General features: G+C 69.3%; 214 protein-coding genes, 3 tRNA genes and 3 rRNA genes (2 of these 220 running past the window's edge). 129 read left to right on the forward strand and 91 right to left on the reverse strand.

What is annotated here, in order from left to right:
- From ACQEU1_RS41450 to ACQEU1_RS41495, 10 genes are all read left to right on the forward strand, one after another.
- Positions 1-298, forward strand: the 3' portion of a protein-coding gene (locus tag ACQEU1_RS41450; protein ID WP_382437014.1) for a non-heme iron oxygenase ferredoxin subunit. Its footprint begins 17 nt before the window's first position; the window shows 298 of its 315 coding nt (coding positions 18-315); its start codon lies beyond the left edge, outside the window; it ends in the stop codon at positions 296-298.
- Positions 299-329: 31 nt separating this feature from the next.
- Positions 330-1,103: a Fe-S cluster assembly ATPase SufC gene (gene sufC / locus ACQEU1_RS41455; protein WP_433215085.1), complete on the forward strand. Its 774-nt coding sequence runs from the start codon at positions 330-332 to the stop codon at positions 1,101-1,103.
- Positions 1,104-1,129: 26 nt separating this feature from the next.
- On the forward strand, positions 1,130-2,407 hold the full coding sequence (locus tag ACQEU1_RS41460; protein WP_433215088.1) for a cysteine desulfurase: 1,278 nt from the start codon (positions 1,130-1,132) through the stop codon (positions 2,405-2,407).
- A gap of 1 nt (position 2,408) precedes the next feature.
- Complete coding sequence (sufU, locus tag ACQEU1_RS41465) at positions 2,409-2,849, forward strand: Fe-S cluster assembly sulfur transfer protein SufU (RefSeq protein ID WP_433215091.1); 441 nt, start codon at positions 2,409-2,411, stop codon at positions 2,847-2,849.
- Positions 2,846-3,232, forward strand: a complete 387-nt coding sequence (locus tag ACQEU1_RS41470) for a metal-sulfur cluster assembly factor (RefSeq protein ID WP_089912772.1) — start codon at positions 2,846-2,848, stop codon at positions 3,230-3,232. The genes sufU and ACQEU1_RS41470 overlap by 4 nt, the downstream gene beginning before the upstream one ends.
- A 436-nt stretch (positions 3,233-3,668) precedes the next feature.
- Positions 3,669-3,741, forward strand: a tRNA-Gly gene (locus ACQEU1_RS41475).
- A 1-nt stretch (position 3,742) separates the two neighbouring features.
- Positions 3,743-3,815: transfer RNA gene (locus ACQEU1_RS41480), tRNA-Leu, on the forward strand.
- 90 nt (positions 3,816-3,905) lie between these two features.
- Positions 3,906-3,982: transfer RNA gene (locus ACQEU1_RS41485), tRNA-Ile, on the forward strand.
- Positions 3,983-4,062: 80 nt separating this feature from the next.
- A complete protein-coding gene (locus ACQEU1_RS41490; protein WP_433217055.1) occupies positions 4,063-4,887 on the forward strand; it encodes a DUF72 domain-containing protein in 825 nt (274 codons plus the stop codon).
- Positions 4,887-5,201 carry a hypothetical protein gene (locus ACQEU1_RS41495; RefSeq protein WP_433215094.1) on the forward strand — a complete coding sequence of 105 codons (315 nt, stop codon included), beginning with the start codon at positions 4,887-4,889 and terminating at the stop codon, positions 5,199-5,201. The genes ACQEU1_RS41490 and ACQEU1_RS41495 overlap by 1 nt, the downstream gene beginning before the upstream one ends.
- On the opposite strand, the gene ACQEU1_RS41500 is transcribed toward ACQEU1_RS41495, so the two are convergent.
- Positions 5,192-5,602, reverse strand: coding sequence for a CBS domain-containing protein (locus ACQEU1_RS41500; protein WP_433215097.1), 411 nt, complete (start codon positions 5,600-5,602; stop codon positions 5,192-5,194). The two genes, ACQEU1_RS41495 and ACQEU1_RS41500, sit on opposite strands and share 10 nt — an antisense overlap.
- A 133-nt stretch (positions 5,603-5,735) precedes the next feature.
- Between ACQEU1_RS41500 and ACQEU1_RS41505 the strand changes: the two genes are divergently transcribed.
- The 3 genes from ACQEU1_RS41505 to ACQEU1_RS41515 are packed head-to-tail and all read left to right on the forward strand — an operon-like array spanning position 5,736 to position 8,907.
- On the forward strand, positions 5,736-7,010 hold the full coding sequence (locus tag ACQEU1_RS41505) for a hypothetical protein (RefSeq protein ID WP_433215100.1): 1,275 nt from the start codon (positions 5,736-5,738) through the stop codon (positions 7,008-7,010).
- Positions 7,007-8,089, forward strand: coding sequence for a cytochrome P450 (locus tag ACQEU1_RS41510; RefSeq protein WP_433215103.1), 1,083 nt, complete (start codon positions 7,007-7,009; stop codon positions 8,087-8,089). The genes ACQEU1_RS41505 and ACQEU1_RS41510 overlap by 4 nt, the downstream gene beginning before the upstream one ends.
- On the forward strand, positions 8,077-8,907 hold the full coding sequence (locus ACQEU1_RS41515; RefSeq protein ID WP_433215106.1) for a UbiA prenyltransferase family protein: 831 nt from the start codon (positions 8,077-8,079) through the stop codon (positions 8,905-8,907). Before ACQEU1_RS41510 ends, ACQEU1_RS41515 begins: the two co-directional genes overlap by 13 nt.
- Here ACQEU1_RS41515 and ACQEU1_RS41520 read toward each other — a convergent pair.
- The 4 genes from ACQEU1_RS41520 to ACQEU1_RS41535 all read right to left on the reverse strand — a co-directional run bounded on the left by ACQEU1_RS41520 (position 8,904) and on the right by ACQEU1_RS41535 (position 14,664).
- Positions 8,904-9,704: an SAM-dependent methyltransferase gene (locus tag ACQEU1_RS41520; RefSeq protein WP_433215109.1), complete on the reverse strand. Its 801-nt coding sequence runs from the start codon at positions 9,702-9,704 to the stop codon at positions 8,904-8,906. The genes ACQEU1_RS41515 and ACQEU1_RS41520 overlap by 4 nt on opposite strands.
- A gap of 72 nt (positions 9,705-9,776) precedes the next feature.
- Complete coding sequence (locus ACQEU1_RS41525; RefSeq protein ID WP_433215112.1) at positions 9,777-10,841, reverse strand: carboxylate-amine ligase; 1,065 nt, start codon at positions 10,839-10,841, stop codon at positions 9,777-9,779.
- Positions 10,842-10,995: 154 nt separating this feature from the next.
- The gene (locus ACQEU1_RS41530; RefSeq protein ID WP_433215115.1) at positions 10,996-12,693 is read right to left on the reverse strand and encodes an EAL domain-containing protein; all 1,698 of its coding nucleotides are present in this window, start codon (positions 12,691-12,693) and stop codon (positions 10,996-10,998) included.
- A 102-nt stretch (positions 12,694-12,795) separates the two neighbouring features.
- The gene (locus ACQEU1_RS41535) at positions 12,796-14,664 is read right to left on the reverse strand and encodes a lycopene cyclase family protein (RefSeq protein WP_433215118.1); all 1,869 of its coding nucleotides are present in this window, start codon (positions 14,662-14,664) and stop codon (positions 12,796-12,798) included.
- A gap of 10 nt (positions 14,665-14,674) precedes the next feature.
- On the opposite strand from ACQEU1_RS41535, the gene ACQEU1_RS41540 reads away from it, so the two are divergent.
- The 6 genes from ACQEU1_RS41540 to ACQEU1_RS41565 all read left to right on the forward strand — a co-directional run bounded on the left by ACQEU1_RS41540 (position 14,675) and on the right by ACQEU1_RS41565 (position 25,752).
- Complete coding sequence (locus ACQEU1_RS41540) at positions 14,675-15,133, forward strand: nitroreductase family deazaflavin-dependent oxidoreductase (protein ID WP_433215121.1); 459 nt, start codon at positions 14,675-14,677, stop codon at positions 15,131-15,133.
- A 350-nt stretch (positions 15,134-15,483) separates the two neighbouring features.
- Positions 15,484-17,000, forward strand: a 16S ribosomal RNA gene (locus tag ACQEU1_RS41545).
- A gap of 344 nt (positions 17,001-17,344) precedes the next feature.
- Positions 17,345-20,434, forward strand: a 23S ribosomal RNA gene (locus tag ACQEU1_RS41550).
- 111 nt (positions 20,435-20,545) lie between these two features.
- A 5S ribosomal RNA gene (rrf, locus tag ACQEU1_RS41555) occupies positions 20,546-20,662 on the forward strand.
- Together the 16S, 23S and 5S rRNA genes form the textbook arrangement of a ribosomal RNA operon.
- A 490-nt stretch (positions 20,663-21,152) precedes the next feature.
- A complete protein-coding gene (locus tag ACQEU1_RS41560) occupies positions 21,153-22,694 on the forward strand; it encodes a deoxyguanosinetriphosphate triphosphohydrolase family protein (protein ID WP_433215124.1) in 1,542 nt (513 codons plus the stop codon).
- A 271-nt stretch (positions 22,695-22,965) separates the two neighbouring features.
- Entirely contained in the window at positions 22,966-25,752 is a 2,787-nt protein-coding gene (locus ACQEU1_RS41565; RefSeq protein ID WP_433215127.1) for a S8 family serine peptidase, read from the forward strand.
- Positions 25,753-25,822: 70 nt separating this feature from the next.
- Here ACQEU1_RS41565 and ACQEU1_RS41570 read toward each other — a convergent pair whose 3' ends face one another.
- Complete coding sequence (locus tag ACQEU1_RS41570; protein WP_245822512.1) at positions 25,823-26,725, reverse strand: helix-turn-helix domain-containing protein; 903 nt, start codon at positions 26,723-26,725, stop codon at positions 25,823-25,825.
- 319 nt (positions 26,726-27,044) lie between these two features.
- Between ACQEU1_RS41570 and ACQEU1_RS41575 the strand changes: the two genes are divergently transcribed.
- From ACQEU1_RS41575 to ACQEU1_RS41590, 4 genes are read left to right on the forward strand one after another with little or no spacing between them, the layout of a single operon-like run.
- On the forward strand, positions 27,045-27,725 hold the full coding sequence (locus ACQEU1_RS41575) for an acVLRF1 family peptidyl-tRNA hydrolase (protein ID WP_433215131.1): 681 nt from the start codon (positions 27,045-27,047) through the stop codon (positions 27,723-27,725).
- Between the two features lie 35 nt (positions 27,726-27,760).
- Positions 27,761-28,132, forward strand: a complete 372-nt coding sequence (locus ACQEU1_RS41580; protein ID WP_433217110.1) for a hypothetical protein — start codon at positions 27,761-27,763, stop codon at positions 28,130-28,132.
- Positions 28,133-28,142: 10 nt separating this feature from the next.
- Positions 28,143-28,646, forward strand: coding sequence for a SigE family RNA polymerase sigma factor (locus tag ACQEU1_RS41585; RefSeq protein WP_285632890.1), 504 nt, complete (start codon positions 28,143-28,145; stop codon positions 28,644-28,646).
- A complete protein-coding gene (locus ACQEU1_RS41590; RefSeq protein ID WP_433215134.1) occupies positions 28,646-29,125 on the forward strand; it encodes a hypothetical protein in 480 nt (159 codons plus the stop codon). The genes ACQEU1_RS41585 and ACQEU1_RS41590 overlap by 1 nt, the downstream gene beginning before the upstream one ends.
- Before the next feature lie 68 nt (positions 29,126-29,193).
- Here ACQEU1_RS41590 and ACQEU1_RS41595 read toward each other — a convergent pair whose 3' ends face one another.
- Positions 29,194-29,958: an SDR family oxidoreductase gene (locus ACQEU1_RS41595; protein ID WP_433215137.1), complete on the reverse strand. Its 765-nt coding sequence runs from the start codon at positions 29,956-29,958 to the stop codon at positions 29,194-29,196.
- Positions 29,959-30,104: 146 nt separating this feature from the next.
- Here ACQEU1_RS41595 and ACQEU1_RS41600 point away from each other — a divergent pair, with 146 nt between their 5' ends.
- The 4 genes from ACQEU1_RS41600 (at position 30,105) to ACQEU1_RS41615 (ending at position 34,967) form a co-directional block, all read left to right on the forward strand.
- Positions 30,105-31,733, forward strand: coding sequence for an ABC-F family ATP-binding cassette domain-containing protein (locus ACQEU1_RS41600; RefSeq protein WP_433215140.1), 1,629 nt, complete (start codon positions 30,105-30,107; stop codon positions 31,731-31,733).
- A 174-nt stretch (positions 31,734-31,907) separates the two neighbouring features.
- Positions 31,908-32,117 carry a helix-turn-helix domain-containing protein gene (locus tag ACQEU1_RS41605; RefSeq protein WP_030473247.1) on the forward strand — a complete coding sequence of 70 codons (210 nt, stop codon included), beginning with the start codon at positions 31,908-31,910 and terminating at the stop codon, positions 32,115-32,117.
- A 57-nt stretch (positions 32,118-32,174) separates the two neighbouring features.
- Positions 32,175-32,987: an enoyl-CoA hydratase/isomerase family protein gene (locus ACQEU1_RS41610; protein ID WP_433215145.1), complete on the forward strand. Its 813-nt coding sequence runs from the start codon at positions 32,175-32,177 to the stop codon at positions 32,985-32,987.
- Between the two features lie 90 nt (positions 32,988-33,077).
- Positions 33,078-34,967, forward strand: coding sequence for an ABC transporter ATP-binding protein (locus tag ACQEU1_RS41615; RefSeq protein WP_433217059.1), 1,890 nt, complete (start codon positions 33,078-33,080; stop codon positions 34,965-34,967).
- A gap of 1,107 nt (positions 34,968-36,074) precedes the next feature.
- Here the strand turns inward: ACQEU1_RS41615 and ACQEU1_RS41620 are convergent.
- Positions 36,075-37,637 (reverse strand): penicillin-binding transpeptidase domain-containing protein, encoded by a 1,563-nt coding sequence (locus ACQEU1_RS41620; protein ID WP_433215148.1) that lies wholly within the window; start codon positions 37,635-37,637, stop codon positions 36,075-36,077.
- A 92-nt stretch (positions 37,638-37,729) separates the two neighbouring features.
- Positions 37,730-38,470, reverse strand: coding sequence for an SIS domain-containing protein (locus tag ACQEU1_RS41625; protein WP_433215150.1), 741 nt, complete (start codon positions 38,468-38,470; stop codon positions 37,730-37,732).
- Positions 38,471-38,540: 70 nt separating this feature from the next.
- Here ACQEU1_RS41625 and ACQEU1_RS41630 point away from each other — a divergent pair, with 70 nt between their 5' ends.
- Both ACQEU1_RS41630 and ACQEU1_RS41635 read left to right on the forward strand, forming a co-directional pair.
- The gene (locus ACQEU1_RS41630) at positions 38,541-38,747 is read left to right on the forward strand and encodes a hypothetical protein (RefSeq protein WP_433215153.1); all 207 of its coding nucleotides are present in this window, start codon (positions 38,541-38,543) and stop codon (positions 38,745-38,747) included.
- 162 nt (positions 38,748-38,909) lie between these two features.
- A complete protein-coding gene (locus ACQEU1_RS41635; protein ID WP_433215156.1) occupies positions 38,910-41,108 on the forward strand; it encodes a GH92 family glycosyl hydrolase in 2,199 nt (732 codons plus the stop codon).
- Between the two features lie 278 nt (positions 41,109-41,386).
- On the opposite strand, the gene ACQEU1_RS41640 is transcribed toward ACQEU1_RS41635, so the two are convergent.
- Positions 41,387-42,334 carry a hypothetical protein gene (locus ACQEU1_RS41640; RefSeq protein ID WP_433215159.1) on the reverse strand — a complete coding sequence of 316 codons (948 nt, stop codon included), beginning with the start codon at positions 42,332-42,334 and terminating at the stop codon, positions 41,387-41,389.
- A 226-nt stretch (positions 42,335-42,560) separates the two neighbouring features.
- Between ACQEU1_RS41640 and ACQEU1_RS41645 the strand changes: the two genes are divergently transcribed.
- Entirely contained in the window at positions 42,561-43,169 is a 609-nt protein-coding gene (locus ACQEU1_RS41645) for a C39 family peptidase (RefSeq protein ID WP_433215162.1), read from the forward strand.
- Here ACQEU1_RS41645 and ACQEU1_RS41650 read toward each other — a convergent pair.
- Together ACQEU1_RS41650 and ACQEU1_RS41655 are read right to left on the reverse strand one after the other, a co-directional pair.
- Entirely contained in the window at positions 43,144-43,719 is a 576-nt protein-coding gene (locus tag ACQEU1_RS41650) for a nucleotidyltransferase family protein (RefSeq protein WP_433215165.1), read from the reverse strand. The genes ACQEU1_RS41645 and ACQEU1_RS41650 overlap by 26 nt on opposite strands.
- 10 nt (positions 43,720-43,729) lie before the next feature.
- On the reverse strand, positions 43,730-44,554 hold the full coding sequence (locus ACQEU1_RS41655) for an alpha/beta fold hydrolase (protein ID WP_433215168.1): 825 nt from the start codon (positions 44,552-44,554) through the stop codon (positions 43,730-43,732).
- A gap of 123 nt (positions 44,555-44,677) precedes the next feature.
- Here ACQEU1_RS41655 and ACQEU1_RS41660 point away from each other — a divergent pair, with 123 nt between their 5' ends.
- From ACQEU1_RS41660 to shbA, 5 genes are all read left to right on the forward strand, one after another.
- Positions 44,678-45,316, forward strand: coding sequence for an alpha/beta hydrolase (locus ACQEU1_RS41660; RefSeq protein WP_433215171.1), 639 nt, complete (start codon positions 44,678-44,680; stop codon positions 45,314-45,316).
- Positions 45,309-46,547 (forward strand): NAD(P)/FAD-dependent oxidoreductase, encoded by a 1,239-nt coding sequence (locus tag ACQEU1_RS41665; RefSeq protein ID WP_433215174.1) that lies wholly within the window; start codon positions 45,309-45,311, stop codon positions 46,545-46,547. Before ACQEU1_RS41660 ends, ACQEU1_RS41665 begins: the two co-directional genes overlap by 8 nt.
- On the forward strand, positions 46,544-47,224 hold the full coding sequence (locus tag ACQEU1_RS41670) for a DUF1365 domain-containing protein (RefSeq protein ID WP_433215177.1): 681 nt from the start codon (positions 46,544-46,546) through the stop codon (positions 47,222-47,224). The genes ACQEU1_RS41665 and ACQEU1_RS41670 overlap by 4 nt, the downstream gene beginning before the upstream one ends.
- Complete coding sequence (locus tag ACQEU1_RS41675) at positions 47,221-48,447, forward strand: class I SAM-dependent methyltransferase (RefSeq protein ID WP_433215180.1); 1,227 nt, start codon at positions 47,221-47,223, stop codon at positions 48,445-48,447. The genes ACQEU1_RS41670 and ACQEU1_RS41675 overlap by 4 nt, the downstream gene beginning before the upstream one ends.
- 239 nt (positions 48,448-48,686) lie before the next feature.
- Positions 48,687-49,292: an RNA polymerase sigma factor ShbA gene (gene shbA / locus ACQEU1_RS41680; protein ID WP_433217062.1), complete on the forward strand. Its 606-nt coding sequence runs from the start codon at positions 48,687-48,689 to the stop codon at positions 49,290-49,292.
- On the opposite strand, the gene ACQEU1_RS41685 is transcribed toward shbA, so the two are convergent.
- Together ACQEU1_RS41685 and ACQEU1_RS41690 are read right to left on the reverse strand one after the other, a co-directional pair.
- A complete protein-coding gene (locus tag ACQEU1_RS41685; RefSeq protein WP_433215183.1) occupies positions 49,255-49,938 on the reverse strand; it encodes an alpha/beta fold hydrolase in 684 nt (227 codons plus the stop codon). The two genes, shbA and ACQEU1_RS41685, sit on opposite strands and share 38 nt — an antisense overlap.
- Before the next feature lie 108 nt (positions 49,939-50,046).
- Entirely contained in the window at positions 50,047-50,238 is a 192-nt protein-coding gene (locus ACQEU1_RS41690) for a hypothetical protein (RefSeq protein ID WP_433215186.1), read from the reverse strand.
- Positions 50,239-50,287: 49 nt separating this feature from the next.
- Here ACQEU1_RS41690 and ACQEU1_RS41695 point away from each other — a divergent pair, with 49 nt between their 5' ends.
- The 10 genes from ACQEU1_RS41695 (at position 50,288) to ACQEU1_RS41740 (ending at position 62,476) form a co-directional block, all read left to right on the forward strand.
- Positions 50,288-51,322: a carbohydrate kinase family protein gene (locus tag ACQEU1_RS41695; RefSeq protein ID WP_433215189.1), complete on the forward strand. Its 1,035-nt coding sequence runs from the start codon at positions 50,288-50,290 to the stop codon at positions 51,320-51,322.
- A 121-nt stretch (positions 51,323-51,443) separates the two neighbouring features.
- Complete coding sequence (locus tag ACQEU1_RS41700) at positions 51,444-53,537, forward strand: transglycosylase domain-containing protein (RefSeq protein ID WP_433215192.1); 2,094 nt, start codon at positions 51,444-51,446, stop codon at positions 53,535-53,537.
- 497 nt (positions 53,538-54,034) lie between these two features.
- Positions 54,035-54,793, forward strand: a complete 759-nt coding sequence (locus ACQEU1_RS41705) for a M23 family metallopeptidase (protein WP_433215195.1) — start codon at positions 54,035-54,037, stop codon at positions 54,791-54,793.
- Positions 54,794-54,909: 116 nt separating this feature from the next.
- Complete coding sequence (locus ACQEU1_RS41710) at positions 54,910-56,310, forward strand: AMP-binding protein (RefSeq protein WP_433215198.1); 1,401 nt, start codon at positions 54,910-54,912, stop codon at positions 56,308-56,310.
- Positions 56,311-56,637: 327 nt separating this feature from the next.
- A complete protein-coding gene (locus ACQEU1_RS41715) occupies positions 56,638-58,122 on the forward strand; it encodes an HAL/PAL/TAL family ammonia-lyase (RefSeq protein WP_433215201.1) in 1,485 nt (494 codons plus the stop codon).
- Positions 58,119-58,877, forward strand: coding sequence for a hypothetical protein (locus tag ACQEU1_RS41720; protein WP_433215204.1), 759 nt, complete (start codon positions 58,119-58,121; stop codon positions 58,875-58,877). Before ACQEU1_RS41715 ends, ACQEU1_RS41720 begins: the two co-directional genes overlap by 4 nt.
- A gap of 13 nt (positions 58,878-58,890) precedes the next feature.
- A complete protein-coding gene (locus ACQEU1_RS41725) occupies positions 58,891-59,547 on the forward strand; it encodes an O-methyltransferase (RefSeq protein ID WP_433215207.1) in 657 nt (218 codons plus the stop codon).
- A gap of 77 nt (positions 59,548-59,624) precedes the next feature.
- Positions 59,625-60,575, forward strand: a complete 951-nt coding sequence (locus tag ACQEU1_RS41730; protein ID WP_433215210.1) for an LLM class F420-dependent oxidoreductase — start codon at positions 59,625-59,627, stop codon at positions 60,573-60,575.
- 4 nt (positions 60,576-60,579) lie between these two features.
- The gene (locus tag ACQEU1_RS41735; protein WP_433215213.1) at positions 60,580-61,149 is read left to right on the forward strand and encodes a TetR/AcrR family transcriptional regulator; all 570 of its coding nucleotides are present in this window, start codon (positions 60,580-60,582) and stop codon (positions 61,147-61,149) included.
- 40 nt (positions 61,150-61,189) lie between these two features.
- Entirely contained in the window at positions 61,190-62,476 is a 1,287-nt protein-coding gene (locus ACQEU1_RS41740) for a glycosyltransferase (protein ID WP_433215216.1), read from the forward strand.
- Here the strand turns inward: ACQEU1_RS41740 and ACQEU1_RS41745 are convergent.
- On the reverse strand, positions 62,440-65,346 hold the full coding sequence (locus ACQEU1_RS41745) for an AfsR/SARP family transcriptional regulator (RefSeq protein ID WP_433215219.1): 2,907 nt from the start codon (positions 65,344-65,346) through the stop codon (positions 62,440-62,442). The two genes, ACQEU1_RS41740 and ACQEU1_RS41745, sit on opposite strands and share 37 nt — an antisense overlap.
- Positions 65,347-65,433: 87 nt before the next feature.
- Here ACQEU1_RS41745 and ACQEU1_RS41750 point away from each other — a divergent pair, with 87 nt between their 5' ends.
- Positions 65,434-66,342 carry a TIGR03619 family F420-dependent LLM class oxidoreductase gene (locus ACQEU1_RS41750; protein WP_433215222.1) on the forward strand — a complete coding sequence of 303 codons (909 nt, stop codon included), beginning with the start codon at positions 65,434-65,436 and terminating at the stop codon, positions 66,340-66,342.
- Between the two features lie 44 nt (positions 66,343-66,386).
- A complete protein-coding gene (locus ACQEU1_RS41755) occupies positions 66,387-66,869 on the forward strand; it encodes a hypothetical protein (protein ID WP_433215225.1) in 483 nt (160 codons plus the stop codon).
- On the opposite strand, the gene ACQEU1_RS41760 is transcribed toward ACQEU1_RS41755, so the two are convergent.
- Positions 66,856-67,305, reverse strand: a complete 450-nt coding sequence (locus tag ACQEU1_RS41760) for a peroxiredoxin (RefSeq protein WP_433215228.1) — start codon at positions 67,303-67,305, stop codon at positions 66,856-66,858. The two genes, ACQEU1_RS41755 and ACQEU1_RS41760, sit on opposite strands and share 14 nt — an antisense overlap.
- 31 nt (positions 67,306-67,336) lie before the next feature.
- Here ACQEU1_RS41760 and ACQEU1_RS41765 point away from each other — a divergent pair, with 31 nt between their 5' ends.
- Positions 67,337-68,248: a LacI family DNA-binding transcriptional regulator gene (locus ACQEU1_RS41765; protein ID WP_433217065.1), complete on the forward strand. Its 912-nt coding sequence runs from the start codon at positions 67,337-67,339 to the stop codon at positions 68,246-68,248.
- On the opposite strand, the gene ACQEU1_RS41770 is transcribed toward ACQEU1_RS41765, so the two are convergent.
- Positions 68,220-68,462, reverse strand: coding sequence for a hypothetical protein (locus ACQEU1_RS41770; protein WP_433215231.1), 243 nt, complete (start codon positions 68,460-68,462; stop codon positions 68,220-68,222). The genes ACQEU1_RS41765 and ACQEU1_RS41770 overlap by 29 nt on opposite strands.
- A 23-nt stretch (positions 68,463-68,485) precedes the next feature.
- On the opposite strand from ACQEU1_RS41770, the gene ACQEU1_RS41775 reads away from it, so the two are divergent.
- The 6 genes from ACQEU1_RS41775 to treZ all read left to right on the forward strand — a co-directional run bounded on the left by ACQEU1_RS41775 (position 68,486) and on the right by treZ (position 77,506).
- On the forward strand, positions 68,486-68,911 hold the full coding sequence (locus ACQEU1_RS41775) for a RidA family protein (RefSeq protein ID WP_433215234.1): 426 nt from the start codon (positions 68,486-68,488) through the stop codon (positions 68,909-68,911).
- Positions 68,912-69,016: 105 nt separating this feature from the next.
- Positions 69,017-70,828, forward strand: coding sequence for a 4-alpha-glucanotransferase (locus ACQEU1_RS41780; protein ID WP_433215237.1), 1,812 nt, complete (start codon positions 69,017-69,019; stop codon positions 70,826-70,828).
- An 88-nt stretch (positions 70,829-70,916) separates the two neighbouring features.
- Entirely contained in the window at positions 70,917-71,219 is a 303-nt protein-coding gene (locus ACQEU1_RS41785; protein ID WP_433215240.1) for a hypothetical protein, read from the forward strand.
- Positions 71,220-71,652: 433 nt separating this feature from the next.
- Positions 71,653-73,758 (forward strand): glycogen debranching protein GlgX, encoded by a 2,106-nt coding sequence (gene glgX, locus ACQEU1_RS41790; protein ID WP_433215243.1) that lies wholly within the window; start codon positions 71,653-71,655, stop codon positions 73,756-73,758.
- Entirely contained in the window at positions 73,758-75,836 is a 2,079-nt protein-coding gene (gene treY / locus ACQEU1_RS41795; RefSeq protein ID WP_433215246.1) for a malto-oligosyltrehalose synthase, read from the forward strand. Before glgX ends, treY begins: the two co-directional genes overlap by 1 nt.
- Positions 75,833-77,506, forward strand: a complete 1,674-nt coding sequence (treZ, locus tag ACQEU1_RS41800) for a malto-oligosyltrehalose trehalohydrolase (protein WP_433215249.1) — start codon at positions 75,833-75,835, stop codon at positions 77,504-77,506. Before treY ends, treZ begins: the two co-directional genes overlap by 4 nt.
- Here the strand turns inward: treZ and ACQEU1_RS41805 are convergent.
- Complete coding sequence (locus ACQEU1_RS41805; protein ID WP_433215252.1) at positions 77,425-77,769, reverse strand: ANTAR domain-containing protein; 345 nt, start codon at positions 77,767-77,769, stop codon at positions 77,425-77,427. The two genes, treZ and ACQEU1_RS41805, sit on opposite strands and share 82 nt — an antisense overlap.
- 186 nt (positions 77,770-77,955) lie before the next feature.
- Between ACQEU1_RS41805 and ACQEU1_RS41810 the strand changes: the two genes are divergently transcribed.
- From ACQEU1_RS41810 to ACQEU1_RS41825, 4 genes are all read left to right on the forward strand, one after another.
- On the forward strand, positions 77,956-78,135 hold the full coding sequence (locus ACQEU1_RS41810) for a CsbD family protein (RefSeq protein WP_433215255.1): 180 nt from the start codon (positions 77,956-77,958) through the stop codon (positions 78,133-78,135).
- On the forward strand, positions 78,113-78,736 hold the full coding sequence (locus ACQEU1_RS41815) for a UdgX family uracil-DNA binding protein (protein WP_433215258.1): 624 nt from the start codon (positions 78,113-78,115) through the stop codon (positions 78,734-78,736). Before ACQEU1_RS41810 ends, ACQEU1_RS41815 begins: the two co-directional genes overlap by 23 nt.
- A 266-nt stretch (positions 78,737-79,002) precedes the next feature.
- The gene (locus tag ACQEU1_RS41820) at positions 79,003-79,260 is read left to right on the forward strand and encodes a helix-turn-helix domain-containing protein (RefSeq protein ID WP_030479084.1); all 258 of its coding nucleotides are present in this window, start codon (positions 79,003-79,005) and stop codon (positions 79,258-79,260) included.
- A 147-nt stretch (positions 79,261-79,407) separates the two neighbouring features.
- On the forward strand, positions 79,408-79,929 hold the full coding sequence (locus tag ACQEU1_RS41825; RefSeq protein WP_433215262.1) for a hypothetical protein: 522 nt from the start codon (positions 79,408-79,410) through the stop codon (positions 79,927-79,929).
- A 3-nt stretch (positions 79,930-79,932) separates the two neighbouring features.
- Here ACQEU1_RS41825 and ACQEU1_RS41830 read toward each other — a convergent pair whose 3' ends face one another.
- Entirely contained in the window at positions 79,933-81,111 is a 1,179-nt protein-coding gene (locus ACQEU1_RS41830) for a cytochrome P450 (protein WP_433215265.1), read from the reverse strand.
- Positions 81,112-81,273: 162 nt separating this feature from the next.
- Here ACQEU1_RS41830 and ACQEU1_RS41835 point away from each other — a divergent pair, with 162 nt between their 5' ends.
- Positions 81,274-84,072, forward strand: coding sequence for a glycosyl hydrolase family 95 catalytic domain-containing protein (locus ACQEU1_RS41835; protein ID WP_433215268.1), 2,799 nt, complete (start codon positions 81,274-81,276; stop codon positions 84,070-84,072).
- A complete protein-coding gene (locus ACQEU1_RS41840; protein ID WP_433215271.1) occupies positions 84,069-86,051 on the forward strand; it encodes an NPCBM/NEW2 domain-containing protein in 1,983 nt (660 codons plus the stop codon). The genes ACQEU1_RS41835 and ACQEU1_RS41840 overlap by 4 nt, the downstream gene beginning before the upstream one ends.
- On the opposite strand, the gene ACQEU1_RS41845 is transcribed toward ACQEU1_RS41840, so the two are convergent.
- Entirely contained in the window at positions 86,005-87,330 is a 1,326-nt protein-coding gene (locus ACQEU1_RS41845; RefSeq protein ID WP_433215274.1) for an amino acid permease, read from the reverse strand. The two genes, ACQEU1_RS41840 and ACQEU1_RS41845, sit on opposite strands and share 47 nt — an antisense overlap.
- Before the next feature lie 112 nt (positions 87,331-87,442).
- Here ACQEU1_RS41845 and ACQEU1_RS41850 point away from each other — a divergent pair, with 112 nt between their 5' ends.
- Positions 87,443-87,961: a hypothetical protein gene (locus tag ACQEU1_RS41850; protein ID WP_433215276.1), complete on the forward strand. Its 519-nt coding sequence runs from the start codon at positions 87,443-87,445 to the stop codon at positions 87,959-87,961.
- 233 nt (positions 87,962-88,194) lie between these two features.
- On the opposite strand, the gene ACQEU1_RS41855 is transcribed toward ACQEU1_RS41850, so the two are convergent.
- The 5 genes from ACQEU1_RS41855 to gabT form a co-directional block, all read right to left on the reverse strand.
- The gene (locus ACQEU1_RS41855; protein ID WP_433215279.1) at positions 88,195-88,689 is read right to left on the reverse strand and encodes a CAP family protein; all 495 of its coding nucleotides are present in this window, start codon (positions 88,687-88,689) and stop codon (positions 88,195-88,197) included.
- Between the two features lie 434 nt (positions 88,690-89,123).
- Entirely contained in the window at positions 89,124-90,248 is a 1,125-nt protein-coding gene (locus ACQEU1_RS41860) for a glycoside hydrolase family 88/105 protein (protein ID WP_433215281.1), read from the reverse strand.
- A gap of 69 nt (positions 90,249-90,317) precedes the next feature.
- The gene (locus tag ACQEU1_RS41865; protein WP_433215284.1) at positions 90,318-91,280 is read right to left on the reverse strand and encodes a LacI family DNA-binding transcriptional regulator; all 963 of its coding nucleotides are present in this window, start codon (positions 91,278-91,280) and stop codon (positions 90,318-90,320) included.
- Between the two features lie 52 nt (positions 91,281-91,332).
- Positions 91,333-92,643 carry an aldehyde dehydrogenase family protein gene (locus ACQEU1_RS41870; RefSeq protein WP_433215287.1) on the reverse strand — a complete coding sequence of 437 codons (1,311 nt, stop codon included), beginning with the start codon at positions 92,641-92,643 and terminating at the stop codon, positions 91,333-91,335.
- Entirely contained in the window at positions 92,640-93,941 is a 1,302-nt protein-coding gene (gene gabT / locus ACQEU1_RS41875) for a 4-aminobutyrate--2-oxoglutarate transaminase (protein ID WP_433215289.1), read from the reverse strand. The genes ACQEU1_RS41870 and gabT overlap by 4 nt, the downstream gene beginning before the upstream one ends.
- A 79-nt stretch (positions 93,942-94,020) precedes the next feature.
- Here gabT and ACQEU1_RS41880 point away from each other — a divergent pair, with 79 nt between their 5' ends.
- Positions 94,021-95,325: a PucR family transcriptional regulator gene (locus tag ACQEU1_RS41880; protein ID WP_433215292.1), complete on the forward strand. Its 1,305-nt coding sequence runs from the start codon at positions 94,021-94,023 to the stop codon at positions 95,323-95,325.
- Here ACQEU1_RS41880 and ACQEU1_RS41885 read toward each other — a convergent pair.
- Both ACQEU1_RS41885 and ACQEU1_RS41890 read right to left on the reverse strand, forming a co-directional pair.
- Positions 95,299-96,090 carry an intradiol ring-cleavage dioxygenase gene (locus tag ACQEU1_RS41885; RefSeq protein ID WP_433215295.1) on the reverse strand — a complete coding sequence of 264 codons (792 nt, stop codon included), beginning with the start codon at positions 96,088-96,090 and terminating at the stop codon, positions 95,299-95,301. The two genes, ACQEU1_RS41880 and ACQEU1_RS41885, sit on opposite strands and share 27 nt — an antisense overlap.
- Positions 96,091-96,146: 56 nt before the next feature.
- Positions 96,147-97,295: an FAD-dependent monooxygenase gene (locus tag ACQEU1_RS41890; protein WP_433215298.1), complete on the reverse strand. Its 1,149-nt coding sequence runs from the start codon at positions 97,293-97,295 to the stop codon at positions 96,147-96,149.
- 77 nt (positions 97,296-97,372) lie between these two features.
- Between ACQEU1_RS41890 and ACQEU1_RS41895 the strand changes: the two genes are divergently transcribed.
- A complete protein-coding gene (locus ACQEU1_RS41895) occupies positions 97,373-97,834 on the forward strand; it encodes a MarR family winged helix-turn-helix transcriptional regulator (RefSeq protein ID WP_433215301.1) in 462 nt (153 codons plus the stop codon).
- Here ACQEU1_RS41895 and ACQEU1_RS41900 read toward each other — a convergent pair.
- The 4 genes from ACQEU1_RS41900 to ACQEU1_RS41915 all read right to left on the reverse strand — a co-directional run bounded on the left by ACQEU1_RS41900 (position 97,821) and on the right by ACQEU1_RS41915 (position 103,529).
- Positions 97,821-100,196: a glycoside hydrolase family 31 protein gene (locus ACQEU1_RS41900; protein ID WP_433215304.1), complete on the reverse strand. Its 2,376-nt coding sequence runs from the start codon at positions 100,194-100,196 to the stop codon at positions 97,821-97,823. The two genes, ACQEU1_RS41895 and ACQEU1_RS41900, sit on opposite strands and share 14 nt — an antisense overlap.
- On the reverse strand, positions 100,193-101,569 hold the full coding sequence (locus ACQEU1_RS41905) for a glycoside hydrolase family 28 protein (protein ID WP_433215307.1): 1,377 nt from the start codon (positions 101,567-101,569) through the stop codon (positions 100,193-100,195). The genes ACQEU1_RS41900 and ACQEU1_RS41905 overlap by 4 nt, the downstream gene beginning before the upstream one ends.
- 4 nt (positions 101,570-101,573) lie before the next feature.
- The gene (locus tag ACQEU1_RS41910) at positions 101,574-102,965 is read right to left on the reverse strand and encodes a glycosyl hydrolase family 28 protein (protein ID WP_433215310.1); all 1,392 of its coding nucleotides are present in this window, start codon (positions 102,963-102,965) and stop codon (positions 101,574-101,576) included.
- Between the two features lie 237 nt (positions 102,966-103,202).
- The gene (locus ACQEU1_RS41915) at positions 103,203-103,529 is read right to left on the reverse strand and encodes a helix-turn-helix domain-containing protein (RefSeq protein WP_433215313.1); all 327 of its coding nucleotides are present in this window, start codon (positions 103,527-103,529) and stop codon (positions 103,203-103,205) included.
- Positions 103,530-103,736: 207 nt separating this feature from the next.
- Between ACQEU1_RS41915 and ACQEU1_RS41920 the strand changes: the two genes are divergently transcribed.
- The 4 genes from ACQEU1_RS41920 (at position 103,737) to ACQEU1_RS41935 (ending at position 107,418) form a co-directional block, all read left to right on the forward strand.
- On the forward strand, positions 103,737-104,147 hold the full coding sequence (locus tag ACQEU1_RS41920; protein ID WP_433215316.1) for a nuclear transport factor 2 family protein: 411 nt from the start codon (positions 103,737-103,739) through the stop codon (positions 104,145-104,147).
- Positions 104,144-104,761: a ScbR family autoregulator-binding transcription factor gene (locus tag ACQEU1_RS41925; RefSeq protein WP_433215319.1), complete on the forward strand. Its 618-nt coding sequence runs from the start codon at positions 104,144-104,146 to the stop codon at positions 104,759-104,761. Before ACQEU1_RS41920 ends, ACQEU1_RS41925 begins: the two co-directional genes overlap by 4 nt.
- A gap of 93 nt (positions 104,762-104,854) precedes the next feature.
- Entirely contained in the window at positions 104,855-106,081 is a 1,227-nt protein-coding gene (locus ACQEU1_RS41930) for an ATP-grasp domain-containing protein (protein WP_433215322.1), read from the forward strand.
- Between the two features lie 74 nt (positions 106,082-106,155).
- The gene (locus ACQEU1_RS41935) at positions 106,156-107,418 is read left to right on the forward strand and encodes a serine/threonine-protein kinase (RefSeq protein WP_433215325.1); all 1,263 of its coding nucleotides are present in this window, start codon (positions 106,156-106,158) and stop codon (positions 107,416-107,418) included.
- Between the two features lie 440 nt (positions 107,419-107,858).
- Here ACQEU1_RS41935 and ACQEU1_RS41940 read toward each other — a convergent pair whose 3' ends face one another.
- The 3 genes from ACQEU1_RS41940 to ACQEU1_RS41950 form a co-directional block, all read right to left on the reverse strand.
- Positions 107,859-108,524 (reverse strand): HAD family hydrolase, encoded by a 666-nt coding sequence (locus ACQEU1_RS41940; RefSeq protein WP_433215328.1) that lies wholly within the window; start codon positions 108,522-108,524, stop codon positions 107,859-107,861.
- 21 nt (positions 108,525-108,545) lie between these two features.
- Positions 108,546-109,844 carry a wax ester/triacylglycerol synthase family O-acyltransferase gene (locus ACQEU1_RS41945; protein WP_433215331.1) on the reverse strand — a complete coding sequence of 433 codons (1,299 nt, stop codon included), beginning with the start codon at positions 109,842-109,844 and terminating at the stop codon, positions 108,546-108,548.
- 61 nt (positions 109,845-109,905) lie between these two features.
- Positions 109,906-110,802: an anti-sigma factor RsbA family regulatory protein gene (locus tag ACQEU1_RS41950; protein WP_433215334.1), complete on the reverse strand. Its 897-nt coding sequence runs from the start codon at positions 110,800-110,802 to the stop codon at positions 109,906-109,908.
- Positions 110,803-110,983: 181 nt separating this feature from the next.
- On the opposite strand from ACQEU1_RS41950, the gene ACQEU1_RS41955 reads away from it, so the two are divergent.
- Entirely contained in the window at positions 110,984-111,721 is a 738-nt protein-coding gene (locus ACQEU1_RS41955) for an alpha/beta fold hydrolase (protein WP_433215337.1), read from the forward strand.
- On the opposite strand, the gene ACQEU1_RS41960 is transcribed toward ACQEU1_RS41955, so the two are convergent.
- Positions 111,718-112,257: an MOSC domain-containing protein gene (locus ACQEU1_RS41960; protein ID WP_433215340.1), complete on the reverse strand. Its 540-nt coding sequence runs from the start codon at positions 112,255-112,257 to the stop codon at positions 111,718-111,720. The genes ACQEU1_RS41955 and ACQEU1_RS41960 overlap by 4 nt on opposite strands.
- A gap of 264 nt (positions 112,258-112,521) precedes the next feature.
- On the opposite strand from ACQEU1_RS41960, the gene ACQEU1_RS41965 reads away from it, so the two are divergent.
- The 9 genes from ACQEU1_RS41965 to ACQEU1_RS42005 all read left to right on the forward strand — a co-directional run bounded on the left by ACQEU1_RS41965 (position 112,522) and on the right by ACQEU1_RS42005 (position 121,947).
- Complete coding sequence (locus ACQEU1_RS41965) at positions 112,522-113,517, forward strand: LacI family DNA-binding transcriptional regulator (RefSeq protein WP_433215343.1); 996 nt, start codon at positions 112,522-112,524, stop codon at positions 113,515-113,517.
- Positions 113,518-113,630: 113 nt separating this feature from the next.
- Positions 113,631-115,274 (forward strand): ABC transporter substrate-binding protein, encoded by a 1,644-nt coding sequence (locus ACQEU1_RS41970; protein WP_433215346.1) that lies wholly within the window; start codon positions 113,631-113,633, stop codon positions 115,272-115,274.
- Positions 115,275-115,278: 4 nt separating this feature from the next.
- Positions 115,279-116,184 carry an ABC transporter ATP-binding protein gene (locus ACQEU1_RS41975; RefSeq protein WP_433215349.1) on the forward strand — a complete coding sequence of 302 codons (906 nt, stop codon included), beginning with the start codon at positions 115,279-115,281 and terminating at the stop codon, positions 116,182-116,184.
- Positions 116,181-117,161, forward strand: coding sequence for an ABC transporter permease (locus tag ACQEU1_RS41980; protein WP_433215352.1), 981 nt, complete (start codon positions 116,181-116,183; stop codon positions 117,159-117,161). The genes ACQEU1_RS41975 and ACQEU1_RS41980 overlap by 4 nt, the downstream gene beginning before the upstream one ends.
- 3 nt (positions 117,162-117,164) lie before the next feature.
- Entirely contained in the window at positions 117,165-117,983 is an 819-nt protein-coding gene (locus ACQEU1_RS41985; RefSeq protein ID WP_382443590.1) for an ABC transporter permease, read from the forward strand.
- Positions 117,980-118,933, forward strand: a complete 954-nt coding sequence (locus ACQEU1_RS41990) for an ABC transporter ATP-binding protein (RefSeq protein WP_433215355.1) — start codon at positions 117,980-117,982, stop codon at positions 118,931-118,933. Before ACQEU1_RS41985 ends, ACQEU1_RS41990 begins: the two co-directional genes overlap by 4 nt.
- Entirely contained in the window at positions 118,926-120,260 is a 1,335-nt protein-coding gene (locus ACQEU1_RS41995; RefSeq protein ID WP_433215358.1) for a GH1 family beta-glucosidase, read from the forward strand. Before ACQEU1_RS41990 ends, ACQEU1_RS41995 begins: the two co-directional genes overlap by 8 nt.
- A gap of 220 nt (positions 120,261-120,480) precedes the next feature.
- A complete protein-coding gene (locus ACQEU1_RS42000; protein ID WP_433215361.1) occupies positions 120,481-121,731 on the forward strand; it encodes a lysine N(6)-hydroxylase/L-ornithine N(5)-oxygenase family protein in 1,251 nt (416 codons plus the stop codon).
- A gap of 21 nt (positions 121,732-121,752) precedes the next feature.
- Positions 121,753-121,947 carry an MbtH family protein gene (locus tag ACQEU1_RS42005; protein WP_433215364.1) on the forward strand — a complete coding sequence of 65 codons (195 nt, stop codon included), beginning with the start codon at positions 121,753-121,755 and terminating at the stop codon, positions 121,945-121,947.
- Here ACQEU1_RS42005 and ACQEU1_RS42010 read toward each other — a convergent pair.
- Both ACQEU1_RS42010 and ACQEU1_RS42015 read right to left on the reverse strand, forming a co-directional pair.
- Positions 121,937-122,617 (reverse strand): SDR family oxidoreductase, encoded by a 681-nt coding sequence (locus ACQEU1_RS42010; protein ID WP_433215367.1) that lies wholly within the window; start codon positions 122,615-122,617, stop codon positions 121,937-121,939. The genes ACQEU1_RS42005 and ACQEU1_RS42010 overlap by 11 nt on opposite strands.
- Positions 122,614-123,432, reverse strand: a complete 819-nt coding sequence (locus ACQEU1_RS42015) for a hypothetical protein (RefSeq protein WP_433215369.1) — start codon at positions 123,430-123,432, stop codon at positions 122,614-122,616. The genes ACQEU1_RS42010 and ACQEU1_RS42015 overlap by 4 nt, the downstream gene beginning before the upstream one ends.
- A 64-nt stretch (positions 123,433-123,496) precedes the next feature.
- Here ACQEU1_RS42015 and ACQEU1_RS42020 point away from each other — a divergent pair, with 64 nt between their 5' ends.
- The 3 genes from ACQEU1_RS42020 to ACQEU1_RS42030 are packed head-to-tail and all read left to right on the forward strand — an operon-like array spanning position 123,497 to position 125,393.
- Positions 123,497-123,865, forward strand: a complete 369-nt coding sequence (locus tag ACQEU1_RS42020; RefSeq protein ID WP_394617695.1) for a GntR family transcriptional regulator — start codon at positions 123,497-123,499, stop codon at positions 123,863-123,865.
- Positions 123,865-124,740, forward strand: coding sequence for an ATP-binding cassette domain-containing protein (locus tag ACQEU1_RS42025; protein ID WP_433215373.1), 876 nt, complete (start codon positions 123,865-123,867; stop codon positions 124,738-124,740). The genes ACQEU1_RS42020 and ACQEU1_RS42025 overlap by 1 nt, the downstream gene beginning before the upstream one ends.
- Positions 124,737-125,393, forward strand: coding sequence for a hypothetical protein (locus ACQEU1_RS42030; protein ID WP_433215376.1), 657 nt, complete (start codon positions 124,737-124,739; stop codon positions 125,391-125,393). Before ACQEU1_RS42025 ends, ACQEU1_RS42030 begins: the two co-directional genes overlap by 4 nt.
- Here ACQEU1_RS42030 and ACQEU1_RS42035 read toward each other — a convergent pair.
- The 3 genes from ACQEU1_RS42035 to ACQEU1_RS42045 are packed head-to-tail and all read right to left on the reverse strand — an operon-like array spanning position 125,390 to position 127,661.
- Positions 125,390-126,361, reverse strand: a complete 972-nt coding sequence (locus ACQEU1_RS42035) for a LacI family DNA-binding transcriptional regulator (protein ID WP_433215379.1) — start codon at positions 126,359-126,361, stop codon at positions 125,390-125,392. The two genes, ACQEU1_RS42030 and ACQEU1_RS42035, sit on opposite strands and share 4 nt — an antisense overlap.
- 5 nt (positions 126,362-126,366) lie before the next feature.
- Positions 126,367-126,852 (reverse strand): hypothetical protein, encoded by a 486-nt coding sequence (locus ACQEU1_RS42040; protein ID WP_433215382.1) that lies wholly within the window; start codon positions 126,850-126,852, stop codon positions 126,367-126,369.
- Complete coding sequence (locus tag ACQEU1_RS42045; protein ID WP_433215385.1) at positions 126,825-127,661, reverse strand: DUF1996 domain-containing protein; 837 nt, start codon at positions 127,659-127,661, stop codon at positions 126,825-126,827. Before ACQEU1_RS42045 ends, ACQEU1_RS42040 begins: the two co-directional genes overlap by 28 nt.
- A gap of 214 nt (positions 127,662-127,875) precedes the next feature.
- On the opposite strand from ACQEU1_RS42045, the gene ACQEU1_RS42050 reads away from it, so the two are divergent.
- Positions 127,876-129,585 carry a discoidin domain-containing protein gene (locus tag ACQEU1_RS42050; RefSeq protein WP_433215388.1) on the forward strand — a complete coding sequence of 570 codons (1,710 nt, stop codon included), beginning with the start codon at positions 127,876-127,878 and terminating at the stop codon, positions 129,583-129,585.
- On the opposite strand, the gene ACQEU1_RS42055 is transcribed toward ACQEU1_RS42050, so the two are convergent.
- Positions 129,569-131,494 carry an endo-beta-N-acetylglucosaminidase gene (locus tag ACQEU1_RS42055; protein ID WP_433215391.1) on the reverse strand — a complete coding sequence of 642 codons (1,926 nt, stop codon included), beginning with the start codon at positions 131,492-131,494 and terminating at the stop codon, positions 129,569-129,571. The genes ACQEU1_RS42050 and ACQEU1_RS42055 overlap by 17 nt on opposite strands.
- Before the next feature lie 284 nt (positions 131,495-131,778).
- On the opposite strand from ACQEU1_RS42055, the gene ACQEU1_RS42060 reads away from it, so the two are divergent.
- On the forward strand, positions 131,779-132,618 hold the full coding sequence (locus tag ACQEU1_RS42060; protein WP_433215394.1) for a dienelactone hydrolase family protein: 840 nt from the start codon (positions 131,779-131,781) through the stop codon (positions 132,616-132,618).
- Between the two features lie 56 nt (positions 132,619-132,674).
- On the opposite strand, the gene ACQEU1_RS42065 is transcribed toward ACQEU1_RS42060, so the two are convergent.
- The 4 genes from ACQEU1_RS42065 to ACQEU1_RS42080 form a co-directional block, all read right to left on the reverse strand.
- A complete protein-coding gene (locus tag ACQEU1_RS42065; protein WP_433215397.1) occupies positions 132,675-135,176 on the reverse strand; it encodes an ABC transporter permease in 2,502 nt (833 codons plus the stop codon).
- A gap of 16 nt (positions 135,177-135,192) precedes the next feature.
- Positions 135,193-135,966 carry an ABC transporter ATP-binding protein gene (locus tag ACQEU1_RS42070; RefSeq protein ID WP_433215400.1) on the reverse strand — a complete coding sequence of 258 codons (774 nt, stop codon included), beginning with the start codon at positions 135,964-135,966 and terminating at the stop codon, positions 135,193-135,195.
- A 220-nt stretch (positions 135,967-136,186) separates the two neighbouring features.
- Positions 136,187-136,672: a hypothetical protein gene (locus ACQEU1_RS42075; RefSeq protein ID WP_433215403.1), complete on the reverse strand. Its 486-nt coding sequence runs from the start codon at positions 136,670-136,672 to the stop codon at positions 136,187-136,189.
- Positions 136,673-136,718: 46 nt separating this feature from the next.
- Positions 136,719-137,696, reverse strand: a complete 978-nt coding sequence (locus tag ACQEU1_RS42080; RefSeq protein WP_433215406.1) for an LLM class flavin-dependent oxidoreductase — start codon at positions 137,694-137,696, stop codon at positions 136,719-136,721.
- Between the two features lie 38 nt (positions 137,697-137,734).
- On the opposite strand from ACQEU1_RS42080, the gene ACQEU1_RS42085 reads away from it, so the two are divergent.
- The 4 genes from ACQEU1_RS42085 (at position 137,735) to ACQEU1_RS42100 (ending at position 140,400) form a co-directional block, all read left to right on the forward strand.
- The gene (locus ACQEU1_RS42085; RefSeq protein ID WP_433215409.1) at positions 137,735-138,004 is read left to right on the forward strand and encodes a GNAT family N-acetyltransferase; all 270 of its coding nucleotides are present in this window, start codon (positions 137,735-137,737) and stop codon (positions 138,002-138,004) included.
- Positions 138,005-138,023: 19 nt separating this feature from the next.
- Positions 138,024-139,028 carry an MBL fold metallo-hydrolase gene (locus tag ACQEU1_RS42090; RefSeq protein WP_433215411.1) on the forward strand — a complete coding sequence of 335 codons (1,005 nt, stop codon included), beginning with the start codon at positions 138,024-138,026 and terminating at the stop codon, positions 139,026-139,028.
- Positions 139,025-139,750, forward strand: coding sequence for a lysophospholipid acyltransferase family protein (locus ACQEU1_RS42095; protein ID WP_433215413.1), 726 nt, complete (start codon positions 139,025-139,027; stop codon positions 139,748-139,750). The genes ACQEU1_RS42090 and ACQEU1_RS42095 overlap by 4 nt, the downstream gene beginning before the upstream one ends.
- 209 nt (positions 139,751-139,959) lie before the next feature.
- The gene (locus ACQEU1_RS42100) at positions 139,960-140,400 is read left to right on the forward strand and encodes a ClpX C4-type zinc finger protein (RefSeq protein ID WP_433215415.1); all 441 of its coding nucleotides are present in this window, start codon (positions 139,960-139,962) and stop codon (positions 140,398-140,400) included.
- Here the strand turns inward: ACQEU1_RS42100 and ACQEU1_RS42105 are convergent.
- The 3 genes from ACQEU1_RS42105 to ACQEU1_RS42115 are packed head-to-tail and all read right to left on the reverse strand — an operon-like array spanning position 140,375 to position 143,467.
- On the reverse strand, positions 140,375-140,815 hold the full coding sequence (locus ACQEU1_RS42105; protein WP_382443616.1) for a response regulator: 441 nt from the start codon (positions 140,813-140,815) through the stop codon (positions 140,375-140,377). The two genes, ACQEU1_RS42100 and ACQEU1_RS42105, sit on opposite strands and share 26 nt — an antisense overlap.
- Positions 140,808-142,325: a sensor histidine kinase gene (locus ACQEU1_RS42110; protein ID WP_433215418.1), complete on the reverse strand. Its 1,518-nt coding sequence runs from the start codon at positions 142,323-142,325 to the stop codon at positions 140,808-140,810. The genes ACQEU1_RS42105 and ACQEU1_RS42110 overlap by 8 nt, the downstream gene beginning before the upstream one ends.
- A complete protein-coding gene (locus ACQEU1_RS42115; protein WP_433215421.1) occupies positions 142,322-143,467 on the reverse strand; it encodes a PP2C family protein-serine/threonine phosphatase in 1,146 nt (381 codons plus the stop codon). Before ACQEU1_RS42115 ends, ACQEU1_RS42110 begins: the two co-directional genes overlap by 4 nt.
- Before the next feature lie 65 nt (positions 143,468-143,532).
- Between ACQEU1_RS42115 and ACQEU1_RS42120 the strand changes: the two genes are divergently transcribed.
- Positions 143,533-144,018, forward strand: coding sequence for a GNAT family N-acetyltransferase (locus ACQEU1_RS42120; protein ID WP_433217068.1), 486 nt, complete (start codon positions 143,533-143,535; stop codon positions 144,016-144,018).
- Here ACQEU1_RS42120 and ACQEU1_RS42125 read toward each other — a convergent pair.
- The 4 genes from ACQEU1_RS42125 to ACQEU1_RS42140 all read right to left on the reverse strand — a co-directional run bounded on the left by ACQEU1_RS42125 (position 143,953) and on the right by ACQEU1_RS42140 (position 146,237).
- Positions 143,953-144,423: a YkvA family protein gene (locus ACQEU1_RS42125; protein WP_433215424.1), complete on the reverse strand. Its 471-nt coding sequence runs from the start codon at positions 144,421-144,423 to the stop codon at positions 143,953-143,955. The two genes, ACQEU1_RS42120 and ACQEU1_RS42125, sit on opposite strands and share 66 nt — an antisense overlap.
- Positions 144,424-144,425: 2 nt before the next feature.
- The gene (locus ACQEU1_RS42130; protein ID WP_433215427.1) at positions 144,426-144,833 is read right to left on the reverse strand and encodes a hypothetical protein; all 408 of its coding nucleotides are present in this window, start codon (positions 144,831-144,833) and stop codon (positions 144,426-144,428) included.
- Between the two features lie 94 nt (positions 144,834-144,927).
- On the reverse strand, positions 144,928-145,671 hold the full coding sequence (locus ACQEU1_RS42135) for an anti-sigma factor family protein (RefSeq protein WP_382443621.1): 744 nt from the start codon (positions 145,669-145,671) through the stop codon (positions 144,928-144,930).
- Positions 145,668-146,237, reverse strand: a complete 570-nt coding sequence (locus tag ACQEU1_RS42140) for a sigma-70 family RNA polymerase sigma factor (RefSeq protein ID WP_030468711.1) — start codon at positions 146,235-146,237, stop codon at positions 145,668-145,670. Before ACQEU1_RS42140 ends, ACQEU1_RS42135 begins: the two co-directional genes overlap by 4 nt.
- A 113-nt stretch (positions 146,238-146,350) precedes the next feature.
- Here ACQEU1_RS42140 and ACQEU1_RS42145 point away from each other — a divergent pair, with 113 nt between their 5' ends.
- From ACQEU1_RS42145 to ACQEU1_RS42160, 4 genes are all read left to right on the forward strand, one after another.
- Positions 146,351-146,953, forward strand: a complete 603-nt coding sequence (locus ACQEU1_RS42145; protein ID WP_433215431.1) for a COG4315 family predicted lipoprotein — start codon at positions 146,351-146,353, stop codon at positions 146,951-146,953.
- Between the two features lie 44 nt (positions 146,954-146,997).
- Entirely contained in the window at positions 146,998-147,732 is a 735-nt protein-coding gene (locus ACQEU1_RS42150) for a DUF4142 domain-containing protein (protein ID WP_433215434.1), read from the forward strand.
- A 178-nt stretch (positions 147,733-147,910) separates the two neighbouring features.
- The gene (locus tag ACQEU1_RS42155; protein WP_433215437.1) at positions 147,911-148,738 is read left to right on the forward strand and encodes a 4Fe-4S domain-containing protein; all 828 of its coding nucleotides are present in this window, start codon (positions 147,911-147,913) and stop codon (positions 148,736-148,738) included.
- The gene (locus ACQEU1_RS42160) at positions 148,735-150,117 is read left to right on the forward strand and encodes an NAD(P)/FAD-dependent oxidoreductase (protein WP_433215440.1); all 1,383 of its coding nucleotides are present in this window, start codon (positions 148,735-148,737) and stop codon (positions 150,115-150,117) included. The genes ACQEU1_RS42155 and ACQEU1_RS42160 overlap by 4 nt, the downstream gene beginning before the upstream one ends.
- 252 nt (positions 150,118-150,369) lie before the next feature.
- Here ACQEU1_RS42160 and ACQEU1_RS42165 read toward each other — a convergent pair whose 3' ends face one another.
- The gene (locus ACQEU1_RS42165; RefSeq protein WP_433215443.1) at positions 150,370-151,314 is read right to left on the reverse strand and encodes a beta-ketoacyl-ACP synthase III; all 945 of its coding nucleotides are present in this window, start codon (positions 151,312-151,314) and stop codon (positions 150,370-150,372) included.
- An 83-nt stretch (positions 151,315-151,397) separates the two neighbouring features.
- Here ACQEU1_RS42165 and ACQEU1_RS42170 point away from each other — a divergent pair, with 83 nt between their 5' ends.
- Positions 151,398-151,997, forward strand: coding sequence for a TetR/AcrR family transcriptional regulator (locus ACQEU1_RS42170; protein WP_433215446.1), 600 nt, complete (start codon positions 151,398-151,400; stop codon positions 151,995-151,997).
- Here the strand turns inward: ACQEU1_RS42170 and ACQEU1_RS42175 are convergent.
- Genes ACQEU1_RS42175 through ACQEU1_RS42185 form a run of 3 tightly spaced genes read right to left on the reverse strand, consistent with a single transcriptional unit; the run spans position 151,967 to position 153,760 of the window.
- Complete coding sequence (locus tag ACQEU1_RS42175) at positions 151,967-152,689, reverse strand: alpha/beta fold hydrolase (protein WP_433215449.1); 723 nt, start codon at positions 152,687-152,689, stop codon at positions 151,967-151,969. The genes ACQEU1_RS42170 and ACQEU1_RS42175 overlap by 31 nt on opposite strands.
- Positions 152,686-153,150, reverse strand: a complete 465-nt coding sequence (locus ACQEU1_RS42180) for a hypothetical protein (RefSeq protein ID WP_433215452.1) — start codon at positions 153,148-153,150, stop codon at positions 152,686-152,688. The genes ACQEU1_RS42175 and ACQEU1_RS42180 overlap by 4 nt, the downstream gene beginning before the upstream one ends.
- Positions 153,151-153,184: 34 nt before the next feature.
- Positions 153,185-153,760 carry a TetR/AcrR family transcriptional regulator gene (locus ACQEU1_RS42185; RefSeq protein ID WP_433215455.1) on the reverse strand — a complete coding sequence of 192 codons (576 nt, stop codon included), beginning with the start codon at positions 153,758-153,760 and terminating at the stop codon, positions 153,185-153,187.
- A 62-nt stretch (positions 153,761-153,822) separates the two neighbouring features.
- Between ACQEU1_RS42185 and ACQEU1_RS42190 the strand changes: the two genes are divergently transcribed.
- Complete coding sequence (locus tag ACQEU1_RS42190; protein ID WP_433215458.1) at positions 153,823-154,065, forward strand: hypothetical protein; 243 nt, start codon at positions 153,823-153,825, stop codon at positions 154,063-154,065.
- A gap of 2 nt (positions 154,066-154,067) precedes the next feature.
- Here ACQEU1_RS42190 and ACQEU1_RS42195 read toward each other — a convergent pair whose 3' ends face one another.
- Entirely contained in the window at positions 154,068-155,690 is a 1,623-nt protein-coding gene (locus tag ACQEU1_RS42195; protein ID WP_433215461.1) for a C39 family peptidase, read from the reverse strand.
- Positions 155,691-155,753: 63 nt separating this feature from the next.
- Between ACQEU1_RS42195 and ACQEU1_RS42200 the strand changes: the two genes are divergently transcribed.
- Positions 155,754-158,300 (forward strand): BTAD domain-containing putative transcriptional regulator, encoded by a 2,547-nt coding sequence (locus ACQEU1_RS42200; protein WP_433215464.1) that lies wholly within the window; start codon positions 155,754-155,756, stop codon positions 158,298-158,300.
- 484 nt (positions 158,301-158,784) lie between these two features.
- Here the strand turns inward: ACQEU1_RS42200 and ACQEU1_RS42205 are convergent, their stop codons facing one another.
- Positions 158,785-160,053 (reverse strand): FAD-binding oxidoreductase, encoded by a 1,269-nt coding sequence (locus ACQEU1_RS42205; protein WP_433215467.1) that lies wholly within the window; start codon positions 160,051-160,053, stop codon positions 158,785-158,787.
- A 125-nt stretch (positions 160,054-160,178) separates the two neighbouring features.
- On the opposite strand from ACQEU1_RS42205, the gene ACQEU1_RS42210 reads away from it, so the two are divergent.
- The 7 genes from ACQEU1_RS42210 (at position 160,179) to ACQEU1_RS42240 (ending at position 166,772) form a co-directional block, all read left to right on the forward strand.
- Positions 160,179-161,111 (forward strand): hypothetical protein, encoded by a 933-nt coding sequence (locus ACQEU1_RS42210; RefSeq protein ID WP_433215470.1) that lies wholly within the window; start codon positions 160,179-160,181, stop codon positions 161,109-161,111.
- 10 nt (positions 161,112-161,121) lie between these two features.
- The gene (locus tag ACQEU1_RS42215) at positions 161,122-162,030 is read left to right on the forward strand and encodes a LysR family transcriptional regulator (RefSeq protein WP_433215473.1); all 909 of its coding nucleotides are present in this window, start codon (positions 161,122-161,124) and stop codon (positions 162,028-162,030) included.
- A gap of 115 nt (positions 162,031-162,145) precedes the next feature.
- Positions 162,146-163,294, forward strand: coding sequence for a CaiB/BaiF CoA transferase family protein (locus ACQEU1_RS42220; protein ID WP_433215476.1), 1,149 nt, complete (start codon positions 162,146-162,148; stop codon positions 163,292-163,294).
- Positions 163,291-164,034, forward strand: coding sequence for a crotonase/enoyl-CoA hydratase family protein (locus ACQEU1_RS42225; RefSeq protein ID WP_433215479.1), 744 nt, complete (start codon positions 163,291-163,293; stop codon positions 164,032-164,034). The genes ACQEU1_RS42220 and ACQEU1_RS42225 overlap by 4 nt, the downstream gene beginning before the upstream one ends.
- Before the next feature lie 2 nt (positions 164,035-164,036).
- Complete coding sequence (locus ACQEU1_RS42230; RefSeq protein WP_433215482.1) at positions 164,037-164,756, forward strand: acetoacetate decarboxylase; 720 nt, start codon at positions 164,037-164,039, stop codon at positions 164,754-164,756.
- Entirely contained in the window at positions 164,753-165,580 is an 828-nt protein-coding gene (locus ACQEU1_RS42235; protein WP_433215485.1) for a 3-hydroxyacyl-CoA dehydrogenase NAD-binding domain-containing protein, read from the forward strand. Before ACQEU1_RS42230 ends, ACQEU1_RS42235 begins: the two co-directional genes overlap by 4 nt.
- Before the next feature lies 1 nt (position 165,581).
- On the forward strand, positions 165,582-166,772 hold the full coding sequence (locus ACQEU1_RS42240) for an acyl-CoA dehydrogenase family protein (protein WP_433215488.1): 1,191 nt from the start codon (positions 165,582-165,584) through the stop codon (positions 166,770-166,772).
- Between the two features lie 49 nt (positions 166,773-166,821).
- Here ACQEU1_RS42240 and ACQEU1_RS42245 read toward each other — a convergent pair whose 3' ends face one another.
- The gene (locus tag ACQEU1_RS42245) at positions 166,822-167,370 is read right to left on the reverse strand and encodes a hypothetical protein (RefSeq protein ID WP_433215491.1); all 549 of its coding nucleotides are present in this window, start codon (positions 167,368-167,370) and stop codon (positions 166,822-166,824) included.
- Between the two features lie 4 nt (positions 167,371-167,374).
- Positions 167,375-167,773 (reverse strand): TOBE domain-containing protein, encoded by a 399-nt coding sequence (locus ACQEU1_RS42250; RefSeq protein ID WP_433215494.1) that lies wholly within the window; start codon positions 167,771-167,773, stop codon positions 167,375-167,377.
- Between the two features lie 114 nt (positions 167,774-167,887).
- On the opposite strand from ACQEU1_RS42250, the gene ACQEU1_RS42255 reads away from it, so the two are divergent.
- Positions 167,888-168,043 (forward strand): hypothetical protein, encoded by a 156-nt coding sequence (locus ACQEU1_RS42255; protein WP_285630839.1) that lies wholly within the window; start codon positions 167,888-167,890, stop codon positions 168,041-168,043.
- Positions 168,044-168,083: 40 nt separating this feature from the next.
- Here ACQEU1_RS42255 and ACQEU1_RS42260 read toward each other — a convergent pair whose 3' ends face one another.
- Complete coding sequence (locus tag ACQEU1_RS42260; protein ID WP_433215497.1) at positions 168,084-169,046, reverse strand: aldo/keto reductase; 963 nt, start codon at positions 169,044-169,046, stop codon at positions 168,084-168,086.
- 178 nt (positions 169,047-169,224) lie between these two features.
- Between ACQEU1_RS42260 and ACQEU1_RS42265 the strand changes: the two genes are divergently transcribed.
- Complete coding sequence (locus ACQEU1_RS42265; RefSeq protein WP_433215500.1) at positions 169,225-170,211, forward strand: polyprenyl synthetase family protein; 987 nt, start codon at positions 169,225-169,227, stop codon at positions 170,209-170,211.
- 561 nt (positions 170,212-170,772) lie between these two features.
- Here the strand turns inward: ACQEU1_RS42265 and ACQEU1_RS42270 are convergent.
- Entirely contained in the window at positions 170,773-171,675 is a 903-nt protein-coding gene (locus ACQEU1_RS42270) for an NADP-dependent oxidoreductase (protein WP_433215503.1), read from the reverse strand.
- Positions 171,676-171,807: 132 nt separating this feature from the next.
- Here ACQEU1_RS42270 and ACQEU1_RS42275 point away from each other — a divergent pair, with 132 nt between their 5' ends.
- Positions 171,808-173,064 (forward strand): LuxR C-terminal-related transcriptional regulator, encoded by a 1,257-nt coding sequence (locus ACQEU1_RS42275; protein ID WP_433215506.1) that lies wholly within the window; start codon positions 171,808-171,810, stop codon positions 173,062-173,064.
- Here ACQEU1_RS42275 and ACQEU1_RS42280 read toward each other — a convergent pair.
- Positions 173,061-173,402 carry an iron chaperone gene (locus tag ACQEU1_RS42280; protein ID WP_433215509.1) on the reverse strand — a complete coding sequence of 114 codons (342 nt, stop codon included), beginning with the start codon at positions 173,400-173,402 and terminating at the stop codon, positions 173,061-173,063. The genes ACQEU1_RS42275 and ACQEU1_RS42280 overlap by 4 nt on opposite strands.
- 137 nt (positions 173,403-173,539) lie before the next feature.
- On the opposite strand from ACQEU1_RS42280, the gene icmF reads away from it, so the two are divergent.
- Positions 173,540-176,761: a fused isobutyryl-CoA mutase/GTPase IcmF gene (gene icmF / locus ACQEU1_RS42285; RefSeq protein WP_433215512.1), complete on the forward strand. Its 3,222-nt coding sequence runs from the start codon at positions 173,540-173,542 to the stop codon at positions 176,759-176,761.
- Here the strand turns inward: icmF and ACQEU1_RS42290 are convergent.
- Together ACQEU1_RS42290 and ACQEU1_RS42295 are read right to left on the reverse strand one after the other, a co-directional pair.
- Positions 176,758-177,438, reverse strand: coding sequence for an MOSC domain-containing protein (locus ACQEU1_RS42290; protein WP_433215515.1), 681 nt, complete (start codon positions 177,436-177,438; stop codon positions 176,758-176,760). The genes icmF and ACQEU1_RS42290 overlap by 4 nt on opposite strands.
- A gap of 1 nt (position 177,439) precedes the next feature.
- Positions 177,440-177,874, reverse strand: coding sequence for a nuclear transport factor 2 family protein (locus ACQEU1_RS42295; protein WP_433215518.1), 435 nt, complete (start codon positions 177,872-177,874; stop codon positions 177,440-177,442).
- Positions 177,875-177,991: 117 nt separating this feature from the next.
- Between ACQEU1_RS42295 and ACQEU1_RS42300 the strand changes: the two genes are divergently transcribed.
- From ACQEU1_RS42300 to ACQEU1_RS42310, 3 genes are all read left to right on the forward strand, one after another.
- Positions 177,992-178,492, forward strand: coding sequence for a CGNR zinc finger domain-containing protein (locus tag ACQEU1_RS42300; protein ID WP_433215520.1), 501 nt, complete (start codon positions 177,992-177,994; stop codon positions 178,490-178,492).
- Between the two features lie 109 nt (positions 178,493-178,601).
- Complete coding sequence (locus ACQEU1_RS42305) at positions 178,602-179,759, forward strand: hypothetical protein (protein WP_433215523.1); 1,158 nt, start codon at positions 178,602-178,604, stop codon at positions 179,757-179,759.
- 112 nt (positions 179,760-179,871) lie between these two features.
- Positions 179,872-180,540, forward strand: coding sequence for a family 16 glycoside hydrolase (locus ACQEU1_RS42310; RefSeq protein WP_433215526.1), 669 nt, complete (start codon positions 179,872-179,874; stop codon positions 180,538-180,540).
- On the opposite strand, the gene ACQEU1_RS42315 is transcribed toward ACQEU1_RS42310, so the two are convergent.
- Positions 180,537-181,181 (reverse strand): hypothetical protein, encoded by a 645-nt coding sequence (locus ACQEU1_RS42315; protein ID WP_433215529.1) that lies wholly within the window; start codon positions 181,179-181,181, stop codon positions 180,537-180,539. The genes ACQEU1_RS42310 and ACQEU1_RS42315 overlap by 4 nt on opposite strands.
- A 157-nt stretch (positions 181,182-181,338) precedes the next feature.
- On the opposite strand from ACQEU1_RS42315, the gene ACQEU1_RS42320 reads away from it, so the two are divergent.
- A complete protein-coding gene (locus ACQEU1_RS42320; RefSeq protein WP_433217071.1) occupies positions 181,339-182,904 on the forward strand; it encodes a sensor histidine kinase in 1,566 nt (521 codons plus the stop codon).
- 14 nt (positions 182,905-182,918) lie between these two features.
- On the opposite strand, the gene ACQEU1_RS42325 is transcribed toward ACQEU1_RS42320, so the two are convergent.
- Positions 182,919-183,569 (reverse strand): response regulator transcription factor, encoded by a 651-nt coding sequence (locus ACQEU1_RS42325; protein WP_433215532.1) that lies wholly within the window; start codon positions 183,567-183,569, stop codon positions 182,919-182,921.
- A gap of 180 nt (positions 183,570-183,749) precedes the next feature.
- The gene (locus ACQEU1_RS42330) at positions 183,750-184,307 is read right to left on the reverse strand and encodes a YceI family protein (protein ID WP_433215534.1); all 558 of its coding nucleotides are present in this window, start codon (positions 184,305-184,307) and stop codon (positions 183,750-183,752) included.
- A 94-nt stretch (positions 184,308-184,401) separates the two neighbouring features.
- Here ACQEU1_RS42330 and ACQEU1_RS42335 point away from each other — a divergent pair, with 94 nt between their 5' ends.
- The gene (locus ACQEU1_RS42335; RefSeq protein WP_433215537.1) at positions 184,402-184,935 is read left to right on the forward strand and encodes a MarR family winged helix-turn-helix transcriptional regulator; all 534 of its coding nucleotides are present in this window, start codon (positions 184,402-184,404) and stop codon (positions 184,933-184,935) included.
- Here the strand turns inward: ACQEU1_RS42335 and ACQEU1_RS42340 are convergent.
- The gene (locus ACQEU1_RS42340; protein WP_433215540.1) at positions 184,840-185,784 is read right to left on the reverse strand and encodes a GlxA family transcriptional regulator; all 945 of its coding nucleotides are present in this window, start codon (positions 185,782-185,784) and stop codon (positions 184,840-184,842) included. The genes ACQEU1_RS42335 and ACQEU1_RS42340 overlap by 96 nt on opposite strands.
- Before the next feature lie 71 nt (positions 185,785-185,855).
- On the opposite strand from ACQEU1_RS42340, the gene ACQEU1_RS42345 reads away from it, so the two are divergent.
- Positions 185,856-186,005, forward strand: a complete 150-nt coding sequence (locus ACQEU1_RS42345; RefSeq protein ID WP_433215543.1) for a hypothetical protein — start codon at positions 185,856-185,858, stop codon at positions 186,003-186,005.
- Here the strand turns inward: ACQEU1_RS42345 and ACQEU1_RS42350 are convergent.
- Positions 185,998-187,122 (reverse strand): citrate/2-methylcitrate synthase, encoded by a 1,125-nt coding sequence (locus tag ACQEU1_RS42350; RefSeq protein WP_433215546.1) that lies wholly within the window; start codon positions 187,120-187,122, stop codon positions 185,998-186,000. The two genes, ACQEU1_RS42345 and ACQEU1_RS42350, sit on opposite strands and share 8 nt — an antisense overlap.
- A gap of 42 nt (positions 187,123-187,164) precedes the next feature.
- Between ACQEU1_RS42350 and ACQEU1_RS42355 the strand changes: the two genes are divergently transcribed.
- Positions 187,165-188,286, forward strand: coding sequence for a citrate synthase (locus ACQEU1_RS42355; protein WP_433215549.1), 1,122 nt, complete (start codon positions 187,165-187,167; stop codon positions 188,284-188,286).
- 50 nt (positions 188,287-188,336) lie between these two features.
- Here ACQEU1_RS42355 and ACQEU1_RS42360 read toward each other — a convergent pair whose 3' ends face one another.
- Positions 188,337-189,197 (reverse strand): alpha/beta fold hydrolase, encoded by an 861-nt coding sequence (locus ACQEU1_RS42360; protein WP_433215552.1) that lies wholly within the window; start codon positions 189,195-189,197, stop codon positions 188,337-188,339.
- A gap of 88 nt (positions 189,198-189,285) precedes the next feature.
- On the opposite strand from ACQEU1_RS42360, the gene ACQEU1_RS42365 reads away from it, so the two are divergent.
- Together ACQEU1_RS42365 and ACQEU1_RS42370 are read left to right on the forward strand one after the other, a co-directional pair.
- Entirely contained in the window at positions 189,286-189,885 is a 600-nt protein-coding gene (locus ACQEU1_RS42365; RefSeq protein WP_433215555.1) for a TetR/AcrR family transcriptional regulator, read from the forward strand.
- Positions 189,886-189,939: 54 nt separating this feature from the next.
- On the forward strand, positions 189,940-191,037 hold the full coding sequence (locus ACQEU1_RS42370) for an acyltransferase family protein (protein ID WP_433215558.1): 1,098 nt from the start codon (positions 189,940-189,942) through the stop codon (positions 191,035-191,037).
- Here ACQEU1_RS42370 and ACQEU1_RS42375 read toward each other — a convergent pair.
- The 9 genes from ACQEU1_RS42375 to ACQEU1_RS42415 form a co-directional block, all read right to left on the reverse strand.
- The gene (locus ACQEU1_RS42375; protein WP_433215561.1) at positions 191,000-192,706 is read right to left on the reverse strand and encodes a 1-deoxy-D-xylulose-5-phosphate synthase; all 1,707 of its coding nucleotides are present in this window, start codon (positions 192,704-192,706) and stop codon (positions 191,000-191,002) included. The genes ACQEU1_RS42370 and ACQEU1_RS42375 overlap by 38 nt on opposite strands.
- Positions 192,696-193,637 carry a 4-hydroxy-3-methylbut-2-enyl diphosphate reductase gene (gene ispH / locus ACQEU1_RS42380; protein WP_433215564.1) on the reverse strand — a complete coding sequence of 314 codons (942 nt, stop codon included), beginning with the start codon at positions 193,635-193,637 and terminating at the stop codon, positions 192,696-192,698. The genes ACQEU1_RS42375 and ispH overlap by 11 nt, the downstream gene beginning before the upstream one ends.
- 23 nt (positions 193,638-193,660) lie before the next feature.
- Entirely contained in the window at positions 193,661-194,695 is a 1,035-nt protein-coding gene (locus ACQEU1_RS42385) for a family 2 encapsulin nanocompartment cargo protein polyprenyl transferase (RefSeq protein WP_433215567.1), read from the reverse strand.
- A 14-nt stretch (positions 194,696-194,709) separates the two neighbouring features.
- A complete protein-coding gene (locus ACQEU1_RS42390; RefSeq protein ID WP_433215570.1) occupies positions 194,710-196,110 on the reverse strand; it encodes a family 2B encapsulin nanocompartment shell protein in 1,401 nt (466 codons plus the stop codon).
- 36 nt (positions 196,111-196,146) lie between these two features.
- Entirely contained in the window at positions 196,147-197,160 is a 1,014-nt protein-coding gene (locus ACQEU1_RS42395; RefSeq protein WP_433215573.1) for a terpene synthase family protein, read from the reverse strand.
- Positions 197,153-198,232 carry a terpene synthase family protein gene (locus ACQEU1_RS42400; protein ID WP_433215576.1) on the reverse strand — a complete coding sequence of 360 codons (1,080 nt, stop codon included), beginning with the start codon at positions 198,230-198,232 and terminating at the stop codon, positions 197,153-197,155. The genes ACQEU1_RS42395 and ACQEU1_RS42400 overlap by 8 nt, the downstream gene beginning before the upstream one ends.
- A 6-nt stretch (positions 198,233-198,238) precedes the next feature.
- Positions 198,239-199,645 carry a family 2B encapsulin nanocompartment shell protein gene (locus tag ACQEU1_RS42405; protein WP_433215579.1) on the reverse strand — a complete coding sequence of 469 codons (1,407 nt, stop codon included), beginning with the start codon at positions 199,643-199,645 and terminating at the stop codon, positions 198,239-198,241.
- Between the two features lie 360 nt (positions 199,646-200,005).
- Complete coding sequence (locus ACQEU1_RS42410; protein ID WP_433215582.1) at positions 200,006-200,470, reverse strand: heme-degrading domain-containing protein; 465 nt, start codon at positions 200,468-200,470, stop codon at positions 200,006-200,008.
- Positions 200,467-201,471 (reverse strand): Gfo/Idh/MocA family protein, encoded by a 1,005-nt coding sequence (locus ACQEU1_RS42415; RefSeq protein ID WP_433215585.1) that lies wholly within the window; start codon positions 201,469-201,471, stop codon positions 200,467-200,469. Before ACQEU1_RS42415 ends, ACQEU1_RS42410 begins: the two co-directional genes overlap by 4 nt.
- A 38-nt stretch (positions 201,472-201,509) precedes the next feature.
- Here ACQEU1_RS42415 and ACQEU1_RS42420 point away from each other — a divergent pair, with 38 nt between their 5' ends.
- From ACQEU1_RS42420 to ACQEU1_RS42435, 4 genes are all read left to right on the forward strand, one after another.
- Positions 201,510-202,484, forward strand: a complete 975-nt coding sequence (locus ACQEU1_RS42420) for an ROK family transcriptional regulator (RefSeq protein ID WP_433215588.1) — start codon at positions 201,510-201,512, stop codon at positions 202,482-202,484.
- Between the two features lie 10 nt (positions 202,485-202,494).
- Positions 202,495-203,283 carry a helix-turn-helix domain-containing protein gene (locus ACQEU1_RS42425; RefSeq protein ID WP_433215591.1) on the forward strand — a complete coding sequence of 263 codons (789 nt, stop codon included), beginning with the start codon at positions 202,495-202,497 and terminating at the stop codon, positions 203,281-203,283.
- A 5-nt stretch (positions 203,284-203,288) separates the two neighbouring features.
- Positions 203,289-203,687: a VOC family protein gene (locus ACQEU1_RS42430; RefSeq protein ID WP_433215594.1), complete on the forward strand. Its 399-nt coding sequence runs from the start codon at positions 203,289-203,291 to the stop codon at positions 203,685-203,687.
- Between the two features lie 235 nt (positions 203,688-203,922).
- A complete protein-coding gene (locus ACQEU1_RS42435) occupies positions 203,923-204,672 on the forward strand; it encodes a class I SAM-dependent methyltransferase (RefSeq protein ID WP_433215597.1) in 750 nt (249 codons plus the stop codon).
- Between the two features lie 25 nt (positions 204,673-204,697).
- Here ACQEU1_RS42435 and ACQEU1_RS42440 read toward each other — a convergent pair whose 3' ends face one another.
- Positions 204,698-206,359, reverse strand: coding sequence for a DEAD/DEAH box helicase (locus ACQEU1_RS42440; RefSeq protein ID WP_433215600.1), 1,662 nt, complete (start codon positions 206,357-206,359; stop codon positions 204,698-204,700).
- 34 nt (positions 206,360-206,393) lie between these two features.
- Positions 206,394-209,522 (reverse strand): phosphodiester glycosidase family protein, encoded by a 3,129-nt coding sequence (locus tag ACQEU1_RS42445; protein WP_433215603.1) that lies wholly within the window; start codon positions 209,520-209,522, stop codon positions 206,394-206,396.
- Between the two features lie 23 nt (positions 209,523-209,545).
- On the opposite strand from ACQEU1_RS42445, the gene ACQEU1_RS42450 reads away from it, so the two are divergent.
- A complete protein-coding gene (locus ACQEU1_RS42450; RefSeq protein WP_433215606.1) occupies positions 209,546-210,394 on the forward strand; it encodes a hypothetical protein in 849 nt (282 codons plus the stop codon).
- On the opposite strand, the gene ACQEU1_RS42455 is transcribed toward ACQEU1_RS42450, so the two are convergent.
- Both ACQEU1_RS42455 and ACQEU1_RS42460 read right to left on the reverse strand, forming a co-directional pair.
- Positions 210,378-210,686 (reverse strand): hypothetical protein, encoded by a 309-nt coding sequence (locus ACQEU1_RS42455; protein WP_433217113.1) that lies wholly within the window; start codon positions 210,684-210,686, stop codon positions 210,378-210,380. The genes ACQEU1_RS42450 and ACQEU1_RS42455 overlap by 17 nt on opposite strands.
- Positions 210,611-211,006, reverse strand: coding sequence for a zinc finger protein (locus tag ACQEU1_RS42460; protein ID WP_433215609.1), 396 nt, complete (start codon positions 211,004-211,006; stop codon positions 210,611-210,613). Before ACQEU1_RS42460 ends, ACQEU1_RS42455 begins: the two co-directional genes overlap by 76 nt.
- Here ACQEU1_RS42460 and ACQEU1_RS42465 point away from each other — a divergent pair.
- From ACQEU1_RS42465 to ACQEU1_RS42475, 3 genes are read left to right on the forward strand one after another with little or no spacing between them, the layout of a single operon-like run.
- Entirely contained in the window at positions 210,915-211,745 is an 831-nt protein-coding gene (locus tag ACQEU1_RS42465) for a DUF5753 domain-containing protein (protein WP_433215612.1), read from the forward strand. The two genes, ACQEU1_RS42460 and ACQEU1_RS42465, sit on opposite strands and share 92 nt — an antisense overlap.
- 11 nt (positions 211,746-211,756) lie before the next feature.
- Complete coding sequence (locus ACQEU1_RS42470) at positions 211,757-211,918, forward strand: DUF397 domain-containing protein (protein ID WP_433215615.1); 162 nt, start codon at positions 211,757-211,759, stop codon at positions 211,916-211,918.
- A gap of 25 nt (positions 211,919-211,943) precedes the next feature.
- Complete coding sequence (locus ACQEU1_RS42475) at positions 211,944-212,801, forward strand: ornithine cyclodeaminase family protein (protein WP_433215618.1); 858 nt, start codon at positions 211,944-211,946, stop codon at positions 212,799-212,801.
- 98 nt (positions 212,802-212,899) lie between these two features.
- Here ACQEU1_RS42475 and ACQEU1_RS42480 read toward each other — a convergent pair whose 3' ends face one another.
- Together ACQEU1_RS42480 and ACQEU1_RS42485 are read right to left on the reverse strand one after the other, a co-directional pair.
- Positions 212,900-214,123 (reverse strand): family 16 glycosylhydrolase, encoded by a 1,224-nt coding sequence (locus ACQEU1_RS42480; RefSeq protein ID WP_433215621.1) that lies wholly within the window; start codon positions 214,121-214,123, stop codon positions 212,900-212,902.
- Positions 214,124-214,438: 315 nt separating this feature from the next.
- Entirely contained in the window at positions 214,439-215,875 is a 1,437-nt protein-coding gene (locus ACQEU1_RS42485) for a trypsin-like serine protease (RefSeq protein ID WP_433215624.1), read from the reverse strand.
- A gap of 133 nt (positions 215,876-216,008) precedes the next feature.
- Between ACQEU1_RS42485 and ACQEU1_RS42490 the strand changes: the two genes are divergently transcribed.
- On the forward strand, positions 216,009-216,572 hold the full coding sequence (locus ACQEU1_RS42490) for a TetR/AcrR family transcriptional regulator (protein WP_433215627.1): 564 nt from the start codon (positions 216,009-216,011) through the stop codon (positions 216,570-216,572).
- On the forward strand, positions 216,569-217,132 hold the full coding sequence (locus ACQEU1_RS42495; RefSeq protein ID WP_433215630.1) for a hypothetical protein: 564 nt from the start codon (positions 216,569-216,571) through the stop codon (positions 217,130-217,132). Before ACQEU1_RS42490 ends, ACQEU1_RS42495 begins: the two co-directional genes overlap by 4 nt.
- Here ACQEU1_RS42495 and ACQEU1_RS42500 read toward each other — a convergent pair.
- The 3 genes from ACQEU1_RS42500 to ACQEU1_RS42510 all read right to left on the reverse strand — a co-directional run bounded on the left by ACQEU1_RS42500 (position 217,088) and on the right by ACQEU1_RS42510 (position 218,927).
- The gene (locus tag ACQEU1_RS42500; protein ID WP_433215633.1) at positions 217,088-217,510 is read right to left on the reverse strand and encodes a nitroreductase family deazaflavin-dependent oxidoreductase; all 423 of its coding nucleotides are present in this window, start codon (positions 217,508-217,510) and stop codon (positions 217,088-217,090) included. The genes ACQEU1_RS42495 and ACQEU1_RS42500 overlap by 45 nt on opposite strands.
- Positions 217,511-218,272, reverse strand: coding sequence for a LuxR C-terminal-related transcriptional regulator (locus ACQEU1_RS42505; protein WP_433215636.1), 762 nt, complete (start codon positions 218,270-218,272; stop codon positions 217,511-217,513).
- Between the two features lie 73 nt (positions 218,273-218,345).
- Positions 218,346-218,927 carry a TetR/AcrR family transcriptional regulator gene (locus ACQEU1_RS42510; RefSeq protein WP_433215639.1) on the reverse strand — a complete coding sequence of 194 codons (582 nt, stop codon included), beginning with the start codon at positions 218,925-218,927 and terminating at the stop codon, positions 218,346-218,348.
- Between the two features lie 141 nt (positions 218,928-219,068).
- On the opposite strand from ACQEU1_RS42510, the gene ACQEU1_RS42515 reads away from it, so the two are divergent.
- The 4 genes from ACQEU1_RS42515 (at position 219,069) to ACQEU1_RS42530 (ending at position 223,951) form a co-directional block, all read left to right on the forward strand.
- Entirely contained in the window at positions 219,069-220,064 is a 996-nt protein-coding gene (locus tag ACQEU1_RS42515) for a 4,5-dihydroxyphthalate decarboxylase (protein WP_433215642.1), read from the forward strand.
- A gap of 130 nt (positions 220,065-220,194) precedes the next feature.
- Complete coding sequence (locus tag ACQEU1_RS42520; RefSeq protein WP_433215645.1) at positions 220,195-221,868, forward strand: AMP-binding protein; 1,674 nt, start codon at positions 220,195-220,197, stop codon at positions 221,866-221,868.
- 85 nt (positions 221,869-221,953) lie between these two features.
- Positions 221,954-222,769 carry an SDR family NAD(P)-dependent oxidoreductase gene (locus ACQEU1_RS42525; RefSeq protein WP_433215648.1) on the forward strand — a complete coding sequence of 272 codons (816 nt, stop codon included), beginning with the start codon at positions 221,954-221,956 and terminating at the stop codon, positions 222,767-222,769.
- Between the two features lie 3 nt (positions 222,770-222,772).
- Positions 222,773-223,951: a hypothetical protein gene (locus ACQEU1_RS42530; protein ID WP_433215651.1), complete on the forward strand. Its 1,179-nt coding sequence runs from the start codon at positions 222,773-222,775 to the stop codon at positions 223,949-223,951.
- Here ACQEU1_RS42530 and ACQEU1_RS42535 read toward each other — a convergent pair.
- On the reverse strand, positions 223,929-224,786 hold the full coding sequence (locus tag ACQEU1_RS42535) for an AraC family transcriptional regulator (RefSeq protein ID WP_433215653.1): 858 nt from the start codon (positions 224,784-224,786) through the stop codon (positions 223,929-223,931). The genes ACQEU1_RS42530 and ACQEU1_RS42535 overlap by 23 nt on opposite strands.
- A 38-nt stretch (positions 224,787-224,824) precedes the next feature.
- The gene (locus ACQEU1_RS42540) at positions 224,825-225,481 is read right to left on the reverse strand and encodes a nitroreductase family protein (protein WP_433215656.1); all 657 of its coding nucleotides are present in this window, start codon (positions 225,479-225,481) and stop codon (positions 224,825-224,827) included.
- Between the two features lie 72 nt (positions 225,482-225,553).
- Between ACQEU1_RS42540 and ACQEU1_RS42545 the strand changes: the two genes are divergently transcribed.
- A protein-coding gene (locus ACQEU1_RS42545) for a LysR family transcriptional regulator (RefSeq protein ID WP_433215659.1) crosses the window boundary here: on the forward strand, positions 225,554-225,887 show its beginning. Its footprint extends 572 nt past the window's final position; only the first 334 of its 906 coding nucleotides appear in the window; it begins with the start codon at positions 225,554-225,556; the stop codon falls past the right edge of the window.

Here is a 225,887-nt window from a genome sequence, read left to right on the forward strand (position 1 = left end):
ACTGTCCTCATTGGACGACCGCAAGCCCTTTGCCGCCACCGTGGACGACGTGGACGTCGTCCTGGTGCGCGAGGGCGAGCGGGTGCACGCGCTCGCGGATCTGTGCTCGCACGCCGCGGTGTCGCTGAGCGAGGGCGAGGTCTCCCGCAAGGGGATCGAGTGCTGGTTGCACGGGTCGTGCTTCGACCTGGAGACCGGCAAGCCCTCCTCGCCACCTGCCAGCGAACCGGTCGACGTCTACGCCGTCGACATCCGGGACGGCGACGTCTTCGTCGACGTCACCGTCACCACGAACTGACTTAGCTAGACCACCAGGAGATTCAGCAGTCATGGCCACCCTTGAGATCAAGGACCTGCACGTCTCGGTCGTCAGCGAGGACGCTCCCAAGGAGATCCTCAAGGGCGTCGACCTGACGATCAAGGCCGGCGAGACGCACGCCATCATGGGCCCCAACGGCTCCGGCAAGTCCACGCTGTCCTACGCGATCGCCGGTCACCCGAAGTACACGATCACCTCGGGCACCGTCACGCTCGACGGTGAGGACGTCCTCGAGATGTCCGTCGACGAGCGCGCCCGCGCGGGCCTGTTCCTCGCCATGCAGTACCCGGTCGAGGTCCCCGGCGTCTCGATGTCGAACTTCCTGCGCACCGCCGCCACCGCCGTGCGCGGCGAGGCCCCGAACCTCCGCCACTGGGTGAAGGAGGTCAAGGGTGCCATGGCAGACCTCGACATCGACCCGGCGTTCGCCGAGCGTTCGGTGAACGAGGGCTTCTCCGGCGGTGAGAAGAAGCGCCACGAGATCCTGCAGCTGGGCCTGCTCCAGCCGAAGGTCGCGATCCTCGACGAGACCGACTCCGGCCTGGACGTCGACGCGCTGCGCGTCGTGTCCGAGGGCGTCAACCGCTACAAGGCCTCCGGTGAGGTCGGCGTCATGCTGATCACGCACTACACCCGGATCCTCAAGTACATCCAGCCGGACTTCGTGCACGTCTTCGCGAACGGCCGGATCGTCGAGTCGGGCGGCCGCGAGCTCGCCGACCAGCTCGAGTCCGAGGGTTACGTGAAGTACACGGGTTCCAAGGAAGCCGCAGCCATTTCCTAACGTTGCAGGTGTTGAGAGGAGGCGCTGTGACCACCACCGCAGCACCACTGGACGTAACCGCTCTGAGGGCGGACTTCCCGATCCTGTCTCGCACCGTTCGTGACGGGAAGCGCCTGGTCTACCTGGACTCCGGCGCCACCTCGCAACGCCCGACGCAGGTTCTGGACGCCGAGAAGGCGTTCTTGCAGGAGCACAACGCCGCGGTGCACCGCGGCGCGCACCAGCTGGCGGAAGAGGCGACCGACGCGTACGAGGGTGCGCGTCAGCGCATCGCGGACTTCGTCGGCGCCGACTTCGGCGAGCTGGTGTTCACCAAGAACGCCACCGAGGGCTTCAACCTCGTGGCGTACGCGATGGGCAACGCCGCGACCTCGGGTCCCGAGGCCGCGCGCTTCGTCGTGGGTCCCGGCGACGAGATCGTCGTGACCGAGATGGAGCACCACGCGAACCTCGTTCCGTGGCAGCAGCTCGCCGCCCGCACCGGCGCGACGCTGAAGTGGTTCAAGCTCGACGCGGACGGCAGGCTCGACCTGTCCGATGTGGACAGCGTGATCACCCCGCGCGCCAAGGTCGTCGCGTTCACGCACCAGTCGAACGTGACCGGCGTGATCAACCCGGTCGAAGTGCTCGTCGCGGCCGCGCGGAAGGTCGGCGCGCTGACCGTGCTGGACGCGTGCCAGTCCGTTCCGCACGGTCCGGTCGACTTCCGCAAGCTCGGCGTCGACTTCGCGTCGTTCTCGGGTCACAAGATGCTCGGCCCGTCCGGCATCGGTGTCCTTTATGGACGGCGTGAGCTGCTGGAGGCGTTGCCTCCCTTCATCACCGGCGGCTCGATGATCGAGCTGGTGAAGATGGAGGGCTCGACGTTCGCTCCGCCGCCGCAGCGCTTCGAGGCCGGTTCGCCGATGACGTCCCAGGCCGTCGGCCTGGGTGCCGCGGTGGACTACCTCAGCGTCGTGGGCATGGAACGCATCCACGCCCACGAGCACGCGCTGACCGTGGCGGCGCTGGAAGGCCTGTCGTCCGTGCGGGGCGTCCGGCTGATCGGTCCGTCCGATGCGGTGAACCGCGGCGGCGCCGTGCCGTTCGAGATCGAGGGTGTGCACCCGCACGACGCCGGCCAGGTGCTCGACAGCCTGGGCATCGCCGTGCGCGTCGGCCACCACTGCGCGTGGCCGCTGCACCGCTGCCTCAACGCCCAGTCGTCGGTGCGCGCGACGTTCTACCTGTACAACACGCTCGACGAGGTCGACGCGCTGGTCGACGGCGTCCGCGAGGCGCAGAAGTTCTTCGGGGTGGCCTGAGATGCAGCTCCAGCAGATGTACCAGGAGATCATCCTGGACCACTACAAGAACCCGCACGGCCGCGGCCTGCGCGACCCGTACGACGCCGAGTCGTTCCAGGTCAACCCGACCTGCGGCGACGAGGTGACGTTGCGGGTCAAGCTCGACGGCGACCTCGTCTCCGACGTGTCGTACGACGGCCAGGGCTGCTCGATCAGCCAGGCCTCGACGTCGGTGCTGACGGACCTCGTCGTGGGCAAGCCCGTGGGCGAGGCGTTCAAGAAGATGGACGCGTTCGTCGAGCTGATGCAGAGCCGCGGGCAGATCGAGCCCGACGAGGACGTCCTGGAAGACGGCATCGCCTTCGCCGGTGTGTCGAAGTACCCGGCGCGCGTGAAGTGCGCGCTGCTGGGTTGGATGGCCTTCAAAGACGCAGTAGCACGAAGCCAGGGAGCAGCATGAGCACCGAAGAAGTGGTCCGGGGAGCCGAAGGCATGCCGGTCTTCGAGCCCAAGGCTGACGTCGCCGCGCTGGACGACGTGGAAGAAGCGATGCGCGACGTCGTGGACCCCGAGCTCGGCATCAACGTCGTGGACCTCGGACTCGTCTACGACATCCACATCGACGACAAGAACGTCGCCACCATCGACATGACGCTCACGTCCGCGGCCTGCCCGCTGACCGACGTCATCGAGGACCAGACCCGCGCCGCCCTCACCGGGGGCACGGGCGGCGGTCTCGTGTCGGACTTCCGCATCAACTGGGTGTGGATGCCGCCGTGGGGCCCCGAGAAGATCACCGACGACGGCCGCGAGCAGCTGAGGGCACTCGGCTTCACGGTCTGACTCCGCTCTCCCGAACGGCGCGCATCCCTCCCGGGTGCGCGCCGTTCGTTTTGCGCCGTCGCTCGGCAAACCTCTCGACGGCTGTTTCCCAGTTCCTGGGAGAGAATTAAATGCGTTGCACGCCCTCTCGGCCGTCGCATACCTTGGTCCCATCACGAACACCGAAGATCAACCGGAGGAAGACATGCTCGCCAAGGCACAGCTCGCGGGGTGGCGAATTCTCGCCCTCATCGCCGGCGGTCTGCTGGCGTTGGCGTGGGGCTCCACGCCATGACCTGATCCCCAGGTCATGACCTCGGAGCCGCCCACGGGAAACCTGGGCGGTTTTCTTTTTGGCCTGCGTCACATGCCGATGAGCTTTGGAAGCGGAACGGATTCCAAACCCGTTTCCCGAGGGTTCGACTCCTTCCATCGGTGCTGCTCGAAAAAAAACAATGCGGTCGTGGTGAACTCGGCGGACACGTCGGTCTTCCAAACCGAAGCAGAGGGTTCGATGCCCTCCGACCGCTCGCCCCGGTAGCCCAACGGAAGAGGCAACGCGCTCAGAACGCGTTCAGTGCAGGTTCGAATCCTGCCCGCGGCACTGCACAACCGAACAAGGGGGGACGCGCCGGCGCGCAGGTGATCCTTGCAAGATCGCCCCGGAGGGTTCGACACCCTCGTCTTCCACTTGCGTCCCGTAGCTCAGTGGTAGAGAGCAACCGTCTGATACACGGTGAGTCCCAGGTTCGACTCCTGGCGGGACGACCATCGTTCGCACGCGAACCGTAAAGTTGGACCCACGACCGATGGGAGTGGGTGGAGTGGCACGTCTGCACGTCGGCTGCGCGATGTGGAACCACAAGGCGTGGCCAGGACGGTTCCTGCCACAGCCGTTACCCGCGAAGGAACGCCTGCGCGCGTACGCGGGTTGGTGCAACGCGGTCGAGGGCAACACCACCTTCTACGCGACCCCCACGCGCGCCACCGTCGAGACGTGGGCCCAGCAGACCGATCCGGACTTCCGGTTCGTGGTGAAGCTGCCCAAGGTCGTCACGCACGAACGCCGGTTCGCCGGTGTCGAGACGGAGATGCGGGCGTTCCTGGACGCGATCGAACCCCTCGGCGAACGCGCCGTGCTGTGGACCCAGCTGCCCGCGTCGTTCAGCCCGCTCGACATCGACGCCCTCGGCCGATTCCTGCGCAGGCTGCCCGTCGGCCTTCGGCGTGCCGTGGAAGTGCGACACCTCGACTTCTTCACCAACGCGCGCGCGGAGACGTTGCTCGAAGGAACGCTCGACGACACGCACGCCGAGTGGATCCCGTTCGACACCGAAGTGCTGTTCCAGAGCCCGCCGACCAGCGAGGGCGAAGCGGAGGCGTGGGCCAAGAAACCTCGTACGCCGCGACGAACGCGCGCGCTGACCGATCGTCCGGTCGTCCGCTACCTCGGCCGGGACGCGGACGAGGAGACCGTCGAGGGTTGGCGGCCGTGGACCGAGATCGTCGCGGGCTGGCTGAACGAGGGCCGCTCACCGACGTTCTTCCTGCACACGCCGAACAACGACGACGCGCCCGCGTTGGCGCGGAGGTTCCACGACGACGTGCGGGCGCTGGTGCCCGACCTCGACCCGCTGCCAGAGCCGGAGCCGGTCGAGCCCGCGACCTTGTTCTGATGGACCGCAGCAGCAGAGCGCTCTCCGGTGCCGGCGCCCTCTTCTTCGACGAAGCGGGACGCCTTCTGCTGGTGGCCGACTGGGCGCCGCGCGACGGCGAGGACCGCGTGCTGTTCGTGTTCGAAGGCGGGCTGATCGACGCGGCCGAGATCCGGTTGCCGGCCGAGGAACTGAGGTCGTTCGCGTTCGTGCCGCCCGCCGAGGCCGGGCTCCGCCTGATTCCGCGGCTCGCGCGGCGCGTCGCGGAAGCCTTGCGCGCCAGGGAGTCAGGCGAGACCCGGTACCTCGAACACGGCCTCGCGCGTCAGGCGTAGACCCGTTCGACGAACGACGCCAGCTGGTCCTCCGGCAGGTGCCGGGCGAGGTCCGCCTCGGACACCATGCCGACCAGCCGGTGGTCCTCGATCACCGGCACGCGGCGGATCTGGTTGTCCTCCATGGTCCGCAGCACCTGCGCCAGCGAGTCGGACGCGTCGACCCAGTGGACGTGACCGCCGAACTCGCTCGCCTTCGTCGTCGTCAGGTCGAGCCCGGCCGCGACGGCCCTGATCACGATGTCGCGGTCGGTGATGATCCCTTGCAGCCGGTCGTCCTTGCCGCAGATCGGCAGGGAGCCGACGTCGAGGTCCCGCATCATCCTGGCGGCCTCGACGAGGTTCGCGTCCTCGTCCACGCACCGCACTCCGGGGTGCATGATGTCGCGCGCTGTCGTCACGACCTCCTCCTTCCGGCTTTCACCCCAGCATCCGCCCGCCCGGACCACCCTGCCGAGTGCTGCTCTGAACGGCCTAACCGGTGCTACTCTCTGTATGCCTAGGGTTACGCAGTTGCTGTCTCCGGGGGCCGCGATGAGGCTGTTAGCGCAACTGACCGACGATCCCTGGAGCGGTATTTCACCGTCCGTGTACGAGACGGGCAGGCTCGTCGCGCTGGCACCGTGGCTCGCCGGGCACGCCGCGCGCGTCCGGTACCTCTTGGAGACCCAGCACGCGGACGGCACGTGGGGCGGTCCCGGCGAGTACGCGCTGGTCCCGACGTTGAGCGCGGTCGACGCCCTCGGCAGGCACCCGGCGGCGCACCGGGGTCTCGCGGCATTGCGCCGGCTGCTCAGCCGTCCGGTGAAGCTGCCGGACACGGTCGCGGTCGAGCTCATCGTGCCCGCGCTGGCCGAACGGCTCGGGTTGCGCACCCCGCTCGACCCCCGGCCGTTGCACGCGCTGCGCCACCGGCCGTTGCCGCACAAGCTCTGGCACACCCTGGAGATCTTCGGCCCCCGTCCCGAGGTCGTGCCGGTCGGCGGAGTCGTGGCCGCGAGTCCCGCCGCGACCGCCGTCTGGCTGCAGGAGCCACGTCCGGGTGACAGCCTGCGGTACTTGGAGGCGGTCCAAGGAGCGCACGGCGGACCTGTGCCCGCAGGGGTGCCGGTGCCGTTGTTCGAACGGTCCTGGATCGTCGTCGCGCTGAGGTCCGCGGGTCTGGACGTGCCCGACGCCGTGACGGGCCTGATCCGGTCCGCGTTCTCGGCCCGGGGCGCGGCCGGGGGACCGGGACTGCCCGCCGACGCCGACGACACCGCCACCGCGTTGCACGCCCTCGCGCTGTGCGACAGCCCCGGCCCGGTCGGCACCCTCGGCCAGTACCGCGAGGCCCGGCACTTCGCCTGCTTCCCCGGCGAACGCACGCCGTCGACCAGCACGAACGCCCACGCGTTGCAGGCGCTCGGCCACGATCGCGCGCTGGCGGAGTGGTTGCGGGACATGCAGGAACCGGACGGTCACTGGCTCGACAAGTGGCACGCCTCGCCCTACTACGCCACCGCGTGCGCGACGAACGCCTTGGGCGGCAACGAGAAGGCCGTCGACTGGGTGCTCGCGACCCAACGCGCAGACGGCTCGTGGGGCCGCTGGGAGGGCACGTACGAGGAAACCGCCTACGCCATCAGGGTTCTGGCGCACTCGCCTCGGGACGTTTCGGCCGCGATGGCGCGGGGCGCGAAGTTCATGCACGGCTGGGATCGCCCGCACCCGCCGTTGTGGCACGACAAAGACCTTTACACCCCAACGAGAATCGTGCAGGCCGAGGGCATGGCCGCGCTGCACCTCGCCTGCGCGGTGTGCCGGTGAACCGCACCGAGCTGCGGTTCGCCTGGCGGCTGATCCCGTTCCTCGACTCGGTGCAGGGCTTCGAGGACGGCCTGGTCCGGCTGCGCGACCGGCGCTGGCTGGTCTGGCACCCGGACGTCATGACGGCGTTGTTCCGCAACGACCGCGTGCTGCGGCACCCGCCGAGCCGCACGCTGAGTCCGTTGCTGGGCAACCGGTCCGTGCTCTGGCTCGACGGCCCCGAGCACACCGCGTACCGGCGGGCGCTCGTGCCGGTGCTGCGCGGGGAGCGGTACCGGGCGGTGATCGAGGAGATGGCCGGCAGGGCGATCGCCGAACTGCCGGCCGGGCCGACGAGCCTGCCGGCGTGGACCAGGAGGCTGACCCTGCGGATCATCGGCCGCGTCGTGTTCGGCGTTGACGACGACGAGCTGCTCACGGCGTTCAGCCGCTGGCTGGACCGGCGCCTGGGCAGCCGTGTCCGCACGCTCGCGCACCGCTGGCTGACGCCGGGGGCGACCCGCAGCGACCCGCGCCTGGACGCGATGTTGTTGGAGCGCGCCCAATCTGCTGAGTTCCCGGCGCTCGCGGCCTGCCTGCCGCGCGAGGATCTGCGCGACCAGGTGGTGTCGTTGTTGTTCGCCGGGCACGAGACGACGGCGAGCGCCACGGCGTGGACGTTGTACTGGATGCACGAGGCGGGCCTCACCGACCGGCCGGACCTGGTCGACGCCGCGATCACGGAGTCGCTCAGGCTGTCCCCGCCCGCGACTCTCGCCGGCAACCGGATGAGCGTCGACGGCATGGTGCTCACGCCGAGCATCTACCTCGCGCACCGCCGTGCCGCGACGTACGAGCGCCCGCACGTCTTCGACCCGTTCCGCGCGCCACCTCCCGCCGGCGCGTTCTTCCCGTTCGGCGGGGGAGTGCGCCACTGCCTGGGCCGCGACCTGGCGTTGCTGGAGATCCGGCTGATCGTCACGGCGTTGTTGCGGCACAAGCACGTCGCACTCGTCTCCCCGTCCCGCACACCCCAGCTGCGGGGCGCCGCGATGGCGCCGCCGCCGAGCCTCGCGATGGTGGCCACGTGCCGGCGTTGATCCACCTCCACCGCCTGGAGCACCCCTTCGGCGCGCACTACGCGTGCGCCGCCGCCTGGGGTGCCTGCTACGCGACGAGGTTCGACCTCGCGGTGGTGATCGCGGTGCTCGCCAACTTCGTCGCGATCATCTCCGGCAACCCGCTGAACGCCTACGCCGACCTGCGCAACGACGTCCACACCGACGAGAAGCGGCACCTGGCCCAGGCCGTGCGGGAGATCGGCGCGCCCAAGGTCCTCGCGCTGGCGATCTTCGAGATGATCTTCGCGCTCGCGCTGGCGGTCGCCGTCTCGTGGCAGGTCGCGGCCGGGGTGGCGCTGATCCTGGTGCTGTACCTGGCCTACAACCTCGAGCCGGTGCGGCTGAAACGCCGCGGGTACGCCGGTCCGGTGGCGCTCGCGACCGCCGCCGGGCTGCTGCCGGCCGTCACGGCCTACTCGGCGGCCGGGGGACAGGCGGAACCCGCGGTGTGGCTGGTGTTCTCCGGTGCCGCGTGCCTCGCGACCGGCCGCGCGCTGTGGTGGGCCGTGCCGGATCGGGCGGGGGACGCCCGCGCCGGGTCGCGCACCCCGGTCGTCCTGTACGGGACCCGGCACGCGCTGAACGCGACCACGCAGCTGACCTTCGGCGGGCTGCTGCTGGTCGGCGGCGGGCTGTGGTTCCGGTTCGGGGTGTTCTGGGCGGCCGTCGGGGTCGTGGCGTGCTCGTTGTTCCTGCTGGCGCGCGATCTGCCGTCGGCACGGCAGCAGCTGCGGTACGGCATGTCGCTCGCCGTCACGTCGACGATCGTGCTCGCCGCGATCCCGTTGCTCGCCTAGAGCTTGCGCGCGAGACCGCCGCAGCCGTGGAAGTTCTCCGGGTTGCGGTCCTGCGCCTCGCCGGGATCCGGCTCCCACAACGGGATCGGCACCACGCCGGGTTGCAGGACCTCCATGCCGTCGAAGAACTGCACGACCTGCTCCGGGTACCGGAACGTGAACTCGGGCAGCGGCTGGTCCCCGTACATGGCGCCGAAGAGCCCCACGGCGGCGAGCATGAACGGGTCGCGGCACGTGTGCGAGAGCCCGAGGTAGCTGCCGGGTGCGAGCGCGTCCACGTACTGCGCCAGCACTTTGTGCGGCCCGGCGTCGTCGGACACGAAGTGGAGCACGTCCAAGACGAGCACGGCGACCGGTTCACCGAGGTCCAGGGTGTCCTGAACCTCCTGCGAGCACAGCACTTCCTCCGGTGCGCGCAGGTCGGCGCAGAGGTAGGCGACGCGCGGGTCGTCCCGCACGAGCGCCCTGCCCTCTGCCGCCACCGCGGGGTCGATCTCCACGTACACCACGCGCGCGTCGGGGGCGGCGAGGTGCACGTTGCCCGCGGTGGGCAGGCCGGAACCGAGGTCGAGGAACTGCCGCACGCCGAGCGCGGTCAGCCGCCGGACCACCCGGCCGAGGTACGACCTGTGCGTGCGGCACAGGTACGGCAGGTGCGGCGCCGCGGACACCAGGGCGTCCGCGAGCCGGTGGTCGGCCTCGGTGTTGCAGGTGCCGCCGAGCCAGTAGTCCCTGACCCGCGCGGTGTTGGGGAGCTCCGGGCCGTTCACTCCGGGTGCCCAGATGGGGGTGGCCACGGTGACTGAGTACTGGATCGGACCTTGGAGGCGCACCAAGCAGACCCGACATCTACCTGATCGAGTGACGGCTCAGACGGGCGAGGTCTGCGCCACCAGGAAGCCCACGACGTCGTCCAGCCTGCCCCGGCGCGCGAACGCCCGCCGTTGCCGCACCGCGCCCGTGCCGTCGAGCAGCAACCGGTCGATCCCCGTCGACACCAGTTCGTAGTCGCCCGCGAACTCCAGCGCCGGCCGGATCCACCGCAGCAACGACGCGGCGATCGACGACGCGGGCGTCGGCGACCCCGTCACCGGGTCGATGCCGAAGCCCTCCAGGCCGTCCCGCGCCGCCCGCCACATCGCGACCTTCAACAGGTGCGGCGGCAGCTTCGGCGGCGGTGCCCCGGAACTCAGCGCCGTGGCGGCGATCCCGCGCACCAGCGCGGCCATCAGCACGGCCTCCTCGACCGTCGGCGCGACGTCGGAGACCCGCAGCTCCAGCGTGGGGTGCCGGGCAGAGAGCCGCACGTCCCAGTAGAGCATCCCGGCGTCGATCGCCGCGCCGCTCGCGACGATCTCCTCCCGTGCCGCGTAGTACTCGGCCGCGGACTCGAAGTGCGGCGGCGCACCCGAAGTGGGCCAACGGTTCCAGACCACGTACCGCCAGCTCGCGTAACCGGTGTCGCCGTCGAGCCAGTACGGCGAGTTCGCCCCCAGTGCGAGCAACGTCGGCAGCCACGGCCGCAGGTGGTTGCTCACGAAGATCTTCGACTCGTCGTCCGGCAGCCCCACGTGCACGTGACAGCCGCAGATCGCGAGGTCGTTGGTGAGCGCTCCCATCTCCTGCGCCATCTTGTGGTAGCGCGGGGAGTTCGTGAGCGGCGTCGGCATCGTGAGGCCCAGCACCGGGGTCCCGGTCGCGGCGAGCCGCGCGTCGTGCCGCCCGGCCCGTTCGATGAGGGCTTTCCGCGCCGTGGCCAGCTGTTCGCGCAACACGGTCATCTCCGTGCAGACGCCACTGGCCGATTCCACCTGGTATTGCGCGATTTCCTGCTGCAGATCCACCTCGTACCGGTCCGCCCCGGCGAGAACTTCCTTGGCGCGGTTGGCCAAATGCCCCGTGGCCTCTTCGACCAGAACGAATTCTTCTTCCACGCCAACGGTGAGGAGGCCGTCCGTGCTTCTGCGCTGCGCGGGTACCGATTGAGTTCTGCCGCCGACCTGCACGCCGAACCTCCTGTGCATTGAGTAGCACGCTCGATGCTATGAGTGATCAGCGCGCAGCACAGGAGGCGTTCGGTTGTACTTCTCAGCTCACCGCGCGTTGCGGGACACCACGCAGCACGTCACGTCGTTCGCTGCCCGGCCGGCCCATGACCCAGCTGGACCCACCGAGCGACTTCGCGTGCTCCTTCACTGGCGCCAGCAATCGCGAAACCTCGCGATACGAGCCCACTGATCCCGGGGCACAGATAAGGGTCGCAAGAGAGAGGGTGACGTGTCGTCCCTCTGCCGTGTACGGCTTGTCGAGCAGACGTGCACTCAGCGGCACCGTTTCGTCCAGGCCCGCCAGGAGGAGGAAGTCGTCGCCACCGACGTGACCCACCTGCACGCCGGGGAACGTGTGCGCGAGATCCGCCAGGTCGTGCCCGATCTCGCGGATCAGGTCGTCGCCCGCCGCGAACCCGACCGTGTCGTTCACCAGCTTGAAGTTGTCGACGTCCAGCCACGAGATCGCGAAGATCTCGCCGACCTCGATCCGCCGGTCGACCTCCTTCGCGATGGCGTCGCTGCCGGGCAGCCGTGTGAGCGGGCTCAGCGCCGCCGCCTGCTCCACCTTCAGTTCGGCCACACCGCGCACGACGTCCGCCACGCGCACAACACCCATGCACCGCTCGTTGTGGTCCACGACGATGAGGTCGTCCGTGGTGCGCTCACGGTTCGCACCGGCCACCACGTCCAGAAGGTCGAGCGCCGACGACTCAGTGCCGATGATGTGCGGCCTGTCAGCAAGCCGTGCGGCCTCACGCTTGGCATGCAACGCATGTCCGTACGGACCAGTCACGGCCAGAAGGAAGCGGTTGCGGTCCACGGACCACTTCGGCCGCCCCTCGTCGTCGAGGAGCACCACACCCGTGATCGAAGGCTGCGTGGCGAACACCTCACGCACCTCGTCGCTCGTCGCGTGCTCGGGCAGCACCGTCGCGGGATGCAGGAACGCCGTGATCCGCGGCCCCGTGTTGGCCCGCCGGATCTCACCGGTCTCCGTCACCGCCTCAGGCGCGATGCGGGCGTTCACCGCCGGCCTGCGCTGCGGCGGCGCCAGGAACTTCCCCTGCGCGAACCCCACCCCGAGCTTGCGCAGGTAGGTGAGCTCGGCCTCGGTCTCCACCCCCTCCGCCACCACCTGGCCGCCCGTGTACTCGCCCAGGTGCACCAACGACTTCACCAGCGCACCCCGTGCGGCATCGTCGGGCAACGTCCGGACGATCTCCCGGTCGAGCTTGATGTAGTCGGGACTCGCGCTCGTGAGGAGGCCGAGCGGCACATCTCCTTCACCCACGCAGTCGAGCGCGATGCGAAAACCGTTGTTGCGCAACGTCTGCATGCCACGAGCGAGACGCGCGCGGTTCGCCCGCGAGTACGGCTCCCCGATCTCGATGACCACATTGTCGGGCGACCGGCCGGCATCCCTGAGGGCCCCGTAAATGGGGCTCATGACCTCGGGCTTGTCCGCGACCGTGATCGCGAGCAGGTTGACGTGCAACGGCAGCATCAGGTCGAAGTCGGCCGCGGAACGGATGGCACGGCAGGCGAGTCCGACGTCGGCGTTCGCGAGCAACCCGGCCCGGAACGCGGCCTGGAGGAGATCCTGCACGCTGCCGTCGTGCGGCCGGGCCAAGGCCTCGATCGCGACAACGCCCCCGGTGTTGAGGTTGAACAGCGGCTGGAAGGCGAACCTGACGTCATCCAGCAATGCGGGCACGCCCTCGATCGTGCCCCTCATCCAGGCGACCCCCAAGCCGGTTCACCAGCTGTTCACGAGGTTGGCTCTCATCTGCCACCGCGGCGCTGCGCACGGTGATTCACCGTTCACGCAGGGGGTTTGTCAGACGAGTTTCCACCTGAGGCGGCCTGGCGCGGCTCCGAACAAAGCGGACATGGCCCTGACCGTTCCCCTCACGTCTTCCCGCCCGGACAGGTAGGCCCGCTGCAACTCGGGCTCCAGCCGGAAGAACAACTCGAAGAAGTCCTTCGTCTCCTCCCGGTCAAGCCTCAACAGCACCTCCAACCCCTTCCGCCGCATGGCGTGCACCACCCGAGCCCGCACCGGCCAGACAACGGCCCGCGGATCCCGCCCCGCCCTGACCGCCTCAGCCACAAGAGGCGCCAACCGCAGCGCGGTGGCCACGCTGTACCCCGTAGCGGGGTGGATGAAGCCGGCAGCGGCCCCGAACGCCAGCCCACCAACCCGGGGCGAGTCCAACGGAAACCGAACCCGCTCCTCCTCCCCAACCCCGACACCGCTCATCCCAACGACGCGCCAACCACCCACCCCAGCCTGTCCGCCTTCCGCGTCCCGGCCGCCCACCTCTGCCGCGCCTGTCTGGCCAAGTTCCGCACTCCGGCGACCCACCTCTCCCGCACCCGACGCACCCCGGCCTTCCGTCCCTCCATCTGCCCCACCCCGCCCTCGCTCCTCTCCCGCCGGCCCGCCCCCAACAGGCCCTGCGTCTGCCCCACCGCGCCCTCGCTCCTCTTCCGCCGGCCCGCCCCCAGCAGGTCCTACGGCTGCCCCACCCCATTCGCGGCTTTCCCCGGCAGCGCTGCCACCCGCCCCACCCCGGCCGCCAACCACCCCTCCACTCGCCCCACCCCGGCCATCCGCTGCACGCTCCCCCTGCACATCTCGGCCGACCGTGCCTCCACCCGTCTCGCCCTGGCCACCCGCCTCTTCCGAGTCCGCCGCGCCGCGGCCTCGCGTCCCTCCATCCGCTCCGCCCCTCCCTCGTTCCTCTCCCGCCAGCCGGTCCCCAGCAGGTCCCGTCTCACCCCAGGCTCCAGCCTCACCCCAGGCTCCAGCCTCACCCCAGGCTCCAGCCTCACCTCGGCCACGCTGTCCCTCTCCAGCCTTCCCCGCACCCCAGCCGCGCGTGTCGCCACCTGCCCCGTCCCACTCGCGGCCTTCCCCCGCAGTCCTGCCTCCTGCCAGACCCCGGCCCTCCGCTGCTTCCGCGCCCGGCTCGCCTCCGGCGCGTATCCCTTTCGCGCCCGCCTCGCCTCCGGCGCGCATTCCTTCCGCGCTCACCCCACCTCCGGCGCGCATCCCTTCCTCGCCTTCCTCGCTCGCCCCACCTCCGGAGCGCTCCCCGTGCCCGCCGTCCCCATCCCCGCTGCGCATCTCCTCCACGCCCGCACCGCCTGCCCACCCGCGGGCCCAGAGCCTCTGCCGGAGCTCGCCGAGCGGCATCCCCGGCCTCCTCGCCAGGCACGTCTCCTCCACCAGAACCCGGCCATCGCCCACCGGCACCGTGTAGAGGAACGTGTCGCCGTCGCCCCGCCAGTCCATGAGCGTTGCCTCGGTGCTCGTGCTGCTGATGAACGTCCCCACGGCCGTCTGTTCCGCACGGCCGTGGCGCGCACCCGTGGCGTTGAACGTGTAGCGCGCCGCCGCTGGGCGTTGGAGTACGTCTACTGCTTCTGGCAGTTCGTGCAGCTTGGCGTTGTCCAAGACCACGTACGTGCGTTCGATGCGGTGTTCCTCGCGCGCATAGGCCTTCACGGTCGTGCTCGTGGCTTTGACCGGAGTGCCGGACGGGAGCTCGTCGGCCCACGCGCCGTAGGTGGCCGTCCAGGGGCGGTGGGGGTGGCGGTCGACGATTGCCGTGCGCAGGCCTAGCTCTGCTGCGGCGCGTGCGAGCGCGCGTCCTGCGGGACCTCCGCCGATCACCAACACGTCGTACGTCATGAGGTCCATGATTGACCGTGTGGCCAAGACCTACCGTCAGCACCTTGTGCGTCGCATCGGCAACGTCGTCATCAGTCGCGCCGTGTCGCTCGGTATCGCGCCCTCCTACTACGTGCTGCTGACCATTCGTGGCCGTCGCACGGGTGCCGCACGCACGATCCCTATTCGTCTTATGAAGCACGACGGCGCTGAGTGGCTCGTCGCGCCGTACGGCGTTCGCGACTGGGTGCACAACGCACGGGCTGCTGGCGAGGCCGTGCTGCGAAGGGGACGTAGGTCACGTCAAGTCGATTTGCGCGAGGTTTCCGCGGCCGTCGCGGCGCCCGTGCTGGCCGCTTACGTCCGCAAGGAGCCCGTGACTAGGCCTTTCTTCGACGCGAAGGTCGGTGACGCCGTCTCGGCGTTCGAAGCCGAGGCAGCCCGCCATCCGGTCTTCGCGGTGACGAACGCGCAGGTCAGCGGCGGTTCGAGCGCTTGAGGTACCCCCCCGATTTGGAGATCGAAACTGCCCCGTGTAATGTTCTCCAAGTCAGAGCGACACGGGCCGGAAAACAAGCCGGAACGGGCCTGACAAAAAAGCTGGAAGACAAAGAGCCTCTGAGAGGCCGATTTGACACCGGCGAGCAACACCAAATAAGCTTCAGAAACACCAGCCCCGAGTGAAACTCTCCGGAAACGGAGATTGGATCCGGTGAGCGCGTGTTCTTTGAGAACTCAACAGCGTGCCGAAACACAGCCAGTAATATGAATACCCCTCGTCGGGGTATTCCTTTGAGAGTAATACCAGATTGCCAGACATATTCCGTCTGGAGCGATCAGACACAATCCTTATTGGAGAGTTTGATCCTGGCTCAGGACGAACGCTGGCGGCGTGCTTAACACATGCAAGTCGAGCGGTAAGGCCCTTCGGGGTACACGAGCGGCGAACGGGTGAGTAACACGTGGGTAACCTGCCCTGTACTCTGGGATAAGCCTTGGAAACGAGGTCTAATACCGGATACGACCTTCGATCGCATGATTGAAGGTGGAAAGTTCCGGCGGTATGGGATGGACCCGCGGCCTATCAGCTTGTTGGTGGGGTAATGGCCTACCAAGGCGACGACGGGTAGCCGGCCTGAGAGGGTGACCGGCCACACTGGGACTGAGACACGGCCCAGACTCCTACGGGAGGCAGCAGTGGGGAATATTGCACAATGGGCGAAAGCCTGATGCAGCGACGCCGCGTGAGGGATGACGGCCTTCGGGTTGTAAACCTCTTTCAGCAGGGACGAAGCGCAAGTGACGGTACCTGCAGAAGAAGCACCGGCTAACTACGTGCCAGCAGCCGCGGTAATACGTAGGGTGCGAGCGTTGTCCGGAATTATTGGGCGTAAAGAGCTCGTAGGCGGTTTGTCGCGTCGGCCGTGAAAACTTGGGGCTTAACTCCAAGCTTGCGGTCGATACGGGCAGACTTGAGTTCGGCAGGGGAGACTGGAATTCCTGGTGTAGCGGTGAAATGCGCAGATATCAGGAGGAACACCGGTGGCGAAGGCGGGTCTCTGGGCCGATACTGACGCTGAGGAGCGAAAGCGTGGGGAGCGAACAGGATTAGATACCCTGGTAGTCCACGCCGTAAACGGTGGGTGCTAGGTGTGGGGGGCTTCCACGCCCTCTGTGCCGCAGCTAACGCATTAAGCACCCCGCCTGGGGAGTACGGCCGCAAGGCTAAAACTCAAAGGAATTGACGGGGGCCCGCACAAGCGGCGGAGCATGTGGATTAATTCGATGCAACGCGAAGAACCTTACCTGGGCTTGACATGCACTGGAAACCAGTAGAGATATTGGCCCCCTTGTGGCCGGTGTACAGGTGGTGCATGGCTGTCGTCAGCTCGTGTCGTGAGATGTTGGGTTAAGTCCCGCAACGAGCGCAACCCTCGTTCCATGTTGCCAGCACGTAATGGTGGGGACTCATGGGAGACTGCCGGGGTCAACTCGGAGGAAGGTGGGGATGACGTCAAGTCATCATGCCCCTTATGTCCAGGGCTTCACACATGCTACAATGGCCGGTACAAAGGGCTGCTAAACCGCGAGGTGGAGCGAATCCCATAAAGCCGGTCTCAGTTCGGATCGGGGTCTGCAACTCGACCCCGTGAAGTCGGAGTCGCTAGTAATCGCAGATCAGCAACGCTGCGGTGAATACGTTCCCGGGCCTTGTACACACCGCCCGTCACGTCACGAAAGTCGGTAACACCCGAAGCCCGTGGCTCAACCCGCAAGGGGGAGAGCGGTCGAAGGTGGGACTGGCGATTGGGACGAAGTCGTAACAAGGTAGCCGTACCGGAAGGTGCGGCTGGATCACCTCCTTTCTAAGGAGCGTCTACTACCGATCTTGGGCAAACGTTCCGAGCGGTAGTCAGAACCTGCACTCGCTTAAGCGAGGTAGGGCTCATTAGTGGATGCTGGCTGGCTTGACACACAGTTGTCGCTGGAGTGAGTACTGCAGGCTTGCCTGCGTGGAAAGGTCTATAGAGGGCTGAGTGAATAGATCGGTACGCTGTTGGGTCCTGAGAGAACACGCTTTGAGTGTCTTTCAGTGATCGGCCACTTGGCCGCGGACGAACCACCTGATGATGTTCAGGCCGGCGCCCGCAGTAGTGCGAGTGGATCTGATTGTTCTTTGAGAACTGCACAGTGGATGCGAGCATCTTTGTAGCAAGTTAGTAAGGGCATACGGTGGATGTCTTGGCACCAGGAGCCGATGAAGGACGTAGGAGACTGCGAAAAGTCTAGGGGAGCTGTCAACCGAGCTGAGATCCTAGAATTTCCGAATGGGGAAACCCGGCCCCAGTCATGTGGGGTCACCCATACCTGAACACATAGGGTATGTGGAGGGAACGCGGGGAAGTGAAACATCTCAGTACCCGCAGGAAGAGAAAACAACCGTGATTCCGTGAGTAGTGGCGAGCGAAAGCGGATGAGGCTAAACCGCGTCTGTGTGATACCCGGCAGGGGTTGCATTCGCGGGGTCGTGGGACCTCCTCACTCAGTTCTGCCGGACTAGTAAACGAGTCAGAAAACGCATTGTGGTTAGAGGAATACGTCTGGAAAGCGTGAGCGTAGAGAGTGAAACTCTCGTACTCGAAAACCCGATGGCGTCTGTTGAGAGTGTTCCCAAGTAGCAGCGTACTCGTGAAATTCGCTGTGAATCTGGCGGGACCACCCGCTAAGCCTAAATACTCCCTGGTGACCGATAGCGGACTAGTACCGTGAGGGAAAGATGAAAAGTACCCCGGGAGGGGAGTGAAATAGTACCTGAAACCGTGTGCCTACAATCCGTCGGAGCCTTTAGGGGTGACGGCGTGCCTTTTGAAGAATGAGCCTGCGAGTTAGTGCTACGTGGCGAGGTTAACCCGTGTGGGGTAGCCGTAGCGAAAGCGAGTCTGAATAGGGCGTTTGAGTCGCGTGGTCTAGACCCGAAGCGGTGTGATCTAGCCATGGCCAGGGTGAAGCGCGGGTAAGACCGCGTGGAGGCCCGAACCCACCAGGGTTGAAAACCTGGGGGATGAGCTGTGGTTAGGGGTGAAAGGCCAATCAAACACCGTGATAGCTGGTTCTCCCCGAAATGCATTTAGGTGCAGCGTCGCATGTTTCACCGCGGGGGTAGAGCACTGGATGGTCTAGGGGGCCCACAAGCTTACCGAAATCAACCAAACTCCGAATACCGTGGTGTGAGAGTGCGGCAGTGAGACTGCGGGGGATAAGCTTCGTAGTCGAGAGGGAAACAGCCCAGAACGCCAGCTAAGGTCCCTAAGTGTGTGCTAAGTGGGAAAGGATGTGGGGTCGCACAGACAGCCAGGAGGTTGGCTTAGAAGCAGCCACCCTTTAAAGAGTGCGTAATAGCTCACTGGTCAAGTGGTCCTGCGCCGACAATGTAGCGGGGCTTAAGCACACCACCGAAGCTGTGTCATTCAGACCTAGTCTGGATGGGTAGGGGAGCGTCGTGTAGCGGTTGAAGCGGCGGAGTAATCCAGCCGTGGACGCTATGCGAGTGAGAATGCAGGCATGAGTAGCGAAAGACGAGTGAGAAACTCGTCCGCCGGATGACCAAGGGTTCCTGGGCCAGGCTAATCCGCCCAGGGTAAGTCGGGACCTAAGGCGAGGCCGACAGGCGTAGTCGATGGACAACGGGTTGATATTCCCGTACCCGTGTGAACGCGCCCATGATGAACCTTGTGATACTAACCGCCCGAAGCACCTGTCGAAACTCTTCGGAGCTAGATGGAATGTGGAGCGCGGGACCTGAACTTGTAGTAGTCAAGCGATGGGGTGACGCAGGAGGGTAGCTCCGCCAGTGAGTGGTAGTACTGGTGCAAGCGTGTAGGGAGAGGCATAGGCAAATCCGTGCCTCACATATCCTGAGACGTGATGCGTAGCCGATTGAGGCGAAGTAGAGTGATCCCATGCTGCCGAGAAAAGCCTCTAGCGAGCTTTCACGCGGCCCGTACCCCAAACCGACACAGGTGGTCAGGTAGAGAATACCGAGGCGATCGGGCGAACTGTGGTTAAGGAACTCGGCAAAATGCCCCCGTAACTTCGGGAGAAGGGGGGCCGTAGCGCTTGAAGCCTCTTGCGGGCTAGGGCGAGACGGCCGCAGAGACCAGCGAGAAGCGACTGTTTACTAAAAACACAGGTCCATGCGAAGTCGCAAGACGATGTATATGGACTGACGCCTGCCCGGTGCTGGAACGTTAAGGGGACCGGTTAGTCCTTCGGGGCGAAGCTGAGAACTTAAGCGCCAGTAAACGGCGGTGGTAACTATAACCATCCTAAGGTAGCGAAATTCCTTGTCGGGTAAGTTCCGACCTGCACGAATGGCGTAACGACTTCTCGACTGTCTCAACCGCAGGCCCGGCGAAATTGCATTACGAGTAAAGATGCTCGTTACGCGCGGCAGGACGGAAAGACCCCGGGACCTTTACTATAGCTTGGTATTGGTGTTCGATTCGGCTTGTGTAGGATAGGTGGGAGACTGTGAAGCGGCCACGCCAGTGGTTGTGGAGTCATCGTTGAAATACCACTCTGGTCGTATTGGATGTCTAACCTCGGTCCGTGATCCGGATCAGGGACAGTGCCTGGTGGGTAGTTTAACTGGGGCGGTTGCCTCCCAAAGAGTAACGGAGGCGCTCAAAGGTTCCCTCAGCCTGGTTGGCAATCAGGTGTTGAGTGCAAGTGCACAAGGGAGCTTGACTGTGAGACTGACGGGTCGAGCAGGGACGAAAGTCGGAACTAGTGATCCGGCCATGGCTTGTGGAAGCGTGGTCGCTCAACGGATAAAAGGTACCCCGGGGATAACAGGCTGATCTTCCCCAAGAGTCCATATCGACGGGATGGTTTGGCACCTCGATGTCGGCTCGTCGCATCCTGGGGCTGGAGTAGGTCCCAAGGGTTGGGCTGTTCGCCCATTAAAGCGGTACGCGAGCTGGGTTTAGAACGTCGTGAGACAGTTCGGTCCCTATCCGCCGCGCGCGTAGGATACTTGAGGAAGGCTGTCCCTAGTACGAGAGGACCGGGACGGACGGACCGCTGGTGTGCCAGTTGTTCTGCCAAGAGCATTGCTGGTTGGCTACGTTCGGAAGGGATAACCGCTGAAGGCATCTAAGCGGGAAGCTCGTTCCAAGATGAGGTATCCCACTCTTCGTGAGTTAAGGCCCCCAGCTAGACCACTGGGTTGATAGGCCAGAGGTGGAAGACCGGTAACGGTTGGAGCTGACTGGTACTAATAGGCCGAGGACTTGTTACAAAGACGCTACGCATCCACTGTGCGGTTCTGGGAGAACAACCAGAACCGATCGACCCCCCGCAAGGCTGGTTCAGCTTGCTGGTCGGGGTTGCTGGTTGAATTCCATAGTGTTTCGGTGGTTATAGCGTTGGGGAAACACCCGGTCCCATTCCGAACCCGGTAGTTAAGCCCTTCTGCGCCGATGGTACTGCACTGGTTACGGTGTGGGAGAGTAGGTCGCCGCCGAACTTACGTACAGAAAGCCCCTGAGGGTCGAGCGCCACAAGCGTTCCTCTCAGGGGCTTTCTGCTGTCCGCACTCGGGCCGGCACCGTTGTGCACCTGGAAATAAGACGCCACAGACCGGGGACCGGCACGGTTCGGCGGCGAGCCCACCCCACACGGCCTGCCGCGCAGCCAAGCCGGCCCGCCGAGCTACCGCCCTCATACTGCTCGCCAGGCCGCCCCGTCTGGCCGTGGTCCCGCGGTGTCGTCATGCCGCACGGACGAACCCCCACACGCTCCCAACCTGGGCGTTTGCAGGCCAACCGACAGGAGCGGAGGAGGGCCAGTAACTCGATCGGGTGAGAGATGGCCTGATTCGGCCGGTGCTCCCTCTAGTAGTTATTTCGACGAGTCGGGTCCAAGGAGGTGTCCCAAAACCATGGTCATCTTCGCCGCGCAATGAGGAAGTCGCGTGGGGCGCCAGAGCTCGAGGCGTGCCGGGTACCTTCTCTTCCATGCACAACGAGCAACGTGCCGCCCGTCGGTCAGCCGGTGTGGGCAGGACGGCAGACCTCGCCACCAACCCGTTCCGGGTGGACCGGGACCGGGTGGCCAGCAGCCCGTTCTTCGCGAGGCTCGGTGGCGTGACGCAGGTGGTGAGTTCGACGGGTTCCGGGTTGCTCGTGCACAACCGGCTGACCCACAGCCTGAAGGTGGCGCAGGCGGCACGGGCCATCGCCGAGAGGTTGACCGGCCGGCCCGAGCTGACCGCGGTGCTGGAGAAGCTGGGTGGGTGCGACCCGGACGTGGTGGAGGCCGCGGCGCTGGCGCACGACCTGGGGCACCCGCCGTTCGGGCACCTGGGGGAGCAGGTGCTGGATCGGCTGGCTCGCCATCGGTTCGGGTTGCCGGACGGGTTCGAGGGGAACGCGCAGTCGTTCCGGATCGTGACCACGACGGACGTCCGCGGGCCCAAGGCGCTCGGGCTGGACCTGACGGTGGCGGTGCGGGCGGCGATGTTGAAGTACCCGTGGACCCGGCACCAGGCGTTGGGGGTGGAGGTGGCGCCGCGCGGTGCTTCCGAGCCTGAGGACATGCCGGGGACTGGTAGCTCGAAGTTCTCGGCTTACGTGACCGAGATCAACGATCTGCGGCAGGCGCGGGAGCCGTTCGACGGGCGGATCGAGTCGTGGCAGCAGACGGTCGAGGCGAGTGTCATGGACACCGCGGACGACATCGCTTACGCCATCCACGACTTGGAGGACTTCCACCGGGTTGGGGTGTTGCAGCACGCGACTGTGGCTGCGGAGCTGGGGACGTGGCAGGCGCAGGCGTTGGACCTGGCGGCGTTGAGCGATGCCGAGCTCGGCGCCGAGATTCGGATGCCTGGGCGGTCGTTGGAGACGTTGCGGCGGCGGATGCACTTGAAGGACTCGTGGGTCATGAGCGACGAGGCGTTCGCGATGGCCGTGCGGAAGGTCAGCAAGGAGCTCGTGGACGGGCTGCTGGCCGTGCCGTTCGACGGGTCGGTCGAGGCCGAGCAGGCGGTGGCCGGGTTCAGTGCTCGGTGGACGCGGCGGTTGGTGGACGCCGTTGGGGTGATCGAGGAGCCTACGGCGCGGTCTGGGCATGTTGTGCTGGCCGTGCAGCAGTGGCACGAGGTGCAGGTGTTGAAGTTCGTGCATCGGCGGTTTGTGTTGTTGCGGCCCGATTTGGCGTTGCACCAGCGCGGGCAGGCTCGGTTGTTGAGCTCCTTGGTCGATGCGTTGGAGCAGTGGGTGACCGATCGGGCTGAGGCTGACCGGTTGCCGCGGCGGTTGCACGACCTGGTGGAGCTGGCCGAAACGGAGTACGCGGCGCTCGCCCGGACGGAGCCGTCCACATTGGTCGGTGCGATCGGGGAGTTGCCGCTCGGGCCCGATGTTGTCCGGGGGCTCGCGCGGGGGCGGGCGGTGGTGGACTTCGTGGCTTCGCTGACGGACAACCAGGCCGCGGCGTTGCTGGAAGCCCTTTCCGGGCGAACCGGTCAGTTGTGGACTGACGCGTTTGTCCTGTGACGTCCGCGTCCTGTCGCGCCTGACGTCCTGAGACGGCTGGCTTTGCGGCGCGGGTGCTGTGGCGGCGAGCGGTTTGTGGTGGTTGGGGTCCGCGACGTTTGGGTCCTGTGAGGTTTGTTCTGTGAAGTGTGATTGTGTCTGCTAAGTGAGAAGTAGCCCAATCGGATGCTGACTGTGATCAGGCAGGCACCATACGTTGACGCCTCGACCGGGAATCGCCGGTCGCAGGCCGCGTGCTCGGGGGCACGCCAACGTTCGGGGGAGATACCCTGTGCGCCGATCTCGAAGAGGCACGACCTTAGCCGTCGCAGGTACCGCAGTTCTTCTGGCCGCACTCACCGCTGTCACGCCGGCGTCCGCAGATCCGGTCAAGGCAGCCAAGACCATCACCGATCGCACCGCGGCCCAGATCGCCGCGCTGCAGAGCATCAAGAAGTCGCTCACCCCAGCTGAGTCCAAAGTGGACAGCGCGCTCGTCGTCGAGGCGCGCAAGCGGGTTTCGGCGGCCACCACCAGTGCGCTTCCGCAGGTGCAGACCGGCGTTGCCGTGACGCCGAAGTCGACCACGCTCGTGGACATCCGCGCCAAGCAGTACTCCGAGGACCTGGTCAACGCTGTCCGCGCGGCGGGTGGACAGATCAGGGCAGTGTCCCCGGAGCACCGCACGGTGCGGGCAGAGGTGCCGGTCGCGAAGATCTCCGAGATCGCCGCGCGGTCCGACGTGGCACGCGTCGAGCCCGGCAGCGACGCGATGACGCAGGACGTGAAGAGCCAGAAGGACAAGAAGTCCAAGGCTCCGTCCAAAGAGGACAAGGCGCGGGAGATCGAGCGCCGGCTCGCGGAGAAAACGCTTTCCGTGCAGGCCGCCAAGGTCGCGGAGAGCGACAAGGCGCACAACGCCGAGGCCGCGCGCGGCAGCTTCCGGGTCACCGGTGTCGGCGTGAAGCTCTGCGCGCTGTCGGACGGCGTGAGCTCGCTGACCGTGTCGCAGAACAACGGCGAACTGCCGGCCGTCGACGTCCTGACCGGGCAGGCGGGCTCCGGTGACGAGGGCACCGCGATGCTGGAGATCCTCCACGACATCGCCCCGAACGCCGAACTCGGCTTCGCCACGGCGTTCAACGGTGACGCGAGCTTCGCCGACAACATCAAGAAGCTGCGCTTCGAGCTCGGCTGCGACGTCATCGTCGACGACGTCATCTACTTCAACGAGTCGCCCTTCCAGGACGGCATCATCGCGCGGGCGGTCGACGCGGTCGTCGCCGACGGCGCGATGTTCTTCTCCAGCGCTGGCAACCAGGGCAACGTCGTCGACGGCACCTCCGGCCACTACGAGGGCCAGTTCGTCGACTCGGGCGTCGGCGTCGGCAAGTTCGCGGGCTCCGCGCACGACTTCAACCCGGACCCCAACCAGAAGCAGCTGTTCAACCCGCTGTCGAACTTCTCCGGCGACACCCCGACCGTCCTGCACTGGGCCGACCCGCTCGGCCAGTCGGCCAACGACTACGACCTCTACCTGGTCAACGCCCAGGGCAACGTCGTGACGTTCAGCCAGAACAACCAGGACGGCGCGCAGGACCCGTACGAGCGCATCAACACCCCGGCGAGCTCCACGGGCACGCGCCTCGCGGTCGTGAAGTACCGCGGTGAGGACAAGTACTTCGCGCTGTCGCTGTTCGGCGGCCGGTTCGCCGACTCCAACGACGGCCTCAAGAAGTACGTCACGCCCGGCACGACCCGCGGCCACTCGGCGGCCAACGGCGCGATCTCGGTCGCGGCCGCACCCGCCGCCGGCGCACTGCCGTTCGACCTCGAGCCCGGCGACCCCGCCAACCCGAGGGGCCCGTTCCCCGGCGCCTACGACGGCACGCAGAAGCCGGAGCGCTTCACCTCCGACGGACCGCGCAAGACGTTCTTCGCGCCCGACGGCACCCCGCTCGCCCAGACCCGGCAGAAGCCGGACATCACCGCGGCCGACGGCGTGACCACGTCGGTGCCGGGCTTCGCGCCGTTCTTCGGCACGTCCGCCGCGGCCCCGAACGCCGCCGCGATCGCCGGCCTGATCCTGTCCGGCAACCCGACGCTGACGCCCGCCGAGGTCAAGGAAGCCCTGACCACCACGGCGATCGACATCGTCGAGTCCGGTGTGGACAACCGCACCGGCGCCGGCATCGTGATGGCCGACCGCGCCCTCGCCTACACGGGTGCGTCGCCGCAGGCCCTGGCCCGCGCGCAGAAGCCGACTGTCGTCAACGACAACGACGGAAGCGCTTTCCTCAAGCCCGGCACCACGTCCACGGTCACGGTGCCGGTCGCGAACAACGGTGACGGCTCGGCCGCGTCGACCTCGGTCGTGCTGTCGACGACGTCCGCCGGCGTCACCATCGCGCCGCGCTCCAAGTACTACGGCAACATCGACCCCGGCCAGACCGTCAGCAACACCTTCAAGGTGACCGTGCCGGCGAACGCCGCGCTCGGTTCGGCGGTCAAGCTCGACGCCCGCGTCACGTACTCGGGCGCGACCTCGCCGGGCACCACCTCGTTCACGCTCCGCGTGGGTGAGCCGTCCCGCCAGTACCAGACGTTCGCGTACACCGGTGCGCCGATCGCCATCCCGGACAACGACCAGACCGGCGTCTCGGTCTCGCTGCCCGTCACGGGCGTCGGGGCCGCGTCGAACCTGAAGTTCTCCGTGGACGGCGCGACGTGCAGCGCGACGGAAGGCGCGACGACGGTCGGCATCGACCACACGTTCGTCGGTGACCTGGTGGGCACGCTCACCTCGCCGTCGGGCAAGAGCGTCACGCTGTTCTCACGCGCCGGCGGCACCGGCAACAACATCTGCCAGGCCGTGTTCAACGACGACGCCACGACCTCGTTCTCGAGCGTGACGTCCGCTCAGGCGCCGTTCACGGGCTCGTGGAAGCCGGTCACGCCGCTGTCGGCGCTGACCGCCGACCCGGCCGACGGCACCTGGACGTTCAAGGTCGCCGACGTCGTGGGCTCCGACCGCGGCTCGCTGCGCGCCGTCACCCTGCAGATCGCCGGCTGGGTGTGATGAGCTAGCCACCGCAACGACGAAGGCCCCCGGCTCGCGAGCCGGGGGCCTTCCTCGTACCAAAACCTGTCTAGCGGTTCGGCCACTCCCACCGGATGCCGAACACACCGGGTCCGAACCCGAGCGCCACGGCGTGCACGCCGCCACCCGAGTCCAGCGTGAGGTTGCGGCGCCGCGACGGCGTCTCGTCCCCGGCCGGCACGCTGTACTGCTGCACGCGCGACGGCAGGTTCGTCTCGTCGAACCGCACCTCGATCACGTACTCGCGGACCGGCAGCCGGAACTTGCGCGCGAACGTGTTGTTGCCCTTGGGGGCGTGACCCTCCGGGAACACCAGCTGGTATTCCATGATCAGGGTCTCGCCGCGGGTCAGCGGCCGTTCGAACATCATCTCCGCGACCATGATGTTGGCCTCGTGGTCGCGGGCGATGCGGCCGAGGTGGCAGTTGCGCACGTTCGTGATCTCGGGGAGCACGTCGCTCTCCTCGGTCTCGAACACGAGCGCCCACCGGTCAGGACCGTCCTGCTCCGCCCGCAGGATCTGCCGCACCCACACGGATTTCTGCCCGCCGTCGGCAGAGATCTCGATGCGGTCGTGCTGGCTGATCCGGCCGAGCTTCAGGTCGGACGACGTGTCGACCTTGGAGAGCAGGTTCGCGACCCGCTCCCGGCGCGCCCACAGCGCGTCGATCGGCATCATCGTCGTCGGACGGCATCGGCGGCCTCGCGGACGAGGCGGTCCGAGCAACGCCGACAGACCCGACTGAGGCACGCCCAGGACCGACTCGAGGTGCCGCAGCGCCTCCAGTGATTCAGGGCGTTCAGGCCTTCGCCGTCCTGACTGCCAGTAGCTGAGCGTCGCGACGCTGATGGTCACGCCGCGCAGTGCCAACCGGTGCTGGATGCGGTCGAGGCTGAGTCGGCTCGCCTTGATCGCCGCCCTCAACGCTTCCGGGAACGGTCCCGTCGTCAAGAGCTGCGTAAGGCTGCCGTGGCCCGTTGAGTCAGTGTCGTCAACGGTCAGTGTTGGTCGACCGGCAGCAGTCGTCATGGTGACTCCCCGCTGTCATAAGATCACGCCCCAGTGACCCTACCCGTCCGTGAACATCGCTGGTCGGAGCCGGATGGAGTCAATGGTTAATCCATACGGTTGATGAGTTCACGCTTTCGAGACTCATCTGTCAAGCGTTACGAACTCATCGGTAACATCTCCGTGCCGTGCACGGCCCGTGTCGGACCGGTTCTAGAGTGTGCACGGTGACCGATTTCGACGTGCTGACCTCGGAGGTCAGGTGAGCCGGGTACGTCCGGTTCCCGGCGGCAGGGCCGTCGAGGTCGAACCGGAACGCGTCCTGGGGTGGATCGGCAGATTCTCCACCCGGCACGGCGAGGTCGCCATCTCAGTAGGTCAGGCCGAGGTCGTGGTCACCGCCGCGGACGGCGCCACGGCCACGTTCCCCACGCGCGGCGGCACCTCTGTGGAAGAGGTCGTCGCGAAGCTGGCCGAGCCCCGCCGGATCGGGCTCGTGCTCGTGCGGCTCGGCGGTCACAGCGTCGGGATCGCGCACGGCGGCAGGGTCGAGGTGTCGGCTACGGACCGCAAGCAGGTGCACGGCCGCATCCGGGCAGGCGGGTGGTCGCAGCAGCGGTTCGCCCGCCGCAGAGAAGGACAGGCCCGCGTCGCGCTCCAGGCCGCCGCGGACGACGTCGCCAGGGTCCTCGTGCCGCGCCTCGGCGACCTCGACTCCGTGGTGCTCGGCGGCGACTGGCAGGCGCTCGACGTCCTGCGCGACGACCGCAGGCTCTCGGACGTCTTCAAGCTGGCCGAGGACCGCGTCCTGGACGTCCCGGAACCCCGGCGCACGGTCCTCGACGAGGCCGCTGAACGGGCCCGATGCGTCGAGATCGTGATCCAGGACACACGGGCAACCGATGCGGGGCCCGGCCGCATGGATACGGGTGAGGGTGCCTGATCCTGGCGCCACTGACACCTGCTGGAGCTGTTCAAGTGCGCAAACGAATGGTGATCGTGGCCGGAGCGGTCGCGCTGGGTGCCATCGGCATCGCGGTGCCGGCTCTCGCGCTGAGCGGTGGCGAGACCACCCCGCCCCAGCCCACGACGTCCGCTCCGCAGCCGCCCACCTCCGTCCCGGTCACGCCGCCGGTGTCCACGGCGACCAAGACGCCCGTCGAGACCACGCCGCCGACCTCGGCCCCGACCAAGACGCCGACCACCTGGACGGCTCCGACCCCGACCTCGTCGCGGCCCGCGACGACGCCGCCGATCGAGACGTCGCCCGCCACCAAGCCGCCGGTCTCGACCACCTGGGCCACCCGGCCCCCGACGAGCGCGCCCGTCGCGACGACGCCCGCCGGGTGAGGAGTCCCCGCTGAACTGGGAGGCCGAGTTCACCGACTGCTTCGACCGGTGCGCCGACTCGATGCGCTTCACGGCGTTCCTGCTGTGCGGCAACTGGCACGAGGCGGAGGACGTCATGCAGTCGGCGTTCTTGAAGCTGTACCTGGCAGGTCCCAAGCTCGCGGACCGGTCGGGGCTCGAACCGTACCTGCGGCAGATCGTCGTGCGGACGTTCCTCGCGGAACGCCGCAAAGTGCGCTGGCGCAGGGAGAAGCTGACTGACGCACCCCCAGAGGGCCTGTCCTCCGCCATCGCGGCGGAGGACAGGCTCGTGGTGTGGCAGGCGCTCACGGCCGTCCCCGCACGGCAGCGCGCTGTCCTCGTGCTGCGCTTTTGGCACGATCTGAGCGTCGAGGACACGGCGGCCGCGCTGAAGTGCTCGACGGGCACGGTGAAGTCGCAGAGCAGCAAGGGCCTGGCGGCGTTGCGGCGCGAGCTGGGCCCCGAATTCGACCACTTGAGGCTGGAGGTGTGATGGTTCGCGAGGACGACCTGCGGGCGACCTTCTCCGCCCTGCGCGACGAAGAGGCTCCGCCGCGTGTCATCACCGCGGCCGACCTGATCTCGCGCGGCGAGGCCGTGCGCACCCGGCGCCGCCGCACCCTCGCCGTCGCCGGCAGCGCCCTCGCGACCGTCGGCGTGGTCGCGGTGGCGCTCGCCGTGCTGCCCGGCGCGGCACCCGTGGGGCCCGCCGTCGTGCCGTCGGTCACCTCCGTGCCGCCCGCGCCTACCACCACCACGCCTCCGGTGACGCCCCCGTCCAGTTCGGTGGAGACGCCCCCGAGCGCGCCGGTGGCGACCACGCCGCGGTCGAGCGAGGTGAAGGCGCCCGTGTCCGCGCCGCCCAGCACGACGACGTCGTCGGCGCCGGTCACCAAGCCGCCCACGTCGGCGTCGCGGAGACCGGACGTGCCCCAGTCGACGACGCTCACCCCTCCGGCCTCGCAGGGCTGACGTCGCGAGAGTTCAGGGAGGCGGGCAGGTCGTGGCCTTGCTGCGGGCTGAGGCCGCCGCTGAGCCGCTCAGCCGGCCGTGCCGGTCGACAGCAGCCCGCCGTCCACCCGCACGGTCTCGCCGGTGATCCACGACGCCCCGTCCGAGCAGAGGAACGCCACGAGCGAGGCGACGTCCTGCGGTGTGCCCAGCCGCTTCATCGGGTACTGCTGCACCGCCTCCTCCTCACGCCCCACGTACAGCGCCTCGGCGAACTTCGTCTTCACCAGGGCGGGCGCGACGGCGTTCACCCGCACCTTCGGGCCGAGCTGCCAGGCGAGCTCCTCGGTCAGCCGGATCAGCGCGGCCTTCGAGGCGCCGTAAGCGCCGATCACGCCGGTCGAGCGGATGCCGCCGACCGACACCACGTTCACGACCGCGCCGCCGTGCTCCGCCATCCACGCCTTCCACGCGAGCTGGACGAAGCCGAGCGCGGCCACCACGTTCACGTCGAAGATCTTCCGGACCGCGTTGAGGTCCGCCTCCATCAGGAAGCCGTATTGCGGGTTGATGCCGGTGTTGTTCACGAGCACGTCGAGGCTGCCGAACTCCTCCACGGTGCGTGCGACGGCCTCGGCGCGTGCGTCTTCATCGCCCGCGTTGCCCACCACGGCGAGGACACGGCCGCCGGTGTCGGAGCGCAGCTTCGCGGCCGCCTCCTCGAGCTGGTCCGCCTTGCGGCCGGTGATCGTGACGGACGCGCCTCGCGTGAGGAGCTCGTGCGCGATGCCGAGGCCGATGCCGCGGGACGCGCCGGTGACCAGGGCGGCCCTGCCCGAGAAGTCTTCGCTCATAGCCGCAATCTATGCGTCCGGACACAGGTGGGAAATTCGATGGTCGCCATCCCGTAGAATCAGTTCCGTGATCCTCCTGGAGTAGGCCGACCCGGACGTGCCATCCCTTGTCATGCCCGGCTTTTCGCAACTGCTCGGAGTTTCTCTTGATCACCGCAACCGACATGGAGTTGCGCGCGGGCTCACGCATTCTCGTGAGTGGCGCCAACCTGCGCGTTCAGCCCGGCGACCGAATCGGCCTCGTCGGCCGCAACGGTGCCGGCAAGACCACCTCGCTGCGCGTCCTCGCCGGTGAGGGCGAGCCGTACGCCGGCGCGATCATGCGCAAGGGCGCGCTCGGCTACCTGCCGCAGGACCCGCGCGAGGGCGACCTGTCCGTCATCGCCAAGGACCGCGTGCTGTCCGCGCGCGGCCTCGACCAGCTGCTCCGCGACATGGAGAAGGCCCAGTCGAAGATGTCGGAGCTGGTCGACCCCGACGAGCTCGACAAGGCCGTCACCAAGTACGGCAAGCTCGAGGAGCGGTTCGCCGCGCTCGGCGGGTACGCCGCCGAGTCCGAGGCCGCCCGCATCTGCTCGAACCTCGGCCTGCCCGACCGCGTTCTGGCGCAGCCGTTGAGCACGCTCTCCGGTGGTCAGCGCCGCCGTGTCGAGCTGGCGCGCATCCTGTTCGCCGCCTCCGAGGCGGGCGTCGGCGCGAAGTCCAGCACGATCCTGCTGATCGACGAGCCCACGAACCACCTCGACGCCGACTCGATCACGTGGCTGCGCGGGTTCCTCAAGTCGCACGACGGCGGGCTCGTCGTGATCTCGCACGACGTGGAGCTGCTCGACGACGTCGTGAACAAGGTGTGGTTCCTCGACGCGATTCGCGGTGAGGTCGACATCTACAACCTGGGCTGGAAGAAGTACCTCGAAGCCCGTGCGACGGACGAGAAGCGCCGCCGCCGTGAGCGCGCCAACGCCGAGAAGAAGGCCGGCGCGCTGATGACGCAGGCCGCCAAGATGGGCGCGAAGGCCACCAAGGCCGTTGCGGCGCAGAACATGGCGAAGCGCGCGCAGAAGCTGCTCGACGGCCTCGACGACATCCGCCAGAGCGACAAGGTCGCGCGGATCAGCTTCCCGGCGCCCGCGCCGTGCGGCAAGACCCCTTTGATGGCAGAGGGTCTGAGCAAGTCCTACGGCTCGCTGGAGATCTTCACCGGCGTGGACCTGGCCATCGACAAGGGATCCAGGGTCGTCGTCCTCGGTTTCAACGGCGCCGGCAAGACGACGCTGCTGCGGTTGCTGGGCGGCAGCGAGAAGATGGACGCCGGCAAGGTCGTGCCCGGTCACGGCCTGAAGATCGGCTACTTCGCGCAGGAGCACGAGACGCTCGACCACAACGCGTCGGTGTGGGAGAACATCCGCCACATGGCGCCGGACGAGCAGGAGCAGAAGCTGCGCTCGTTGCTCGGCACGTTCCTCTTCAGCGGCGAGCAGCTCGACCAGCCCGCTGGCACGTTGTCCGGTGGCGAGAAGACGCGACTGGCGCTCGCCGGTCTGGTGTCGTCGGCGGCGAACGTGCTGCTGCTCGACGAGCCGACGAACAACCTCGACCCGGCCTCGCGCGAGCAGGTTCTGGACGCGTTGCGGCGCTACGAGGGCGCTGTCGTGCTGGTGACGCACGACCCCGGCGCGGTCGAGGCGCTGGAGCCCGAGCGGGTCATCCTGCTGCCCGACGGCACGGAGGACCACTGGTCCGAGGACTACCTCGAACTCGTCCAGCTGGCGTGATCTCCACCCGTCAAAGGACTACCGAGCGCGTTCTATGATCAACTCAGTGTGATCGAATCGACCGTTCGGCGATCTCTTTGCTTGATCACCTGGCGTTCTGCCGGTTCCTGTTCGATCATTGCGACGACAGGGGCCGTCAAACGGCCCACCTGCTCGTACGGAAGGCGGGACAAGGTGGCTGACCTGAAGAAGGGTGCCCGGATCACCGGCGCCACGCGGGACAAGCTGGCCGCTGACCTGAAGAAGAAGTACGAAAAGGGCGCGAGCATCCGGGCTTTGGCCGAGAGCACCGGGCGTTCCTACGGCTTCGTGCACCGGGTTCTTTCGGAATCCGGGGTCACGCTGCGCGGTCGCGGTGGCGCCACCCGCACGAAGAAGAAGTAGCCACAACTCAGACTGCTACTCTCCGGTAACTAGTCTCTAGTTCGCCGGAGGTAACTCATGCCAGTGCCATCAATCGACGCTGGTGTGCTCGAGCGCGGTGGCGTTCGGCTCGCGATCTCCGGGCCGCGCGCGACCATCACGCTCGATCGTCCCGACGTGCTCAACGCGCAGACGCCCGCCACGTGGCAGGCGTTGCGGCACATCGGCGAACAGCTGGACCCGGACGTCCGCGTCGTGGTCGTCCGGGGATCCGGCCGCGCCTTCTCGGCGGGGCTGGACCGGCGCATGTTCACCGGTGAGCCCGTCGACGGCGAACCCGGTGGTCTCGGTGCGATCCTCGCGCTGTCCCCCTCCGAGGCGGACGAGCGGATCGCGTCGTACCAGGCCGGGTTCTCCTGGCTGCGCGACCCGGCACGCGTGACGATCGCCGCGGTGCACGGGCACGCCATCGGTGCGGGCTTCCAGTTGGCGCTGGCGTGCGACTTCCGCGTGCTCGCCGAGGACGCGCAGTTCTGCATGGCCGAGACCGGGCTGGGTCTGGTGCCGGATCTCGGTGGCACGCTGCCGCTGGTGCGACTCGTGGGGTATTCGCGCGCGGCCGAGATCTGCGTGACCTCCCGGCGGGTGCCGGCGGAGGAGTCGCTGCGGATCGGCCTCGCGAACTCCGTCGTGCCTTCATCTGAGCTGGACGCGGCGGTGGACGCACTGGTGGCTGCCGTCGTCGCGCCTGCCGCTGGAGCGGTTTCGGAGACGCTGGCGCTGATCGCGTCCGCTGCCTCCGGGGTTTCCGCCGCCGAACAGCTCGCGGTGGAGCGTGCCGCCCAGCTGCGCCGGCTGCAGTCTTTCGCGGCTTTGTCCGCTCAAAGCTGAACTGTGTTCGTCCGCTAGCTCCGCGCGAAGGAATTGTCAGACCGCTGTGCTGTTCTAGACAGCGTGGACGGTTACAGCTCCTGGCGATTCATGATGGGGGTCACCTCGGACGCGCCTGACAAGGTGCGCCGGGGGACTTTCCGTCGCGTGCTGGCCTTCGCCCGGCCGCACCGGGCGAAGCTCTTCTTCTTCCTGCTGCTGACGGTGGTGTCGTCGGTTCTGGCGGTGTCGACGCCGCTGCTCGCCGGCCGGGTGGTCGACGCGATCGTCGGCGGTTCGGCGCCTTCGGTCGTGGTGTGGCTGGCGGTGGCGATCGCTGTGATCGCGGTGGTGGACGCCGGTTTAGGGGTGGTCGAGCGTTGGCAGTCGACGCGCATCGGTGAGGGTCTGATCTACGACCTGCGTCGTGCCGTGTTCGGTCATGTGCAGAAGATGCCCGTTGCGTTCTTCACGCGCACCCGCACGGGTGCTTTGGTTTCGCGGTTGAACAACGACGTGATCGGCGCGCAGCGTGCGTTCACGTCGACGTTGTCGGGCTTCGTCACGAACATCATCCAGCTGGCGCTGTCGCTGGGCGTCATGTTCACGTTGTCGTGGCAGGTCACGGCGTTGGCCTTGGTGCTGTTGCCCGTCTTCGTGCTGCCCGCCAAGCGGATGGGGCGCCGGATGGCCGACATGCAGCGCGAGGCCTCTTCGTTGAACGCGTCGATGGTCACGCAGTCGACCGAGCGCTTCTCCGCGCCGGGTGCGACGCTGGTGAAGCTCTTCGGCCGTCCCGACCGCGAGGAGCGGGAGTTCTCGGACAAGGCCGCGAAGGTGCGCGACATCGGCATCCGCACCGCGATGGCCACCCGCTGGTTCATGACGGGCCTGACCCTGGTGTCGGCGCTGGCGCAGGCGCTGGTCTACGGCCTCGGCGGCTACCTCGCCCTGACCGGCCACCTGGCCGCGGGTGCCGTGGTGTCGCTGGCGCTGCTGCTGACGCGCCTGTACGCGCCGTTGACGGCGTTGGCGAACGCCCGCGTCGACCTGATGACGGCGATGGTGTCGTTCGAGCGCGTCTTCGAGGTGCTCGACCTGGACCCGATGATCAAGGAGAGCCCGGACGCCCGCCCGATGCCGGACGGGCCGGTGTCGGTGGAGTTCTCGGACGTCCGCTTCGGCTACCCGTCCGCGGACAAGGTGTCCCTCGCATCGCTGGAGTCGGTGGCCACTTTGGACACTCGCGGCGGCGAGGAAGTGCTGCACGGCATCAGCTTCACGGCCGCGGCGGGTTCGCTGGTGGCGCTGGTGGGCTCGTCCGGCGCCGGCAAGTCGACGCTCGCCTCGCTGGTGCCCCGCCTGTACGACGTCGACTCGGGCGTGGTGCGACTGTCCGGTGTGGACGTACGAGACCTGACGTTCGACGCCCTGCGCTCCTCGGTCGGCGTGGTCACCCAGGACGGCCACCTGTTCCACGACACGATCCGCGCCAACCTCGAGTACGCCTCTCCTGGAGCGACCGACGACGAACTGTGGGACTCGCTGCGCCGAGCCCGCCTGCTGGACCTCGTCGCCTCCCTGCCGGACCAGCTCGACACGGTCGTGGGCGAACGCGGCTACCGCCTCTCCGGCGGTGAACGCCAACGCCTCACCATCGCCCGCCTGCTGCTGGCCAAGCCGCGCGTCGTCATCCTCGACGAGGCCACCGCGCACCTCGACTCGGAGTCCGAGGCGGCGGTCCAGGAAGCCCTGACCGAGGCGCTGCAGGGCCGCACCTCCCTGGTGATCGCACACCGCCTCTCGACCATCAGGTCGGCCGACCAGATCCTGGTGCTCGAACACGGCGAGATCGTGGAACGAGGCACGCACACCGAACTGATGACGGCCGAGGGCCGCTACGCGGATCTCTACAACACCCAGTTCGCCGAGCCCCCGGTCGTAGGAGTGCTGCCGACGCCGAAGTTCAGCGAGCGGATGGAGGCGACGCAACCGACCTGATCCCGCGGCCAGCGGTGGAGGCGACCCAGCCGATCGGCTGGGCGGGGCCTCAGCCGGGTGGCCGGGTGATCGGCTGATGGAGCGCGGGTCCAGGTCCGCCACGGTGGAAACACCAAGGCGGAAGGGATCGGCATGGACAACTCCGGGGTCGGCGCGGATACGCCAGGCGCGCGCCGAGGGTGCGGGACCGGGCGCAGTGGGCGCAGCAGCTGGGCGCGCCGAAGGTGGCGGGCTCGCGGGCGCGGTGGAACGAGACGGCGCGGGCGGCCAGGGGGTGGCCGGCGGGCTGTTGGGCGGTGCGGGGCCGGTCGGCGTCGGTTGTCCGGATGCGGTCGGCGGGCTCGCGGGTGGTGCGGGGCCGGGTGGTGTGGGCGGTCCGGGGGCGGCTGGCGTGCGCGTGGGCGTCGCGGGCACAGCAGGTGTGCGCGTCGAGGGTGGCGGGCTTGCGGGCAGTGAGCGGCCGGACGGTGTGGGCGGCCTGGGGGCGGCGGGCGGGCTGTCGGGCGGTGCGGGGCCGGACGGCGTCGGTTGTCCGGATGCGGCCGGCGGGCTCGCGGGCGGTTCAGGGCCGGGTGGTGTGGGTGGTCCTGGGGCGGCCGGAGTGCGCGCGTGGGTGCCGCGGGCGCGGCGAGTGTGCGCGTCGAGGGTGGCGGGCTTGCGGGCAGTGAGCGATCGGGCGGCGTGGACGGCCCAAGGGTGGCGGGCGGTGCAGAGCCAGGTGGCGTGGGAGGTCCGCAGGAGGCTGGCGAGCGCGCGGCTGGTGCGGGACTGCGTGGTGGTCGTGACGCGGGGGCGGCAAGCGAGCGCGCGGTTGGGCGGGACCCGGTGGCGTGGACACATTCCGGGCGGTCGGCGGTCGGCGGTCGGCGGTCGGCGGTCGGCGGGCGTGTGGTCGGGTGCGGGGCCAGGCGATGTGGGCGAGGGCGGGCGGCGAGTGAGTCGCAGGGCGCTGTTCGCCCGTGCTGGTGCGGCGGTTGCCGGCGGGTTGGTCCTGTTGGGGCATGCTGCTGCGGCGCCCGCCGGTTCGGCGCAAACGCGCCTGGTTCAGCGACCGGGCCGCGGCGGTCACCGAAGCGTTCCACCGCGGCCTGCTCGTCCCCAGGGAGCTCAGCCCTTGAGGAACGCCGCCGCCGCGTTCTGCGCGCTCGCCGACGACCCGCCCTTCTCGACGAGCACGGCGAACGCGACGTCGTTCTGGTAGCCCACGAACCAGCCGTGCTCGTCACCGCCGCCCGCCTCCGCGGTGCCGGTCTTGCCCGCGAGGCCGGGGATCCCGGCCAGCTGCTTCGCGGTCCCGGACGTCACGACCTCGCGCATCATCGCCCGCAACGGCGCCAGCACGCCGGCGGGCGGACCGGCCGCCACGTCGTTCGCCTCGGTCGGCTTGCCGCGCATCAACGTCGGCGTCGGTGCACGGCCGGACGCGACGGTCGCGGCGACCACGGCCATGCCGAACGGGCTCGCCATCACGTTGCCCTGCCCGAAGCTGTTCTCCACCTGCTGGTCACCGGTCGCGGCGGGCACCTTGCCGGTGTTCGTCTCCGCGCCGGGGATCGTCCAGTCGGCACCGAGGCCGAACCGCTTCGCCATGTCCGGCAGGGCGTTCGGCGGCAGCTTCGACCCCAGCTCGCCGAACGTCGTGTTGCAGGACAACGCGAACGCCGTGTGGAACGGCAGGCTGTCGTGCCCGAAGCCCGCGTTGCTGATCGTGCGGGTGCCGATGGTCGCCTTGGCCGGGCACGGCACGGCGGTGCCGGACTGCACCAGGCCCGCGTTCATCGCCGCCGCCGCTGTGATGATCTTCATCGTCGAGCCGGGAGCGTACCGGCCGACGAACGGGTTGGTGCCCGAGAGCGTCTTGTTCTGCGCCACGGCCAGGATCTCGCCGGTCGACGGCTGGATCGCGACGATCGCCGCGCCCTGCGGCACCGCGTCCACCGCGGCCTGGGCCGCCGCCTGCCTGCGCGCGTCGATGGTGACGGTGATCTTCTGACCGGCCTGCGGGTCCTTGCCGGCCAGCCTGGTGAACGTGCCGCCGGCGGTGATGCCGGCCTCCCAGCCGTCGACACCCGCCACGTCGCCGACCGTGCCGGTGATCGTCTTGTACAGGCCGTCCGGGATCGTGCCCTGCGTCAACGGGCTGCCGTCCCTGCCGAGCAGCGCGCCCTCCGCGATCGCCTTGCGGTAGGTCAGGGACGCGCCCTCGGTCAGCTGCGGGTGCACGATCGACGGCACCCAGTGGACCTTCCAGGCGCCTTCGACGCGGACCATCGGGATCTTCACGTCGTACGCCAGCGGCGTCGCGCTCGGCAGCGACCAGCTGACCGACGCGGTGAGCTCGGTCGTGGTGGCGTCGGCGGGCGGCGGTGCGCCCGCGGCGACGCTGGCCCGGAACCCCGACTGGGCCATGCCGGTCGCGGTCGCCTCCAGCGCCTTGGTCGCGGCCTCCGGCGCGTCGGTGAACACCGCGGCGCTGGCCGGTCCCGAGATCGCCCTGGTCAGGAACGACGACGCCACCTGCGCGGGCGTCTCGGCCGTCTTCGTGGGCAGGTCGTCAGCGACGACGACGTTCCTGCTGCCCGACCACAGGAACACGCCCCCCACGACGACGATGGCCGTCGTGGTGAGCGCGCCGCTGATCAGGATCCATCTGCGAGTCTTCTGTTCCACCGTTTCAAATCCCCCAGGTGAGTGCTTCCCCGGTGGGAGACTAACGGCGAACAGCTGACAGGCGACTGAGGATTTCTACCTATCCGCGCTACCTATCCGAGCTGCGGGACGCGGGTCTGGTAGTGGCGGAGCATGTCGGCGTTGGCCGCGTCGCCGCCCTCCACGTTCGCGCTGCGCCACAACGGCAGCCGCACACCCGACTCGGCCGCCTTGTCGTGCAGGCGCACCATCAGCAGGTTCCACAGGAACGTCGTCGCGACAGTGGAGATCGCCGCCGTCACCGGCGCCTCGACCGGGTAGGTGGAGTCGCCCGGCGGCACCAGGTTGTCCAGCACGACCGTCGCGACCTCGGCCAGCGTCACCCCGGCGCGGCGCGGGGCCTGCGCGCTCGACGCCACCGACGTCACGGCGACGACCGGGCAGCCCTTGCTCGCGGCCTCCTGTGCCAGCTCGACGGGGTAGTAGTTCACGCCCGAGGTCGAGAAGACGAACAGCACGTCGTGCGGTGCGATCCCGGACTCGCCGAGCACCTCGGCGGCCAGCCCCGACCGGCGTTCGGCGGACGTGCTGCTGATCGCGCCGTGCATCGGCAGCAGTTCGGGGTGGTAGATCGGGCGGACGCAGGCGAGGCCGCCCGCGCGGTAGAAGGTCTCGGCGACCGCCGCGAGCGAGTGCCCCGCGCCCGCGGTGAGGAGGATGCCGTCGGCCTGGACGGCGGCCAGCACGAGCTCGGCCACGTCGTCGAGAGCGGCCGCGTTGTGCTGCTCGACGCGCGTCAGGTGCGTGCGCACGAGGTTGCCGTAGTCGGACCCGGTCACGGTGTCGGTCGTCATGCGGGTCAGTAGTACCGGATTGCAGATGACCTCACCAGTAACCCGAGCACCACAAAGCTCGATACGCGCGATGACGGGACTTGTGCGGACGGGGGTGGGTTGGATCAGACGACACTTCTACTTCTGGGTGGTGCTGGTCGCCGTGTTCACGGCGGCGGGCGCCACGAACATCGCGCTGGCGATCACCTACTCCGAGCTGTGGCCCGTGTGGCTGGCGCTCGCACTGCTCGTCGTCGCGGTCGGCTGCGCGCGTGCGGCGGTCCACGCCCGGCCCTAGGACCGGTCCGGTCCGGTTTATGACAACGATGGACAGGTTGCCAGACACATCCGATGTCTTGGCTTGACTTCGACGCGCGCCCCGGACGAGTTTGGCAGGCGGGCGCTGCGAGTCGAAGGGGACACACCAGTGGTCGAAGCTGTTGGTCGACGGGGATTCATCGTGGGTACGGCGGCTGCCGCGGTAGCCGTGGGCGCACTTTCGGGAACGCGGGCGCACGCGGCGGCGCCGGAGGCCGTGGACGAGATCGACCCGATGATCGGGGCGGTGACGACCGGCGCGGACACCGCGTGCGGCAAGACGTTCCCCGGTCCGGTCACGCCGTTCGGCATGGTCCAACTGGGCCCCGACACCGTGAGCGGCGGGGACAACGGCAGCGGTTACTCCGCGGACATGACGACCATCGAGGGGTTCAGCTTCACGCACATGGGCGGCGTCGGCTGCTACGGCGACCTCGGCAACCTCCAGGTCATGCCGCAGACGGGCCCGCTGGTCACGGGTCGGGACGCGGCCAAGAGCCCGTTCGCCAAGTCGTCCGAGGTCGCGCGGGCGGGCTACTACGCCGTCACGCTCGACCGCTACCGCGTGCGGGCCGAGCTCACGGCCGCCGCCCGCGCGGGCATCCTGCGGTTCACGTTCCAGGACGCCGGCACGGGACGGATCAAGGTCGACCTGTCGCGGCGGGTCGGCTTCGACGGCACGCACTCGGTCGCGCAGCACCTGAAGCAGGTCGACGCGCACACCGTCGAGGGCTGGATGCGCTGCGACCGGCTCGGCGGCGGCTGGATCTGCGGCAACGGCCCCTACTACACCGTGCACTTCTCGCTGCAGTTCCAGCAGCCGATCCGCACGCTCGGCGTGTGGGAGGGCGACCGGGTCGACAACGACGTCCGCGAGTGGACGACCGTCGCCACCGACTCCGGCTTCTTCGTGGAGCTGCCGGTGCGCGCGGGCCAGCAGGTCCTGGTGAAGTCGGGCATCTCGTTCAGCTCGGTCGACGGCGCGCGGGCCAACCGCGAACGCGAGATCTCCGGCTGGGACTTCGACGGCACGGCCCGCGCCGCGAGGAAGAAGTGGGCCGACGCGATCGCGAAGGTCAGCGTCACCGGCGGCACCGCGGACCAGCGCACGATCTTCGCCACCGCGCTCTACCACACCATGATCGACCCGAGGGTGGTCAGCGACGTCAACTCGGGTGACCGGTACGGCCGCCGCACCATCTTCAGCGGCTGGGACGTCTTCCGCTCCGAGTTCCCCCTGCTGTCCATCATCGACGACCAGGTCGTCAGCGACCAGATCAACACCCTGATGGAGCTCACCCGCACCGGCGCAGTCCGAGGCCTCGCCAAGTGGGAACTGCTGGGCATCGACACGAACACGATGCTCGGCGACCCGGCCGTCAACGTCATCGCGGAGGCCGTGACCAAGGGCATCAAGGGCTTCGACGCCGAGGCCGCCTACAAGATGTGCCGCGACGTGGCACTGGGCCCGGCGGAACGCTCCAACCGCAACGACTTCGCCAACTGGCACAAGCTCGGCTACGCGGTCGAGACCAGCCTCTCCACCACCGTCGAGAACTCCTACTCCGACTTCGCGCTGGCCCGCATGGCCGAGAAGCTCGGCCACCGCGACGACGCCGCGAAGCTCCGCGCCACCGCCAAGAACTACCGCAACGTCTTCAACCACGACGTGGGCTGGTTCCGCGGCCGCAACGCCGACGGCTCGTGGATGGACGCGAACTCCGGCTGCATCGAGAGCAACCCCGAACAGCAGGGCTGGTTCGTCCCGCACGACGTCCCCGGCCTCATCGAACTGGCGGGCGGGCGGCAGAAGTTCATCGACCGCCTCAACGGCATCTTCGAGCGCACCCCGCCCGAGCAGATGATGAAGTGGAACGAGAACTACAACCACTCCAACGAACCCGTGCACCAGATGCCGTTCATGTTCACCTACGCCGGCGCCCCGTGGCTGACCCAGAAGTGGTCGCGCTACGTGTGCGACAACGCCTACCGCACCGGCCCGAACGGCCTGGCGGGCAACGACGACTGCGGCCAGATGTCGGCCTGGTACGTGTTCGCGGCGGCCGGTTTCTACCCCGTGTCACCGGTGTCCGGCGTCTACGTCCTCGGCAGCCCGATCTTCTCCTCCACTGCCTTCCGCACGTCGCGCAACCGCACCTTCACCATCAAGCGCGAAGGTGACGGCATCTACGTGCAGTCCGCGCAGCTCAACGGCCGCGGGCTCGACCGGGCGTGGATCACGCACGACGAGGTGATGTCCGGCGGCACGCTGACGATGCGGATGGGCGCGGAGCCGAACAAGGCGTGGGGCAGCGACCCGAAGAACGCCCCGCCCGCCTGATCAACCGCAGTCGTCAACGCAAGCTGACCACCGTCTAGGCCCGGCGCGCGCACTCAACCGGATAGCCGTCAACGCAAAGCCAGCCACCTACGAGTCCTGGCGTGGCGAAGCGGAGCGAGCCCGTACGGGCTGATTCCACTCCGGTCAGCGGTGCCACCCATCGCCACCCACGCGCTTCGGCAGGACCCGCGCGAGCACCCTCGCAACCGCAATCCAACCCCAGAACGCGACCAACCCCGCTGGAACGCGAACACCAACGGAACCGAACCCGCGCCCGCCTAAGCGAGCAGCGAGACCCCCAACGCCGACGCCGTGTGCAGCACCGAGTTGCGGTGGCGTTGGGCCACGGCCAGTCCCGCGTCCCGCAGCACCGAGGCGTGGGCACTGGCCGACGCGGCCGAGATCCCCAGCCGCCGCGCCAGTTCCGACGTCGTGCACCCGCCCGCGATCACCTCCAGCGCGGCGGCACGGGTCCGGCCGAGCAACGCCTCCAACGACCGCTTGCCCGCGCTCGTCACGTGCAGGTCGCGGGCGATCGGGTAGACGAGCACCGGCGTGCGGCTCTGGTCGCGCAGCATGATCGGCCGTTCCCAGCAGAAGTACGACGGCACGAGGACCAGGCCCTGGCCGCGCAACCACACGTCCCGATGAGGGAAGCGGGACTCGATCGACAGCACCGGCGGCGACCACGAGATCGTCGGGTGCAGGCCGGCGAGCATGCCCTCGCAGCCGCTGTCCAGAAAGGACCTGGCCCGCACCGCGCGGTCCGCGTCGACGACGGCGCGCACCTCGTCCCAGATCGGGGCGAGCGCGTGCCGGTGGTAGGCGCGCAACGCCTCGCCGAGCGAGTCCAGAGCGGCCACGTCGCCGTCGGCCAGCAGGTGGGTGCGCGGGTCTGGGCGTGGGCTGTCCAGCTGGCCCAGGTCCGCTCGCAGCGACTCGACCGGGGTGGACAGCACGGCGTCGATGCCCGCGTCGACCGCGCACGCGCCCGCCGTGGGCGTGAGGAAGTCGGGGGAGTATCCGACCGGGGGCGCGAGCTGCATCAGCCAGCGGGTGTCGTCGGGCAGGGTGGCCTTGACGGCCGCCCGCCACGTGCCGAACACGGGCGTGGCCGACCGCTGCCGCAGCACGTGCAGGCTCAGCAGGATCTCCCACATCGGGTCGGGGCCGGCGGCGACGCGCACCCTCGCCAGGTCCTCCGCCGTGAAGTGGACACGCAGCACGGCAAGCAGAGTGGCACAGCGACCCGGGACCTGTACCGGATTCGAGACGACTCATCCGAATGGTGCATATCGCCCACTCTGCGTGGGTCCTTGCGCGCGCAGAACCCGTTCTACCTGGCTTATTCGGGTCCGGCCGAATGTGGTGGCGACCCGGCGAACCCGACCGCCAAGCTTCGTGCCGAGCGCCGGGCAAGGGGACGGCGCCACCACTGAGGGGATCGCACTGATGAAGCTCGCGAAGTTCACCGGGGCCGTCGCGGCCGCCGGTGTCGCCATGACCATCCTGACCGCGCCCGTCGCGTTCGCCGCGCCCGGCGAGACCGTCATCCCGGCCGCCGCCGAGCTCGGCGTCCAGGGCGAAGGCGTGCTGCCGCACCAGTTCCAGGTGCAGAAGACCGGCTACTGGTGTTCCGCGGCCGCCGCCCGCATCGCGCTGACGGCGCGCGGCAAGTACGTCGAGCAGTCGACGCTGGCGTCGTTCATGAAGGTCACGACCGACGGCCTGCCCAACATCAAGAACCTCGAGAACGCGCTCGACCACTACACCGGCTCGACCTACTACCAGGTCAAGCAGTGGACGTCCGACTCGCAGCTGCTCACGAAGCTCAAGGCCGACGTCGTCTACAACGCGAACCGCGGCCACGCCGTCGTCATCAACGTCATCCGCCTCAACGGCCGCAGCTACTCCGGCGGCCACTACGCCACGATCGTCGGCTACCGCGCGGGCGGCAACGAGTTCGCCGTCGCCGACCCCGCCTACGCCGGCGGCGCGCTGCACTGGCTGAGCGCGTCCGGCGTGTCGTCGGGCATCAAGCTCCGCCGGTATGTCGCGTGAGGTCCTGAGGCCGATCGACGTCCACGCCGTCCGCCACGTCAGCGCACTCGACGAGGCGGACGGTGTGGGCTTTCAGGTAGTCCCGCGCGCCCTGGTCGCCCGCCGCCGACGCCATCACGCCCGCGAAGTGGTCCGAGCCGATCAGCACCGGATGCCCGATCTCGCCGTCATAAGTGGCACGGGCGAGCGCCTTCGGTTCGGCGAGCGCCGTCAACCGGTGCAGCGCCTCGACCGTCACGCCCGGTGTGTCCACGGGCAGCACGAGCACCGCGTCCGCCAGGCCGACGGCACGCAGGCCGGTGCGCAACGACGAGCCCATGCCGCTGGACCAGTCAGGGTTGTCGACCACGGTCACACCGGACAGCTCGGCACGTTCGCGCACGTCAGCGGCCTGCGCGCCGAGCACGACGACGACCGGGTCGCAGCCGGCCGCTCTCAGCAGGCCGGCGGCCGAGTCCACGAAGAGCTTGCCGTGCAACGACACGAGCGCCTTCGGAGTGCCGAACCGGCGGCCGGCCCCCGCGGCGAGCAGCAGACCGGCCACGCGCATGGAGCTGAATCTAGTTGAGGTTCTCCAAGATCAGGGAGGAAGCCGCCTCCGGGATCTCCTCGGGGATCCAGTGGCTCACGTCCTCGACCATCTCGAACCGGTACGGCCCGGTGCACCACTTCTCGGTCTCGAACGCCGCGACCGACCCGAACGCCACGTCCTCGGTGCTCCACACGTACATCGTCTTCACGCTGATCTTGTCCGCGGCGCCGTCCGGCCGCCCGGCGCGGTACCAGTTCAGCGCCGCCGTCAGCGCGCCCGGTTCGGACAGCCGCTGCACGTACTCCTCCACGTGCGAGGGCCGGACCCGCCACTCGAACATCTGCTTGAGGGCGTGCGCGTTGTTGTCGAGCATGCGCTTCTCGGTGCTGCGCTCCCGCCAGTCGCGCATGTACTGCGACCGCATCGCCTGCTCCTCGTCGGTCTGCAGGGCGGTCCTCAACGCGCCGGGGTGCGGCGTCGAGAACACGGTCAGCGTGCGCAGCCGCTCGGGGTGCTCGATCGCGGTCCACCACGCGACGGCGCCGCCCCAGTCGTGCCCGACCAGGTCGAACGTGGTCCAGCCCAGCGCGTCGGCCATCGCGAGCACGTCGCCGACCAGGTGCGTCACCGAGTACTCCGACACCTGCTCCGGGCGCACGCCGGGGGAGTAGCCGCGCTGGTCGGGGGCGATAGCGCGGAAGCCGTTCACGCCGAGCACCGCGACCTGGTGCTCCCACTCGAGCGCGGCCTCGGGGAACCCGTGCAGCAGCAGCACCGGGCGGCCGTCCTCCGGGCCGGACGCGATGGCGTCGAAGGAGCCTGCCTCGGTCTCGATGCTGATGTGCTCGATCACAGGCCCGACACTACTGGTGTGAGCTGGCTCTCAACGGCCGAGCCGAAGGGCGTGGCCTCCCGAACATCAAGTGTGCATCCGCATGTAGACGTCGCGAAACCGCGGGGCGGTACGAATGCAGTCGTGCTCGTGCTGCACGGTGGCCGCGAACACGGCCTGGAACCCGTCCGGCGGCACAACCTCGCCTACCTGAGGATGGTGCCGCTGGCCAGGGCGTTGCGCGCGCCCGGAGTCGAGGTGTGGACCCTGCGCTACCGGGTGCGCGGCTGGAACGCGCCGAGCCTCGACCCCGTCAAGGACGCGCGGTGGGCGCTCGACCGGATCAGCGAACTGCACCCCGGCGTGCCCGTAGTGCTCGTGGGGCACTCCATGGGCGGACGGACCGCACTGCGCGTGGCCGGCCATCCGAGCGTGGTCGCGGTGTGCGCGCTAGCGCCGTGGTTGGTGCCCGGCGAGCCGTACGAGCAGTTGAGGGGCAAGGCGCTGTTGATCGCGCACGGCGACCAGGAGCGGATGACGGACCCGGCCAAGTCGCTCGACTTCGCGCGGCAGGCCAAGACCGTCACGGACCGGGTGGCGCGGTTCAGCGTCGTCGGTGACGGGCACGCGATGCTCAAACGGGCCAGGGACTGGACGCGTCTGGTCGTAGCTTTCGTCCACGGTGAGCTGGGGCTCGAACCGGTGGCGCCCGACATCGCGAATGCCATGCGGGAGGCCTCGCCGCGGGGCCTCGACGTGCCGTTGGGAGGCTCGCGTGGCTGAGGTCGCCGTCATCGGAGCAGGGGTTGCCGGGCTCACGGCCGCATACGTGTTGCAACGCAGGCACGACGTGACGCTGTTCGAGGCCGACGACCGGCTCGGCGGGCACGCGCACACGCACGACATCGACGGTGTCGCCGTCGACTCCGGGTTCATCGTCCACAACGAACGCACGTACCCGAACCTGCTGCGGCTCTTCCGCGAGCTCGGCGTGTCCACTCAGGACTCCGAGATGTCGATGAGCGTGCGGTGCGACGGCTGCGGGCTGGAGTACGCGGGCGCGAAGAAGCTGCCGGGGCTGTTCGCGCGGACCGGCAACCTGACCAACGGCCGCTACCTGCGGATGCTCGCCGAGGTCACCCGGTTCTACAAGCACGCCCAGCGCGTCCTCGACCACGAGGAGGCGCACGACGTCACGCTCGGGGCGTTCCTCGCGATCGGCGGCTACTCCCGCTACTTCGTCGACCACTTCATCATTCCGCTGGTCAGCGCCGTGTGGTCGTCCGGCGCGGCGCTGAGCATGAAGTACCCGGCGTGGTACCTGTTCGAGTTCCTCGCGAACCACGGAATGCTCGCCATCGGCGGCACGCCGCAGTGGAAGACCGTCGTCGGCGGCTCGCGCACGTACGTCGAACGCGCTGTGCAGGGCCTTAACGCCGTGCACGTCGGCACGCCCGTGCGAGCCGTGACGCGCAACGGCCGTGGCGTCGAGATCCGCGACGAGAACAACGTCCTGCACACGGCGGACCACGTCGTCATCGCCACGCACCCGGACCAGGCACTCGGGCTGCTCGCCGACCCGACGCGCGAGGAGAAGGAGGTGCTCGGCGCGTTCCAGTACTCGCGCAACGAGACGTGGCTGCACACCGACGCCTCCATCCTGCCGCGCACGGCCGGCGCGCGGGCGTCGTGGAACCTCTACAAGCGGGCCTGCCGCGAGGCGAGCGACCAGGTGCTCGTCAGCTACCACATGAACCGGCTGATGCGGCTCGGCGGCTCGCGCGACTTCGTCGTCACGCTCAACCCGCACGACGTGAACCCGGACCGCGTGCTCGCGAAGATGGTCTACGAGCACCCGATCTACACGCCGGACTCCGTTGCGGCGCAACGACGCCTGCCCGAGATCAACACCGGCACGACCGCCTACGCCGGCGCGTACCACGGGTGGGGCTTCCACGAGGACGGCTGCGCGTCCGGCGTGCGCGCGGCCCGGCACTTCGGGGTCGACTGGTGATCTACGACGTACTCATCACCCACCAGCGCCGCGAGCTGATCGACCGGTCGTTCAGCCACCGCGCGTACATGTGGCTGGTGGACCTGGACGGGTTGCCGAGCCTGCCGTGGTGGGCGCGGCCGTTCGCGAAGTTCGAAGCCCGCGACCACCTCGGGTCGCCGGACCGGACCATCCGCGAGAACCTCGACGAGTGGCTGGCCGAGCGCGACATCGACCTCGGCGGCGGGCAGGTCCTGATGCTCGCCAACGCCCGTGTGCTCGGTTACGTCTTCAACCCGCTGTCCGTGTACTGGTGCCATGACGCGTCCGGTGAGCTCGTGTGTGTGGTCGCGGAAGTGCACAACACGTACGGCGGACGGCATTGCTATCTGCTGCGCACCGACGAACACGGCCGTGCGTCGGTGGACAAGGAGTTCTACGTGTCGCCGTTCCTGCAGGTCGACGGCCACTACGTGATGAAGATGCCCAAACCGGGAACCCAGCTGTCCGTGACCATCGCGTTGCGGCAGAACGGGAAGACCACCTTCAGCGCGACGATGAAGGGCGAACGCAGTTCGGGTCTGCGGATGCTCTTCAGACGGCCGCTCATGCCCCAGCGCGTGTCAGCGTTGATCCGCCGCCACGGAATCGCGCTCTACCTGAGGCGAGTCCCGATCATCCCCAGGAGTGATGGATGAGCACGTTGTCCCTGCCCCGTCCCGGCCAGGGCATCTGGCCAGGGCTCTTCACCGCGCCGCGCTCACCCCTGCGCGCGCGGATCGCCGAGTCGTTGTTCCGCAACGCCGTGCGCTCGCTGCCCGTGACCGTCGAGCTGCCGGACGGCCGCCGGTGGGGCGCGGGCGGTCCGGTCATGCGGCTGGTGCGGCCCGCGGCGTTCTTCCACCGGCTCGGCGCCGACGCCAAGATCGGCTTCGGTGAGGCGTACATGGTGGGCGACTGGGACGCCGAGGACCTCGCGGGCGTGCTCGCGGCGTTCGCGGCCCGGCTCTCCACCCTCATCCCGCCCGGCCTGCAGCGGATGCGGCGGTGGGCGGAGCGGCGGCAGACCGAGGTCAACGACGTCGCGGGCTCCCGGCAGAACATCCACCGGCACTACGACCTGTCGAACGAGCTGTTCGGGGTGTTCCTCGACGAGACGATGACGTACTCGTCAGCGCTCTTCGAAGGCTCGGACGTGGACCTGCGCACGGCCCAGCTGCGCAAGATCGACGGTGTGCTCGACTACGCCGGAGTCCGCGACGGCTCCCGAGTGCTGGAGATCGGCACCGGCTGGGGTGCGCTCGCGATCCGGGCCGCCCAGCGGGGTGCCACCGTCACGTCGCTGACCATCTCCGCCGAGCAGCGGAAGCTGGCGCTGGACCGGGTGAGGGACGCGGGTCTCCACGATCGGGTGACGGTCGAGCTGCGCGACTACCGCGAGGAGCACGGCCGGTACGACGCCGTCGTCAGCGTCGAGATGATCGAGGCGGTCGGTGCCGAGTACTGGCCCGAGTACTTCTCGATGCTCGACCGCGTGCTCGCCCCCGGCGGCCGCGTCGGCCTCCAGGCGATCACCATGCCGCACGACCGCATGATCGCGAGCAAGGCCAGCTACACCTGGATCCACAAGTACATCTTCCCCGGCGGGCTCATCCCGTCGGTGCGGTCGATCGAGGAGTCGGTGCGCGACCACACCCGGCTCGAGATCGTCGAGTCGCGGTCGTTCGGCCTCGACTACGCCGAGACCCTGCGGCGCTGGCGCGAGGAGTTCCTCACCCGTTGGGACGAGGTCAGCGACCTGGGCTTCGACGACACGTTCCGCCGGATGTGGGAGTTCTACCTCGCCTACTCGGAGGCCGGTTTCCGGGTCGGGTACCTGGGCGTTCAGCAATTCGGCATGGCCGAAAGACTGGGCCATTAGGACCACCTTCTGCCCCAAAAGGGTGCTGGTAACCCCACCCGACTGGACTTCGTGGTCCTCTTGGAAGCAGGCGGTATCAAACGGCTCGCTGCGGTCTCTTCTTCAGTGAAGCCCCTAGTGTCGCTGTAGTGGAGGAGGTCGCCGGGATGGTCATGCCCACAGCCGTGCGGTCCGGTGGCGGTGTCGCGGTCCTTGCTGTCAGTGAGGACACTGCGGTCTTCGACTCGCCAACCGTGCCCATGCGCCGTCGGGTGCCGCACCAGGCACCGGTCACCAACCAGTGGCTGGCCGAGGCCGAGTTCACCGACCTCGTCGACGCGGCCCTGGCCGGAGACAGACGGGCGACCGAGCACCTGCTCGGTCGCATCCAGCCGCTGATCGTGCGCTACTGCCGCGCCCGCGTCGGCGGCCGCGAGCGCACGCTGGTGTCGGCCGAGGACATCGCGCAGGAGGTCTGCGTGGCCGTCCTCGGCGCACTCTCGAAGTACCGCTACGAGCCGGGTTCGTTCCTGGCGTTCGTCTACGGCATCGCCGCGCACAAGGTGGCCGACGCTCGCCGTCGCGCCGTCCGCAACCGCGCCGAGGTCGTGCCGGAGCTCCCGGACTGCCCGTCGCTCGACGACGGCCCCGAGCAGCACGCGGTCAACGGCGAGATGCTGGCCCAGGTCACGCGCCTGCTGCACAAGCTGCCGTCCCGCCAGCGCGAGATCCTCGTGCTGCGGGTGGCCGTCGGCCTGTCCGCCGAGGAGGTCGCGCTGGCCGTCGCGTCCACCCCCGGTGCCGTGCGGGTGGCGCAGCACCGGGCGCTCAACCGGATGCGGGAGATGATCGCCGAGGAGGGCTGACCGCCTGGATGATCGCGGCGAGGTCTTGCGGGCAGGACAGGAACGGGGAGTGTCCTGCATCAAGACTCGCCTTCGCGGTCGCCCGCCGAGCCATCGCCTCCTGGGCGGCCGGCGGGATGGCGTTGTCGGCGGTCGCGATGACGTAGGTGCTCGGGGTGGTGTGCCAGGCCGCCTCGGTCACCTCTTCCAGGAACGCCTGCTTGCTCTGCGGGTGGAGCCTGTCCGCCGGCGGGTTCTCGACGCCGTTGAAGAAGACCGTCTCCGGCGTTTTCGCGTGGATGACGTCTTCTCTCATGTCCCACCACGGCGGCGGGGTGCCGCCGACCATCTTCATGAGCGAGTCGTTCACGTCCGGCATGAACGCGGCCACGTAGACGATGTGCCGGACGTCGGGGTGGGTCGCCTGGGTCGCCGGGATGCCGCCGTAGGAGTGGGCGACGATCACCGTCGGACCGCTGATCGCGTTCCGGATCGCTGCGGCGTCGTCGTGCATGCCGTGCCTGGGCGCGCTTTCCGGCGCCACGCTGGGCAGGTCGACCGCGTCGACTCGCCGGCCGTCGGATTCGAGGAGGGTGCGCAGCGGTTCCCAGCACCAGGAGCCGTGCCAGGCGCCGTGGACCAGCAGGATTGCGGGGCGTTCGGACATGTCCTCAGTGGACGCTCCCGGTCGCGTCGTGGCCAAGCGAGGGCTTCCGCTGAACGGAAGCAGCAGGGCTCGGAATCGATACCGACTGGCAGGTCCCCAGCGGTCCACTCACACGCCCGCCGGCATCAGCGTCAGCAGTGCGGCGGCACGTGCGCCCGCGATCACGCCCGGCAGCAGGTACGAGCCGGTCAGTGCGACGACCAGCAGCGGCATGGCGGACGTGGTGGTCGTCCCGAGCTGCGAGACGGCGCCTGCCCGGAGCAGCTGGAATTGCGCGTTTTTCCCGAGTGAGACCCCCATGCGCCGTTTCCAACGCATGATCACGGTCCGCGGGTGGCAAGGTTTACCCATGGCTGATCAGGACACCGCCTTCGACGTGCTGCTGACCGGCACCGTGTTCCTCGACATCATCTTCACCGGCCTGCCCCGCCCGCCGGCCCCCGGCACCGAGGTGTGGTCGGAGGGGCTCGGGTCGTGCCCCGGCGGCATCGCGAACCTCGCCGTGGCGTTGCGCAGGCTCGAGCTGAGGACGGCCCTCGCGGCCGCGTTCGGGGAGGACGCGTACGGCGACTTCTGCTGGGACGTGCTCGCGGACCAGGAGGGCGTCGACCTCTCCTACTGCCGCCGCTTCTACGGGTGGCATTCGCCCGTGACGGTCAGCATGGCGATGGAGCACGACCGCAGCATGGTCACGCACGGGCACAAGGCACCCGTCGCGGCCGATGACCTCTTCGCGCCGCCGCCGTCGGCCAAAGCGTGTTTTGTGCACATTCAGGCAGAAGACGAACAATGGGTGCGCACGGCCAAGAAGAACGGTGCGAAGCTCTTCGCCGACATCGGCTGGGACCGCACCGGCGCGTGGTCGCCGGAACTGCTCCGCCGGCTCGACGGATATGACGTGTTCCTCCCGAACCACGTCGAGGCGCAGGGCTACACCCGCACCGACACCCCGGAGGCCGCCGCGCGCCGGCTCGCCGAGCACGTGCCCGTGGTGGTCGTCACACGCGGAGGCGGAGGAGCGGTCGCCGTCGACAGCGCGACCGGCGAATGCGTGGACGTGCCGGGCCTCAACGTCGCCCCGCTCGACGCGACCGGCGCCGGTGACGTGTTTGGCGCCGGGTTCGTGATGGGCACTCTGGCCGGGTGGCCGCTCGAACACCGGGTGCGGTTCGCGAACCTGTGCGCCGCGCTGTCCGTGCAGCACTTCGGGGGTTCCCTGTCGGCCCCCGGCTGGGGAGACATCGCCGTGTGGTGGCGAACGGTGAGCAGGCGGCCGGACGAAGAGCTGTCGCGGTACGGGTTCCTCGACGACCTGCTGCCCGATCACACGGGCGTCGAGGTGCGGAGGGCCAGTCCGACGATCGGTCTGCGGCTACTCCGGTAGGTTGAAAACAGTCGATCAGCGGACGCAACCTAACCGGTCTCCCGCGCGACTTAATACGTAGAGAGTCTCTGGGGATGTGCTCGGAAGGAGTTGCGGGTTGTTCGCCGCACGCGCGTCAGGCTTGGTCAAGTTGTTGGGGTTGTGCCTGACGGCGGGTGTGCTCCTCGCCGCGATGGTGTTCCCGTTCGTCGGAGGTCTCGGGCTCGCGTCCAACCGCGCGGCCGACACGGTCGACCAGACGTCCGGTGACCTGGCGAAGGGCGAGCTGCCGCTCGTCACCACCATTCAGGACATGAACGGCGACGCGATCGCCTACCTGTACGACCAGTACCGCATTCCGCTGGAGTCCAAGGACATCTCGGACACCATGAAGCTCGCGATCCTGGCCATTGAGGACAAACGGTTCTACGAGCACCAGGGCGTCGACTGGCAGGGCATCGCCCGTGCCGCCGCCAAGGCCGGTGTGGACGGTGGGGCGACGCAGGGCGCGTCGACGCTCACCCAGCAGTACGTGAAGAACTACATGGCGTTCGTGCTCGGCGCCGACAACGAGCAGGAGGCCTGGGAGAAGGCCACCGAGGCCACGATCGGCCGCAAGATGCGCGAGGCGCGCGTCGCGTTGCAGCTCGAGCAGCAGATGACCAAGGAAGAGATCCTCACCGGCTACCTGAACATCGTGCCGCTGGGCAACCAGACGTACGGCGTCGGCGCGGCCGCGAAGGCGTACTTCAACACCACGGCGGACAAGCTGACGGTGCCGCAGGCCGCGTTGCTCGCCGCGATCGCGAACCGCCCGTCGTCGCTCAACCCCGGCACGGCGCAGGACAAGGCGCTGGAACGCCGCAACATCGTGATCGACAAGATGCGCGAGAACGGCGCGTTCGGCGCGGACGAGACCGAGGCCAAGAAGAAGGCCGACGAGTACAAGGGCCAGCCGCTGGGCGTCGTCCCGGACCTGCAGATCCTGCCGAAGGGCTGCGTCGGTGCCGGTGACGGACCGATCTACGGCTTCTTCTGCTCGTACCTGCTCGACTACCTGCGTGACGCGGGCATCACCGACAAGCAGCTGCAGCGCGGCGGGCTCACGATCAAGACGACGTTGGACCCGAAGGCCACCAAGGCGGCCAAGGACGCGGCCGAGCAGCAGGTCAGCAAGACCCAGGACGGCGTCTCGAACGTCATCTCGATCGTCCAGCCGGGCAGCGACAAGCACCGCGTGCGCGCGCTGGCCGCCTCCCGCGACTTCGGCAACAACGCCGAACTCGGCCAGGTGGCGCGTCCCGTGCCCGCCGAGGTGCTGCCGTTCGGTCCCGGCTCGGTGAACAAGGTCTTCACCGCCGCCGCGGCGATGCAGCGCAACATCACCGGCATCGACCGCAAGATCAAGGTGCCGAAGACGTACGCGTCGAAGGTCTACCCGAACGGCGGTTCGGCCTGGCAGGTGAAGAACGCGGGCAACTACGCCGAGGAGATGACGCTGACCCAGGCGCTGGCGCAGTCGCCGAACACGGGCTTCGTGATCCTGCAGGAGCAGGCGGGTCTGAACAACGTGGTCGACATGGCCTACAAGCTCGGCATGCGCGAGACGCTGTCCAAGGTCAACCGCGGCGGCGAGCCGTTGAAGTCCGACGGCTCGAACGGTCCCTCGCAGGGTGACTGGACGAAGCAGAACAACGCGGGCTCCTACACCCTCGGCCCCGGCGCGACCAGCGTCCTGGAGCTGGCGAACGTGGCCGCCACGATCGTCTCCAGCGGCACCTGGTGCCCGCCCACCCCGGTGGAGCAGGTCCTCGACCGCTACGGCAAGCCGATCCCGCTGAAGGAAGCCCCCTGCGAGCAGGCGGTCGAGCCCGCTCTCGCCGACTCCCTCGCCCAGGGCATGTCGCACGACATCACCGCGGGCGGCACGGCGGCGGGCGCGGCCGCGGGCGCGGGCTGGAACCGCCCGGCCATCGGCAAGACCGGTACGACCGAGGAGAGCAAGTCGGTGGCCTTCCTGGCCGCGACCCCGCAGTACGCGGGCGCCGTGATGACCTACGCGGACGGCAACAACCCGCAGGTCATCTGCGGCGACCCGATCCGCCTCTGCCCGAACAGCCGCAACGGCATCTTCGGCGGCCAGGGCGCCGCACCGACCTGGTTCAACGCCATGAAGGTGATCCACGAAGGCCTGCCCGTGGAACAGCTGAAGCCGGCAGCGGCCAAGTACAAGTAACCGCACCCGCACGGCCGAAGGGCCGCCGAACGCCACCAGGCGTCCGGCGGCCCTTTCGCTTTGCGGAGGGGGAGGCCGCCCCACACGACCTGGCCACCCGAAGTAACCACAACAAGCACCCCACCAGTCACCCCAGCCCCGGCAGACCTTTCACGATAAAGCGACTGACCAGTACAAACGCCGTCACGGGCATTGGTCCAAAGTCCGTTATCAAGCCGCGGCACGAGCCGGTCACTCAAAGTGACAAGCAGTGGGCCTAATCACCTGAACCCCCAGTTGGCTTGCCCGGCGCGGTGACGCGAGGTTACGTTCTGCGCCGCATGTCACGGTTCGATAACCGCAAGGACACGGATCCGCCCCCGAAGCGGTCCAGTCCACCACCGGGCCCCCGAAGCCCGCAGCCAGGCCCCCCGACGCCCGGCGAAGCGCGGTCAGCGAACTTCCCCGAGTGCATGGAGGCAGGTTTGGCACGGCATCGTCGTGCGAAGGGTCAGCTGGTGGACGTTCTCGCCAGAGTCGACCTGGACCGCAAGAAGGCCGTAGCGGCGGTCGTCGCCGCGGGCGCCCTCGCCGGCGCCGGGTTCGCCCAGGCGACCACCAGCGTCACCCCGATGGACCGCATCGTCCCCGTCGCGGCCACGAAGAACCTCGCTGCGGCGATGACCGGCCAGCAGCAGGACCAGGGCCCGCAGACGGTGCACTCCGTCGACACCGGCTCCGAGACGCGGAAGCTGCTGCAGGCCGAGCAGATCCAGGCGCAGTTCCACGTCAAGGAAGCGCTCAAGGGCGCTGAGACCTCGTACGTGAAGCGCGTCGAGGCCGAGAAGGCCGAGGCGGCGCGCAAGGCCGCCGAGGAGGAAGCCAAGCGGCCCAAGTGCGTGCGGCCCGCGCAGGGCTCGTTCACGTCCGGGTTCGGCGCGCGGTGGGGTACGAGCCACAACGGCATCGACATCGCGAACGCCATCGGCACGCCGATCGTCGCCGTCATGGACGGCACCGTCGTCGAGGCCGGGCCCGCGTCCGGCTTCGGGCTGTGGGTGCGGGTTCAGCACGCCGACGGCACGATCACGGTCTACGGCCACATGAACACCATCGACGTGCCGCAGGGCGCGCAGGTGAAGGCCGGGCAGCAGATCGCGACGATCGGCAACCGCGGCCAGTCGACCGGGCCGCACGTGCACTTCGAGGTGTGGGCGCAGGGCGGGCAGAAGATCAACCCGCTGCCCTGGCTGGCCGAGCGCGGCGTGAGTCTGTAAAACGCCGACACGATCACGAAAAGTGCGAATACTCTCCGAAGACGCCGCCGGGCATGAGGCTCGGCGGCGTCGAGACCGGAGTCGCGCCAGTGATCTACCGCAGCCCCCTGCCGGCGGTGGCAATTCCTGACCGCACTGTTCCCGAGCACGTGCTGGAACACGCACGGCACAACGACAAACTCGCGCTCGTCGACGTCGTCACCGGCGAGTCGCTCACCTACGCCCAGTTGGCCCATCAGGTCCGCAGAACGGCTAAAGGCCTTGTCCGCCAAGGCGTCAGGCCCGGCGACACGGTCGCGCTCGTCAGCCCGAACCGGCCTCGGTTCGCCATCGGGCTGCACGCGATCATGGCCGCGGGCGCGACGGCCGCGCTCATCAACCCGATGCTGACGCCGCCGGAAGTCCTGCGGCTCAAGGAACTCGCCGGGGTCACCAGCACGCTCGACCTCGACGACCTCCCCGAGGGCGACGTCGATTCGCTCCCACCGGGAAACCCCGACGCCACGGCCGTAGTGCTCTTCTCCAGTGGCACAACGGGTCTGACGAAAGCCGTCAAGCTGAGCCACCGGGCGCTCGTCGCGAACCTGGAGCAGCACCGGCCGGGCTGGCGCATCGACGCCACCGACGTGCTCGCCGCGAACCTGCCGTTCTTCCACGTCTACGGCTTCGCGATCATCCTCAACTCCGGGCTGCTCGGCGGCGCCACGGTCGTCACCATGCCGCGCAGCGACACGAGGACGTACCTGCAACGGCTGGCGGATCACCGTGTCACCCGGGCGTTCCTGGTGCCGCCGCTCGCCGCCGCCATCGCCGATCACGACGAACCGGTGCCGGAGCTCAACCTCAAGCTCGTCCTCTGCGGCGCCGCCCCGCTGGACGACGACGTCCGCGAACGGGCGGAGCGCAAGCTCGGAGCGCCACTGCGCCAGGGCTACGGACTCACGGAAGCCGGTGGCACGCACCAGACATTCGACGGTGACGTGGAATCCGACCCGGCGAGCGTCGGCGTGCTCTGTCCCGGTACCGAGGCGCGGATCGTCGAGCCCGGCACCACAACGGACGCAGGCGAGGGCGAGATGCTGATCCGCGGCCCGCAGGTCATGGACGGCTACCTGAACGACGAGCAGGCGACGGCCGAGGCGTTCGTGGACGGCTGGTTGCGCACCGGTGATCTGGTGCGAGTCCACAACGGCCGGTTCCACGTCGTGGACCGCATCAAGGAAATGATCAAGTACAAGGGTTACCAGGTCGCGCCCGCGGAGCTGGAGGCGGTGCTGCGACGGCATCCCGAGGTGCGGGACGCGGCCGTGATCGGTGCGCCCGATCGGGTTAACGGCGAGATCCCGAAGGCCTTCGTGGTCACGGAAGGCGATGTCACGGCGGAAGAGCTGATGACCTACGTCGCGGCGGAGGTGGCGTCCTACAAGAAGATCCGCCAGGTTGAGTTCGTGCGAGAGATACCGAGATCCGTGTCGGGCAAGATCCTTCGTCGCGTGCTCAAGAACCCGGAGCGGTGAGGGGTCCCGCACGGGTGGCGCCGAGGAGCCGGGCGGGCCGTTCCGCGAGCTCCTTGGCGCGCAAGGACATCGAGGTGGGCCAGATCTCACTGCGCCACCGGTGGTTCACCCCGGTGGAGCAGTCCGCCGATCTTTTGGGCCGAATCGTGAGCGGAGAGTTCGATCACCTCTCCGGTGGCTTGATCACGCCCGCGAACGGCTGGGAGATTTTTCCTCACCCACTGCGTGCATAAGGCCCTTCCTCTCCGACCGGTCAACGGGGATCGTCGCGAGTGGCTCCCCCAACCTCCAGGAGGCGTCGTGCCTGTCGGAACTTCCTCTGCTGCCTTGACTCTGGCGGTACACCTCGAACCCTCCCACCTCGAACTGGCCCGCGATCCGCTGCACGTCGAAATTCCGGCACAGGTGCGCGAGCGGGTCGCGCGCTGCCACGAGTTCGTGCTCGACGTCAGCACGTCCGGACGCTCCATCTACGGTGTCACAACGGGTTTCGGCCCGATGGTCGAGTTCGAGGGCCGCGCGGACGGCGCCGGGCAGAGCGACAACACCATCCTGCACCACATCGTCGGTCACGGTGAGCTGCTGCCGCCCGCCGTCGTGAGAGCCGCCGTCCTCGCGCGGCTCTTCTCGTTGGGACAAGGGCGATCCGGAGTGTCCGAGCAGGTCATGGACTCGCTGACTGCCATGCTGGACACCGCTTTCGCCCCAGCAGTACCACGTTTGGGGTCAGTCGGTGCGAGCGGTGATCTACAACCACTGGCCTATGTGGCCCATGCGTTGCGCGGCAACGGAAATGCTTTCTTCCAAAACGAGATCATGCCCGCCGGGGAAGCGCTCACACGGGCGGGGCTCCGGAAGCTCGTCCTCGACGGCCGCGACGCGCTCGCGTTGGTCAACGGCGTCTCGGTCACGGCGGCGGCTCTCGGACTCGCTGTCGCGCAGGCGGTTCGCGCGCGGAGGACCGCGGAGTTGTTGTCCGCCTTGATGACGGACGTGCTCGGCTGCGGCACCGAGTTCACGTCGGTTGGACTACTGGCCGCGTTCGGGCATCCGGACGTCGCTGAAACGGGTGCGTCCATCAGGTCATGGCTTGCGGGCAGCACACCGTCGGGAAACCGTCCGCTGCAAGAGCCTTACAGCATTCGCTGCACCCCTCAGCTGATCGGTGCGGCCGGCACCGGTGTGCGGCATGCGGGTGACGTCGTGCGCCGCGATCTCAACGGCGTGAGCGACAACCCGCTGTTCTTCCCGGAGACCGGTGAGGTCGTGCACGGCGGCAACTTCTTCGGCCAGCCCGCCGCCTTCGCCGCCGACCAGCTCAACGTCGCCCTCGTGCAGTTGGGCAACCTGGCCGAACGCCAGCTCGACCTGCTGGTGGATCCCCACCGCACCAACGGGTTGCCGCCGATGCTCAGCCCGGAGCCCGGCCGCCACCACGCCGTGCAGGGCATCCAGCTGTGCACCACCGCCACGGTCGCCGCCATGCGCAGGGCGGCAGCGCCCGCGGCGGCCCAGAGCCTGCCGACCAACCTGCACAACCAGGACGTCGTCCCGTTCGGCACGCAGGCCGCGCTCACCGCTCTCGATCAGTCCAAGTTGTTGCGTTACCTCCACGCGGGACTCGCCGTCGGACTGCGCCAGGCCGTCCACGTCGGCGCGCGCCACCCGCGGGCTCCCCGGCTCGCCGCGGTTTTCGAAACGTTGGCCGAAGTGGTGCCGCCCATCGTGGAGGACCGGCCCCTCGACACGACGCTGGCCGCGGTGGCGGACGTCCTCGACGAACTCGTGTCCGAAGTGGAGGGTGAGCGATGAGTGCTCCCGTCTGTCTCCCCACCTGGGGTCACACCTGGGTGGATCTCCCCGTGCTGCGGCTGCCGATGCCGGACGTGGACCTGATCAGCTGCGAGAGCGAGTGCTTCCGCACCCCGATCGCCATCACCGCCCCGGAGGACCCGGTCGAGCGGGCCGTGCACCGGTGGTTTCTCGGCCACCAGGGCGCTTTCGTGGTCTGGAAGTTTCTTTCGGATTCACTCGATCGGTTGATACGCGAGCCGGATTCGCGGTCAGTGGGCCTCGCTGCGCTTGGATACGACGCGTACTCGGTGATGCTCGCCTATTCGGGCAGTTGTTCCCGTGAGGTGTACGAGGACGTCATCCGGCCGATGATGGTGACGTTCGACCCGGCGTTCAGCGGGCGGTGGGCGCGTGACTACGAGCCTCTGCCCGGGAAGTTGCGCCGGGCCCGCACCGCACTGGGGCCCGCGGCGGCCGAACCGCTCTTCTCCGCGAGCAAGGCGAACCAGATGGCGCACATCGAGGTCATGCGCAGACTCGTGCCGGACGGCCCGTCGCTGCTGCGGGAGTCGGGGCGGGCGCGCATGTCCACCACCGACGCCGAGCGCGCGAGGTTCGACGAGTTCTTCCTGGTCAGCCGAGAGAACGTGTGCGACAGCCGCTATCGCGCACATCGGACCGCGATTCTGTCCGCGATCGGTCAGGACCTGGTGAAACACCCGCTGAGCCCCGAGTGCGGAGAGACACTCAGGACGTTCACCACCCGACTATGAGAGAAGGCCGCGCGTGAACGACTTCAAGACCGTGGTCATGACCCCGCAGATCTACCGCTACGTGCGTGAACAGGCAGGTCAGCCGACCGCCGTGCAGGAGAAGCTGATCGCCCGCACGGCCGAGCTCGGCGACTCGGCGGAGATGCAGATCCCGCACGAGCAGGCGGTGCTGCTGTCGCTGCTGGTCAAGCTCACCGGAGCGCAGACCGTGGTCGAGGTCGGCACCTACACCGGGTACTCCACGCTGGCGTTCGCGCAGGCACTCCCGCCGTCCGGCAAGGTCATCACCTGCGACCTCTCGGCCGAGTGGACGGCCGTCGCCGAGGAGGCGTGGCAGGCGGCCGGCGTGCGGGACAAGATCGACCTGCGGATCGGCGCGGCCGCCCAGACCCTGGCAGAGCTGCCCGAGGAACCGGTCGTCGACCTGGTGTTCATCGACGCGGACAAGGTCGGGTACGTGCACTACTGGGAACTGCTGGTGCCCCGCGTGCGGCAGGGCGGACTGCTGCTCGCCGACAACACCCTCTACTACGGCGAGGCGGCCGACGAGCAGCCGGAGGGCAACGCCGCCGCGATCGACGCCTTCAACAGGTTCGTGCGCACCGACTCGCGCGTCGAGTCGGTGCTGGTGCCGATCGCGGACGGCCTCACCATGGCCCGCAAGAAGTGAGGTCGCCAGGCGCGAGGTTGTGAGCATACCGACCGGTCGGTAGGGTGGCGTTCACTTCGCTGACCGGGAGGCGTTTCATGGCTCGTTGGGGTATCACGCTGCCGTTGATCGGTGTGCCGGTGCTGGAGCACCGCGCGCTGGTGTCCGAGCTCGCCGGGCTCGGCTACACGGACGTGTGGTCGGCCGAGACGACCGGCACCGACGCGTTCACGCCGCTCGCCCTGGCCGCGCAGTGGTCGGACGAGCTGCGCTTCGGCCCGGCGATCGCCCCCGTCTACACGCGCGGGCCCGCCACCCTGGCGATGACCGCCGCGACGCTCGCCGAGGTGACCGGCGGGCGGTTCGTGCTGGGCATCGGCTCGTCCTCGCCCGCGATCGTGCAGCGCTGGAACGCGATCCCGTTCGAGGAGCCGTTCAAGCGCACCCGCGACACGCTGCGGTTCCTCAAGGCCGCGCTGGCGGGGGAGAAGGTCAGCGTCGACTACGACACGTTCTCGGTGAAGGGCTTCAAGCTGGAGCGCCCGCCGGCCGAGCGGGTGCCGATCATGCTCGCCGCGTTGCGCCCGAACATGCTGCGCCTGGCCGGACGTGAGGCCGACGGCGCGATCACGAACTGGCTCGCCGCCACCGACGTGGCCCAGGTGCGCGCCGAACTGGGTGACGCGGAGCTCGCGGCCCGGATCTTCGTCTGCCCGACCGAGGACGCCGACGCCGCGCGGGCGTTGGGGCGCATGCTGATCAGCACCTACCTGACCGTGCCCGCGTACGCGGCGTTCCACGACTGGCTGGGCCGCGGCGACGCGCTGCGCCCGATGCGCGAGGCGTGGGCGGCGGGCGACCGCAAGGCCGCGTCGAAGGCCATCCCGGACGAGGTCGTGGACGCCCTCGTCGTGCACGGTTCCCTCGACCAGTGCCGCGCGCGCGTGGCCGAGTACCAGACGGCCGGCGTCGACACCCCGATCATCGCGCTCCTCCCGACCGGCGGCGACCAGGTCGAGCAGGTGCGCGCACTGGCACCCCAGAGGTAACCCCGTGCCCAGCGCGACCGAGCAGAAGATCATCGACACGGCCGTGCGGCTGTTCGCGTCGCAGGGCTACGACGCGACCTCGGTGCAGGAGATCGTGACGGCCGCCGGCATCACCAAAGGCGCGCTGTACCACTACTTCCGCGCCAAGGACGACCTGCTGCTGGAGATCTACCGGCTGCTGATCACGTCCCAGGCCGCGGACATGGACCGGATCATCGCCCTCGGCCTGCCCGCGGGCGAGACGGTCCGCGAGATCCTGGCGTCCCTCGTCGTCTCGACGGCCGAACGAGTCGACGAGACGGCGGTGTTCGTCCGCGAGCTGCACCGGCTCGGCGAGGACCGGATGGCGGAGTTCCGTTCGGAACGCCGTCGCTACCACGAGACGTTCCAGGCCGTGGTGGAGAAGGGGCAGGCGGACGGCGAGTTCAGCTCGCGGGTGCCGGCGGACACCGTCGTGCGGATCGCGCTGGGGGTCGTGAACCAGCTGCCGATGTGGTTCCGGCCGGACGGTCACAAGACGCCGGCGCAGCTGGCCGGGGAGATCGCCGACTTCGTGCTGGCCGGGCTGCGCTGACGGACAGGGAGCGGAAAGGGCGGTCTGCTGGACTGCTCCCATGTCCCCGCTGAACCTGTTGTTCGCGACCATGCCCGTGCCGGGCCACGTCGCGCCGTTGTTGCCCATCGCCCGTGCGCTGACCGAACGCGGCCATCACGTGCGGTGGTGCACGGGCCGTGTGTTCGAAGAGAAGATCACCGCTACCGGCGCGCAGTTCGTCGCGATGGACCCGTCGATCGACCACCGGGGACGCAACGTCGACGAGCTGTTCCCCGAGCGGACCCGGCTCAAGGGCGTGGCGAAGCTGCGCTACGACATGCGCGCGGTGTTCCTCGACCCGATCCCCGCGCAGGTGGACGACCTGCGGCGGGCGTGCGCGGAGCCCGTCGACCTGGTGCTGCACGACACGGCGTACGTCGGCGCGGTGGTGCTGGAGCAGCTCGGCGGTCCGCGCGCGGTGAGCGTCGGGGTGACGCCGATGATGCTGCCGGCGCCGGACGTGCCGCCGTTCGGACCTGGGCTGCGGTACCGGACCGGGCCGGTGGCGCGCCTGGGCTACGCGGCGGTGCGGGGGCTGCTGGACAACGTGGTGTTCAAGCCCGTTTTCGAGCACCGGGACCGGATTCTCGCCGGGCTGGGGCTGCCGCCGGGGCAGCGCGGGCTCGCGAGCGTGTCGCCGCACCTGCACCTGCAGAACGGCGTGGCCGGCCTGGAGCACCCGCGGTCGTTCCTGCCGGAGCAGGTGCGGTTCGTCGGCGCGCTGGTCGATCCGGCGCCCGCGGCGGAGCTGCCCGACTGGTGGGAGCGCGCGCTGTCCACCGAGCGGCCGATCGTGCACGTCACCCAGGGCACGGTCGCGGACATGGACCTCGGACAGCTCGTGCTGCCGACGATCCGAGCGCTCGCCGGCGAACCGGTCACCGTCATCGCGAGCGTGGGCGCGCACGATGTCGGCGAGTTGCCGCCTAACGCGTTCGCGGCGCCGTTCCTGCCCTATGACCAGCTATTGCCACGTGTCTCCGTGATGGTCACCAACGGTGGTTTCGGCGGCGTGCAGCTCGCGTTGGCCGAGGGGGTTCCGTTGGTGGTGGCGGGCACCACGGAGGACAAGCCGGAAGTGGCCGCACGGGTGGAACGGTCCGGCGCGGGCCTGAACCTGCGCACGTCCACGCCGTCGGAGAAGGCGATCAAGGCGGCGGTCAGCGCCGTGCTGTGGGGTTCGTACCGCGAGCGCGCGGCGTCGCTGGCGGCCGAGTACCGGCGGCACGACGCCGGTGAGCTCAGCGCCGACCACGTCGAGCGGCTCGTTCAGACCAGCGCGGCCAACGGGGTGCAGACCGGCTGAGCGGGCAGGGCCGGCCGGAGCCCGTCGAGGCCGGGCAGTTCGGCCAGCAGCGCGCGCAACGCGGCGAGGTGGAGCGGGTCGGTGATCCGCTCCACAGCCCGTGCGAGTTCATCAGCCCACTGCGGGCCGTCCAGCGCCACGAGATGAGCAGCAGCAACGGCCGTGCGGATCGGTAGCGCCCGTGTGGTGCTCACGGTCTGGCGGAAGAGGTCCACGGCCGTGTCGACGTCGCCGTTGGCCGCGTGGGCGACCCCGAGCAACGCCGTGGCGGCCGCGGCGAGGTCGTGCGCGGCCAGCTTCACAGCGTCGTGCCGGACGGCCTCGATCGCGGCGGGGTCGAGGTCGAGGTAGGCGAGCCGGAGCTCGGCGTAGCCGCGTTTGACGGGGGAGCGGCAGTCCAGCGCGGCGTCGCGGGCATGGGCCCAGCGCGTGCGGGCCAGGTCTTCCCGGCCGGCGTGCTCCTCGGCGTCACCCAGCCTGAGCTGCGAGTACAGCACCCCGAACCGGTCTTCGATGCTCTCGAAGTACCGCAGGTTCGCCGTGGCGGCGGCGACGGCCTCCTCCAGGTCGCCCGCGCGCCGGTGCAGATCCGACCTGGCGGCGTCGAGGATCGCCTCGATCCACGGGTGGTGGAGGCCGGCGAGCGCCTTCTCGGTGTCGTCGAGGCACTGCTGCGCCAGTTCCGGGCGCAGGTGCACGGCCACGACCGTGATGGCGACGAGCGCGATCCGCACGTCGTCCTTCGCCTCGGTGGTCTCGAACAGGCCGAGGACCCGTTCGGCCGGGAGCCACGGATCGGGCAGCGCGCCGGACATCCAGGCGAGGTAGCTGTGCCACGCCAGCGCCACGGCGAGCGCGCCGTCGCAGCCGGGCCGCGGGTCGGCGTCGAAGCAGTCGATCGCGCGCCCGAGCCACGCGGCGCCCTCCGCCTCGCGGCCGCTGACGTACCAGAAGTAGCCGAGCAGTCCCTGCAGCGCGATCGCCCGCGGCCCGTCGCCGGTGTCGAGCAACCAGGTCGTGACGGCGCGCAGGTTCGGCAGCTCGGCGAGGAACCGGGTGAGCAACGCGTCCTGGCCGGGCGCGCTCAGCCCGTCGTAGACCTCACGCGCGAACGCGAGCAACACGTCGGCGTGCCGGTCGCGGAATTCTTGGGTGTCGGTGGTCGCGGCGGCGTAGACCCTGACGGTCTCCAACAGCCGGAAGCGGCCGTCGCGTCCCGTCACCACCAACGACTTGTCCACGAGCCGTGCGAGCACAACGGCGTCGGCACCACACACACGTTCCGCGTCCGCGAACACGCACCCGTCCTGGAACACCGACAGCCCGGCGAACACCCGCCGTTCCGCGGGGGTGAGCAGGTCGTGGCTCCAGTCGAGCACCGACCGGAGCGAGTGGTGCCGCGCGGGAGCGTGCCGGGCGGCGTTCGCCAGCTCGTCCAGCCGCGACCCGATCTCGCCGAGGGAGAACAGCCGCGTCCCGGCCGCCGCGATCTCGATGGCGAGCGGCAACCCGTCCAGCCGCCCGCACAGCCTCGCGAGCTCCGCGTCGTCCCCCCGCGCGGCGGGCGCGCGGTCGCGGAACAGCCGCATCGCGTCGGCGAGCTCGAGCGGGGCGAGCGGGTACGGGCGTTCGCCCTCGACGTTCAGCGGCTCCCGGCTCGTGGTGAGGACCGTGAGGCGCGGGCACAGACCGAGCAACGTGCTCACGGCCGCGGCGGCGTCGTCCACGAGGTGCTCGCAGTTGTCCAGCACCAGCAGCACTTCGCGGTCGCGCAACCACGACAGCAACCGGTCGCGGCCCACTCCTTCGCCGGGCAGCACGGTGGCGGAGACCGCGTCGAGCACGGCGCCGTCGCGCGCCACGGAGGCGAGCTCGACCATCCAGGCGCCGTCGCGGTAGGTGTCGCGGAGGCGGTGGCCGAGCTCGCGGGCGGCACGGGTCTTGCCGGCGCCGCCGGGGCCGGTGATGGAGACGAGGCGGTGGGAGTGCAGGAGGTCGTGCAGGTCGGCGAGGGCGGTGTCGCGGCCGGAGAGGTGGCCGATGGGGTGGGGCACGTTGCCGGGAGTGGGGTTGGCGGCGGGGGCTGGCGGCTGGATGGGGTGCGAGGCGGGGTTACGGGTGAGGGCTTGAGGCTGTGCGGAACGCGGCTGGGCGTGTAGGCGGTCGTCGGTGCGCAGCAGGTCCAGGTGCAGGGCCGCGATCTCCGGTGACGGGTCGGCGCCCAGCTCGTCCGCCAGCCGTTCGCGCAGGCCGCCGAACACCACCAGCGCCTCCGGCCGCCGCCCCTGGGCCGCGAGCGCGCGCATCAGCAGGGCCGCCGGCCGTTCGCGCAACGGGTGCCGTGCCACCAGGCCGGTCAGCTCCGCCAGCACGTCCGCCGACCTGCCCAGCGCGATCTCCGCGTCCGCCGCAGTCTCGATCGCGGTGAGGCGCAGCTCCTCCATCTCGGCGCGCCAGGCATCGGCGAAGTCGAACTCCACCGGGGCGCGCCACCTGTCCAACGCCTGTCGCAGCACGGGTACGGCGGCCTCGGGCTCGCCGGTGCGGGCCAGGGTGCGGCCTCGGGCGCAGGCTTCGGCGAACGCGTCGGCGTCGACCTCGCCGGGGTGCGTCACGATGCGGTAGCCGCCCGGCTCGGACAGCAGGCGTGGTTCCGGCAGGGCGGCGCGGAGCTTCGCGATCTGCACGTGCAGCGCGTTCACCGGGTCCTTGGCGGTGTGGCCCGTCTCGAACAGGCGGGTGGCGCTCACCGCGTCCGGCCGGGAGATCAGCAGCATCGCGAGGATCGCCCTGGCGCGGGCACCCGGCAACGCGACCGGGGTGCCGTCGCCGGCGTGCACCGCTACCGGGCCGAGCAGGTGGAAACGCATGCGGGGGAGTGTTCCATGTGAGCGCTTCCAGGTGTTCTGACCAGCGAATCAAGACGGTGGAAAGGGGTCCCGCGTTGGGTTTGGGGCATGAAACTCGGTCTTGCCCTGCCCCAGTACGGCGTCTTCGCCGATCCGTCCGCCGCGCTGCGCGTCGCCGTCGAGGCGGAGGGCATGGGCTTCGACAGCCTGTGGGCGGCCGACCGGCTGCTGTTCCCCACCCGGCCGCGCGATCGGTACCTCGGCGCGGACGGCGTGATGCCCTCCGCCTACGAGAACTTCCTCGACCCGCTCACGTTGCTCGCCGCGGTCGCCACCACGACCTCGCGGGTGCGGCTGGGCACGAGCACGCTCAACGGGTTGTGGCAGCCGCCCGCCCTGCTCGCCCGCACCGTGACGACCCTCGACCAGCTGAGCGGCGGCCGGATCGACCTCGGCCTCGGCGTGGGCTGGATGCGTGACGAGTACGAGGCCGCCGGGGTGCCGTGGCAGGGGCGTGGCGCGCGGCTGGACGAGACGCTCGACGTGCTGGAGGCGTTCTGGGCGGGCGGGGTCGTCCGGCACGACGGTCCGTTGTGGACGGTGCGGGAGTCGCGGGTCGGGGCCAGGCCCGTGCAACGGCCGCGGCCGCCGGTGCTGCTCGCGGGACTCGCGCCGGCCGCGTTCACCCGCATCGCCCGGCGCGCGGACGGCTGGCTCGCCGTCGGCCTGCCGCTGCCCGCGCTGACCGCGACCGTCGAGTCGATCCGGCGGCAGGCCGAGTCGTTCGGCCGCGACCCCGCCGCGCTGCGGTTCCCGTTGCGGATCAACCCGTACGTCACGCGGGCAGAGGCGGACCCGGCGCACGTCCCGCACACCGGCACGGTCGCACAGCTCGCGGAGTACGTGCGCGGCATCGGCGGGCTGCTGGACGAGGTGTTCGTCGACTTCCAGCTCACCGCGGGCTCCGTCGACGAGTACCTGGAACTGGCCCGCGCGTTGATCACGGCCGTCCGGTAACGGCGGACCAGGTGCGATCGACCTCAAGGACATAGGGGGTCACCATGTCGCACCAGCCACCGGAGTACGGGCTCGCGCCGCCGTTGCACGAGGTCCCCAGGTCGCCCAAGGGTCCGTGGATCGCGTTCCTGGTCGTCGCGCTGGTGGCGGTGCTGGCCGCGCTCTACGGCGGCCGCGTGGCCGACTCGGTGCGCGAGGCCGTGGCTCCGGAGGTGTCGCTGGTTCCGGTGTCGTCCTCGCCAACACCCGTCGAGCGGTTCGTGGTGTTCGAGGTGACCGGCACCGGCACGGCGTTCTCCGTCACCGCCACCGCCGGCTCGACCGTGCGCACTCACACGAACGTGACGCTGCCGTGGACCGAGACCCTCGACGTGCCGCCCGGCACGACGCGGGTGCCCGTGACGCTCGTCGTGGTCGCCGGCGCGGACGGGGCCGAGGTGTACGGCAAGTACACGATCGACGGCACGACCGTCCGCGACGGCAGGGCGTCCGGGCCCTACGGCGTTCTGACGATCACCGACTCCTGAGCACTTCCAGCGCCTTGTCGGCGTGGGCGTTCATGGAGAACTCGCTCTTGATCACCTCGATGACCTCGCGGCCCGCGCCGATGACGAACGTGTGCCGCTTGACCGGCGTGATGCCGAACCGGCGCTTCACCCCGAACCGGGCGGCCACCTCGCCGTCGGCGTCGGAGAGCAGCGGGTAGTCGAAGCCGTTCAGGTCCGCGAACTCCTTCTGCTTCGCCACGTCGTCCATCGAGATGCCGACGCGCTGGGCGCCCGCCTCGGCGAACTCCTTGGCGAGGTCGCGGAAGTGGCAGCTCTGGGCGGTGCAGCCGGAGGTCATCGCGGCCGGGTAGAAGAACAGCACGACCGGGCCGTTCTCCAGCAACGCGGACAGCGTGCGCGGGGTGCCGTCCTGGTCGGGCAGGGTGAAGTCGGGGGCGAGGTCGCCGGGCTTCATGGATCTCCAATACGCTCGGGCCGTGACCAGCATGTCCGACGTGGCCAAGGCCGCAGGGGTGTCCGCTGCGACCGTATCGCGCGCCCTGCGGGGCGAACCGGGCGTGTCCGAGGCGACCCGGCAGCACGTGAGCGAGATCGCGCGGCGGATGAAGTACGCGATCGCCCGCGACGCCTCCTCTTTGGCCGGTGGCCGCCGGTACGCGATCGCCGTGCTCACCGCCGAGGTCAGTCCCGTGCTCGCGGGGGCCGAGGGCGCGTTGCGGCAGGCCGGGTACGACGTGTTGTTGTACGTCCTCGGTGACGCCGACGCGCGTGCGAAGTTCTTCGGCGAACTGCCGTTGGGGCGCCGTGTGGACGGTGTGCTGCTGCTGTCGATGTCGTTGGACGACGCGGAACAGACGGCGTTGGAGTCGTTGGAGGTCCCCTACGTCGCATTGGACGACACGGATCTGCGGCACGCGTTGCAGACGGCGGTGACGCACCTGCGCACGCTCGGCCATCGGGACGTGGCACTGGTGCTTTCGGACGGTGGTGACGAGACCTACGACGAGATCCTCGCCGAGGCGGGCCTCGCCGTCCGTCCGGAGTGGACGGTGTGGTGCTCGCCCACGGTGGACGGCGGCGAGCAGGTGGTCGACGTGCTGCTCGACGGCGAACGGCTGCCGACCGCGGTGATCAGCTCGAACGGCGCCGCGGCCGTGGGGATCTTCCTGCGCATGCAACGGGACGGGCGCGCGGTGCCGGACGAGGTGTCGATCGTGTCGCTGGACGGCCAGGAGCTCACCCGCGTGGTCGGGCTGACCGCCGTCGAGGGGGCGGCGAAGGAGCAGGGCGAACGGGCCGTCGCCGACCTGTTCACCCTGATCAGGGGCGGCGAGGTCGAACCGGCGGAGCACCCGCTGCGGCTGGTCGTCAGGAACTCGAGCGGACCCGCGAGCTGACGAACCGCAGCCGGCCGGGCTCGTCGCCGCGGGGGAGCGCGACCAGCTCGTAGGTGTGGGTGGTGCGGCCTCCCGCCGTCGGCACGGTGTACGAGGCGTGCTCCCCGAGTTCCGTGGGCGCGTACGGGTTCGTCTCGCCCGCGAGCGGTCCGTCGACGTACACGGCCGTGCAGACGCGCACCTCAGGCGCCTCCCGATCCCCGATGTGCTTCATCCGCCCAAAGTACTGTGGCCCGCATGCCCGCCCAGGAGCGCCTCACCGAACTGCCCGACCTCCCCACGACGCCCGGCTACGCGCACGCCGTCGTGGTCACCGGCAGGCTCGCGTTCATCTCCGGCCAGGTCGCCGTCGACGCGGCCGGGTGCGTGGTCGGAGTGGACGACCTGGCGGCGCAGACCCGCCAGGCGTTGAGCAATCTTCATCACGTCATGCGAGGTTTGGGCGCCGACTGGTCGGATGTCGTCAAGTTCACCTGGTACGTCATGGACGCGTCAGAGGTGCAGACCATTCGTGACGTCCGTGACGAAATCCTGCGTCCCGCGCTCGGAGAAGTGCGCAACCCGGCCAGCACGCTGGTTCAGGTGGCCGCGTTGTTCGGGCCCGATTTCCTGGTCGAGGTGGAGGCCGTCGTGGCCATTCCAGGCGACCCATCGGATGTCTAATGAAATGCATCTCTGCGTATGCGTCTCGACCGGCCTGCACCCTTCGGGTGACCAGGGTCCATTTGCTCTGGTAATGCGGACCGGGGTGTGACATAGCTTGTAGTCGTGGAGCAGTTGGCGCGGCTGGCGGACGCTTGGGGCGTCGCCACTCGGTACGAGAACGCGGACCAGCAAGAGGTCGCCGTCGACACCGAGGTCGTCGTCAAGGTGTTGGCGCAGTTCGGGGTCGACGCGTCCACTGAGGACGCGATCACCCGCGAACTGGCGCTCGTCGAGCAACGGCGCGCGGCGCGCGCGTTGCCGCCCACGATCGTGATCCGCGAGTACGAGACGTACGACCTGCGCGGCCCGGCGACGATCGAGCTGGAGAACGGCACGTCGTTCGCCGTCGAACGGCACGTGCCCGACTCGGTCCCGCTCGGCTGGCACCGGATCGTCACCGCGGACCAGACCGTCACGCTCGCCGTCGCGCCCCGCACGCTGCCGGACGTCCCGCACACCTGGGGCTGGATGCTCCAGCTCTACGCCGCCCGGTCGAGGGACTCGTGGGGGATGGGCGACTTCGCCGACCTCGCCACGATCGCCCGCCGCTCCGCCCAGGAGCTCGACGCCGGGGTCGTGCTGGTCAACCCCGTGCAGGCGCCCGCGCCGACGCACCCCGTCGAACGGTCGCCGTACTCGCCGACCAGCCGCCGCTTCGCGAACCCGCTGTACCTGCGCGTGACGGACACGGCCGAGTTCCTCCAGGCCTGCCCGCGCACCCGGCAGCTCATCCGCGACCTGCGCCCGGAGAGCCAGGACCTGATCGACTACGACGCGATCTGGGAGGCGAAGCGGCAGGCGTTGGAGCTGCTCTTCCCCGGTGGCGACGTCGAGATGGACGCCGACCTGGAGAAGTTCGCCACCTACTGCGCGTTCGCCGAGCTGCACGGCGCGGACTGGCGCCGGTGGCCGGAGGACCGCGGCGAGGCGCCCGAGGACCGCGTCGGCTTCTACGCGTGGCTGCAGCACCTGTGCACCCGGCAGCTGCAGGACGTCCGGCTGGCCGCGCACGAGGCGGGCATGGCCGTCGGGGTCATCCACGACCTCCCGGTGGGCGTGGCGCCCGGCGGCGCGGACACGTTCGCGGACCCCGAGGCGTTCGCCATCGACGTGACGGTCGGCGCGCCACCGGACGCGTTCAGCGCCGACGGCCAGGGCTGGGGCCTGCCGCCGTGGCGGCCCGACAAGCTCGCCGAGTCCGGCTACCGGCCGTTCCGGCAGGTGCTCCGCAGCGTCCTGCAGCACGCGGACGGCATCCGCATCGACCACGTCGCCGGCCTGTGGCGGCTCTGGTGGATCCCGCCGGGCGAGCCGCCGTCGCGCGGGACCTACGTGCACTACGACTCCGACGCCATGCTCGGCGTGCTCGCTCTGGAGGCGTACCGCGCGGGCGCCGTCGTGGTCGGCGAGGACCTCGGCACCGTCGAGCCCGTCGTCACGAAGACGTTGCAGGAGAACGGCATGCTCACCAGCGCCGTCCTCTACTTCCAGCGCGACTACTACGCCGAGGGCCACCCGCTGATCCCGCCGTCGCAGTGGAATCCCAACCAGATGGCGAGCATCTCCACCCACGACCTGCCGACCGCGGCGACGTTCTTCGCGGGCGAGGACGGCCCCGACTTCGACGAGCTCATGCGGCAGGAGGGCGTCCGCACCGCCGACCGCGTCGAGGGCGCACACGAACTGCTCGCGCAGGCACCCTGCGCGTTGGTCCTGACCTCACCTCAGGACGCTCTGCGGGAAACCCGGCAGCCGAACGTCCCGGGCACGATCGACGAGCACCCCAACTGGAGAATTCCCCTGCCGGTCGAGTTGGATGATTTTTTCCCACTCGTCCGGGAGATCACCCGTCCGTTGCGCAACCGCGAAAGATGAAACTCTTGCGTAACGGCAGGTCATAGACCCGCGGAGTAGTGTTAGGCCGTCACCCGACGGCGGAAAGACTTTGGAGGTGGCGTACCCGATGAGCTCAGCCTTGAGCACGCGGAATCCGACCGGCGTGCTGGAACTGGCGGTCGAGCAGGTCCTGGCCTCGGTGCGGCCGACCGCGCTCGGCGACCCGGTGGCGGGGGCACAGCGCGCGGAGGAGTCGTTGCGCGACGCGCTGCGGGACGCGGGGCCCGTGCAGGACAACCCGGCCCTGGCCCACGCGCTGGCGTGCGCGGAAGCCGCCTGTGAACACCTGAAGTACGCGGAGATCCAGGAAGCCCGCACGCTGCTCACGGCCGCACGTGGTCAGCTCGTTCTCGCGCACGAAGGAGTGTGACCACCGCCCGTGGTCGCCGGTCGGTGACGGTCACACGATCGAGTTAAGCCTCTCCCATTCCCCGTGAGAACCCGGCGAGAGCGCCGAACTTTGTCGGTGCCCGCTCGTAGGGTTCGAGGTGTGATCGTCCACCAGACCAGAAGGCGCGCTCCGGACCCGGCTCGGGCGCGGGCTCTGCCCGCGCTCCGCGAAGCCGCGCGGTCCGCTGCGCCGCCCCCGCCCGTCGGTGTCGTTCGTGTCGAATCCGACCGTCGCCGACCGGCGTACAAGTCGCTCCGGCTGGGTAGTCGTGTGGTCGTGACCGACCCGCACCCCCCGGACGACCGGACCGGAAGACTTCACCGATCGGACCGCCTGCCGAAACAGCGTGCTGCCACGATGTTTCGACCCGGATATGGTCTTTCGTAGCCCGCCGCCTGTGACGAGGAGCATCGTGCGACCCTGGCCTGGAAGGCCCTACCCGCTTGGCGCCGGATACGACGGCGTGGGCACCAACTTCGCCCTGTTCTCCGAGGTCGCGGAGTACGTCGAACTTTGCCTCTTCGACGAGGACGGCACCGAGACACGTGTGCGGCTGCCGGAGGTCGACGGCTTCGTGCACCACGGCTACCTGCTGGGCATCGGCCCCGGCCAGCGCTACGGGTACCGGGTGCACGGCCCGCACGATCCTGCGCGCGGCCTGCGGTGCAACCCCAACAAGCTGCTGATCGACCCGTACGCCAAGGCCATCTCCAACGGCCTGTCGTGGGACGAGTCGCTCTACGGCTACAAGTTCGGGTCGCCGGAGGAGCGCAACGACGACGACTCAGCGCCCCACGTGCCGAAGTCCGTCGTGGTGAACCCGTTCTTCGACTGGACGAACGACCGGCTGCCCAAGACGCCGTACAACGAGAGCGTCATCTACGAGGCGCACGTCCGCGGCCTCACGATCGACCACCCGGAGATCCCGCCGAGGCTGCGGGGCACCTACGCGGGCCTCGCGCACCCGGTGATGATCGACCACCTGACCAAGCTCGGCGTCACCGCCGTCGAGCTCATGCCGGTGCACCAGTTCGTCAGCGACCACACGCTGGCCGAGCGCAGGCTCAGCAACTACTGGGGTTACAACACGATCGGGTTCTTCGCTCCGCACGACGGCTACGCGGCGCTGCCGCTCAACCAGGTGCAGGAGTTCAAGGGCATGGTCAGGGCCCTGCACCAGGCGGGCATCGAGGTCATCCTCGACGTCGTCTACAACCACACGGCGGAGGGCAACCACCTCGGGCCGACGCTGTCGATGCGCGGCATCGACAACGAGTCGTACTACCGGCTGGTGGACGACGACCCGCAGTACTACACGGACTACACGGGCACCGGCAACTCGCTGAACGTGCGGGCGCCGCACACGTTGCAGCTCATCATGGACTCGCTGCGGTACTGGGTCACCGAGATGCACGTCGACGGGTTCCGGTTCGACCTCGCGGCCACGCTCGCGCGCGAGTTCTACGACGTGGACCGGCTGGCGACGTTCTTCGAGGTCGTGCAGCAGGACCCGGTGGTGTCGCAGGTGAAGCTGATCGCGGAGCCGTGGGACGTCGGCCCCGGTGGCTACCAGGTCGGCAACTTCCCTCCACTGTGGACCGAGTGGAACGGCAAGTTCCGCGACACCGTCCGCGACTTCTGGCGCGGCGAGCCGGCGACGATGGGCGAGTTCGCGTCGCGCATCACCGGCAGCAGCGACCTCTACCAGGACGACGGCCGCCGGCCGTACGCGTCGATCAACTTCGTGACGGCCCACGACGGCTTCACGCTCAACGACCTGGTGTCGTACAACGACAAGCACAACGAGGCCAACGGCGAGGACAACCAGGACGGCGAGAGCCACAACCGGTCCTGGAACTGCGGCGTCGAGGGCCCGACGGACGACGAGGAGATCCTCACCCTGCGCCGGCGGCAGCGGCGCAACCTGATGGCCACGACGGTGCTGGCGCAGGGCGTGCCGATGATCGTGAACGGCGACGAGTTCGGGCGCACGCAGAACGGCAACAACAACGCGTACTGCCAGGACAACGAGGTCTCCTGGGTCGACTGGTCGCTGCTGGAGGCCAACTCCGAGCTGATGGAGTTCACCTCCGCGCTGACCTCGTTCCGCAAGGCGCACCCGGTGTTCCGGCGCCGCAGGTTCTTCGCGGGCAGGCCGATCCGCAAGGGCGACGAGCTGCGCGACATCGCGTGGTTCACCCCGGCGGGCGAGGAGATGACCGAGCAGAACTGGGAGGACGACTTCGGCAAGTGCATCGTCGTCTTCCTCAACGGCGAGGGCATCCCCGACCTCGACTCGCGGGGCATGAGAGTCACCGACGACTCGTTCCTCATGGCGTTCAACGCGCACTACGAGGACATCCAGGTGACGCTGCCCGAGCCCGAGTACGGTCCTGAGTGGAGGGTCGTCGTGGACACCACGACCGGTGTGGTCGGTGACGGCGAGAAGCCGATCGCCGCGCACGGCCAGCTCACGCTGACCGCGCGGTCGCTCGTCGTGCTGCAGCGGGTGGGCTGATGGGCGCGCCGTTCTCGACGTACCGCGTCCAGCTCACCCCGTCGTTCACCTTCGCCGACGCCGCCGACGCCGCCGACTACCTGGCCCGCCTGGGAGTCGGCGCGCTGTACGCGTCGCCGATGCTCGACGCGCGGGAGGGCTCGACGCACGGCTACGACGTCACCGACCCGACGCTCGCCCGGCCCGAACTGGGCGGGGACACCGCGCGGGTCGCGCTGCAGGACCGGCTGGAGGTGCTCGGCCTCGGCCTGGTCGTGGACATCGTGCCGAACCACATGGTCGTGCCGAACCCGTGGTGGGAGGACGTCCTCGAACACGGGCAGGAGTCGAAGTACGCGAAGTACTTCGACATCGACTGGTCGTCGGGCAAGGTCCTGCTGCCGGTGCTCGGCGAGGGGGCAGCGGACGAGGTCCACGAGCACTACCTCAAGGCGGACTGGCGGCGCGGCAACAGCGAGCTCAACTACCGCCGGTTCTTCGACATCACCGAGCTGGCGGCGATCCGGGTCGAGGATCCCGAGGTGTTCGAGGCGACGCACCGCGCGGTGCTGTCGTGGGGCGTCACGGGCCTGCGCGTCGACCACCCGGACGGGCTCGCCGACCCCGGCGGCTACTTCCGGCGGCTGCGCGAGCACTTCGACGGCTGGCTGGTCGTCGAGAAGATCCTCGGGCCGGACGAGACGCTGCCGCAGAGCTGGCCGGTGGACGGCACGACGGGCTACGACGCGTTGCGCGAGATCTGCGGCGTGTTCATCCCGCTCACCGACGCGTTCGCCGGCAACTTCCACGAGGTCGAGCACGCGTCCCGGCAGCAGGTCGCGGACTCGATCCTGGTGGCCGAGGTGCGCCGGATCGCGCGGCTGGTGCAGGGCGTCGAGTTCGAGGACGCGTGCAGTGCCGTCGCCGAGATCATGGTCAACTTCCCGGTGTACCGCTCCTACCTGCCGGAGGGGCTCAAGCACTGGGAGACCGCGGTCCGGCTGTCGCGGTCGCCGGCTGTACGGGCGTTGGACGAGCAGGTCCGCGCCGACCCGCACGGCGAGCTCGCGACGAGGATCCAGCAGACCTCGGGCATGGTCGTCGCGAAGGGCACCGAGGACACCGCGTTCTACCGGTACACGAACTTCGTGGCGTTGAACGAGGTCGGCGGCTCTCCGGACCGCTTCGGGCTGTCCACGGCCGAGTTCCACGAGCGGGCCGCCCGGCGCGAGTCGGCGGAACCCCGCGCCATGACGGCCCTGTCGACGCACGACACCAAGCGCTCGGAGGACGTGCGCGCCCGCCTGGCCGTGCTGGCGGAGATCCCGGACGCCTACCTGGCGTTCGAGGCGGCGATGACGGGCAAGTACGGCATCTCCGAACCGACGCTGAACCGCCTGGCGTGGCAGTCGGTCGTCGGCGCGTGGCCGCTCACGGAAGAACGGCTGGGGCGGTACCTGGAGAAGGCCTCCCGCGAGGCCAAGATCAAGACGTCGTGGGTCGACCGGAACGCCGACTTCGACGCCGAGGTGGCCGCGTGGCCCGCGAAGGCGTTGAACGAGCCAGAGGTCGCCGCCTTCGCCGAACGCCTCAAGGCGCCCGGCTGGGTGAACTCGCTGGGGCAGAAGCTGGTCCAGCTCACCGCGCCGGGCGTGCCGGACGTGTACCAGGGCACCGAGCTGTGGGACTACTCGCTGGTCGACCCGGACAACCGCAGGCCGGTCGACTACGAGGTGCGCCGGGAGTTGCTGGCGCGCATCGAGTCCGGCTGGCTGCCCGAGGTCGACGACTCGGGCGCGGCGAAGCTCCTCGTGGTGCACAAGGCGTTGCACGTGCGCAAGCGCGGCCTGCACGGGTACCGGCCGCTGCAGGCCGAGGGTCCGGCCGCAGAGCACGTGCTCGCGTTCGAACGCTCCGGCGTGATCACGGTCGCGACCCGGTTGCCGGTCGGGCTGGAGCAGAAGGGCTGGCAGGACACGGTTCTGCCGCTGCCGGGTGCGAAGTGGACGGACGTGCTCACCGGGCGTCCGGCGACAGAGGACCTGGCGTCGTTGCTCGACACCTATCCGGTAGCGCTGCTGGTACGGGGGGATCAGTGAGCTTCTCCGTCTGGGCGCCGACGCCCGAGTCGGTGCGCGTGCGGGTCGACGGCGTCGACCACGAGATGAAGCGCGACGGCGACTGGTGGCGGTCCGATGCCGAGGGCACCGACTACGCGTTCGTCATCGAGGGCGAGGCGTACCCGGACCCGAGGTCGCTCTGGCAGCCGAACGGGGTGCACGAGGCGTCCAGGGTGTACACCCACGACTTCGCGTGGACCGACGGCGGCTGGACCGGCAGGGCGTTGCCCGGTGGCGTGATCTACGAGCTGCACATCGGCACGTTCACGCCGGAGGGCACGTTCGACGCGGCCATCCGCAAGCTCGACCATCTGGTCGCCCTCGGCATCACGTTCGTCGAGGTCATGCCGGTCAACAGCTTCGACGGCGTCGAGGGCTGGGGCTACGACGGCGTGCTGTGGGGCGCGGTCCACGACCCGTACGGCGGGCCGGACGGGTTCAAGCGGTTCGTCGACGCCTGCCACGCCCGCGGCCTGGCCGTGCTGCTCGACGTGGTCTACAACCACCTCGGGCCGTCCGGCGCGTACCTCGACCGGTTCGGGCCGTACTTCGCGGGCCGCAACGACTGGGGTCCCGGCCTCAACCTCGACGGGCCTGGCTCGGACGAGGTCCGCCGGTACGTGATCGACAACGCACTGCAGTGGCTGCGCGACTTCCACGTGGACGGGCTGCGGCTCGACGCCGTGCACGCGCTCGCGGACAGCAGGGCGCGGCACGTCCTCGAAGAGCTGTCGATCGAGGTGGACGCGCTGTCGGCGTCCGCGGGCCGCCCGCTCACGCTGATCGCCGAGTCGGACCTCAACGACGCGAAGCTCGTGACCGCGCGCGAGGGCGGTGGGTACGGCCTGCACGCGCAGTGGTCGGACGACCTGCACCACTGCCTGCACGTCGCGCTGACGGGGGAGACCTTCGGCTACTACGAGGACTTCGCCGCACCCGGTGCGTTGCGGAACACGCTGGAGAAGGTGTTCTTCCACGCCGGCACCTGGTCGTCGTTCCGCGCGAAGCACCACGGCAAGCCGGTCGACACGGCGCTGATCCCCGGCCACCGGTTCCTCGCGTACACGCAGAACCACGACCAGGTCGGCAACCGCGCGACCGGTGACCGGCTGCCCGCGACGGTGTCGGCCGAGAAGCTGTTGTGCGGGGCGGCGATCGTGCTCACCTCGCCGTACACCCCCATGATCTTCATGGGGGAGGAGTGGGCGGCGTCCACGCCGTGGCAGTTCTTCGCGTCGTTCCCGGACCCGCAGCTCGCGGAGGCCGTCCGCACCGGCAGGCGGCGCGAGTTCTCCCGGCACGGCTGGGGCGAATCCGACGTTCCGGACCCGATGTCGCCGCAGACCGTCGAAAATTCGCGCCTGCGCTGGGACGAGGTGCACGAAGGTGACCACGGGCGTGTCCTGGAGACCTACCGGGCCCTGATCGCGTTGCGGCGCTCCCGCCCGGAGCTGGCCGATCCGCGGTTGGACAGGTTCGTGGTGGAGCAGGACGGGGAGTGCCTGGTGCTGCACCGCGGGACGACCCGCGTGGTGGTGAACCTCGGCACGACCCCCGTCCCGCTACCTCAGGGAGACGTGCTGCTGACCTCCTCGGCCAGCCCGTCGTCGCTGTCCCCGGAGTCGTTCGCGATCGTCGCGTCGACGTGATCCCACAGCATCTGGTCGGTCAGCTCCACTGGCCGGCCGAGGTGCGCGTGCACGAACGCCGTGACCAGCCGGTCCGCGGCGACGTGCAGCTTGATGTTGTGGTGCTGGGATATGTGCACCAGCAGCTGGAACGCCTGCTGGGGTGTGCAGGGTTTGCGTGCGGCGATCAGGCCTGTGGCCTGCCCGATGACCGTCCGGGACACCAGAGCTTTGCGCAGCCCCGCCACCTCGGCCTCGAGGGCGGTGATTCTCGCGGACGACACCGCCGGCTCCTTTCGCGTCGTCGTGGTCACAGCGGCATGCCGGTGTGACGACGGGCTCTGGAGCTGCATTGCGAAGGGCGGGCACACCCAGAGCAAGCCGTCACATCGGCTTGCGGCTGGGTTCTCAACCGCGAGTGATCACCTTATCAACTGTTTCAGACGGTGCTCGCCGGGTAACCGAGTTGCATGGGTGCCGATGAGAAGTTCGAGAACAAGGCGGAAGAGCTCAAGGGCCGCGCGAAGGAAGCCGTCGGCGACGCCACCGACAACCAGCAGTGGCAGGCCGAGGGCCGCGCGGAGCGCGCCAAGGGAGCTCTCAAGCAGGCCGGCGAGAAGGTCAAGGATGCCTTCAAGTCCGGCAAGTAAGACCACTGGAGCCGCCCAGTTCGTCCCCGAGGGGAGGAGCTGGGCGGCTTTGCGCGCGGCCGCGGCGGACTGCCAGGGGTGTGAGCTCTTCCACGACGCCACGCAGACCGTGTTCGGCGAGGGACCCGTGCCGGCGCGGCTGATGATGGTGGGGGAGTGTCCCGGAGATCACGAGGACACCGAGGGCCACGTCTTCGTGGGGCCCGCCGGGCGGTTGCTCGACAAGGCGCTGGCCGACGCCGGGATCAAGCGCGAGAAGACCTACCTGACGAACGCCGTGAAGCACTTCCGGTTCGTCGAACGCGGCAAGCGCCGGATCCACCAGCAGCCCCGGCGTGGCGAGGTCGTCGCGTGCTTCCCGTGGCTGCGCGAGGAGATCCGGGTGGTGAAGCCCCGGTTGGTCGTCGCGCTGGGCGCCGTGGCGGCGAAAGCACTTCTGGGACCATCGTTCAAGCTCACCGAGCACCGCGGCGAGGTGCTGGAGCACGACGGGTTGCGCGTCGGCGTGACCGTGCACCCGTCCGCGGTCGTGCGGGCGGAGAACTTCACCGAGGCCTACGAGCAGTTCGTGGCCGATCTGGTGGCGCTGAAGAAGTCCTGAAACGGGACAACCCCCGGACGACTCCTGCGCGAGCAGGCCGAGCGGGACCAGCGCTCGAAGTCCGGGGGTCGGGTGGCTGCCTGGTTTTGCGCTTAGGCGTCACCAAAGGCGGTCCTAGCGGACAGCCACCTCACGAGTCCTGTAGCTATACAACTTTGGACCACCTCCTCTCTTGTGTACTGCGAACCTATGCCTGCTCCGCATGGCCGTGCAACGGACTTTTCTCACGCCACGCCGCCCGCCCGGTTCGCGTAGAATCCGCAGGCATGGTGCGCATCCCACTGACGTCGCTGGAACGGGAGCGCGGCAGGCGGCTCGGCCAGTTGCTGCGGGACGCCCGCGGCGAGGAGAGCATGGTCGAGATCGCGGCTCGCGCCGGACTGTCCGCGGAGACCGTGCGCAAGATCGAGACGGGACGCGCTCCCACGCCCTCCTTCTTCACCATCGCCGCCCTGGCGGGCGCACTCGGGATCTCGCTCGATTCCATCAACGAACTGCTGACCCCGCAAAGCCGGTCGGCGTAGTTCCCTCGATCGTTGACCGAACCGCTCGGACGAGTTACCACGAAAGTCGGGTAAGAGCGGCAGTTTCCGGACGATCCTTGACTTCGACTTTTTCCGCGTGCTCCGGTGGAACGGCGAGATTCGCTCTTCTCGAAGCAGGGGGAAATTGTGAAATTCGTTTCAAGTCTCATCGCCGCGTTCCTGGCGTTCGCTCTGGTCGGTGCTCCCACGGCGTCCGCGACGGCAGAAGCGCAGATCAGCAGGGGTGACGTGCTCAAGCGGGCGGCCGTGTGGCTGACCGCGAACAACGGCAAGCAGGTCCCGTACAGCATGTCGAAGTACTGGAAGGACGGGTACCGGACGGATTGTTCGGGTTATGTTTCGATGGCTGCGAACCTGGGGAAGGACAATCCCAAGGGCGGCCCGAACACCGTTGCTCTCGCGACGAGCAAGTACACGACGCCCATCAAGATCGCGGACATGAAACCGGGTGATCTGTTCATCGACGCGGTCGACGAACCCGGCGACGACTTCCGCCACGTCGTGATCTTCGAGAAGTGGGACAAGGCCAACCAGTCCTACTGGGCCTACGAGCAGCGCGGCAGCCACGGCACCGACCACCGCGTGCTCACGTACGGCCTGAAGGACAAGAAGTACAAGCCCTACCGGCTGAAGAACGTCACCGGCTGATCGTCACCAGGTGACCGGCATGGCCAGCGGACCCCGCATGGCCATGCCGGTCCGCCATTCCACGTCGGCGGTCAACCGCAGGTCCGGGAACCGTTCCAGCAGCGCGGTCAGTGCCACCTGGACGTCCATTCGCGCCAGTTGCGCGCCGATGCAGTGGTGCGGCCCGTGCCCGAACGTGAGGTGCCCCTTGGCATTTCGCGTCACGTCGAACCGGCCGGGGTCCGGGAACCGCCGCGGGTCGCGGTTGGCCGCGTGCTTCGCGAGCAGGACCGGTTCGCCCGCGCGCACCACCCCGCCGCTGAGGTGGACGTCCTCCAGGGCGTAGCGGGGCAGGATGTCCGAGATCTCCTGCGCGGGGATCCACCGCAGCAGCTCCTCGACGGCACCGGGCATCAGGTCCGGGTTCGAGCGCAGCAGGGCGGCCTGGCCGGGGAACTGCAGCAGCGTGTGCACGGAGTTCGCGATGTGGGCGGCCGTCGAGTCGTAGCCGGCGCCGAGCAGCAACACCGTGAGCTGCACCAGTTCTTCCTCGGTGAGGCGGTCGCCCTCCTCCTGGGCCACGACCAGCGCGCTGATCAGGTCGTCCTCCTGGTGGACGCGGCGCTGCCCGGCGAGATCCGCGAGGTAGGCCGCGAGCTCGCCCAGCCGCGCCAGCTTCTCGTCGTCGGTCATCGCCGTGATCGACATGAACGCGGCGGCGAGGTCCTGGAAGTGGTCGCGGTCGGCGTACGGGACGCCGAGCAGGTCGCAGATCATCAAGCCGGGCAACGGAATCGCGTACGCGGTGAGCAGATCGGCCGGCGGTCCCGCCTGCTCCACCGCGTCCAGCAGGTCGTGCGCCAGGCGTTCGGCGTTCGCACGCAACTGTTCTACGCGGCGCGCGGTGAACGCGTGCGCGAGCAGGCGGCGCAACCGCGTGTGGTCCGGCGGGTCGAGGTCGGTGAGGATCGCGCCCATCCGCACCGGGCCCATCCGCGGGGTGTCCCGCACGGCCGCCTGCGCGAGGCTGAACCTCGGGTCGCTGAGCGCCAGGCGCACGTCCTCGTACCGGGTGAGCAGCCAGCCCTCCTCGCCGTGCGGGAGCTGGACGCGGGCGAGCGGTTCGTCCTGCTGGAGCCGGAGGTAGGTCGGGTCGACGTCGAGCCCGTTCGCCGGACCGAACGGGTAGGCACGCGCTGTCATGAGCATCCTCCAAGGTCTGCGGCTGAGCGAGCGTACTTCCGGTAAACGCTTTCATCCGAGGCTTGACCGGTATTGACCGTCTCGATGGGGCGTCCTACGCTGCGACGAGCAAGAACACCTCCGATCTTTGGCTCCGCCGCCGCAGACTCGAAGGGTGCAGGAGTGGATCTTTCGCGGCGCGGCTTGTTCGGCGGAGTGGTGGCGGGGGCGGCGCTCACGGCGTTGCCAGCGGGGGCGTCGGCGGCCTCCTCCGGCGGGTGCGAGACCAGGATCGACTGGGAGTCCTTCCTCGGTGAGCAGGACCTGGTATGGCAACGGGTTCCGCGCGCCTGGTACGAGGGACCGTTCCTGGGCAACGGTTTCCTCGCCACCTCGGTCTACCGAGAGCCCGGTGCGAACGCGGTGCGGTTCACCGTGGACCACGCGAAGGTGCAGGACCACCGGCCGCAGTTCGGCAATGAGTGGGGTGTCGCGCGGCTGCCGGTCGGGCGGGTGCTGCTGACGCCCGCCGGCACGATCACCGGCGTCGACCTGCGGCTCGACCTGTGGAACGCGGAGCTGCGCGGCACGATCGTGACGGACCTCGGCGAGCTGGCCGTCCGGTTGTTCGTGCACGCCTCGAAGTCGTTGCTGCACCTGGAGGTTCGCGCGTCCGGCGGCGAACGGGTCGCGCTCGCGTTCCAGGCGCTGGACGCGGTGAGCCCGCGCACGATCCGCGAACCGCCGCCCGCGACGTTCCCGCCCAACCCGAAACCGGTGACGCGCACCGTCGGCGGGCTCACCCTCGTGACGCAGGAGATGGTGGCGGGCGGGCAGACCGCGACCGCGTACCGGATCTCGCAACGGCGTGGCCGCACGGAGCTCCTGCTGTCCGTCGACCACTCGTTCCCGGACCGCACGGCGGAGGCGTCGGTGAGGACCGCGGTGACGACAGCGCTTGCGCCGGAAGTGTTGCGGCAGCAGCACCAGCGGTGGTGGCATCGCTTCTACCGCAAGAGCTTCGTGTCGGTGCCGGACGCGTTGATGCAGAGCTTCTACTGGATCCAGCTGTACAAGCTCGCGTCCGGGGCGCGGGCAGAGGCGCCGATCATGCCGACGACCGGGCCGTGGCTGGAGCCGACGCCGTGGCCCTCGGTGTGGTTCAACCTCAACGCCCAGCTGGAGTACTGGCCCGCCCTGGCGTCGAACCACCTGGAGCTCGACCCGATTCCGCGGACCGTGGCGGAGAACCAGCAGATCCTGGTCGACGCGCTGCGGCCGGAGTTCCGGGCCGACTCGATGGGGTTGCGGCGCAGCACGGATCCGACGTTCCAGGACGCCGGGTTCGTCGGGTCGCCGCTGCACCCGTCGCCGGACCCGGAGATCGGGAACCTGCCGTGGCTGCTGCACAACGCGTGGCTGCACTACCGGCACAGCATGGACGAACGGGTGCTGCGCGACACGGTCTTCCCGGTGCTGCGCCGGTCCACCAACTACTACCTGCACTTCCTGCGCAAGGGCGACGACGGCCGGCTGCACCTGCTGCCGACCTACTCGCCCGAGTACGGCGTGGCGCCGGACTGCAACTACGACCTCGCGTTGCTGCGCTGGTCGTGCCGGACGCTGATCGAGTCGGCGCGGCTGCTGCGGATCGCCGACCCGTTGCTGCCGCGGTGGCAGGAGGTGCTGGACCGGCTCGTCGAGTACCCGGTGGACGCGGGCGGGTTCATGATCGGGGCGGGGGTGCCGTTCGCGAAGTCGCACCGGCACTACTCGCACCTGCTCGCGGTCTACCCGTTGGGCGAGGTGAACTGGGAGCAGCCGGAACGCCGTGACCTCATCGCGCGGTCGTTGCGGCACTGGCTGAGCTTCGAGGGGTCGTTGCGGGGCTTCACCTTCACCGGTGCGGCGTCGATCGCGGCCCAGATGACCTCCGGCGACGACGCGCTGCGGTACCTGCGGGAGTTCGTGGCGCGGTTCGCGCAGCCCAACACCACGTACTTCGAGGCGGGGCCCGTGATCGAGACGCCGCTGAGCGCCGCGAAGTCGTTGCAGGACATGCTGGTCCAGAGCTGGGGCGGGTTGATCCGGATCTTTCCCGCCGTTCCCGCGGTGTGGCAGGACGTGACGATCCACGACACCCGGACCGAGGGCGCGTTCCTGGTGAGCGCGGTGCGGCGAGGTGGGCGGACGCGGTTCGTGCGGGTGCGCAGCGAGGCCGGTCAGCCGTGCCGGGTGCGCACGGGCATCGAGGAGCCGCTGGTGGTGCGCGGCTGTGCGTGGAGCCTGCGGGACGGCGTGGTGTCGCTGGAGCTGCGGCGCGGGGCCGAGGCGTTGATCCACGCACGAGGCGAGCGGGACTTCACGATCGCGCCGGTGCGGATCACCTCGCCCGCCCGGCGGTGGGGGCTGCCCGCGTTGCCGCCGGGCGGGAGCGCGGTGCCGGTGGATCTGCGCGGGGCGTTCGACAACGACGGGCTGTCGAACGAGTTCACGAGCCGGGACGGGGACTTCGACGGTGCGGGCAACACCTATCCGGCCGCGCAGCTGCCGCAGACCGGGTCGGTGGTGGACGACGGGGTGCTGTTCGAGTTCTACAACGGGGACGAGGCCAGTCTCAACAACGTCGTCTGCGCCGGGCAGTCCGTCGCTGTTCCTGGTGGCAGGTATGGGAAGTTGCACCTGTTGGCGGCCGGCGACGTCGGGAACGTCGAGGCTACCGGGGCTCTGGGGTACGCCGATGGTGCCGAGCCGGTGCCGTTCCGGGTGACCGCGTGGCAGCAGCGGCCGCAGTTCGGTGAGTCGGAACCTGTTGCCACGACGTTGATGCACACACCGTCCGGGCCTGTCACGCGGCAGGTGTCGATCTTCCACCAGGTCGTCGCCGTCGATCCCGCGCGCGAGCTCTCCGCCGTCATCCTCCCCAGGACGAGCGGGCCGCGCCTGCACGTCTTCGCGATCACCTTGGAGAAGCCGAAGTGAGATCCTTGCTCACCGCGCTGACGCTGGTTCTGGCGTCCCTGGTTCCTGTGTCGCACGCTGCCGCCGAGCCGGCACTGGCCCTGACGCCGCCGATGGGGTTCAACAACTGGAACACCACCGGGTGCGACATCAACGAGCAGATGATCCGCGACATGGCGGACATCTTCGTGTCGAAGGGGTTGAAGGACGCCGGATACCGGTACGTCAACGTCGACGACTGCTGGGCGGACGCGACCCGCGACCCCGCCACCGGACGGCTGCGGCACCACCCCGTGCGGTTTCCCAGCGGGATGAAGGCGCTGGCGGACTACGTCCACGCCCGCGGCCTGAAGTTCGGCATCTACACGAGCGCCGGGGTGCAGACCTGCGCGCGGACGATGCCCGGATCGCTGGACCACGAGGAGGTCGACGCGCGGACGTTCGCGGACTGGGGCGTCGACTACCTGAAGTACGACAACTGCAACAACGAGGGACGTCCCGCGCTGGAGCGGTACACGAAGATGCGGGACGCGCTGCGGGCCACCGGCCGTCCGATCGTCTACTCGATCTGCGAGTGGGGGCAGAACAAGCCCTGGGAGTGGGGCAAGGGCGTCGGGCAGCTGTGGCGGACCACCGGGGACATCAACGACACGTGGTCGAAGACCGTCGAGATCCTGAAGCTGAACGCGCCGCTCGACGCGTATGCCGGGCCTGGGCACTGGAACGACCCCGACATGCTGGAGGTCGGCAACGGGCAGCAGACGACGGTCGAGTACCGGAGCCAGTTCGCGCTGTGGTCGATCATGGCGGCGCCGTTGCTGATCGGGGCCGACCTGCGCAAGGTCTCTGCCGAGCACCTGGAGATCCTGCGGAACCGGGAGATCATCGCGGTGAACCAGGATTCCCTTGGCGTGCAGGGGAAGGTGGTGTCGCAGGAGGACGGGCGGTGGGTGTTCGTGAAGCCGCTGTCCAACGGGGACAAAGCGGTGGCCCTGTTCAACGAGTCCGAGGTCAACGCGACGTTGTCCATCTCGGCGCGGTCCGCCGGGTTGCCGTCGTCGGTCGGGTACACCGTGCGGGATCTGTGGACCGGGCGCGACTTCCAGTCGGCAGGGCAGATCTCGGCCTCGTTGCCGCCGCACGGGACGGCGATCTTCCGGGTCAAGGCGTCGCAGGACTGGTACCGGCACGCGCCGGCCGTGGACACCTCGCTGGACGTGGTGGCCTCGGTGCCCGGGGTGCCGGGGACGATCACGCCCGCGGGGGAGTCGTTCGAGGTCGGTGTGACCGCCGTGAACCAGGCGCCGGTCCCGTTGCTGACCGCGTCGACGTCGTTCTCCGCGCCTGCCGGGTGGAAGGTGGAGAGGCTTTCCTCCGAGCGTGCGCCGGTGCTGCTGACCTCGCAGTCGGTGCAGAGCCGGTGGAGGGTCACACCCCCGGCTGGGGTTACACCGGGGGTACACGCGGTGGGCGGGTCTTTCGGCGCGACCTGGGTGGGGCACGGGCGGTTGTCGCGTCCGGTGGAGGCCGCCGTCCTGGTGCCGGTGCCTGGACCGGTGGGGTCCGTGTGGGCGAGCGACGTGCGGTTCACCACCGAGCGCAGTGGCTACGGGCCGGTGGAGCGCGACCGGTCGAACGGCGGCTACCTCGGTGGGGACGGCAGGACGTTGACCATCAACGGGAAGACGTACGAGAAGGGGCTCGGCGCGCACGCCCAGGCGGAGATGATCCTCTACCTGGGAGGGCGTTGCACCGCGTTTTCTTCTGATGTCGGCATCGACGACGAGCGGGACGTGAACCAGCTCGGGTCGGCGGTCTTCGAGGTCTGGGCGGACGGCACGAAGGTCGCCGACAGCGGGCTGCGGACGTGGCGCGACGACGCGGTGCCGGTGTCGGGTTCGCTGGTGGGGGCTCGGTTCCTGCGCCTGGTCGTGGCCGATGGCGGCGACGGGGTCAGGTTCGATCGCGGAGACTTCGCCGGCGCCAGGCTGACCTGCTGACGGCTGTCGCTGCCACAGCGGCGACGAGCACGCCCGTGGACAGGATCTGCCCGCGGGCCTGCTCGTCGGCCAGCATGAGCCCGATGATGCCGACGATCACGGCGAGCGCGGCGTAGGAGAGATACGGATAACCCCACATGGGGACCGTCGGGTTCTGGATGGTGCGGCGGAGCTTGATCTGCGAGACCGCCACGAAGCCCCACACGACCAGCAGGGCCGAGCCCACGGCGTTGAGGAGCAACAGGAACACCGTGTCGGGCCACAGGTAGTTGAGCAGCACCGAGAAGAACCCGAACGCGGTGGACGCCAGCACGGCGTTGCGCGGCACCCCGTTGGTCCTGGCCAGCAGTGCCTTGGGGGCTTCCTGGCGTTCGGCGAGCGAGCTCAGCATGCGCGCGGCGCCGTAGAGGGTGGCGTTGATGGCGCTCAGCAGGGCCACGAAGATGACGACGTTCATGATCTGCCCGGCGGCCGGGATGCCGAGCCGGTTCAGCACGGCGACGTACGGGCTGGCGCCGACGTCGGAGTCGTTCCACGGCAGCAGCGTCACGACCACGACCATCGACCCGAGGTAGAAGACGAGCAGCCGGGTCATGGCGGTCCGCAGCGCCTTCTTGATGGCGTGCCTCGGGTCTTCCGCGTCGGCGGCGGCGATCGTGATGACCTCGAGCCCGCCGAACGCGAACACCGTGGCCATGAACGCGGCGAGCACGCCACCCCACCCGTTGGGCAGGAAGTCCTGGAGGTTCTGAGTTCCCGGCGACTCCGTGCCGGGGAGGAGGCCCGCGATGGCGAGCACGCCCAGCCCGAGGAAGACCACGATCGCCGCGACCTTCAGCCCCGCGAACCAGAACTCGAACTCGCCGAAGCTCCGCACGTTGCCGAGGTTCACCACCGTCAGCACCGCCATGAACAGCAACACCCACGCCCACTGGGGGACGCTCGGCACCCACCCGGCCGCGATCTTGGCGGCCCCGGTCGCCTCGACCGCGAGCACCACCCCGACCGCCGCCCAGTACGTCCAGCCGACCGTGAACCCTGCCCACGGCCCGAGCGCCTTTTCCGCGTGAACGGAGAACGCGCCGCCACTCGGGTACTCGGCCGCCATTTCCCCGAGCATGCGCATCACGAGCAGGGCCAGAATTCCGGCGAGCCCGAACGAGATGAGCACGGCGGGCCCCGCCAACGCGATGCCGGCCCCTGTCCCGACGAACAGACCAGCTCCGATCACGCCGCCCAACGCGATCATGGTCACATGTCGTTCCCGCAGGTGAGTCACGCTCTCCAGCCCCGTTCGAGTGTCCCGATGGCGGCCCGATAGTGAGTTCATGGCGACGGAGAGTCAAATCGTGTGATCGGGGTTACACCGAAGCCGAAGAAGGGTGAGACCGATGAACTCGCCTAAGGGAGTACTGCCGTCCGGAACGTCCGCCGCATTGCCGCCGGGAACGTTGCCGTCAGGTGTGTTGCCGCAACTCGACACGTTCTCCGGCGCGCTGGAGCGTTACTCGGGCTGGGGGTGGCTCGTGCTGCGCTCGGAGAACCGGCTGCTGCTGACCACCGACCACTGCGTGTCCGCGGTGGAGATGCCCGCGGGCGTGGGCGGCGAGGTGCAGCACTACCTGGCCGTGCGGATGCTGGCCGGGCCGGTGGTGGTGCTGCCTTCCGGGCGGTGGCTGATCCTGACAGGGTCGGCGGACTCGGCCTCGCAGGTGAACCTGATCCGGTTACGGGCTCGGGGGGCCTTGACGCACCGGCTGGGGACGTTGGTGCCGTTGCCGCCGTCGCGGATCGACGGGGGTGGGGTGCGGTGGCTGGGAGAGCCTGCGGCTGGTGGGCCGGCTTTGCCGCCGTTCTCGGCTGTGGTGGCGGCGTTGAGGGCTGTTACGGAGACCGCCGGGCTGCGGTGACGGCCGGGCTGCGGTGAGCTTGGTTGGTCGCGCCGGTTTCGTAGGGTTCCCCGGTTGCGGGTGGCGGGTTCGCCTTGCGTGCTTCCCTCCGGGGGCTCTGCCCTCAGACCCCCGGCAATCTGATCGGGGGGCACCGCGCCACTCGCGGGTTGATGGCACGCCTGTTTGTGCTGGGCGGCTGCCTGTTGCGTTGGTGGTTGCGTTGGCGGTGGTCGCGTGCTCTTGGCTCGTCGTTACGTGGTGGGGCGGAGGACGTTCGCCCTGAAGTGGTTCAGGGTGTTGCCTCGTTCGGCGAAGTTGACCACCACGTAGGTGCCGTTGCGGCCCTGCGAGATGCCCACGCCCAGGCGCGTCGAGGACTTCCAGACCAGCGCCGTGAAGTGGAGCACGGAGAGGTCGACGTTCGAAGGCGTCATCTCTTTGTCGTAGTTGTAGTGACGCGATTCGTTGTACCAGTCCTCCAGAGCTTTACCGATCACTGTATCGATTGGCCTGCTGCGTCCCGTCTCGTACAGGTTCTCGCCGTAAGGGTTGTCCGGGCGGTGTTCGAAGCCATTTGTGGACTGGAGGTGGTCCGCCCATTCTTGCGCGGTTCTTGACACTTCGGAATCGAGTGAGAGGGGCGGTGCGCCGTGCTTTGCGCGGTAGGTGTTGACGAGTTCCGCCGCCTTCGTGGCGGGGTCCTCGGCGTGGGCGGTAGGGGTTGTGAGGCTCAGGGTGACGGCCACGGTGATTACGGTGAGCATCCAACGCATGACTCGTGTTGTCCCCTAAATGGGGCATGGTGGGCAATACCCCGGGTTGAATCTGCTGTCTTGATAGGCGCTGTGTAGTCGTGGCGTAGCCTTGGAGTGTGAGGCAGGTCACGGGTGGTGTAACGCTCTGGCGATACCCCCTATGACCCCCTTGGGTTACCGATGGCTACCCCGGTTGCGGTGCAAATTCACTCCACAGGACGCGGTCGAGGTTCTATGGTTTGTGATGTCGAACACCAGCGGAAGGAGCTTGGCATGGATGGCTACGAAATTCTCGCCGACGAGGACGGGCACGTTCGGGGCTACGACTAGAGATCGGCGGGCGGACTCGGTTCGCCGAAGGCCGGCACTGCTCCACAGGCCGCGCGAGGGAGTCACCCGAAGCGACTCCCTCGCGGCCTGAGTGGTTAGTGGGCCAGTTGTTCGTTCATGATGAGGAATGCGCCTAGGCCGTGGAAGTCGTTCGTGACGCGTTTGCGGCCGTAGTAGTAGGCGGCGTCGCCTACGTTGGTGCCCTCGGAGATGTCCTTGATGTCGGTCAGGCCCGTCGTGCCGACTGACGCCTTGGCCAGCACGCCGCGGTAGCCCTTGAGTGCTGCCTGTTGGTACGAGGCGTCGAGGTAGCCGCGGGCCACGCCGCGCGCGAGCATGAAGGTGTACATCGACGACGCCGAGGTCTCGGTCCAGTTGTGCGGGTCGGCGCACTTGTCGACGATTTGGCACCAGCGGCCCGTCGTGGCGTCCTGGTAGCGGGTGTAGCCCGTGGCCAGGTGCCGGACGATGGCGATGAGGTCCGCTCTGCCGGGGTGGTCGGCGGGCAGGACGTCCAGCAGGTCGATGGCGGTCATGCCGAACCAGCCGATGGCGCGCGCCCAGTGTTCGGACGAGTGCTTGCCTGCACTGTGAGCCCACGGTTCTGAGCCGTCGGCGTCGTAGGCGTGCCAGAGCAGGCCGTCGTCGGACTTCAGGTGTGTGTAGTAGGCGCGCATGTTGCGTACGGCCTCGTCGTAGCCGTACGGGTCGTTGTAGGCCTTGGCGTACATGGCGATGAACGGCTGTGCCATGTAGACGCCGTCCGCCCACAGTTGGCCCGTTTTGCTCGTGGCGTGGAACATGCCGCCGTCTGCCGTGCGCGGGTATGTGGTGAAGCGCGCGCGTACCTTGTCGGCCGCCTTCTTGTACTTCGCCTGGCCCGTTTCCTGGTGCAGGACGATGAGCAACGTCGCCGAGCGCATCGCGTCGAGGTTGCTGAAGCTGTTGTCGATGCTGCCGTCGGCGTGGACGAAGCGGTCTACCCACGCCTTGATGTAGTCGAGGTACTTGCGCTCACCCGTGCGCTTGTAGACGAGGTATTGGCCGTACAGGTACAGACCCCTCGTGTAACCCCAACCGCCGAGCTCTGCCGGTGTGAAGCGCTTCATGGTCGAGTCGACCACGGCCTTCGACCAGTCGGACGGGGCGGCGTGCGCGGGTGTTGGGGCTATGAGTGCCAACGACAAGACGAGTGTGCCGAGGAAACGTGCTGTCCTCACTCCGTGCTCCTCCTACGAACCTATGGCGGCGGAGGCAAGGAGGAGCATTCCCGGTTGCCGGACCGGTCGTCAAGCGGACATCGGATGTTTGGTCGTGCTTGCGCGAACCACGAGCTTTGTCGGGAGTTCCTGGTGCTGCACCGGGCCGCCGTCGAGCAGCGTGGCGAGAAGATCCACCGCGACCTCGCCGGCGGACTCCGTCGGCATGTGCACGGTCGTCAGCGCGGGCGAGCACATCGTCGCGTAGAGGATGTCGTCGAACCCGGTCACGCTGATCTGCTCCGGCACGCGGACGTCGTGTTCCGCGAGGTACGCGAGCACGCCCAGCGCGATCAGGTCGTTGTAGCAGATGAACGCCGTCGCGCCGGTCCGCAGCGCCTGCTCGGCCGCCGTGTAGCCGCCGTTGAAGTTCGGTTCGAACGAGCCGAGCACGTGCGCCCGGCCGCGCAGGCCCTGCATGCGGCGGTTGTTCGACCACGCCGCGGACGGGCCGCCCAGGTACACGTAGTCCTTGTGCCCCAACGACTCCACGTGCTCGACGACCTGCTCCATGCCGTTGGCGCTGTCCATCAGCACCGACGAGACGCCCGGCACCAGGCGGTTGACCAGCACCAGCGGCGTCAGTTCCGCGAGCTCCACGACCTGCTCGTCCGACAGCAGCGACGCGCACAGCACCACGCCGTCCACCTGGGACGCCATCGTGCGCACGAGCTCGGCCTCCGTCCGCGGGTCCTCCCTGCTGTCGCAGAAGAACACCGAGGTGCCCGCCTCGCCCGCCCTCGTCTGCACCCCGCGCAGGATCGACGGGAAGAACGGGTTGGTCAGGTCGGGCACCACGATGCCGAGGTTCCCGGTGCGGCCGGTGATCAGGCTGCGGGCCGCGCGGTTCGGCTGGTAGCCGAGCCCCGCGACCACGTCCAGAACCCGTTGCCGGGTGGCTTCCTTGACGAGCCCCGGCGCACTCAACGCGCGCGAGACGGTCGAGACGGAGACCTGTGCCTGGCGAGCGACATCCCTGATCGTGACGGCCACGCGCAAATCATCGCAGTCAAGGTCAAGAGCGAGCCATACCTCCGATGAATGCCTACAGTTCGAGACCGGTCAGCACCAGCACCCGCTGTTCGGTGAGGTCGTCCATCGCCGCCCGCAGGCCCTCGCGGCCGATCCCGGACTCCTTCACCCCGCCGTACGGCATCTGGTCCGCGCGGTACGACGGCACGTCGCCGACGATCACGCCACCGACCTGAAGCCGTTGCGCCGCACGGAAAGCCAGCCGCACGTCCGTGGTGAACAGGCCGGCCTGCAGCCCGTACCGGGACGAGTTGACCCGGTCGAACGCCTCCTCGACGCTCGCGACCCGCGTCAGCGTCACGACGGGCCCGAACACCTCCTCGGCGTTGACCTTCGAGTCCTCCGGCACGTCGGTCAGCACGGTCGGCGCGTACGTCCGGCCGTCGCGGGTTCCGCCCGTCAGCACGTTCGCGGCTGCCTCTTCGACCCACGCCGCGACCCGGTCCGCGGCCGCGTCGTTGATCAACGGACCGACGTCGCCCGCCACGTCGAGCTTGTTCACGTGCGCCACCACGGCCTCCGCGACCGCGTCGTACACGTCGGTGTGCACGAACACGCGCTGCACCGAGATGCACGACTGCCCCGCCTGGTACATCGCGAACGTGGCGATGCGCTGCGCCGCGAAGTCGAGGTCCGGCCAGTCGGGCGCGACGATCGCGGCCGCGTTGCCACCGAGCTCCAGCGTCACGTGCTTGCGCGGCACGCGTTCCTTGATGCCCCAGCCGACCGGGCCGGAGCCGGTGAACGACACCACCGGCAGCCGCGGGTCCTCGACCAGCCGCGCGGTGTCCTCGTTGGACAGGTGCAGGATGGAGAACGCCCCGTCCGGCAGGTCGGTCTCCGCCAGCACCTCGGCCAGCAGGAACGCGACCGCCGGCGTGGACGGCGCGGGCTTCAGCACGATCGGCGCGCCCACCGCGATCGACGGCGCCACCTTGTGCGCCACCAGGTTCAGCGGGAAGTTGAACGGCGCGATGCCCAGCACCGGGCCGCGCGGCACCCGCCGGACCAGCGCGAGACGGCCCTCGGCGGACGGGTCGGTGTCGAGGCGCTGCAGCTCGCCGGAGAACCGGCGCGCCTCCTCGGCGGCCCAGCGGAACGTGGAGATCGCGCGGGTGACCTCGATCCGCGCCCACTTCAGCGGCTTGCCGGAGTCGGCGTTGATGGCGGCGGCGAACTCCTCGGCCCGTTCGGCCAGCCGCCGCGACACGTGGTCCAGCGCCGACGCACGGCGGTGTGCCGGCAGAGCGGCCAGTTCGGGAGCAACGGCGGCAGCGCGCGCAACGGCGGCCTCGACGTCGGTGGCGGTGTGGAAGTCGATCATGCGAGCAACGCTCCTTCGAGCACGTCGAGACCTTCGGCGAGCAGGTCGTCCGGGATGACCAGCGGGGGCAGCAGACGGATCACGTTGCCGTACGTGCCGCACGTCAGCACGACGACGCCCTGGTCGTGGCACGCCTTCGCGACCCGTGCGGCGACATCGGGCGTGCGTTCGGTGAACTCGATGGCGAGCATCGCGCCACGGCCGCGGATGTCCGCGATGATGTCGGTCTTCTCCGCGATCGCCCGCAGCCGGGCCAGCGCGGTCTCGCCGATGCGCTGGGCGGCGGCGTTGAGGTCGCGTTCGCGCATCGTCCGGAACGCCCCGAGCGCCGCCGCGCACGCCACCGGGTTGCCGCCGTACGTGCCGCCGAGCCCACCGACGTGCACGGCGTCCATGATCTCCGCGCGCCCGGTGACGGCGGCGAGCGGCAGCCCGCCCGCGATGCCCTTGGCCGTGGTGATCAGGTCCGGCACCACGCCCTCGTGGTCGAGCGCGAACCACGCCCCGGTGCGGCAGAAGCCCGTCTGGATCTCGTCGGCGACGAACAGCACGCCCCGCTCCCGGCACCACTGCGCGAGTGCCGGCAGGAAACCGGGAGCAGGGTCGATGAACCCGCCCTCGCCCTGGATCGGCTCGATCACGAGAGCGGCCGTGTTGTCGGCACCGACCTGCTTCTCGATCGCCGCGATCGCCCGCGCGGCCGCCTCGGGACCGGTCAGGCCGTCGTGCAGCGGGTACGAGCCGGGCACCCGGTACACCTCGGGCGCGAACGGGCCGAACCGGTGCTTGTACGGCATGTTCTTGGCGGTCAGCGCCATCGTGAGGTTCGTGCGGCCGTGGTAGCCGTGGTCGAACACCACGACGGCCTGCCTGCCGGTGACGTGCCGCGCGATCTTGACGGCGTTCTCGACGGCCTCCGCGCCGGAGTTGAACAGCACCGACCGCTTCTCGTGGTCACCGGGCGTCAGCTCGTTGAGCTGCTCGCACACCTCCACGTAGCTGTCGTACGGCGTGATCATGAAGCAGGTGTGGCTGAACCTGTCGATCTGCGCGTGCACCGACTCGGCGACGGCGGGCGCGGGGTTGCCGACACCGGTGACGGCGATGCCGGAGCCGAGGTCGATGAGCTGGTTGCCGTCGACGTCGATCAGCAGGCCGTCGTCGGCGGAGTCGACGTAGACGGGCAGCGTGGAGCCGACGCCGGCGGCGACGGCGCCCTTGCGCCGCTCCTGGAGCTCCAGCGACTTCGGGCCGGGGATGGCTGTTACCAGTCGGCTCTTGGACAGCAGTCGGGTCATGTCGCAAGCATGACCCTGGTCAGGGCACCGCGCAGTGTCTGAAGTGGCGATCTTTCGAGTGCGGGTTGTACAAAATGGCATGCCGATCTCGTTGCACGACCTGGCCCGTTCGCTGGGGCTGCCGGTGCTGGCCGGGGACGTGTCACGGCCGGTCGGGTGGGTGCACGGCACCGAGCTCGCCGACCCGACGCCGTTCCTGGAGGGCGGCGAGCTGCTGCTCACGACCGGCCTGAACGCCTTGACCCCTGGGTATGTCGAACGGCTGGTGCGCGCGGGGGTGGTCGGGCTCGGGTTCGGGACCGGACTGAGTCACGACGTCGTGCCGGCCGAGCTGGTGGAGCAGGCGGAACGGTCCGGGCTGGGGCTGGTGGAGGTGCCGCGACACGTGCCGTTCATCGCGATCAGCAAGGCGGTCTCGAAGGCGCTGGCGGCGGACGAGTACGCGGCGTTGACGCGGACGAGCGAGGCGCAGCGGGCGTTGACCAGGGCGGCGGTGCGGGGTGGGGTCGCGGGGGTGGTGCGGCGGCTCGGCCAGTGGATCAACGGCTGGGTGGTGCTGCTCGGCGCGTCGGGAGAGGTGGTGCACGCCCACAACGCCCGGCTGGCTCCGGGCCTGGTGTCGAGTGGCGGCCTCGCCCCTTCTGGCGACTTGGCGGCGGCGGTGGCGAAGGTCCGCGCCTCGGGTGGCCTGGCGAGCGCGGCGTTGGAGGTGGCCGGGTTCCACGTGTTCCTCCAGGCGCTGGGCAGTCGCGCCAGGGGAGTGCTCGCGGTCGGCACGTCCGAGCCGCTCGACGCCGACCTCAACATCGTCAACACGGCCGCGTCCCTGCTCACCCTCGCCCTCGCCCGGAACGACGCCTTCGACGCCGCCCACCGCGAGCTGAGGACCGGTCAGTTCCGGTTGCTGCTCAACGGAATCGGCGTCGAAGGCCTGCCGCAACGGTTCCGCGTCTTCCTCGCCGACGACCCGCCCGACGACGGCTTCTGGGCCGAGCACGACGGCCAGATCGTCGTGCTCGCAACGGAATCAGCCGGCCACGCGTCGTCCGAAGTGGACTCCACGAGTGTCGCCCGCGGCTATCGCGAGGCCCAGCAAGCGAAGAAGGCTGGTGTAAGCCGGTTCGAGGACCTCGCAGGAAGCCTGAAGGTGCCGGAAGGGTTCGCGGACGCACTTCTCCAACCCCTCGACACCGAGACCCGCGAGACGCTCAGGACGTGGCTGAGCCACCACGGCGCCTGGGACCCGGCCGCCACCGAGCTGGGCGTTCACCGCCACACCCTCAAGAACCGGGTCCGCAAGGCCGAACAGGCACTCCGAAAATCCCTCGACTCGCCCGGCCTGCGCGCGGAGTTGTGGCTAGCCCTGCACCGCGAAGGTCAGTGAGGCCGTGTAGCCGGACGCGACGTCGCCCGACATCGACGCCATCTGCTCGTCGGTACCGTCGCGGAACACCATGTCCTGCTGCAACGACGTCCGCGACATGTTCCGGACGCTCTGCGTGTACCCGGTGGTGCCGTAGACCTCCTTGCACGTCGTCTCGGGCAACGCGAGCTGCGAGGTGACGATCTTGTTGCCCGCCTTGGTGGCCTCGTCGAGGCTCGGGTAGACCTCGAAGTGGATGTGCGGCCAGCGGCCCGAGTACGCGCCGGGGAACACGCTGACGAACTTCAGCTTCCCGGACGCGTCGGCCTCCTGGACGCCGCGCAGGAAGTTCTCGTCCTTCACGCGGTCCGAGTACATCGAGTAGTCGCCGTTCATGTCGCAGTGCCACAGGTAGATCGCGGCGCCGGCGAACGGCGTGCCGTCCTCCTTCCGCACGGTGAGGTCGATCGTCAGCCGCACGCCCTCGGCGGTGCGGGTGGACGACCCGAAGCTCGACCTGATGTCCGAGCGCACGATTCCGCTCTGCGTCAACGCGTTCGGGCCGTTGGAACCGTCGCCGGGGTACGGACCGGCCGTCTCCTCGGGGATCGTCTCCAGCGCCGCACCGGCGGAAGCGCTGGAAGTACTGGAAGTGGTGGGCGTGGTGGTCGACGGGGCGCAGGCCACGAGCGTGAGGCCTGCGCCGCCGAGCAGCGACAACGCCCGCCTGCGCCCGAAGAGCGTGGCGAGGTCGAACTGGAGGCCGCGGTCGTGGTTGTCCGTCATGCGACTCAGATTGCGGCCGGATCCTGTGAGGCGCCTGTGGAGAACCTGTCTCGTGGCTAGCTGAAGTCGGGCAGCGTCAGCGCCGAGTGCTCGGGGCGGGCCGGCTCGGCGGGCATCGTCTCGCGGGAGCGCAGCGCCTCGTTGCGGGCGGCCAGCGCCTCGGCGGTGCCGGGGAACAGCTCGGCGTCGCCCACGTCGACGAGGTCCTGGTTCGCGAGCACGAACGGCCGCATGACCCGTTCGTACCCGGCGAAGTCGCCCAGGTGTCCCGCGAGGACGTAGGCGCCGACCAGGGCGAGGCTGGAGCCCTGGCCGGTGAGGAACGACGGGGCGTACGCGGCGTCGCCGACCAGTGCGACCCGGCCGGACGACCAGTGCGGCATGCGGATCTGGCTGACCGTGTCGAAGAACAGGTCGTCGGCCTCGTTCATCGCCTTGACCAGTCCCGGCACCTCCCAGCCGTCCCCCGCGAACACCGACGCCACGAGCTCGCGCCGGGCCTCGGGGTCGCGGAACGCCCCGAACGGCGCCTCGGTCAGCCCGAAGCTGAGGAAGCCGTGCACGCTCTCGCCCGTGCCCACCGCGTACAACGCCGCGGCACGACCGGGTTCGTTCCACATCACCGCTTCCTGGCGCAGCCCGAGGTGGTTGGGCAGGGTGAACCCGGCGAAGCAGTAGCCGAGGTAGCGGTGGAACCGCTCCTCGGGACCGAACGCGAGCTCGCGCACGGCCGAGTGCAGTCCGTCGGCGCCGATGACGTGGTCGTACGTGCGCCGCAGGCCGCTGCGGAACGTCACGTCCACGCCGTCCGAGTGCTCGTCCATCGCGACGATGCTGTTGTCGAACAGGAACTCCACGTCGTCGCGGACGGTGTCGTGGAGCAGTTCGGCCAGGTCGCCTCGCCGCACCTCGAGGTCGTTGCCGTCCCCGCCCGCGATCACCTCCGGCCTGATCGACGTGATGGTGCTGCCGTCGGGGTTGAGGAAGGTGATCCGCCGCGTGTGCACGTGCGCCTCGCGCAGCCGGGGGAGTAGGCCCATCCGCTCGACCACCGCCAACGCCGTCCCGCGGATGTCGATCGGGTAGCCACCGCCGCGCAGGGCGTGCGACTTCTCCACGACCGTGACGTCGTGCCCGCGCCTGCGCAGCCAGAACGCGAGCGCGGGACCGGCGATGCTGGCACCGGAGATCAGGACTGAGCTCATGACGGCCTCCAACTAGCTAACTTAGGTATCCTTCTCTGTCCGACGCGAGCATATACCTAAGTTAGGTAGGTAAGTCGATGGGCGATGCCCTGAACCCCGCGGAGATGCTGCCGCACCTGATGCGGCTGGGCACCGTGCTCAACCGCAGCCACCTGGTCGAACGGGCGATGGAGCAGGTCGGGATCCCGCTCGACCGGCCGGGTCTGACGGTGCTCATCACGCTGCGCCTGGCCGGCCGGCCGCTGCGGGTGGGGGAGATCGCGACGCGCATGCAGGTCGTCGGCCCGCACGTCACGCGGCACCTGCACGACCTGGAGCGCGCTGGCCTGGTCCGCCGCGTCACCGACCCCGGCGACCAGCGCGCCCGGCTGGTCGAGCTCGCGGAGTCCGGTGACGCGGCGGCCGGGCGTTACCTCGCGGCGGTCTTCGGCTGGTTCGCCGAGGCGCTCGCCGACTGGCCGGAGGAGGACCAGGCGACGTTCGGCCGGCTGCTCGCCCGCTTCGTGACCGACGTCGAGGCGCACTTCACCGCAGAGTGAGCAGCACGGTGCTGGAGCCCTGCCGGGGATGGAGCTTCAGCACCGTGCCACCGAACGTGCCGGGCGTCGAGGAGGCCGCCGCCCAGCCCGTTGCCTTCCCGCGCAGCTCCTCCACGGTCGAGGAACCCACGGGCTGCCCGTCGACGACGACCCGCCGCACGTCCGCGGGCACCATCAGCTGCGACTCGGCCGGCGCGCCCCGCAACGTGACGAGAAGGTGCTTGCCGAACGAGTCGACCTGCAGCTTCCCGAACCTGCCGTCGGCGGACGGCGACACGAGCCAGCCCGCGCGGTCGGTCCGGTCGAGGTCGTTCACGCCCCACGGTTTCGCCCAGACGTCCGGTGTGCGGAAGTTGAACGGCAGGGCCGCCGACGCCCGCAGGTAGAGCGGGAACTCGTCCGAAGTGGACTCCCGCGTCACGGTCCGCCCGCCGCTCACCCGCTGACCGGAGAACAGGTCGATCCACTCGCCGCGCGGCAGCCAGACGTCGACCGGGGTCGGTCTGCCCGCCGCGCCGTCGGTTTCCGCGCGGTCGGCCGTGACGGGCGCCGCGAGCAGGTCCGGCCCGACCATGAACTGCTGGTCGGCCTTCCACGCGGCCTCCTCGCCGGGGTAGCGGAACGCCATCGGTTGCGTGATGGGCGTTCCGTCCCGTGAAGCGCGCACGGCCTGCGCGTACAGGTACGGGAACAGTTCGTAGTGCAGCACGGCGGCGCGCCGGAACCGGTCGAACGTCGCCGCGTCGTACACCCACGGCGTCGCGTTGCGGCCGGAGCTGCCGACCTGGAACACCGGCGTCACCGCCGACTGCTGCGCCCAGCGCACGAACAGCGACTCCGACGGGCCGCCGCCGAGGTTGCGGTAGCCGCCGATGTCCGAGCCGTGCACGGGGTGGCCGGAGATCCACGAGTTGAGGCCGCGCCGGGTCGTGAGGCGCAGCCCGTCGAAGCTCATGTCCGCGTCGGCCTGCCAGAAGCCGTGCAGGATTCCCGGCATGCCGTCGCCGCCCGCGCGGAACAACGTCGTGTAGTCGTCGCCGTGCACCTTCCGCAGCGTCTTCACCACGGATTCCGCGTACAGCAACGGGTACCGGTTGTGGATCAGCGTGCCGGGCCCGCCCGCGAACGTCGTCTCCTCGAAGTTGTGCTCCTCGCCCCGGTCGCCCTTCACGAAGTTCACCCCCATCCGGAAGACGGCTTCGAGCTTCGCCTCGTAGTGGGCGCGCGCCACCGGGTTCGTGAGGTCGATGTCCCACACGTTCGTGCGGTCGGACTGCGCGAACGAGCCCTCGGGGTAGTCGTGCGGGCACGTCTTGCCGTCCGAGGTCTTGTTCAGGAACGGCGCCACCCACACACCCATGTTCACTCCACGAGAACGCATCCAGTCGATCGTGCCCTGCGCGTCGGGGTACATGGTCTTGTCGAACTTCAACGCGCCGATGCACGCGTACGTCGGCCGTGCGCCTTCTGGACCTTGCTCCCACGGGTTGTCGACCCAGAGCGTGTCGAGCGGAACGCCGCGGGCCTGGAACTGCGTGACGTCCTCGACGACCTCGTCGGAGTGGTTGTACTTGTCCCGCCACTTGGTCAGCGCGAACTGACGTGCGGGCGGCAGCGCGGGCGTGCCGACGCGCTGGAAGTAGGCGCGGTTGACCTGCTCCGGCGTGCCGGCGTAGACCTCGTAGTCGAGCCGGGAGGTCTTGAAGCACAGCTGGATCCGGTCCGGCACGCCGAACGTCACCGGGCACGGCGCCGGCTTGTCAGCGCAGTGGTCGTCGGGCGCCGCACCGGGGAAGGCCGTGCGACCGATGGCCTTCGTGTCGGCGTAGACGCCGTAGCCGTTGCTGGACAGGAAGAACGTCGAAGGCGCGCCGTTCTTGTTGCACTTGCCGAACGTCGAGGCGCCGACGAACACCGCCTTGTTGAGCAGCACACGTCGTTGCAGGTCGACGAACATCGTGTGGGCGCCGCCGCCGAGGAAGTGCTCCTCCAGTGATCCGGTGAGGTTCGCCGACACCTGTGCGACGCCGGTCGCCGGCTCCAGGGTCCAGCCGACCCGCACACCTCTGGGAGTCCGGGTGACGACGACGTCGGCTGTCCTCGTGCCTTCGGTGGTCGCCACGACGTAGCGCACGCCGTTCGGCACTCGTTTCTGCGCCACGACGTTCGTCAGCGAGTGCTGCGTGCCGTCGCTGAGCCGGTAGAACGTCTCGCGCTGGCCGGTCAGCGTCCTGCCGTCGCGGAAGTCGAGCGCGAACGGGCTGGTGGCCGCCTTCCAGGACAGGCCGGAACCGGCCGTGGCGATCGGGGCACCGGCGGTCAGTCCCGCGGTGACCAGCAGGAGCGTCAGCAGGTATCTCATGCCGGCACCGCCCCGTTGATCGTGGTGTTGCGGAACACCAGGCCGTCCGTGTGCTCGACCAGGTTCGGCTCGGCGATCCCGGTGAAGGTCGAGTTGGTGATCCGGACGTCGCGGATGTGCTGCTGCGGGAAGCCGCGGAACGTGGCGGCGATCTTGCCGCCGTCGATCCGCATCCGGTCGACGGTGAGGTTGTCGATCCGGGGGAAGAAGCCTTTCGTGCCGCCGTTCTGGTAGTACATCGACACGAAGAGGACCTCGCGTTCGACGTTCCGGCCGAAGACGTTGCGCAGGTGCACACCGTCGATCACGCCGCCGCGGTCCTGGTTGGTCTTGACGTAGAGAGCGTGCTTGATCGGGTAGCGGCCGGGGTAGTCCGGCGCGTTGATCTCGCAGTCGCGGCAGAAGACCTTGCGCACACCACCGGACATCTCGCTGCCGATCGTGATCCCGCCCCAGCGTCCGGAGAACTTGCAGCGCTCCACGACGATGTGGGCGGAGGGGATGCCGACCCTGCGGCCGTCCGCGTCCCGGCCGCACTTCACCACGACGCAGTCGTCGTTGGTGTTGAACTTCGAGTCGTGCACGTGCGCGTAGGAGGACGAGTCGAGGTCGACGCCGTCACCCTGGGAGTTGGTGGAGTAGATCTCGATCCGCCGCACGGTGATGTTGCGCGAGAACACGAAGTGCAGCGACCACATCGCCGGGTTCTTGATCAGCACGTCCTCGACCAGCAGGTTCCGGCAGCGGAAGAACTGGATCATGTTGGGGCGCATGTTCTTCCCCGGCCCCATGACCCGTTGCTCGACCGGGACGCCGTCCTCGCCCCACTGGCGCAGCAACGGCGTGGAGCCCGCGCCCCAGCTCGCCCACTTGCCGCTGGGCGCGTCGCCGTCGATCGTGCCGTGGCCGGTGATCGCGATGTTCTGCTGCTCGAACGCGTAGATGAACGGCCGGTAGTTGTAGCAGAGCGTGCCCTCCCAGCGGGTGAGCACGAGCGGCAGGTAGTCCTCGGGGTCGGTGGAGAACTTGACCGTGGCGCCTGCTCTCACGTGCAGCTCCACATCGGACAGAAGTGTGATGCCCCCGGTGAGGAAGGTGCCCTGCGGGACCACGACCCGGCCGCCGCCGGCGCGGTGGCACGCCGTGATCGCGCGCCGGAACGCCTCGGTGTTCTTGGTGAGGCCGTCCCCCTTCGCGCCGAACGCGGTGACGTCGTAGTCCCTCCTGCGAAACCTCGGTGGACAGATCTTCGCGAGGATCAGCGGCACCTCGCGCCACGGGTCCCCGGAGGCCTCCGCGACACCGGCCGGCAGCAGCAGTCCGGCGGCGGTCAGGCCCGACACGCGCGCGAGATCACGACGAGACAAGGACATCGGTTCAGACCTTCTTGCCGTTGATGGTCACGTTGGTGAACGTGGTGCCGTCCGCGTTCTTGATGCTCGGCTTCGCGGTGGTCACGTTCGTGAAGGTGCTGTTGGAGACGGTGACGTCGCGGATGTGCGACTCGGCCAGGCCGTCCAGGGTGACCGCGGTCTTCTTGACGCCGCTGACGGTGAACCCGTCGGCGGTGATGTTCTGCACCCTGGGGTTCACGATCGGGCCGAAGCCGGGACCGGTGAGGCTGTAGTTGAGCGTCACCACGATCGCCTCGCGGTCGACGTCGGTGGCCTTGATCCGGCGGGCGTGGACGTTCTCGACGGTGCCGCCGCGCCGCTTGTTCGTCTTGATGTACAGGACGTGGAAGGGCTTGTACGACGAGCCCTTCTTCACCGTGCAGTCCTGGAAGAAGACGTTCCGGACACCGCCGGACATCTCGCTGCCGACCGTGAGCGCGCCCCAGCGGCCCTCGAACGAGCAGTTCTCGATCACGATGTTCTCGCTGGGGACGCCGATGCGGCGCCCGTCGGTGTCGCGCCCGGCCTTGATCGCGATGCCGTCGTCGCCGCAGTCGAACCGGCAGCCGGTGATGTGCACGTACTGCGAGGACTCGGGGTCGCAGCCGTCGACCATGCCGCCGCGGCTGTAGACGAAGATGTCGCGGACCGTGACGTTGGTGCACAGCACGGGATGCACGTTCCACATGGCGGAGTTGCGCAGCCGGACGCCTTCGACGAGGACGTTGCGGCACTCGTACAGCGTGATCATGTTCGGCTTGAGGTAGTGGCCCATGCCGAACTTCCGGTCCGTGACGGGCACGTTGTCGACGGCCTGCTTCTGCAGCTTCTCCCAGTCGGGCTGGCGCTTGCCGTCGTAGTCGAACCACGGGCCGGAGGGGCCCTGACCGTCGATCAGGCCCGGTCCGGTGATCGCGACGTTCTCGGCCTTGCGGGCGTAGATGAACGAAGAGAAGTTCATGCACTCGATGCCCTGCCACCGCGTGTAGACCAGCGGGTAGTCCTTGGGGTCGGTCGAGAACCTGATCGTCGCGTCCTGGGAGACGACGAGGTCGACGTTGCTGAGCAGGGTGACCGCGCCGGTCAGGAAGGTGCCCTTCGGGACGACGACGTGGCCGCCACCTGCGGCGTTGCAGGCCTCGATCGCCTTTTTGAAGGCTTCGGTGTTCTTGGTCCTGCCGTCGCCCTTGGCGCCGTAGGTCGTGATGTCGAACCTGGCGGCGGGGAACGTGGGCGGGACGATCCTGGAGAGGATCTGCGGCACCTGGTCCCACGGCGCCGCGTCCTGGGCGGCGGCGGGCAGCGAGCCGCCGAGGAGCGTGACGCCTGCGGTGGTGCCCGCGACCTTGAGGAAGTCGCGGCGGTTGGTCTGCATCGGCCGTCCTTTCGCGCGCATGCGGTGGTGCGTCTGCGAGCGGCGGCGATGAGAAGGATGTGTAAACCTTTTCAACCGATGTCTACACCGGTGCCTGGCTTCAAGTCAACGGGTCTGGCGTCCTGGCGGCACGGCCCTCCGAGGTCTCGCCGGTCGCGTTCGACGGCGACCGGCGCATTACCACCGCGGCTTGCCGAAAGTGAATTCAGGGCAATTCTCGCGGCGGTCCGCTGGGCATCACAAAGTATTCACCCGGTGGTTGGTGCGGACTTCCGTCCTGGTCCTCCGGTATTGGCGTTCGGCGAGGGCCGCTCGGTCGACCTCGGCGTGCGGCACGTCGAGCGCCGCACTGATCCAGGCGCGCCAGTAGGGGCCGGGAATGCGTTTGCCGCGTTCCCACCTCGACACTTCTTCACGAGTGACGCTGTCGTTTTGTGAGATCTCGCACAACAGGTCGGCGAGTTCGCGCTGCGTGAGGCCCTGCGCCCGCCGTGCCTGGGGAATCAGGTCGGTGATCGGCCTGGTGGCCAGGTGCTCGTGGGCCTGGGGGACTGCCTTGAGCACGGTTCTGCTCCGTTTCCATGAGATGACGGGGTACTACGCCCACAGTGCCGCAAAGTCCGCGAGTTCGTGCCGTGCATTGCGGTGATACCGGCGGTCGTTGAAAGTTCAGCCACCGATGGAATGGCTTGATCGGTTGTTCGGAGGAAACGCAACTGGTCCAATGGGGTGTGCGCGCCGACTTTTCGCGCGCCTTGTTAGTGTGGGGAAATGCTCTCGACGGTCGAAGTGGTGCAGGTGTTCCTGGCCCGCCTCGCGGCACAGGACGCACCCGGCATCGCGCGGCTGTGCGCACCGGCCGTGGAATGGGAGGCGCCCGACCCGAACGGCTCCCGGTGGGCGTTCGGCACGCGCAGCAGGCGTGAGGTCGAGGCCCAGTTCCTGACCCTGTTCGCCACCTACGGCCTGGAGCAGCTCTCGGCGCGCCAGGTGATCGTCGACGGGGGAGACGCGGCCGTGATCGGCTTGGCGCGCTGGCGGGTGCAGGCCACCGGCGAGACCGTCGAGACGCGCTTCACCACCGTGCTGTCCGTGCACCTCGGGGAGATCGAGCAGTACCGGCACCTGCCGGACACGCTGGCCGCCGCCGTCGCGACCGGTCTCGCGCGGACCGGGGGATGAGCGCGCAACGAGAGAGAGCGGCGCACACCAGGACACGCCTGCTTCGTGCAGCTGCGGAGGTGTTCGACCGCGACGGGTTCACCGGTTCCAGCCTCACGGCCGTGTGCGCGCGTGCGGACGTGTCGAAAGGCGCGCTCTACTGTCACTTTCGCTCCAAAGAGGCGCTCGGCGTCGCGATCATCGAGGAGCAGTCGCTGCTGTGGCACCGGTTGCGCGACGAGGTGCTGGCCGTCGAGCCGTCGCCGATCCAGGCGTTGATCTCGATGTCGTTCGAGTTCGTGCGCAGGCTGGAGACCGACCTGACCGTGCGGGTGAGCGCGAAGCTGTTGCGGGAGGCGGTGTTCTTCGACGTCGCGGCGGCCGCGCAGGTGATCGGCTGGGTCACCGTCGTGCGCGACCTGCTGTCGCTGGCGCGCGAACGCGGTGAGCTGCGGCCGGAGGTGAACGTGCGGCACGCGGCCGAGCAGATCGTGGCCGAGCTGCTCGGGTTGCAGTTCGTGACGCAGGCCCTGAGCGGCGGTACGGACCTGGGCGTGCGGCTCGGCCGGGTGTGGCGAGCGACCTCCGGCTGTCTGGTGACGGCTCCGGTCCGGGAGAAGTTGCGGTTCGAGTGATGGTCGTCTCGACCCAATCGAGACAGGAATGCCTGCTCGCGCGGCCGCCGTTGTCCTCCTCGTTCGTCAGGGGAGCCAACGGTAGGAGCAAGCGTGAGCAGCATCGTGGTCGTCGACCCGTACTCGGCCGGCAGGGGAATCGCTCCGGCGTTCCGGCAGCGGGGAGTCGAGGCGATCGCCGTGCTGACCTCGGAGAAACCTCCGCGCGGGCTCACCTGGGCGCCCGACGACTTCAGCGAGATCCACGTGCTGCACGACCTGGACGAGCTCGCCGCGAAGCTCGCGATGCGCGACCCGATCGCCGTCGTGCCCGGCACCGAGACCGGCGTCGAGGCCGCCGAGACGTTGTCCGAGCTGATCGCGCCCGGCCGGTCGAACGTGCTGACGCTCTCGTCCGCGCGCCGCGACAAGTGGCAGATGGCCGTGGCGCTGCGCACCGCCGAGGTGCCGCACCTGCGGCAGATCAGCACCGACAACGCCGACGAGGTCGCCTGCTGGTTGAAGCACGAGGGGCTGGAGAACGCGCCGATCGTGCTGAAGCCGCAGTGCAGCGGCGGCACCGACGACGTGTTCGTGGCGATGCCCGGCGACGACTGGCGGGCGAAGTTCCACCGGATCCTCGGCTGCGTTAACAAGCTCGACCTCCGCAACGACAAGGTGCTCGTGCAGGAACTCGCGGTGGGCACCGAGTACGAGGTCGACACGTACTCGGTCGACGGGCAGCACGGGCTGGTCTCGGTGTGGCGCTACGAGAAGGAGCGTCGCGGCGACCGGCTCGGCATCTACCTGTCGAACACGCTCGTGCCCGCCGCGGACCCGGTCGTCGAGGTGCTGTTCACCTACGTGCGCCGGGTGCTCGAAGCCACCGGCGTGCGCAACGGTCCCGCGCACGTCGAGGTGATGATGACCGCCGGCGGACCGCGGCTGATCGAGATCGGCGCGCGCCTCGCCGGTGCGTCGCAACAGGAACTCACCCTGCTCGGCACCGGCGAGAGTCAGATCACCCGGATGGTGGCGCACCGCGTCGACGGCGTCGCCCGTGTCGGCCGGTACCTGCAGCGCCAGCACGTGAAGTCGGTGTACCTGTCGTCGCCCGCGGCCGGAGAGCTCGGCAACTCGGTGCGTTTTGACGAGCTGGCCTCACTTTTGCCGAGTTACCAGAGCGATGCGCTGCCGTATCGGGAAGGTTCCACGGTTCCCCGCACCGATGACCTGTGGACGTCGTTGGGTTCGGTAGTGCTGGCCACGTCGGACGTTGACCAGCTCGAACGGGACGAGGCGGTCGTCAGGGAGATCGAAGCCGGACTGATCGTCGTGTGATCGTCAGGTACGACCGGGTGGCACGGATTCCACGCGACCCGCTAGTTTGCTGCTGCGCGACGGAGCGGAGGCCCATGAGCGAGCGCTGGGACGGTGGCCTGACGGGCGAAGTGGTCGACGGCCGCTACGTGATCGGTTCACTGCTCGGCTCAGGTGGCATGGCCGAGGTGTACCGCGCGTACGACAGATCGTCCGAGTCGTCGGTCGCCGTGAAGATCTTCACCGGTCCCGGCCTGCCCGACGACGAGCTGCGCCTGCAACGCGAGGCGTCGATGCTGGCGTCGCTGGACTGCCCCGGCATCATCCCGGTGTACGCCTCGGGTTCCGTCTCGCGCCGCCCGTACTACGTGATGCGCGAGATCCCCGGCGGCACGCTGCGCCAACGCATGCGCGAACCCCTGCCGCCGCGGTTCGTGGCGCTCATCGGCGGGCAGATCGCCGCTGTCCTCGACCACGTGCACGGGCTCGGCGTGGTGCACCGCGACATCAAGCCGTCGAACATCCTGATCGACGACGAGGAGAAGCAGGCCTACCTCGCCGACTTCGGCCTGGCGCTGGTCGCTGAGGTCACGCGGGTGACCACCTCCGGCGTGCTGGTCGGCACCGCCGGCTACCTGTCGCCGGAGCAGGTGCGCGGGACCGACGTAGGACCCGCCGCCGACGTGTACTCGCTCGGCCTGGTGCTGCTGGAGTGCCTGACCGGCCGCAACGAGTACCCCGGCGGCGACGCCGAGGCGGCGCTGGCCCGGCTGGCCCGCGCGCCCAGGATTCCCGTCGACCTGCCGCTGGCGTGGTCGTCGCTGCTGTCGGCGATGACGGACATGGACCCGGCCGCCCGCCCCTCCGCCGCGCAGTGCGCGCGGTCGCTGGACGCGGCCTTCGAGGCGAGCCGCGGGCTGCCGGCGCTGCTGGTGGACTCACCCGTGGCCGAGCCCGCGGTCGTGGTCGTGCCCGAGCCCCGGTCGCGGCGGGGCAAGCGCTTGGCGATCGCGGCAGCTGCCGTGGCGGCGACCGCCGTGGCCGTGGTGGTGGCGAACTTCTCGGGCGGTGCCGAGGCACCGGCCGCCGACCGCCCCGCGGTGCCGGACGCGCGCACGCACGTCGTAACGGTGACGCCGTCGACGGTGACCGTGGTGCAGACGCCGTCCGGGTCGGAGGTCGGCGAGGCGCCGGGCGTGCCCGGTGCGCCGCAGCCCGGGGCGGGTGTGGCGTCCACGTCGTCGGTGGAGACGACGGAGGAGTCGGAGGAGCCGACCAAGTCGAAGAAGGAGAAGAAGAAGGACCGCAAGAACTCGTCGGAGGCTTCGACGCCGTCGCTCGCGCCCACGCAACCATGAGCGCTCACCACACACACGGGCCCGCCGGGTTCCCCCAGTTTCGATTTTAGACAGCGGGTCTGACAGGGCTCAGGCGTTCGGGGCGTCCACCGGGCTTTGCGGCGGGTCCGCGGTTGCGCCCGCAGCGGGTGGCGGGATGAACGGCGCGAGTTCTGCACGCAGCGGGTGGCGGGACGGTTGGGTGTGCGGTGGGGGCGACGGCTGGTTTCGTGCGGTGATCCTGCGCCGCTCTGTCTCGTCGGCCAAGTACGTGCCGGCAGCAAAGTTTAGGCGTTCGGTTCGCTGGCTGGCCCGAACGGCGGGTTCGGGAGTTCCGGCCGCAGCGGGTGGCGGGACGGTCGGGTGTGCGGCGGGGGCGGTGGCTGGTTTCGTGCGGTGGTCCTGCGCTGCTCTGGCTCGGCCGCTCTGTCTCGTCGGCCAAGAACGTTCCGGCAGCGGGCTCAAGCGTTCGGGGCGTCTACCGGGCCCAGCGGCAGGTCCGCGAGTTCGGCCCGCAGCGAGTCCAGGTCCGCGTACACGGCGGAAGCCCCGCGGTCGATCAGCTCGTCCTCGCTGAACCCACCCGTCAGCAGCCCGATCGACGGCAGCCCGGCCCGGCCCGCCGCCTCGCAGTCCCACACCGAGTCGCCGATCACGACCGCCCGAGTCGCGTTCGCCTTGCGCAGCGCGACGGCGATCAGGTCCGGCTCCGGCTTGCTGGCGTCCACGTCGTCGGACGTCGTCCAGGCGACGTCGCCGGGGTCGATCAGCTTCAGGTAGTGCTCGACGTGCTTGCTCTTGCCCGAGCTCGCGAGCACCACGGCCAGGTCGAGGTCCAGGGCGGCCCTGACCAGGCGGTGTGCGCCCTCGAACGGCTGGATCTCGGGCAGCAGCGCGTCGAAGTGACGTTCCCAGTCCGCGCGCAGCGAGTCGCCGTGCTCCTGCTCGACGTGGTCGCCCGCCACGGCGGCGACCAGTTTGTCGCCGCCCATGCCGATGGCTCGGTGCACCCGCCAGCCGGGCACGGTGACGCCCGCGTCGGAGAACGCGCGCAGCCACGCCACCGTGTGGTGGTAGTTGGTGTCGACCAGGGTGCCGTCCACGTCGAGGACCAGGGTGTTGCTCATGGATCAGGTTTGCCCGTGCCCCTACCTCGGCAAACCCACCAGCTCGCGGGTCTCCTGCAGCGCCGCCAGCTCGCGGCGCAGCACGCCGTCGAGCCAGGTGGCGTCCGACATCCACGACTGGTTGGTGTTGAGGCAGACGTGCACGGCGTTGCGGTACACCGAAAGCGCGATGCCCACGGCGTGGCCAGGGGCGACCGGCGCCACCGGGTACAGCTCGCACAGCGCGGCGCCGTCCAGGGACAGGGGTACGGACGGCAGCGGCACGGACGTGACCAGCGTGTCGAAGAGCAGCGGTGCGCAGCGGCCCATCACCGGCGCCGCCAGGCGGTGCACGAGAGCCGGGACGCGGTCGGCCAGCAGGGGCAACGCGCCGGCGCCCCGGTCGGGGCCCGCCGCCTTCGCGGACTCCATCTGCAGGCGCACCGAGGTCAGCCGTTCCACCGGGTCGGCGACGCCGACCGGCAGGGACACCAGGAAGCCCGAGATCTGGTTGCCCGAGGCGCCGTCGCCTGAGCGTGAGCGCTGGTTAACCGGGATGAGGGCGCGGACGACGGAGTCCGGGCCCGCGCTGCCGTGCGCGGAAAGCCAGTGGCGCAAGGCACCCGTGACCAGGGCGAGCATCACGTCGTTGACGGTGCCGCCGTGGGCCCGGCGGATTCGGTGCACGTCCGGAAGATCCACGCGCGACATCACCACGCGGCGTGGCCGGGTGGACGCGGTGAGCACCGGCGAGTTCAGCGTCGGCGGGCGGGTGTTCATCAGGACCGACGACGCGATGTCGAAGGTGTCCTTGATGCCGCGCAGCGTCGGGAGGGACGGCAGCAGCGACCGCGACGGCTCCGAAGCAGCGTCCGGAATGGACAGCCGGGACGGGTCGAAGAGCTGAATTCCCAGGCCAACGGCCTTCATGCCGTCGCACAACGAGTGGTGCAGCTTCGCCACCACGGCGAACCGGCCGCCCGCCAGACCTGTGATCACGTGCAGCTCCCACGGCGGGCGCGCCAGGTCGAGCGGCTGCGCCATGAGGTGCGACACCAGCGTGGCGAACCGGTCACGACCGCGCACGTGGTGCGTGAAGACGTGGTCCTCCGGCGCGAAGCCGGGGTCCTCCACCCAGCGCGCGCCGCCGAGCAACGACGAGCGCGCCCGTTGGCGCAGGCGCGGAATCTCTTGCGCCCGTTCGCAGAGGACGGCTGCGATGCGGGCCGGATGCACCGGAGTGGACGGTGCGAAGGTCGCGACCGCGCCGAGGTGCAACGGATTGGTGTCGCCCTCCATTGCGAGGAAGGCGATGTCGAGGGGGGAGAGGTGGTCTGTCATAGCTGTGCCAGGAAAACAGGTCCGCGTGTCGGGCGCATTGCGATGAGATGGCGGTGACTCCCTACCGCCCCAAGTACACTCGAACGGTGGTACCGCTGTGACTCGTGTGGGTGCGAACCAGGTCACACAACAGGTTCACCATCACGATCCCGAAGCCGGAGAGACCCGTGAACGACGGCGGGAGACCGGTGCCCGTGTCGCTCACCTCGCAGACCGCCGCGTCGCCCTCGCGCCACATCCGCAGCACCCCGCGGCCCGACGCGTGCAGGATGCTGTTGGTCGCGAGCTCGTTCACGGCCAGCACGAGGTCCTCGCACTGCTCGCGGCGCAACCAGTGCGCGTACTGCGAGACCAGCCGCCGCATGTGCGCGAGCGTTCCGACGGTGAACGGGTGCTCCTCGCGCTCAGGGGGCGGTGGAGGCAACGGCACGTTGTAGATGTCCGAGAGCCCGGTCGGGTCGGTGTACCACTCGCTCGCCACGCGCCGCTCGCCGTCGATCACCACCGGATGCGTGCGCCGCGCGTCCTCCAGCACGTGCCCCGGCAACGCCGACGCGTCGTACGGGCACAGGATCACGCCGGCCCTGCCCTCGAACGCCGTGTTGATCAACGCCTCGTGCTGCACGCACGCCGGGTACTCCAGATCGGTGCGGCCGGGCCACATCGGCTCGCCGACCATCCGGAACCGCCGCCGCGTGCCCGCGCTGAACGCCATCAGCACACCGGGGATGATCCGGCCGGGGTTGCGGCCCGCCTCGGTCATGTCGATGAAGTGCACCTGGTCCGCCTGGCCGCCCAGCCGTTCGCGCAACGGCCCGATGTTCGCCTCCGGCACCGCCACCAGCACCGGCTCGTCGTTGTCGACGCCGTCCGCCACGAACCGCGCCGTACCGGCGAGGAACGTGTCCTCGTCGCGGTAGAACAGGGCTTCGTGGGCGAACGGGGCAACGGAGTTCATCGGCTTCCCGGTGAGTCGGCGACTGCGGCAGGTCACCACTCTGCCACCCGTAACAGTGTTTCGGCGGGGGCCGGGACGGTGGTTGTCGAAGAGCGTGAACGCGGGAACGCGATTCATCGTGCGCACGGGCAAAAGCCCAGGCAGACTCGCGGATGTCGGGGCCTTGCGAGGAGGTGACGCCGTGCTCGCGCACCACACGCTGACCGGGCCGGAGGACGCGCCGGTGCTGGTGCTCGGCAACGCGCTCGGCACGACGACCGAACTGTGGCGCGACTTCTCCCTGCCGTTCCGGCTGCTGCGCTTCGACCACCGCGGCCACGGCCTGACGCCCGCCGCGCCCGGCCCGTGCGCGATCGAGGACCTCGCGAAGGACGTGCTGGAACTGCTGGACCACCTGGAGCTGCGCCAGGTGCACTACTGCGGTGTGTCACTCGGCGGCATGGTCGGCATGTGGCTCGCCGCGCACACCGACCGGATCTCCAAGCTGGCACTCGTCTGCACCACGGCGCACGTGCCGGACAAGGCGCGGCTCGACGACCGGATCACGCGGCTGCGGGACGGCGGCATGGACGCGGTGGCGGACCGGGTCGTCGACCGCTGGTTCACGCCGCTGTGCCCGCCGGCGGTCGTCGCGGACTACCGCGCCGAACTGCTGAAGGTCGACCTGCCGACGTACCTCGCGTGCGTCGAGGGCGTGCGGGACATGGACCTGCGGCCCGACCTGGCCAAGATCGACGCGCCGACCGTGGTGATCGCCGCCGCGCAGGACCACGCGACACCGACCGAGCTCGTCCGGCAGATCAACGAGGAGCTCCCGGACTCGGAGCTCTACGTCGTCGGCGACGCGGCACACCTCGCGGTCGTCGAGGCGCCGCGAACGATCTCGGTGATCCTCGACGACCACTTCGGCAACGACTAGACCTTCTCGAGTGGACGGTGCGGCAGCGCCGGCAGTTCTACCCGGATCTCGTCGCCGGGGCGGACGACGCCGCCGGCGAGCACGATCGACATGATCCCGGCGCGCCGGACCAGTTCGCCCTCCGCGTCGCGGCCGACGACCTCCTTGAGCAACCCCTTGGAGAACCCGTCGATCTGCAGGCACGGGTTGCGCAGCCCGGTCACCTCGACCACCGCTTCGGCGCCCAGGTGCAGCAACGTCCCCGTCGGCAGGCCGAGCAGGTCGATCCCGCGCGTGGTGATGTTCTCGCCGATCTGGCCCGGTTCGACCGCGAAGCCCTTCTCGCGCAGCTCGTCGAAGAGCTCCGCGTGCATCAGGTGCACCTGACGCAGGTTCGGCTGGGTCGGGTCCTGGGCCACGCGCGACCGGTGCTTGACCGTCACGCCCTGGTGGACGTCCCCCTCGACGCCGAGACCGGCGAGCAGTGTGATGCACTCGCGTTGCGGCTTTGTGAACGTGTACTCCTCGTTGCGGCACACCGCCGTGACAACCCCCATGACAGCCATCATGCACGAACTGTTGAGACGCAGGGGATACGCCGAACGGCGGAGTGAAACACGGAAGGACGAATCGATCAAGGTGTCTCAATTCGAGTCACCCGATGGTGTCCTACCTGCGTCGATGCACAAGATCGTGGAAACGCTCTCACGAACTTCCGGCAAGAGCCTTGACTAAAGCTCACCTCACGCTGTTGACTCCGTCACACCTCGTCGGAACCGGTTACGGAACCGGTTTCAGGAGGCGGCGGAAGGAAGTTCGGCATGCGTGTCACGATCGCAGAGGTCGCCCAACGCGCCCAGGTGTCCAAAGCGACCGTGTCACGTGTGCTGAACGGTAAGCCGGACGTGGACGCCTCCACCGCGCAGCGCGTGCGCAAGGTGATCGACGAGATCGGGTACGTGCCCAGCGCACGCGCCGTCGGTCTGGCCCGTGGCCGCACCCGCACGGTCGCGATGCTCGCGCCGTCGCTCACCTGGCCGTGGATGGGCGAGGTGCTGCAGGGCATCGTCGACACCCTCGAAGCCGACGGCTACGGGTTGCTGCTCTACACCCTCAACCGGGGTCCCGAGTCGCTGAACCAGTTCGCGAACCACGTGTCCGCCAACGCTTTCGACGGCCTGCTGGTCGTCGAGCCGCCGGACGCGCTGCACTACATCTCCACGCTCTACCGGGCGGGCCTGCCGGTCGTCATGATCGACGACCGCGGCTCGCACCCGGAGTTCCCTTCGGTGACGACGACGAACCGGCAGGGAGGCGCGGATGTCGCACGGCATCTCGTCGCGGCAGGCCGCCGCAGGTTCGCCGTCGTCACCGGACCACCGCACTTCGGGTGCACTCAGGCGAGGCTGGACGGGTTCCGGCTCGCTTTGGCGGAAGCGGGCCTGACGCTGCACCCGGACCTCGTCGTCGACGGCGATTTCACCACGGAAGGTGGTGAGATCGCCGTCGACAAGCTCGTCGCGAGCGGAATCCCCTTCGACGCCGTGTTCGCGCAGAACGACCTCTCGGCGGTCGGCGTGCTGCGGGCACTGCGGGAGTCCGGCCGGAGCGTCCCCGACGACGTCTCCGTGGTGGGCTTCGACGACGTCCCGGTCGCGGGACACACCGAACCCCGGCTGACGACGATCCGCCAGCCGTTGCAGGAGATGGGTGCCGCCGCCGCGCGGATGCTGCTCTCCACGCTCGAGGGACAGCCCATGCCCGACCACCCGCTGGTGCTGCCGACCTCGTTGATCGTGCGCGAATCCGCGCCCTAGCCCCACCCTGCTCCACCACAACTGAAACGAACACGCCAGGTCTTGCCAAGACCTGGCGAGTTCGCCGTACGCATGAGAGAGCGCTCTCATGCTCCGTATCGGGAGATTCCCCCATGCGCAGAACAATCATCGTCGCGGTCGCCATGGCGCTCGCGGTGACAGGTTGCTCCTCCGGCGGTGCCACCAAGGCCGCCGGCGTGCTGACCGTCGGCATGCCCAACGGGCCGCTGACCGAGAACCACAACCCGTTCCTGCCGACGTCGGCGGCGGGTTCGCTCGGTTACCGGTACCAGATCTACGAGCCGCTGGCGTTCGTGAACAACACGCGCCCGGCTCAGGAGCCGGTGCCGTGGCTCGCCACGAAGTGGGACTGGACGCCCGACTACAAGAAGGTCACCTTCACGATCCGGGAGAACGTGAAGTGGTCCGACGGCAAGCCGCTCACGGCCGCTGACGTCGCCTTCTCGTACGAGATCCTGAAGAAGTGGCCCGCGCTCAACAACCGCGACTCGCTCAAGGTCGAGACCGCCACGGCCACGCCGGACGGCAAGGTCGAGGTCTCGTTCGCGAGCCCGCAGTTCGTGAACCGCAACAAGGTCATCAGCGCGATGGTGATCCCGGAGCACGTCTGGAGCACCGTCCAGGACCCGACGACCTACACGAACCCGAAGCCCGTCGGCACCGGCCCGTACGAGCTGAAGTCGTTCACCTCGCAGACCGTCACGATCGCGCGGCGCGCAGAGTACTGGCAGGAACTGCCCAAGGTCCCGGAGATCCAGTACACCTCGTACAACGACAACACGGCGCAGACCACCGCGCTGGCGTCGGGTGCGAGCCAGTGGTCGTACGTCTTCATCCCGGACTACCAGAAGCTGTACGTCGACAAGGACCCGGCGAACCACAAGCTCTGGTTCCCGGCCGGTCTCGGCATCCACGGCCTGTGGCTGAACACGACCGTCGCGCCGTTCGACAACCCCGCGCTGCGCTCGGCGATGTCCGACGTGATCGACCGCGAGTCGATCTTCGTCAAGGGTGAGGCCAAGCTCTTCCCGAAGCTCGAGTCGAAGACCGGCATGCCGCTTCCCGCCGGTGACTCATTCCTCGCGCCGGAGTACAAGGACGCGAAGTTCAAGATCGACGTCGAGGGCGCGAAGACCAAGCTCACCGCCGCCGGCTTCAAGTACGCGGGCGACGTGCTCCAGGCGCCGGACGGCAAGCCCGTCACGATCGAGCTCACGAACCCGTCCGGCTGGTCGGACTACCTGACGGTGCTCGACATCATCAAGGGCGACCTGAAGAAGATCGGCATCGAGGCGACCGTGCGCACGCAGACCGCGGACGCGTGGACGACCGACTTCGCCAACGGCGCGTTCCAGGGCTCGCTGCGCTGGACCAACACCGGTGCCACGCCGTACGAGATGTACCAGAACATCATGGACGGCGCGGAGATCAAGCCGATGGGGCAGACGGCGGCGGTGAACTTCGGCCGCTACAACAACCCCGAGGCGACGACGGCGCTGGCCGAGTACGCGAACGCGGCCGACGACGCGGCGCGGGCCAAGGCCCTCGCGGTGCTGCAGAAGATCATGGTCGAGCAGGTGCCGATGATCCCGACCTCCGCCGGCCCGATCGGTGCGGAGTACAGCACGAAGAGCTGGGTCGGCTGGCCGTCCGAGGAGGACCCGTACGGTCCGCCGCAGGCGACCCTGCCCAACGCCCTGCAGATCGTCATGAAGCTGAAGCCCGCGGGGTCGTAGAACGATGAATGAAGTCGCGCTTGAAGCGAAGGGTCTGGTCAAGACCTACAAGCGCGTGCGCGCGGTGCAGGACGTCTCCATCGTCCTGCGCCGCGGGCGCGTGACCGCCCTCGTCGGCGAGTCCGGATCAGGCAAGTCGACGGTGGCGAAGCTGCTCGCGCGGCTCGTGGAACCCACCTCCGGCGAGATCCTGCTGGACGGCGAGAAGGTGCGGAGGGTCCGGGAGTACCGGCGCAAGGTCCAGATGGTGTTCCAGGACCCCTTCGCATCGCTCAACCCGATCCACACGATCCGCTACCACCTCACCCGGCCGCTCAAGATCCACAAGCGGCCGGAGACGGTGGAACAGCTGCTGGAGCGGGTGAACCTGCCGGCGGACTTCGCCGGCCGGTACCCGCACGAGCTCTCGGGCGGGCAACGGCAGCGCGTGGCGATCGCCCGCGCGCTCGCCGCGCACCCCGAGGTGCTCCTGGCCGACGAGCCGGTGTCCATGTTGGACGTCTCCATCCGGCTCGGCGTGCTGAACCTGTTGCTGGACCTCAAGGAACGGCTCAAGCTCGCCGTCCTCTACATCACGCACGACATCGCGTCGGCGCGCTACTTCGCCGACGAGACGTTCGTGATGTACGGCGGGCAGATCGTCGAGGGCGGCGACAGCGAGACCGTGACGCAGCGGCCCGCGCACCCGTACACGCAGCTGCTGATCGAGTCCGCGCCCGACCCGGAACGGTCGGTGGTCGCGCTGGACGCGCCCGCCGTGGAGTCCACGCAGGTCTCCACCGGCTGCCCGTTCGCCCCGCGCTGCCCCAAGGTGCAGGAGCGCTGCTGGACCGAGGCGCCCCCGCGCGTCGAGGTCGACTCCTACGGCCACTGGGCCGCCTGCTGGCTCTACGCGGAGGCGGCGGCATGACCTTCCTGCTCCGCCGTGCGCTGTTCTACTTGGTGACCCTGTGGGCGGCGATCACGGTCAACTTCCTGCTGCCGCGCATGCTGCCCGGCGACCCGGTGCAGGCCATGATCACCAAGCTCGGTGGCCGGCTCAACAGCGACGCGATGGCGTCGCTGTACATCCTCTTCGGGCTCGACGACAACAAGTCGATCTGGGAGCAGTACCTCGACTACTGGGGCTCGCTCTTCCGGGGCGACCTCGGGCTGTCGTTCACGTTCTTCCCGACGCCGGTCGCGGACGTGCTCGCGCAGTCGATGCCGTGGACGCTCGGCCTCGTCGGCGTCACCACGGTCATCGCGTTCATCCTCGGCACGCTGCTGGGCGTCTACGCGGGCTGGAAGCGCGGGTCGTGGATGGACAACCTCATCCCGGTCACGACGTTCCTGTCGTCGATCCCGTACTTCTGGCTCGGCCTGATCGCGATCTCGCTGTTCTCCGTGACGTGGCCGCTGTTCCCGGCGGCCGGCGGGTACGCGCCGGGGCTGGTGCCGGAGTTCTCCGGCGAGTTCATCGGCAGCGTCCTGGAGCACGCGGTGCTGCCCGGCGTCACGATCGTCGTGAGCTCGGTGGCCGGCTGGATCCTCGGCATGCGCAACATGATGGTGACCGTGACGGCGGAGGACTACGTGCTCGTCGCACGGGCCAAGGGACTGAGCCAGAAGCGGATCATGTTCGCCTACGCCGCGCGCAACGCCGTGCTGCCGTCGATCTCCGGTTTCGCGCTGTCGCTCGGCTTCATCGTCGGCGGCGCCCTGCTGGTCGAGATGGTGTTCTCCTACCCCGGCCTCGGTTACGTGCTGTTCCAGGGCATCGGCGGCAAGGACTACCCGTTGATGCAGGGCGTGTTCCTGGTGATCACACTGGCGGTGCTGGTGGCGAACCTGCTCGCGGACATCGGCTACCTGCTGCTGGACCCGCGCACGCGGCGGGAGGGCTGACGGATGAACTTCAAGACCAAGCTGGGCCTGGGCATCCTGGCCTTCTTCACGCTGATCGCGGTCATCGGCTCGTGGATCGCGCCGTACGACCCGTCCGCGATGAGCGACGACCTGCTGTCGCCGCCGTCCGGGGCGCACTGGTTCGGCACGACCATGACCGGGCAGGACATCTTCTCCCAGGTGCTCGTGGGCACCAGGGGAGTGATGGTCGTCGGGCTCGTCTGCGGTGTCCTCGCGACGCTGCTGTCGATCCTCGTCGGCGTCACGTCCGGGTTCCTCGGCGGCGCTGCCGACGAGGCGTTGTCCATGCTGGCCAACGTCTTCCTGGTGATCCCGGCGCTGCCGCTGATCATCATCGTGGCCTCGATGCTGCCGTCAGCGGACACCGTGCTGATCGCCGCGGTGATCTCGCTGACCGCGTGGGCGTGGGGTGCGCGCGTTCTTCGTGCGCAGACGATGTCGTTGCGGCGCAGGGACTTCGTGGAGGCCGCGCGGGCATCCGGCGAGTCGACCTGGCGCATCATCGTGTTCGAGGTGCTGCCGAACCTGATGGCGGTGATCGCCTCCGGCTTCGTCGGCACGGTGATCTTCGCGGTCATGCTCCAGATCACCCTGTCGTTCGTCGGCGTGATCTCCCTGTCGACCTGGAACTGGGGCACGATCCTGTTCTGGGCGCAGAGCAACCAGGCGCTCGGCCTGGGCGCGTGGTGGTGGTTCGTCCCCGCCGGCCTGTGCATCGCGTTGCTGGGCACGGCGCTGGCGCTGATCAACTTCGGGATCGACGAGTACGCGAATCCCCGGCTGCGGAAGGTGCGCGCATGAGCCCGGTGCTGGAGATCCGCGATCTCTCGGTGGACTACGGCAACCTCCGTGCCGTGCACAACGTCTCGTTGTCGCTGAACAAGGGCGAGGTGCTGGGCCTCGCGGGGGAGTCCGGCAGCGGCAAGTCCACTTTGGCCTACGCCGCGACCCGGTTGCTGCAACCGCCGGGGCACGTGCCGTCCGGCGAGGTGTTCTTCAAGGGCAAGGACCTCCTGTCGCTGAGCGACAGGGAGCTGCAGGTCCTGCGCTGGAGCGAGATCTCGATCGTGTTCCAGGGTGCGATGAACGCCCTCAACCCGGTGATCTCGGTCGGCACCCAGCTCGACGACGTGCTGCGCGCCCACCGGCCGCAGATGCGCAAGCCCGCGCGCGTCGAGCGGGCCCGCGAACTGCTGTCGCTGGTGGGCATTCCGACCGACCGGCTCTCGGCGTACCCGCACCAGCTCTCCGGCGGCATGCGGCAGCGCGTGATGATCGCGATGGCGCTCGCGCTGGAACCCGAGATCATCATCATGGACGAGCCGACGACCGCGCTGGACGTGGTGGTGCAGCGGCAGATCCTCGGCCAGATGATGCGGCTGCGCGAGACGTTCGGCTTCTCGGTCATCTTCATCACCCACGACATCTCGCTGCTGGTCGAGTTCTCCGACCGGATCGCGATCATGTACGGCGGGCGCGTGGTCGAGGAGGCGCCGGCCGGCGAGATCTACCGGGCGGCGAAGCACCCGTACAGCAAGGGGTTGCTCGGGTCGTTCCCGGCGTTGCGCGGGCCCCGGCGCGAGCTGAAGGGCATCCCCGGCTCACCACCGGACCTGCGGTCGATGCCGTCCGGCTGCCCGTTCCACCCGCGGTGCCCGTCCGCCATGGACGTGTGCGGCGAGCGGATGCCGTCGCTCGAGGTCGTGGACAGCCGCAGCGTCGCCTGCTGGTTGGAGGGTGTGCATGTCTGAAGCTGTGCAAGGGCTGCCCGCCGACTTCTTCTGGGGCGTCGCGACTTCGGCGTACCAGATCGAGGGGGCGTTCGACGAGGACGGCCGGACGCTGTCCATCTGGGACACGTTCTCCCGTCGTCCGGGAGCCGTCGAGAACGGCGAGACCGGCGACGTGGCCTGCGACCACTACCACCGCATGCCGTCCGACGTGGCGATGATCGCCAGGCTCGGCGTGGACAAGTACCGGTTCTCCGTGTCGTGGCCGCGCATCCAGCCCGGCGGCCGCGGCCCGGTGAACGCCAAGGGCGTCGACTTCTACTCCCGGCTCGTGGACGAGCTGCTGGGCAAGGGCGTCGACCCGTGGCTCACGCTCTACCACTGGGACCTGCCGCAGGAGCTGGAGGACGCGGGCGGCTGGCCGCACCGCGACACCGCCTACCGCTTCGCCGAGTTCGCGGGCCTCGTGCACGACGCGCTGGGCGACCGGGTGCCGACGTGGACGACGCTGAACGAGCCGTGGTGCTCCGCGATGCTCGGCTACGACACCGGCAGGCACGCTCCCGGCCGCACGAACTTCGCCGAGGCCATGCGCGCCACGCACCACCTGCTGCTGGCGCACGGCCTGGCCGCGCAGGAACTGCGGTCGCGCGGGGTGGCGTCGTTGGGCATCACGCTGAACCTGGGCACGCACTCGGCCGCGTCGGACGACCCGCGCGACCTCGACGCCGCCCGCCGCGCCGACGGGCTGGGCACCCGGATCTACCTGGACCCGCTGGTGCACGGCCGTTACCCGGAGGACGTGCTGGCCGACATCGCGGCGCGCGGTGCCGAGATCCCGGCCCGTTCCGGCGACCTGGACATCATCTCGACCCCGATCGACGTCCTCGGCGTGAACTACTACACCTCGCACGTGCACCGGGCGACCGACGACCCGGCCGTGACCGAGGTGGTGCCGCAGGGCAGGCCCGTCACCGCGATGGGCTGGGAGATCGTGCCGGAGGGCTTCACGGCGTTGCTGGTGCGCCTGCAGCAGGACTACGGCGTGCCGATGGTGATCACCGAGAACGGCGCCGCCTTCGACGACCTCGACGTCGAGGACGGCTACGTCGCCGACACCGACCGCGTGGACTACCTGCGGTCGCACATCGGCGCCGTTGCCGCCGCCGTGCGGGCCGGCGCTGACGTGCGCGGCTATCTCGCGTGGTCGTTGATGGACAACTTCGAGTGGGGCTACGGGTACGGCAAGCGGTTCGGCATCGTGCGCGTCGACTACGAGACGCAGCAACGCACGTTGAAGCAGAGCGCGCAGTGGTACCGCGACCTGATCACGCGGTCGCGCGCCTGACCTCCCTGATCCCCGGCCCGGCCGTCGTGGTCTCTTCTGCGCCCTCACGACGGCCGGGCCGGTTCCATTCCCCGGCCTCGAACCTCGGTGGAGCGGGACTCGCGCACGACCGTTCTCGCGATCCAGCGGCGTAGATCACGTCCGAATGCACTAGCTAAGGCATACCTTAGTTAAGTTAGGGTTACTTTACGCCATTGGGGAGTGCTCGGAGAGGATCGCGATGGAACCGGTGTTAGACCTGGCCGGAATCGGCTTCGGCCCGTCCAACCTCGCTCTCGCGATCGCCGTGGAGGAGCACGAGCTCCCGGTCAGAGCCCGGTTCTTCGAACGGCAGCAGCGCTTCGGCTGGCACCGGGGGATGCTGCTGGAGGACGCCACGATGCAGGTGTCGTTCCTCAAGGATCTCGTCACCCTGCGCAACCCGACCAGCGGGTTCAGCTTCCTGTGCTACCTGCGCGACCGCGGCCGGTTGATCGACTTCGTCAACCACAAGAACCTCTACCCGCTGCGCAAGGAGTTCCACGACTACTTCGAGTGGGCGGCGGAACGGGTCGAGCACCACGTCTCGTACGGCGTGGAGGTCTCCGGCGTCCGGGCGGACGACGAGGGCTTCGCGTTCACGGCGGGGGACCGCGAGGTCAGGACGCGCAACCTGGTGCTCGCGACCGGCCTGGAGGCGAACCTGCCGGACGGCATCGAGGCCGGTGACCGCATCTGGCACAACAAGGACCTGCTCACCCGCGTCGGCACACTGAAGGACCCGCGCCAGGTCGTCGTGGTCGGCGCCGGCCAGAGCGCGGCAGAGGCCGTCGCGTTCTTCCACGACCGGTTCCCCGAGGCCGAGGTGCACGGCGTCTTCGCGCGCTACGGCTACAGCCCGGCCGACGACAGCTCGTTCGCCAACCGGATCTTCGACCCCGCCGCCGTGGACGACTTCTACACCGCGCCGGAGGAGGTCAAGGCCAAGCTCATGGGCTACCACGCCAACACCAACTACGGCGTGGTCGACGGCGACCTGATCGAGGAGCTGTACCGCCGGGTCTACCGCGAGAAGGTCGTCGGCAGGCAGAGGTTGTTGCTGCACAACACCTCCCGCCTCACCGACGTCACGCCGGACGGCAAGTGCGTGGTCGAGTCGCTCGCCGACGGCGGGCAGCTGCCGATCGACGCGGACGTGATCGTCTACGCCACCGGCTACCGCCCGGCCAACCCCGTCCGCCTGCTCGGCGACCTCGCCGGCCACTGCGAACGCGACGAGCGCGGCCGCCTGAAGGTCACCCGCGACTACCGCGTCGTCACGGACAAGGGCCTGCGCGGCGGCGTCTACCTGCAGGGCGGCACCGAGCACACGCACGGCATCACGTCGTCGCTGCTGTCCAACACCGCCGTGCGCGTCGGCGAGATCCTCGACTCGGTGCTGCGCCGGGTCGCCCAGCACCACACCGAGTTCGAGCTCCACGCAGTCAAGTAGTTCCGGCACGAGAGGATCGTCATGACCAACCCGTTCGAGGACCCGCAGGGCCGTTTCTTCGTGCTGGTCAACGGAGAAGAGCAGCACTCGCTGTGGCCGACGTTCGCGGAGGTGCCCGCCGGGTGGACCAAGGTGTTCGGCGAGGAGAGCCGCGAGGCGTGCCTGGCCTACGTCGAGGAGAACTGGACGGACCTGCGCCCGGCCTCTATCCGTTGAGGTAGTCGGCGAAAGTGCAGTTGCCTACCGCTCGGTCGGGGCTCAGGTTCCCGCCCGCGCGGTAGGCACGATAGGTCGCTCCAGGCGCCTTCAACGTCACGATCCTGCGCGTCTTTCCCCTGGCAGCCAGGTACATCCGCGCGAACTCGACCGCCTCGCGGATCTCCGGCCCGCCCATCTCGGGCGCCTTGCCCGCCGGTGGCGCCTGCGCCAGCGACGCCAGCTCCACGCCCACCTCGGCCTCGTCGACCGGCTGGAACCGGAACCCCGGCACGAGCATCACCGGTAGCTTCGACGCGCCCTCGAACATCCTGACCAGCAACGAGTGGAACTGCGTCGCCCGCAGGATCGTGCACGGGATCCCGGAGTCGAGGATCAGCCGCTCGGCCGCGAGCTTCTGCTTGTAGTAGGGCAGCGGCACCTCGTGGCAGCCCACGATCGAGATGTAGACCAGGTGCGACGGCTTCGAGGCCAGCACCGACCTGGCCATCGCCACCTCGTGCCGGAACGACGTCGCGCAGTGCACCACCACGTCGGCCCGCAACGCGCGCAACCCCGTGCCGCGCACCAGGTCCGTGCCGGAGGAACGCGACACCGACCGCGCTCCCGGCAACGCGGCGACGACGTGCCGGCCCAGCGATCCGGTGCCACCCGTGACGACGAAGGTCATGCGTCCACCCTGGCACGGTGGTAGTAGGCCAGCACCACGGTGCCCGAGACGGCGGCGACCGCGCTGATCACCAGGCCCGCCTGCGACAGGCCGCTCATGCCGGAGCCCTCGCCGAGCAGCTTGATGCCGATCCACGCGGCCACGATCGGGTTGACCACGGTCTGACCCGCGACGACCAGGTCGGGCGGGCCGGCGGCGTAGCCGAGCTGGATGAACCAGGCGCCGGTCAGGAACGCGACGGCCAGCGCGCCCATGGACAGCCACTTGATCTCGGGCAACGCCGTGGTGACGTCCCTGACCAGCACCGCGACCAGGCCGTACAGGATGCCGGCGCCGACCGAGAGCGACAGCGCGCGCACGGTGTCCGCGGTGAACGTGGCCGCCACGACGCACACCAGCACGCCCGCGACCACGAGCTGCCCCGCCTGCAACGCCACGTTCGCCGACACCTGCGTCGGCACCGCCTCGCCCGCCGTGATCGACACGAACACCACGATCCCGGCCGTCGCCACCAGCACCGCGACGGCGAGCATGCCGGTGAACCTCCTGGCCCGCGCGACCGCGATGATCGGGATGGCCAGCGCGTTCAGCGGCGCGACCACCGACACGGGGGCCAGCGCCAGCGCCACGACCTGCAGCACCGCGCACGCGAAGAGGACGAGGAACCCGGAGACCCAGCGGCGTGAGCGCACCAGCTGGTGGGCCGAGGCCAGCCTGAGTCCCGGCAGCTCACGCACACCGGCGTGCTGCCACATCGCGCCGAGCGCACTGCACCCGGCCGCGAGCACCGCGCACAGGATCGCGACCCCGACCACGTGGCCAATGCTACCTCGCCACTGCTATGGTTCATTACATGAGTAACGAACCAAGGAACTAGCGATGTTCGACGACAGGAGCCCGATCTACCGGCAGATCGCCGACCGGATCAAGGCGGACGTGCTCAGCGGGGCGTTGAAGGCGGACGAGCAGGTCATGTCGACCAACCAGTACGCCTCCTACTACCGGATCAACCCCGCGACGGCCGCGAAGGCGTTCCAGCAGCTCGTGGACGAGCAGGTGCTCTACAAGAAGAGGGGGATCGGGATGTTCGTGAGCGCGCAGGCTCGCGACATGCTGCGGGCGCAGGGGAGGGAGACCTTCTTCGGCGAGGTGGTGGACCCGATGGTCGCGGAGGCGCGCGCCATCGGCATCCCGCTCGCGGAGGTCATCCGCAGGATCGAGCAGCACGAGAACAACGGGGGCGTGTGATGCGGATCGACGTGCAGGGGCTGAGCGTGCGCTACGGCGACGTGACGGCCATCGACGACATGAGCTTCTCCCTGTCCGGCAACAGGATCTACGGCCTGCTGGGCCGCAACGGCTCGGGCAAGACCAGCCTGATGTCCGCGCTCGCGGGCTACCGCAAGCCTTCAGGAAGCGTTCAGCTCGACGGGGTGGAGGTCTTCGAGAACGCCGCCGCGATGCGTCAGGTGTGCCTGGTGCGGCACGCCAGCGACGCCGCGGACAAGGGCGACAAGGTCTCGTACGTGCTGGAGTACGGCGCGGCGTGGCGCGACACGTGGGACAACGACTACGCGCTGGAGCTCACCGAGCTGTTCAAGATCGGGCTGAAGACCAAGGTCGGCGCGCTGTCGCTCGGCCAGCGGTCCGCGCTCGGCGTCGTCATCGGGCTCGCCAGCCGGTCACCGCTGACGATGCTGGACGAGGCGCACCTCGGCATGGACACGCCGACGCGGTACGCGTTCTACGACACGATGCTCAACGACTTCATGGCGCACCCGCGCACGATCGTCCTCTCCACGCACCTGATCGAGGAGCTGGCCTCGTTGCTGGAGGAGGTCGTGATCATCGACGCCGGCCGGCTGGTGCTCCAGGAGGAGGCCGACGTGCTGCGCTCGCGCGGCACCGAGGTCACCGGCAACGCCGCCGACGTCGACGAGTTCACCGCGGCGCTGACCGTGCTGAGCGAGAAGTCGCTGGGGCGCACCAAGTCCGCGATGGTCTACGGCGCGCTGGACGATGGGCGGCTGGTCCGGGCGCGGCAGCTCGGGCTGGAGCTCGGGCCGATCGCGTTGCAGGACCTGTTCGTGCACCTCACCGACCCGGTCGGAGGCAAGCGGTGAAGATCTTCCGGCACCTGACGACCACGGTCGGCCTGTTCTGCGTGCTGATCGCGGCCGGAGCCTTCGCGCTGGCCATCGTGACACCGTTCGCGGTCGACGCCTTCACCCGCGTCGAGCTCAGCTCGTGGAACGTCGTGGCCTCGCAGATCGCGCGCTGGTTCCTGTTCTGGGTCGGCATCTACCTGATCCACAACCTGCTGCCGATCGCCGTCGCGCACGGCCGCACCCGCCGGGAGTTCCTCGCTGGGGCGTCCGCCTTCGCGTTCGTGCTGGTGCTCGTGATGGCGCTGGTCAGCTGGCTGGGGTTCCTCGTCGAGGGCGGGATCTACTCGGCGATGGAGTGGGCCTCCGACGGGCACGCCTCACCGGTCGCGTACTTCCTGATGTTCCTGGTGTGGTGCGTCACCGGCATGTTCTGCGCGGCGGCGTTCGACAGGTTCGGCGCGGGCGGGGTCTTCTCCATCCCGATCGCCCTTCCCCTCCTGGCCGTCACGACGGTGGAGATCCCCGGATCGGGCAACCTGCCGTTCATCCCGGACCTGCCGTCACTGCTGGGCGCCGGCTGGCACCTGGTGTCGGTGGCGGCGTTCCTGGTCGCGCTCGCCGGTACTTGGGCGATCGCCAGGACCATGCCGGTGCGGGTCCGCACCTAGCCGCTCTCCCGCACCACCAGAGAAGGTTCGAACACCACCGAGGTGGCGGGGGAGTGCGGCGCGGCGAGCTGGCGCAGCAGCTGCCTGGCCATCTCGGCGGCCATGTCGGTGATCGGCTGACGGACGGTCGTGAGCTCGGGTTCGGTGGTCAGCGCGGCACTGCTGTCGTCGAACCCCACGACCGCCACGTCGTCGGGCACCTTGCGCCCGGCGCGGTGCAGCACGGGGATCGCGCCGTTCGCCATCAGGTCCGACGCGACGAACACGCCGTCGACGTCGGGGCAGCAGCGCAGCAGCTGTTCCATCGCCTTCACACCGGACTGCCGGGTGAAGTCGCCGTGCACGACGACGGCGTCCGGCACCTCGGCGAGGAACCCGGCCAGCCGGTCCTGGCCCGCCGGGGTGTCCTGCGGGCCGGTGATCGTCGCGATCCGCCTGCACCGCAACGACTTGAGCCGTCTTCCGGCGAGCGCGGCGCCGGCCGTCTGGTTCACGTCGACGTAGGTGATCGGCATCGGCTTGAGCGGGCGGCCCGCCAGCACGACCGGCAGCCCGGCCGCGATCAGCTGGCCCGGTACCGGATCGGCGGGGTCGGTGTGCACGAGGATCACGCCGTCCAGGCGCCCGCAGCGCAGGTCGCTCAACGCCTGCTCGCGGGTGCCCGGCCCGGTCATCATCAGCACCAGGTGGATGCCGAGCGGGCGCACGACCCTCGTCACGCCGCTGACGACGCTCGCGAGGTGCGGGTCGCCGTCCATGCGGCGTTCGTCGGGCAGCAGCAGGCCGATGGCGTCGGCGCGGCGCGTGACGAGCGACCGCGCGGCGATGTTCGGCAGGTAACCCGTGCTGGAGATGGCCCTCTCGACCGCGTGCCGCAGTGCCTCGTCGACGCTCGACGCGCCGTTGACCACTCTCGACGCCGTCGCGCGCGACACCCCGGCCACGCGGGCGACCTCCTCCAGTGTCACGCGCTTCACCCCGCCGCCAGTTCGGCCGTGCGGTGGCGTTCCATCAGCTTCACGACCTCGGCCGTCGGCGGGTGGGTGATCGCCGATCCCGCGGACCGCACGACCTCCAGCGACTCGGTGAGGTGCGTGCGCACGAACTGGTCCAGGGCGTCCCGGCTGGTGGCGGCGAGCGCGATCTCGGCGTCCGTGGGCATGCCCGGCATGTCGTGCCCGGCGTGCTGGTTCACGTACGGCGCGTCGAGCAGCTCGCGCAGGGCGGTGAGCTCGATGGCCCGGTTCTCCTTGAGCTCGGCGCGGTCGGTGAGGTCGAGCAGCTTGAGCGCCTGTTCGTCGGTTGCGATCGCCAGCTCGACGAACGCCCGTTCCGTTGCGCCGTAAGCGTTCGCGGTGGCCGGTGGTGGCGCGGGGGCGGGGGGTGGAGCCTGCTGGCAGGCCGCGAGAAGGCCTGCCAGCAGGAGAACAGCTACCCGTGGTTGCCGGCGTGGTCGCACTTGATCACCACGTTGATGCAGTTGCGGACGCGGCGTTCCATCTCGGCCCGCGGCCACACGTTGAAGAAGTCGCCGTGCATCGTCTGCCCTGTACCGGAAGCGAGTCGCAGTCCGGCGGTGCTGCCGTTGACCGGATACCTCAGCACCATGCGGAGCTTCGGCACCGGGACGGGGTGGCTCGACGGGCAGCCGCCCGCGACCGGGTAGGACATGTGGGACTTGTGGTCGGCCGAGTCCAGGTTGCGGCCGTCCCAGCACTGCGGGAAGTCCAGATAGGTCTCGAGCATCGTGCCCGCCGGGCAGGTCACGAAGTTCTTGGACGGGTTGACGTGTCCGGCGTGCAGGCAGGACCAGCGAGCGATGCTGTCGGCGTCGCCCGTGGCTTTCGCGTTGCCCGCCACGATCTTGAGCCCGTACGGGGTGGGCTGGATCGCCGCCGGGTTGTTCACGCCCTCACCGAGGTAGTAGAAGGTGACGCCGGTGGGGGCGATCGCGGTGTTGTCCCGGTACAGCGTCGGCACCCAGTACGACGAGATGTCCGCGACCGGGTTGCAGTTGCCGGTCTGGCCCTCCAGCGACTGCTGGGTGGACCGGGCGTTCGTCGAGTGGTTGCCGAAGAAGTCGTGCATGTGCGACGCGCCGGCGAGGTTCGGCAGGACGATCGGGTCGTCCGGCAGCCGGTGACTGACGGGACACTCCGCGAGGAACTCGGCCACGCGGACGGGTTCTCCTTGTGCCGCAACGGGAATGCTGAAAGCCGAGGCTATCAGCCCGATGACGGCGGCGATGTGGAACAGACGCTTCCTCATTGAAGCTTTCCTCTCCGCAGCAGGATTGGGAGAGCGCTCTCACGCCATTCGAGCATGGCGCAGTCCGCAATCGGCCGTCAATCCGCAAGAAACGTTCAGAAGTCCCGGTTTTCTTGACAGGGCGTGTCCGCTGCCCTGACTCTCGGTGCCGAACTCCTGTCGCAAGAGAGCGCTCTCTCGCCGTCACCTCTCGTTCTCCGAACCAGGAGCATCCATGTCAGGAAGGCTTCAACGCGGAAGATTTCCTCTGGTGGTCGCGGCGCTCGCCGTGGCCGCTCTCATCGTTCCCGTCACGGCTTCCGCCGCGGGTCCGCTGATCTCGCAGAACCGTCCGGTCACCGCTTCGAGCAGCGAGAACGTCGCGTTCGGCGCGGCGGCCGCGGTCGACGGCGACGCCGGTACGCGCTGGTCGAGCACGTTCAGCGACCCGCAGTGGATCCAGATCGACCTCGGCTCGTCCGCGCGGGTCGACCAGGTGGTGCTGGCCTGGGAGGCCGCGAGCGCGCGGGCCTACACGCTGAGCATCTCGGCCAACGGCACCAACTGGCAGGAACTTCGTCGAACGACGACCGGTCCCGGCGGGACCGAGACGCTCGCGGTCAGCGGCACCGGCCGGTACGTGCGGCTCGACCTGACCCAGCGGGCCACGCAGTGGGGCTACTCGCTGTGGGAGTTCCAGGTGTTCGGCACCCGCGACGGCGGTGGCGGGGAAACCCTGCTGTCGTACGGGAAAACCGGTGCCGCGTCGAGCTCGCAGGACGACGGTACCTGCTGGCAGTGCTTCCCGGTCAGGGCGTTCGACCGCGATCCCGCCTCGCGCTGGGCGACGAGCCCGGTGAACGGCTGGGTCGACCCCGGCTGGATCTCCGTCGACCTCGGTGCCACCGCCCAGATCTCGAAGGTCGTGCTCCAGTGGGACGCGGCGTTCGCCACCGCCTACCGGCTCGAGGTGTCCGACGACAACGCGAACTGGCGGCAGATCTACTCGACCACGACCGGCCGCGGCTTCAAGGAGACGCTGACGGTCAGCGGTACCGGCCGTTATGTGCGCATGTACGGCACGGCGAGGTCGAACGGCTACGGCTACTCGTTGTGGGAGTTCCAGGTCTACGGCACGGGCGGCGCCCCTGTCACGCCTCCGCCGTTGCCGCCGAACCCGTCGTTCCCCGGCCGGCTGGTGTGGGCCGACGAGTTCAACGCTCCCGCCGGGACCGGGCCGGACGCCTCGAAGTGGACGCCGGAGACCGGGCCGGGCGTGAACAACGAGCTGCAGTACTACACGAACAACAACAACGCCCGGCACGACGGCAACGGCAACCTGGTGTTGCAGGCCCGGCGTGAGGTGACGCCCGGCAGCGCGTGCCCGGTGGACCCGGTGAGCGGCAGCGGAACCTGCCAGTACACGTCGGCGAGGCTCAACACCTATGGCAAGTTCAAGTTCACCTACGGCCGGGTCGAGGCGCGGATCAAGGTGTCGTCGACGCAGGGGCTGTGGCCGGCGTTCTGGATGCTGGGCGCGGACTTCTTCGACCAGGGCAGACCGTGGCCGTACACCGGCGAGATCGACATCATGGAACACGTCGGCAAGGAACCGAACACCGTCTACTCGACCCTGCACGCTCCCGCCTACTTCGGTGCGGGTGGGTACGGGTCACCGCTCGCCCTCGGCCAGCCCGCGTCCTCGGCGTTCCGCACGTTCGCGGTGGAGTGGGACTCCAGCCACATGACGTTCAGCGTGGACGGCAACCGGTTCTTCACCGTCGACCGCAACGTCCTGGAGACCACGCGCGGGCCTTGGGTGTACGACCACCCGTTCTTCCTGATCATCAACAACGCCGTCGGCGGCGACTGGCCCGGCCCGCCGGGGGCCGGGACGCAGCTGCCGCAGGACATGGTGCTGGACTACGTCAGGGTGTACCAGTGATGGAGACGCGGGCCGGCGGCGAGACGTCGAAAGCCTCGCTGACCGCTTCGACCTCGATCTGCGCGGTCTCGCCGTTCGCCAGCGGGATCGCGGGCACGAAGTACGCGTCGTTGGTCGTGCCGCCGAGGAAGATCCGTTCGGTGCCGGTCCACTTGTAGACCCGGTACTGGCGGACGTTCGGTGATCTCGTCCAGGTGAGCCGTGCCGACGCCGTGGTGGCGTTGGTGCGGCTCACCTGCACGACGGTCACGCCGGTCGGCGCGGCGGGCGGGGTCATCACCGGGTTCGTGACGCCGATCCGGCCGATCAGCGCGGTGACGGCCGGGCCGGCCAGGACCCGCAGCGAGATCTCGGTCAGCGTGGCGCCGGAGTGCTCGCCGAGCGGGAAGACGCTGCGCCGCCACGCGCCGCTGACGCCGCCGAGGTCGAGGACGCGTTCCGTCGTGCCGAACCTCAGCACCGCCTGGAGCCGCGACGGCCCGGTGCCGGTGCGGTGCACGACCTCCAGCTGGGTGTTGCCGGTGATCGTCAACGACGTCGCGAACAGCCGGACGTCGTTGTTCTGCTGGGGCGTGCCGGTGATCTTCAACCCCGTGCCGCCGTCGTACGGGTCGTCCCAGTCGAGCGAGGGCGTCACCTTCGTGCCCGTGCCGCTGACGCTCCACCGCCACGTGGGCAGGACGTCCTGCAGGCTCAGGTTGTTCCACTGCTGCGTGGAGCGGACCGTGCCGCCGACGGCGAACTTCCTGCCGTGGCCGGTGTTGAAGTTCGTGACGAACGGCAGGCTCGTGATCGGCGTCAGTTCGGTGACGTAGTGCGCGACGCCCTTCCAGCTCGCGGTCGTCGTCGTGTTGGCGGGATCGCCGTTCTGGCCGACCCAGAACCTGTTGTCCCGCGCGTAGAAGTCCGCGGGGCTGGTCGCCGACTTGAACGTCCACTCCGGACGGTAGAAGCCGAGCGACGTCACGTGCGGCCTGTTCTCGGGGAACACGCTCGCCCAGCCGACGCTGGTGTTGTAGCCGTTGGCCTCGACGTCCACCCCGGACGCCAGGTCGTACGGGCTGCGACCCATCTGCTGCGCGAGCGCGGCCGAGCTCTGCAACCCCTGCGCGCTCCACCAGAAGTTCAGGAACATCTCGTCGGACGGCTCGAAGAACATCCGGTTGCGCGCGGTCAGGGCGTTCTGCCAGCTGACGCTGCCGGTGTCGGTCATGGCGTCGTACCAGATGACCCGCAGCCCTGACTTCTTCATGTACACGACGAAGTCGCGCATGTCGGCCGCGAGCTGCGCGTTGCCGCCGGCCGTCTCCTGGTTGAGGAACCAGCCGTCGAACCCGTAGTGCCGGGCGACCTGGATCATCTTGTCCGCCACCGGGAACCGGTCGCCCTCGCGCTTGACGAAGTCGCGCACCCACTGGATCTGGCCGCCGTACGCCGTCGGCGGCAGGAACACGTTGCCGATGACCTTCACACCGTTGCGGTGCGCGGCGTCGGTGACGGTCGCGTTGGGAGCGAGGATCAGGCCCTCGGAGGCGCTGCCGCCCCAGAACACCAGTTCGTCGATGTACTGCCAGTAGTTCGTGGCGTAGTAGTTCATGTCGAGCGCGCCCTGGGCGGGGTTGTTGCTCGTCGGCGCGTACGCCACCAACGCCTGCACGCGGGCCTCGTTCGGATGGGCGTGCGCGTTGGCCGGTCTGGCCGGGACGACACGTCTGGCCAGCGGCACCGTGCTGCGGTTGTACCGCGCGTCCCGGTCCGTCGCCGGATCCCAGTTCAGGATCGTGGCGGGATGCCAGTAGGACGCGTACGGCTGCGCGGTATCGGCGGCGGCGGACGCGGGAGTCTCCGACAGCAGACCGGTGAGTGCTGCTGTGGAGCTCAGAACGAGGAACTGTCTCCGTGTGGGCACGGGATCACCATCGTGGGCCGTCTGATTCGCCGCATACCGCCTCTTCGGTGACTGGACAGGACGACAACGTCCCGGTCCGCTGCGTTGGGTGACCGCGTCGAATTCGACGACGGTCCGTCGAACGGCGTCGAAGGCAGCGGCGACCACCCGGCGTCCGGTGTCCCAACGCCGCCGAAACATCCCGGTAACCATCCGAGTGGCCGAATCGTCCCGCCCTACCGAGCGGTAGCGTGAGCCTCGCCGTCGCTTTTGGTTCCCCTGCAACCAATCGAGGTGTCTTCGTCGTGCGCGTCAAACCCCTGCTCGCGGCGCTGGTCCTGGCGCTGATCCCAGCCACCGCCCCCGCCGTCGCCACCGCGGCGGCCAACCCCTACGAGCGCGGCCCCGCACCCACGGCCGCCACCGTCGAGGCCGCCCGCGGCACGTTCGCCGTGACCTCGGCCGCCGTCGCCCGCCAGTCGAACTTCGGCGGCGGCACGGTCTACACCCCGACCAGTGATCTCACGTTCGGCGCGATCGCCGTCTCGCCCGGCTTCACCGCCACCCAGTCGTCGGTCGCGCACTTCGGGCCCAGGCTGGCGTCCTACGGGTTCGTGGTGATCACCATCAACACGTTGTCCGGCTTCGACGACCCGGACAGCCGCGGCCGTCAGCTGCTGGCCGCGCTGGACTACGTGGTCCGCACCAACCCGCGCGTCGACGCCTCGCGCCTCGCCGTGATGGGGCACTCGATGGGCGGCGGGGGAGCGTTGCGCGCCTCCGCGACCCGGCCCGCGTTGCAGGCCTCGATCCCGATGGCCGGCTGGCACACCACCAAGAACTGGTCGACGGTCCAGGTGCCGACCCTGGTGCTCGGCGGCCAGAACGACCCGACCGCGCCGAACTCGCAGCACTCGACGCCGTTCTACAACTCGATCACGGCCGCGCCGGACAAGGCGTTCCTGGAACTGCGCGGCGGTGACCACTCGGCGCCGCGCAGCGACAACGTGACGGTGCGCAAGTACACGCTGTCGTGGCTCAAGCGATTCGTGGACGACGACGTGCGCTACGACCAGTTCCTGTGCCCGGCGCCCGCGCCGAACACGCTGATCAGCGCCTACCGGGACACCTGCCCGCACGCGTGAACGACTGAGGGTGCTGTGCCGGCCACAGCGACGGCCCGGCACAGCACCCCCGGAACTCACTCGTAGGCGATCGCGTCCAGCACGTTCAGCCTGGCCGCCCTGATCGCGGGCAGGATCGCGGCGATCACGCCCACGAACGCCGCCACCACCAGGTACTGGACCATCGTCATCCAGGGGAACCCGATCTCCGAGATGCCCTGGTCCTTCAACGCCTGCACGGTCGCGACGCCCAGGGCGAGCCCGACCGCGAGGCCGAGCACCGCGCCGAACACCGAGATCACCACCGACTCGACGGTGATCATCCGCATCACCTGCGCCCGCCGCATGCCGATGGCGCGCAGCAGACCCAGCTCGCGGGTCCGTTCGATCACCGACAGCGCCAGGGTGTTGATGACGCCGAGGACCGCGATCAGGATGGCCAGCGCCAGCAGGATCTGGATCATCAGCAGGACCGTGTCGAACTGCGAGGTCGTCTGCTTCACGAACCCGCTGCGGTCCTGGACGGTGATCTCCGGGTTGTCCGCGAGCAACGGCTCGACGCGCTTCTGCACGTCCGCCACGTTCGTACCGGGCCTGACCTGGACGAACGCCTGCCCGATGCCGTCGGAGCGGAACTCCTTCGACGCCGACTGCGGCAGCACGATCGCGCCCTGCAACACCTGGGACTTCGTCCAGACGAACGCCACCGTGTACGTCTTCGGCGCGCTCGCCTTGGCCAGCTGCAACGACACCTGCGTGCCGACGTTCCAGCCCTTGTCGGTCGCCAGGTCCTCCGGCAGGCCGATCTGGTCGTCCTTCAGCGCGACGAGGTCACCGGACTTCGGCTTGAGCGCGAACATCGTCTTCAACGCGGGCATGTTCGTGACCGCGATGCCGAACATCTGGTCCTCGCCCTGCAGCACGCCGTCCGACGACCAGCCGACCGCCGACTCCACGCCGTCGGTCTTCTCGATCTTCGTCAGCACGTCCGGCCCGAACGTCGCCGGCTGGCCCTCCATCTGGCCCTCGCCGGAGATGATCAGGTCGGTCTGCAGCTGACCGGAGGCCAGCTTCTCGATCGACTTGGTCGCCGACGTCAGCACCACGCTCACGCCGGTGATCAGCGAGATGCCGACCATCAGCGCGGCCGCGGTGATCGCCGTGCGGCGCGGGTTGCGCGCGGAGTTGCGGCGCCCCAGCAGCCCCGGCATCGACCACGACAGCAGCCGGCCGATCAACGACACCATCGGCTTGGACAGCATCGGCGTCAGCAGCGCGACACCGACGAACGCCACCAGGATGCCGCCGAAGATCAACGGCAGCGAGGCCTGCCTGAAGCCGAAGCCCAGCGCCGTGCCACCCGCCGCCGCGACGAGCGCGCCGACGATCGTGATCTTCGTCAGCGGCCGGTCCGGCGTGGCCGCCTCGCGCATCGCCGCGACCGGTGCGATCCGCGACGCCCGCAGCGCCGGCGTGACCGCCGCGATCATCGTGACGACGATGCCCACCGCGAACGAGGAGATCACCGCCGACATCGGCACGCCGATGCCCGCGAGCTGCAGGCTGGACCCGCCGAGCGAGCTGAAGATCTTCGCGAGCAGCGCCCCGACGCCGACCCCTGCCCCGAGACCGACGATCGACGCGATCAGGCCGATCACGAACGCCTCCATCACCACGGAGCCGATGACCTGGCCCCGGGAGGCGCCCATCGACCGCAGCAGCGCCAGTTCCCGCGTGCGCTGGGCGACGATGATGGAGAACGTGTTGAGGATGATGAAGATGCCGACGAACAACGCGATGCCGGCGAACCCGAGCAGCACGTAGTTGAAGAACTTCAGGCCCTCGTTGATCTGGTCGGCCTGCTCCTTCGCGAGCGTGGCACCGGTCTTCACGTCGTAGTTCGCGCCGAGCTTCGCCGCCACCGCGTCGCGCAGGGCGTCGTCGGACGTGCCGTTCGCCGCCGTGACCGTGATGCCGGAGAACACGTTCTCCTGGCCCAGCAACAGCTTCTGCGCCACCGGCTGGGTGAACGCGACCGCCAGTTCGCCGCCCATCGACTCACGGCCGCCCGCGTACTCGAACACGCCGGTGATCCTGAAGGTCTTCTTGGGCTCCAGCGTCAGCAACGCGATGTCGTCGCCGACCTTGAACCCGCCGCTCGACGCCAGGTACGCGCCGACCACGACCTCGTTGTCGGCGGCCGGAGCCTTGCCGCCGTCGCGGATCTTCTCCAGCCCGGTGCCGGTCCAGTTGAACCCGAACCGCGGCGCGCCGCCGGTGGTCATCACCTTGTTGTTCTTGCCGATCGGCCGGGCGGAGCCCTGCACGTCACCGACGGCGGACGCCACGCCCGGCACCGCCTGCACGTCGGCGATCGCCTGCGGCGTCAGCGGTTCCGGCTGCTTGCCCTTCTCCGCCTTCGGCGACACCGAAACGTCCACATTGGCGAACGCGGACGAGAACAGGTCGGTGAACGAACGCTGAAGGGTGTCGGTGAGGACGAACGAACCCGAAACGAACATCACGCCCAGCACGACGGCGAGCGCGGACAGCACGAGTCTGAGCTTGCGCGAGAGCAAGCTCTTGATGGTCGCCTTAAACATGGCGGCCCGCGCTGCTGTCGATCATTTCGGGAGAGTCGAGGTGCTTCATCGTGTCGAGAACCTCGTCGGCCGACGGCGACAGCAGCTCGCGGACGATCTGGCCGTCCTTGAGGAAGATGACGCGGTCGGCGTACGAAGCGGCGTTCGCGTCGTGCGTGACCATCACGATCGTCTGCCCGAACTCGCGGGCGGACCGCTGCAGGAAGCCCAGCACCTCGGCGCCGGACTGCGAGTCCAGGTTGCCCGTAGGCTCGTCCGCGAACACGACGTCAGGGCGTGACACGAGCGCACGCGCACACGCCACGCGCTGCTGCTGCCCACCAGAAAGCTGCGTGGGACGGTGCGTGAGCCGGTCGCGCAGACCGACCGTGTCGACGACGACGTCGAACCACGCCTTGTCGACCTTCTTGCCGCCGATCGCGAGCGGCAGCGTGATGTTCTCCTCCGCGGTCAGCGTCGGCAGCAGGTTGAACTGCTGGAAGATGAAACCGACCTTGTCGCGCCGCAGTTCCGTGAGCCCGCGGTCCTTCAACCCGGTGACCTTCGTGTCACCGACCCACACCTCACCGCTCGTGACGTCGTCGAGCCCTGCCAGGCAGTGCATCAACGTCGACTTGCCGGACCCGGACGGGCCCATGATCGCGGTGAACCTGGACTTCTCCAGGTCGACGCTCACCCCCGCGAGCGCGGTCACGGCGGCGTCGCCGGACCCGTAGGACTTCCACACGTCGACGGCTCTGGCCGCGACACCTTCGGACGCGCTCACCTGTCTGTTCCCCTCTGTGGGTCTCTGGTGCGCACCATCTTGGGCGACAGCACCGCATCGGAGGCTCAGGTTCTCCCCTGAGATGAACCCTGAACCCGTGTGCCCAGACCCCCGAGTGGGCACGCTGAGAGACCTCTCAGCTCCGGTGCGTGCGCGTCAGCGATGGCCGCGAGGAGAACGGTATTTCATCGGCGGGACAGTGTCTTCCGCCTTCGGATGACTACGCCGTCAACTTCCGTCGCATGGGGACGGTCGGTTCCATCAGCCAGGAAACCAATTCCACGCGGAGGCCTTCTCTCAACGCGTTCTCGGCGAGCCAGTGGTCCACGTCACCCTGGTACGCGCGGGCCGGCCTCGGCCACTGCACGAGCTCCTCGAGAAACGCCGCGTTGCACGCGATCGGACCGCCCGGCGGCCTGATGCCCAGCACGAGCACGGGGTCCTCTCCCGTGGCGAGAGAGGCGGCGGTGTCGTGCACGCCACCGAAGAGGACCCGATCCGCACCCAACTCACGGGCCTTGTCCGCCACCCCGAAGAACGCCGACCCGCGCCCGTGTGCGCGCACCACCACCTGATGCGCGTGGAGGTCGGTGTCGAGGAACTCGTCGGCGAACGTCCCGTCATCGGCCAGCACCAGCACGTTCGTGCCGCCGGGGAGCGCCCCGACCTGCCCAGGATGCGTGATTCCGATGACGGTGATGCCCACGACCTCCATCGTGCCGGGCTTGTGTTAACCCTTGGCACCGCTCGCGTTAAACAAGTTTCGGCAGCACTTCCGCACCGAACAGGCGAATCGTCTCGATGACCGATTCGTGCGGCATGCCCCCGATGTCCACCATCACCAGGTGCGTGTCGATGGAAAGCCGCTCCGCCAACGTGTTCAGCCGCTGAGCCACCTCGTCCGGCGTCCCGCACACCGCCGCGCCGTCCATGATCGCGTCGACGTCGATGTCGCCGTCCCCGCGCCAGGGGTCCGCGAACCGCGCGTACTCGGCCAGGTGCGGCCGCCACCGTTCGCGCGCGTCCTCGTTCGCCACGAACACATGACTCGGCACGCCGACCCGTCCCTCGGGGAACCGCTCGCGGTACCGCTGCACGACCTCCTGGTAGATCGAGGGATCGCGGAGCGTCGACGGCAGCATCAACGGCATCTCGAGCTCCGCGCCCAGGTCCGCCGACACGGCCGAGCCGCTGCCGATCCACACCGTGGGGCGGGGCGTCTGCACCGGGCGCGGAGTGGTCGTCACCTCGCTGAGCTGGCCGCGGAACTTGCCGTCCCAGCTGACCGCCGGCTCTTCGAGGAGCTTGAGCAGCAGCCGCAGGTGCTCCTCGAACCGCGCGCGGAGCTCGCCGGGCTGCACGCCGAACGCGGCGTCGGTCTGCTGGTCGACGCCGCGCGCCACGATCAGCTCGGCCCGTCCGTCGGACAGCACGTCGAGGGTGGCCAGCGCCTCGGCGACCAGGACGGGGTCGCGGTGGGCGAGCAGCGTGACGCCCGTGGAGAGCCGGAGAGTGCTGGTCCGTGCCGCCACGGCCGCCAGGAGGAGCTCGGGGGCGGAGACGATGTAGCGGGTGAAGTGGTGCTCGCCGATCGCGACGCCCGCGAAGCCGGACTCCTCGGCCACCGCCGCCTGCTCGATCATCGCGCGCAGCCGGTCCGCCTGCGGCACCTCCTGGCCCGTGCACGGGTTGGGCAGGTGGTCACCCAGGATCAGGAGGTAGACGTCCATGCCTGCCATTTTCCATCTTCCGAGGCAAGATGGTTGACGTGGTCACCAACAACGAAGACTTGAGCCGCTACGAAGTGCACGTCGACGGCGAGCTCGCCGGGTTCCTCGAGTACCGCAAGGTCGGGGAGGTCCTCGCCCTCGTCCACACCGAGGTCGACGAGGCGTACGCCGGCCAGGGCCTGGGCGCCCAGCTCGCGAAGTACGCGCTGGACGACGTCCGAGCCCGGGATGTCAAGATCTCCCCGTTGTGCCCGTTTGTCGCCAAGTACATCGACAAGCACCCGGAATACCGTGTTACCGTCCGGTAGATAGTTGCGAGCGCTAACAATGAGGTGGGCGAGCGTGTGGAGTGAGCCGGGCGCGTTCGAGGTCGCACCAGGGGTGCACCGGATTCCGCTGCCGCTGCCGAACGACGGCCTGCGCGCCGTCAACGTCTACGCGATCGAGGACGGCGACGGGCTCGTCCTCATCGACTCCGGCTGGGCGCTGGACGAGGCGCGCGACCAGCTGGAAGCGGCGCTCGGCACCCTGGACAAGGGCTTCGAGGACATCAGGCGCTTCCTCATCACGCACGTCCACCGCGACCACTTCACCATGGCCGTGTCGTTGCGCCGCACGTTCGGCGGCAGGATCGGCCTGGGGCTCGGCGAGCAGCCCTCGCTCAACCACATGCTGCACGGCCGGGAGGACCAGAACGTCGCCGACCTGCGCAAGTGGGGCGCGGGGGAGCTGGCCGAGACGTGGATCAAGATCATGCACCACGTCGACCGCGGTGACGCGCTGCGCGACTACGAGGAACCCGACGAGTGGCTCACGAGGAGCACCGTCGACCTGGAGCACCGCAGGCTCGAAGTGATCCCGACGCCCGGTCACACGCGCGGGCACGTCGTGTTCGTCGACCACACGGCGAAGGTGCTGTTCTCGGGTGACCACGTGCTGCCGCACATCACGCCGTCGATCGGGTTCGAGCCGCTGCGGCCCGAGCTGCCGCTCGGCGACTACATGACGTCGCTCCGGCTCACCCGCGAGCTGCCCGACCTGAAGCTGCTGCCCGCGCACGGCGAGGTGACGGACAGCTCGCACGCGCGGGTCGACGAGCTGCTGCGGTTCCACGAGCAGCGGCTGGAGGAGATCGGCAAGGCCGTGGCGGGCAGCGCGTTCGAGACGGCGCGCAAGATCGGGTGGACCCGGCGGCAGCGCCGGTTCGACGACCTCGACATGTTCAACCAGGTGCTGGCCGTCGGCGAGACGGCCGCTCACCTGGACGTTCTCGTCGAACGTGGCGAATTGACCCGAACTGAGAACGCCGGCGTGCTCGAATACCAGGCGTGACACCGCTTGAGCTGGCCGCCTGGACCTGGAAGATGCCCCGTCGGGGCAGGGGATTCTGGTTCTCGCTGGCGATCGACGTCCTGTGGCCCGTCGTCGTGCTGTTCGTGCGCCTGAGGGTGCGCGGCAAGCAGCACGTGCCGGGCAGCGGGGGAGTGATCCTCGCGTTCAACCACCTGTCCAACGCGGACACCGTGGCGGCCGTGGTGTTCTCGCTCATGTCCAACCGGGTGCCGCGGGTGCTCGCGAAGGCCTCCCTGTGGCGCACACCGGTCATCGGCTGGGTCATGCGGTCGGGAGGTCACATCCCGGTCGAACGCGGCACGGTGAAGGCCTCAGAGGCGTTGCGGCCCGCCGTGGAGGCGTTGCGCGACGGCGAGTGCGTGATGGTGTTCCCCGAGGGCACGTTCACCGACGACCCCGACAACTGGCCGATGAAGGGCAAGTCCGGGGTCGCGCGGATGGCGCTGGAGTCCAAAGTGCCCGTCGTGCCGGTGGCCGAGTGGGGCACGCACGAGCTGTTGCCGAAGGGCACGATCCTGCCGAGGTTGTTGCCCCGCAAGAGGATTGACGTGGTCGCGGGCGCGCCGGTGGACCTGTCCGACCTGTACGACCTGGAACTGACCGCGGAAGTGCTGGCAGAGGCCACGCGCAGGGTCATGGCGGCCATCACGACGATGTTGTCGGGCATACGTTCCACGCAGCCGGGTACCCGGAGTGCATGACCACGCGAGAGGAATTCGAGTTACGTCGTAAGCGTCGCCCTGGTGGGACGGGGATCTGGGCACCGGTCGTCCCCGACCCGCGCGAACCCCAGGAGTGGGTCCGGCAGGCCGACGAAGAGCCCGTGATCGTCCGCAGCGTCGACTGAGTCCGTCAAGCAACTCTAGACAGTGTCTAGACGTCGTAGACGCGTCTAGCTACCGTAGACGCCATGACTCTGGACGAGGAACTGCTCGCGGTGGCGCGGAAGGCGGGCACCGCCTCCGCCGCCGCCCAGGACCAGGCCGACATCGCCAAGGCCGTCTACCACCACAGCGTGCTGAAGCTGCACCGCGCGGGCGGGTCGATGCGCGAGATCGCGGAAGCGCTGCAGATGAGCCACCAGCGCGTGCACCAGATCGTGGAGCAGTCCAAGCGCACCGAGCGCTGCTGGTTCTGCGAGCGCAACGCCGACGAGGTCGACAAGATGATGGCCGGCCCGGCGGCGTTGATCTGCGACGTCTGCGTCGCCGAGGCTCAGGTCCAGGAAGAAGGCACGTGCTCGTTCTGCAGTGAGACCAAGCCCGTGCACACAGGAGCGGACGCCAGGATCTGCCGCTCCTGCCTCGACTTCAGCGCCGCCGTGATCAGCGGGGCAGCTTCACTACGGTGACGAAGAAGTCGTCGATCTGACGGACGACCTCGATGAACCGGTCGAAGTCCACCGGCTTGGTGACGTACGCGTTCGCGTGCAGGCTGTAGGAGCGCAGGATGTCCTCCTCCGCCTCCGAGGTCGTCAGCACCACGACGGGGATCGACCGGAGCTCGGGGTCGTTCTTCACCTCGCTCAGCACCTCGCGGCCGTCCTTGCGGGGCAGGTTGAGGTCGAGCAGGATCAGGCCCGGCCGCGGCGCGTTCTCGTACTGGCCCTCGCGGCGCAGGAACTCGATCGCCTCCACGCCGTCCTTCACCACGTGCAACGTGTTGCGGATCTTGTGGTGCTCGAACGCCTCCTGCGTCATCAGGGCGTCGCCGGGGTCGTCCTCGACGAGCAGGACGTCGATCACGGTCAGCGGGGCTTCAGGCATGTACTTCCTCAAGTTCGGCGGGCTCGTGGACTACGGGCAGGGTGAACTCGAAGGTCGTACCGGAGTCCACGTCGGTCTTCAGCCAGATGGTGCCGCCGTGGTACTCGACGATCTTCCGGCACATCGCCAGTCCGATCCCGGTGCCGGGATACGCGTCCTTGGGGTGCAGGCGCTGGAAGATGACGAAGATTCGGTCAGCGTACTCCGCCTCGATCCCGATGCCGTTGTCGCGCACCGTGAACTTCCACATGTCGCCGTCCCGCTCGACGTCGACGGCGATCACCGGCGGTGTCGGGCCGGTGAACTTCAACGCGTTGCTGATCAGGTTCTGGAACACCGCGCTGAGCAGGGACGCCTCGCCGCGCACCGGCGGCAGGTCGGCGATCTCCAGCCGGGCGCCGGTCTCCTCGACGCGGTCGGAGTAGCTGTCGACGACCTGGCGCACGAGGGTGTTGAGGTCGATCACGGTCTGCTCGCGGGTCATCCTGCCGACGCGGGAGAACGCCAGCAGGTCGTTGATCAGCACCTGCATCCGCTTCGCGCCGTCCACGGCGAAGTCGATGTACTGGTCGGCGCGCTCGTCGAGCTGGCCGCCGTAGCGCCGTTGCAGCAGCTGGCAGAACGACGCCACCTTGCGCAGCGGTTCCTGCAGGTCGTGCGAGGCGACGTAGGCGAACTGCTCCAGTTCGGAGTTCGACCGCTGCAGCTCGGTCTTCGCCGCGTCGAGCGTCGCTAGCTCCTGCACGATCCGGCGGCGCATCGCGTCGACGTCCTCGCCGAGCTGGACCGTCTCGCGTGGACCGTTCGCGTCGATCTCGTGCTCGAAGTCGCCGGACGCGACCTGCCTGGTGTGCGCGGCGAGGTTCGCGAGCGGTTCGATCAGCAGGCGGTGCAGCAGCACCGAGAGACCGCCGATCACCGCGACGAGCAGCACGCCCATGCCGATCACGAGCCACAGCACGAGGTTCGCCGCGTTCTCCAGGTCCGTGCGGGCCTGCCGGGAGATCGCCGCGATGTCGGATTGCAGGGCCGCCGTCTCGGACCGGATCTGGTCGAACAGGACCTTGCCGCGCTCGATGTCGCCCGCCACGCCGCCGGACGGGCCGGACTGCTGGATCGCGGTGACCGCGGGCTCCGCGTACCCGGACCGCCACTGCGCGGCGAGCTCCTCGATGCGGGTGACCCGGCCGTTGACGTCGCCGAGGAGGTCGCGCACGCCCTGCTCGGACTCCGCCTCCGCCGCCTGACCGTCCCGGTACGGCTTCAGGAAGTCGTCCTGACCGGTGAGGATGAACCCGCGCACGCCGGTCTCCTGGTCCAGCATGGAGCGGCTCAGCGTCTGCGCGCGGCGTCCTGCCGGGTCGATCTGGTCGACCGCCCGCGCCCGCGTGCCGCTCAACGAGTCGAGGGCGAGGACCGTGGAGGAGATCGCCACGGCGGTCATGGCGAGCAGCACCACGATGATGACGCCGAGCAGCCGGCTCGCGGGCAGCCTTTGCGGCAGGTTCACTTTCCGTCCTTCAGCAGCAGGATGGCCACGTCGTCGTCGAGGGCCCCGCCGTTCAGCTCCGTCACCTCCGCGATGACCGAGTCCATCCAGCTGGGGCCGTTGCGCAGGTGCACGGCCAGGATCTCGCAGAGCCTCTCGACGCCGAGCCTGTCGACGTCGTCGGGTACCCGGCCCTCGATCAGTCCATCCGTGTAGCAGGCGATCGACCAGCCGGGCGGGAGCTGCACGTCCACGCCGGTCCACGCGTAGTCGGGCAGCACGCCGAGCGGCACGCCGATCTTCGACTGCGGCAGGTCGACGATCTGGTCGCCCACCATCATCAACGGCTCGGGGTGCCCGGCGAGGAAGTACCGCGCCGACCGCCGGTCCGGCGCCACGGTGACCATGCACGCCGTGGTGAAGATGCCCTCGCCGTGCCGTTCCGCGACCAGCACCTGGTCGAGCGTCTTCAGCACCTTCTCGGCGGGTTCGCCCGCGAGCACCAGCGCGCGCCACGCGATCCGCAGGCAGACGCCCAGCGCGGCCTCGTCGGGGCCGTGGCCGCAGACGTCGCCGATGATCGCGTGCACGGTGCCGTCCGGCAGGCCGACCGCGTCGTAGAAGTCGCCGCCGAGCAGCATCCGCTGGCCGCCGGGCTGGTAGCGGACCTCGTGGTCCACGTCGGAGTTCTGGAGCAGCGGGGGAGGCAGCAGGCCGCGTTCCAGGCGCCCGCGTTCGGCGGCGAGCAGCTCCGCCTCGCGCAGCTGGCGCTGGGCGTCCTCGGCGCGGCGGCGTTCGACCGCGTACCGGACGCCGCGCAGCAGCAGCTCGCCGTCGACCTTGCCCTTGATGAGGAAGTCCTCGGCGCCGGCGGCGACGGCCGCGAGACCCTCGCTGTCGTCGTCGTGACCCGTCAGCACCAGGATCGCCGGCGCGTTCGGTTTGGCCAGCAGGCGGTGCAGGCCGTTCAGGCCGTGCGAGTCGGGAAGTCCCAGGTCGAGCAGCACGCACTCGGCGTCGGAGAGCATCCGTTCCGCCTCCGCGAGCGTTTCCGCGCGCGACAGGACGAACGGCGCGCTCGCTTCTTCGAGCAGCGCCTCGACGAGCAGGGCGTCGCCGTCGTCGTCCTCGACCAGGAGGACGCGCACTGTCTTGGTTCGCATCGAGTCGGACTTTAACGTCAATGGGCTGCGGGGCCCGCGTCCGACCTACCAGGATGGTGGGCGTGTTGATCCGTCTCGCCCAACCAGCCGAACTGCCGTACCTCCAGCAGATCGAAAACGCGTCCGGAGAAGCCTTCCGGGACGCCGGAATGCCCGAGATCGCCGACGACGACCCCATGTCCCTGGAGGACCTGGGCAAGCACGAGGTGTGGGTCGCCATCGGGGCGGAAGGAGTGCCCGTGGCGTTCATCGCGGTCGGCGACGTCGACGGCGCGACGCACGTCCACCAGGTGAGCGTGCACCCCTCGCACGCCCGCCAGGGGATCGGCGCCGCGCTGATCGAGCACGTCACGGACGCCGATCGCGCCGTGACACTCACGACGTTCCGCGACATCCCGTGGAACGCGCCGTACTACGAACGCCTCGGCTTCCAGGTCGTCGAGCACACCTCGCCGGGCCTCGCGGAGATCATGCGCGAGGAGGCCTCACGGGGCCTCGATCCCGCGACCCGTGTCGCCATGGCTCTTCTCCCAGCGCAGGTACGAGCCTGACGCCACCGAAAGACTGCTGAGCAACCACACCAGGACACCCGCGTCGTCGGTCACGCCGATCACCGGAAGGAACTCCGGCAGGACGTCGATCGGCGACACGAGGTACACCAGGGCGACCGCCCACATCAGCACCTGGCTGCGCGGCAGCTCCGGGTACTGCCCGCTGCGCCAGGTCTTCCACAGCCGCGGCAACGCCTTCAGCCGCGTGATGGGGTTCCCGACCGGGCCCGGGCCCTGCTGCGCCCGTTTGCGGCGGTTGCGGAGCACTCCCAGGACCGCGAACACCAGGCCCAGCGGGAGGAGCACCCAGCCGACGACGGCAGGGCTCAGCCCGCCGAGCGGGGCGTCGCGCAACAGCAGGATCAGCAGGCCGGACAGCGAGACGATCGACCCGAAGACGACCATGGCTAACTGGGCTCCTGGAACAGCATCGCGGGCGCAGGTTTCGCCTGCGGCCTCTCCTGTGGTTCTGGCTGCTTGAGCTCGATCACAGGCTCGGGTTCCTCAACGGGAACCTCCTTGACCACCGGCTTCCGGGTGGCCTTCACCGGAGGTGGCACGACCTGGTCGAGCGCCGCGCGCGCCTTCGAGATCCACACCTTCTGCATGGCCTCGTCCTTGCTGCCCGCCGCCGTGGCCGCGAGTCCGGAGAGGACTCCCCGAATCCGCGGGACGAGGGCCGGCTGACGCCGGATCGCCTGCCACACCGCGTGATCACCCGGCAACCGGGAGGACACGAGTCGTGAGACCTGCGCGCGCAGTTCCTCTGTGGACAGATCGAGCCAGCGCTCTACCGCTGACGGGCCAATTGCCACGTGGCCAGCCTTCCCCGAACCTCAGGTGAAACGACAACTGCCCCCACAGGATCTCACGGATCCGGTGGAGGCAGTGGCCTGGTGTGGTGAAACGTCAGGACGCGACGACTTCGAGCAGGGTCTTCCCGTTCTCGTCGACGATCCGGAACGTCGCGATCTCGTGCCAGCGCATGGCGACGTTGGCCGCGAGCTTGATGGTCTTCTTGTCGCCCGCGACCGGTTCCGGCGCGTACCAGGACGTGATCTGGGCGACGCGCCCGGCGCGGCCCACGGCGACGAGCGAACCCCTGCCGGGGCCCGACATGCCGGTGATCTCGATGTCCATCGCGGTGCCAGAGGGCTCGTCGGACGCGATGATCTTCGTGCCGACTCCGCTGTTGGGGTCCTGGTGCTTGACCTCCATCGACGTGTCCTGCGAGTTGTTCGCCACTCGCGTCTGGGACGTCGACGTGCCCGGGTTCGGGGGCGCTGCCTGGTTCGAACCGTCATCGGCGCCGCGCACGACCAGCGTGGTCACGACAGCCGTCACCGCCACGACGCCGGCGGCGGCGGCCGCGACGCCCTGGGCGACGAACCACCGTCGGCGCTTCCTGCGCGCCGCGACGGCGTCGAGCATTACCCGGACCGACTTGCCGTCGGGGCGTTCCGGCGCTGTCCCGCGCAGCATCCCGCCCGCGTCGGCCTCGTCGATGAGGTCCGGCACCACCGCGAAGTCGCGCAGGTCAAGAGCACACCGCCGACACTCGGTCAGGTGGTTCTCGAACGCCTCCACCTCATCGGCATCGAGGATGCCGAGCACGTAGGCGGCGACGTCGAGGTGATCTGGTGCCGTTGTCACCGCGTCTCTCCCCGATCGTGCAACGCACGCCGCAACGCACGGAGCGCGTAGTACACCCTCGACTTGACCGTTCCCGGTGGCACACCCAGTGCCGCCGCGGCCTCACCGACGGTGCGGTCCCGCAGATATGTTTCGAGAATAGCCTCCCTGTGTTCCTCGGAGAGACCGTTCATCGCCTCCGCCACGACGATCGCCGCGAGGGTGCGATCCTCCTCGCCGCCGGAGGGCGACTCGTCCGAAGGGGTCAGTTCGAACTCCTGCGGACGGACGCTTCTCTTACGTCTGTCGTCAATGACCAACCGCCTTGCCACCGTGAACAACCACGACCGCAACAGCACCGGGTCACGTTCGAGCTTTTCGGCATTGCGCCATGCCCTGACCAGTGTCTCCTGCACGATGTCCTCGGCCCACTGACGATCATGGCCCGTCAACCGCATGCAGTGACCCAGCAGGGCACTACCGAATTCCTCGTACAGCCGTCGGATCAACTCTTCCTCGAGAGATCCCGGTCTTGGTGATTGTTCGTCTAACTCACGTTGACGTCTATGCCGCGCCACGGGGGACATCCTTGCCCCATCAAGCGCCGGAAGTCGAGAGGCAAATATTCCTCACGAAGTCCGTGAACCGTTGCCGGATCGTGTCCGTACTCCTCGGTACCCCGCCGAGAAAGGACCTGCCGATGCGACGTGGACCAGCCACCACCGCCCTGGCGGCACTGGCTATCTCCCTCACCGCGTGCGGCAGCGCCCAGACTCCTCCCGGAGGGGTGGCCGCCACCGGTGGTCTGCAGGCCAAACCCGCTGATCTGAGCGGTATGAACAACTACTTCATCGCCAACAACGAGCAGATGGGGTGGTTCGTCACGGACGCCGAAGGGCTCCCGCTCTACCGCTACGACAAGGACGTCCCCAAGCCGTCCAAGTCCAACTGCGAGGGCGAGTGCGCGAAGGCGTGGAAGCCGGTCCTGGCCGACAAGACGCCGATGGCGACGGGTGTGGACCCGATCTCCATGGGTGTCCTGACCAGGCCGGACGGCACGAAGCAGCTCACCATCCAGGGCTACCCGCAGTACACGTTCGCCGAGGACAAGGTCGCCGGTGACATGAAGGGCCAGGGCAAGGGTGGCGTGTGGTGGGTCACCGCCCCGAACGGCGCCAAGATCACCGGCGGCAAGGCGCAGAACAACACCGGCAAGAGCAGCAGTACGCCGAGCACGTCCCCCAGCTCCGGAACCGCGCAGACACCGCAGTCCGCGCCACCGCCGGCGGCACCCGGCTACTGAGCCCACTGCTCGGCCGCGATTCATCCATCCCCTATCGACTTCCTTTGGACAACGAGGACAACAAGACGATGACCAGAGCCCTCGCCACCGTCTTTGCGCTGTTGTTCCTCTTCTCCGGTCTCTCCGCCACGGCTGCAGCGCAGCCCGCGGACACCGGGGGAGTGATGGACACACCGAGCGGACCGTTGACCGCGAACGACCGCGAGCTGCTGAACAAGGTGCGCCAGGCCGGCCTGTGGGAGATGCCCATGGGCGAGCTCACGGCCACCAAGGGCTCGAACCCGCGGGTCAAGCAGATCGGCAAGATGATCATGCTCGACCACATGATGCTCGACACGCTGACGAAGAAGACGGCCGCCCAGTTCGGGCTCACCACCCCGGACGTGCCGAACCCCTCGCAGCAGTCGTGGATGGAAGAGATCAACGCGCTCGACGGAGACCAGTTCGACCAGGCGTTCGTCGCCCGGTTGCGCGCCGCCCACGGGCAGGTCTTCAACTTCATCGCGAAGGTCCGTTCGCAGACCCGCAACGACGTGATCCGCGGGTTCGCCCAGGCCGGCATCGACGTGGTGATGAAGCACATGACGCTGCTGGAGAGCACCGGTCTCGCGGGCGACTCGTCGTTCGCCGAACCGCAGCCCGCCGGCGGCATCGTGAACGCGACCCTGGCCTCCGGTGAGGGGCCGAACATGTGGGTGATCATCTCGGTCACCGCCGCGGGAGCCGTGCTCACGGTGCTCCTGCTCCGAGTACTCCGCCCGCGACGATCGGTGCGGTGAATCTGCAAGACCCCGTTTGCACGACGGGAAACGGAGGTGGTGTCCCAAGGTCAGAGGCACTCCAACGCGGACCTGTTCCCACCCGCCCGGCACTGATGTGTCCACTCCTGCACGACAGGGCCGGGCGGGTTCCCGCGAGGTAGTCCCCCAACCGAGAGCTTTTCCGGAGGAAGAGTTGTTGTCGAGCCAGATTCCGCTCCTGGTGGCCCAGGCCTCCGAGTTCGACTCGGGTGTCAAGAAGATGGCCCAGATCTCCGCCAGGCTGGCTTACGTCCTGATGTGCGCCACCTTGTCCTGGGGCGTGCTGATCGCGACCGGATGGGCCGAGAAGCTCACCGGCCGTGAAGGTCTGAAGAACGGGCACATGGTGCTCGCGTCCCTGGCGATCGCGTTCGGCTGCATCCACGCGTTCGCCTTCACGCTGATCCAGAACGGCACCTTCAGCTTCGTCAAGCTGATCCTGCCGTTCGTCGACGGCGGTCTGTTCCGCCACGCGCTGGGCATCCTCGGCCTGGAGGTCATGCTCGCGATCGCGGTGCTCGCCTCGATGAGGCACAAAGTCTTCTACCGCAAGTGGTTGCGGTTCCACCAAACGGCGTACATCGCGGTGGGCATCACCGTGGTGCACTCCTGGTTCGGCGCCATCGCCAACGGCAACCTGTCCGTTCTCTGGCTGGGCGGCCTGACCGTTCTCGTGCCCACCGCGACCCTGGCCCTGGCCCGGTTCCTGCCCCCTGAAGTGCTGATCCGCATCGGCATGCTCGAGTCCGAGCGCGGCAAGGAACCCGGCGTCGGCGAGGGCGACGCGATGGACGTGAGCGTCAACAACGAGAAATGCCATCGCTACGGCACCTGCCAGGCGGAAGCGCCCGACGTCTTCCAGCTGATCGAAGACAACCGCCTGACCTACAACCGCAGGCCGCCTGAGGAGCACTTCGCCCAGGCCCGTGCGGCACAGCGCGCGTGTCCGATGCGCGCGATCGAGATCAGGGAGCGAGTGAAGTGAGCGAACGGATCGTGGTCGTCGGCGGCGGGCTCGGTGGAGTCCGTTCCGCGGAACGGCTGCGGGAGATGGGTTTCGACGGGCAGATCACCATCCTGTCCGCCGAGCGGCACCTCCCGTACCACCGCCCGTGCCTGTCGAAGCAGATCATCACCGGAGAGTGGACGCCCGACGACTCGTTGCTGTCGTTCTCGGGCGACCTCGACGCCGAGTGGCGGATGAACTCCCCGGCCCTGCACCTGGACCCGAAGAAGCAGTCGGTCTGGGTGCCGGGAGGCGAGGAGATCAAGTACGACGGCATGATCATCGCGACGGGCGTCGACGCTCGCGCGATGGGCGGGGCTCCGCGCCACGACCCGCGGGTGCACGTGCTGCGGACGTTGGACGACGCGGTCGCGATCCGCAAGAACATCCGTCAGTCGCAGGGACTCGTCGCCGTCATCGGCGGTGGTTTCATCGGCTGCGAGCTCGCGTGTTCCGTTCGTCACATGGGACGCGACGTTGCTCTGATCGTCCGCTCTCCCGCTCTGCTGGGTGGCGTGGTGGGCGACGAGATCGGCAAGAAGATCACCGAGGCGCACGTCGAGCACGGCGTCCGCCTGGCCACCGGCGTGGGCATCAAGCACTGGGTGCGCCAGCCCGGCGGCATCGGCATCCACCTGAGCGACGGCCAGGTGTTCTTCGCCTCGTGCGTCGTGCTGGCCGTCGGCGCCTCGCCGGCCGTCGACTGGTTGCGCGGCTCCGGCCTCGACATCTCCGACGGCGTGCTGTGCGACTCGACCAACCACGTCGTCGGCGCCGAGAACCTCGTCGCCTGCGGTGACGTGGCCCGCTGGCCCAACATGCGGTTCAACGGCGCCGTCCGCCGGGTCGAGCACTGGCTCAACGCCGTCGAAGGCGGCCGCGCGGCCGCCGAGAACCTGCTGGTGGGCCGCAACCACGCCAAGACCTACACCCCGGTCCCGCGCTTCTGGACCGAGCAGTACGGCATGCGCGTCCAGGGCGCCGGCCTGCCCGTGCTGGGCACCGACACCACCGACGTGAACGGCCTCACCGGCTTCATCGCCAACGGCAAGCTCGTCGGCATCGTGGGCCTGGAGGAGCCGGGCAAGATCATCACCGAGACGCCGGAACTGTTCCGGCAGAACCAGGTCGAGACGAACGTTCCCGTGTGGACGCAGCCGGAGACCGAAGTGGTCGCCCCTGCCGAGCCGGAGGTTCTCCCGACGGCCATGCTCCCGGTTCCCGAACCGGTCGCCGCCCTCGCATCATCCGTTCCCCCGTCCGTCTCGTCGTCGATGTCCCCGCCTTTGCAGCGGCGGAGGCATTCGCGGTCGAGGCCGGAGATGGTGCGGTCGGGCGGAGGACGCGCGAGGCCCTAACCAGGTGGTGGAGGTCCCAGGCAGCCGGTACAGGGCAAGCGGGAACGGCGAACTCCGACGTCGCCCGCGTGGCCAGGTGGCGGACCGATGACGTCACGCGGCGATGCGCTCGTTCCCGCGCCGGCGGCCTGAACCTCCCTCTCGCGCGTCACCAGCGGTGTGGCGGCTCGGCGGGCTCCCGAGCCGCCACACCGGCCTTTTGAAGGGCACACCGAAAGCCCCGCCGTGGAGGCGGGGCTTTCTTCGTGCGGCTCAGGGCGCCGTGATGACCTGGCCCGCCCAGGAAAGCCCGCCACCGAAGGCGAACAGCAGCACCGGCCGGCCCGACGGGAGCTCACCGCGTTCGGCCATCTTGGACAGTGCGAGCGGCACCGAGGCCGCCGACGTGTTGCCGGACTCCACGACGTCCCGGCCGATCACGATGTTCTCGGGCAGCCCCATCCGCTTCGTCAGCGCCTCGATGATCCGCAGGTTCGCCTGGTGCGTCACGACGGCGGCGAGGTCGCCGACCGCGATGCCCGCGCGTTCGCAGGCCTGGAGCGCGACGGCCGGGAGTTCGCTGGTGGCCCAGCGGAAGACGGACTGGCCCTCCTGCTCGAACCGCGGCTGCCACTCGTTCACCAGCCGCACGGCGTTGGACCTGCTGGGGTCCGAACCCCAGACGGCGGGACCGATCCGGGCCTCGTCGGACGCGCTGACGACCGCGGCGCCCGCGCCGTCGCCCAGCAGGATGCAGGAGGAGCGGTCGGTCCAGTCGACCAGGTCCGACATCTTCTCCGCGCCGATGACCAGCGCGTGCTTCGCGGCGCCCGCGCGCACGGTGTGGTCGGCGGTCGAGAGGGCGGTGCAGAAGCCGGCGCACGCGTTGTTCAGGTCGAAGACGACGGCCGACGGGATGGCGAGCCTGGCCGCGACCTGGGCCGCGGTCGACGGGCTGCGGTCGATGGCCGAGCAGGTGGCGACGATGACCTGGCCGATGTCGGACGGCGAGAGGCCCGAGGCCGCGAGCGCCTTGGCGCCCGCCTCGGTGGCCATGTCGGCGACCGTCTCCTTCTCCGCGGCGATCCGGCGGGTTGCGATGCCGGTGCGCTGGAGGATCCACTCGTCGTTGGTGTCGACCATCTTCTCCAGGTCGGCGTTGGTCAGCACCCGTTCGGGCTGGTAGTGGCCTAGCGCGACGACACGGGTTCCGGACACGGTGAACTCTCCTCCAGGACGGGCGACGCCGCGAATATAGCAACCGATCGGTCGGTAGCTGAAGGTCCTCGTAAGCTACCGGGATGAGCCCGCGCCGTTCTGTCGCCGACACCCTCGAGACGCGGCAGCGCATCCTCGATCGCAGCCTCGCGATCGCGTCGGCGGAAGGGCTCGAGGGCCTCACGATCGGGCGGCTCGCCACCGACCTCGCGATGAGCAAGGCCGGTCTGCTCGGCCACTTCGGCACCAAGGAGGCCCTGCAGCTCGCCGTCGTCGACCAGGCCGCCGCGGTGTTCCAGCGCGAGGTGCCGGGCAAGGTCAGGCAGATGCCGTCCGGGATGCCGCGCCTGCGGGCCGTCTGCGAGGCGTGGGTGTCCTACCTCGAACGCAACGTGCTGCCCGGCGGCTGCTTCTTCACCGCGGCGACGACCGAGTTCGACGACCGCAGCGGCCGCGTGCGGGACGCGCTGGCGGGCATGAACGCGTTGTGGCGCCGCGACCTCCGCATCCACATCCGCCGCGCCATCAGCGACGGCGACCTGCCCCGCTCGACCGACGTCGAGCAGCTGATCTTCGAGCTGCTCGGCATCATGCTGGCGCTCAACCACTTCCTCCAGCTGGAGCACGACAACGCCGCGCCCCGGCGGGCCCGTCAGGCCCTGACGCGGTTGCTCACGAACTGATTGACGATCGCCGCGACCTCCGCCGGTCGTTCGGTCACCAGTCCGTGCGTCGCGTCGATCTCCTGCGTCCGGATGCCTTCGACGTCCCTGCGCAGTCCGGCGCGGTGGGCGTCCATCAGGGGGAGGAGGTCCGGCGGCACCGGCAGGTTGCGCGTGGCGAGCACCAGCAGGAACGGCGCGGTCACCTGCCGGAAGAGCGGCAGGGCGTCCAGCATGTCGGGCGCCGTCCGCAACGCCCCGGTGATCTCCCGCGACGGCCGCGTGATCATCTCCAGCTGCGCGTCGAACATCGCGTTCAGCTGCTTCAGTCCCGCCTCGACCTCTTTCGCCGGCAGTCCCTCGAAGTTGTGCGGATGCGTTGTGGCGGAACGATGTCCGTCGAGACTCACCGCGGCCGGGCACTCCGGGTGCCTCGTCGCCCACCTGCCCGCGAGAATCCCGCCGAGCGAATGCCCGACCACGACGGGGTTGTCGAGTCCGAAGTGGACAGCCGTCTCGTCGAGGTCGTCGAGCACCGCCTCCCAGTCCCACGGCCCGTCCGGCGACTCGCCGTGCCCGCGCAGGTCCACCGCCACCGCGCGCCCTTCCAGCCGGGGCGCCAGCGCTTCCCACACCTGTCGCGTGCCGCCGAGGCCGTGGATCAACAGGAATCCCCGCCCGGAACCGCCGAAGTCCGTCGCCGCGAGCCTCACTGGTCTCTCCTCAGTCCGAGCCGTGCCTGAATGGAGTCGACGGCCACCCCGCCGTCCGGATGCCGCTGCAACTTGTGGCGGTTCACGAGGTCGTGCACGCCCTGCCGGGTGATGCCGAGCATCGCGCCCGCCACCCCGAACGACACGCCCTCCTTGCTCGGATGTCCGACCCGGCGCGCGCAGACCCGTCCCAACGGCGTCGCCCACCACTCTTCGGGCGGGTCGAAGGGCTTGTCGCCGGGGTGGAGCACGGCCATCAGGCGCACGGCCACCTGGCGCGCCACGGCGTCGCGCGGCCCGAGCAGCTGGGCGGCCCACATGTCGGCGTCCGCGCGGACGGACAGCCGCAGCCCGTCGAGATCGGCCTGCGGCAGCAGGATCTCGAGCGGGTCGAGCAGCCGGCTCGTCACGAGCCGGATCAGGTCGTCCCGCAGATCGACGTGTTCCGCAAGGGTCGGCACTTGACAGACGATAGCAAGTACTTGACGCCTGGCGTCAAGTAGCAAGTGCCGACTTCAGGGTCTGTGAGAGGACCGTTCGCGCGTCCGTCGCGTCGAGGAAGGCCTGACGCAGCGCCAGGCCGATCCCCAGCGCCCCGAGCAGCACGACCACCTGCCGGACCGGCATCGCGGGCGTGAGCCCCAGCCGTGCGACGTGCTCTTCGAGCAGTGCCGTGACCTGCGCGTCGTGCTGCCGCTGGACCTCGGCGATCCGGGCCGCGATCTCGGGTTGGGCCGCCGTGGCGGCGAGGACCTCGGCCGCCACCGAGGCCCACTTCGCCGCGTCCGCGATCCCGCTCAGAACCGCGACCAGCCCGTCGACCGACGAGGCCGAGGAGAGCGCGGCCCGCAGACCCTCCAGGTGGGTGCCGGCGTCGGCCGAGACGACCGCGAGCCACAGCCCTTCCTTGCCGCCGAAGTGCTTGTAGACGGCACCGCGGGTGTACCCGGCGTCGGCGGCGATCTCCTCGACCGTCGCCGCCAGGAACCCGCGCCGCAGGAACACCTGCCGTCCCGCCGACAGCAGCTCGGAGTGGGTCCGCGCCTGCTGTTCGGCCCTGGTCAACCGCACTGCCGCCCCATTTCGGTAACACAGTGTTTCTGGAAACAGAGTGTCACTGTACGCTCGGGGGCATGGACGTCGTCGCAGGCCTGGCCGCGTTCCTGAGCCTGCCGCTCGCCCTGGTCGCGTTCACCTGGTACGCCCTGCGCGCCCGCCGCACCGGCGGCGGGCAGTCGCTGATGGCGCCGTTCGAGGAGATCTGGGACCCGGTGGCGCACCGCACGAACGTCGAGGTCCACGCCGAAGCACAACGCACCCCGGAAACGCCGTCGCCGGGCGACCCTCCGGCAGGGGAGTCGCCCGGCAGGGAGTGAGATCAGGCGGCCCACATCTGGACGGGTGCGATGTAGTTCCAGCTGTAGAGCTGGTTCGCGCCGTCGTAGCTGCCGTCGGTGCCGGCGCCGTAGGTGTCGTGGACGTAGAACTGGCCGTTGTCGTGGTAGCCGATCACGACGGACAGGTGGCCCGCCGTCGAGCCCCAGGTGCCGCTCATGATCACGAACTTGCCCTGGTCGAGGAACGCGCGGACCTGCGCCGGGGTGAAGTTGCCCTGCTGGACGGCGGCGCCGTTGCGGGCCAGGAAGTCGCGCTCGGACTCCCAGGAGGCACACGGGCGGGCAGGGTTGCCGCCGCAGTAGTAGCCGGTGATCCAGCCGTGCGCGCCCTTCCACGCGCCGGTGCGGCCCCAGTCGGCCATCGTGCGGTTGAAGGTCGTGCCGCGGTTGGAGAACTCGTCGGTGATGTAGCGGCCCCACTTCGAGTAGTGCGAGAACGGCTGGGCGACCTGCACGCCGTACTCGTTGGGCAGCTGGTAGGTCACCAGGTCGATGACGGCGCTGGTCGGGCCGCACGAGGAGTTTCCGTTGAAGTCGTTGCGGGTGTCCCACAGCTGGTGGATGTACTCGGCGCGGTTCAGCCGGCCCATCGTGGTCACCTGGCCGTCGAGCGTGGCGGCTTTGAGCCCGGACGCCTTCACGTAGCCGCGGGCCGGGCTGCCGATCACGGCCTCTGCGCCGTCGAAGCCGGTCAGCGCGTAGTTGAACGACAGGCCCTCGGTGACTCGGGAAGCCTTGTGCGTGGCCAGGTCCTGCACGTAGACGCCGTTGAACGAGGCGAACTGGTCAGGCCCGAGCGTCTTGTCCGACACGCAGCCCATGACCTCGTAGGCGACACGTGCGCCGTCCGTGCTCCACACGGCGCTGCGGTAGTGGTGCTTGGTCTCGCCGACCAGCGACGTGACCTCGCCGTTCTCCGACGCGAGCCCCAGCCACTGCGGTTCTGCGCCGCCGCAGCGGTAGATCTCGTTGTGCTTGATGAAGCTGACGTGCCGCTCACCCCGCACGTCGACCAGTTTGAAGTCGCGGTACAAAGCCTCTGCACCTGAGCTGATGAGCGGCTTCGCGGCGCCGGACTTCAGGTCGAACCGCACCAGCGAGCCCACGAACGTGCTGTCGTCGGCCACGTCCGGGTGTTCGACGGCCAGCAACCCGCTGCCGTCGGAGGTGAAGCCGAGCAACGAGGGCGCGCGGCCCTTGAGCTTGCCCGCGACGACGCCGTCCACCACCACGTTCTCGCCGTCGGCGTAGGCGAGCTTCGAGCCGTGGAACACCGCGGACGTGATCGCCCCACGTGCGATGAACCGCTTCTTGCCGTAGCGGTCGACGGTGTGCAACGAGCCGCCGCTCGTGCCGTCGAAATCGGAGATCACGGCCGCATACGCGCCATCGGCGGAAGACGTCGAACGGACCGTGTAGGCGGGATCGCTGACAGCGAAAGAGGCTCTCTTCGCGCCACCGACGACCACGTCGTAGCCGTCGCCGGACTGGACGGCGTGCGACTGCGCCGGGCTGGAGGAGTAGGGCTCGACGCCCTGGGCGGGGGACACCGCGGCGGCCATCGTGCCGAGTGTCAGCACCAGGGCCAGTGAGGTTCTCGTCATGGTTCGAACGTCCCGGCCCGTGGCATGCGTCCGGTATGCGTTTGGTGGTTACGATCGGGAGCTGTGGAGTTCCGGGTGCTCGGGCCGGTCGAGTGTTACGCCGACGACGGCGTGCGGCTGGGCCTTGGGCCGCCGAAACAACGAGCGGTGCTCGCGTTGCTCCTCGCGCAACCGGGCCGGGTGCTGTCGGTCGACCGGCTGATCAGCGTGCTGTGGGACGACGCCCCGCCCAAGACGGCGTTGAAGAACCTCCAGGTCTACGTCTACCAGCTGCGCAAGATCGTGGGCTCGCGGCTGCTGTCGCGCCCGCCCGGTTACCTGATGTCGATCGACCCTGCCGAGCTCGACCTGACCCGCTTCACCGAGCTGCTCGACGTGGCCCGCCGCGAACGCACCCCGCAGGCCTACCGCGAGGCGCTCGCGTTGTGGCGCGGCCCGGCGCTGGCCGACCTCGCCGCCTCCGGCCTGCTGCGCGGGGTGGTGGCGCAGCTGGAGGAGCTGCGGCTCGCCGCGCGGGTCGAGTGCGCAGAGGCCGAACTCGACCTGGGCCGGCACGTCGAGATCGTCGCGGACCTCAACGAGTGGGTGCGCGAACACCCGTTGCACGAACGGCTGCGCGAGCTCCAGATGGGCGCGCTGCACCGCGCGGGCAGGGCGGCCGAGGCGCTCGCCGCCTACCAGGAGTGCCGGCGCGTGCTGCAGGACGAGCTCGGCGTCGAGCCGGGGGAGTCGTTGCGGCGCCTGCAGGCCGAGATCCTGCGTGCGAAACCCGTTGGGGCGGCGGCGATCCGGCAGCTGCCGCCGGACGTCGTCACGTTCGCGGGCCGTGCCCGCGAGCTCGGCCTGATCAAGGGACAGCCGCGGCAGGACCGGGTCGCGGTGTGCGTGATCACCGGCCAGGCGGGCATCGGCAAGTCGGCTCTGGCGGTGCGGGCGGCGCACGAGATCGCGGCGCGCTTCCCCGACGGCCAGCTCTACGCCGACCTCTCCGACGGCGCGTCCGACCGGGTCCTGAGCCAGTTCCTGCGCGCCCTCGGCGAACGTCCCGGCGACGAGGAGGCCCTGCGCTACCGCTCGCTCACCGCGTCCCGCAGGCTGCTGGTGGTGCTGGACAACGTTGCCACCGCGGGCCAGGTGAAACGCCTGCTGCCGACCGGTCCCGGCTCGGCCGTGCTGATCACGTCCCGCCGCCCGCTCACCTCGTTGCACGGTGCGTCGTACGTCAAACTCGGTGCCCTGCAACTGGAAGACGCGTACCGCCTGCTGGAGGGCGTGGCGGGCCGCGTCGAGGACGCAGCCGACCTCGTGCGCTGGTGCGGCGGCCTGCCCCTGGCCCTGCGCATCGCCGGAGCCCGCCTGGCCGCCCGTCCACAGTGGACCGCCCCGCTGCTCGCCTCGCGACTGGCCGACGAGACCCGCCGCCTCGACGAGCTGCGCCTGGGCGACGTGGCCGTCCGCTCGGCGTTCGAGGTCAGCTACACCGAACTGGGAACCGCCGACGTGGCAAGGGTCTTCCGGCTGCTGGGCCTCCTGGACGGCCCGGACTTCGCGGTGGCCGCCGCCCGCGCCCTGACCGACGTGCCGGACGTGGAAGAGCTCCTCGCCGAACTGGCCGACGCCCACCTGGTCGAGGAACCGGTGCCGGGCCGCTACGCGCTGCACGACCTGCTGCGCCTCTTCGCCCGCGAACGCTGCCGGGCCACCGAGACGGCCGAGGAACGCACCCTGGCGTTGGAACGCCTGCACAAGCACTACCTGGAAGCGTTGGCGGACAACCCGACCGACCTCTGGCTGGCCGAGGAACGCGACAACCTCCTCGCCGCCGCCCACCAGGCCTCCCCGGCGGGCGCCATCGCGTTCGCCGAGGGCCTCTCCTGGTACTTCCGCCGCCGCTCGGAGGTCGCCGACTGGGCGGCCCTGAACACCCTGGCCCTGGAAGCCGCGCGCACGCTGGACGACCAGCGGGCGGAAGCGCTGGCGCTGAAGGAACTCGGCGCGGCCTGCGAGCGGGGCTTCCGGTTCGCCGAGGCCCAGCAGCACTGGACGGCGGCCCTGGACCTGGCCCGCGCGTTGCACGACCGCCAGCTGGAAGCCGTGACGCTCAACAACCTCGGCATCGTGCACTGGCGCCGCCGCGACCTGCCCGCCGCCCTGACGTCGCTGGAGGCCTCGCTGACGTTGCGCGAGGAGCTGGACGACGCGCAGGGCGCGGCCTACGTGCGCACCAACCTGGGCCTGGTGCACGCGGCACTGGGCGACCTGCCGGCAGCGCTGGTCTGCTACGAGGAGACGCTGACGACGCTGCGGGCCTGCGGTGACAGGTCAGGCGAGCTGCACGCGCTGGCGAACATGGCCGACGCCCACCGCCAGCTTGGGTCCCTGGACCGGGCGCTGGAGCTGGCGGAGGAGGCGTTGAGGCTGGCCCGGTCGGTGGGGGACCGGCAGATCGAGGCGGGGGTGCTGCTGGATCGCGGCATCGTGCACGAGCTGGCGGGCCGGGCGGGGGAGGCTGCGGCGTCCTACACGGAGGCGGTGGAGCTGTCGCGGCGGATCGGGTTCCGGTGGGGCGAGACCGAGGCGGGGCGGCGGCTGGCCGGGATGGCCGGCTAGGCCTGCCGGCGGGGCTAGGCGGGTTGGTGGGGCGAGGCTGCCTGGCGGGTTGGTGGGGCGAGGCTGGCGGGCGGCCCGGCGGGGCTAGGCGAGTTAGCCGGGCGAGGCCGCCTGATGGGGCGAGGCTGGCTGGTGGGCCGGTGGAGCTAGGCGGGTTGGTGGGGCCAGGCGGGCCGGCGGGGCTAGGCGGGTTGGCCGGGCGAGGCCGCCTGGTGAGGCGAGGCTGGCTGGTGGGCCGGTGGAGCTAGGCGGGTTGGTGGGGCCAGGCGGGCTGGCGGGCCGACGGGGCTAGGCGGGTTGGCGGTCCAGGTTGCCTCGCGGGTTGGTGGGGCGGGGCTGCCTGGGGGGCCGGTGGGGCTAGGCGGGTTGGTGGGGCGAGGCTGCCCGGCGGGTTGATGGGGCGGGCCGGGTTGGCGGGGCCAGGCTGCGTGGCGGGGCGAGGCGGGCTGCGAGCCGCCTCGCTGGCGTTGCCCCTCCGGTCCCGCTAACTCCCGGCCGAGTACCTGCTCGGCGCGAACACCCCGTCCGGATCCAAGGCCTGCCCGATCCGGGCCTGCAGCCCCGTCAACCCACCCGGCCTGTCCACGTCCAGCCGGTGCGGCAGGAACCCTTGCGCCGCAAACGCTTCCCTCATCCTCCCCAAGGCTTCCCGCGCCTCTACCGCGGCCGCCGGATCGCCGGCCGGGAATGCGAGGGCGATCACGTGGTCCACGGTGTCGAAGTCGTGCACGTTCACCGTCACGGCCGGGATCGTGGCGCAGCAGTCGCGGATCAGCTTCTCCGTCAACGCCAGCGCGGCGCCCGTGAACGGCACCACCGGCAGGAACATCAGCATCCCGACCGTGGCGTCCAGCCGGTCGGCCGGGCAGCCCATCGTCCGCCGCACGAACCAGGTGTCGGCCGGGTCGGGGTCGCCCGCGTACGTCCCGCGTACCGCCGCGTCCACGGCGGGCGCCTCGACGAGGGGCGAATCCGCTGCCGCACCAAGAAGAACGGAGCTCAGCGCCTCCACCACCTCACCCGCGCCGCTCAGGCACACGTGCGCGAGGTAGCCGTCGGACTGGGCGGCGACCGGGTTGTAGAGCTTGGTGGTCGGCGGGATCAGGCGCTGGGCCGTCCAGTCCCGCAGCGCGTCGACGGCGTCGGCGAGGTCGTCGTCGGCGAAGGTGAACGGCAGCACCCGCACCTCCTCCGGGCGCGGCAGCAGGCGGACGACGGCGGCGGTGACCACACCGAACGCCGACTGCGTGAACAGGTGCGTGAGAGATGGGCCCAGGCCGTGCGGGCGGGGCGTGGCGGAGGTGCCCGGCCACCAGCCGACGTGCTCCACGGTGCCGTCCGCCAGCACGACTTCGAGGCCGACCAGGTCCTCGGTGCGGGAGCGGTGGACGCCGAAGCCGCGTTCCAGCGCGTTGCCGATCACGCTGGTGCGCATGGAGGACGTGGTGAGGTTGAAGATCCTCGGCTTGCCCCGCAACGACTCCGCGAGCGCGCCCTGCGTCACGCCCGGTTCGATCACGGCGTAGCCGCGGTCGACGTCGAGCGCGCGCACCCGGCGCAGGCCGGACAGGTCGAGCACGAGAGCGCCGTCGTGCACCGGCAGGCCCGAGCCGAGGCCCCAGTTGTGGCCCTTGCTGAAGGGATGCAGCGCCCGGCCGGAACGGACGGCGTCCACGACCTCGCCGACCGAGGCGGGCCGGAGGACGTCGGTGATCACGCGCGGGCGGAAGGCGGCGGGCTGCTCGATGGGCACGTCGCGCACGATAGGTCGGCCACCGGCCGAAAACTCCGACGCGCGCGCAGGACTACTCGAACCGGTGAACAAGTGGCGACGGAAGTCGGTAGTCGCCGGCCGGAGCCACCGTGAGGATCGGCAGGATGACGAGAATCCTGATCTCGCTGCTCCTCCTCCTCCTGCTCACCCCGGCCACCGCCCAGGCCACGACGTGCCAGCCGGTGATCATAGGCAACGGCCCGTCGCTGCACCCCGAAGGCGTCGCGTACGACCCGCTGCGCCACCGGTTCCTCGTCGGCTCCGTCACGCACGGCACGGTGTCGCGGGTCGTCGACGGCCGGTCCCGCACGCTCGTCGACGACCCGTGGCTGATCACCACGATGGGCCTCGCGGTGGACGCGCGCCGCGGCCGCTTGCTCGTCGCCAACGCCGACCTCGGGCTCGCCGACCGCAGCAAGCCGGAGACCACCAGGGCGTTCGCCGGGCTCGGCATCTACGACCTGCGCACCGGCCAGGCGATCCACCGCGTCACGCTCGCCACCGGACCCGGCCACTTCGCCAACGACATCGCACTCGCCCCGGACGGCACGGCGTTCGTCACAGACTCCATCTCGGGCACGGTCCACCGCGTCACGCCGGACGGCCACGCCAGCACGCTCGTCCAGCACCCCGACCTCGCGCAGCCGCCGACCGGGGGCTGGGGCCTCAACGGCATCGTGCACGTCGGCGACAGGCTGGTCGCGGCGCTGTCCGGCGCGCGCAAGCTCGCCGTCATCCCGCTCGCGCAACCGCGGAACGTCACCACGATCACCGCGCCGATCGGCGCGCCCGACGGGCTGCTCGCGTTGGGCCGCAACCGGTTGCTGCTCGTCGACAACACCGCCGCCAACCGGCTGGTCGAGGTGCGCACGCGGGACCGTTGGCAGACGGTGGAGGTGACCGGGGAGACCGCCTGGCCGGACAAGGCGCCGACCACTCTCGCGAAGACCCCGTGCGGCGTGTACGCGCTGGCCGGCAGGCTCGACGTGCTGCAGACGGGAGGCCGCAGCGACGAGTTCGTACTCCGAAAGGCCTAGTGTGAGCGGAGTGGAACTGCTGCATCTCCGATACTTCGTCGCGGTCGCCGACGAGCTGAACTTCTCGGCGGCCGCGCGGAAGCTGCACATGGCCGCGTCCCCGCTGAGCCAGCGCATCAAGGACCTCGAACACGAGCTGGGACGGCAGCTGTTCGACCGCAGCACCCACCACGTGGCGCTGACCGCCGCCGGCACCGCCCTGCTGCCGATCGCCAGGGACGTGCTCGACCGCGTCGGCTCCATCAAGTGGCGCCTCGACCAGGCCACGAAACCCGACCGCGCCACGGTGTTCGTCGGCATGCCCGCGGGCGTCCACCCGGCGCTCAGGGAACGCCTCACCCTGCTCGCCGAGAAGGTCGCCGACCGGTTCGAGGTCAAGCGCTGGCCCGGCACGACCACGGACCTCGTCGCCGCGGTGAAGGACGGCAGGCTCGCGCTCACCCTCGCCAGGCTCCCGATCCAGGAGGCCGCGCTCGACACGCTGCACGTCATGTCCGAACGGCTCGGCGCGGTCGTCCCGGCCGACCGGTTCGAGGGGAGGAAATCGGTCAAACTCGCCGATCTCACCGAACTCGCGTACGCGAAATCGCCGGAGGAAATCATGCCCGCGTATTTCGAGATCCTCGACCGGCAACTCGGTGAACTGGGCATCAAAAAGCGCATCCAGCTCAGCAACACCGGCTACCAGGGCACCTCGGAGATCGTCTCCGGCGGCCTCGGGTTCTCCGTCTCGATGCTGGACGAGAACAGCTCCATGCGCGGCTACCAGCTGGAGAACATGGCGGTCCTGCCGTTCGAGGACTTCCGCGCCCAGCTCGACACCGGCCTGCTGTGGCGGCACGACCGGGCGGCGGGCGGCGACCTCGACGACCTCGTCACCGCCGCGAAAGAAATCTTCGCGGAACCCATCGTCAAATAGAGAATGGTGTGACCGCTGTGGTCATACCATTGTTCGCGGCTTGATCGTTCCCTTTCCGTTCACTCCTCACTAACGTCGTCGGTGCAGGAAACGAACAGGTGCGAAAGGACGAACGATGAAGGACATCACCGCCGGTCCGCTGGACGGCGTGCGGGTGATCGACCTCTCGACCGTGGTCATGGGCCCGTACGCGGCCCAGATCCTCGGAGACCTCGGCGCCGACGTGATCAAGATCGAGTCGCCGGTGGACACCGTCCGCAACGGCCGCTACCGCACCACGCCGGGCATGACCGCGTTGAGCCTCAACGTCAACCGCAACAAGCGCAGCGTCGCGTTGAACCTCAAGGACGAGGACGACCGCGAGACCGCGCTCAAGCTGATCGACACGGCCGACGTGCTGATCACCAACATGCGTCCGGGCGCGCTGAGCAGGCTCGGGCTGAACTACGCCGACGTCGCCGAGCGCAACCCCGGCCTGGTCTACGCCCATGCCCAGGGCTTCCGCGGCGACTCCGACCGCGCCGGCATCGCCGCCTACGACGAGACGATCCAGGGCGCGTCCGGCCTGGTCGACATCGCGAACCGCGCGATCGGCAGGCCCGTCTACCTCCCGACGATCATCGGCGACAAGGTGTCGTCGCTGACCATCGCCTACAGCGTGCTCGCCGCGCTCGTGCACCGGAACGCGACCGGCGAGGGGCAGCGGGTCGAGATCCCCATGGCCGACACGATGATCGCGTTCAACCTGGTCGAGCACCTCGCCGGGCACGCGTTCGTGCCGGAGGAGGGGCCGACGGGCTTCAACCTCTCGATGGCCAAGGGGCACCACGCCGTGCACACCAAGGACGGCCTCGCGTGCGTCGTCCCGTACAACCCGCAGAACTTCCGCGACTTCTTCGCCGCGGCCGGGAGGCCCGACCTGGTGGAGGACCCGCGCGTCGCCGGTGACCGCATCGACCCGAACGACAGCGACGACCTGATGGGTCTGGTGGACGAGTGCGCCCCCGCACTGTCCACTGAGGAATGGGCCGAGGTGTGCGCGAAGCACAGCATCCCGTTCGGACCCGTGCTGGAGCTGGACAAGGCGCACGAGGACCCGTACGTCCGCGACGGCCACCTGCTCGACGAGGTGCAGCACCCGAGCGAGGGCGCGGTCCGGTCGATCGGCATCCCCGTCCGGTTCTCCGCCACCCCCGCCACCGTCCGCCGCCTGGCCCCGCTGCCGGGCCAGGACACCGCAGAAGTGTTGAAGGAGCTGGCATGAGCGAGGTTCGCACCGAACGCATCGGTTCGGCACTGCTGATCACCATCGACCGGCCGGAGGCCCGCAACGCCGTCAACGCGGCCGTCGCGACCCGGCTCTCGGCCGCCCTGGACGAGCTGGAGACCACACCGGAACTCCGGGTGGGCGTCCTGACCGGCGCGGGCGGCTCGTTCAGCGCCGGCATGGACCTCAAGGCCGCGCTGAAGGGCGAGTCGCCGGTCGTCGGCGACCGGGGCCTCGGCGGGCTCACCGAGGCCGCGTTGAGCAAGCCGCTGATCGCCGCGGTCGAGGGCTTCGCGCTCGGCGGCGGGTTCGAGATGGCGCTCGCCTGCGACCTGATCGTCGCCGCGCAGGACGCGAGGTTCGGCCTGCCCGAGGTCAAGCGCGGCCTGATCGCCGCGGCCGGGGGAGTGGTCCGCCTGCCGCAACGGATCCCGCACCACCTGGCGATGGAGATCCTGCTGACCGGCGAGCCGATCGACGGCGTCCGCGCGGGCACGCTCGGCATCGCCAACCGCGTCGTGCCGAACGGTGAGGCCGCCGCCATCGCGCTCCAGCTCGCCGAGCAGATCGCGCTGAACGCCCCGCTGGCGCTCGCCGCCGTCAAGGAAGTCGTGCGCTCCCAGGACCCCTGGGCCGCGCAACGCACCGCCAGCGCCCGCCTGATGAGCACGGCCGACGTCCGCGAGGGCATGACCGCGTTCGCCGAGCGCCGCGCTCCACAGTGGACAGGACGCTGAAAATGCTCGGTATCACGCCTTTGAGCGCACCCGCGTTTCCCGCCGTGCAGCCGAGGTTCTTCGACCGCGAGTACCTGAACATCGTCTACCGGACCGACCCGGAGGCGCTGCGGGCCGTCGTCCCCGCACCACTGCGGATCGACGAGCCGCTGGTCCGGTTCGAGGTCATGAAGATGAACGACGTCACCGGTTACGGCCCGTACACCGAGGCCGGCCAGGCGATCCAGGTCGTCTTCGACGGCGAACGCGGCGAGTACCTGCACGCCATGTACCTCGACAGCTTCGCCGCCACCGCGTCCGGCCGAGAGGTCAGCGCGTACCCGAAGGTCATGGGCTCGCCGACGCTCTACGCCGACAACGGCGCGCTGGTCGGAACACTCGACTACGGGACGGTGCGGGTCGCCACGGCCACGATGGGTTACAAGCAGTACGAACTGGACACTCGGACGGCTGAGGCGGAGATCACGGTTCCGACCTTCATGCTGAAGACGATCCCTCACTATGACGGAACGCCGCGGGTTCAGGAGCTCGTGCGCACGGAGATCACCGATGTCGTGGTCAAGGCTGCGTACGCCGGTCCGGCGCGCCTGCAGCTGTTCCAGCACGTCCTCGCGCCGCTCGCCGACCTCCCCGTACTGGAGGTCGTGTCCGCCAGCCACGTCATCACCGACCTGACGCTCGCTCCCGCCAAGCCGGTCCACAACTACTTGGAGGAAGCATGAAGACGGCAGTCATCGGCGCCGGCGTGATCGGCCTGTCGTGGGCCCGCCTGTTCGCCGGGCACGGTCACGCGGTCAAGGTCGTCGATCCCCGCCCTGACCTGGTCGTTCCCGACGGCGTGGAGGTCGTCGCGAGCGTGGCGGAGGCCGTGCGCGACGCGGACGTCGTGCAGGAGAACGGCCCGGAGGACCTGGAGTTCAAGAAGGCCCTGTTCGCCGAGCTCGTCGAGCTGGCCCCGCCGCACGCGTTGCTGCTCAGCTCGTCGTCGGCGATCCCGTCGACCGCGTTCACGCAGGGCATCGACGGCTCGCGCGTCCTCATCGGGCACCCGTTCAACCCGCCGCACGTGATCCCGCTGGTCGAGGTCGTGCCGGGCGAGCAGACCACCGAGGAGTCGATCTCGCGTGCCGTCGAGTTCTACCGCTCGCTGGACCGCACCCCGGTCGTCGAACGCAAGGAGATCCCCGGCTTCGTCGGCAACCGCCTGCAGGCCGCGCTCTCCCGCGAAGCCGCCTACCTGGTCGAACAGGGCGTCGTCACGCCGGCCGACCTGGACACCGTCGTCACGAGCTCGCTCGGCCTGCGCTGGGCGACCGTCGGCCCGTTCCTCGGCGCCCACCTCGGAGGCGGCCCCGGCGGCTACCGGCACCTCGCCGAGCACATCGGCAAGTCGATGCAGGGCCTGCGACTGGGAACCCCCGCACAAGATCCGGAACGGCTGATCAAGGCCGTGGAAGACGCTTACGGCTCCTCCACGTACTCGGACCTCGCCGAGACGCGCGACCGCAGGCAACTCGCCGTTCTGACGGCATTGGAGGAGAACTGACATGAACCGCCTGGAAGACCAGCTGACCGCCGACTTCTACAACTACGAGGCGCTGCTCGGCGACGACGAGCGCAAGATCCTGCTGAACGCCCGCGAGTTCATGACCACCGAGATCAAGCCGCTGGTCAACGAGAACTGGGCCAAGGGCGAGTTCCCGCACGAGCTGATCGGCAAGTTCCGCGGCGCCGGCCTCACCGCCCTGTCCTACGAGGGCTACGGCGACCACCCCGCCGCCGTCAGCAATCTCCTCACCGGCATGCTCGCGATGGAGATGACCCGCACCGACGCGTCGGTCGCCACCTTCTTCGGCGTCCACAACGGACTCGCGATGTACTCGATCTACGCGGGCGGCTCGCAGGAGCAGCGCGACCGGTGGCTCCCGGCCATGGCCGCGATGGACAAGATCGGCGCGTTCGCCATGACCGAACCGCTCGGCGGCTCCGACGTCGCTGGCGGCATGCGCACCACGGCGCAGCGCGACGGCGACACGTGGGTGCTCAACGGCGCCAAGAAGTGGATCGGCAACGCCACCTTCGCCGACTACGTCGTCGTGTGGGCCCGCGACCTGGAAGACAACCAGGTCAAGGGTTTCGTGGTCGAGAAGGGCACGCCCGGCTTCGTCGCCGAGAAGATCGAGGGCAAGATCGCGTTCCGGATCGTCGAGAACGCCGAGATCACCCTCACCGACGTCCGGGTGCCGGAGGCGAACCGCCTGCAGAACATCAACTCGTTCCGCGACGTGGCCGAGATCCTGCGCGCCACCCGCGGCGGCGTCGCCTGGCAGGCCCTCGGCGTGATGATCGGCGCCTACGAGCTCGCCCTGGCCTACGCCAAGGAACGCGAGCAGTTCGGCCGCCCGATCGCGCGGTTCCAGATGGTGCAGGACAAGCTGGTGCAGTCGCTCGGCAACATCACCGCGTCGTGGGGCATGCTCGTGCAGCTCGCCCGGCTGCAGGACGCGGGCATCTTCCAGGACGAGCACTCGTCGCTCGCCAAGGCGTTCGTGACTTCGAGGATGCGCGAGGTCGTGGCGTGGGCGCGGGAGATCTTCGGCGGCAACGGCATCGTGCTCGGCTACGACATCGCCCGCTTCTTCGCCGACGCCGAGGCCATCTACTCGTTCGAGGGCACCCGCGAGATGAACACGCTGATCGTCGGCAAGGCGATCACCGGCGAGAGCGCCTTCGTGTAGGCCCTGACCGAGAACACCGGCGGACGGCGCGTGGGACTCCCGCGCGCCGTCACCGCTGCCAGAGGAACGCGGCCTCTCCGCAGGGCCCGCAGTGGAAGGCGTAACCCCGGCCACCGCCGCCGAAGTTGATCGCGGTCCGGTGGTCGCGCCCCTCTTCGAGCTGGGCGGTGAAGGTCATGGGAGTGGTGCAGGACGGGCAAGCGGGCGTCTCGTCGTTCTGCCACCACTCGGGTTCCCCACCCAGCCGTCCGAGGACGAGCTCCTCGGACGGCTCTCCGGCGTGAGGACTCAGGGCGGTCACCGCGCCGAGCAGCGTCTCGCCCTCGGCGGGAACGACGGCCGGCGAGAGCGGAGCGGTGAACAGCAGGGCGCGGTTGCCGCCGGAGAAGGCGTCCCACTCGTCGCACATGCCGGGGTCGTTCTGGCACATGAACACCGCCACCGCGCCGATGTCGAGCGGCAGGTGGGCGAGGAACTGCATCGCCCCACCGCACTCGCGGCACAGCGGCCAGGTGAAGCCGTGCGGGACCAGCGGGACCCCGCCGGTGCGCAGCACGGGCGCGTCAGCGGCGGCTTCCCCGCCGTGGACCAGCAGCACGGTTCTACGCCTCCGGGATCTCGACGACCACGTGCGTCGACTTGATCGACGCCACCGCGACGCTGCCGACCTCCAGGCCGAGCTCGTCCGCCGACTCCCTGCTCATCAGGGACGTGACGCGGAAGGGCCCGGCCTGCATGTCGACCTGGGCCATCACCCCGTCCTTGAGCACGCGCGTGACGATGCCCTTCATCCGGTTGCGGGCGGAGGCGGCCACGGTCGTGCCGGGCTCGGCGACGTCGGTCATCTGCTGGGCGAACTCCGCGAGCTCGGTCCCGCTGACGCCTTTGCGCCCGTTGTCCAGGACCACGGACGCGAGGCGGCCCTGGTCGATCCACCGGCGCAGGGTGTCGTCACTGACCCCGAGCAGCGCGGCGGCCTCGCTGATCCGCAAGTTCGGCACGCACCGAAGCCTAGCGGTGCTGCTCACACCTGTGACCAGCCCCGCGTCCGGTCGGCAGCCGGGCGAGTACGGTGCGAGCCGCAGGGAACTCTTCAATCCGACAGGTCGTGATGCATGAACGAGTTCAGGGACAACCTCCTCGCCCGCATCGAGCAGGCGGAGGAGGCCACGCGCGTCGCGGTCGAGCAGAAGGACGCGTACGCGGCTGACGTGCACGGGGCCGATCTGGCGAACCTCCGGCGGCTCGCCGCGGAGCACGGAGTGAGCTGAGCGTCCGGGGCACCCGGTTCCGCACCGGGTGCCCCTTTCGTCAGTGCCCTGCGATCCCGCGCGGCTGGTACCCGGACTCCAGCAGCCGCACCTCGTCGTCGGTGAGCTCGAAGTCGACCGAGGCCACCGCGTCGTCCAGCTGCCCAGGCTTGGTCACGCCGACGATCGGCGCCGTCACGACCGGGTTGCGCCGCAGCCACGCCAGCGCGACCTGAGCCCGTGACACACCGCGGGCCGCCGCGACCTCGGCGACCGTCTCGACGATCTCGCGGTCCGAGTCGAGGTACAGCCGCTTGCCGAACTCGTCGGTCTCGGTGCGGGCGGTCGAGGAGTCCCAGTCGCGCACCAGCCTGCCGCGGGCGAGCGGGCTCCACGGGATCACGGCGATGCCCTGGTCCGCGCACAGCGGCAGCATCTCCCGTTCCTCCTCGCGGTAGACGAGGTTGTAGTGGTTCTGCATCGACACGAACCGCGTCCAGCCGTTCTGCCGTTGCGTGAACAACGCCTTCGCGAACTGCCACGCGTACATGGAGGACGCGCCGATGTACCGCGCCTTGCCGGACTTCACGACGTCGTGCAGCGCTTCGAGGGTCTCCTCCAGCGGCACGGTCGGGTCGAAGCGGTGGATCTGGTACAGGTCCACGTAGTCCGTGCCGAGGCGGCGCAACGAGTTGTCGATCTCGGCGAGGATCGCCTTGCGGGACAGGCCGAACCCGTTCGGGCCCTCGTGCATCCGGTGGTTCACCTTGGTCGCGAGGACGATCTCGTCGCGCTTCGCGAGGTCCTTGAGCAACCGGCCGGTGATCTCCTCGGAGGAGCCGTCCGAGTAGACGTTGGCGGTGTCGAAGAAGTTGATGCCGGCGTCGAGCGCGGCCTTCACGAACGGCCGGGACTCCTCCTCCGGCAACGACCACGGGTGGCCGCCGCGCTTCGGATCTCCGTAACTCATCATGCCGAGACAGATCTCGGACACGTCCATGCCGGCGAGCTTGGTGTACCGCACGGTCAGCCCCTCAGGAAACGACGATCACGGTCGGGTGATGGTGACGACAGCCCGTTCAACATCAACCTAGTCGCGCTCGCCGGATAGTGCCTCTCTTCGACACGACAGTGGCGTTCGCGCCTGTTCGCCTGAGCTGCGGGTTTAGCGTCCCTTTTCCCGGGGTCTGAGAGGAACGCGCATGACGAGCATCGACGTGGCCGCGCCGCCGCAGGACGTGCTGGCCCGCACCCGCGCCGCGGTCGATCCGCTGGTGCGCGCGGCGCTCGACGAGCTGCCCGGCGAGACGCGCGAGGTGGTCGAGCACGGCCTCGCGTCCCAGGACTTCTCCACGGCCGCGCTGGTCCTGCTGTCCGCCGCCGCGTTCGGCGACGACGACGTGGCACTGGTCGCGGTGGCGCTGGAGTTCGCCGATCTGCACGAGAAGCTGCACGCCGGCCTGATGAACCGCACGGGCGCGCGCGAGGTGTTCGGTGCCGATCGGACGGTCTCGGCCGCCGACGCCCTGCTGTCCCTGGCCTGCGCCCGCCTCACCAGGCCGGGCGTGATGATCCTCAACGTCGCCCTGATGTCCGTCGTGGACGGTTACGTCCAGGAGATCGGCATGGACGAGGACGCAGACTCCGACATGACCCAGCACCTCGGCGTCGCGGCGGCGAAGCACAGCTCGCTCACCGCCGCCGCGTGCGAACTCGGCGCGCTGGCGGCCGGGGCGACCGCGAGCCAGGCAGCACACCTGCGGCAGTTCGGCGACGACATCGGCCTGGCGCGCAAGCACGTGGACGACGTCCGGGGCATCCACGACGCCCTGGCCACGGGCCGCCGCACGCTGCCGGTCGTGGTGGCGATCAACGCGGGCACCGAGGTGGACGGCCCCGACTCGCACGCGGCCGTCGTGGCGGCGGGAGGGCTGCGGTGGTGCGAACAGCAGGCCGAACTGCTGCTCGCGCGTGCCCAGAACCACCTGAGGCAGTGCGCGCCGAGGGCGGGCGCGGCGGGGGAGCTGACGGGCCTGGCCAGGAGGGTGACGACCGACCGCTTGATCGCCGTAGTACCCGCACAGCCCACGGCCCCCGCCCAACCGCTCGCCGCCGCACAACCGACCGCCCCCGCGCCGCCGATCGCTCCCGCGCAGCCGATCGCTCCCGGACAGCCGACCACCGCCTGACCCTCCGCCAGCCGCGCTGCCAGGCCGCGCTGTCAGGCCACGCCGCCGGGCCGCGCTGTCAGGCCGCGCTGTCAGGCCGCGCCGCCGGGCCGCGCTGCCCCGCCAGCCGCCCTGCCAGCCGGGCCGCCCTGCCAGCCGGGCCGCCCTGCCAGCCGGCCCGCCCTGCCAGCTGGCCCGCCAACCAGCCGCTCCCGCCAGCCAACCGCCCCCCGCTCAGTCGACCGTCCCGGCGTGGCCGCTTGCTTTCGCGTAGCCGACCGCCTGCTTAGCCGATCACCCTGCCGAGGTGACCGCGCTGCTTAGCCGACCGCCCTGCTTAGCCAACCGCCGTGCTTAGCCGACCGCCCTGCCAAGGTGACCGCCCTGCTTAGCCGACCGCCTTGCTGAGTCGATCGCCCTGCCGAGCTGACCGCCCTGTCGAGCCGGCCGCCCTGTCGAGCCGGCCGCCCTGTCGAGCCGGCCGCCCTGTCGAGCCGGCCGCCCTGCCGAGCCGGCCGCCCTGCCGAGCCGACCGCCCGCCTTGCTAAACCGACCGCCCTGCTTAGGCGACCGCCCTCACCATCACTCCGCGACGCGGAGCACCACCTTGCCCTGCGCGTGCCCCGTCTCGACCAGCTCCTGCGCCTTGGCCGCGTCCGCCAGCGGCAGGCTCGCCGCGATCCGCACCACGAGCTTGCCCTCGGCCGCCAGCTGCGCGTACTCGCCGAGCCGCGACCCGAACGGCGCCCCGCCTCCCGTGAACACGACCCCCAGCTCGGCGGCGGCCGGGTCGGCGATCGTGACGATCCGGTCGGTCCCGCCCCGCAGCTCGATCGACAACGGCAGGTCGCCCTGCCCGGCCGCGTCGTACACGGCGTCGACGCCGTCCGGTGCGGCGGCGCGCACCCGGTCGCCCAGGCCTTCGCCGTACGCGACCGGGGTGGCGCCGAGAGAGCGCAGGTAGTCGTGGTTCGCAGTAGACGCGGTGCCGATGACCTTGGCGCCTCGTGCGATCGCGAGCTGCACGCCGACCGCGCCCACGACACCCGCGGCGCCGTGGATCAGCACGGTGTCGCCCTCGCCGACCTCCAGCAGGTCCAGCACGCGGACCGAGGTTTCGACGGCGGTCGGCAGCGCGGCGGCCGTGTCCCAGTCGAGGGTCGCCGGCTTGTGCGCGAAGTCGGTGGCCAGCGCGTGCTCGGCGTAGCCGGCGGTGACCCAGCCGAGCACCTCGTCGCCCGCCTGCACGCCCGTGACGCCCTCGCCGACCTCGTCCACGATCCCGGCGGCCTCCAGGCCGGGGATCACCGGGAACGGCGGCGTCATCTGCGGGAACCAGCCGTTGCGGATCTTGTGGTCGAGCGGGTTGACCGCCGCCGCGACGACCTTCAGCCGCACCTGGCCGGGGCCGGCGTGCGGTGCCTCGGCCTCGCCCAGGCCCAGCACCTCGGGTCCGCCGTGCGTGGTGTAGGTGATCGCCTTCATCGTGGAGCTCCCTCGTTTGGTTGACATGTCAACACTAGCGACGGCGAAGTGTGCAACGCCCCCGTACTTCGGCTAGTTCGCCCTGGCCGAAAGACCAGCCGGGCACCCGTTCGGGCGGGCTAGGCTCGGGGTATGGACCTGAGGACCGCCGCCACGCTGATCCAGGCGCCGCTGAGCGAGACGCTGCCGTCGATCTCGGCGGCGCTGGCGGAGGACATCCCTCACCGGGCGATCGCGGAGCTGTCCAACTGCTCGTTCGCGCCGTTCAAGTTCCGCGGCGAGACGCCCGGCCCCGCCGTCACGATCACCGACCTCGCCGCGCTGCGGTCGATCGTGCCGGCGCAGGGGACCTGGCAGGGTCGTGCGCTGCTGGGCGGTGCCGAGGCGCCGGTGGTGGTCCTGATCAGCGCCGTCACCGAGCCGCGGGCGATGCTCGTGCTGCTGCGTGACGACGACACGCCCGTGCGCGCCGAAGTCCTCACACGGGCGAGCGCGTTGTGGGACGTCGTGACCGCGCACATGGAAGGCCTGCGCAACGAGGCCGTGCCCGCCACCCTTGCCGTGTCACGCGCCGCAGCAGCGGCACGTGCCGTGGCCATCTCCGACCTCGGCGACGTGCACGGCGCCGCGCTGACGTCGTTGCTCGGCGTGCTGCGCGACCGCGACGTGGACGACGCCACCGCCCGCTCCCGCGCCGTCGACCTCGCCGTGACGGCGCTGGTCGAGCTGCGCGCGCGGGCGGATCTCGACCGGGCGCAGGTCGAGGAACGCGCCGGGGACGCCTTCGAACGCCTCGCCGAGTCGTTGCGCCGAGTGCTGCGCGGCCGGGACGTGCGCCTCGACCTGGGCCTGCCCGGCGCGGAGGAGGGGGCGGACCGGATCGTGCCGTCCGAGGTCTCCTCGACGGCCGCCGCCGTGGTCAGGTCGTCCGTGCACGCGATGCTCGACGACCAGGGCGGGGTGAGCCGCGTCCACATCGGCTGGAAGGTCGTCGGGTCCGTGCTGCGCGCGACCGTGCGCGACGACGGGCCCGGCACCCTGTCGTGCGGCAGCCTCGACCGGCGCCGCGTCCCGGAACGGCTCGGGCCGCTCGGCGGCAGGGCCGAGGTCGACGCCGTGCCCGGCTGGGGCGCGACGGTGACGATCGAGGTGCCGCTCGGCCCGCCGGAGACGCCGCGCGAGGACCCGCTGACCGTGCTCGGCACGCGCGAGCTGGAGGTGCTCGGGCAGCTGGCGCGGGGGAGGCGCAACCGCGACATCGCCGGCGACCTGCACATCAGCGAGTCGACGGTGAAGTTCCACGTCGCGAAGATCCTGGAGAAGCTCGGCGTCGGGTCGCGCGGTGAGGCGGCCGCGCTGGCCCACGAGTGGGGTGCCGCGGCGCGTTAGCCGATCTCGTCCAGCCGGTGCCGCACGACAGCGCGGACGACGTCGTCGGGCAAGGGCTGCTCCGCGCTGAACCGGATCGTCCCCTTGGACAGCGAGTAACCAACCAGTTGGTCGCGCACGGCGTCGATCGCGGCCGGGCTGAACGGGAACACGGCCAGGTGGTCTTTCGCGGCCTTGAACCCGAGCAGCGGCTTGCCGCGCCACCGCAGCGCCGCCATGCCGTAGCTCGTGCCCTGCTCCGCGGCGGGCGCGAGTTCCTCCGCCAGTGCGCGGATCCGGGCGAACGCGTCCCGCGACGACGCGTCGAGGCTCGCGAAGTAGTCGTCGACATCGGCCATGCCGGGCACGCTACCTGCGCTGAGCGCTCCGCGAGCGAACCTGTGGCCGGTGGCGCGACCATGTCCTTTCGGACTCGATGCAGAGACCTGGACCACGCTCGGTTGCACGTCCAATAGTAGGAAGTCAAACTATTCTCATGACGACGTCGTCCCCCGCGCCCGCGTTGCACAAGCCGGTGAACCCGGTGCGCTTCGTGACCGCCTCCAGCCTGTTCGACGGCCACGACGCGGCCATCAACATCATGCGGCGCATCCTGCAGGCGCAGGGCGCGGAGGTCATCCACCTCGGGCACAACCGATCGGTCGCCGAGGTCGTCGGCGCGGCGATCCAGGAGGACGCGCAGGGCATCGCCATCAGCGCGTACCAGGGCGGCCACGTCGAGTACTTCTCGTACCTGGTCGAGCTGCTGAACGAGCGCGGCGCCGGGCACATCCGCGTCTACGGCGGCGGTGGCGGCGTGATCGTCCCCGAGGAGATCGAGCTGCTGCACTCGCGCGGCGTCGCGCGGATCTTCTCGCCGCAGGACGGGCAGACGATGGGTCTCGCCCGCATGATCAACCTGATGATCGAGGAGTGCGACCACGCGCTCACCTCGCCGTTCAGCCACGACGCGCTGCTGACGGGTGCCGACGAGGCCCTGGCGCGCGCGATCACGCACATCGAGGCCGGCACCGCCGAGCCGATGGAGACCACGCGCAAGGTGCCGGTGCTGGGCATCACGGGCACCGGTGGCTCGGGCAAGTCGTCGCTGACCGACGAGCTCGTGCGCCGGTTCCGCCTGGACCAGCAGGACAAGCTGCGCATCGCCGTGCTCGCCGTCGACCCGACGCGCCGTCGTGGTGGTGGCGCGCTCCTCGGCGACCGCATCCGCATGAACTGCCTCGACGGCGACCACGTGTTCTTCCGTTCGCTGGCCACGCGCCGTGCGGGCAGCGAGATCCCGGACGGCCTGGAGCAGGCCATCGTGGCGTGCAAGGCTTCCGGCGCGGACCTGGTCATCGTCGAGACGCCCGGTATCGGTCAGGGCGACGCGGCCATCGTGCCGTTCGTCGACTTCTCGCTGTACGTGATGACGCCGGAGTTCGGCGCCGCGTCGCAGCTCGAGAAGATCGACATGCTCGACTACGCCGACGCCGTGGCCATCAACAAGTTCGAACGCCGTGGCGCCGAGGACGCACGCCGCGATGTCGCCCGTCAGATGGTGCGCAACCGTGAGGCGTTCGGCGTGAAGTGGGAGGACATGCCGGTCTACGGCACGTCCGCCGCGACGTTCAACGACGACGGCGTGACGGCGCTGTACCAGTTCCTGCGCGACGGGCTCGTGTCCCACGGTCTCGCCGTGGAGGACGGCACGCTCGTCGCGGTGTCCGGCAAGACGTCGACATCGGCGTCCACGGTCGTGCCGGCCTCGCGCGCGCGTTACCTCTCGGACATCGCCGACACCGTGCGCGGCTATCACCGCAAGACCGACGAACAGGTCGCGGCCGTGCGCACACACACGCAGCTTTCCGCCGCGCAGAAGGCGTTGGAGGCCGCGGGCAAGGGCGTGCAGGACATCGCCGAGCTCGCGTCCGACGCCGAACGCAAGGTGGAGCGGTCGAGCACCGACCTGCTGACGGCGTGGCCCGCGACCGTCGAGCAGTACTCCGGCGACGAGCTGGTGTTCAAGGTGCGGGACAAGGAGATCCGCACGTCGCTGACGCGCGAGACGTTGTCCGGCAACCAGGTCCGCCGGGTCAGCCTGCCGCGCTACGACGACGAGGGCTCGCTGCTGAGGTTCCTGCGCAAGGAGAACCTCCCGGGCTTCTTCCCGTACACCGCAGGCGTTTTCCCGTTCAAGCGCGAGGGCGAGGACCCGGCGCGCATGTTCGCGGGCGAGGGTGACGCGTTCCGCACCAACCGCCGCTTCAAGTACCTCTCCAAGGGCAACCCGGCCACGCGCCTGTCCACGGCGTTCGACTCGGTGACGCTCTACGGCCGCGACCCCGACACCCCGCCGGACGTCTACGGCAAGATCGGCACGTCCGGCGTCTCGATCGCCTCGCTGGACGACATGAAGGCGCTCTACGACGGATTCGACCTGGTGGCGCCCACGACGTCGGTGTCGATGACGATCAACGGTCCGGCGCCGACGATCCTCGCGTACTTCCTGAACACCGTGATCGACCAGCAGGTCGGCGTCTTCGCGGAGAGGGAAGGACGCGAGCCGTCCGCGGAGGAGCACGCCGAGATCAAGGCGTTCGCGCTGGCCAACGTCCGCGGCACCGTGCAGGCCGACATCCTCAAGGAGGACCAGGGCCAGAACACCTGCATCTTCTCCACGGAGTTCTCGCTGCGCATGATGGCGGACATCCAGGAGTGGTTCATCCAGCAGCAGGTGCGCAACTTCTACTCGGTGTCGATCTCGGGCTACCACATCGCCGAGGCCGGGGCGAACCCCATCAGCCAGCTCGCCTTCACGCTCGCCAACGGCTTCACCTACGTGGAGTCGTACCTCGCGCGCGGCATGAACATCGACGACTTCGCGCCGAACCTGTCCTTCTTCTTCTCCAACGGCATGGACGCCGAGTACAGCGTCATCGGCCGGGTCGCGCGCCGCATCTGGGCCGTGGCCATGCGCGACCGCTACGGCGCTGCGGAGCGTTCGCAGAAGTTCAAGTACCACGTGCAGACCTCGGGCCGCTCGCTGCACGCGCAGGAGATGGACTTCAACGACATCCGCACGACCCTGCAGGCCCTCTGCGCCCTGTACGACAACTGCAACTCCTTGCACACCAACGCCTACGACGAGGCCATCACCACCCCGACCGAGTCGTCGGTGCGCCGCGCGATGGCCATCCAGATGATCATCAACAAGGAGTGGGGCCTCTCCGCCAACGAGAACCCGCTGCAGGGCTCGTTCGTCATCGACGAGCTGACCGACCTCGTCGAAGAGGCCGTCCTGATGGAGTTCGACCGCATCTCCGAACGCGGCGGCGTCCTCGGCGCGATGGAGACCGGCTACCAGCGCGGCCGCATCCAGGACGAGTCGATGCTCTACGAACAGCGCAAGCACGACGGCTCGCTGCCGTTGATCGGCGTCAACACCTTCCTCCCGGAGGACGGCACGCGCGAGGTCGTGAAGATCGAGCTCGCCCGCGCCACCGAGGAGGAGAAGGAGTCGCAGGTCGACCGCACGCGCGCCTACCAGGCCGCGCACCGCGACGAGGCGGCGGCGGCCCTGGCCAGGCTGCGCGAGGTAGCGCAGACGAACGAGAACGTGTTCGCGGTGCTGATGGACGCGGCCCGCGTGTGCACGCTCGGTCAGATCACCGAGGCGTTCTTCGAGGTGGGCGGCCAGTACCGCCGCAACATCTAGACGGCGTAGGGCCGGCCGACGATCCACCCGCCGACGTGCGCGGGCAGTTCGTCGGTCGGCACCACCTCGACGGGATCGCCGACGTTCACCACGCCCGGCCGGACCACCCAGCTGTCCAGGCACAGCACGCCGCCGAACTCCCGCCGGATGCGCCGGTGCACGTCCAGGTCCTGCACGCCGGTGTCCGGGTCGATCGTCGTCACCACGCACCGCGCCCGCTTCTGGTACATCCCGATCACCACGTCCCCGACCACCAGCGCGTGCCCCGGCCAGGCGTCCTCCGCCCCGGCCTCGACACCGCCGATCAGGATGTTGGGCCGCAACCGCCGCACGTCGACACCGGCGGCGGCGACCTGCCCGTCCGTCGCCACGAGCACGTTCAGCACGTCGAAGCGTTCCGGTCCGTCGTACCGTGTGAGCCGTCCGCCGAACGGCAACACACGCTCGTGCGCCTGCCAGCTGTCCCACGGGTGCCCGTCCACCAACGGCCCGTCAGGCCCGGTGGACGCGGGAATCGTGAGCAGCCCGTACCGCGTGCGCCCGGTCAGCACGCCCCGCGGGCCCTGCACGTGCACGAGCCGGTCGCCCTCGACGCCGTCGGGCGTGAACCGCGCCTGGTCCAGGGGTTCGCCGCCCAGCGACTTCACCGGGTAGCGCCACAACGCCTCGACGTGCACGTCACTCCGCCGGGATCTCGTCGGTGGACAGGGGGTCGACGCGGCGGTCCGACTCGGCGATCTTCACGTCGTTGATGCTCGCCTCGCGCCGCGCCATCAGGCCCGACTCGGCGAACTCCCAGTTCTCGTTGCCGTAGCTGCGCCACCACTGGCCCTCGTCGTCGCGCCACTCGTACTGGAAGCGCACGGCGATGCGGTTGTCGCTGAACGCCCACAGCGACTTGCGCAGCACGTACTCGTGCTCGCGCTCCCACTTGCGGGTCAGGAACGCCACGATCTCGTCGGTGCCGTGGACGAACTCGGACCTGTTGCGCCACACCGAGTCGGGTGTGTAGGCGCCGGCGACGCGGACCGGGTCCTTCGTGTTCCAGGCGTCCTGGGCTGCCTGCACCTTCAGGCGGGCGGTCTCGGCGGTGAACGGGGGCACGAGTTTCACGACGGTCCTTCCAACGGTTGCGCGACGCTGCAAACGTTAGAACGAAGACCTAACGGATGCAAGCCTGTGTTACCGTTAGACGTGCTGACGCCCGACGAGCCCCGTCCGGTCCTGTTGATGAACACCATCTGGGCCAACCGGTCGCATCTCCACGACGACCTGACGACTGTGGGTGGGCTTCGTGACTTCCTGGGCGTGCCGGCAGACGAGGCCGATCTGGAGGCGTTCCTGGAGCTGCGGCAGGCGCTGCGGGACCTCGCCGCCGTCATCACCGAGGACACCAGGGAGATCGCGCAGGGGCGTGATCTCGGCCGCGCGGTGGTCGCGGTCAACCGTGCGGCGCGCAGTGCCCGGCTCTGGCCGCAGCTGACCGTCGAGGACGGCGAGTTGGTGCGGCGCAACGAAAGCGAGGGATCACTCGCGGATCGCGCGCGGGCCTCGATCGCCGCGGAGGCCGTGGATCTCTTCACCGGCGCGAACCGCGTGTTGTTGCGCGCCTGCCACGCACCGGGCTGCGTGCTGTACTTCGTGAAGGACCACCCGCGCCGCGAATGGTGCTCGCCGTCGTGCGGCAACAGGGTCCGCGCGGCCCGCCACTACCGGCGCAACCGGGGGTGAATCCCCTGGTCCGAACGGGTTTTCCTGATCAGCGGGGGTAAACATGAGCCGCGCCGGTTCCGATTAAACGGACAACAGTTGGGCGCGTTCTGTGTGGTGGTGATCCGCGATGTCCCGAGAATCCGTGCCAGGTCACGACATCAGCTATCACCTCGTCTGCTTCGACGAGACCGGCAACGAGCGGGGGCGCGACAGCGCGGACGTGCTGTACGACGCCCGCAGAGGCGTCACCGACGTCTTCTTCTTCATGCACGGGTGGAACGGCGACGTGCCGGCCGCCCGCCACCAGTACGGGCAGTGGGTCCGCACGATGGCGGACTGCCGTGCCGAACGTGAAGCGGCACATGGGCTTCCTGGCGGCTTCAAGGCGTTGCTCGTCGGGCTGCACTGGCCGTCCAAGGCGTGGGGCGACGAGGACGTGCGCTCGGACGAGTTCATCAAGGCGCAGGCGAACAGGCTCGGCGGCGGCGCCGGCCGGACGGCCGCGGTGCGCACGATCGTCGAGGCCGCGCGGCAGCACCCCGGCCGGCTGTCGGCCGCGGTCAAACAGGCCTACGACTACCTGGAGAGCTCGGTGCCGGACCTGCCGGGCGAGGACGGCATGGTGTTCGACGCCGAGCAGCTCTACCGCGCGTGCCTGGAGGATCCGGCGCTGGGCGGCATCCTGTCGCCGTTGCGGATCCTGACGTTCTGGAAGATGAAGCGGCGCGCCAAGGTCTTCGGCGAGAGCGGCGCCGCGCGCATCGCCCGTGACGTCGCGCAGGCCGCACCGCAGGCCCGCATCCACCTGATGGGCCACAGCTTCGGCTGCATCACCGCGACCGCGATGGCGAACGTGGTGCCCGCCGCGACGCTGACGCTGGTGCAGGGCGCGATGTCGCTGTGGTCGTTCGCCGAACGACTGCCCGGCGAACCCGGTTCCGGCTACTTCCGCGGCGTGCTGGCCCGCGTGCCGGGCCCGATCATCGTCACCACGTCGTCGAACGACTACGCCATCGGCCGCTTCTACCCGCTGGCCGCGCGTTCGGGTCGTCAGATCGACCTCGACTCGTACCCGAAGTACGGCGGCATCGGCTCGCACGGCGTGCAGGGCACGTACGCGCACGGCCACAACATCGGATCTCCCGGCGAACTTTCGCGCGGGCAGGTGCACAACGTCGACTGCACGTCCGTGATCCGCCGCATCGACGGAATCGCGGGTGCCCACAACGACATCTGCCACCCGGAGCTCGCGCGGCTGCTCTGGAGGGCGGTGCTCGCCAGGTAGGGTTGTCCGTTTTCAGAAACACGCGTTTCCGTTGACCGCTCCGAGGAACCGGTTCTACGGTGGTGTCACCGTCGCCGCCCACCTCGGAGGACGGTCGACCATGTTACGTCCATTGTGGATAGTCGCTGTGCTGGTGCTGGCACTCGGCGCGGGAAGCCCGGCCCAGGCCGATCCCGTGCTGGTGCCCGTGTTCGACGGCAAGACGCTCGACGGCTGGACCATGCACGCCAAGGACGCGTTCGTCGTGAAGAACGGCGCGATCCACAGCCAGAAGAACGCCTCCCGTGGCTGGATCTACTACAACAGGCAGCAGTACAGGAGCTTCCGCTGGATCTTCAAGCTGCGCCAGGTCTCCGGCGACCACAAGCCGACCGTGCTGATCTGGGGCAAGATCGCGACACCGGCCCTGAACGGGCTGGGCGCCATCCAGTTCCAGCCGCCCAACGGCGGCGCGTGGGACTACCGCCCCGGCCACAACAACGGCGGCGGCAAGCTGTTCACGAAGTACCCGCACCCGAGCTGGGACGTGAAGAAGTGGGCCCAGTGCGAGATCCTCGCCGACGGTGACACCGGGATCGCGCGGATGGCGTGCTGCCCGCTGCCCGACGGCGCCGCGAAGTGCAAGGCGACCGAGGTCCTGAGGTTCGAGGACAAGAAGGAACCCGCCGGCCGCGAGGCCCCGCTCGCCATCCAGATCCACAACAAGGGCATCGAGGACGAGTACAAGGACCTCGTCGTCGAGTCTCCGGTCGCCGACCCGTCGAAGTTCCTGACGACCTAACCGAGCCGCAGCACCATCTGCGGCACCAGCGTGTTGCCCAGCGACGGCCGGAGCTCCGCGCGCAACGCGGACAGGCTCACCTGGTCGTGCGCGGGGGAGACGGCGAACCCGACCGTCGCCGCCGTCAGCACGACGCGCTGCATCGCCTGTCCGGCCCGGATCTCCGCCGCCTCACCCTGGTTGAACGTGCAGAGCACCAGCTCGGTCGGGCTCTGCACGTGCAACCAGGCCCGCTCGACCTCCGCGGCCCGCGACAGCAACCCGCGCCACGAGGCGAGCTCGGGAAAAGCAGTCCACGTGCGACGGTGCGTGCGCAGAGCGTGCAACAACGCCACCACGTCCGGCCCGGGCTCCTGGTACCCGCCCAGCCGGATGGCCGCGGCCGCGTTGTTCGCGCTCGGCCCCGGCAGCAGCGTCACGAGTGGACGGATGCCGTGCCCCTGCAACGCGAGCCGGGCGCCCAGCAGCGCCACCCCGCAGCCGAGGCGCGTCTCGCGGTCGTGCGGGACGGTGGTGTGCAGCTCGATCTGCTCGGGGCGCACCTCGAACCGCACGCCGTGGACCGAGGCTCTCGCGAGCGCGAGGACGTTGCGCACGTCCTCACCCGCCAGTCCGAGTGAGCCGGGCACAGCGATCGTCATGGTCATACTCTCCGGCCGCTCAGAGGGGTCGGCCACGGTCGAAGGTCCTCACTTGCTAGGGCCGTGCGGGGCCGAAAAGTGTGCGAATCTAGGCGGCGTGCCTGACGCGCCCGGTCGCCGCGACCTCGACGAGCTGCTCGACGAGGTCCGTGACCGCATGGACGAGATCGTCACCACCCGCGACCACATGCAGGAGCTGCTCGGCGCGGTGCTCGCCGTCGCGGCGGGGCTGGAGCTCGACTCGACGCTGCAGCGCATCGTCCAGGCCGCGGTCGACCTGGTCGGCGCCCGCTACGGGGCGTTGGGCGTGCTCGGCACCCGCGACGACCTGGCGGAGTTCGTCTACGTCGGCGTGGACGAGGCGACCCGCGCCACGATGGGCCACCTGCCGGAGGGCAAGGGCCTGCTCGGCCTGCTCATCAAGGACCCGACGCCGTTGCGGCTGCGCGACCTCTCGCAGCACGAGATGTCCGTCGGCTTCCCGCCCAACCACCCGCCGATGCGCGGCTTCCTGGGCGTGCCCGTCCGCGTGCGCGACGAGGTGTTCGGCAACCTCTACATGACCGAGAAGATCGACGCCGCCGAGTTCACCGCCGACGACGAGGCGGTCCTGCAGGCCCTCGCCGCCGCCGCGGGCATCGCCATCGAGAACGCCCGCCTGTTCGAACGCTCCCGCATGCGCGAACGCTGGCTCGAAGCCATCGGCGAGGTCAACTCCGAACTGCTCGGCGGCGCCTCCGGCGAGTACGCGCTGCGCCTCATCACCCAACGCACGGTGGAACTGGCCGGCGCCGACGCCGCGCTGGTGGTCCTCGGCGATGGCAGGCACACCCCGCTGTCCGTCGCCGCCGGCGCCGGTGCGAAGGTCGAGGACTTCGACCCCGCCGACTACGCCGTGGACGAGGTGGTGCGCTCCGGCGTCCCGTTGCTCGTCGACGACCTGGGCAAGGCGTTCGGCCCGGCGCTGGCCGTGCCGCTGCGCTCGGAGATGGGCGTGACCGGCGCGTTGCTGGTGCTGCGGCGCGGTGGCGAGACCCGCTTCCTGCCGGACCAGGTGCCGATGCTCGCGTCGTTCGCCGACCAGGCCGCCGTCGCGCTGGAGTTCGCCGAACAGCAACGCTCCCAACGCCTGCTCGACGTGCTGGAGGACCGCGACCGCATCGCCCGCGACCTGCACGACCACGTCATCCAGCGACTCTTCGTCACGGGCCTCACGCTGCAGGCCACCATGCGCCGCGTCACCGAACCCGAGGTCGCCGCCCGCCTGCAGACCGCCGTGGAGCAGCTCGACGAGACGGTCCGCGAGATCCGCACGTCCATCTTCGACCTGCACTCGACGGACAACACCTCGTTGCGCCGCCGCCTGCTCGACCTGGTGGCGGGCCTGACCGAGGCGACGCACCTCAAGCCGTCCATCCGCATGTCCGGCACCGTCGACAACTCGGTGCCACCCGAACTCGCCGAGCACGTCGAGGCCGTGGTGCGCGAAGCCGTCACCAACGCCGTCCGGCACGCCGCCGCCACCGAACTGACCGTGCTGATCGACGCCGGCGAGGACGTCGTGATCACGGTGCAGGACAACGGGGTCGGCATTCCCGCCGACGTGGCCCGCAGCGGCCTGCGCAACCTCGCGCACCGCGCGTCGCAGTTCGGCGGGTCTCTGGCGGTGCGGGCGACGGAGGGCGGCGGCGCCTGCGTGGTGTGGCGCGTGCCGCTGGGCTAGTCCGGTTTCCCGGGCTAGTGCGGCTTCTCGCCGTCCTTGCGGAACTGCGACGCGAAGACCGCAGCCTGGGTGCGGCGTTGCATGCCGAGCTTGGCGAGCAGGTGCGAGACGTAGTTCTTGACGGTCTTCTCCGCCAGGAACATGCGCTCGGCGATCTGCCGGTTCGTGAGGCCCTCGCCGATCAGGTCGAGGACCGTGCGCTCCTGCTCGCTCAGCATGCGCAGCGGGTCGCCCTCCTCGCGTTCGCGGCGGATCCTGTTGAGCAGCGCGGAGGTCGTGCGGGCGTCCAGAAGGGACTGTCCCGCCGCGACGGTGCGAACGGCGTTGACCAGGTCGGCGCCGAGGATCTGCTTCAGCACGAAACCGGAGGCGCCGGCCATGATCGCGTCGAACAGGGCCTCGTCGTCGGCGAAGCTCGTGAGCATCAGGCACTGCAGGCCCGGGATGCGGCTGCGGAGCTCCCGGCAGAGCTCGATGCCGTTGCCGTCGGGGAGCCTGATGTCGAGCACCGCCACGTCGGCCTGGGCGCCCGGCACCTTGGCCAGGGCCTCCGCCACCGACGCGGCGTCGCCGACCACCTCGAGATCGGACTCCTCGCCGAGCAGGTCCGCGATGCCGCGGCGGACGATCTCGTGGTCGTCAACGAGGAAGACACGCGTCGCCATGGGGGTCACGGTAACCCAAAGAACCCGCTCGGAGGGGACCAGCGGCAGGTGCCGCACTACGACGATCGGGCCTACTTCCGGGCCTGCGTCTTCAAGACGAAGGGCGCGGCGGCCGGGCTGCTGCGAGATTCACCCTCGCAGGCCCTGATCCGCCACGCCCTGTGCCCTGGTCGCCTGTCGTCAGGCCTGCTTGATCGCGGAGATCTCGAACTCCAGGACGACCTTCTCGCTGACCAGCACGCCGCCGGCCTCGAGAGCGGCGTTCCAGCTGACGCCGTAGTCCTTGCGGTTGATCGTGTGCGAGCCCTCGAAGCCCACGCGGGTGTTGCCGAACGGGTCGACGGCCACGCCCTCGAAGGCGAACGGGATGGTGATGTTCTTGGTGACGTCCTTGATGGTCAGGTCACCGGTGATCTCGAAGTTGTCGTCGTCGATCTGCTTCGCGGAGGTCGAGACGAACTTGATCTCCGGGTAGGTCTCGACGTCGAGGAACTCGTTCGTGGTCAGGTGGCCGTCGCGCTGCGCGTTGCGGGTGTCGATGCTCGCGGACTTCAGCGTGACCTCGGCGGTCGTGTTCTCCGGCTTGTCGCCATCGATGGTGATCTTGCCGTCGAACTCGTTGAACGCACCACGAACCTTGGTGACCATGGCGTGGCGGGCGACGAAACCGATGCGGGAGTGGGAACCGTCGATGACGTAGTCGCCGGTCAGTTCGGTGAGGTTGGTGGCGGTGGTCATGGTGTCAAGTCCTTCGGTTGCTCGATTTGGTTGAAGTGTCACTCACCCTGCCGGAACGTGGATGATGTGTCAACTATTCCCGTATGCTGGAGCGGTGACACGATGGTTGGAACCTGGACAGCAGCGGGCGTGGCGTGCCTACGTCCGCATGCAGGGGGAGCTCAATGCGCATCTGAGCAGGCAGATGTCGGTCGACTCGGACCTTTCGATGGCCGACTTCACCGTGCTCGTGCAGCTCACGGACACGCCCGATGAGCGCGTGCGGGTCTTGGAGCTCGCCCGGTCGTTGCACTGGGAGAAGAGCCGTATCTCACATCACGTCGCGCGGATGGAGAAGCGCGGCCTGGTGCGCCGGGAGAACTGCCGCAGCGACGGGCGCGGGTCGTTCGTCGTGCTGACGGACGAGGGCAGGGCGGCGATCGAGGCGGCAGCCCCGTCGCACGCCGAGACCGTGCACCGGCTGGTGTTCGACCTGCTCAGCGACTCCGAGGTGGTGGCGTTGCAGGAGATCTCCGAGAAGATCTTCGAGCGCTTAACGACAGGAGAATGTGCGGCGGTAATCGCTCGGTGCGACGCCGACGACCCGGTGGAAGTGGTGCCGGAGGAGAGCGGCTGTCCCGAAGCCTGACCTGGTCGCGACCGCGTCGACGTCCAGGTCGGTCTCTTCCAGCAGCCTGCGCGCGTGCAGCACCCGTTGGAGCGACAGCCACTTGTTCGGGGTGGTGCCGGTCTCCGCGGCGAACCGGCGCGCGAAGGTCCGTTCGGACATGACGGCGAGCTTCGCCATCGTGGCGACCGTGTGGTTGTCCGCGATCGTGTCGAGCACCCGTTCCAGCACCGGCTCGAGGCTGTCCGCGCTGCACTCGGGGATGGGCAGCTCCACGAACTGCCGCTGACCGCCGTCGCGCTGCGGGGCCACGACCATCCGGCGCGCGATCGTGTTGGCGATCTTGGTGCCCAGCTCGCGGCGCACGAGGTGCAGGCACGCGTCGATGCCCGCCGCGGTGCCGGCGCTGGTGATGATGTCGCCGTCGTCCACGAAGAGCACGTCGGCGTCGAGCTGAGCCTTGGGGAAGCGCTCCTTGAACGTGCGCGCCTCACGCCAGTGCGTGGTGCAGTGCCGGTCGTCGAGCAGGCCCGCGGCGCCGAGGATGAACGCCCCGCTGCACACGCTGAGCAACGTCGCGTCGGTCTCGCGCAGCGCCTTGACCAGCTTCTCCGGGTACTCGTCCCGCACGCTGGCGGCGGGCAGCGCGACGAGGTCGACGCTCTGCAGCGCGTCGAACCCGTGTTCCGGCGTGATGCTCACGCCGCGGATGTTCGTCGGCACCGGTTCGTTCGGGGTCTCCCCGCACACCCGGAAGTCGACCAGCGGCACGCCCTCCTCGGTGCGGTCGACGCCGAACACCTCGCAGAGCAGGCCGAACTCGAACGGCGCGACGCCGTCGATGAGCGGGACCGCCACGGATCGGAGCATGGCAGGATTTTAGCGCGCAGCGTCAGATCTGCCACTGTTGGCGGGATATTGCTGGCCGCAAACTTACTGACATGACTCTTGCAGCGATCGTCCTGGCAGTGGCAGCACTCTCCGTCTGGCTCGACCGGCACCGCGACCGCAACGCCGGCCTGGCAGGCTCCTCCGACGTCAACGACCGCGACCGCGTCCGCGTGCGCGACGACCTGAGGTACCTCACCTGAGTCGCGTGGACCCGATCTGGGGCTCCGGTCCCGTGTAGCGGGCGACCGGCCGGATGATCTTCTTGTCCTCGGACTGCTCGAGGGCGTTGGCGCACCATCCGACCACCCGGCTGCACGCGAACGTCGGCGTGAACATCTCGCGCGGGATCCCGCACTGCTCCATCACCACGCCGGCGTGGAACTCCACGTTCGCGTACAGCTGCCGGCCGGGCTTGAGCTCGGCCAGCAGCTCCGTGACCCTGCGCTCGACGGTGACCGCGAACTCGGTGAGCGCGGTCGGCTGCTCCAGCGCGATCTCCTTGAGCAGGCGCGCCCGCGGGTCCTCCGTCTTGTAGACGGCGTGGCCGAAGCCCATGATCCGGTCGCCGTGCTCGATGCGTTCACGCACCCACGCGTCGATGTTGTCCGGCGACCCGATGAGGTCCAGCGCCTCCAGCGCCCGGTCCGGCGCGCCCCCGTGCAACGGCCCGGAGAACGTCCCGATCGCCGCCGTCACCGCCGACACGACGTCGGACCCCGCGCTCGCCACGACGCGTGCGGTGAACGTTGACGCGTTGAAGCCGTGGTCGATCGTCGCGATCAAGTACTGCTCGACAGCACGACTCGTCCACGTTGACGGCTCCTGTCCAGTCAACATGTACAACCAGTTCGCCGACGTTGACAAATCAACCCTGGGGTTGATCGCGTCAAGTCCACAGTTGATTCGGTGCAGTGCAGCCAGGATGGTCGGCGTCATCGCGCTGACCTTGAGCGCGTCCGCCTTCCGCTCGTTCATCGGCGCGTCCCACATCGGCTGGCTCGGCAGCATCGACAACGCGGTCCGCAGCCCGGCCAGCGCCGTGCATCCCGACCGTGCGATGGCGGGCAGCACCTCGCTGATCGACGCCGGTAGCCGGCGCAGCTCAGCGGTCTGCCGGGCGAACGCGGCGGCCTCCTCGGCGGACGGCAGCCTGCCCTCGGTGAAGAGGAACCACACCTCCTCGAACGACCGCGTCCTGGCCAGGTCGATCGCGTCGTGCTCGCGGTAGTGGTAGTAGCCCGCGGCCCCGTTCACGTCCCCGATCCGGGTGGTCGTGACGACGACGTCTTTAAGCCCTTTGGGTGCATCAATCAACATGCACAACAGGCTCCGTCAACATGTCCTGTACAGTCAACGTTGATGGAATCAATGTTGACGACGAATCAAGCTGCCCGTCGCCTGGGCGTGAAACCGGCGACGGTCTACGCGTACGTCAGCCGCGGCCTTCTGACCAGCGAGAAGGTCAACCGTTCCAGCATGTTCGACGTGGCCGAGGTGGAGGCCCTGGCGCAACGCACTGGTGCCCGCGGAGCAGTGGCCGCTGTGACCGATCGCATCCGCACCAGGATCTCGTTGCTGGAGCACGACCGCCTGTACTACCGGGGCAGGCCGGTTCCCGAGATGGCCGCCACGAAGCGCTTCGAGGACGTCGCCCACTGGCTGTGGACCGGGATCGACTCCGTGAACGTCCAGTTCCCCGAGGGCCAGGAGATCTGGATGGCCCTCCCCGACAGTGCCACACTCACCGACCGGGTCAGGGTGGCCATCGCGCTGGCGAGCGTCGGCGATCCGCTCCGGTACGACCTGGACCGCGCCACCACCAGCGCCAAGTCGCTGATCGCCGACGTGGTCGAGTCCCTGCCGCTGGTCGGGCGGCCCACCGGCACCGACATCGCGGAGCGCCTCTGGGCCCGCCTCTCCCCAGAACCAGCTCAGACCGACCTGTTGAACGCGGCGCTGATCCTGCTCGCCGACCACGACCTGGCCATCTCGACCATGGCCGCGAGGGTCGCCGCCTCCGCGCACGCGCACCCGTACGCCGTGGTGTCCGCCGGCATGGGCGCCATGGAAGGCCAGAAGCACGGCACCGCGACGACGATCGCGCACCGGTTCCTGATGCAGGCCGAGTCCGACGCGATGGGGACGGTGGCCGAGCACCTGCGGGCCGGGCAGCCGATTCCGGGGTTCGGGCACCGGGTCTACCAGCAGCGCGATCCGCGAGCCGACTACCTGCTGGCCGAGTTGCGGCGGCACGGGGGCCTGGTGGCGGACAAGGTGATCGCCACCCAGCCGCAGGGCTTCCCGAACGTCGACCTGGCGCTGGCGCAGTTCGCGCTGATGTTCAAGATGGCGCCCGACGCAGGCGAGGCCATCTTCGCGATCGCCCGCATCGTGGGCTGGATCGCGCACGCGATGGAGGAGTACAAGGAGCCGGGCCTGCGCTTCCGCGCGATGGGCGTCTACACGGGCGACCGGCCGTAAAGCCCGCGGTGCCAGGCGACCCCCAGGACGCCTGGCACCTCAGCGCGAGCTCACTCCGGCAGGCCGGCGTGGTCCTCCCCGGCGAACGCGAGGATCCGCGCGGTGGTCAGCTCGGGTTCCTCCAGGTTCAGCGCGTGGGTCGCCCTGGGCACGATCTCGGTGCGCACGCGCGGGACGAGCGACTCGACGCGCGCGGCGAGCTCCCGTGCGTTGATCAGCGAGCGCTCGCCCAGGACGAAGGAGGTCGGCACGTCGATCGACCGCAGCTCGTCGTCGGTGAACACGTGCTGCGGAGCCATCTGGATCTTGAACTTCATGCCGCGGAACACCAACGGGCGCATCGTGTGGCGCACGGAGGGATCGCCGGCGCTCATCCGGCGCAGGATCGCGGCGGGCAGCCACCAGCGGGCCAGTTCGCCGATGCTCCAGAGGACGAACTTCCGGAAGGCGATCCCGAACCCGCCCGGCTCGAAGGCGAGGACGCCCGCGACCCCGGCAGGACGCCGGGTGGCGAGGTTGAGCGCCAGGCAGGCGCCGCGCGACATCCCGACCAGGTGAACCCTCTCGTGGCCGAGGCCCGCGAGGACGTCGGCGAGCCAGTCCGCCTCGTCGTCGGTGTTCTCGAGGGGCCGGGTCTGGACCGAGCGCCCCGGTTCGCCGATCGTGTCGACGGCGTACAGGGTGTGCCGCGCCGCCAGCTCGGCGGCCCAGGGGTACCAGGACAGCGACGTGCCCATGGCGCCGTGCAGCAGCACGATCGGCGGGCCGGTACCGCTGCGCCGGACGCGGGTCGCACCGAACCGCGTCTCCACGTCCAACTCCTCCGACGGCACCGGCCACTTCCGCCGGATCGCCTCGTACGTGGCGAAGTAGCGGTCCGCTGCCTTCTGCTTCACGAACTTCCCGACCATCACACCCCCAGGTGGTTTTCCAATGCAGATGCAATGTAACAGCGGCGCGTGATGCCGTCGACACCCGCCGCTGTGCCAGAGTGATCACATGCCCAAACGCGTTGACCACGACGAGAAGCGGCGTGACCTCGCGGAGGCGCTCTTCCGGATCGCATCGGCGAAAGGCCTGCAGGCGGTGACGTTGCGCGCGGTCGCGGCGGAGGCGGGCGTGTCGATGTTCCAGATCCAGTACTACTTCCCGACCAAGGAGGAGATGCTGCGCCACGCCTGGCGGCGGATCACCGAGCTGGGCGCCGAACGTGCCGGGAAGGGCATCGCGGAGGCAGCCGAGACAGGCGACGAACGTGCCGTCATCCGCGCGTGCGTGCTCGGTGTCCTGCCCACGGACGAACGCACCCGCATGCTGTGCGCGGTGCAGATCGCCTACTTCGCCGTGGACGTCACGCGCGGCAGCCAGGCGCCGGACCAGCAGGCCATGTACCCGCACCTCGTGCGCCTGATCGCCGACCAGCTCGGACATGCGCGCGAACGCGGCCGGATCTCACCGGGACTCGACCTCCAGTTGGAGGCGGACGCGCTGGCGATCATGACCGCCGGCCTGCTCAGCGCGATGCTCGTCGACGCCTACGACGCGACCAGGGCCGCGGAGATCGTCGACTACCGGCTCGACCGGCTGTTCACCGGCTGACGAACTCCTCTTGGCCGCTGGCGTGATCGCCACGGGAAGCGGACCATGAAAACCATGAGATTGTCCGCAGTGGACAACCTGAAGGTGATCCTGGTGGCGTGGGTCATCGGCGGTCACGCGCTGCTCGGCTACTCCGCGATCGGCGGCTGGCCCTACGACGAGGTCAACGAGGTCACGTTCCACCCCGGCGTCGAGACGGTGCTGGCGGCGGTGATCGGGCCGTCCGGGTTGTTCTTCATGGGCACGTTCTACTTCATGGCCGGGATCTTCACGCCCGGCTCGATCGAACGCAAAGGGCGGCAGCGGTTCATCGCCGAACGGCTGGTGCGGCTGGGAACGCCGTGGGTGGTCAGCGCGCTGGTGGTGTGGCCGACGTTCGTGTGGCTCGCCTACAACGGCGCCGGGCGCGACGTGACGTGGTGGCAGGCGTTCACGGGACGCGAACCGTTCCTGGACAGCGGTTCGCTGTGGTTCGTGGGCGTGCTGCTGATCTTCAGCGTCGGCATCGCGCTGGCGCCGCCCATCAGGCAACGCACCATCACCACGCGGACCGTCCTCGGCATGACGGCCCTCGTGGCCGGCACGACCTTCCTGACGCGGCTGGTGTTCCCGGCCCGCAGCGGGCAGGTCGGCGACCTGCACCTGTGGTGGTGGCCGCAGTGCCTGGGGATGTTGCTGCTCGGCGCCATCGGCGGGCGCAAGCTCGCGGAACGCGTGCCGGACGAGATCTACCGCATGACGCGCAACGTCGTCATCGGCACCATCGCGCTGCTGCCGGTCGCGGCGGCGTTGCTCGGGGTGCTGGACCTCGCGAAGAACGCCGAGCCGTTCCTCGGCGGGTGGCGGTGGCAGGCCGTCGTGCTCGCGCTGGTCGAAGGAATCCTGGTGGTGGCCGGGAGTCTGTGGCTGATCGGGCTGGCGCAGCGGCGGTTGACGCGCCAGGGACCCTTCGTCGAGGGGCTGGCGCGGTCCGCTTACGTTGCGTTCGTCGTGCAGGGGCCCATCTTGCTGGCACTGGCCACGGGGCTGAGGGCGCTCCCGGCACCCGCCGAGGTCAAGGCCCCGTTGGTGGGGGCCGGTGCCATCGCGTTGTCGTTCGCCATCGGCTGGGTGGTCACTTCACGCCGAGGCGCTTCAGCACGCTCGTCGTGATGCCGGCGGAGTCCAGGCCGTGGGCGCGCAGGATGCGTGCCCTGGAGTCGTGCGGCAGGAAACGGGGCGGCAGCGCGAAAGTCGCCACGCACGTGGACGTCCCGGCCAGCGCCTGACCGAGCCGGGCCCCGAGCGCACCTGTCGACGTGGTGTCCTCCACCGCCAGCACCAGGCGGTGCCGGCCGCTGAACTTCACCAGGTGCGGGTCGAGGGGCGCGATCCAGCGCGGGTCCACGACGTCCACGCGGACGTCGTGCGAGGCGAGCTCCTCCGCCGCCGCCAGGCACGGTCCCGCGAGCGGGCCCACCGAGATCAGCAGCACCTCGGCGTCCGGGACCTCGCGCAGGACGTCGAAGTGGCCCACGTGGCGCATCGCGGGGACGTCGGGGCCCAGCGCCGCCTTGGGGTAGCGGACGACCGTGGGACCGTCCGAGACCTCGACGGCCTCGCGCAGCAGCGTGGCCAGCGAGGACGGGTCACGCGGGGCGGCGAGGCGCAGGCCCGGGACCACCGGGAGGATCGACGCGTCCCACATGCCGTGGTGCGACGCGCCGTCCGCGCCCGTCACGCCGGCCCGGTCCAGCACGAACGTCACGGGCAGGCGGTGCAGCGCGACGTCCATCAGGAGCTGGTCGAAGGCCCGCGACAGGAAGGTGGCGTAGATCGCCACCACCGGGTGCAGGCCACCCATCGCCATGCCCGCGGCGGACGTCACGGCGTGCTGCTCGGCGATGCCCACGTCGAAGATCCGCGACGGAAAGGCCTCGGAGAACGGGCGCAGGCCCACGGGTTCGAGCATCGCGGCGGTCACGCACACCACGTCCGGGCGGTCGGACCCGATCGCCACGATCTCGTCGGCGAACGCGTCGGTCCACGTCCGGCTCGACGCCGCCCCCGACGCACCCACCGCGTGCATGCGGTCGGCCTCGTCGGACTCGGCGGCCGGATACCCCTTGCCCTTCACGGTCCTGCAGTGCACGACCACCGGCCGGCCGAGGGTCTTGGCCTCCCACAAAGCGTTCTCGACGGCGTGCACGTCGTGGCCGTCGACCTCGCCGATGTACGCCAGGCCCAGCGACTCGAACAACGCCCGCGCCGACCCCGCCAGCAACGACGCCGCGAGGCCGCCGGCCGTCGGGTCGTACGACCGGCCGTTGTCGTTCAGCAGCACCACCACCGGACGCGAGGAGCCGCCGATGTTGTTCAACGCCTCCCAGCACATGCCCCCGGTCAGGGCGCCGTCCCCGACGATCGCGACGACCCGGCGTTCGGCGGACGCCAGCTCGAACGCCTTGGCCAGACCGTCCGCATAGGACAGTGCGGTCGACGCGTGCGAGTTCTCGATGACGTCGTGCGCGGACTCGGCCGCCGACGGATACCCCGACAGCCCACCGGCCTGCCGCAACGAGTCGAACTCCGCGCACCGGCCCGTCAGCATCTTGTGCACGTACGACTGGTGACCGGTGTCGAACAGCACCACGTCCACCGGCGACGTGAAGACCCGGTGCACCGCGATCGTCAGCTCGACGGCACCCAGGTTCGGCCCGAGATGCCCGCCGGTCCGGTGCACCTTGGAGATCAGGAACGACCGGATCTCCGCAGCCAGCGAAGAAAGCTCGGACGACGACAGCGCGCGCACGTCCGCAGGGGAGGAGATGTCAGCCAGCACGGCGCACCGCCAACGGCAGCGTGAACGCGATCGTCTCCGTCGCTGTCGTGTGTGTGGACACCGTCACGGACCCCAGGGCCTCCAACGCCGCCACGACCTCGTCCACCAGCTCGGGCGGCGCCGACGCACCGGCCGACAACCCGACCGAGGACACCCCGGCGAGCCACGCCGGGTCGATCTCCGAGGCGTCGTCGATCAGGTACGCGGGTGTGCCACCGCGGGCGGCCAGCTCGACCATCCGCACCGAGTTGGACGAGTTCTTCGACCCCACCACCAGCACCAGGTCCGACTGCTCCGCCACCTCGCGGATCGCGATCTGCCGGTTCGTGGTGGCGTAGCAGATGTCGTCCGAACCAGGCCCGCGCAGCTGCGGGAACTTCCGCTCCAGTGCCGCGATGACCTCCAGCGTCTCGTCCACCGCCAACGTCGTCTGCGTCAGGTACGAGACCGGCCCGGTGATGTCCAGCGCGAGTACGTCCTCGACCGTTTCCACCAGCACCATCTGGTCCGGCGCCTCGCCGAGCGTGCCTTCGACCTCCTCGTGCCCGGCATGCCCGATCAGCACGATGGTGTCGCCGCGCTCGGCGAACCGCCGAGCCTCGGAGTGCACCTTCGTCACCAACGGACAGGTCGCGTCCAGCACGTCCAAGTCCCGCAGACGGGCCTCCGCGCGCACGGCAGGAGATACGCCGTGCGCGGAAAAGACCGCCGTGGCACCGAAAGGCACCTCGGACAGCTCCTCCACGAACACGGCGCCACGAGCCTCCAGCGAACGCACGACGTGAACGTTGTGCACGATCTGCTTGCGCACGTAGATGGGGCCGCCGCGTTGGTCGAGCAGTCGTTCCACGATCTCGATGGCGCGCTCCACCCCGGCGCAGAACGACCGGGGTGACGCGAGCAGCACCGAACGCGGCGGGTGTTCCGTCATCTAACGCCTTCCCGAGCAGGGTTTCAGTGGTCCCGGTGTGTCACGAGCTGGGCGAGCGTGCCGAGCTCCACGGCCGCCCGCGCGGTCGGCGAAGCCTCGCCGAGGTGCAGCAGCGCCCGCGTGTGCAGCTCGTCCGCCTGCGTCTGGCTCCACGCGCGCCCACCGGCCAGATCGACCAGATGAGCCGCCCGCGCCAGCGTTTCCGCGTTCATCTCCTGCGACCCGAGGTACAGCACCCCGAGCTCCTCGGCGGCGGGCACACCGGCGGTCAGCGCGCGCACGACCGGCAGGGACTTCTTGCGGTTCACCAGATCCGAGTGCACGGCCTTGCCCGTCACCTCCGGGTCGCCCCAGATGCCGAGCAGGTCGTCCACGTGCTGGAACGCGAGCCCGAGCTCGGCGCCGAACCCGCGCATCGCCTCGACCTGCTCGTCGGACCCGCCGCCGTACAGCGCGCCCAACGCCGTCGAGGCACCGAGCAGAGCGCCCGTCTTGCCGCGCGCCATCCGTTCGACCTCGGCCACCGACACGTCGTTGCGCGTCTCGAAGTCCAGGTCGTACGCCTGCCCGTCGAGCAACGCCACGGTGGCGTCCCCGAGCGTCCTGATCGCCTCCATCGACCGCGGATGCCCCGACGCCGCCAGGACGTCCACGGCCAGCGCTTGCAACGCGTCACCGGCCAGGATCGCCGCGTTCACGCCGAACACCGTCCACGCCGTGGGCCGGTGCCGCCGCGTCGTGTCGCGGTCCATCACGTCGTCGTGCAGCAACGAGAAGTTGTGGATCAGCTCCACCGCGACCGCCGCCGGCACCGCGGACGACGCGGTGCCGCCGACGGCCTCGGCCGCCAGCAGCACCAACGCGGGACGGATCGCCTTGCCGCCGTTCTCCAGCACCGGGTTGCCGTACTCGTCGCGCCACCCGTGGTGGTACTCCGCGACGCCCCGCAACGACGGCGGCAGCTGGTCGACGGCCTTGCGCAGAGCCGGCAGCACGAGGCTGCGGCTCCACGCGAGGACCTCGCCGGACGGACGCCCGGCGGCCAACGCTTCGGTCATCTCCGCTGTCATGGCTAGAGACCGATCTCCACGTTCTCCAGCACGCCCAGGGCGTCCGGCACCAGCACCGCGGCCGAGTAGTACGTCGACACCAGGTACTTGAGCATCGCGTGCTCGTCGATGCCCATGAACCGCACGTTGAGGCCGGGCTCGTACTCGTCCGGGATGCCGGTCTGGCGCAGGCCGACGACGCCCTGCTTCTCCTCGCCGAGCCGCATCGCGATGATCGACGTGGTGCCGTTCTTGTTGACCGGGATCTTGTCGCACGGCGCGATCGGGATGCCGCGCCACGACTGCAGCGCCTTGCCCTCGACCTCGACCGTCGGCACGTACAGGCCGCGGTTGTTGAGCTGACGGCCGAACGCCGCGATCGCCTTGGGGTGCGCCAGGATCAGCTTCGTGTTGCGGCGCCGCGAGATCAGCTCGTCCATGTCGTCCGGCGTCACCGGTCCGGAGTTGGTGCTGACCCGCTGCTTGAGGTCGGCGTTCGCGAGGAGACCGAACTCCTTGTTGTTGACGAGCTCGAACTCCTGGCGCTCGCGCAGCGCCTCGATGGTCAGCCGCAACTGGTGCTCGACCTGGTCCATCGGCTGGCTGTAGAGGTCCGCGACGCGGGTGTGGACGCGCAGGATCGTCTGCGCCACGCTCAGTTCGTACTCGCGCGGGCGCAGCTCGTAGTCGACGAACGTGCCGGGCAGCGTCGGTTCGCCGTCGTGGCCGGACGAGATGTCGATCTCGGCCTCGCCGTGCTTGTTGGAGGCGTTCGTCGGGTTCGCGAGCTGCTGCGCGATGTGCTCGCGCAACGGCTCGATCTGCCCGTTGAGCTGCGCGAACGCGGCCCGCGACAGCACCACGGCCGTCGTCGGCGTCAACGCGCGGGCGGTGAAGCTCCAGTCCTTCTCGACGCCCGCGAGCACCGGCTCGTCACCGATGTACTCGCCGTCCGCGATGGTGCCGAGCGCCACGTCGTCGCCGTACTCGCCGCGCCCGGTCTTGGTGACCTTGCCGTGCGCGATCACGATGATCTCGTCGACGGACTGGCCGCGCTGCGCGATCACCTCGCCCGGCTGGTACTCGCGCTGCTCGAAGCGGTTCGCGACGGCGGTGAGCGCCGCCTCGTCCTCGAACCCGCGCAGCAGCACGAACTCCGCCAGCTCCTGCGGCACGATCCGCACCTCGGAACCCACGGCGGTGAACGTGACCCGGCCGTCGCCGATCGCGAAGGTGAGCCGGCGGTTGACGCGGTAGGCACCACCCTTCGCCTCGACCCAGGGCAGCATGCGCAGCAGCCACCGGGGCGAGATCCCCTGCATCTGCGGTGCGGACTTGGTGGTCGTCGCGAGGTTGCGCGCGGCCGCCCTGGAAAGGCTCAGCTGCTTGTCCTCGACCCCAAGGCCCGGATCGGTAACAGTCACGGGAAATCCTGCCAATCTGTTGGTGCGGTTGTGGAACTAGCGGACGAGAACTGCGGCAGTTCCCAATCCAGTGGGGCGGTGGAACGACGCCACGGACGGCGTCGGGTAGGGCTCGTAGCGGCCCGTGCGTTGCGTCCACATGAGCTCGCCCGCGAGCCATGCCTTCAGCGCCTCGACGTACGCCTTCAACGCGATGCGTTGCGCCGAGTCGAGCCGGTACTGGTCGGCGAGGTACGGCAGGTCGTCCGCCGCCGACGTCGCGAACTGCTTCATGCGGGCGTTGACCAGGTCCGCGACCATGTTCACCGCCTGCTGGAGCTCGCAGTCGAAGAAGTTCCGCACGACGTGCACCGCGTTGGTGACGAGCCCGGTGTCCGGGCCGAACCGTTCGTAGCCCACGACGTCGGCCTTGAGGCTGGTGATGTCGGCGAACGCGTCCACGAGCGCCTGCATGGTGGAGTTGGCCATCAGCTCCGGTGGCAGCTGGTCGATCAACGGCCCGGCGGCGAGCCGCGCGGACATGTCGGCGGCGATGGTCCGCCGCCGCATCTCCACGAAGTCGACCGGGTCCGGCACCCGGCCCACCGCGTTGGCGTGCACCTCCCACAGCATCGCGTCGAAGTACTCGTCGAGCGACGCCCGGTCGCGCTGGTCGAGCGGCGCGCGGGTGAGCAGGTCGGCCAGGCCCCGTTCGGCCACGGTCCACGTGGGCTGGGACGGACTGTCCATGATGGACCGCATCCTCGTGACGAACGCCTTGGCACCTGCGAGGTCCCTGGCGCGGAAGTAGCCGTCGTAGAAGATGTCCGCCACGTACCAGGCCCACACGTGCATGTCGCTGATCTGGACGAGCGCGTCCAGGCCGAGCGTCGGGTGGGCCAGGGGAGTGAACGAACCGAAGTCGGCCTGGTCGTAGTAGGCCTCGGTCCACAGCGTGCCGTCGAGCATGCCCATGTCCCGCGCCCACAGCTTGCTGTGCTGGCGCACCTTGTCGACGTGCGGCGAGAGCCTGGCGGAGAACGGCATGTCGAACGACGGGATCTCAACCACGTGCGACCCCCAGCCACGCCGCGGACGTGCCCAGGCCGGTCGGCCCGCGCAGGATCGTGCGGAAGAACGCGGAGTTCCCGCCTCCACCGTCCACTTTGGTGTACCGGCCGGCGTGCAGGTGCCACTCGTGGCCGCCCGACTGCCAGTCCTGCAGGCCCTTCACGTACTTGAGCACGCGGGCCTGCTCGTCCGGCAGCAGCGCGTTCTCCACGAACAGCAGCGGCAGCTCGGTGAACACGGTGTTCTCGAACTGGTGCAGCCGCGAGGTCAGCAGGGCGTTCACGGCCTCGACGGCGGTCTGCGTGTCGTGGCCGAAGAACTTCTCGAACACGAGCACCCCGTTGGAGTTCTCGCCCTCGCGCTCGACCTCCCGTTCGTACGAGAAGATGTCGTTGCGCAGGTGGATCGCGTCGGAGAACGTGTCGGACAGGACCCGCAGCGGCCGGGTGCCCGCGACGGACGCGGGCACCTCGGCTGCCTCGGAGACCTCCACCAGGTTCGCCGACCACGGCGCGCCGCCGACCTTGCGGCGCATCTCGATGTACTCGATCGGGTTGGCGACCGTGCCGCTCTCGATGTTGCGGATCTCCCACATGCACTCGAGGAGCAGGTTGTGGGTGCTCGTGGTGAACCGGCGCCGCCAGTCCTGCGACATCAGCGGGATCGTCCGCTGCCACAGGTCGACGAGGCCGCGTTCGGTCGGGTTCTGCGGCTCCGGCCACGGGTCCGTGCCGTTGGGCGGCATGAACGCGGGCAGCCGGTCGAGATACGCCTTCGCACCCGCCACGTCCGTGCTCTGCTTGAACTCCGCGAAGAACTCGTCGTCGAAGTAGAAGACCCAGACGTACCAGTCCGTGATGAGGTCGAGGATCTCCGCGGGCGCGTCCGGGTGGGTCCACGCGCACATGAACCCGTAGTCGTCGCCCGCGAGGACCTCCTCGGTCCACACCCCGGTGTCGAGCATCCCCATGTCCCGCGCCCACTGCGTGGAGTGCACGCGGGCCCGTTCGAGGTTCGGGTTCATCCGCGCCGGGTGCGGCACGTAGAACTCCGGCATGGTGAAGGACGCCAACGCTGATCAGCCCTCGCGACCCAGCTCGACGTGCTCCAGCACGCCGATCGCGTCCGGCACCATGATGGCGGCCGAGTAGTAGGCGCTGACCAGGTAGTTGATGATCGCCTGGTCGTTGATGCCCATGAACCGCACCGACAGGCCCGGCTGGTACTCGTCCGGGATGCCGGTCTGGTGCAGGCCGATGACGCCCTGGTTCTGCTCGCCGGTGCGGATCAGCATCACCGACGACGTGCGGGTGTCGGAGACCGGGATCTTGTTGCACGGCAGCACGGGGATGCCACGCCACGCCGGCACCTGCTGGCCGTTGAAGTCGATGTGCTGCGGGTACAGGCCGCGCTTGTTGAGCTCACGGCCGAACGCGGCGATCGTGCGCGGGTGCGCGAGGAAGTACCCGGGGTCCTTCCACACGATCGACAGCAGCTCGTCGAAGTCGTCCGGGGTCGGCGGGCCGGACCGGGTGTGGATGCGCTGCTTGAGGTCCGCGTTGTGCAGCAGGCCGAACGAGCGGTTGTTGACGATCTCGTGCTCCTGGCGTTCGCGCAGGGCCTCGATCGTGAGCCGCAACTGCTGCTCGATCTGGTCCATCGGGTGGTTGTAGAGATCGGCGACCCGGCTGTGCACCTGCAGCACGGTCTGCGCGACGCTCAGCTCGTACTCGCGCGGCGACAGCTCGTAGTCCACGAACGTGCCGGGCAGCACGGGCTCGCCGTCGTGACCGGACGCCATGCCGATCTCGGCCTCGCCGTGCTCGTCCTGCGGCTTGTTGCGGCTGTTGAACGTCTGCTGGATGTGCGCTCGCAGGCCGCCCGCTTCCCCGTTGAGCGCCTGGAAGTCGTCCCACGACAGCGTCAGCACGGTGACCGGGGTGACGGCCTTCGCCGTGTACTCCCACTCGCCCTGCGGTCCCGCGAGGACGGTCTCGCCGAAGTACTGGCCGTCGGCGAGGTTGCCGAGCACGGTGTCGCCGCCGTACTCACCGGTGCCGATCTTGTCGACCTTGCCGTGCGCGATCAGCACGACGGTGTCCTTCGGGCGGCCCTTCTCGACGATGACGTCGCCGATGCCGAACTCCCGCTGCGTGAAGCGGCCGGCCAGCGCGGCGAGCACCTCGTCGTCCTCGAAACCCTTGAGCAGGGCCAGCTCGGTGAGCTCCTGCGGCACGACGCGGATCTCCGCGCCGATGTTGGTGAACGAGACGCGGCCATCGCCCAGCGTGTAGGTGAGACGGCGGTTGACGCGGTAAGCACCACCGGCGGCCTGCACCCAGGGCAGCACCTTGAGCAGCCAGCGGGAAGTGATTCCCTGCATCTGCGGGACGGACTTGGTGGTAGTGGCCAGATTTCGTGCGGCGGCCGTGCCCAAACTCAGCTGCTGACGGCCCTCATTGAGGTCAGAATCCGTCACAGTCACAACCGGTACCCACCTATCTCAATGCGCTAATGGACCAATCCGATAAGCCGGAACGGACGTTAGTTCGCGCTGTTGAGAACTGTGAAGGGGCCAAAAAGGCGACATTCGGGTGGGTGGTTTAGGCCTGCTGGTTCTACGGAGCGTACAACTACTGCCTCACGCAACGGCAGTTGTATCGGCAGGCGGGTGACTGGCTCTTATTCTTTGATCGATGGAATCGGGCACTCGTTTGGCCCAGTAAGATCACTCTTTCGTGCGCATTGGCGAGGGTGATCCGAATGCTATGAGAACACCACTTCGAGTGGAGTGAAATCCACTCGAAGTGGTGGGAGATATTTGTACCAACGACTATTCGAGTTATTACGCGTCGCGCGAGTTCAGGAACGATTCCAGCTCGGCGACGACGAACGCGTGGTCCTCCGCCTGGGGGAGTCCGGACACTCCGACGGTGCCGACGGGACCCGTCCCGCGCAGGATGACGGGGAACACACCGCCGTGCGCGGCGTAGAGATCCGGGTCGAGCCGCGACTCCGCCTCGAACGTCGTGCCCTTCTCGCGGAACGTCTCCCCAACGTAGAACGAACTGTGGCCGAACAGCTCGACAACGCGCGCCTTGCGGTCGAGCCACCTGTCGTTGTTCGGCGCGGTGCCGGGCAGTGCGGCGTGGAAGAGCCGGTGCCCGTTGCGCTGCACCGAGATCGCGATCGGCAGGCCCTGCTCGCGGGCGGCGTCGAGCAGGTGCAGGCCGAGCTCGATCGCGACGTCGTTGCCGAACCGGTCGAACTGGAGCCTGCGCTCCTGGGCGAGGAGTTCCTCGGAGTTCACAGCTCGACCACCTCGTTCTCGCGTGCGGACAGGAAAGCGGCCTCGATGACCTTGAGCGCGGCGACGGCGCCGGCGGGGTCGACCGGGACGCGCCCGGCCTGGATCTCGGCGTAGAACCGCTGGTACGCACCGGGTTCGACGGTGATCTCGGTCGTCTCGTCGAGCACGCCGAGCCGTCCGGTGCGGGTCTCGCGACCCCAGTCCTGGCCTGGTCGCCGTCCGGCGGCGAGCGCGTCCTCCTGCTCGTCGAGGCCGTCGATCTCGAACGCGCCCTCGCTGCCGAGCACCCGGAACCGCGGCCCGTAGTTCGCCGCGTGCGCGCTCGCCCACAGGTGGGAGCGCACGCCGTTCTCGTGCGTCAACGCCACGAACACGTCGTCGTCGACCTGCGCTCCAGGCCGCCGCTTGTCCAGTTCCGCGTAGACCGTCTTGACCGGACCGAACAGGTGCAACGCCTGGTCGACGAGGTGCGCGCCGAGGTCGTAGAGCAGGCCGCCGGCCTCCGCGGGATCACCGAACTCGCGCCAGTTGTCCCAGATCTCCGGCACCCAGCGCTCGAACCGCGACTCGAAGCGCCGCACCTCGCCCAACCGGCCGACGATCTCGCGCAGGGTCAGGAAGTCGCTGTCCCAGCGGCGGTTCTGGAACACCGTGAGGGGGACGTTCGCGGCCCGCGCCGTGGCCAGGAGGTCCTCCGCCTCGGCGGACGACGGCGCGAACGGCTTGTCCACCACGACCGCGACACCGCGGGCGATCGCCTTCAGCGCGTACCTGACGTGGGTCTTGTTCGGCGTGGCCACGACGATCAGGTCGAGGTCCAGGTCGAACAGCTCGTCGGCGGTGACGATCTTCGCGTCCGGGTGCGCCGCGCGGGCCTGCGCCTGCCGCTCCGGGTTCGCCGTGACGATCGCGACGAGGTCCATGCCCTCGGTCGAGGTGATGAGCGGCGCGTGGAAGACCCGCCCCGCGATGCCGTAGCCCAGAAGTCCGACCCTTGTCATGCTTCCGATTAAAGCAACGCTGTTGAATAATTGGAACCGTGGACCTCACCTCGCTGCGTTCGCACAACGACCGAACAGTGCTCCGGCTCGTCCGCTCAGGTGCTCTGAGCAGGGCTTCCATCGCCGAGGAGACAGGACTGACCCCACAGGCGGTCTCGAAGATCGTGGCGAGGCTCATCTCGGCGGGCCTGCTGGAGGAGACCGGCGCCGTCCGCGACGGCGCGCGAGGCAAGCCCCGCCGTTCGCTGAGGCTCGCCGCTGAGGGCGCCTACGCGTACGGCGCCTACGTCGACCGCGACGAGCTTCGGGTCGTGAAGCTCGACCTGACCGGCGAGGTGGTGTCGTCGTCGGTGGTGCCGCTGCCGCCGATGTTCACGCCCGACGACGTGCTGTCCGCTTTGGAACCACTGGTCGTCCACGACCCGAAAGTGCTCGGCCTGGGCATCGGCATCGCCGGTCCGCTCGACTTCCGCGACGGCGTCGTGTCCCCGAACGGCCTGCCGGGCTGGAACGCGGTCCCGTTGCGCGCGCTGGCCGCCGAACGGCTCGGGCTGCCCGTCGTCGTCGACAAGGACACCAACGCCGCCGTGCTCGCCGAGGCGTGGCGAAGACCGTTGCAGGACGCGGCCCTCGTCTTCGTGGGCACCGGTCTGGGTGTGGGCCTCTTCCTCGGAGGAGAGGTGCACCGCGGCGCACGGTCGGGTGCCGGCGAGTTCGGCCACACGACCATCCAGCTCGACGGGCCTCTCTGCGTTTGTGGACGGCGCGGCTGCATCGAGGCGGTGCACGCGGCCACCACGGGCGTCGACGCGGCACGGGTCATCGCGGCGGCGGTCACGAACCTGGTGCAGCTGCTCGACCTCGACCAGATCGTCCTGAGTGGACGGAAGGTGCTCGCCTCGCCCGGCCTCTACCTGCGGGCGATGCCCGAGGTGGACGTGAGCGTGACGGAGTTCGGCGCCGACCTCGTGCCCGTCGGCGCCGGACTGCTGATCCTGGGCGAGTTGTTCTAGCATCGGGTTCGTGGACGTCGAGCACGTCATCGGCCTGCCGCACCCGCGGCTGCGGCCGTTCGTCACGCGCTACTCCGGGTACCGGATGCGGACCGAACCCGGCGTGCACCGCGGCCTGCCGTCGCGGTCGCTCACCCTCGTGGTCACCCTGGACGGCACGGTCGACCTGCCGCAGGGCCGGTTCGCCACGTTGTGCGGCGGGCTGCACGACGAGGCCGTCATCATCACGCACGACGGGTTCCAGCACGGCGTGCAGTGCGACCTCACGCCGTTGGGCCTGCGGGCGTTGTTCGGGATGCCGGCCGGGGAGCTGGCCGCGACCACCGTGGGACTCGACGCCCTCGACGCGCCCGCCGGCCTGCGCGAGCGGGTGCAGGACGCGCCCACGTGGCTCGACCGGTTCACGCTGCTCGACGAGATGTTCGGTGCCCTGGTCCGGCCGGTGAGGCAGCAGGTCGAGGTGGCGTGGGCGTGGCAACGGCTGGCGGCGGGGGCGCCGGTCGCGGAGATCGCCGCCGAGGTCGGGTGGAGCAGGCAGCACCTGAGCGCGCGGTTCGCCGTCGAGTACGGGCTCACGCCCAAGGTGATGGCGCGGGTGATGCGGTTCGAGCGCGCCAACCGGATGCTGCGCGGCGAACGACGGCCCACGCTCACCGAGGTGGCCGTGGCCTGCGGCTACACCGACCAGGCGCACTTCAACCGGGACTGGCGGGCGCTCTGCGGCGCGACCCCGACGGAGTGGATCGCGGCCGAGCTTCCATTCGTACAAGGCAGCGAGGGCGGGCAGGACGCAGAGTAGGCGCCATGAGCACACCACCGCCCACCTGCTGGCCCACCCTGTCCTACCAGGACGCACCTCGTGCGATCCGTTTCCTCGTGGAGGCGTTCGGGTTCGAGGAACATCTCGTCGTGCCGGGGGAGGCCGACGGCGAGGTCGTGCACTGCGAGATGGTCTGGCCGGAGGGCGGCGGCGTCATGCTCGGGTCCGCCGTGCGGTCGGTCGGCGAGGTCGAGGCGACCACGGCCGGCGCCGGGTCCGTCTACGTCGTCACGGACCGGCCCGACGACCTGCACGCGCAGGCATTGGCGAACGGCGCGACGGAGATCCGCGGGTTGCGCGACGAGGACTACGGCTCACGTGGCTTCACCGTCGCCGACCCCGAGGGCAACCGCTGGAGCTTCGGCACCTACCGCGGAGCGTGAGGCGGGCCGGCTCCGTTGGTTCCCTCTAGCGGGTGACAACCAAGTAGTAGGCCGAACGGCCGTGCTTGTGTTGCGCACTAGGGCGTAACCAAGCGGCCGTTCGGTCGTTGTAACCCCCTGCGGCACCTGCCCCGCCGAGCGCGAGACGAACCAGGGACGCGGCGTCTCAGCGCCCGGGGCAGGTGCCGCCGATCTCGGTGGCACCATTGATCTTTCTGTGGTGGCATTCGCTGTCATGGGGACTTTCGAGGCGCTGGTGGCCGAGGGCGAGGCCGTCCCGCTCGACGGCTGGGACTTCTCGTGGTTCGCCGGCCGCGCCACCGAGGAACGCCCGCCGTGGGGCTACGCGCGGCTGATCGCCGACCGCCTGAGAGCGGTCTCATCAGCGCTGGACCTGCAAACCGGCGGGGGAGAGGTGACGGCCTCGGCACCCGTGCTGCCACCGCTGATGGCCGCGACCGAGTCGTGGCCACCGAACGCCCTGGTGGCGTCCCGAAACCTGCCGCTGGTGGTGCGGGCGCCGGACGGCGGGCCGCTGCCGTTCCGGGGCTCGGTGTTCGACCTGGTGATCTCCCGGCACCCCGTGGTGACGCCGTGGAGGGAGATCGCGCGGGTGCTGAAGCCGGGCGGGACCTACTTCTCGCAGCAGATCGGCGCCGGGACGAACCGGGAGCTGACCGACTTCATGATGGGGCCGCAACCGGTGAGCCAGGCGCGGTCGACCGCTGGTGCCCGCGCGGAGGCGGAGGCGGCCGGGCTGGAGGTGCTGCGGCTGGAACCGGTGTCGCTGCGGGTGGCGTTCTTCGACGTGGGCGCGGTGGTGCACTTCCTGCGCAAGGTGCTGTGGACCGTGCCGGGGTTCACGGTGGAGGCGTACCGGGACCGGCTGCGCGCGATGCACGAGCACATCGAGGAGCACGGGGAGTTCGTGTCGACGTCCGAGCGCTTCCTCGTCGAAGCGCGAAAAGGCCCCCTCCCGGCGTGAGAGGGGGCCTCGTCGCGTTCGCGGACTAGCGGGGCTGGCGCTCGCGGCGGATCGTCACGCGCTTGCCCTTGATCGTGGCGTCCCGCAGCTGGTCGATCACGTCGTTCGCGGCCGGCCCGGGCACCTCGACCAGCGAGAACCGGTCGGCGATCTCGATCGCACCGATGTCGCGGCCCTTGAGCTGCGTCTCGCCGGTGATGGCCCCGACGATGTCCTGAGGCCGAATACCGGAAGACCGACCGGCACCCAGGAACAGGCGGGTCATGCCCTCGGACGGTCCACGGCGCTCCCGCCGAGGCCCGGAAGGAGCACCGTCGCGGCGCGGCCGGTCCTCGCGCGGACGGACCTCCGGGATCTCCTCCTCGTCCGCGGCCGCACCCGACGCCTCGTGGGCGAGCTTGACGGCGGCGAGGGCGATCTCCATGACGTCGAACTCGTCGGCCAGCGTCTCGACGACGACGCGGAAGCGCGACAGGTCGTCCTCGAGCAGCGACTCGTGCAGCGAGGAGCGGGTCAGCTCAAGCTGGCGGGCGCGCAGGTCGGCGACGGTCGGGACCTTCTCGACCGGGATCTTGGTCTTGGTGACGCGCTCGATCGTCTTGAGCATCGAGTTCTCGCGCGGCTCGACCAGGGTGATCGCGACGCCCTCGCGGCCGGCGCGGCCCACGCGGCCGATGCGGTGGGTGTAGGCCTCGGGGGCGGACGGCACGTTGTAGTTCACGACGTGCGTGAGCTGTTCGATGTCGAGGCCTCGGGCGGCGACGTCGGTGGCGACCAGCAGGTCGGCGGTGCCGGAACGCAGGCGGGACATGACGCGGTCGCGCTGTTCCTGGCTGATGCCGCCGTGCAGGGACTCGGCGCGGTAGCCGCGGCCGTTGAGGGTCTCGGTGAGCTGGTCGACCTCGTCGCGGGTGCGGCAGAAGACGACGGCGGCGGTCGGGGACTCGACGTCCAGGACGCGACCGAGGGCTGCGGGCTTGTGCTCGCGGCGGACCAGGTACGCGGTCTGGCGGACGCGCGGGGCCTCGCCCGGCTCGGTCTTCTCGCGCTCGATCTGGATGAGCGTCGGGTTGCGCAGGTGGCTCTTGGCCATGCGGTCGATGCGCGGCGGCATCGTGGCCGAGAACAGCACGGTCTGCCGTTCGGACGGGGTCTCGGTGAGAATCGCGTCGATGTCCTCCGCGAAGCCCATGTCGAGCATCTCGTCGGCCTCGTCGAGCACGACGACCTTCAGGTCGCCGAGCTGCAGCGTGCCGCGCTGGAGGTGGTCGATGGCGCGGCCAGGGGTCGCGACCACCACGTCGACGCCGCGGGACAGCTCGCGCAGCTGGCGGCCGATCGGCTGGCCGCCGTAGATCGGCAGCACGCGGGTGCCCATGTGCCTGCCGTAGCGGTGCACCGCCTCGGACACCTGGACGGCGAGCTCGCGGGTCGGCGCGAGGACGAGGGCCAGCGGCTTCTCGCCCTTGCCGATCTGGTCGGCGATGCGTTCGAGCAGCGGCAGCGCGAACGCCGCCGTCTTGCCGGTGCCGGTGGCCGCCTGGCCCAGCAGGTCGTTGCCCGCGAGCAGGGGCGGGATCGCTTCGCTCTGGATCGGCGTCGGCTCCTCGTATCCCAGCGTGGTGAGGGCGTTGAGGATGTCGGAGCGCAGCCCCAGGTCGGCGAAACCGTTGTCGGCGGTGGTCATGGCGAGTATCTTCCCCCACCGCCCGACATCGCACTCATCCAGACCAGCTCAAACGCGTCCCGTCCGCCTCGACGCGCACATCGGCGCTGCCCGTCACGCCGTTGACCGTGACCGAGATCTTCGCCTGACCAGGCCTGATCCCGGTGAGGACGCCCTTGTCCGGTTCGAGCCAGACGACGTGCCACGGCCTGAGCCCCGCCTCGTCGCCCACGTGCACACCACGTGACCCTTCCCACACCGCGCCCATCGGATAGCGGACCGGAACGGACCGGGAACCCTGTTTCACCGTGGCCGCAACCGTTTCCGCGCCGCCCGAGCGCAGCGTCGCCGGAGCCGTGACCTGGAGCGCGTCCACGTGCGGCCGGATCTCGGCCCTGATGTTGTCCTTCCCGGTCACGCCGACGAGCGTCCAGCCGGTGAACCCGCCCGCCTCCGCGGGTGCCTTGCCGGAGTTGCCGTTGACCACCTGCGCCACGCCGTCCACTGTGGACGCGAAGAACCCGCCGACGTGACCGCCGATGAACGCCGTGGGTTTGTCGCGTTCGGACAGCAGGGTTTCGAAGTACTCGGCCTCCATGCGGTCGGCGAGCTGGCTCGTGCGCGCGGGCGTGGGATCGCGCGGCGGGTGGTGCATCAGCACGACGGCCTGGCCCTCTGCCGTGTCGAGTGCGGTGCGGAGCATCTCCATCTGCTCGAAGCCGCCGCCCCGCAGCGTTCCGGTCGACGAGTCGAGCAGCACGAACCTCGTGCCCCGGTGGTCGAACACGCGGTGCGTGACGCCGAACTCGCGGCGGAAGTCGTCGATCGTGCCCGGTCCCATGATCTCGTGGTTGCCCGGCACGTAGTACCAGGGGAAGTCGCCGAGCTCCTCGGTCAGGATCCTCCTGGCGAGCTTCAGGTCCTCCGGCGACGCCTCGTCCACGAAGTCCCCGTTGATCACCACGAACTCGGCGCCCGAGCGTCTGATCTCCTGCAACGTGCGCCGCGCGGACCGGACGAGGTCGCTGTCGGGGTCGCGGGCCACGAACTGCGCGTCGGACATGACCGCGAACGTCCAGCCCTCGGCCTTCCCGACGTGGTCCGCGCGCACCTCCTGAGCCGGCGGCAGGGTGACGTTCGGCGGCACCTGCGCGGTGATGTCGTCGATGGTGAGTTCGCCGGCGTAGGAGCGGTCGGCCTTGGTCTCGATCGCGGTGAACCTCGTGACCTGGACCGGGAACCTGAGCTCCGGCGGCACCGCGACCTCGACGCGCTGCCAGCCGTGCCACGTGACGTGCGGGCCGTACAGCGACCGCGACTGTCCTGTCGAGTCGGTGACCGTGAACGCGGTCCACTCGCCCCGGCCCGCGCCGCGCACCCAGGCGGCGAGCGACAGGGGTTGCCCGTCGACCTGGAGCGGGCGCGGCGGCACGGCGTAGGCGGTGCGGGTGCCGGTGGACCGGGTGAAGTCGTAGCTCAGCTTCAGCCCCTCGCCGGTGTGGCCGTCCGGTTCGGGTTCCGCCTTGCCGGTCGCGCGGGCGGACCCGAATGTCCACTGTGGAGCATCCGCGAAGTCGGCGATCAGCTGCTCGTGCGCGCCGACCGTGACGGCGATCTGGGCTTCCTTGCCCTGCGTTCGCGCCTTGATCGTGGTGGTGCCGGTGGTCAGGGCCCTGACCTGGAGGTCCGGGGTGACCTCGACGACGCCGCGGTCGTAGCTGAGGTCGAGGTCGGCGCGCTCGATCGGCGCGCTGAAGCCGGCGCGGTCGAAGCCGTTGACGCGCAAAGGTTTGCGCTCGTCCTGGGTGAGGCTGATCCTGCTGTTCTCCGGGGCGAGCCTGGCCAGCTCACCGAGGACGGTGAGCTCCTGCTGCTTCGCGGTGAGCCCGCGGAAGGCGGTGAACGTTGCGGGTCCTGGGTGGGGAGAGGCGTGGAAGGTGTCGCCGATCGCCCAGCCGTTCGTGGCGCGCGAGACGTGCTCGCTCGGGGCCGGTCCGAACGTCTCGTCGTGGCCGCGCACGGTCATCCGGCGCGTCAGGCCGGGGAAGACGCGGGTGCTCGCGGTCTTGACGTCGAACCCGACGAGCCTGCGCGAGCCGGCCGGGGCGTAGAGCGCGAGCCCGTTGGGGACCGGGCGCTCGCCGCCGTCCGAGGGCGTGTTGACGACGTTCAGCCCGGTGGTGCCGGGTTCGCGGGCGAGCATGGTGGACGAGCCGCCGCCGTCGAGGTTGAGGGCGTTGTGCGCGCCGAGCTCGATCATGGCGTCGGCGAGGTCGCGCAGGTCGAGCCCCTGCAGGTAGGGACTCTGCCGTCCGTCGACGGTCAGCATCTGCATCTTCTTGCCGTCTTTCGAGAACCCGACGGCGGTGCGCGGGTGCAGCGGGTCGGCCGGGGCGACGTTCCTGCCGTTCTCGACGAGCAGCTGCCGTCCGCCGATGGCCGTGCGCGGCTCGCTGCCGTTGCTGGTGCGGTTCTTGAAGCTGACGTCGACCCGGTCGCCCGGCTTGAGGGTTCTGAGGACGTCCGCGCCCTTGTCCCGGCCCACCAGCGCGAGGCCCTTGATCGGCTCGTTGCTCGGGATGCCGACCGTGCGCACCACGTCGTCTTCGACGATGACTTCGGCCGTGTTGGACGCACCTTGCGTAGCGCGCGCTCTGCTGTACGTGCCCCACAACGGGTTGAAGACGCCGATGCCGTTCACGTCGATCTTCGCGCTGTTGAGCTGCGTCAGCTCGTGCGTGCCGTTGAGCGTGCCTTCGAAGAAGGTCTCCATCACGCTGCCGATGCCCGCCGCGTCGATGCCCACGGCTCGGCCGCTGCCCGACTTCCGCAGCTCGCCGTCCCGGACGCCGACACCTTCCGGTGCGGTGGAGTTGTCGATGTCGAAGAAATCGCCGTTGATCGCCGCGACGGCCCCGGGCGCCTGCTGCGACAGGGGAGCGGCCTGCGCGACGGTCCCGGGATCGACGTACCCGACCTGGACCTTCGCGAGGTCGACGGCCAGCGCGTCACCCCGGACCCACCCGTCCGGCTCGTACCAGTCGAACGACGTGAGCATGACGCCGGGAGCGACGGGTCTTTCGGTGCGCGCGGTCTCGATGCGTCTGGCGACGTCGGCGTGAGCTGGGGCAACGGGCGCAAGGAGGGCAGCGGTGATGATCACCGCAAGTGCACGTCTCGTCACGCCCCGGAACCTAGACTGGCCCGGTGAAGAACCGCCTAACGGTCTGCGCCTCGCACCTGATCACCCTGCCGAGCGCACCCCGCGGCCCGGTGCGCGAGGCGATCGGCGCCGCCCGCGACGCCGTCACCGAGTTCGACCCGGACCTGGTCGTCTTCTTCGGCACCGACCACCGCCGTGCGTTCAGATCCGTGGTCCCGACCTTCGCCGTGGTGCTGGCCGCCACCGCCCAAGGCGACGTCGCCGGCCCGGTCGGCTCGTACGACGTGCCTTCTTCTTTGGGGCGCTCGCTGGTCGCCGACCTCGTCGCGCACGAGTTCGACATCGCCACGGCCTACGAGGCGGCCCTGGACCACGCGTTCGGCCACACCACCCGCGACCTGCTGGGGTCGATCACCGCCAAGCCCGTCCTGCCGATCTTCGTCAACTGCGCCTCCCCGCCCCACGCCACCTTCCGCCGCGCAGCGTCGCTGGGCCAGCAGGTGGGCGCGTTCTTCGCGGACCGGCGCGTGCTGTACGTCGGCTCCGGCGGCCTCGCCCACGACCTGCCGGGCTTCCGCGAGCCCGAGACCGGCGTGGTGCTCACGGAGGAGGAGCGCCAAGCCTGGATCAAGGACGTCAACGAACGCGCACGCGCCGAGGGGACCGTTCGCGAGCTGGTGCGGACCTGGGACGAGTCGTTCCTGGCGGGCATCGGTGGCACTTCCTGGGACTGGCTCGATTCGATCGGCACCGACCTGGTGGAGCGGGGTGGCAACGGCGCGGCCGAGTGCCTCACGTGGACGGCCGCGTGGGCCGCCGGAGGGCAGCCGCTCCGGACGCTGGCGCACGAGTTCGACACGAGCGGCCGCGCGGTCGTCATGTCGGATCGCTGATCTCGATCGTCGACAGTTCGTCGGCCTCGGCGTGGTAGAGCCTGCCGAGGTCGATCAGCAGCGTGCCCAGCTCGCGATAATGCGCGGCCCGTTCCGGGTCGGGAATCAGGCCGCACGTGCGCAGCATGTTTTGTGCGAGCAGCTCGCCGAACTGTGGATAAGTCTTCACCACCTCACGCGAAAGGCGCTGAAGACTTGTCCTCAGGAGGTCTTCGGTCAGGATTTCCGCGGCCACGGCAGGATCCCCTCGTTCTCGCGCCAGATGCTGTCGCAGTCCCAGCACGTCGGCCACACGTTCTTTTCTTGCCACAGGCTGCGCTGCTGCGGTACGTATGGGGTGCCGCACAACGTCTCGCCTGGTAGCTCGCTCGGGATGGCGTGCCGGCGCCCTTCCTGAGGCGTCCATCGGAATCTCACGAAATTAGTTTCCCTCTTGGAGGTCTTCCAAGCTAACGCCCTTTCGGGTTGTGTTGGCTTCAAATGTTCTGGAATGGTGGAGAGTGGGTCTACGGTCTGCGGCATGCCAAAGAGATACTCCACTGCGCGGGGGCGTGAGTTCGGTGACGGGCTCCGTGCGGCTATCGCCGCGACGGGAATGACGGCGCGCGCCATCGCTGAGATCGTGGATTGGAACGAGGCCAAGGTCTCGGACGCCGCCAACGGCAAAGGAGGCATCACCGAGCTTGAGCTCGCCTTGTTGCTCGGGGCCTGCCGGACGCCGTCGGCGGAGCGGGTGCACCTGCAGAAGCTCTTCATCGCCACGAGCGTCCGGGGGTGGTTGCAGGAGCACGGGTCGGTCGAGCCGATCATGCCGAGGACGCTCGTCGAACACGAGGCCAAGGCCAAGACGCTGATGAGCTGGCAGCCGTTGCTGGTGCACGGCCTGTTGCAGATCCCCGAGTACGCGCGTGCGGTGATCACCGCGAACCCGAACGTGCCCGCCGACGAGGTCGAGAAGCGGGTCGCGGCGAGGGCCGAGCGCCAGAAGGGGCTGCAGTCGCGGCTGAGGGCGACGTTCTACCTCCACGAGTCGGTGCTCCGGGCTCAGATCGGCGGGGAGGAGGTGATGCGCCGCCAGTTGGAACACGTGCTGAAGGTGGCGGAGCGGCCGTACGTCGTCGTCCGGGTCGTCGCCACGTCGGCAGGTGCGCACGCCGGGCATGCGGGAGCCTTCGACCTGCTGAAGTTCGACAAGATCGAACCGGTGGTGTTCGTGGAGAGCGAGAACGCCAGTCTGATCATCGAGTCCGCGCTGCCGCTCAAGAGCTACGACGCGGTGGCCGAATCACTCGGTCGGACGGCGTTGGACGCCGAACAATCCAGGAGGCTGATCAAAGACATCGCCGGTTGAGGGAGGGCCTGATGGCCGAGTGGCGCAAGAGCAGTTTCAGCGCGAACGCGAGCTCGTGCGTGGAGATCGCCACCGGCGTCGGGATCAGGGACAGCAAGGCGACCGCCGAACACGTCGAGGTGGGGGCGGCCGCCTGGTCCTCGTTCCTCGGCACCGTCAAGCGATCGGGCTGAGGCGCTCGTCGATACGATCCGGGGCATGACGATGCCCGCCGCGATCGAAGCCGTCCGAGAAGCGTTCGCAGGGCTGGCCGCGGAGGAGTTCGACCTGCCGCCGCGGCAGGCGTTCGCGGACAGCCGGTCGCTCGTCATGGCGGTGCACCACCGGCCGACGCGGTCGACGGCGGTCAAGGTCATCAGCATCGAGGTCGAACGTGACCCGGTCATCACGGGAACGGTCGTGTACTCGCACCCGGACGGGCAGTTCGCGACGGACGCGGTGCCGCTCACGACGTTGCGGACCGGCGCCGTGGTCGGGGTGGCGACGGACCTGCTGGCCGACGAGGACGCGTCGCACCTGGCGTTGCTGGGTGCCGGCGCGCAGGCGGCCGACCAGGTGCGGGCCGTGCACGCGGTGCGCCCGTTGAAGAAGCTCGTCGTGTTCAACCGGAACGTCAAGAAGGCCGAGGCGTTGCTGGAGAGCCTCAGGGACGAGCTGCCGGACACGGTGACGGACGTGGCGGCGACGCCGGCGGAGGCCGTGCGGGACGCGGACGTCGTGTGTTGTGCGACGGCGTCGACGGTGCCGTTGTTCGGGTGCGACGACCTGAAGGAACGCGTGCACGTCAACGCGATCGGGTCGTACCGGCCGGTGATGCGGGAGCTGCCCGAGGAGTTGCTGGCGACGGCCGGGGTCGTGGTGGTGGACCAGGTCGAGGCGGCGCTGAGCGAGGCCGGGGAGATCATCCGGGCGGTGCGGTCCGGGGTGCTGCGGCTGGAGTCGCTCGTGGAACTCGGTGCGGCGCTGGGGAATCCGCCGTTGCGGGAGGGCCGCACGGTGTTCAAGTCGGTCGGGGTCGCGGTCCAGGACTGGGCCGTGGCTCGCCTTCTGGCCTAGGAAGAGCGCTGGACGTGAACCCATCCGCCGCGGGGGTTCACGTCCAGCGCCATTGATTCTCCCTGTCAGGCCATGCGCAACCCGTCAGGAAGAGCTCGTCAGACCTGCCACTTCTGGCTGGCCACGCCGAGGCATTCCCAGATGTGCGTTCTCGTGCCGTCCGCCGAGGAACCTCCCACGGCGTCCAGGCACTTGTTGGCCTGCGGGTTCACGATGTCGTTCGCTCCGGAGACCGCCCATTGCTGGGCTGGGCTTCCGTTGCAGTCCCAGAGCTGGACGACGGTGCCGTTGGCGGTCCCGCCGCCGTTGACGTCGAGGCACTTGCCCAGCGCGCGGATCGTGCCGTCACCGGGACGGCTCCACTTCTGGGCGGCGTTGCCGTTGCAGCCGACGATCTGGATGGGCGTGCCGTTGGCCGTGTTGGCCCATGGCACGTCGAGGCACTTGCCGGCGATGCCGCGGATCTCCGAACCGCCACCGCCGGGAGGCGGGGAGTCGTTGGAGACGCGGACCCAGTCGATCACGAGCTGCTGCGGGAACGTCGTGCTGGCGTCCGGGTAACCCGGCCACTCACCACCGACCGCGAGGTTGATGATGATGAAGAAGGGCTTGTTGAACACCCACGGGTTGCCGTTGACGTCGGTCGGCGTGTTGCGGGCGTAGACGTTGCCGTCCACCGACCACGTGATCTCGCCCGGCTTCCAGTCAACCGCGAAGTTGTGGAACCCGTCGGAGAAGTTCGGGCCGTTGTAGGCGTGGGACTTGCCGCCCGCACCCGAGTAACCGGGGCCGTGGATGGTGCCGTACACGGTGTTCGTCTGGTGTCCCAGGAACTCCATGATGTCGATCTCGCCGGAACCCGGCCACGGGTTGCCGGAGTTGATGTCAGCACCGAGCATCCAGAACGCGGGCCAGATGCCCTTGCCGCGCGGCATCTTCATGCGCGCTTCGAAGCGACCGTACGTCTGGGTGAACTTGCCCGCCGTGTTGATGCGCGCGGACGTGTACTGACACCTGCCGTACCAGCAGTTGTAGTTGCCCGGGTTCTCCTTCTTGGCCGTGATGACCAGGTTGCCCTGGCCGTCGTGCGCCGCGTTGGAGGTACCCGCCTGGTACCACTGGTGCTCTCGGTTGTTGCCGTTGTTGTTGCCCACTTCCATTTGCCACTTGCTGCCGTCGACACCTGTGCCGGCGGGAGCGTTGAACTCGTCGGCCCAGGTCACCGCCGCGTTGGCAGGGGGAGCTTGGCTGGTGGTGGCGACGGTGATCCCTGCGGCCACCATCAAGGCAGCGGCAAGGGCCGTCCCGATGCGTCGATGCATCGAACCGACCTTTCCGGGTGTTTAGTTGTGCGCCCAGTGGTTCGGAAGTGTTGTCATGCCGTGACTCTCGGTCAACTTGTAAACGTTTTCAGATTATTGGCAGATGAGAGCGCTCTCAAGGGATCAAGCTCGTGGGCTGGGGGTTTGGGTGGTGGTTTGGGGTCGTTGGGGTGTGGTGGGGGTGTGAAAGGTTGAACCAGCGGGGGCGAGGGCTTGGCGCGGGGCCCTCGGTGCGGGGCGGATTGGGTTGACCGGTGGGCGTTCCAGCGTCAGGTCCGGGAGGCCTTGCGACCTCCCGGACCTGACGTGGCTGGGTCAGCCCTGCGGGGTGGTGATGACGTTGAAGACCGAACCGCCGCTCGCCTGGCGTGCGCTCAGGTCCTCGAGGATGGTGGAGAGCGGCGAGTAGTTGTTGAGCTCGCCCAGCTGGCAGGCGCCGCTGCGGGACTGCTGGCTGCCGTTGAGGATGCCCAGTCCGGCCTTGGTGACCTGGCTGAAGAGCGGGCTGCCGCTGTCGCCGTTGCGGGCGCAGATGTCGGTGTTGATGCCCACGTCGGTGGAGAGGACCCGGCCGCAGCGGGTGCCGACCAGGTAGCCCTCGCCCGCGCCGCTGTCGTAGGAGTCCGGGTAGTTGACCGCGCTGGAGCCCGAGCCGCTGGCGCAGACGACGGCGCCGGGGAGGATCTGGGCCAGCGGGGTCACCGAGGTGATCTCCTGGTTCTGCGAGGTCGCCTGGGGGCCGCACGGGGTGTCGCCGTTGCTGTCCAGGCCGCCGTTGCGGCAGTACTTGAGGACCGTGTTGCGGTTGGTCTGGTTCTCCAGCCACTGGTCGGCGGTGGCCTGGTTCAGGTAGCGGACCGCCGCGTAGTCGTAGGGGTACGAGTTCTTCTCGATGCCGTGCTGGGTGAGGATCGGCTGGTTGTTGTGCTCGGTCGGCACGTTGTTCGTCTTGGTGGACATGCAGTGGCCCGCGGTGAGGACCCAGGGGACGCCCGGGAAGGCGCCGCCGGTGGTGCGGAGGTTGAACGCGCTCGTGCAGCCGCCGGTGGTGCCGTTGTCACGCCTCATGTCCAGGCGCAGGCCACCTCGCATGGGGCCGTAGTTCGTGCAGTACAGCGGGTGGCAGAAGCCCCAGTCGACCGGGTCGGCCGAGTACGGGGTGGGCTCCTTGAGCGTGCGGGCGGTGACCACGTTCGGGTCGGCGCCCAGCGTGCGCATCTGCTCCGCCTGCGCGGCCGCGCCCGGCTTCTTGAGCCAGGAGCGTTCCCAGACGACGACGCGGTTCTCGGTCTGGCTGACGGCCGGGAGGTACACCGCGTCGGCGCCCGCGCCCACCTGCCGCGCGATCCGGTCGTGGGTCGCCTGGAGGGTGGCGAGGGAGTTCTTGACGGTGCGGACGCTCACGTTCGCGCGGTCGGGGAGGTCGGCCAGCCGGCGTTGGGCCGCGGCGGGGTTCGTCATCGCCACGACGAGCTTGCCGCCCGCCTCCTGGTCGATCCACATGCCGCCGTACTCACGGGCGGCGTCGCGCTTCAGGGTGGTTTCCAGCTTCGCGGCGTCGTTCTGGAGCTGGAGTCTGCGTAACGCCTCGCGTTCGCTGACCTTGTAGGTCGCTTGGAGGTAGTCGAGCGACTCGCGGACCGAGTCCGCGTTGATCGTGATCGTCGGGCCGGCGTTGGCTGGTGCAGCCGTGACGGTCGCCGCGACGAACAGGCTCGCGGTCACCGCCCCCAGGAACTTGGCTGATCGCAATGAAATCTCCTTGCCGATGCGAATGACTCGTCCTTCATATCGGCGAACCCGCGTCCTTCGCCGGGTGTTCGCAAGATCTCCACGCAATCTCCGCACTTGACGTTGCCAGGCTAATGGAATTAGCTTTTGCGCTATGAACGTTCGCCAACGTCTCAGCACCGCGAAGGTCGTGGACGCCGCGCTGGAGCTCGTCGACGAGCACGGTGCCGAGGCGTTGACGCTCGCCGCCGTGGCCGCGAAGACCGGTGTCGCCACGCCTTCGCTGTACAAGCACGTCGCGAGCCTTGCCGAGCTGCGAGGCCACATCGGGTTGCGCGTGCTGGAGGAGATGACCGAACGGTTCACGAGCACGGTCATCGGCCGTGCGGGTGATGACGCGGTGGCGGCGCTCATGCACGCGTATCGCGCGTACGTCCGTGAGTACCCGAAGCGTTATGCCGCTGCGCCAATGGATCCGCTGCACGACGAACTGCAGCGCGACGCGGGCATCAGGTTCATGGAGGTCGTGCTCGCCACGTTGCGGAGCTACGGGCTGGAGGGCTCCGCCGCCGTCCACGCCACGCGGCGGTTGCGGGTGATCGTGCACGGCTTCGCGTCGATCGAGTCCAGCGGCGGTTTCGGGCTGCCGGAAGGACTCGACGACACGTACGACCAGCTCGTCCGGATGTATCTCGACGATCTCAGGGGGCAATCGTGAAGTGGACGCTGACCGCCGCAGGCCTGCTCTTCCTGCTCTACCCGGCGTTGAGACCGTGGCACGACGAGACGACGGCGGCGGGTGCGGCGGCCTCGATGGGTTCTGCCGCCTGGGTTCTGTCGCACCTGTTCGCGATGATCGGGTTCATCCTGGTGCCGATCGCGTTGCTGGAGATCCACCGCACCGCCGCGATCACGTTCTGGGTCGGCGCCGGGCTGACGCTGCCGTACTACGGCGCCGAGGACTTCGGCCTGCACGCCATCGCGCAGCAGCCGAACGTCCTCGAGCTCGCCGAGGCGGTGCGCTACAACCCGTTCGCCATCACGACTTTCGGCATCGGGCTGGTCACGATGGGGGTCGCGGCGGTCATGGTCGCGCTGAGGCTCCGCACGACCGCGTCGATCGTGTTCGCGGCGGGCTTCGCGTTGTTCCTGCCGCAGTTCTTCACGCCGCCCGCGGTGAGGATCGCGCACGGCGTCCTCATGATCGCGGGCTGCGTGTGGCTGGCGTGGGACTCAGCGCGCCGTGAGGCGGAAGACCCGCAGCTCGCGGCCGCCTGAGCGCGCCACGTAGTCCTGGAACGCCGGGTAGGCCGCCACCATCGTGGTCCAGGCGGCCTCCCGCTCAGCGCCTTCGAGCAACGTCGCGCGCACGTCCCGCACGTCGCCGCCCACGTTGACCTGGAAGTCGGGGTTCTTCAACAGGTTCGCCGTCCACGCGGGGTGGTGCGGCTTGCCCCAGTTGGAGCCCACGACGAGCATCGCGTCTCCGTCGGCCACGTACTGGACCTGGTTCTCGCGCCGCTCGCCTGTCCTGGCGCCGACGGTGATCAGCGTCAGGCCGGTCTGCTTGGACAGGTTGAGGATCGTGAACTTGCCGTTGGTCAGCTTGTAGAGCAGCCGGTCGGTCCCGACCACGGCCTTCTCCATCAACGACATTCAGAGCGCTCCCGTCGACCTCGCCGCGTGGACGGCGGCGGTTCTGTTGTGCACCCCCAGCTTGCGCATCGCGCCCCGGAGGTAGGCCTTGACGGTCTCGGTGCTCAACCCGAGCTCTGCGGCGATCTCGCGGTTGGACGCGCCGACCGCGGCCAGCCGCAGCGTATCGAGTTCCCGTGGTGTCAGTCCGGACGGGACACTCACCGGTGGCTCGCCGCCGAGGTTCTGGTGGACCTTGCGAAGTCGTTCGCGCAGCACGGGATCACCGACGAGCTTGGCCACCTCGGCCAGCTCGCGCAGTGCCGCCTGCGTGTGAATGGAAGGCATGTCCAGGTCCTGTGCGAATCCCTGCGCGATGGCGCCGGCCATCCTGATCGCCCGATCGCCCACGGTGGTCTGCCCGCGGACGGCGCCGTAGAGGACACCCTGCACGGTCCCGCGAACCGTGACGGGGTAGGCGAACACCGACGTGAGGCGTTCGTTCACGACCACCATCTGGTCGAACTCGTGGGTGATCGCGCGAGTTGAGGCGTAGTCGTTGACGCGCACGGCGGTGCCCATCGCGATGGCCGTGCCACCGAGGCCACGGCCCGTGCCGACGCGCAGGCCGTGCAACGACGTGCCGTGCATGCCCTGGAAGCTGCTGAGCAACAGGTCACGGCCAGACGTCACCGCACCGCCGAACACGACGGGCAGCCCGGTGGCACGGCGGAGCATGTCCAGGCGCTGCGGCAGCAATGCCTGAAAACGGTCTGGCAGCACGTTCGCAGTTTCGCCGACGACGGCACCCTCGAAAAGGGGTGCACCCCCGATCGGGGGTATCCCGGCTCGCTCGTCAGGAGTGCTGGCCGAAGGCGGCGAGCACGTCCTGCGCGGCGACCGGGTCGGCCAGGCCGAACGCGACCCGCTGCAGCAGGAAGCCGTGCAGCAGCGCGACGACGATCCGGGCTCCCGTGGCGGGGGCGACGCCGGTGTCCGGCAGGGTGCGACCGAGCGCCGCGCCGATGCGGTCGAGGTTGCCCGCGACGCCGTGGACCGCGCGCTCGCGGAGGCCGGGGTTGCGCAGGAGCTCCGCCCACGACTGGACGGCGCACCGGAGCAGGTCCTCCTCGAACGCGCCGCCGGCCGTCGGGCCGGTCGCCGCGGCGACCAGGTCCGCCAGGGTCGGGTTCGCCTTCTGGTCGATCAGGTCGTTCACGGGCTGGAAGAGCACGCCGAACGCGAGCGCGGCGACCTCGGCGATCAGGTCCTCCTTGCCGGCGAAGTACCGGTAGGGAGCCCCGGCGGACAGCCCGGCCTCGGCGGCGATGTCGGGCATCGACGTCTGGTGGAACCCGTTGCGCGCGAAGCACCTGGCCGCGGCGGCGACGATCGCGGCCCGGTTCGCCACCCGCCGCTCCTCGCTGATCTTCGGCACGTGTCCTCCGCAACCCAGGGGAAAGTGAACGGTCGTTCATCTTAGCCGACCTCAAAGTGAATGAGCATTTACCTTGCGGGCTCGCCAGAGTCGCCCTACGGTAAAAGTGAATGACCATTTACGGAAACTGTGGAGGAGAGCATGACCACGAAGCTGCGCATCGCGTCGTCGCCCCACGAACCCGTGGCGGCGCTGCTCGACGGGCGCGTCGAGATCGACGGTGCCGAGACCGAGGTCTTCGTCGAGCCGCTGGCCTCGGACGTCTTCCGCCACCTGCTCGAAGGCCGCTACGACGTCTCCGAGCTGGGACTCACGTACTTCCTGAGGTCGTTCGACACCCCGGACGCGCCGTTCGTGGCGTTGCCGATCTTCCCGGCCCGCAACTTCCGGCACTCGGCGATGTTCGTGAACACCGACGCGGGGATCGCCGGTCCGGAGGACCTCGCGGGCAGGACGGTCGGCGAGTTCGGGCTGTACGGATCCGACCCCGGCGTGTGGCTCAAGGGGATCCTGCGCGACGAGCACGGCGTCGCGCCCGAGCGGTGCAGCTGGGTCATCGGCGGGACCGACCACCCGATCCCCGCGTTCGACTGGATCCCGCAGCCGGTTCCCAGCGGTGTGGACGTCCGGCACGCCGCCGACGGGCAGACGCTGGCCGCGATGCTGGAGTCCGGTGAGCTCGACGCCCTGCTGTCGGTCGACGTGCCGCGGTCGTTGCTGGACGGCACGACGAAGAAGATCGCCCGGCTGTTCCCCGACTACGAGACCGTCGAGCGCGACTACTACCGGCGCACCGGGATCTTCCCGCAGATGCACCTCGTCGCCGTTCGCCGCGAGCTCGCCGGCGAGACCGATCTGCTGCGGTCGATCTACCGGGCGTTCGCCGAGTCGAAGGAGATCGTCCAGCGGCAGTACCGGGAAGGCGCGAGGAAGCAGCACATGGAGGTGATCACGCCCTGGTTCAGCAGCCACTTCGCGGAGAACAGGGCGCTGCTGGGGGAGGACTGGTGGCCCTACGGGCTGGCCGCCAACCGGACGGCGATCGACACGTTCCTGCGCTACCACCACGAGCAGGGGCTCTCGCGGCGCCTGCTCACCAGCGAGGACATCTTCGCCCCCGCCCTGCTGGACACCTGATCGAGGACGTGCACCCGATGCTCGACATCGCGGTGACCGACCACGAGGGGCACGTGACCGCACCCTCGAAATGAGGTGCACCCCCGAATGGGGGTATACCCGGGGCGCGGACGCTCGCACCCTCTCGGACATGTCCAGTCACGACACCTACCGCGCGGCCCGCGACCTCATGCTCGCGGACCCGGACGCGTTCAGCTGGCCGAGCTTCGACGGCAGCTTCAACTGGGCGCACGACTGGTTCGACTTCATCGCCGAGGGCAACTCCGCCACCGCGTTGCACATCGTGGAGGAGGACGGCTCCGAGCGGGCCTACTCGTTCGACGAGCTGCGGCGCCGGTCGAACAGCGTCGCGCGGTGGCTCGCGTGGCACGGGGTCGGCAAGGGCGACAGCGTGATGATCATGCTCGGCAACCAGGTCGAGCTGTGGGAGTCGATGCTCGCGGTGATGAAGCTCGGCGCGGTGATCATGCCGACGACCACCGCGCTCGGGTCCGCCGACCTGGCCGACCGGCTGCACCGGGGTTCGGTCCGGCACGTCATCGCGCGCGTCGAGGACGCCGGCAAGTTCGAGGACGTGACCAAGCAGAAGGCCGACACGGTGCTGATCTCGGTCGGCGGGGCCGCTGCGGGCTGGCTGGACTACGCGGAGACGGCCGAGGCACCGGAGAACCCGTTGCCGCACCCCAAAACGCGGGCCGACGACCGGCTGCTGCTGTACTTCACGTCCGGCACGACCAGCCGGCCGAAGCTCGTCGAGCACACACAGGTGTCGTACCCGGTCGGGCACATGACGACCATGCACTGGATCGGCGTGAAGCCCGGCGACGTGCACCTCAACATCAGCTCGCCCGGCTGGGCCAAGCACGCCTGGAGCTGCTTCTTCGCGCCGTGGATCGCCGAGGCGACGATCTTCGTCTACAACTACGCGCGGTTCGACGCGGCCGCGTTGCTCGGGCAGATCCGGGCCAAGGGCGTCACGACGTTCTGCGCGCCGCCGACGGTGTGGCGGATGCTGATCAAGGCCGACCTCAGCGGAGGGCCCGGCTCGTTGCGCGAGGTCGTGGCCGCGGGGGAGCCGTTGAACCCCGAGGTGGTCGAGCAGGTCCGGCAGCAGTGGGGGCTCACGATCCGCGACGGGTTCGGGCAGACCGAGACGACGCTGTCGGTCGGCAACGTGCCGGGTGCCGCGGTGAAGCTGGGCTCGATGGGACGGCCGTTGCGGGGCGTTCCGGTGGTGCTGGTGGACCCGATCAGCGGCGAGCCGGCCGACGAAGGCGAGATCTGCGTCGACCTGGCGCAACGGCCCGTGTCGTTGATGGTCGGCTACCACGGGGACGAGGAGCGCAACGCCGAGGCGATGGCCGGCGGTTACTACCACACGGGCGACATCGCGAGCCGGGACGAGGACGGGTACCTCTTCTACATCGGGCGCACGGACGACGTGTTCAAGGCCTCGGACTACAAGATCTCGCCGTTCGAGCTGGAGAGCGTGGTGATCGAGCACCCGGCGGTGACCGAGGCGGCGGTCGTGCCCGCGCCCGATCCGCTCAGGCTGGCCGTGCCCAAGGCTTACGTGGCGTTGAGCGCGGGGTGGGAGCCGAGCCGCGAGACGGCGTTGCAGATCCTCAAGCACGCCCGGGAGAACCTGGCGCCGTTCCAGCGCATCCGGCGGCTGGAGTTCTTCGAGCTGCCGAAGACCGTGTCCGGCAAGATCCGGCGGGTCGACCTGCGCGAGCGCGAGGAGAAGGGCGTCGAGGGGACGGGGGAGTGGCGCGACGACCAGTTCCCCGAACTGCGGTCCTGAAGCGTCCGATCGAAGCTGATCGACACTGGCGTGGCGGGACGATCGCTGGAAACGTGAGGTGCTCACCACAGCAGGGAGCATCCGCATGGTCCGCAAGATCTCAGGTCGCCCGGCGGTGATCACCGGGGCCGCCTCCGGCATCGGCCGCAGTCTCGCCCGGCGGCTTTCCCGGCACGGCTCACCGGTCGTCATCGCCGACGTGGACGAGATCGGCCTGGAGGAGACCGCCGCGTCGCTGAACGGCCCGGTGCTCAGCCGCATCCTCGACGTCCGCGACGCCGACGACGTGCACCGGTTCGCCAAGGAGGTGCAGGACTGGCTGGACCTGCCGCTCGCGGCCGTGTTCAACAACGCGGGCGTCGCCACGTCCACGACCGTGCTGAACTCCGTGGCGGAGGACGACTCCTGGCTGTTCGACATCAACTACTGGGGTGTCGTCAACGGCACGCGGGCGTTCCTGCCGCAGCTGGTGAAGCAGAACTACGGCGTCGTCGTGAACACCTCCAGCTGCTTCGGCCTCCTCGGCATGCCGAAGCAGAGTGCTTACTGCGCCGCGAAGTTCGCCGTCCGCGGCTTCACCGACTCGCTGCGCCAGGAGCTGCGCGGCACCGGCGTCTCCGCGGTCACCGTGCACCCCGGCGGCATCAAGACCAACATCATCCGCAACGGCCGCATCCACGCCGAGCTCGACGAGCTGGGCCGGTCGCGGGACCAGATCGAGGCCGACTTCGACCGGATCGCCCTGACCACGCCGGACAAGGCCGCCGAGATCATCCACCGCGGCGTCGAACGCGGGAAGGCGCGCGTGCTGGTCGGGCCGGACGCGTACCTGTTCGACCTGCTGTCCCGCATCGCGCCCACGTCGTACTTCGCCGTCATGGCGCGTCTGTACCAGCGGTGAGGCATGATCCACCGCATGGTCTCCTCGGCGGTGGTGCGGCGAACCGAGCAGTGGTTCGTCCGGCAGGGCGCGCCGACGATGATCGAGGGCTACGGCTTCCGCTCGCACGTGCTGCCGCGGATGATGCCCGCGCTGACGTTCGTGGCCGTCGGCAGCTTCGCGTGGCTGGTGTTGCAGCAGTCCAGCGGCCTGTCGCGCGGTCTGCTGCTCGGCGTGATCGTCGCGGTCATGGTCGCGGCGTGGGTGCTGCTCTCGGTGTTCGTGCGGCGGTTGCCCGAGTTCTCGGCGCGCACGACCGTGCTGGTGCTGGCGGTGTACGCGGCGATCCCGATCGTCACGCCGTTGGGGCAGTACTTCATGGAGATCAAGTTCCGGGCACCGGACGGTGACGACTACGCCGAACCGGTGTGGGGCGCGCTGATCTGGTTCGTGGTCGTCTACGGGCTGGCGTTCGTGGCGACGATGCTCGCCACGACGTACGGGCTGGGGGCGTTGCTCAAGGCGGCGATCCGGCACGTGATCGCGGACCTGCGCAACAGCGTGCACCTGCTGGGGCGTGCGTTGCCGCCGATGCTGTTCGTGACGCTGTTCCTGTTCTTCACCGGTGAGCTGTGGCAGGCGATGAACAAGCTGCCGTGGCCGCGGGTCAGCCTCGTGGTGCTGCTGTTCGCCGCGATCACCGTGCTCGCGGCCGCCGCCCGGCTGCGCGACGAGATCGGCCGCGTCGAGCAGGACCTGCGCCCGGAGATCCTCACCGGCGCGTGCAGGGGCACCCCGCTGGCGGACGTCGAGATCACCGAACCGTTGCCGCCCAGGAAGCTGAACGGCCGGCAGAACCGCAACCTGCTGGTGATGCTCGCGATCCGGCAGCTGGTGCAGGCCGCGGTGATCGGGCTGGCGCTGTTCGCGTTCTTCGTGGTCCTCGGCCTGATCGTGGTCACGCCCGAGATCGCCGAGCAGTGGATCGGCGAACCCGCGAAGTCGTCGTGGCTCGGTGTGCCGCAGGCGATGCTGCGCAACGCCACGCTGTTCGCGGCGTTCGGCAGCATGTACTTCTCGGTGACCTCGATGAGCGACGCCGAGCACCGGCGGCAGTTCTTCGCGCCGGTGCTGGAGAAGGTCGAACGGACGCTGGAGGTCCGCGCGGTGTACCTGAGCGTCAGGGAACGGGCTGAGGCCTGAGGTCCTTCGACGGCGGGGCACCGAACTGGCGGCGGTACTCGCGGCTGAACTGCGACGGGCTGTCGTAGCCGACCCGGTGGCTCACGCTCGTCACGTCCCGGTTCGTCGCGAGCAGCAACCTGGCCTCCTGCAACCGGATCTGCTTCTGGAACTGGATCGGGCTCATCGCCGTGACGGCCTGGAAGTTGCGGTAGAACGCCGACTCGCTCATCCCCGCGATCCGCGCGACGTTCTCGACCTTGAACGACTCGGCGTAGTTCTCCCGGATCCACCGCACGGCACGGGAGATGTGGCTCAGGCCGCTGTCCTGCGTTCCCAGTTCGCGGACGGCCGCGCCCTGCTCGCCGGTCATGACCCGCCAGAGGATCTCCTGCTTGATCAACGGGGCGAGCGCCCTGGCGTCGCGCGGGGAGTCCAGCAGCCGGGCGAGCCGGGTGACCGCGTCGATCAGCTCGGGGGAGGCGGTGCTGACGGCCAGACCCTCCGGGATGCCCGCGGGCTTCGGCACGTCGTTGGTGAGGAGCAGCTCGGCGACCCGGTCCGGGTGCAGGACCAGGCCGAGGCCGAGCGCGGGTTCGTCGGGGCTGATGTCGACGTAGTTGCCGGTGATCGGCATGTCGATCGAGGCGACCAGGTACTGGCCCGCGCGGTAGTCGTACACGCGCTCACCTAAGGCGATGCGTTTGCGGCCTTGCGCGACGAACGCGAGGATCGTGCCGGACATGGCCGGTGCTGGCCGGCTGCCCGTGGTCGTCCGCGACACCAGCACGTCGTCGATGATCGAGGTCATGTCCTGGCGGGCGTGCTTGGTGATCAGCGCGCGAAGTTCGTCCACGTTCCCGATGGTCTCTCCCGGTGGGACCATCGGGCAAGTCAGTCGACGAACGTGAGCGCCTCGCCGAGCGGTTTGCGGGTCAGGTCCGGGACCTCGCAGTCGCCGGCCGGGTAGCCGATCGGGAAGAGGATGTACGGGCGTTCGCCTTCGCGGCCGAGCATCTCGCTCAGGAACGCCATCGGGTTCGGCGTGTGGGTGAGGGTGGCGAGGCCCATCGAGTGCAGCGCGGCGATGAAGAATCCGCACGCGATGCCGACGCTTTCGTTGGTGTAGTAGGTCTTCTTGCCGTTCTGCTGCTTCTGCGCGAACGCGACCACGAGCCAGGGCGCGATCTCCAGGAACTCCTTGGTCGCGTCGGTCTCCAGATGAGCCAGCGCCGCGTGCCACTCGGGCAGTTCGCGCTCGTGGTAGAAGCGGTGCTCCTCTTCTTCTGCCGCCGCACGGATCCGTGACTTCAGCTCGGCGTTGCGGGTGGCGACGAACCGCCAGGGTTGCTGGTGCGCGCCGCTGGGCGCGGTGTTCGCGGCTTTGACGGCGAGCTCGATCGCCTCGGCCGGCACCGGGTCCGGGGAGAACCAGCGCACGGACCTGCGGGCGTCGAGCAGCTCGTGGAACCGCCTGCCGCGGCCGAGTCCCTCGTCGATCGGCAGTCGCTGTGGCGTGTACGGGATGAACGGGTGCCGGTGTGGTCTCACGCTTTCCGACGATGCCCGCCGGCGATTCTTTTGGCCAGCTCAAGTTTCTCGTGGCAGTTATAAGCTCAGCTCATGAATCTGCCCAACGTGACGGTGCGGCAGCTGGAGTACCTGATCGCGGTGGCCGAGACCGGGTCGGTGACGGCCGCCGCGGCACGCTGCCACGTCTCGCAGGGCGCGATCTCGTTGGCGTTGAGCGAACTCGAACGCGCGTTGGACCTGCGGCTCGTCGTCCGCTCACCCCGTCGCGGCGCCGCGCTGACGGCGGCGGGCACGCGGGTGCTGGCCGACGCCCGGCGCGTGGTCGGGGCGATGGGCGACCTCGGGGCGGAGGCACGCGGGTTGAGCCAGCAGGTCAGCGGCGTGCTGACGGTCGGCTGCTACGCGCCGATCGCGCCGTTCCACC

The organism is Lentzea sp. CA-135723 (genome assembly GCF_050936595.1).
In the GTDB taxonomy this organism is placed as follows: domain Bacteria; phylum Actinomycetota; class Actinomycetes; order Mycobacteriales; family Pseudonocardiaceae; genus Lentzea.

Excerpts from the sequence above, each read along its gene's own strand:
- icmF (WP_433215512.1), top strand. The coding sequence starts at position 173,540 with ATGACGACGTCGTCCCCCGCGCCCGCGTTGCACAAGCCGGTGAACCCG.
- ACQEU1_RS41880 (WP_433215292.1), top strand. The coding sequence starts at position 94,021 with ATGCCGATCTCGTTGCACGACCTGGCCCGTTCGCTGGGGCTGCCGGTG.
- ACQEU1_RS41470 (WP_089912772.1), top strand. The coding sequence starts at position 2,846 with ATGAGCACCGAAGAAGTGGTCCGGGGAGCCGAAGGCATGCCGGTCTTC.
- ACQEU1_RS41975 (WP_433215349.1), top strand. The coding sequence starts at position 115,279 with ATGAATGAAGTCGCGCTTGAAGCGAAGGGTCTGGTCAAGACCTACAAG.
- ACQEU1_RS41695 (WP_433215189.1), top strand. The coding sequence starts at position 50,288 with ATGGCTGATCAGGACACCGCCTTCGACGTGCTGCTGACCGGCACCGTG.
- ACQEU1_RS41820 (WP_030479084.1), top strand. The coding sequence starts at position 79,003 with ATGGTGCGCATCCCACTGACGTCGCTGGAACGGGAGCGCGGCAGGCGG.
- ACQEU1_RS41615 (WP_433217059.1), top strand. The coding sequence starts at position 33,078 with ATGATGGGGGTCACCTCGGACGCGCCTGACAAGGTGCGCCGGGGGACT.
- ACQEU1_RS41995 (WP_433215358.1), top strand. The coding sequence starts at position 118,926 with ATGTCTGAAGCTGTGCAAGGGCTGCCCGCCGACTTCTTCTGGGGCGTC.
- ACQEU1_RS42305 (WP_433215523.1), top strand. The coding sequence starts at position 178,602 with ATGTCCCGAGAATCCGTGCCAGGTCACGACATCAGCTATCACCTCGTC.
- ACQEU1_RS42430 (WP_433215594.1), top strand. The coding sequence starts at position 203,289 with ATGAGCACACCACCGCCCACCTGCTGGCCCACCCTGTCCTACCAGGAC.
- ACQEU1_RS41985 (WP_382443590.1), top strand. The coding sequence starts at position 117,165 with ATGAACTTCAAGACCAAGCTGGGCCTGGGCATCCTGGCCTTCTTCACG.
- ACQEU1_RS41590 (WP_433215134.1), top strand. The coding sequence starts at position 28,646 with ATGGTTCGCGAGGACGACCTGCGGGCGACCTTCTCCGCCCTGCGCGAC.
- ACQEU1_RS41675 (WP_433215180.1), top strand. The coding sequence starts at position 47,221 with ATGAGCACGTTGTCCCTGCCCCGTCCCGGCCAGGGCATCTGGCCAGGG.
- ACQEU1_RS42025 (WP_433215373.1), top strand. The coding sequence starts at position 123,865 with ATGCGGATCGACGTGCAGGGGCTGAGCGTGCGCTACGGCGACGTGACG.
- ACQEU1_RS41980 (WP_433215352.1), top strand. The coding sequence starts at position 116,181 with ATGACCTTCCTGCTCCGCCGTGCGCTGTTCTACTTGGTGACCCTGTGG.
- ACQEU1_RS42340 (WP_433215540.1), bottom strand. The coding sequence starts at position 185,784 with ATGCTCCGATCCGTGGCGGTCCCGCTCATCGACGGCGTCGCGCCGTTC.
- ACQEU1_RS41900 (WP_433215304.1), bottom strand. The coding sequence starts at position 100,196 with ATGAGATACCTGCTGACGCTCCTGCTGGTCACCGCGGGACTGACCGCC.
- ACQEU1_RS42370 (WP_433215558.1), top strand. The coding sequence starts at position 189,940 with ATGAGATTGTCCGCAGTGGACAACCTGAAGGTGATCCTGGTGGCGTGG.
- ACQEU1_RS41690 (WP_433215186.1), bottom strand. The coding sequence starts at position 50,238 with ATGGGGGTCTCACTCGGGAAAAACGCGCAATTCCAGCTGCTCCGGGCA.
- ACQEU1_RS42460 (WP_433215609.1), bottom strand. The coding sequence starts at position 211,006 with ATGGCGCGCGCCGTCATTCCCGTCGCGGCGATAGCCGCACGGAGCCCG.
- ACQEU1_RS42465 (WP_433215612.1), top strand. The coding sequence starts at position 210,915 with ATGCCAAAGAGATACTCCACTGCGCGGGGGCGTGAGTTCGGTGACGGG.
- ACQEU1_RS42525 (WP_433215648.1), top strand. The coding sequence starts at position 221,954 with ATGGTCCGCAAGATCTCAGGTCGCCCGGCGGTGATCACCGGGGCCGCC.
- ACQEU1_RS42315 (WP_433215529.1), bottom strand. The coding sequence starts at position 181,181 with ATGACGATCGCTGTGCCCGGCTCACTCGGACTGGCGGGTGAGGACGTG.
- ACQEU1_RS41925 (WP_433215319.1), top strand. The coding sequence starts at position 104,144 with ATGAGCGCGCAACGAGAGAGAGCGGCGCACACCAGGACACGCCTGCTT.
- ACQEU1_RS42170 (WP_433215446.1), top strand. The coding sequence starts at position 151,398 with ATGAGCCCGCGCCGTTCTGTCGCCGACACCCTCGAGACGCGGCAGCGC.
- ACQEU1_RS41920 (WP_433215316.1), top strand. The coding sequence starts at position 103,737 with ATGCTCTCGACGGTCGAAGTGGTGCAGGTGTTCCTGGCCCGCCTCGCG.
- sufU (WP_433215091.1), top strand. The coding sequence starts at position 2,409 with ATGCAGCTCCAGCAGATGTACCAGGAGATCATCCTGGACCACTACAAG.
- ACQEU1_RS42500 (WP_433215633.1), bottom strand. The coding sequence starts at position 217,510 with ATGTCGTTGATGGAGAAGGCCGTGGTCGGGACCGACCGGCTGCTCTAC.
- ACQEU1_RS41990 (WP_433215355.1), top strand. The coding sequence starts at position 117,980 with ATGAGCCCGGTGCTGGAGATCCGCGATCTCTCGGTGGACTACGGCAAC.
- ACQEU1_RS42265 (WP_433215500.1), top strand. The coding sequence starts at position 169,225 with ATGACGAGCATCGACGTGGCCGCGCCGCCGCAGGACGTGCTGGCCCGC.
- ACQEU1_RS41630 (WP_433215153.1), top strand. The coding sequence starts at position 38,541 with ATGACGGGACTTGTGCGGACGGGGGTGGGTTGGATCAGACGACACTTC.
- ACQEU1_RS42435 (WP_433215597.1), top strand. The coding sequence starts at position 203,923 with ATGGGGACTTTCGAGGCGCTGGTGGCCGAGGGCGAGGCCGTCCCGCTC.
- ACQEU1_RS42195 (WP_433215461.1), bottom strand. The coding sequence starts at position 155,690 with ATGACGAGAACCTCACTGGCCCTGGTGCTGACACTCGGCACGATGGCC.
- ACQEU1_RS42000 (WP_433215361.1), top strand. The coding sequence starts at position 120,481 with ATGGAACCGGTGTTAGACCTGGCCGGAATCGGCTTCGGCCCGTCCAAC.
- ispH (WP_433215564.1), bottom strand. The coding sequence starts at position 193,637 with ATGACGGAACACCCGCCGCGTTCGGTGCTGCTCGCGTCACCCCGGTCG.
- ACQEU1_RS41595 (WP_433215137.1), bottom strand. The coding sequence starts at position 29,958 with ATGAGCGAAGACTTCTCGGGCAGGGCCGCCCTGGTCACCGGCGCGTCC.
- ACQEU1_RS42350 (WP_433215546.1), bottom strand. The coding sequence starts at position 187,122 with ATGTTGATTGATGCACCCAAAGGGCTTAAAGACGTCGTCGTCACGACC.
- ACQEU1_RS42045 (WP_433215385.1), bottom strand. The coding sequence starts at position 127,661 with ATGAGGAAGCGTCTGTTCCACATCGCCGCCGTCATCGGGCTGATAGCC.
- ACQEU1_RS42105 (WP_382443616.1), bottom strand. The coding sequence starts at position 140,815 with ATGCCTGAAGCCCCGCTGACCGTGATCGACGTCCTGCTCGTCGAGGAC.
- shbA (WP_433217062.1), top strand. The coding sequence starts at position 48,687 with ATGCGCCGTCGGGTGCCGCACCAGGCACCGGTCACCAACCAGTGGCTG.
- ACQEU1_RS42280 (WP_433215509.1), bottom strand. The coding sequence starts at position 173,402 with ATGGCCGATGTCGACGACTACTTCGCGAGCCTCGACGCGTCGTCGCGG.
- ACQEU1_RS42320 (WP_433217071.1), top strand. The coding sequence starts at position 181,339 with ATGGACGAGATCGTCACCACCCGCGACCACATGCAGGAGCTGCTCGGC.
- ACQEU1_RS42010 (WP_433215367.1), bottom strand. The coding sequence starts at position 122,617 with ATGACCTTCGTCGTCACGGGTGGCACCGGATCGCTGGGCCGGCACGTC.
- ACQEU1_RS42190 (WP_433215458.1), top strand. The coding sequence starts at position 153,823 with ATGGACGTCGTCGCAGGCCTGGCCGCGTTCCTGAGCCTGCCGCTCGCC.
- ACQEU1_RS42050 (WP_433215388.1), top strand. The coding sequence starts at position 127,876 with ATGTCAGGAAGGCTTCAACGCGGAAGATTTCCTCTGGTGGTCGCGGCG.
- ACQEU1_RS42490 (WP_433215627.1), top strand. The coding sequence starts at position 216,009 with ATGAACGTTCGCCAACGTCTCAGCACCGCGAAGGTCGTGGACGCCGCG.
- ACQEU1_RS41940 (WP_433215328.1), bottom strand. The coding sequence starts at position 108,524 with ATGAGCAACACCCTGGTCCTCGACGTGGACGGCACCCTGGTCGACACC.
- ACQEU1_RS41495 (WP_433215094.1), top strand. The coding sequence starts at position 4,887 with ATGGACCGCAGCAGCAGAGCGCTCTCCGGTGCCGGCGCCCTCTTCTTC.
- ACQEU1_RS41960 (WP_433215340.1), bottom strand. The coding sequence starts at position 112,257 with ATGGGGGTTGTCACGGCGGTGTGCCGCAACGAGGAGTACACGTTCACA.
- ACQEU1_RS41970 (WP_433215346.1), top strand. The coding sequence starts at position 113,631 with ATGCGCAGAACAATCATCGTCGCGGTCGCCATGGCGCTCGCGGTGACA.
- ACQEU1_RS41750 (WP_433215222.1), top strand. The coding sequence starts at position 65,434 with ATGAAACTCGGTCTTGCCCTGCCCCAGTACGGCGTCTTCGCCGATCCG.
- ACQEU1_RS42530 (WP_433215651.1), top strand. The coding sequence starts at position 222,773 with ATGATCCACCGCATGGTCTCCTCGGCGGTGGTGCGGCGAACCGAGCAG.
- ACQEU1_RS41785 (WP_433215240.1), top strand. The coding sequence starts at position 70,917 with ATGAGCTCAGCCTTGAGCACGCGGAATCCGACCGGCGTGCTGGAACTG.
- ACQEU1_RS41530 (WP_433215115.1), bottom strand. The coding sequence starts at position 12,693 with ATGAGGGGCACGATCGAGGGCGTGCCCGCATTGCTGGATGACGTCAGG.
- ACQEU1_RS41945 (WP_433215331.1), bottom strand. The coding sequence starts at position 109,844 with ATGACAGACCACCTCTCCCCCCTCGACATCGCCTTCCTCGCAATGGAG.
- ACQEU1_RS42115 (WP_433215421.1), bottom strand. The coding sequence starts at position 143,467 with ATGCGAACCAAGACAGTGCGCGTCCTCCTGGTCGAGGACGACGACGGC.
- ACQEU1_RS41965 (WP_433215343.1), top strand. The coding sequence starts at position 112,522 with ATGCGTGTCACGATCGCAGAGGTCGCCCAACGCGCCCAGGTGTCCAAA.
- ACQEU1_RS42230 (WP_433215482.1), top strand. The coding sequence starts at position 164,037 with ATGCTCGGTATCACGCCTTTGAGCGCACCCGCGTTTCCCGCCGTGCAG.
- ACQEU1_RS42090 (WP_433215411.1), top strand. The coding sequence starts at position 138,024 with ATGAGGTGGGCGAGCGTGTGGAGTGAGCCGGGCGCGTTCGAGGTCGCA.
- ACQEU1_RS41765 (WP_433217065.1), top strand. The coding sequence starts at position 67,337 with ATGTCCGACGTGGCCAAGGCCGCAGGGGTGTCCGCTGCGACCGTATCG.
- ACQEU1_RS42020 (WP_394617695.1), top strand. The coding sequence starts at position 123,497 with ATGTTCGACGACAGGAGCCCGATCTACCGGCAGATCGCCGACCGGATC.
- ACQEU1_RS41870 (WP_433215287.1), bottom strand. The coding sequence starts at position 92,643 with ATGATCGACTTCCACACCGCCACCGACGTCGAGGCCGCCGTTGCGCGC.
- ACQEU1_RS41910 (WP_433215310.1), bottom strand. The coding sequence starts at position 102,965 with ATGCAGACCAACCGCCGCGACTTCCTCAAGGTCGCGGGCACCACCGCA.
- ACQEU1_RS41905 (WP_433215307.1), bottom strand. The coding sequence starts at position 101,569 with ATGTCCTTGTCTCGTCGTGATCTCGCGCGCGTGTCGGGCCTGACCGCC.
- ACQEU1_RS41885 (WP_433215295.1), bottom strand. The coding sequence starts at position 96,090 with ATGACGGACAACCACGACCGCGGCCTCCAGTTCGACCTCGCCACGCTC.
- ACQEU1_RS42235 (WP_433215485.1), top strand. The coding sequence starts at position 164,753 with ATGAAGACGGCAGTCATCGGCGCCGGCGTGATCGGCCTGTCGTGGGCC.
- ACQEU1_RS42360 (WP_433215552.1), bottom strand. The coding sequence starts at position 189,197 with ATGGTCGGGAAGTTCGTGAAGCAGAAGGCAGCGGACCGCTACTTCGCC.
- ACQEU1_RS42275 (WP_433215506.1), top strand. The coding sequence starts at position 171,808 with ATGGACCTGAGGACCGCCGCCACGCTGATCCAGGCGCCGCTGAGCGAG.
- sufC (WP_433215085.1), top strand. The coding sequence starts at position 330 with ATGGCCACCCTTGAGATCAAGGACCTGCACGTCTCGGTCGTCAGCGAG.
- ACQEU1_RS42080 (WP_433215406.1), bottom strand. The coding sequence starts at position 137,696 with ATGGACGTCTACCTCCTGATCCTGGGTGACCACCTGCCCAACCCGTGC.
- treY (WP_433215246.1), top strand. The coding sequence starts at position 73,758 with ATGGGCGCGCCGTTCTCGACGTACCGCGTCCAGCTCACCCCGTCGTTC.
- ACQEU1_RS41625 (WP_433215150.1), bottom strand. The coding sequence starts at position 38,470 with ATGACGACCGACACCGTGACCGGGTCCGACTACGGCAACCTCGTGCGC.
- ACQEU1_RS42365 (WP_433215555.1), top strand. The coding sequence starts at position 189,286 with ATGCCCAAACGCGTTGACCACGACGAGAAGCGGCGTGACCTCGCGGAG.
- ACQEU1_RS42100 (WP_433215415.1), top strand. The coding sequence starts at position 139,960 with ATGACTCTGGACGAGGAACTGCTCGCGGTGGCGCGGAAGGCGGGCACC.
- ACQEU1_RS42325 (WP_433215532.1), bottom strand. The coding sequence starts at position 183,569 with ATGGCGACGCGTGTCTTCCTCGTTGACGACCACGAGATCGTCCGCCGC.
- ACQEU1_RS41730 (WP_433215210.1), top strand. The coding sequence starts at position 59,625 with ATGGCTCGTTGGGGTATCACGCTGCCGTTGATCGGTGTGCCGGTGCTG.
- ACQEU1_RS42385 (WP_433215567.1), bottom strand. The coding sequence starts at position 194,695 with ATGACCGAAGCGTTGGCCGCCGGGCGTCCGTCCGGCGAGGTCCTCGCG.
- ACQEU1_RS42345 (WP_433215543.1), top strand. The coding sequence starts at position 185,856 with ATGACTCTTGCAGCGATCGTCCTGGCAGTGGCAGCACTCTCCGTCTGG.
- ACQEU1_RS41720 (WP_433215204.1), top strand. The coding sequence starts at position 58,119 with ATGAGTGCTCCCGTCTGTCTCCCCACCTGGGGTCACACCTGGGTGGAT.
- ACQEU1_RS42210 (WP_433215470.1), top strand. The coding sequence starts at position 160,179 with ATGACGAGAATCCTGATCTCGCTGCTCCTCCTCCTCCTGCTCACCCCG.
- ACQEU1_RS42515 (WP_433215642.1), top strand. The coding sequence starts at position 219,069 with ATGACCACGAAGCTGCGCATCGCGTCGTCGCCCCACGAACCCGTGGCG.
- ACQEU1_RS42240 (WP_433215488.1), top strand. The coding sequence starts at position 165,582 with ATGAACCGCCTGGAAGACCAGCTGACCGCCGACTTCTACAACTACGAG.
- ACQEU1_RS41850 (WP_433215276.1), top strand. The coding sequence starts at position 87,443 with ATGAACTCGCCTAAGGGAGTACTGCCGTCCGGAACGTCCGCCGCATTG.
- ACQEU1_RS42520 (WP_433215645.1), top strand. The coding sequence starts at position 220,195 with ATGTCCAGTCACGACACCTACCGCGCGGCCCGCGACCTCATGCTCGCG.
- ACQEU1_RS41745 (WP_433215219.1), bottom strand. The coding sequence starts at position 65,346 with ATGCGTTTCCACCTGCTCGGCCCGGTAGCGGTGCACGCCGGCGACGGC.
- ACQEU1_RS42440 (WP_433215600.1), bottom strand. The coding sequence starts at position 206,359 with ATGACCACCGCCGACAACGGTTTCGCCGACCTGGGGCTGCGCTCCGAC.
- ACQEU1_RS42300 (WP_433215520.1), top strand. The coding sequence starts at position 177,992 with ATGAACACCATCTGGGCCAACCGGTCGCATCTCCACGACGACCTGACG.
- ACQEU1_RS41935 (WP_433215325.1), top strand. The coding sequence starts at position 106,156 with ATGAGCGAGCGCTGGGACGGTGGCCTGACGGGCGAAGTGGTCGACGGC.
- ACQEU1_RS41740 (WP_433215216.1), top strand. The coding sequence starts at position 61,190 with ATGTCCCCGCTGAACCTGTTGTTCGCGACCATGCCCGTGCCGGGCCAC.
- ACQEU1_RS41775 (WP_433215234.1), top strand. The coding sequence starts at position 68,486 with ATGCCCGCCCAGGAGCGCCTCACCGAACTGCCCGACCTCCCCACGACG.
- ACQEU1_RS41760 (WP_433215228.1), bottom strand. The coding sequence starts at position 67,305 with ATGAAGCCCGGCGACCTCGCCCCCGACTTCACCCTGCCCGACCAGGAC.
- ACQEU1_RS42355 (WP_433215549.1), top strand. The coding sequence starts at position 187,165 with ATGGAATCAATGTTGACGACGAATCAAGCTGCCCGTCGCCTGGGCGTG.
- ACQEU1_RS41650 (WP_433215165.1), bottom strand. The coding sequence starts at position 43,719 with ATGCGCGTGGCCGGTCTGCTGCTCGCCGCGGGGGCCGGCCGCCGGTTC.
- gabT (WP_433215289.1), bottom strand. The coding sequence starts at position 93,941 with ATGACCCGACTGCTGTCCAAGAGCCGACTGGTAACAGCCATCCCCGGC.
- ACQEU1_RS41685 (WP_433215183.1), bottom strand. The coding sequence starts at position 49,938 with ATGTCCGAACGCCCCGCAATCCTGCTGGTCCACGGCGCCTGGCACGGC.
- ACQEU1_RS42125 (WP_433215424.1), bottom strand. The coding sequence starts at position 144,423 with ATGGTCGTCTTCGGGTCGATCGTCTCGCTGTCCGGCCTGCTGATCCTG.
- ACQEU1_RS41610 (WP_433215145.1), top strand. The coding sequence starts at position 32,175 with ATGCCAGTGCCATCAATCGACGCTGGTGTGCTCGAGCGCGGTGGCGTT.
- ACQEU1_RS42480 (WP_433215621.1), bottom strand. The coding sequence starts at position 214,123 with ATGCATCGACGCATCGGGACGGCCCTTGCCGCTGCCTTGATGGTGGCC.
- ACQEU1_RS41560 (WP_433215124.1), top strand. The coding sequence starts at position 21,153 with ATGCACAACGAGCAACGTGCCGCCCGTCGGTCAGCCGGTGTGGGCAGG.
- ACQEU1_RS42330 (WP_433215534.1), bottom strand. The coding sequence starts at position 184,307 with ATGACCACCGCCACCAACCTCACCGAACTGACCGGCGACTACGTCATC.
- ACQEU1_RS42225 (WP_433215479.1), top strand. The coding sequence starts at position 163,291 with ATGAGCGAGGTTCGCACCGAACGCATCGGTTCGGCACTGCTGATCACC.
- ACQEU1_RS42470 (WP_433215615.1), top strand. The coding sequence starts at position 211,757 with ATGGCCGAGTGGCGCAAGAGCAGTTTCAGCGCGAACGCGAGCTCGTGC.
- ACQEU1_RS41950 (WP_433215334.1), bottom strand. The coding sequence starts at position 110,802 with ATGAACTCCGTTGCCCCGTTCGCCCACGAAGCCCTGTTCTACCGCGAC.
- ACQEU1_RS42255 (WP_285630839.1), top strand. The coding sequence starts at position 167,888 with ATGAACGAGTTCAGGGACAACCTCCTCGCCCGCATCGAGCAGGCGGAG.
- ACQEU1_RS42220 (WP_433215476.1), top strand. The coding sequence starts at position 162,146 with ATGAAGGACATCACCGCCGGTCCGCTGGACGGCGTGCGGGTGATCGAC.
- ACQEU1_RS41810 (WP_433215255.1), top strand. The coding sequence starts at position 77,956 with ATGGGTGCCGATGAGAAGTTCGAGAACAAGGCGGAAGAGCTCAAGGGC.
- ACQEU1_RS41895 (WP_433215301.1), top strand. The coding sequence starts at position 97,373 with ATGGGCGATGCCCTGAACCCCGCGGAGATGCTGCCGCACCTGATGCGG.
- ACQEU1_RS42475 (WP_433215618.1), top strand. The coding sequence starts at position 211,944 with ATGACGATGCCCGCCGCGATCGAAGCCGTCCGAGAAGCGTTCGCAGGG.
- ACQEU1_RS42145 (WP_433215431.1), top strand. The coding sequence starts at position 146,351 with ATGCGACGTGGACCAGCCACCACCGCCCTGGCGGCACTGGCTATCTCC.
- ACQEU1_RS41770 (WP_433215231.1), bottom strand. The coding sequence starts at position 68,462 with ATGAAGCACATCGGGGATCGGGAGGCGCCTGAGGTGCGCGTCTGCACG.
- ACQEU1_RS41490 (WP_433217055.1), top strand. The coding sequence starts at position 4,063 with ATGTGGAACCACAAGGCGTGGCCAGGACGGTTCCTGCCACAGCCGTTA.
- ACQEU1_RS41645 (WP_433215162.1), top strand. The coding sequence starts at position 42,561 with ATGAAGCTCGCGAAGTTCACCGGGGCCGTCGCGGCCGCCGGTGTCGCC.
- ACQEU1_RS41830 (WP_433215265.1), bottom strand. The coding sequence starts at position 81,111 with ATGACAGCGCGTGCCTACCCGTTCGGTCCGGCGAACGGGCTCGACGTC.
- ACQEU1_RS41505 (WP_433215100.1), top strand. The coding sequence starts at position 5,736 with ATGAGGCTGTTAGCGCAACTGACCGACGATCCCTGGAGCGGTATTTCA.
- ACQEU1_RS41755 (WP_433215225.1), top strand. The coding sequence starts at position 66,387 with ATGTCGCACCAGCCACCGGAGTACGGGCTCGCGCCGCCGTTGCACGAG.
- ACQEU1_RS41815 (WP_433215258.1), top strand. The coding sequence starts at position 78,113 with ATGCCTTCAAGTCCGGCAAGTAAGACCACTGGAGCCGCCCAGTTCGTC.
- ACQEU1_RS42415 (WP_433215585.1), bottom strand. The coding sequence starts at position 201,471 with ATGACAAGGGTCGGACTTCTGGGCTACGGCATCGCGGGGCGGGTCTTC.
- ACQEU1_RS42270 (WP_433215503.1), bottom strand. The coding sequence starts at position 171,675 with ATGAAGGCGATCACCTACACCACGCACGGCGGACCCGAGGTGCTGGGC.
- ACQEU1_RS41890 (WP_433215298.1), bottom strand. The coding sequence starts at position 97,295 with ATGAGCTCAGTCCTGATCTCCGGTGCCAGCATCGCCGGTCCCGCGCTC.
- ACQEU1_RS41535 (WP_433215118.1), bottom strand. The coding sequence starts at position 14,664 with ATGGACCTCATGACGTACGACGTGTTGGTGATCGGCGGAGGTCCCGCA.
- ACQEU1_RS42005 (WP_433215364.1), top strand. The coding sequence starts at position 121,753 with ATGACCAACCCGTTCGAGGACCCGCAGGGCCGTTTCTTCGTGCTGGTC.
- ACQEU1_RS42140 (WP_030468711.1), bottom strand. The coding sequence starts at position 146,237 with ATGTCCCCCGTGGCGCGGCATAGACGTCAACGTGAGTTAGACGAACAA.